Source organism: Paenibacillus liaoningensis (assembly GCF_059609455.1).
The window spans coordinates 1-230,686 of the sequence record NZ_JCAALU010000012.1; the positions used below are offsets into that span (position 1 = coordinate 1).

At 49.0% G+C, this 230,686-nt stretch carries 205 protein-coding genes, 1 other RNA gene, 5 pseudogenes and 1 other annotated feature (1 of these 212 cut by a window edge); of the genes and pseudogenes, 138 read left to right on the forward strand and 73 right to left on the reverse strand.

Annotated features, from left to right (window positions below; genetic code table 11):
* Positions 1 to 205: 205 nt before the first annotated feature.
* A complete protein-coding gene (locus AC6B99_RS18800) occupies positions 206 to 1,606 on the reverse strand; it encodes a discoidin domain-containing protein (protein WP_494858101.1) in 1,401 nt (466 codons plus the stop codon).
* Between the two features lie 1,046 nt (positions 1,607 to 2,652).
* Between AC6B99_RS18800 and AC6B99_RS18805 the strand changes: the two genes are divergently transcribed.
* A complete protein-coding gene (locus tag AC6B99_RS18805) occupies positions 2,653 to 2,943 on the forward strand; it encodes a hypothetical protein (protein ID WP_056029910.1) in 291 nt (96 codons plus the stop codon).
* 120 nt (positions 2,944 to 3,063) lie between these two features.
* On the opposite strand, the gene AC6B99_RS18810 is transcribed toward AC6B99_RS18805, so the two are convergent.
* From AC6B99_RS18810 to AC6B99_RS18830, 5 genes are read right to left on the reverse strand one after another with little or no spacing between them, the layout of a single operon-like run.
* Entirely contained in the window at positions 3,064 to 4,197 is a 1,134-nt protein-coding gene (locus AC6B99_RS18810) for a hypothetical protein (protein ID WP_496663976.1), read from the reverse strand.
* 35 nt (positions 4,198 to 4,232) lie between these two features.
* Positions 4,233 to 5,522, reverse strand: a complete 1,290-nt coding sequence (locus AC6B99_RS18815; protein WP_496663977.1) for a hypothetical protein — start codon at positions 5,520 to 5,522, stop codon at positions 4,233 to 4,235.
* Entirely contained in the window at positions 5,519 to 6,400 is an 882-nt protein-coding gene (locus AC6B99_RS18820; RefSeq protein WP_496663978.1) for an ABC transporter ATP-binding protein, read from the reverse strand. Before AC6B99_RS18820 ends, AC6B99_RS18815 begins: the two co-directional genes overlap by 4 nt.
* Before the next feature lies 1 nt (position 6,401).
* Positions 6,402 to 7,166 carry a hypothetical protein gene (locus AC6B99_RS18825; RefSeq protein WP_496663979.1) on the reverse strand — a complete coding sequence of 255 codons (765 nt, stop codon included), beginning with the start codon at positions 7,164 to 7,166 and terminating at the stop codon, positions 6,402 to 6,404.
* The gene (locus tag AC6B99_RS18830) at positions 7,153 to 7,710 is read right to left on the reverse strand and encodes an RNA polymerase sigma factor (RefSeq protein WP_496663980.1); all 558 of its coding nucleotides are present in this window, start codon (positions 7,708 to 7,710) and stop codon (positions 7,153 to 7,155) included. The genes AC6B99_RS18825 and AC6B99_RS18830 overlap by 14 nt, the downstream gene beginning before the upstream one ends.
* Positions 7,711 to 7,962: 252 nt before the next feature.
* Here AC6B99_RS18830 and AC6B99_RS18835 point away from each other — a divergent pair, with 252 nt between their 5' ends.
* The 3 genes from AC6B99_RS18835 (at position 7,963) to glpK (ending at position 10,906) form a co-directional block, all read left to right on the forward strand.
* The gene (locus AC6B99_RS18835) at positions 7,963 to 8,610 is read left to right on the forward strand and encodes a hypothetical protein (protein ID WP_496663981.1); all 648 of its coding nucleotides are present in this window, start codon (positions 7,963 to 7,965) and stop codon (positions 8,608 to 8,610) included.
* Between the two features lie 242 nt (positions 8,611 to 8,852).
* Positions 8,853 to 9,395 (forward strand): glycerol-3-phosphate responsive antiterminator, encoded by a 543-nt coding sequence (locus AC6B99_RS18840; protein ID WP_494858113.1) that lies wholly within the window; start codon positions 8,853 to 8,855, stop codon positions 9,393 to 9,395.
* Between the two features lie 17 nt (positions 9,396 to 9,412).
* The gene (gene glpK, locus AC6B99_RS18845; RefSeq protein WP_496663982.1) at positions 9,413 to 10,906 is read left to right on the forward strand and encodes a glycerol kinase GlpK; all 1,494 of its coding nucleotides are present in this window, start codon (positions 9,413 to 9,415) and stop codon (positions 10,904 to 10,906) included.
* Between the two features lie 101 nt (positions 10,907 to 11,007).
* Here glpK and AC6B99_RS18850 read toward each other — a convergent pair whose 3' ends face one another.
* Genes AC6B99_RS18850 through AC6B99_RS18875 form a run of 6 tightly spaced genes read right to left on the reverse strand, consistent with a single transcriptional unit; the run spans position 11,008 to position 14,550 of the window.
* Positions 11,008 to 11,946: a DUF2705 family protein gene (locus tag AC6B99_RS18850; RefSeq protein ID WP_496663983.1), complete on the reverse strand. Its 939-nt coding sequence runs from the start codon at positions 11,944 to 11,946 to the stop codon at positions 11,008 to 11,010.
* Positions 11,915 to 12,862, reverse strand: a complete 948-nt coding sequence (locus AC6B99_RS18855) for an ABC transporter ATP-binding protein (protein WP_496663984.1) — start codon at positions 12,860 to 12,862, stop codon at positions 11,915 to 11,917. Before AC6B99_RS18855 ends, AC6B99_RS18850 begins: the two co-directional genes overlap by 32 nt.
* A complete protein-coding gene (locus AC6B99_RS18860) occupies positions 12,859 to 13,209 on the reverse strand; it encodes a LytTR family DNA-binding domain-containing protein (RefSeq protein ID WP_056029882.1) in 351 nt (116 codons plus the stop codon). The genes AC6B99_RS18855 and AC6B99_RS18860 overlap by 4 nt, the downstream gene beginning before the upstream one ends.
* Positions 13,210 to 13,225: 16 nt before the next feature.
* Positions 13,226 to 13,750 carry a tubby C-terminal domain-like protein gene (locus AC6B99_RS18865; protein WP_494858119.1) on the reverse strand — a complete coding sequence of 175 codons (525 nt, stop codon included), beginning with the start codon at positions 13,748 to 13,750 and terminating at the stop codon, positions 13,226 to 13,228.
* Positions 13,751 to 13,762: 12 nt separating this feature from the next.
* On the reverse strand, positions 13,763 to 14,281 hold the full coding sequence (locus AC6B99_RS18870; RefSeq protein WP_056029876.1) for a hypothetical protein: 519 nt from the start codon (positions 14,279 to 14,281) through the stop codon (positions 13,763 to 13,765).
* A gap of 38 nt (positions 14,282 to 14,319) precedes the next feature.
* Positions 14,320 to 14,550 carry a TM2 domain-containing protein gene (locus AC6B99_RS18875; RefSeq protein ID WP_235533039.1) on the reverse strand — a complete coding sequence of 77 codons (231 nt, stop codon included), beginning with the start codon at positions 14,548 to 14,550 and terminating at the stop codon, positions 14,320 to 14,322.
* 208 nt (positions 14,551 to 14,758) lie between these two features.
* Between AC6B99_RS18875 and AC6B99_RS18880 the strand changes: the two genes are divergently transcribed.
* The 6 genes from AC6B99_RS18880 (at position 14,759) to AC6B99_RS18905 (ending at position 19,752) form a co-directional block, all read left to right on the forward strand.
* Complete coding sequence (locus AC6B99_RS18880; RefSeq protein WP_063892464.1) at positions 14,759 to 15,043, forward strand: hypothetical protein; 285 nt, start codon at positions 14,759 to 14,761, stop codon at positions 15,041 to 15,043.
* Between the two features lie 272 nt (positions 15,044 to 15,315).
* Positions 15,316 to 15,687, forward strand: coding sequence for an ArsR/SmtB family transcription factor (locus AC6B99_RS18885; RefSeq protein WP_496664068.1), 372 nt, complete (start codon positions 15,316 to 15,318; stop codon positions 15,685 to 15,687).
* Positions 15,680 to 16,177, forward strand: coding sequence for an SRPBCC family protein (locus AC6B99_RS18890; RefSeq protein ID WP_496663985.1), 498 nt, complete (start codon positions 15,680 to 15,682; stop codon positions 16,175 to 16,177). Before AC6B99_RS18885 ends, AC6B99_RS18890 begins: the two co-directional genes overlap by 8 nt.
* Before the next feature lie 282 nt (positions 16,178 to 16,459).
* Positions 16,460 to 17,458, forward strand: a complete 999-nt coding sequence (gene bioB / locus AC6B99_RS18895; protein ID WP_496664069.1) for a biotin synthase BioB — start codon at positions 16,460 to 16,462, stop codon at positions 17,456 to 17,458.
* Positions 17,459 to 17,624: 166 nt separating this feature from the next.
* On the forward strand, positions 17,625 to 19,001 hold the full coding sequence (locus AC6B99_RS18900; protein WP_496663986.1) for a hypothetical protein: 1,377 nt from the start codon (positions 17,625 to 17,627) through the stop codon (positions 18,999 to 19,001).
* Positions 19,002 to 19,014: 13 nt separating this feature from the next.
* Positions 19,015 to 19,752 (forward strand): fused MFS/spermidine synthase, encoded by a 738-nt coding sequence (locus tag AC6B99_RS18905; protein ID WP_494858126.1) that lies wholly within the window; start codon positions 19,015 to 19,017, stop codon positions 19,750 to 19,752.
* Between the two features lie 133 nt (positions 19,753 to 19,885).
* Here the strand turns inward: AC6B99_RS18905 and AC6B99_RS18910 are convergent, their stop codons facing one another.
* The gene (locus AC6B99_RS18910) at positions 19,886 to 21,718 is read right to left on the reverse strand and encodes a UbiD family decarboxylase (protein ID WP_494858128.1); all 1,833 of its coding nucleotides are present in this window, start codon (positions 21,716 to 21,718) and stop codon (positions 19,886 to 19,888) included.
* A gap of 405 nt (positions 21,719 to 22,123) precedes the next feature.
* Between AC6B99_RS18910 and AC6B99_RS18915 the strand changes: the two genes are divergently transcribed.
* The 6 genes from AC6B99_RS18915 to AC6B99_RS18940 all read left to right on the forward strand — a co-directional run bounded on the left by AC6B99_RS18915 (position 22,124) and on the right by AC6B99_RS18940 (position 28,572).
* The gene (locus AC6B99_RS18915; protein WP_099519552.1) at positions 22,124 to 23,281 is read left to right on the forward strand and encodes a glycosyltransferase family 2 protein; all 1,158 of its coding nucleotides are present in this window, start codon (positions 22,124 to 22,126) and stop codon (positions 23,279 to 23,281) included.
* A 24-nt stretch (positions 23,282 to 23,305) separates the two neighbouring features.
* Complete coding sequence (locus AC6B99_RS18920; protein ID WP_496663987.1) at positions 23,306 to 24,577, forward strand: aminotransferase class III-fold pyridoxal phosphate-dependent enzyme; 1,272 nt, start codon at positions 23,306 to 23,308, stop codon at positions 24,575 to 24,577.
* Between the two features lie 35 nt (positions 24,578 to 24,612).
* The gene (locus tag AC6B99_RS18925; protein WP_496663988.1) at positions 24,613 to 25,644 is read left to right on the forward strand and encodes a zinc-dependent alcohol dehydrogenase; all 1,032 of its coding nucleotides are present in this window, start codon (positions 24,613 to 24,615) and stop codon (positions 25,642 to 25,644) included.
* Between the two features lie 96 nt (positions 25,645 to 25,740).
* Entirely contained in the window at positions 25,741 to 26,985 is a 1,245-nt protein-coding gene (locus AC6B99_RS18930; RefSeq protein WP_056029847.1) for an MFS transporter, read from the forward strand.
* 280 nt (positions 26,986 to 27,265) lie between these two features.
* The gene (locus tag AC6B99_RS18935) at positions 27,266 to 27,859 is read left to right on the forward strand and encodes a DUF1349 domain-containing protein (protein WP_496663989.1); all 594 of its coding nucleotides are present in this window, start codon (positions 27,266 to 27,268) and stop codon (positions 27,857 to 27,859) included.
* A gap of 68 nt (positions 27,860 to 27,927) precedes the next feature.
* Positions 27,928 to 28,572, forward strand: coding sequence for an HAD family hydrolase (locus AC6B99_RS18940; protein ID WP_056029835.1), 645 nt, complete (start codon positions 27,928 to 27,930; stop codon positions 28,570 to 28,572).
* Here AC6B99_RS18940 and AC6B99_RS18945 read toward each other — a convergent pair.
* Positions 28,527 to 29,375: a helix-turn-helix domain-containing protein gene (locus AC6B99_RS18945; RefSeq protein WP_494858775.1), complete on the reverse strand. Its 849-nt coding sequence runs from the start codon at positions 29,373 to 29,375 to the stop codon at positions 28,527 to 28,529. The genes AC6B99_RS18940 and AC6B99_RS18945 overlap by 46 nt on opposite strands.
* Before the next feature lie 341 nt (positions 29,376 to 29,716).
* Between AC6B99_RS18945 and AC6B99_RS18950 the strand changes: the two genes are divergently transcribed.
* Positions 29,717 to 30,538 (forward strand): uroporphyrinogen-III synthase, encoded by an 822-nt coding sequence (locus tag AC6B99_RS18950; protein ID WP_494858137.1) that lies wholly within the window; start codon positions 29,717 to 29,719, stop codon positions 30,536 to 30,538.
* A gap of 101 nt (positions 30,539 to 30,639) precedes the next feature.
* Positions 30,640 to 31,599 carry a hypothetical protein gene (locus AC6B99_RS18955; protein WP_494878265.1) on the forward strand — a complete coding sequence of 320 codons (960 nt, stop codon included), beginning with the start codon at positions 30,640 to 30,642 and terminating at the stop codon, positions 31,597 to 31,599.
* 50 nt (positions 31,600 to 31,649) lie between these two features.
* Here the strand turns inward: AC6B99_RS18955 and nagZ are convergent, their stop codons facing one another.
* Positions 31,650 to 32,957, reverse strand: coding sequence for a beta-N-acetylhexosaminidase (gene nagZ, locus AC6B99_RS18960; RefSeq protein WP_056029823.1), 1,308 nt, complete (start codon positions 32,955 to 32,957; stop codon positions 31,650 to 31,652).
* 199 nt (positions 32,958 to 33,156) lie between these two features.
* Here nagZ and AC6B99_RS18965 point away from each other — a divergent pair, with 199 nt between their 5' ends.
* Positions 33,157 to 33,804 carry an FCD domain-containing protein gene (locus AC6B99_RS18965; RefSeq protein ID WP_494858141.1) on the forward strand — a complete coding sequence of 216 codons (648 nt, stop codon included), beginning with the start codon at positions 33,157 to 33,159 and terminating at the stop codon, positions 33,802 to 33,804.
* Between the two features lie 63 nt (positions 33,805 to 33,867).
* The gene (locus AC6B99_RS18970) at positions 33,868 to 35,037 is read left to right on the forward strand and encodes a helix-turn-helix domain-containing protein (RefSeq protein ID WP_494878261.1); all 1,170 of its coding nucleotides are present in this window, start codon (positions 33,868 to 33,870) and stop codon (positions 35,035 to 35,037) included.
* Between the two features lie 76 nt (positions 35,038 to 35,113).
* Here the strand turns inward: AC6B99_RS18970 and AC6B99_RS18975 are convergent, their stop codons facing one another.
* Complete coding sequence (locus tag AC6B99_RS18975) at positions 35,114 to 36,022, reverse strand: Rpn family recombination-promoting nuclease/putative transposase (protein ID WP_496663990.1); 909 nt, start codon at positions 36,020 to 36,022, stop codon at positions 35,114 to 35,116.
* 606 nt (positions 36,023 to 36,628) lie between these two features.
* Here AC6B99_RS18975 and AC6B99_RS18980 point away from each other — a divergent pair.
* The 3 genes from AC6B99_RS18980 to AC6B99_RS18990 are packed head-to-tail and all read left to right on the forward strand — an operon-like array spanning position 36,629 to position 38,675.
* A complete protein-coding gene (locus tag AC6B99_RS18980; protein WP_496663991.1) occupies positions 36,629 to 37,423 on the forward strand; it encodes a hypothetical protein in 795 nt (264 codons plus the stop codon).
* 12 nt (positions 37,424 to 37,435) lie between these two features.
* Complete coding sequence (locus AC6B99_RS18985; protein WP_496663992.1) at positions 37,436 to 38,053, forward strand: hypothetical protein; 618 nt, start codon at positions 37,436 to 37,438, stop codon at positions 38,051 to 38,053.
* Positions 38,034 to 38,675: a hypothetical protein gene (locus AC6B99_RS18990; RefSeq protein ID WP_496663993.1), complete on the forward strand. Its 642-nt coding sequence runs from the start codon at positions 38,034 to 38,036 to the stop codon at positions 38,673 to 38,675. The genes AC6B99_RS18985 and AC6B99_RS18990 overlap by 20 nt, the downstream gene beginning before the upstream one ends.
* A 380-nt stretch (positions 38,676 to 39,055) precedes the next feature.
* On the opposite strand, the gene AC6B99_RS18995 is transcribed toward AC6B99_RS18990, so the two are convergent.
* Positions 39,056 to 39,961 carry an RraA family protein gene (locus AC6B99_RS18995; RefSeq protein ID WP_056029817.1) on the reverse strand — a complete coding sequence of 302 codons (906 nt, stop codon included), beginning with the start codon at positions 39,959 to 39,961 and terminating at the stop codon, positions 39,056 to 39,058.
* A gap of 261 nt (positions 39,962 to 40,222) precedes the next feature.
* Between AC6B99_RS18995 and AC6B99_RS19000 the strand changes: the two genes are divergently transcribed.
* The 4 genes from AC6B99_RS19000 to AC6B99_RS19015 all read left to right on the forward strand — a co-directional run bounded on the left by AC6B99_RS19000 (position 40,223) and on the right by AC6B99_RS19015 (position 44,432).
* Complete coding sequence (locus tag AC6B99_RS19000; protein WP_056029814.1) at positions 40,223 to 41,125, forward strand: carbohydrate ABC transporter permease; 903 nt, start codon at positions 40,223 to 40,225, stop codon at positions 41,123 to 41,125.
* Positions 41,122 to 41,952 carry a carbohydrate ABC transporter permease gene (locus AC6B99_RS19005; RefSeq protein ID WP_496663994.1) on the forward strand — a complete coding sequence of 277 codons (831 nt, stop codon included), beginning with the start codon at positions 41,122 to 41,124 and terminating at the stop codon, positions 41,950 to 41,952. The genes AC6B99_RS19000 and AC6B99_RS19005 overlap by 4 nt, the downstream gene beginning before the upstream one ends.
* 61 nt (positions 41,953 to 42,013) lie before the next feature.
* Positions 42,014 to 43,360 (forward strand): ABC transporter substrate-binding protein, encoded by a 1,347-nt coding sequence (locus tag AC6B99_RS19010; protein WP_496663995.1) that lies wholly within the window; start codon positions 42,014 to 42,016, stop codon positions 43,358 to 43,360.
* Between the two features lie 49 nt (positions 43,361 to 43,409).
* Positions 43,410 to 44,432: a mannonate dehydratase gene (locus AC6B99_RS19015; RefSeq protein ID WP_496663996.1), complete on the forward strand. Its 1,023-nt coding sequence runs from the start codon at positions 43,410 to 43,412 to the stop codon at positions 44,430 to 44,432.
* 129 nt (positions 44,433 to 44,561) lie between these two features.
* Here the strand turns inward: AC6B99_RS19015 and AC6B99_RS19020 are convergent, their stop codons facing one another.
* The gene (locus AC6B99_RS19020) at positions 44,562 to 45,437 is read right to left on the reverse strand and encodes an aldose epimerase family protein (RefSeq protein WP_494878257.1); all 876 of its coding nucleotides are present in this window, start codon (positions 45,435 to 45,437) and stop codon (positions 44,562 to 44,564) included.
* Positions 45,438 to 45,653: 216 nt separating this feature from the next.
* Here AC6B99_RS19020 and AC6B99_RS19025 point away from each other — a divergent pair.
* Positions 45,654 to 46,768: pseudogene (locus AC6B99_RS19025) on the forward strand (phosphodiester glycosidase family protein).
* A gap of 136 nt (positions 46,769 to 46,904) precedes the next feature.
* On the opposite strand, the gene AC6B99_RS19030 reads toward AC6B99_RS19025, so the two are convergent.
* Genes AC6B99_RS19030 through AC6B99_RS19040 form a run of 3 tightly spaced genes read right to left on the reverse strand, consistent with a single transcriptional unit; the run spans position 46,905 to position 49,975 of the window.
* Positions 46,905 to 48,293 carry a mandelate racemase/muconate lactonizing enzyme family protein gene (locus AC6B99_RS19030; protein ID WP_496663997.1) on the reverse strand — a complete coding sequence of 463 codons (1,389 nt, stop codon included), beginning with the start codon at positions 48,291 to 48,293 and terminating at the stop codon, positions 46,905 to 46,907.
* A gap of 45 nt (positions 48,294 to 48,338) precedes the next feature.
* On the reverse strand, positions 48,339 to 49,154 hold the full coding sequence (locus AC6B99_RS19035; protein ID WP_496663998.1) for an SDR family NAD(P)-dependent oxidoreductase: 816 nt from the start codon (positions 49,152 to 49,154) through the stop codon (positions 48,339 to 48,341).
* A gap of 2 nt (positions 49,155 to 49,156) precedes the next feature.
* Positions 49,157 to 49,975, reverse strand: coding sequence for an SDR family NAD(P)-dependent oxidoreductase (locus AC6B99_RS19040; RefSeq protein WP_496663999.1), 819 nt, complete (start codon positions 49,973 to 49,975; stop codon positions 49,157 to 49,159).
* A 296-nt stretch (positions 49,976 to 50,271) separates the two neighbouring features.
* Between AC6B99_RS19040 and AC6B99_RS19045 the strand changes: the two genes are divergently transcribed.
* The 6 genes from AC6B99_RS19045 (at position 50,272) to AC6B99_RS19070 (ending at position 61,038) form a co-directional block, all read left to right on the forward strand.
* Positions 50,272 to 51,300 carry an AI-2E family transporter gene (locus tag AC6B99_RS19045; RefSeq protein WP_056029790.1) on the forward strand — a complete coding sequence of 343 codons (1,029 nt, stop codon included), beginning with the start codon at positions 50,272 to 50,274 and terminating at the stop codon, positions 51,298 to 51,300.
* A 163-nt stretch (positions 51,301 to 51,463) separates the two neighbouring features.
* Positions 51,464 to 52,498 carry an ABC transporter substrate-binding protein gene (locus tag AC6B99_RS19050; protein ID WP_056029787.1) on the forward strand — a complete coding sequence of 345 codons (1,035 nt, stop codon included), beginning with the start codon at positions 51,464 to 51,466 and terminating at the stop codon, positions 52,496 to 52,498.
* Positions 52,499 to 52,634: 136 nt separating this feature from the next.
* The gene (locus AC6B99_RS19055; protein WP_496664000.1) at positions 52,635 to 54,257 is read left to right on the forward strand and encodes a helix-turn-helix domain-containing protein; all 1,623 of its coding nucleotides are present in this window, start codon (positions 52,635 to 52,637) and stop codon (positions 54,255 to 54,257) included.
* Between the two features lie 135 nt (positions 54,258 to 54,392).
* Positions 54,393 to 55,046 (forward strand): stalk domain-containing protein, encoded by a 654-nt coding sequence (locus tag AC6B99_RS19060; protein ID WP_496664001.1) that lies wholly within the window; start codon positions 54,393 to 54,395, stop codon positions 55,044 to 55,046.
* A gap of 475 nt (positions 55,047 to 55,521) precedes the next feature.
* A complete protein-coding gene (locus AC6B99_RS19065; RefSeq protein WP_496664002.1) occupies positions 55,522 to 57,276 on the forward strand; it encodes a methyl-accepting chemotaxis protein in 1,755 nt (584 codons plus the stop codon).
* Between the two features lie 81 nt (positions 57,277 to 57,357).
* A complete protein-coding gene (locus AC6B99_RS19070) occupies positions 57,358 to 61,038 on the forward strand; it encodes a non-ribosomal peptide synthetase family protein (protein ID WP_496664003.1) in 3,681 nt (1,226 codons plus the stop codon).
* An 87-nt stretch (positions 61,039 to 61,125) separates the two neighbouring features.
* On the opposite strand, the gene AC6B99_RS19075 is transcribed toward AC6B99_RS19070, so the two are convergent.
* Positions 61,126 to 61,422, reverse strand: a complete 297-nt coding sequence (locus AC6B99_RS19075; protein ID WP_056029773.1) for a hypothetical protein — start codon at positions 61,420 to 61,422, stop codon at positions 61,126 to 61,128.
* 255 nt (positions 61,423 to 61,677) lie between these two features.
* Between AC6B99_RS19075 and AC6B99_RS19080 the strand changes: the two genes are divergently transcribed.
* Positions 61,678 to 62,781 carry an MBL fold metallo-hydrolase gene (locus AC6B99_RS19080; protein WP_494858167.1) on the forward strand — a complete coding sequence of 368 codons (1,104 nt, stop codon included), beginning with the start codon at positions 61,678 to 61,680 and terminating at the stop codon, positions 62,779 to 62,781.
* 71 nt (positions 62,782 to 62,852) lie between these two features.
* Here the strand turns inward: AC6B99_RS19080 and AC6B99_RS19085 are convergent, their stop codons facing one another.
* Both AC6B99_RS19085 and AC6B99_RS19090 read right to left on the reverse strand, forming a co-directional pair.
* The gene (locus tag AC6B99_RS19085; RefSeq protein ID WP_496664004.1) at positions 62,853 to 64,466 is read right to left on the reverse strand and encodes an ABC transporter substrate-binding protein; all 1,614 of its coding nucleotides are present in this window, start codon (positions 64,464 to 64,466) and stop codon (positions 62,853 to 62,855) included.
* Positions 64,467 to 64,650: 184 nt separating this feature from the next.
* Entirely contained in the window at positions 64,651 to 65,664 is a 1,014-nt protein-coding gene (locus AC6B99_RS19090; protein ID WP_056029763.1) for an ABC transporter substrate-binding protein, read from the reverse strand.
* 232 nt (positions 65,665 to 65,896) lie between these two features.
* Between AC6B99_RS19090 and AC6B99_RS19095 the strand changes: the two genes are divergently transcribed.
* Both AC6B99_RS19095 and AC6B99_RS19100 read left to right on the forward strand, forming a co-directional pair.
* Positions 65,897 to 66,022 (forward strand): hypothetical protein, encoded by a 126-nt coding sequence (locus AC6B99_RS19095; RefSeq protein ID WP_257790756.1) that lies wholly within the window; start codon positions 65,897 to 65,899, stop codon positions 66,020 to 66,022.
* A 213-nt stretch (positions 66,023 to 66,235) separates the two neighbouring features.
* Positions 66,236 to 66,937, forward strand: coding sequence for a metal-dependent hydrolase (locus tag AC6B99_RS19100; RefSeq protein WP_056032784.1), 702 nt, complete (start codon positions 66,236 to 66,238; stop codon positions 66,935 to 66,937).
* 74 nt (positions 66,938 to 67,011) lie between these two features.
* Here AC6B99_RS19100 and AC6B99_RS19105 read toward each other — a convergent pair whose 3' ends face one another.
* The 3 genes from AC6B99_RS19105 to AC6B99_RS19115 are packed head-to-tail and all read right to left on the reverse strand — an operon-like array spanning position 67,012 to position 70,729.
* Entirely contained in the window at positions 67,012 to 68,133 is a 1,122-nt protein-coding gene (locus AC6B99_RS19105) for a Ger(x)C family spore germination protein (RefSeq protein ID WP_496664005.1), read from the reverse strand.
* Positions 68,130 to 69,233: a GerAB/ArcD/ProY family transporter gene (locus AC6B99_RS19110; RefSeq protein ID WP_496664006.1), complete on the reverse strand. Its 1,104-nt coding sequence runs from the start codon at positions 69,231 to 69,233 to the stop codon at positions 68,130 to 68,132. The genes AC6B99_RS19105 and AC6B99_RS19110 overlap by 4 nt, the downstream gene beginning before the upstream one ends.
* Complete coding sequence (locus tag AC6B99_RS19115) at positions 69,230 to 70,729, reverse strand: spore germination protein (protein ID WP_494858176.1); 1,500 nt, start codon at positions 70,727 to 70,729, stop codon at positions 69,230 to 69,232. The genes AC6B99_RS19110 and AC6B99_RS19115 overlap by 4 nt, the downstream gene beginning before the upstream one ends.
* 170 nt (positions 70,730 to 70,899) lie before the next feature.
* On the opposite strand from AC6B99_RS19115, the gene AC6B99_RS19120 reads away from it, so the two are divergent.
* From AC6B99_RS19120 to AC6B99_RS19145, 6 genes are all read left to right on the forward strand, one after another.
* Positions 70,900 to 72,525 carry a helix-turn-helix domain-containing protein gene (locus AC6B99_RS19120; RefSeq protein WP_494858178.1) on the forward strand — a complete coding sequence of 542 codons (1,626 nt, stop codon included), beginning with the start codon at positions 70,900 to 70,902 and terminating at the stop codon, positions 72,523 to 72,525.
* Positions 72,526 to 72,652: 127 nt separating this feature from the next.
* Positions 72,653 to 73,657, forward strand: a complete 1,005-nt coding sequence (locus AC6B99_RS19125) for a FecCD family ABC transporter permease (RefSeq protein WP_496664007.1) — start codon at positions 72,653 to 72,655, stop codon at positions 73,655 to 73,657.
* Positions 73,658 to 73,659: 2 nt separating this feature from the next.
* Positions 73,660 to 74,676 carry an iron chelate uptake ABC transporter family permease subunit gene (locus tag AC6B99_RS19130; protein ID WP_494878229.1) on the forward strand — a complete coding sequence of 339 codons (1,017 nt, stop codon included), beginning with the start codon at positions 73,660 to 73,662 and terminating at the stop codon, positions 74,674 to 74,676.
* Positions 74,677 to 74,791: 115 nt separating this feature from the next.
* On the forward strand, positions 74,792 to 75,778 hold the full coding sequence (locus AC6B99_RS19135) for an iron-hydroxamate ABC transporter substrate-binding protein (protein WP_496664008.1): 987 nt from the start codon (positions 74,792 to 74,794) through the stop codon (positions 75,776 to 75,778).
* Positions 75,779 to 76,126: 348 nt separating this feature from the next.
* The gene (locus AC6B99_RS19140) at positions 76,127 to 78,418 is read left to right on the forward strand and encodes a glycoside hydrolase family 3 protein (RefSeq protein WP_496664070.1); all 2,292 of its coding nucleotides are present in this window, start codon (positions 76,127 to 76,129) and stop codon (positions 78,416 to 78,418) included.
* Positions 78,419 to 78,605: 187 nt separating this feature from the next.
* Positions 78,606 to 79,280, forward strand: a complete 675-nt coding sequence (locus AC6B99_RS19145) for a nitroreductase family protein (RefSeq protein WP_494858188.1) — start codon at positions 78,606 to 78,608, stop codon at positions 79,278 to 79,280.
* A 95-nt stretch (positions 79,281 to 79,375) separates the two neighbouring features.
* Here AC6B99_RS19145 and AC6B99_RS19150 read toward each other — a convergent pair whose 3' ends face one another.
* The 6 genes from AC6B99_RS19150 to AC6B99_RS19175 all read right to left on the reverse strand — a co-directional run bounded on the left by AC6B99_RS19150 (position 79,376) and on the right by AC6B99_RS19175 (position 86,505).
* Positions 79,376 to 80,314 carry a ribose-phosphate diphosphokinase gene (locus AC6B99_RS19150; RefSeq protein WP_056029736.1) on the reverse strand — a complete coding sequence of 313 codons (939 nt, stop codon included), beginning with the start codon at positions 80,312 to 80,314 and terminating at the stop codon, positions 79,376 to 79,378.
* A gap of 312 nt (positions 80,315 to 80,626) precedes the next feature.
* On the reverse strand, positions 80,627 to 81,820 hold the full coding sequence (fabV, locus tag AC6B99_RS19155) for an enoyl-ACP reductase FabV (protein ID WP_056029733.1): 1,194 nt from the start codon (positions 81,818 to 81,820) through the stop codon (positions 80,627 to 80,629).
* A gap of 165 nt (positions 81,821 to 81,985) precedes the next feature.
* On the reverse strand, positions 81,986 to 82,645 hold the full coding sequence (locus tag AC6B99_RS19160) for a hypothetical protein (protein WP_056029730.1): 660 nt from the start codon (positions 82,643 to 82,645) through the stop codon (positions 81,986 to 81,988).
* 143 nt (positions 82,646 to 82,788) lie between these two features.
* The gene (locus tag AC6B99_RS19165) at positions 82,789 to 83,541 is read right to left on the reverse strand and encodes a glucose 1-dehydrogenase (RefSeq protein ID WP_056029727.1); all 753 of its coding nucleotides are present in this window, start codon (positions 83,539 to 83,541) and stop codon (positions 82,789 to 82,791) included.
* Between the two features lie 121 nt (positions 83,542 to 83,662).
* Positions 83,663 to 85,063: a response regulator transcription factor gene (locus AC6B99_RS19170; RefSeq protein WP_056029724.1), complete on the reverse strand. Its 1,401-nt coding sequence runs from the start codon at positions 85,061 to 85,063 to the stop codon at positions 83,663 to 83,665.
* Between the two features lie 2 nt (positions 85,064 to 85,065).
* Positions 85,066 to 86,505, reverse strand: coding sequence for a sensor histidine kinase (locus AC6B99_RS19175; RefSeq protein ID WP_056029721.1), 1,440 nt, complete (start codon positions 86,503 to 86,505; stop codon positions 85,066 to 85,068).
* A gap of 304 nt (positions 86,506 to 86,809) precedes the next feature.
* Between AC6B99_RS19175 and AC6B99_RS19180 the strand changes: the two genes are divergently transcribed.
* The 12 genes and pseudogenes from AC6B99_RS19180 to AC6B99_RS19235 all read left to right on the forward strand — a co-directional run bounded on the left by AC6B99_RS19180 (position 86,810) and on the right by AC6B99_RS19235 (position 100,533).
* On the forward strand, positions 86,810 to 87,682 hold the full coding sequence (locus AC6B99_RS19180) for a polysaccharide deacetylase family protein (RefSeq protein WP_056029718.1): 873 nt from the start codon (positions 86,810 to 86,812) through the stop codon (positions 87,680 to 87,682).
* Between the two features lie 34 nt (positions 87,683 to 87,716).
* Positions 87,717 to 88,601 carry a nitrilase-related carbon-nitrogen hydrolase gene (locus AC6B99_RS19185; protein ID WP_496664009.1) on the forward strand — a complete coding sequence of 295 codons (885 nt, stop codon included), beginning with the start codon at positions 87,717 to 87,719 and terminating at the stop codon, positions 88,599 to 88,601.
* Positions 88,602 to 88,628: 27 nt separating this feature from the next.
* On the forward strand, positions 88,629 to 89,669 hold the full coding sequence (locus tag AC6B99_RS19190) for a sugar ABC transporter substrate-binding protein (protein WP_056029712.1): 1,041 nt from the start codon (positions 88,629 to 88,631) through the stop codon (positions 89,667 to 89,669).
* Between the two features lie 18 nt (positions 89,670 to 89,687).
* A complete protein-coding gene (locus AC6B99_RS19195) occupies positions 89,688 to 91,226 on the forward strand; it encodes a sugar ABC transporter ATP-binding protein (protein WP_081418592.1) in 1,539 nt (512 codons plus the stop codon).
* Between the two features lie 17 nt (positions 91,227 to 91,243).
* Positions 91,244 to 92,233: an ABC transporter permease gene (locus AC6B99_RS19200; RefSeq protein WP_200931583.1), complete on the forward strand. Its 990-nt coding sequence runs from the start codon at positions 91,244 to 91,246 to the stop codon at positions 92,231 to 92,233.
* Between the two features lie 50 nt (positions 92,234 to 92,283).
* Positions 92,284 to 93,063 carry an SDR family NAD(P)-dependent oxidoreductase gene (locus AC6B99_RS19205; protein ID WP_056029709.1) on the forward strand — a complete coding sequence of 260 codons (780 nt, stop codon included), beginning with the start codon at positions 92,284 to 92,286 and terminating at the stop codon, positions 93,061 to 93,063.
* A 32-nt stretch (positions 93,064 to 93,095) separates the two neighbouring features.
* Positions 93,096 to 94,511, forward strand: a complete 1,416-nt coding sequence (locus AC6B99_RS19210; protein ID WP_056032776.1) for an NAD-dependent malic enzyme — start codon at positions 93,096 to 93,098, stop codon at positions 94,509 to 94,511.
* On the forward strand, positions 94,508 to 96,007 hold the full coding sequence (locus tag AC6B99_RS19215; RefSeq protein WP_496664010.1) for an ethanolamine ammonia-lyase reactivating factor EutA: 1,500 nt from the start codon (positions 94,508 to 94,510) through the stop codon (positions 96,005 to 96,007). Before AC6B99_RS19210 ends, AC6B99_RS19215 begins: the two co-directional genes overlap by 4 nt.
* Complete coding sequence (gene eutB, locus AC6B99_RS19220; RefSeq protein WP_496664011.1) at positions 96,004 to 97,368, forward strand: ethanolamine ammonia-lyase subunit EutB; 1,365 nt, start codon at positions 96,004 to 96,006, stop codon at positions 97,366 to 97,368. Before AC6B99_RS19215 ends, eutB begins: the two co-directional genes overlap by 4 nt.
* On the forward strand, positions 97,346 to 98,098 hold the full coding sequence (gene eutC, locus AC6B99_RS19225; RefSeq protein ID WP_494858212.1) for an ethanolamine ammonia-lyase subunit EutC: 753 nt from the start codon (positions 97,346 to 97,348) through the stop codon (positions 98,096 to 98,098). The genes eutB and eutC overlap by 23 nt, the downstream gene beginning before the upstream one ends.
* 294 nt (positions 98,099 to 98,392) lie before the next feature.
* A pseudogene (locus AC6B99_RS19230) lies at positions 98,393 to 99,077 on the forward strand (response regulator transcription factor).
* The gene (locus AC6B99_RS19235; RefSeq protein ID WP_496664012.1) at positions 99,070 to 100,533 is read left to right on the forward strand and encodes a sensor histidine kinase; all 1,464 of its coding nucleotides are present in this window, start codon (positions 99,070 to 99,072) and stop codon (positions 100,531 to 100,533) included. Before AC6B99_RS19230 ends, AC6B99_RS19235 begins: the two are co-directional and overlap by 8 nt.
* A 112-nt stretch (positions 100,534 to 100,645) precedes the next feature.
* Here AC6B99_RS19235 and AC6B99_RS19240 read toward each other — a convergent pair whose 3' ends face one another.
* From AC6B99_RS19240 to AC6B99_RS19265, 6 genes are all read right to left on the reverse strand, one after another.
* Positions 100,646 to 100,906: an HPr family phosphocarrier protein gene (locus AC6B99_RS19240; RefSeq protein WP_056029695.1), complete on the reverse strand. Its 261-nt coding sequence runs from the start codon at positions 100,904 to 100,906 to the stop codon at positions 100,646 to 100,648.
* 58 nt (positions 100,907 to 100,964) lie between these two features.
* On the reverse strand, positions 100,965 to 102,680 hold the full coding sequence (gene ptsP / locus AC6B99_RS19245) for a phosphoenolpyruvate--protein phosphotransferase (RefSeq protein ID WP_494878201.1): 1,716 nt from the start codon (positions 102,678 to 102,680) through the stop codon (positions 100,965 to 100,967).
* Positions 102,681 to 102,766: 86 nt separating this feature from the next.
* Entirely contained in the window at positions 102,767 to 103,918 is a 1,152-nt protein-coding gene (locus tag AC6B99_RS19250) for a mannitol-1-phosphate 5-dehydrogenase (protein ID WP_496664013.1), read from the reverse strand.
* Positions 103,915 to 104,352, reverse strand: a complete 438-nt coding sequence (locus tag AC6B99_RS19255) for a PTS mannitol transporter subunit IIA (RefSeq protein ID WP_056029686.1) — start codon at positions 104,350 to 104,352, stop codon at positions 103,915 to 103,917. Before AC6B99_RS19255 ends, AC6B99_RS19250 begins: the two co-directional genes overlap by 4 nt.
* On the reverse strand, positions 104,349 to 106,427 hold the full coding sequence (locus tag AC6B99_RS19260; protein WP_063892463.1) for a BglG family transcription antiterminator: 2,079 nt from the start codon (positions 106,425 to 106,427) through the stop codon (positions 104,349 to 104,351). Before AC6B99_RS19260 ends, AC6B99_RS19255 begins: the two co-directional genes overlap by 4 nt.
* 102 nt (positions 106,428 to 106,529) lie before the next feature.
* Entirely contained in the window at positions 106,530 to 107,975 is a 1,446-nt protein-coding gene (locus tag AC6B99_RS19265) for a PTS mannitol transporter subunit IIBC (protein ID WP_056029680.1), read from the reverse strand.
* A 504-nt stretch (positions 107,976 to 108,479) separates the two neighbouring features.
* On the opposite strand from AC6B99_RS19265, the gene AC6B99_RS19270 reads away from it, so the two are divergent.
* The 3 genes and pseudogenes from AC6B99_RS19270 to AC6B99_RS19280 all read left to right on the forward strand — a co-directional run.
* Positions 108,480 to 109,301, forward strand: coding sequence for a DUF4183 domain-containing protein (locus tag AC6B99_RS19270; protein ID WP_496664014.1), 822 nt, complete (start codon positions 108,480 to 108,482; stop codon positions 109,299 to 109,301).
* Between the two features lie 87 nt (positions 109,302 to 109,388).
* Positions 109,389 to 109,673 carry a DUF4183 domain-containing protein gene (locus AC6B99_RS19275; protein WP_494858224.1) on the forward strand — a complete coding sequence of 95 codons (285 nt, stop codon included), beginning with the start codon at positions 109,389 to 109,391 and terminating at the stop codon, positions 109,671 to 109,673.
* Between the two features lie 167 nt (positions 109,674 to 109,840).
* Positions 109,841 to 110,236: pseudogene (locus tag AC6B99_RS19280) on the forward strand (BclA C-terminal domain-containing protein); the annotation flags it as partial.
* A 168-nt stretch (positions 110,237 to 110,404) separates the two neighbouring features.
* Here the strand turns inward: AC6B99_RS19280 and AC6B99_RS19285 are convergent.
* The 3 genes from AC6B99_RS19285 to AC6B99_RS19295 are packed head-to-tail and all read right to left on the reverse strand — an operon-like array spanning position 110,405 to position 113,516.
* A complete protein-coding gene (locus tag AC6B99_RS19285) occupies positions 110,405 to 112,051 on the reverse strand; it encodes a CotH kinase family protein (RefSeq protein ID WP_496664015.1) in 1,647 nt (548 codons plus the stop codon).
* A 19-nt stretch (positions 112,052 to 112,070) separates the two neighbouring features.
* Positions 112,071 to 112,799, reverse strand: a complete 729-nt coding sequence (locus AC6B99_RS19290; protein WP_056029664.1) for a DUF4956 domain-containing protein — start codon at positions 112,797 to 112,799, stop codon at positions 112,071 to 112,073.
* Between the two features lie 3 nt (positions 112,800 to 112,802).
* A complete protein-coding gene (locus tag AC6B99_RS19295; protein ID WP_099519620.1) occupies positions 112,803 to 113,516 on the reverse strand; it encodes a polyphosphate polymerase domain-containing protein in 714 nt (237 codons plus the stop codon).
* 211 nt (positions 113,517 to 113,727) lie between these two features.
* On the opposite strand from AC6B99_RS19295, the gene AC6B99_RS19300 reads away from it, so the two are divergent.
* Positions 113,728 to 114,993: a metallophosphoesterase gene (locus tag AC6B99_RS19300; RefSeq protein WP_494878189.1), complete on the forward strand. Its 1,266-nt coding sequence runs from the start codon at positions 113,728 to 113,730 to the stop codon at positions 114,991 to 114,993.
* A gap of 51 nt (positions 114,994 to 115,044) precedes the next feature.
* Here the strand turns inward: AC6B99_RS19300 and AC6B99_RS19305 are convergent, their stop codons facing one another.
* Both AC6B99_RS19305 and AC6B99_RS19310 read right to left on the reverse strand, forming a co-directional pair.
* Complete coding sequence (locus AC6B99_RS19305) at positions 115,045 to 116,577, reverse strand: sensor histidine kinase (RefSeq protein ID WP_496664016.1); 1,533 nt, start codon at positions 116,575 to 116,577, stop codon at positions 115,045 to 115,047.
* The gene (locus AC6B99_RS19310) at positions 116,574 to 117,257 is read right to left on the reverse strand and encodes a response regulator transcription factor (RefSeq protein ID WP_056029652.1); all 684 of its coding nucleotides are present in this window, start codon (positions 117,255 to 117,257) and stop codon (positions 116,574 to 116,576) included. The genes AC6B99_RS19305 and AC6B99_RS19310 overlap by 4 nt, the downstream gene beginning before the upstream one ends.
* A 186-nt stretch (positions 117,258 to 117,443) precedes the next feature.
* On the opposite strand from AC6B99_RS19310, the gene AC6B99_RS19315 reads away from it, so the two are divergent.
* Complete coding sequence (locus tag AC6B99_RS19315; RefSeq protein WP_496664071.1) at positions 117,444 to 121,226, forward strand: S-layer homology domain-containing protein; 3,783 nt, start codon at positions 117,444 to 117,446, stop codon at positions 121,224 to 121,226.
* 263 nt (positions 121,227 to 121,489) lie between these two features.
* Positions 121,490 to 123,973, forward strand: a complete 2,484-nt coding sequence (locus AC6B99_RS19320) for a glycosyltransferase family 39 protein (protein WP_496664017.1) — start codon at positions 121,490 to 121,492, stop codon at positions 123,971 to 123,973.
* Between the two features lie 119 nt (positions 123,974 to 124,092).
* On the opposite strand, the gene AC6B99_RS19325 is transcribed toward AC6B99_RS19320, so the two are convergent.
* Positions 124,093 to 124,956 (reverse strand): VOC family protein, encoded by an 864-nt coding sequence (locus AC6B99_RS19325; RefSeq protein WP_496664018.1) that lies wholly within the window; start codon positions 124,954 to 124,956, stop codon positions 124,093 to 124,095.
* A gap of 278 nt (positions 124,957 to 125,234) precedes the next feature.
* Here AC6B99_RS19325 and AC6B99_RS19330 point away from each other — a divergent pair, with 278 nt between their 5' ends.
* On the forward strand, positions 125,235 to 125,399 hold the full coding sequence (locus tag AC6B99_RS19330; RefSeq protein WP_155972754.1) for a hypothetical protein: 165 nt from the start codon (positions 125,235 to 125,237) through the stop codon (positions 125,397 to 125,399).
* A gap of 181 nt (positions 125,400 to 125,580) precedes the next feature.
* Here AC6B99_RS19330 and AC6B99_RS19335 read toward each other — a convergent pair whose 3' ends face one another.
* Positions 125,581 to 126,357, reverse strand: a complete 777-nt coding sequence (locus tag AC6B99_RS19335; protein WP_056029643.1) for a Cof-type HAD-IIB family hydrolase — start codon at positions 126,355 to 126,357, stop codon at positions 125,581 to 125,583.
* A gap of 236 nt (positions 126,358 to 126,593) precedes the next feature.
* Between AC6B99_RS19335 and AC6B99_RS19340 the strand changes: the two genes are divergently transcribed.
* Positions 126,594 to 127,523: a manganese-dependent inorganic pyrophosphatase gene (locus tag AC6B99_RS19340; protein ID WP_494858242.1), complete on the forward strand. Its 930-nt coding sequence runs from the start codon at positions 126,594 to 126,596 to the stop codon at positions 127,521 to 127,523.
* Positions 127,524 to 127,721: 198 nt separating this feature from the next.
* On the opposite strand, the gene AC6B99_RS19345 is transcribed toward AC6B99_RS19340, so the two are convergent.
* Positions 127,722 to 128,207 (reverse strand): C40 family peptidase, encoded by a 486-nt coding sequence (locus AC6B99_RS19345; protein WP_496664019.1) that lies wholly within the window; start codon positions 128,205 to 128,207, stop codon positions 127,722 to 127,724.
* 1,078 nt (positions 128,208 to 129,285) lie between these two features.
* On the opposite strand from AC6B99_RS19345, the gene AC6B99_RS19350 reads away from it, so the two are divergent.
* The 6 genes from AC6B99_RS19350 to AC6B99_RS19375 all read left to right on the forward strand — a co-directional run bounded on the left by AC6B99_RS19350 (position 129,286) and on the right by AC6B99_RS19375 (position 136,516).
* The gene (locus AC6B99_RS19350) at positions 129,286 to 129,846 is read left to right on the forward strand and encodes a MarR family winged helix-turn-helix transcriptional regulator (protein ID WP_235533033.1); all 561 of its coding nucleotides are present in this window, start codon (positions 129,286 to 129,288) and stop codon (positions 129,844 to 129,846) included.
* A complete protein-coding gene (locus tag AC6B99_RS19355) occupies positions 129,840 to 131,567 on the forward strand; it encodes an ABC transporter ATP-binding protein (protein ID WP_496664020.1) in 1,728 nt (575 codons plus the stop codon). The genes AC6B99_RS19350 and AC6B99_RS19355 overlap by 7 nt, the downstream gene beginning before the upstream one ends.
* Positions 131,564 to 133,447 (forward strand): ABC transporter transmembrane domain-containing protein, encoded by a 1,884-nt coding sequence (locus AC6B99_RS19360; protein ID WP_494858248.1) that lies wholly within the window; start codon positions 131,564 to 131,566, stop codon positions 133,445 to 133,447. The genes AC6B99_RS19355 and AC6B99_RS19360 overlap by 4 nt, the downstream gene beginning before the upstream one ends.
* Before the next feature lie 253 nt (positions 133,448 to 133,700).
* Positions 133,701 to 135,191 (forward strand): alpha-N-arabinofuranosidase, encoded by a 1,491-nt coding sequence (locus tag AC6B99_RS19365; protein WP_056029628.1) that lies wholly within the window; start codon positions 133,701 to 133,703, stop codon positions 135,189 to 135,191.
* 36 nt (positions 135,192 to 135,227) lie between these two features.
* Positions 135,228 to 135,524, forward strand: a complete 297-nt coding sequence (locus AC6B99_RS19370; protein WP_231594156.1) for a hypothetical protein — start codon at positions 135,228 to 135,230, stop codon at positions 135,522 to 135,524.
* Positions 135,525 to 135,577: 53 nt separating this feature from the next.
* On the forward strand, positions 135,578 to 136,516 hold the full coding sequence (locus tag AC6B99_RS19375) for a glycosyl hydrolase (RefSeq protein WP_496664021.1): 939 nt from the start codon (positions 135,578 to 135,580) through the stop codon (positions 136,514 to 136,516).
* Positions 136,517 to 136,659: 143 nt separating this feature from the next.
* Here AC6B99_RS19375 and AC6B99_RS19380 read toward each other — a convergent pair whose 3' ends face one another.
* Positions 136,660 to 138,714, reverse strand: a complete 2,055-nt coding sequence (locus tag AC6B99_RS19380) for a beta-galactosidase (RefSeq protein WP_496664022.1) — start codon at positions 138,712 to 138,714, stop codon at positions 136,660 to 136,662.
* A 145-nt stretch (positions 138,715 to 138,859) separates the two neighbouring features.
* Between AC6B99_RS19380 and AC6B99_RS19385 the strand changes: the two genes are divergently transcribed.
* From AC6B99_RS19385 to AC6B99_RS19430, 10 genes are all read left to right on the forward strand, one after another.
* A complete protein-coding gene (locus AC6B99_RS19385) occupies positions 138,860 to 139,699 on the forward strand; it encodes a helix-turn-helix domain-containing protein (RefSeq protein WP_494858255.1) in 840 nt (279 codons plus the stop codon).
* Between the two features lie 114 nt (positions 139,700 to 139,813).
* Entirely contained in the window at positions 139,814 to 140,923 is a 1,110-nt protein-coding gene (locus tag AC6B99_RS19390) for a GerAB/ArcD/ProY family transporter (RefSeq protein WP_496664023.1), read from the forward strand.
* Positions 140,924 to 141,018: 95 nt separating this feature from the next.
* Positions 141,019 to 142,125 carry a GerAB/ArcD/ProY family transporter gene (locus AC6B99_RS19395; protein WP_056029613.1) on the forward strand — a complete coding sequence of 369 codons (1,107 nt, stop codon included), beginning with the start codon at positions 141,019 to 141,021 and terminating at the stop codon, positions 142,123 to 142,125.
* 89 nt (positions 142,126 to 142,214) lie between these two features.
* Positions 142,215 to 143,714 (forward strand): spore germination protein, encoded by a 1,500-nt coding sequence (locus AC6B99_RS19400; RefSeq protein WP_046230013.1) that lies wholly within the window; start codon positions 142,215 to 142,217, stop codon positions 143,712 to 143,714.
* Between the two features lie 11 nt (positions 143,715 to 143,725).
* Complete coding sequence (locus AC6B99_RS19405) at positions 143,726 to 144,946, forward strand: Ger(x)C family spore germination protein (protein ID WP_494878171.1); 1,221 nt, start codon at positions 143,726 to 143,728, stop codon at positions 144,944 to 144,946.
* A gap of 10 nt (positions 144,947 to 144,956) precedes the next feature.
* The gene (locus tag AC6B99_RS19410) at positions 144,957 to 145,184 is read left to right on the forward strand and encodes a hypothetical protein (RefSeq protein WP_046230012.1); all 228 of its coding nucleotides are present in this window, start codon (positions 144,957 to 144,959) and stop codon (positions 145,182 to 145,184) included.
* Positions 145,185 to 145,201: 17 nt separating this feature from the next.
* Positions 145,202 to 146,302, forward strand: coding sequence for a GerAB/ArcD/ProY family transporter (locus AC6B99_RS19415; protein ID WP_056029606.1), 1,101 nt, complete (start codon positions 145,202 to 145,204; stop codon positions 146,300 to 146,302).
* A 138-nt stretch (positions 146,303 to 146,440) separates the two neighbouring features.
* A complete protein-coding gene (locus tag AC6B99_RS19420; RefSeq protein WP_056029603.1) occupies positions 146,441 to 146,839 on the forward strand; it encodes a phage holin family protein in 399 nt (132 codons plus the stop codon).
* 90 nt (positions 146,840 to 146,929) lie between these two features.
* The gene (locus tag AC6B99_RS19425) at positions 146,930 to 147,325 is read left to right on the forward strand and encodes a YhjD family protein (RefSeq protein ID WP_235533032.1); all 396 of its coding nucleotides are present in this window, start codon (positions 146,930 to 146,932) and stop codon (positions 147,323 to 147,325) included.
* 192 nt (positions 147,326 to 147,517) lie between these two features.
* Positions 147,518 to 147,907 (forward strand): cupredoxin domain-containing protein, encoded by a 390-nt coding sequence (locus AC6B99_RS19430; protein ID WP_056029600.1) that lies wholly within the window; start codon positions 147,518 to 147,520, stop codon positions 147,905 to 147,907.
* Positions 147,908 to 148,103: 196 nt separating this feature from the next.
* Here AC6B99_RS19430 and AC6B99_RS19435 read toward each other — a convergent pair whose 3' ends face one another.
* Positions 148,104 to 148,361, reverse strand: a complete 258-nt coding sequence (locus AC6B99_RS19435; protein WP_056029597.1) for a hypothetical protein — start codon at positions 148,359 to 148,361, stop codon at positions 148,104 to 148,106.
* 111 nt (positions 148,362 to 148,472) lie between these two features.
* On the opposite strand from AC6B99_RS19435, the gene AC6B99_RS19440 reads away from it, so the two are divergent.
* The 6 genes from AC6B99_RS19440 to racE all read left to right on the forward strand — a co-directional run bounded on the left by AC6B99_RS19440 (position 148,473) and on the right by racE (position 152,548).
* Complete coding sequence (locus AC6B99_RS19440; RefSeq protein WP_056029594.1) at positions 148,473 to 148,760, forward strand: Dabb family protein; 288 nt, start codon at positions 148,473 to 148,475, stop codon at positions 148,758 to 148,760.
* Between the two features lie 207 nt (positions 148,761 to 148,967).
* Positions 148,968 to 149,408, forward strand: a complete 441-nt coding sequence (locus AC6B99_RS19445; RefSeq protein WP_494858262.1) for a HepT-like ribonuclease domain-containing protein — start codon at positions 148,968 to 148,970, stop codon at positions 149,406 to 149,408.
* A gap of 72 nt (positions 149,409 to 149,480) precedes the next feature.
* Positions 149,481 to 150,152, forward strand: a complete 672-nt coding sequence (locus AC6B99_RS19450) for a helix-turn-helix transcriptional regulator (protein ID WP_496664024.1) — start codon at positions 149,481 to 149,483, stop codon at positions 150,150 to 150,152.
* 95 nt (positions 150,153 to 150,247) lie between these two features.
* A complete protein-coding gene (locus AC6B99_RS19455; RefSeq protein WP_494858264.1) occupies positions 150,248 to 150,772 on the forward strand; it encodes a hypothetical protein in 525 nt (174 codons plus the stop codon).
* Between the two features lie 58 nt (positions 150,773 to 150,830).
* Positions 150,831 to 151,265, forward strand: a complete 435-nt coding sequence (locus tag AC6B99_RS19460; protein ID WP_496664025.1) for a YtxH domain-containing protein — start codon at positions 150,831 to 150,833, stop codon at positions 151,263 to 151,265.
* A gap of 473 nt (positions 151,266 to 151,738) precedes the next feature.
* Complete coding sequence (racE, locus tag AC6B99_RS19465; protein WP_056029580.1) at positions 151,739 to 152,548, forward strand: glutamate racemase; 810 nt, start codon at positions 151,739 to 151,741, stop codon at positions 152,546 to 152,548.
* A 173-nt stretch (positions 152,549 to 152,721) separates the two neighbouring features.
* Here the strand turns inward: racE and AC6B99_RS19470 are convergent.
* A pseudogene (locus AC6B99_RS19470) lies at positions 152,722 to 153,657 on the reverse strand (transposase); the annotation flags it as partial.
* Positions 153,658 to 154,029: 372 nt separating this feature from the next.
* Here AC6B99_RS19470 and AC6B99_RS19475 point away from each other — a divergent pair.
* From AC6B99_RS19475 to AC6B99_RS19485, 3 genes are all read left to right on the forward strand, one after another.
* Positions 154,030 to 154,584, forward strand: coding sequence for a hypothetical protein (locus AC6B99_RS19475; protein ID WP_496664026.1), 555 nt, complete (start codon positions 154,030 to 154,032; stop codon positions 154,582 to 154,584).
* A gap of 81 nt (positions 154,585 to 154,665) precedes the next feature.
* A complete protein-coding gene (locus tag AC6B99_RS19480; RefSeq protein WP_496664027.1) occupies positions 154,666 to 155,667 on the forward strand; it encodes a hypothetical protein in 1,002 nt (333 codons plus the stop codon).
* A 13-nt stretch (positions 155,668 to 155,680) separates the two neighbouring features.
* Positions 155,681 to 155,920 (forward strand): hypothetical protein, encoded by a 240-nt coding sequence (locus AC6B99_RS19485; protein WP_496664028.1) that lies wholly within the window; start codon positions 155,681 to 155,683, stop codon positions 155,918 to 155,920.
* Positions 155,921 to 156,068: 148 nt separating this feature from the next.
* Here AC6B99_RS19485 and AC6B99_RS19490 read toward each other — a convergent pair.
* A pseudogene (locus tag AC6B99_RS19490) lies at positions 156,069 to 156,551 on the reverse strand (transposase); the annotation flags it as partial.
* Between the two features lie 137 nt (positions 156,552 to 156,688).
* On the opposite strand from AC6B99_RS19490, the gene AC6B99_RS19495 reads away from it, so the two are divergent.
* From AC6B99_RS19495 to AC6B99_RS19515, 5 genes are all read left to right on the forward strand, one after another.
* On the forward strand, positions 156,689 to 157,648 hold the full coding sequence (locus AC6B99_RS19495; protein ID WP_235533031.1) for a M14 family metallopeptidase: 960 nt from the start codon (positions 156,689 to 156,691) through the stop codon (positions 157,646 to 157,648).
* A gap of 198 nt (positions 157,649 to 157,846) precedes the next feature.
* A complete protein-coding gene (locus tag AC6B99_RS19500) occupies positions 157,847 to 158,083 on the forward strand; it encodes a hypothetical protein (RefSeq protein ID WP_056029577.1) in 237 nt (78 codons plus the stop codon).
* 51 nt (positions 158,084 to 158,134) lie between these two features.
* Complete coding sequence (locus AC6B99_RS19505) at positions 158,135 to 158,437, forward strand: hypothetical protein (RefSeq protein ID WP_056032761.1); 303 nt, start codon at positions 158,135 to 158,137, stop codon at positions 158,435 to 158,437.
* Between the two features lie 44 nt (positions 158,438 to 158,481).
* On the forward strand, positions 158,482 to 158,706 hold the full coding sequence (locus AC6B99_RS19510) for a YuzB family protein (protein ID WP_056029575.1): 225 nt from the start codon (positions 158,482 to 158,484) through the stop codon (positions 158,704 to 158,706).
* 133 nt (positions 158,707 to 158,839) lie between these two features.
* Positions 158,840 to 160,282, forward strand: coding sequence for a S16 family serine protease (locus tag AC6B99_RS19515; RefSeq protein WP_496664029.1), 1,443 nt, complete (start codon positions 158,840 to 158,842; stop codon positions 160,280 to 160,282).
* Between the two features lie 106 nt (positions 160,283 to 160,388).
* Here the strand turns inward: AC6B99_RS19515 and AC6B99_RS19520 are convergent, their stop codons facing one another.
* Positions 160,389 to 162,470 (reverse strand): LTA synthase family protein, encoded by a 2,082-nt coding sequence (locus tag AC6B99_RS19520; RefSeq protein WP_496664030.1) that lies wholly within the window; start codon positions 162,468 to 162,470, stop codon positions 160,389 to 160,391.
* Between the two features lie 65 nt (positions 162,471 to 162,535).
* Positions 162,536 to 163,702, reverse strand: a complete 1,167-nt coding sequence (locus AC6B99_RS19525; protein WP_496664031.1) for a THUMP domain-containing class I SAM-dependent RNA methyltransferase — start codon at positions 163,700 to 163,702, stop codon at positions 162,536 to 162,538.
* A 114-nt stretch (positions 163,703 to 163,816) separates the two neighbouring features.
* Between AC6B99_RS19525 and AC6B99_RS19530 the strand changes: the two genes are divergently transcribed.
* Together AC6B99_RS19530 and abc-f are read left to right on the forward strand one after the other, a co-directional pair.
* Complete coding sequence (locus AC6B99_RS19530; protein WP_496664032.1) at positions 163,817 to 164,449, forward strand: O-methyltransferase; 633 nt, start codon at positions 163,817 to 163,819, stop codon at positions 164,447 to 164,449.
* A 466-nt stretch (positions 164,450 to 164,915) separates the two neighbouring features.
* On the forward strand, positions 164,916 to 166,706 hold the full coding sequence (abc-f, locus tag AC6B99_RS19535) for a ribosomal protection-like ABC-F family protein (RefSeq protein ID WP_496664033.1): 1,791 nt from the start codon (positions 164,916 to 164,918) through the stop codon (positions 166,704 to 166,706).
* A gap of 159 nt (positions 166,707 to 166,865) precedes the next feature.
* Here abc-f and AC6B99_RS19540 read toward each other — a convergent pair whose 3' ends face one another.
* From AC6B99_RS19540 to AC6B99_RS19550, 3 genes are all read right to left on the reverse strand, one after another.
* Positions 166,866 to 167,582: a hypothetical protein gene (locus AC6B99_RS19540; RefSeq protein ID WP_496664034.1), complete on the reverse strand. Its 717-nt coding sequence runs from the start codon at positions 167,580 to 167,582 to the stop codon at positions 166,866 to 166,868.
* 2 nt (positions 167,583 to 167,584) lie between these two features.
* Positions 167,585 to 168,757, reverse strand: coding sequence for an ATP-binding protein (locus tag AC6B99_RS19545; RefSeq protein WP_496664035.1), 1,173 nt, complete (start codon positions 168,755 to 168,757; stop codon positions 167,585 to 167,587).
* A gap of 160 nt (positions 168,758 to 168,917) precedes the next feature.
* Positions 168,918 to 169,784 (reverse strand): LysR family transcriptional regulator, encoded by an 867-nt coding sequence (locus AC6B99_RS19550; protein WP_496664036.1) that lies wholly within the window; start codon positions 169,782 to 169,784, stop codon positions 168,918 to 168,920.
* A 98-nt stretch (positions 169,785 to 169,882) separates the two neighbouring features.
* Here AC6B99_RS19550 and AC6B99_RS19555 point away from each other — a divergent pair, with 98 nt between their 5' ends.
* Positions 169,883 to 170,782, forward strand: a complete 900-nt coding sequence (locus AC6B99_RS19555) for a DMT family transporter (RefSeq protein ID WP_496664037.1) — start codon at positions 169,883 to 169,885, stop codon at positions 170,780 to 170,782.
* Positions 170,783 to 170,880: 98 nt separating this feature from the next.
* Positions 170,881 to 171,663, forward strand: a complete 783-nt coding sequence (locus tag AC6B99_RS19560) for an MOSC domain-containing protein (protein ID WP_056029552.1) — start codon at positions 170,881 to 170,883, stop codon at positions 171,661 to 171,663.
* A gap of 204 nt (positions 171,664 to 171,867) precedes the next feature.
* On the opposite strand, the gene AC6B99_RS19565 is transcribed toward AC6B99_RS19560, so the two are convergent.
* Positions 171,868 to 173,079 carry an MFS transporter gene (locus AC6B99_RS19565; RefSeq protein ID WP_056029549.1) on the reverse strand — a complete coding sequence of 404 codons (1,212 nt, stop codon included), beginning with the start codon at positions 173,077 to 173,079 and terminating at the stop codon, positions 171,868 to 171,870.
* A 322-nt stretch (positions 173,080 to 173,401) separates the two neighbouring features.
* Between AC6B99_RS19565 and hemE the strand changes: the two genes are divergently transcribed.
* The 6 genes from hemE (at position 173,402) to AC6B99_RS19595 (ending at position 180,096) form a co-directional block, all read left to right on the forward strand.
* Positions 173,402 to 174,478: a uroporphyrinogen decarboxylase gene (gene hemE, locus AC6B99_RS19570; protein WP_056029546.1), complete on the forward strand. Its 1,077-nt coding sequence runs from the start codon at positions 173,402 to 173,404 to the stop codon at positions 174,476 to 174,478.
* The gene (gene hemH, locus AC6B99_RS19575; RefSeq protein ID WP_496664038.1) at positions 174,465 to 175,406 is read left to right on the forward strand and encodes a ferrochelatase; all 942 of its coding nucleotides are present in this window, start codon (positions 174,465 to 174,467) and stop codon (positions 175,404 to 175,406) included. Before hemE ends, hemH begins: the two co-directional genes overlap by 14 nt.
* A 25-nt stretch (positions 175,407 to 175,431) precedes the next feature.
* Positions 175,432 to 176,916, forward strand: a complete 1,485-nt coding sequence (gene hemG, locus AC6B99_RS19580; RefSeq protein ID WP_494858292.1) for a protoporphyrinogen oxidase — start codon at positions 175,432 to 175,434, stop codon at positions 176,914 to 176,916.
* Between the two features lie 102 nt (positions 176,917 to 177,018).
* Positions 177,019 to 178,407, forward strand: a complete 1,389-nt coding sequence (locus tag AC6B99_RS19585; RefSeq protein WP_494858294.1) for a CapA family protein — start codon at positions 177,019 to 177,021, stop codon at positions 178,405 to 178,407.
* Between the two features lie 20 nt (positions 178,408 to 178,427).
* Positions 178,428 to 179,216, forward strand: a complete 789-nt coding sequence (locus AC6B99_RS19590) for a glycerophosphodiester phosphodiesterase family protein (RefSeq protein WP_494858296.1) — start codon at positions 178,428 to 178,430, stop codon at positions 179,214 to 179,216.
* Complete coding sequence (locus tag AC6B99_RS19595; protein WP_494858298.1) at positions 179,197 to 180,096, forward strand: DUF92 domain-containing protein; 900 nt, start codon at positions 179,197 to 179,199, stop codon at positions 180,094 to 180,096. The genes AC6B99_RS19590 and AC6B99_RS19595 overlap by 20 nt, the downstream gene beginning before the upstream one ends.
* Positions 180,097 to 180,213: 117 nt before the next feature.
* Here AC6B99_RS19595 and pepF read toward each other — a convergent pair whose 3' ends face one another.
* The 3 genes from pepF to AC6B99_RS19610 form a co-directional block, all read right to left on the reverse strand.
* Positions 180,214 to 182,007 (reverse strand): oligoendopeptidase F, encoded by a 1,794-nt coding sequence (pepF, locus tag AC6B99_RS19600; protein WP_056029529.1) that lies wholly within the window; start codon positions 182,005 to 182,007, stop codon positions 180,214 to 180,216.
* A gap of 306 nt (positions 182,008 to 182,313) precedes the next feature.
* Positions 182,314 to 182,496 carry a hypothetical protein gene (locus AC6B99_RS19605; RefSeq protein ID WP_046229983.1) on the reverse strand — a complete coding sequence of 61 codons (183 nt, stop codon included), beginning with the start codon at positions 182,494 to 182,496 and terminating at the stop codon, positions 182,314 to 182,316.
* 78 nt (positions 182,497 to 182,574) lie between these two features.
* Positions 182,575 to 182,808, reverse strand: a complete 234-nt coding sequence (locus AC6B99_RS19610; protein ID WP_046229982.1) for a hypothetical protein — start codon at positions 182,806 to 182,808, stop codon at positions 182,575 to 182,577.
* A 199-nt stretch (positions 182,809 to 183,007) separates the two neighbouring features.
* Here AC6B99_RS19610 and AC6B99_RS19615 point away from each other — a divergent pair, with 199 nt between their 5' ends.
* The 4 genes from AC6B99_RS19615 (at position 183,008) to AC6B99_RS19630 (ending at position 186,664) form a co-directional block, all read left to right on the forward strand.
* Positions 183,008 to 183,709: a methyltransferase domain-containing protein gene (locus AC6B99_RS19615; RefSeq protein WP_494858301.1), complete on the forward strand. Its 702-nt coding sequence runs from the start codon at positions 183,008 to 183,010 to the stop codon at positions 183,707 to 183,709.
* 81 nt (positions 183,710 to 183,790) lie between these two features.
* A complete protein-coding gene (locus AC6B99_RS19620; protein ID WP_046229980.1) occupies positions 183,791 to 183,988 on the forward strand; it encodes a cold shock domain-containing protein in 198 nt (65 codons plus the stop codon).
* 288 nt (positions 183,989 to 184,276) lie between these two features.
* Positions 184,277 to 185,830 carry a hypothetical protein gene (locus AC6B99_RS19625; protein WP_496664039.1) on the forward strand — a complete coding sequence of 518 codons (1,554 nt, stop codon included), beginning with the start codon at positions 184,277 to 184,279 and terminating at the stop codon, positions 185,828 to 185,830.
* 117 nt (positions 185,831 to 185,947) lie between these two features.
* Positions 185,948 to 186,664, forward strand: coding sequence for a YebC/PmpR family DNA-binding transcriptional regulator (locus AC6B99_RS19630; protein WP_056029519.1), 717 nt, complete (start codon positions 185,948 to 185,950; stop codon positions 186,662 to 186,664).
* 117 nt (positions 186,665 to 186,781) lie between these two features.
* On the opposite strand, the gene AC6B99_RS19635 is transcribed toward AC6B99_RS19630, so the two are convergent.
* Entirely contained in the window at positions 186,782 to 187,960 is a 1,179-nt protein-coding gene (locus tag AC6B99_RS19635; protein WP_496664040.1) for an MFS transporter, read from the reverse strand.
* A gap of 261 nt (positions 187,961 to 188,221) precedes the next feature.
* Here AC6B99_RS19635 and AC6B99_RS19640 point away from each other — a divergent pair, with 261 nt between their 5' ends.
* Positions 188,222 to 189,250 carry a tetraprenyl-beta-curcumene synthase family protein gene (locus AC6B99_RS19640; RefSeq protein WP_496664072.1) on the forward strand — a complete coding sequence of 343 codons (1,029 nt, stop codon included), beginning with the start codon at positions 188,222 to 188,224 and terminating at the stop codon, positions 189,248 to 189,250.
* A gap of 31 nt (positions 189,251 to 189,281) precedes the next feature.
* Positions 189,282 to 190,250, forward strand: a complete 969-nt coding sequence (gene pfkA / locus AC6B99_RS19645) for a 6-phosphofructokinase (RefSeq protein ID WP_056029507.1) — start codon at positions 189,282 to 189,284, stop codon at positions 190,248 to 190,250.
* A 211-nt stretch (positions 190,251 to 190,461) separates the two neighbouring features.
* Here pfkA and AC6B99_RS19650 read toward each other — a convergent pair whose 3' ends face one another.
* Together AC6B99_RS19650 and AC6B99_RS19655 are read right to left on the reverse strand one after the other, a co-directional pair.
* The gene (locus AC6B99_RS19650) at positions 190,462 to 191,649 is read right to left on the reverse strand and encodes a putative glycoside hydrolase (protein WP_496664041.1); all 1,188 of its coding nucleotides are present in this window, start codon (positions 191,647 to 191,649) and stop codon (positions 190,462 to 190,464) included.
* Positions 191,650 to 191,857: 208 nt separating this feature from the next.
* Positions 191,858 to 192,052 (reverse strand): hypothetical protein, encoded by a 195-nt coding sequence (locus tag AC6B99_RS19655; RefSeq protein ID WP_046229973.1) that lies wholly within the window; start codon positions 192,050 to 192,052, stop codon positions 191,858 to 191,860.
* A gap of 272 nt (positions 192,053 to 192,324) precedes the next feature.
* On the opposite strand from AC6B99_RS19655, the gene cshA reads away from it, so the two are divergent.
* The 4 genes from cshA (at position 192,325) to AC6B99_RS19675 (ending at position 195,652) form a co-directional block, all read left to right on the forward strand.
* On the forward strand, positions 192,325 to 193,911 hold the full coding sequence (gene cshA / locus AC6B99_RS19660) for a degradosome RNA helicase CshA (protein ID WP_099519666.1): 1,587 nt from the start codon (positions 192,325 to 192,327) through the stop codon (positions 193,909 to 193,911).
* Positions 193,912 to 194,177: 266 nt separating this feature from the next.
* Entirely contained in the window at positions 194,178 to 194,915 is a 738-nt protein-coding gene (locus tag AC6B99_RS19665; RefSeq protein ID WP_496664073.1) for a YesL family protein, read from the forward strand.
* A 45-nt stretch (positions 194,916 to 194,960) separates the two neighbouring features.
* A non-coding RNA gene (ssrS, locus tag AC6B99_RS19670) (6S RNA) lies at positions 194,961 to 195,145 on the forward strand.
* A 111-nt stretch (positions 195,146 to 195,256) separates the two neighbouring features.
* Complete coding sequence (locus tag AC6B99_RS19675) at positions 195,257 to 195,652, forward strand: DUF1499 domain-containing protein (protein WP_056029495.1); 396 nt, start codon at positions 195,257 to 195,259, stop codon at positions 195,650 to 195,652.
* A gap of 70 nt (positions 195,653 to 195,722) precedes the next feature.
* Here AC6B99_RS19675 and tpx read toward each other — a convergent pair whose 3' ends face one another.
* On the reverse strand, positions 195,723 to 196,241 hold the full coding sequence (gene tpx / locus AC6B99_RS19680; RefSeq protein WP_056029492.1) for a thiol peroxidase: 519 nt from the start codon (positions 196,239 to 196,241) through the stop codon (positions 195,723 to 195,725).
* A gap of 94 nt (positions 196,242 to 196,335) precedes the next feature.
* Between tpx and AC6B99_RS19685 the strand changes: the two genes are divergently transcribed.
* On the forward strand, positions 196,336 to 196,992 hold the full coding sequence (locus AC6B99_RS19685; protein WP_496664042.1) for a rhomboid family intramembrane serine protease: 657 nt from the start codon (positions 196,336 to 196,338) through the stop codon (positions 196,990 to 196,992).
* A gap of 25 nt (positions 196,993 to 197,017) precedes the next feature.
* On the forward strand, positions 197,018 to 197,926 hold the full coding sequence (gene gltC / locus AC6B99_RS19690) for a glutamate biosynthesis transcriptional regulator GltC (RefSeq protein WP_494858312.1): 909 nt from the start codon (positions 197,018 to 197,020) through the stop codon (positions 197,924 to 197,926).
* 155 nt (positions 197,927 to 198,081) lie between these two features.
* On the opposite strand, the gene AC6B99_RS19695 is transcribed toward gltC, so the two are convergent.
* Complete coding sequence (locus AC6B99_RS19695) at positions 198,082 to 198,765, reverse strand: zinc metallopeptidase (RefSeq protein ID WP_056029483.1); 684 nt, start codon at positions 198,763 to 198,765, stop codon at positions 198,082 to 198,084.
* Positions 198,766 to 198,831: 66 nt separating this feature from the next.
* A complete protein-coding gene (locus tag AC6B99_RS19700) occupies positions 198,832 to 199,281 on the reverse strand; it encodes a MerR family transcriptional regulator (protein WP_442952490.1) in 450 nt (149 codons plus the stop codon).
* A 344-nt stretch (positions 199,282 to 199,625) separates the two neighbouring features.
* On the opposite strand from AC6B99_RS19700, the gene AC6B99_RS19705 reads away from it, so the two are divergent.
* Genes AC6B99_RS19705 through AC6B99_RS19715 form a run of 3 tightly spaced genes read left to right on the forward strand, consistent with a single transcriptional unit; the run spans position 199,626 to position 202,850 of the window.
* Positions 199,626 to 200,996 (forward strand): ammonium transporter, encoded by a 1,371-nt coding sequence (locus AC6B99_RS19705; protein ID WP_056029477.1) that lies wholly within the window; start codon positions 199,626 to 199,628, stop codon positions 200,994 to 200,996.
* Between the two features lie 34 nt (positions 200,997 to 201,030).
* Positions 201,031 to 202,098 (forward strand): DUF294 nucleotidyltransferase-like domain-containing protein, encoded by a 1,068-nt coding sequence (locus tag AC6B99_RS19710; RefSeq protein WP_496664043.1) that lies wholly within the window; start codon positions 201,031 to 201,033, stop codon positions 202,096 to 202,098.
* 17 nt (positions 202,099 to 202,115) lie between these two features.
* Positions 202,116 to 202,850: a 3'-5' exonuclease gene (locus AC6B99_RS19715; RefSeq protein WP_099519672.1), complete on the forward strand. Its 735-nt coding sequence runs from the start codon at positions 202,116 to 202,118 to the stop codon at positions 202,848 to 202,850.
* Here AC6B99_RS19715 and AC6B99_RS19720 read toward each other — a convergent pair.
* On the reverse strand, positions 202,837 to 203,265 hold the full coding sequence (locus tag AC6B99_RS19720; protein ID WP_496664044.1) for a M67 family metallopeptidase: 429 nt from the start codon (positions 203,263 to 203,265) through the stop codon (positions 202,837 to 202,839). The two genes, AC6B99_RS19715 and AC6B99_RS19720, sit on opposite strands and share 14 nt — an antisense overlap.
* A 197-nt stretch (positions 203,266 to 203,462) precedes the next feature.
* Between AC6B99_RS19720 and AC6B99_RS19725 the strand changes: the two genes are divergently transcribed.
* Together AC6B99_RS19725 and AC6B99_RS19730 are read left to right on the forward strand one after the other, a co-directional pair.
* Positions 203,463 to 203,993 carry a TlpA family protein disulfide reductase gene (locus AC6B99_RS19725; RefSeq protein WP_056029464.1) on the forward strand — a complete coding sequence of 177 codons (531 nt, stop codon included), beginning with the start codon at positions 203,463 to 203,465 and terminating at the stop codon, positions 203,991 to 203,993.
* Between the two features lie 24 nt (positions 203,994 to 204,017).
* Complete coding sequence (locus tag AC6B99_RS19730) at positions 204,018 to 204,929, forward strand: EamA family transporter (RefSeq protein WP_494858324.1); 912 nt, start codon at positions 204,018 to 204,020, stop codon at positions 204,927 to 204,929.
* Between the two features lie 153 nt (positions 204,930 to 205,082).
* Here AC6B99_RS19730 and cimA read toward each other — a convergent pair whose 3' ends face one another.
* Positions 205,083 to 206,696 (reverse strand): citramalate synthase, encoded by a 1,614-nt coding sequence (gene cimA, locus AC6B99_RS19735; protein ID WP_494858326.1) that lies wholly within the window; start codon positions 206,694 to 206,696, stop codon positions 205,083 to 205,085.
* Positions 206,697 to 207,001: 305 nt separating this feature from the next.
* On the opposite strand from cimA, the gene AC6B99_RS19740 reads away from it, so the two are divergent.
* The 3 genes from AC6B99_RS19740 to AC6B99_RS19750 all read left to right on the forward strand — a co-directional run bounded on the left by AC6B99_RS19740 (position 207,002) and on the right by AC6B99_RS19750 (position 210,419).
* Positions 207,002 to 208,270: a DNA polymerase IV gene (locus AC6B99_RS19740; RefSeq protein WP_056029456.1), complete on the forward strand. Its 1,269-nt coding sequence runs from the start codon at positions 207,002 to 207,004 to the stop codon at positions 208,268 to 208,270.
* A 131-nt stretch (positions 208,271 to 208,401) separates the two neighbouring features.
* The gene (locus tag AC6B99_RS19745) at positions 208,402 to 208,635 is read left to right on the forward strand and encodes a ferredoxin (RefSeq protein WP_046229957.1); all 234 of its coding nucleotides are present in this window, start codon (positions 208,402 to 208,404) and stop codon (positions 208,633 to 208,635) included.
* Between the two features lie 371 nt (positions 208,636 to 209,006).
* Positions 209,007 to 210,419 carry a L,D-transpeptidase gene (locus AC6B99_RS19750; RefSeq protein ID WP_496664045.1) on the forward strand — a complete coding sequence of 471 codons (1,413 nt, stop codon included), beginning with the start codon at positions 209,007 to 209,009 and terminating at the stop codon, positions 210,417 to 210,419.
* On the opposite strand, the gene AC6B99_RS19755 is transcribed toward AC6B99_RS19750, so the two are convergent.
* Positions 210,420 to 210,560 carry a hypothetical protein gene (locus AC6B99_RS19755; RefSeq protein ID WP_172455573.1) on the reverse strand — a complete coding sequence of 47 codons (141 nt, stop codon included), beginning with the start codon at positions 210,558 to 210,560 and terminating at the stop codon, positions 210,420 to 210,422. It lies immediately after the preceding gene.
* 159 nt (positions 210,561 to 210,719) lie between these two features.
* Between AC6B99_RS19755 and AC6B99_RS19760 the strand changes: the two genes are divergently transcribed.
* The 4 genes from AC6B99_RS19760 to AC6B99_RS19775 all read left to right on the forward strand — a co-directional run bounded on the left by AC6B99_RS19760 (position 210,720) and on the right by AC6B99_RS19775 (position 213,829).
* A complete protein-coding gene (locus AC6B99_RS19760; protein ID WP_496664046.1) occupies positions 210,720 to 211,817 on the forward strand; it encodes a quinone-dependent dihydroorotate dehydrogenase in 1,098 nt (365 codons plus the stop codon).
* An 18-nt stretch (positions 211,818 to 211,835) separates the two neighbouring features.
* Positions 211,836 to 212,639: a GTP diphosphokinase gene (gene yjbM / locus AC6B99_RS19765; RefSeq protein ID WP_056029444.1), complete on the forward strand. Its 804-nt coding sequence runs from the start codon at positions 211,836 to 211,838 to the stop codon at positions 212,637 to 212,639.
* A gap of 86 nt (positions 212,640 to 212,725) precedes the next feature.
* Positions 212,726 to 213,481 carry a pseudouridine synthase gene (locus tag AC6B99_RS19770; protein WP_056029441.1) on the forward strand — a complete coding sequence of 252 codons (756 nt, stop codon included), beginning with the start codon at positions 212,726 to 212,728 and terminating at the stop codon, positions 213,479 to 213,481.
* 135 nt (positions 213,482 to 213,616) lie between these two features.
* Positions 213,617 to 213,829 carry a hypothetical protein gene (locus tag AC6B99_RS19775; RefSeq protein WP_056029438.1) on the forward strand — a complete coding sequence of 71 codons (213 nt, stop codon included), beginning with the start codon at positions 213,617 to 213,619 and terminating at the stop codon, positions 213,827 to 213,829.
* A gap of 92 nt (positions 213,830 to 213,921) precedes the next feature.
* Here the strand turns inward: AC6B99_RS19775 and AC6B99_RS19780 are convergent, their stop codons facing one another.
* Both AC6B99_RS19780 and AC6B99_RS19785 read right to left on the reverse strand, forming a co-directional pair.
* Positions 213,922 to 214,014 (reverse strand): sporulation protein YjcZ, encoded by a 93-nt coding sequence (locus AC6B99_RS19780; RefSeq protein ID WP_081418580.1) that lies wholly within the window; start codon positions 214,012 to 214,014, stop codon positions 213,922 to 213,924.
* A gap of 264 nt (positions 214,015 to 214,278) precedes the next feature.
* Positions 214,279 to 215,976, reverse strand: coding sequence for a DEAD/DEAH box helicase (locus AC6B99_RS19785; protein WP_496664047.1), 1,698 nt, complete (start codon positions 215,974 to 215,976; stop codon positions 214,279 to 214,281).
* Between the two features lie 218 nt (positions 215,977 to 216,194).
* Between AC6B99_RS19785 and AC6B99_RS19790 the strand changes: the two genes are divergently transcribed.
* The 4 genes from AC6B99_RS19790 to AC6B99_RS19805 all read left to right on the forward strand — a co-directional run bounded on the left by AC6B99_RS19790 (position 216,195) and on the right by AC6B99_RS19805 (position 218,645).
* On the forward strand, positions 216,195 to 216,395 hold the full coding sequence (locus tag AC6B99_RS19790) for a YwbE family protein (protein ID WP_056029433.1): 201 nt from the start codon (positions 216,195 to 216,197) through the stop codon (positions 216,393 to 216,395).
* A gap of 12 nt (positions 216,396 to 216,407) precedes the next feature.
* On the forward strand, positions 216,408 to 216,710 hold the full coding sequence (locus tag AC6B99_RS19795) for a hypothetical protein (RefSeq protein WP_056029431.1): 303 nt from the start codon (positions 216,408 to 216,410) through the stop codon (positions 216,708 to 216,710).
* 168 nt (positions 216,711 to 216,878) lie between these two features.
* The gene (locus AC6B99_RS19800) at positions 216,879 to 218,141 is read left to right on the forward strand and encodes a GNAT family N-acetyltransferase (protein WP_496664048.1); all 1,263 of its coding nucleotides are present in this window, start codon (positions 216,879 to 216,881) and stop codon (positions 218,139 to 218,141) included.
* A 27-nt stretch (positions 218,142 to 218,168) separates the two neighbouring features.
* A complete protein-coding gene (locus AC6B99_RS19805) occupies positions 218,169 to 218,645 on the forward strand; it encodes a VanZ family protein (protein ID WP_056029424.1) in 477 nt (158 codons plus the stop codon).
* A gap of 86 nt (positions 218,646 to 218,731) precedes the next feature.
* Here AC6B99_RS19805 and lplA read toward each other — a convergent pair whose 3' ends face one another.
* The gene (gene lplA, locus AC6B99_RS19810) at positions 218,732 to 219,727 is read right to left on the reverse strand and encodes a lipoate--protein ligase (protein ID WP_494878666.1); all 996 of its coding nucleotides are present in this window, start codon (positions 219,725 to 219,727) and stop codon (positions 218,732 to 218,734) included.
* Between the two features lie 274 nt (positions 219,728 to 220,001).
* Positions 220,002 to 220,217: a binding site (T-box leader), on the forward strand.
* Positions 220,218 to 220,296: 79 nt separating this feature from the next.
* On the opposite strand from lplA, the gene leuS reads away from it, so the two are divergent.
* A complete protein-coding gene (gene leuS, locus AC6B99_RS19815; RefSeq protein WP_496664049.1) occupies positions 220,297 to 222,735 on the forward strand; it encodes a leucine--tRNA ligase in 2,439 nt (812 codons plus the stop codon).
* A gap of 46 nt (positions 222,736 to 222,781) precedes the next feature.
* Here the strand turns inward: leuS and comER are convergent, their stop codons facing one another.
* Complete coding sequence (comER, locus tag AC6B99_RS19820; protein WP_056029421.1) at positions 222,782 to 223,621, reverse strand: late competence protein ComER; 840 nt, start codon at positions 223,619 to 223,621, stop codon at positions 222,782 to 222,784.
* A 231-nt stretch (positions 223,622 to 223,852) separates the two neighbouring features.
* Between comER and AC6B99_RS19825 the strand changes: the two genes are divergently transcribed.
* From AC6B99_RS19825 to AC6B99_RS19850, 6 genes are all read left to right on the forward strand, one after another.
* Positions 223,853 to 224,689 (forward strand): ComEA family DNA-binding protein, encoded by an 837-nt coding sequence (locus tag AC6B99_RS19825; protein ID WP_496664050.1) that lies wholly within the window; start codon positions 223,853 to 223,855, stop codon positions 224,687 to 224,689.
* A 118-nt stretch (positions 224,690 to 224,807) separates the two neighbouring features.
* Positions 224,808 to 225,338, forward strand: a complete 531-nt coding sequence (locus AC6B99_RS19830; RefSeq protein WP_056029414.1) for a deoxycytidylate deaminase — start codon at positions 224,808 to 224,810, stop codon at positions 225,336 to 225,338.
* A 117-nt stretch (positions 225,339 to 225,455) separates the two neighbouring features.
* Entirely contained in the window at positions 225,456 to 228,167 is a 2,712-nt protein-coding gene (locus AC6B99_RS19835) for a ComEC/Rec2 family competence protein (protein ID WP_496664051.1), read from the forward strand.
* A gap of 861 nt (positions 228,168 to 229,028) precedes the next feature.
* Positions 229,029 to 229,403: a hypothetical protein gene (locus tag AC6B99_RS19840; RefSeq protein WP_496664052.1), complete on the forward strand. Its 375-nt coding sequence runs from the start codon at positions 229,029 to 229,031 to the stop codon at positions 229,401 to 229,403.
* A gap of 203 nt (positions 229,404 to 229,606) precedes the next feature.
* Entirely contained in the window at positions 229,607 to 230,155 is a 549-nt protein-coding gene (locus tag AC6B99_RS19845) for an RNA polymerase sigma factor (RefSeq protein WP_056029404.1), read from the forward strand.
* Positions 230,152 to 230,686: the 5' portion of an anti-sigma factor family protein gene (locus AC6B99_RS19850; RefSeq protein ID WP_496664053.1), read on the forward strand. The gene runs 515 nt beyond the window's last position; 535 of the gene's 1,050 nt are visible here — the first part of the coding sequence; the start codon lies at positions 230,152 to 230,154; the stop codon falls past the right edge of the window. Before AC6B99_RS19845 ends, AC6B99_RS19850 begins: the two co-directional genes overlap by 4 nt.

Below are 230,686 nucleotides of genomic sequence, written 5' to 3' on the forward strand. Positions count from 1 at the left end.
CATTATCGAGGTCAATGGAACTTAAATAAGCTGCCGCCTGCACGATACAGACAGCAGCTTGAAGTGGCCTAACCTTTTTTTAATTGTCCTTTACAAGGGGTACATTTTAAAGGGGATAGTCTCCTTTGACGTTCCTTTTATGCTTTTGCTGCTTTGCTTTACGCGCAGCCTAGCTTATTGTTCGCTAAACTTCCAGGCTCCAATGCTAGCTGGATGCTTTAACCTTCCACTCCAAAATGCCAGTGGATGCCGGGTTTTTCGACACCATTTCGATTCTCAGCGATGTCGTTGCGACAGGATTGAATGTTGTTGTGTTGTATTGGTTAATGCTCGTTCCGAGACCGACGGCGTTTTGGACATCTACCCAAGCGCTGCCGTTCCAATATTTGATTTTATACGAGCTCGGCACATCGATACCGCCATTGTCCTTGAACCAGTACACTTCCGTTTGTGTAACGGTGTAGCTCTTATCAAACGTATATTGAACCCATTGCGTACCGGTTTCCGGCCAGTTTCCATAAACCGCATGATTGCGGTCGTTGGAATGAATCGGATCAAAGCCGTCATTGAGTGCGCTAATGCTTTCCCAAGGGGATACATAAGAGGACGTAACGGAAGCGTTAAGCGCAATGTTGCTCAAATTCGTATTCCCATTATCAGTTATGCCCGGGAATCGAGTAGCATCCTTCTTCACTTGGCTCCATGTATAACGCAGCATCCAGATGTCCCAGTTCGTAATCGTTGGGGAATTTCCTGCCCACATAATGGTAGGCACTGGGAAGCCGCCCGGAGGACGCTCGTTCGCCTCATAAAAGTCTGGCAAACCAAAGCCATGGCCAATTTCATGCTCTGTAATTTGAATTTCATTGGAATTGACGGTGCTCAAAATGTAATCGTCGGACATGCGCTGGCCCCAATCGCCGCCTGCTCCGCCGCCAAAGCCTGATGTTGCCCACAAATACATGTCAAAGCGCTTGTCGAGTCCGCCCGGATAAACATAGTTGGGGTTCGTAAAATGGTCAAAGCGCGACAAAGCGCTCGGCGCTACAGGCAGCTTCGATGGGATAGCGGGATTAGAGGTGCTCAGTTGGTCAGTTATATAGTCTGTATAGATGATTTCATCTGCTTGCTTGTCTAAAATTTGCGCGGAGTTGGCTACGGCCCAGCCCACGATTTTCACTTGAATGTCTCCGTAAGGCCAGCCGTCATAATCTTTCAAATGCTTCGTCCAGTTATTCATTTGGCGCTGCAGCATGGCGGCAAGATCCTTGCGCTGCTGAAGCGTCAAGTTTTTGCCCGATTGCCAGCGCACGACGTAATTTAAAGTGCCTTTTCCAGCAACGATTTGATCAAAAATCAAGTTTTTGCGAACCGTCGAGCCTTCCGTTACCATGCGATTAGTCCATACCCACTCAATGGAGTTTTTCAGGTTCGCAGGCATGTCTGCAAGCGTAATGCTGCTGACCGCGGCGGCTGAAGCCTGATAAGCGACTGCTGGCGTAATCGTTGGCACCGCCGGAGCTGCCGACGCAACGGTAAGGCTGCTTGCAAGCAGGGAGCCCGAGAGCAAGAATGAAGTCAAGGTGAGGCTGGTTTTCTTTAACATTTGTGTTCCTCCATTTTCTGAGATTGGATTTTTTTAAAACGGCTAGCTGACCCTCATCCCCACATGTACTTTGATTTTGAATTTTTGGATACATCTAGCAAACTATCAATTCGTCTATCATTTTACAATAGATGAAAAAAATAGGAAAGTATTATTTTGTAAATTGTTGCTGAAATTTGTGGATAACTGTCGAATCATGCAGCCGCCGAGCGAAAAATAACGTTGTGGAGAGGGAAACGCGGCGCTGGCCGATTGGACTAAAAATAAATAGAAAGGCAAAAAAAAGACGTTCCCCATTCAGCTTTCATGAATTGGAGGGAACGTCTTTTTTTTATCTACTGAGGGTGTAGGCCGTTTAAGCTTCTCTAATGCCAAGTGCCTTGCGAATAAAATAAATCAAATCAGTCAAATAGTTGGCTGCATCCCCTTGAATCTTAGTCCACAATCGTCTTAGTGAAAAATCATGAAATTAAGGGACGCAGACACTCGAGTCCACAAATCTAAGATCAAGCCCAAAATTTACCCAACCAATTCCTGGCCCGACCCAGCGCCAACCAGCTATTGAATTTGGGCCAACAAAAGTAATAAACATCCAGTAGGAAGCGCCGTTACTTTGCCATATATAGGTAAATTTATTTCGACAACTTACGATTGCACCTGGATCAATTAAAGCAGACACTCCTTGTGGCAATTGTGGTGGTCTGGGTGGAATGGTAGAAGGAGGAGCGAAAGCAGGAGGGCCTCCTTGAGTAGGTGTTTGAACGGGAGGCTGCGTGCTTGGGAATGGCTGCATCCCAGGTTGAGGGAAAAAAGGGGGAGCAATTGGTGGTGGCATTGAAGGGCCTGGAATTCCAAACGGTCCAAATGCGCGATAATAACAATCAGGAGAATAAGACCACATGATGAATAACTCCTTTTACGTTTCTTTGTTCAAAACATTTTGAAAACTTATATGGCAATGTATGATACACATTAGCCTAATGATACTAGGTCATGTGCCCAATTGTTGAAATCGTGTTACGATATGTGAAGGGAGGAGATATTTTGTGAGTGAATCTATTGAAATCATCATATCTCAATTTGGAAAGTTAGCGGAGAAAGAACAAAAACAGATCATAACGGGGCTAACAAGACATTTGGGCGAGCCAATTCAATTTTCAAAAAGTGGTTTGTCTATTTATAATGAAGATGAACTAGAGATAATTAGTAATACATTAAAAGGTCTAATTCTCACAATAGAAAATGTCCCAGATATACTTGATGCGTATGAACGGCTAGAAGGTAAAGATTTGCCTCGGAAAATCTCCTTTGGCAACCTAAAGAACAGTGGAAAATAAGCTTTATCATGTACATCTATTTATTGAGCAAACATCGGCAGTCTAGGACCGGCTGCTTAAACAGCCGAAGCCATCAAGCGAGGCCTGTGGGTAGGCTGATGCTTGATGGCAAAGCAAGTTTTATAGAAGCAAATCTCCTTTTCGTTCCCGATGCCACCTGTATGCAAGCGAACTAGCGACGATCGCGATAAACAACCCGTATGCGAGAGGCTGTGCGTACTTCGGTTTGTACAACATAATGAGTTCCTCAATCAGCACACGGGAAAGCGGCTGTGTAATGAGATAAATATAAGGAATTTGCAGCGCAACGAGCGCCATATAATTCGCAGAGATGCTGGAGAAGAAAGCTGCCGCCAGAGCGGTAATCAAGCCAAGCACATAAAGGACGGCAACCGTCAGCATGATAAACTGGGCAAACGTAAGATCATACCAGAAGTAGGGAAAATTAAAGGCAGAGTTGATGGGTGCTTCGTAAAATAATTCAATGCCCGGCTGCTGACTGTACAATAGAAAGATGCAGCCGAGCTGTATAGAAATAATGAGTACAGCAGACAGCAGTGCAGCAATCAGCTTGCTGCGGAACAGGCTGCGCCCGATACGCGAGGCGTGCTGGAGATGAACGACCCGGCTGCGCCTGTCGCGCAAAAAAATCGGCGATACGATTAGCAAAATGCTGATTATGCTTATGGCATACACATAAAATATCACATTTTTAAAATTATCATAAATCATCGATGGAAAAATCGTATTCAGCGTGCCAGACGCCACCATTTCATCCATTCGCTGCAGGGCCGCCGCATCCTCATTTGAAAGATTTGCATAAGGCCGCTCCAGCCTGCGTTCATATTGCTCGATTAAATACTCTCTGCCTTGCAGCTCCCAGAACAAATCAATGCCGGGGTTGAACATCGCGTAGCGGTCTAATTCATTCCATTCCTTATTGTCGCTGAACACATCCATTGCACGAAAAGCCTCATAAGTAGAAATGCCGGCCTTCTTAAACTGCGGGTCATCATGCATAAGCTGCTCAGCTTCCTGAACCCTTTCGTGATAGCTCAGCTTGAACTGTTCGAATTCCGCTTCATCAAGCTCCAGCCCATATTGCTGCTGCATCTCGATGACAACCTTATACGCATCTTTATCGGGCCTGCCATTCGGAAAATATTCAAAATAAAACTGGATGAACATCAAATAAAAAAGGACGTTCAGTACAGCGACTAAAACGATCATTTTCAGGCTAAAAAGCTTTTTCATTTCGTGAAGGACGATCCCCACAGCTGCACCTCCGATTAATGAATATTTTGGCGTTTAAATTGCTTTAGACACACGTAACAGAGAGCAGCCAGCACAATGGCCCAGCCGCCTGCGGTTATCCATTCCCAATCCCGGATCATATTGAACGCCCCGCCTGCAGTGAACCATATATGCGGATTAAGTATGAGTTGAAAGGGAGTAAAACCGGAATAAAATAGCAGCTCCGAGCTCAACGGTATGACTCTTCCTAGCAGCAGCAGGCTGCCAAACAGCACGGCAAAACTGCCATATACAAGGTAGCTGCTGCGGATAAAAAAGCCGAGTACAAAGGCCAAGGCAGCGAAAATCAGCTGAAGCCCGTACATAAGTACTACAGCACAGCCCAAATACTTGCCGAACGATAGAACGTGCCAAGTGAGGAATGGAAAGGCCATGCCTGGCTCCCAGGTGAAAAAGCTGCTGATCGGCACCTGCCACAGTCCCTTGTAGCTAAATGTGAGAAAGTAGGCGGAAAGGGTAATACCAGCCAGTATAGTTGTCAGTGCAGCGGTAGCAGCAAGCGCGGCAAGCAGCTTGTCCGTTTGCAGCTTTCGCCCATGCTTGGCTGAATAAAACAATAAATGCGTATGCTGTTCAAATTCATTTTTGCTTAAAAAGACAGAAAGGAGCACAGCTAAAATCATTAGCTCGAACAGCAGCATCCTGAGCAGGCTTTTAAACAGCATCGAGTGCGTTCCATACAGCTTGCCATCGAAAAATAAATGCTTATATTCTCCGCTTGCCTCAAGCTGCTGAAGCCGTGTGTCCAGCCCGGCATAACGCTCTTTCAAGGCCGTTGCAGCTTGCCCGCTAAGGCCGTACAATTGGATTTGTCCTTCAGCCATTTGGCTCGTATCCAGCTTGGCATAGACTTCATCGATACTCTGCATTCTCGCAGCATAATGCTGCAAAATGCTCAGCCGATGAAAGCTGGCGATTTCAGATTCCAGAAATAGGCCCGGTTGCTGATAAACAACTTCACCCAAATTATCATAAGTGAAAAAATCATCCGCCTGCGCATATACTTTCCCTGCACGTTCTTTCGTCAGCGCGTTCATTTCCGCCAACTGCCGCTGATTATATTGCTCAATCTCAGCCAGCATCTGATCGTTAATTCGCAGACCGAATTGTCCAGCCATTGTGTTCAGTACCGCCATATCCTGGCGCTTATACGACTGCTGCATAATGTACAGCAGATTGAACGCGAGGAAGAGGGCGAGCAGTGCTAAAATAACCGGAGACAGCAGCGCTTTTCTCAGCTCATAGCGCCAGATAATCCCCCTCATGGCGTTTCATCCGCCTGCGCCTCATCCTGGTAAATATAAATGAACACATCCTCCAAATTAGGAATAGCTATCGTCCAATCCGGCTGCGGCTCGCCTCGGCCAATAAAACGGAATTTTAGCCTTCCTTGCTCCTGCCGCTCCGAGATGGACAAATGCTTGCCCCGAAAGTGATCAGCTTCCTCATAATCGACGGTCGTTTCGTATACCATTCCCTCAAGCAGGCGGCAAATGTCCACGATGGGGCGTTTGTGCAGCACCCGCTTGTCCTTGATCATAATAATTTCATCGGCAATCGATTCCACATCAGAGACGATATGGGTTGATAAAATGACGATGCGATTGCGGGCAAGCTGCGCCAGCATATTGCGAAAGCGAACGCGTTCCTTCGGATCAAGCCCTGCGGTTGGCTCGTCAAGGATGAGAATGCGCGGATCATTCAGCATCGCCTGCGCAATGCCGACGCGCTGGATCATGCCGCCGGAAAACTTGCGCATCTTTTTATCCATGACATCCTCCAGCGCAACGAGCTTCAGCAGCTCGGCAATTCGCGGCTTGGCGTCGGCTGTGCGCATGCCTTTCAGGGCGGCGATGTACAGCAAATATTTGCGCGGGCTGTAATGCTTATAATAACCAAATTGCTGCGGAAGATAGCCGAGCTGCTCGCGATAGCGCTCATCTGCTTTTATAATATTTTCACCGTTGTATAAAATTTCGCCTTCGCTTGGAAACAGCAGCGTGACGAGCATTTTAATAAGCGTTGTTTTGCCAGCGCCATTTGGGGCAAGCAGCCCATATACGCCATTTGTAAATTCAAGATTAATGTCCTCCAGCGCGCTAAAGCTGCCGAAGCGTTTGGAAACCTGCTGTACAGTCAGCATCTTAAATCGCTCCTTCCGGATTTTGTAGTTTTCGCAATTGGTTTAGGTTTTTGATATATAACGCCCCGCAGACAGCTGTTAAAAGCAAATAAACGGAGACAGGAATCGTTTGAAGCAGCTGTATATACTCTGTGCTATACAAAGCTTTCAAGCCGATGTTGCCGGCAAACCAGAGCGAGATCAGTACATATTTCATCAGGTCCGAGCGAATGCGGAGTATGATATACAGAAAAACAACGGAAAACAGAAACAGTGACGAAGCTGACAGCGCCAGCGCAAACAGCAGGTGAATGTGCTGAAACATAGCGGAAGCAGCAAGCACGAGTGCTACATTCAGCGCCAAACAGATGAGGCTAAAAGCCAGCATCCGCAGCGAAGCAAGCTGATACACATTGTATTTGCACACCATTTCCGTTTCATACGTATCGCTATGCTTGCGGCGAACGAAGAAGAGGGTGGATACAAGGAGGTAGAGGACGGGCGACCCGATAAAGATAGCGGCATAAATATCCTCCTCTATGACCTGCGAATGGCTTGATTCTAAAAATAGGGCGAATAGCATAAGCAGAGAGCCGGAAGCAAGCGCAAAGGCAATTTCCGTCCAGTCATGAAACATATAACGAAAGCCAAGACGGGTATACATTAAGCGCAAGTAGGCTGAGAAGGTTTGCTTCGGCACAAGCCCCCGTGCCACAATTAGATTGATTTGCTGCTCGATTTCCAGCTCGTTTGGCAGCTCAATCGTCTCCGTTTTATCGGTTTTCATCGTAATCGTCTCCCAATCTGTTTTTCAGCTTTCTGAGCATCGTATAATATTTCGTTTTGACGGTCGATTCCGGCATATGCAGCAGCGGCGCAATGTCGGCAAACGTATATTCGGCGAAAAATTTGAGCCGGAAAATATGCTGAGCGGCAGCATCCATCTCGTTTACAAGCTGCAAAACAGCTTCGACCTGTTCTTTTTGCTCAATTTCCAGCGTGAAATCCTCATCCTCGGCGATTTCTTCATCCATCGCTGTCGTCCGTTGATCGTAGCGATAGTACCGCGAGCGGTAATAGTCAACGATCCGGTTCGTCGCAAGCTTGTACAGCCATGCCCGGAAGGAACCCTTGCCTCCGTCATAATGCCCAATCGCCTGCAGCATATGGATGAAGATGTCCTGTGTGAGATCCATGGACAGCTGTTTATTCGTCGTCTGTCTAAACACATAGCTGTACATTTCTTTGTAATAATGGCGGACCAGCGCGTTCGCTGCTGCCTCGCTTGATTGTTTTTGAATTTGCTTAATCCATGCTGCTTCCGTCTCCATGCGCCCTCTCTTTTCCTAAAACGTGATGCTGCTCGACATGTTTTGCCGCTTATTTATATATTCGTAGTGTAGCGTAAAATAGTTTGGCTGAAATAAATCTTTTTCCAGCCCACTTGAAAAAGCGCTGCAGGCATTCGCGTATGAAATCAGGCGGAACTTCCAATCCTTTTGTTGTATAATGGGAAATATATGAAGACTCTTTTAAAGGAAAGCAGCGCATAAATTGGTTAATGGGGAAAGAGGCAGATACGAATGAAGATATGGGATATGCCAAAGTTGCCGGCACCGGAGCAGTTGGAGAAGCAGATGCGCATACTCGCTGCGCTGGATTTGATGATGTGCGAGGAAGAATGGCTTCGCGTTCACCGTTATGATTCCTCATGGTCGGATGATGAAACGATGGGCAGCTTGAACAATGGGTCTGGCGATGTTGTATTTGTTGTTTTTGCACCGGAAGGGGCCATTATCAAAGGCTTTGATCATGAATCCCCTTTTAGCCCGCATGCGCAGGAGGAATACGGCACTTGGCCGGGCATTTATGATGAGGTGCCGGAAGCGCTGCTGCATCGTATTCAGGATGTGGCATTCACCCATGAGGATGTTACCTTCTGTATATGGTGGGATAATGGAAATTCCGTGTGGCACAGCAGCGAATATGAGCAGCCTGATGGTTGGGAAGATGGAGCGGATTTTCTCCTAGGTTATTTGTGCGATTCGCCCGAAAGCTATCAGGAGTGGGCGCAAGGCTACTTTGAGGAGGAGCTGGATTTGGCAGCCGTGCGCGCGGTTTTTGAAGGTGCCGAAATAACTGAAGAACTCATCGCCAGCCTGAATCCGGAGCGAGACGCTGAGGAAGCGCTGGAGGAACTGGAAGCGCTTGGCCTTCTGGCACTTTCATAAGGAATGAGTGGGTTTACAGCTTGATCGGAGTATATTATAATCGTCACTGACAAGTAAATAAAACTCGCTGTGAGACTAATGAGAACAGCCGCTGGATTGAGTATATAAATTCCAAATATGGGGTGTATACATTCTTTCTGTCGGCTTTTTTTAATTTATAGCCGTTGAAATCGTTTACAGCTTGACAGCCTTCACAGTAATCCGGGCAGCCGTGAATGATTGCGAGTAGGGAGGGAACAGGCATGCAGCCGAATACGGTCATTCCGGCCATTCGGAATTTCAAGGAACTAGAGCAGGCGCTTGCCTCGCCGCAGCCCATCTTATTTTTGCTAGAGGGTGAGCTAATCCAATTGCAAGGCATTGCGGATGCGGTGCGAAGCGCGGGGAAAAAGCTGTTCTTGCATCTGGATATGGTCAAAGGCATTAAGGACGATGAGGCATCTATTCATTATTTAGCCAAGGCGATCAAGATTGATGGCGTCATCAGCACGAGAACGTCCAGCCTTCTGCTTGCTAAGAAACATCGGCTGGCCGCTATTCAACGCGGATTTCTCATTGACTCGCATTCGGTCAAGACGATTATTAATACGGCTGCGCATGTGAAGCCCGATTACATCGAGTTGCTGCCAAGCTTCGCCAACTCTATGGTCGGCAAAATCAGGCAGGAGACGAATACGGAAATTATTTTGGGCGGCTTTGTGCATACACGTGAGGATTTGCCCGCTTTGTTCGGTTCTGGTGCTATTGCGGTTTCATCCAGCAATGCGGCGCTGTGGAACGTGTAAATCAGGAGGTTATTGAATTGACGGAAAAATATATATTGGCGCTCGATCAAGGCACGACAAGCTCGCGAGCTATTTTATTTAATAAAAAAGGGGAAAAGGTTCATACGGCCCAGCAGGAGTTTAAGCAATATTTTCCAAAATCAGGTTGGGTCGAGCATAACGCCAATGAAATTTGGGGCTCTATACTGGCTGTCATTGCCGCCTGTTTGTCTGAATCAGGCATTAAAACGCAGCAGATTGCTGGAATCGGCATTACAAACCAGCGTGAAACGGCGATTGTATGGGATCGCGAGACGGGAATTCCGATTTACAATGCCGTCGTCTGGCAATCGCGCCAAACGGCAGAGATTTGCGAGCAGCTTAAGGCTGATGGCCACGAGCCGTTGTTCCGCAGCAAGACGGGCTTGCTTATTGATGCTTATTTCTCAGGCACCAAGGTGAAATGGATTCTTGACCATGTGGAGGGCGCGCGTGAGAAGGCTGAGCGCGGCGAGCTGATGTTCGGAACGGTCGATACGTGGCTGATCTGGCGCCTGTCCGGGCGCAAAGTCCATGTGACGGATTATTCCAATGCTTCGCGCACACTGATGTATAACATTAACGAGTTAAAATGGGATGAAGAGCTGCTGGAGCTGCTATCGGTACCAGCTAATATGCTTCCAGAAGTACGTCCTTCCTCTGAGGTCTACGGCTATACCGACGAATATCATTTTTTCGGCTGCAAAATTCCAATCTCCGGCATCGCAGGCGACCAGCAAGCGGCCTTGTTCGGTCAAGCCTGCTACCAGGAAGGCATGGCAAAAAACACTTACGGCACAGGCTGCTTCATGCTGATGAACACGGGTGAAAAAGCAGTGGTGTCCGAGCATGGCTTGCTGACCACAATCGCGTGGGGGATAGACGGAAAGGTTGAATATGCACTGGAGGGCAGTATTTTTGTAGCGGGCTCTGCTATTCAATGGCTGCGGGATGGCCTGCGCATGCTGCAAAATGCGACGGACAGCGAGCAGTACGCCGCGCGCGTCGATTCAACGGAAGGCGTTTATGTCGTTCCGGCGTTTGTTGGACTAGGCACGCCTTATTGGGATAGCGACGTGCGCGGGGCGGTATTCGGGCTGACACGCGGCACGACCAAGGAGCATTTTATTAGAGCAACGCTTGAGGCGCTCGCTTACCAGGCGCGCGATGTGCTTGCGGCTATGGAGGCTGATTCTGGGCTAACGCTGAAAACGCTGCGCGTCGATGGCGGAGCCGTGAAAAATGACTTCCTCATGCAGTTCCAGAGCGATATTCTCGGCGTTCCGGTCGAGCGTCCGGTCAATGCAGAGACGACGGCACTTGGCGCTGCCTATTTAGCGGGACTGGCGGTAGGCTTCTGGACCAGCCGCGAGGAAATTATGGAGCAATGGCACAAGGAGCGGGCATTCCAGCCCGCCATGGAGGAAGAGCGTAAAGAAAAGCTCTATACCGGCTGGAAAAAAGCAGTGAACGCCGCGAGGGCGTTTAAATAATAGAACGGCCCCCTGGTTGCCGGGGCAGTCATAAATAGGGGCAATTCCTGCTGTCATGTAAGATGACTTTAGGAATTGCCCTATTTGTTTATACGTGAGTTTTAGCCCATTTCCCTTCTAGTGAATACGGCCCAGCCGGCGGCGTAAAAGCATAGCATATAACCGGACAGAATGATCAATGAAAATGGAAGGGTAACACCTTCTACTACTGGGGTGCCTGTAAAATAAGCCTCAAGATTCAAATGAGAAAATAAAAAATATTTTGCGAATTCCGGTTGAATTCGACTTAAGAAGGCAGAGATCATATTGCCGCCAAACAAGATAAACACAGAGAATGCAATGGCGAGAGAATTGCTTCGAAACAGTATAGAGATGACAAATGCCATAGTGACAATAACGCAAAGGGTAATCATTTTTAATCCATATGATAGGAACACATGCATAACCATAGGGATGTGTTCATAATTTTGTTTATCCTTTGAAAATATGAATGGCTCTGAAGCGCCATCGACCCCAAATAAAAGGGAACCAATAATCCAAGATGAAAGAAAAATCATACAGATAAGCAAGGCTGAGAACATAAGGACGGAACAATATTTCGCTAACAATATTTTATAGCGGCGAACTGGACGGATGAGCAGCAGCTTCATGGTGTCCCATTTAAATTCACTAGCTACGATATCACTGGCAACAATAAGCGTAAATAACGTGACGAATGGAAGAAAATTGGAGACCAGGCTTAAAAATTTCCAAGATGTCATGCGATCCGGAGACACTCCATTTTCCAAGGCATACTCGTTACGTTGAATTTGTGAATTTAAATAGGGAAGAACATCCTCTGGAGCTTCCTTCATTTGTTCTTTTAACAATTGGTTTTCTTCGTTTATAACGGTTTTCCAATCGTCTGTTTGAGAATCGTTCCTTTTATCGATATTAAACAGTGCCGTCATAATAACAATGATTACAAAAATGATAGCCATGGCCCATACCATAGGACGGCTGTATATTTTAATTTGCTCTGCTCTTATAAGCCTTATCAATGGAAGCCTCCTCTGTCAAGCTCATGAACTTGTCTTCCAGGCTCAACTGTTTGCTTTGAACAGCATATACACGGATCTGATGATGAATAAGGAGATAAAGCATTTCCGAAATTTCTTCGCGTAGCAACAGGAAAACCAATTCGGATTCCTCCACCTTGAGCAAGTTCGACGTTCGTTCATGCTTATGAAGTAATGGTAACGCTCGATCGGTTGAGTCTATCTCTATTGTAACGACTTGCCTAACGTTTTCTGTTTTTTGCATGGATTCAATCGATTTGACTTCACCATCCACTATAAACGCCACACGATCACAAATCATTTCCATTTCATTTAACAAATGGCTTGAAATAATGACGGTTTTGTTCTGCTCCTTGGTCAAATGATGGAGATAATCTCGGAACTCCTTCATACCGACAGGGTCCATGCCATTGGTTGGCTCATCAAGCAAAATAAGGTCGGGATTATGGAGCAGCGCCTGTGCTAGTCCGAGCCTTTGTTTCATCCCTAGCGAGAAGGTTTTCACTTTTTTTCTTGCAGCTTCTTGCAGGCCGACGACTTTTAAAATTTCCAAAATGCTGTTTTTATCTGGTTCCTGTTGGCTGTAGAGAGAAAAATGAACTAGATTTTGATAGGCAGTTAAAAAAGGGTACATATGCGGTGTTTCAATGATAGCCCCGATATGTTTCGCGGCGAGTACATGATTTTGATTAGCATTTATTCCATTAATATATATGGAGCCTTGTGTTGGAAATATCAGGTTGGCAATTAGGCGAAATAGCGTTGTTTTACCTGCTCCATTGGGCCCGAGCAATCCGAAAATTTCGCCTCTTCTTACCTCAAGTGAAATATTTTGCAATATGCTTTTTCCCCGAATGGTCTTGCTCAAATTTTCGATTTGTAATGGATGAATGGTCACTGGGTTCCCACCTGGTTCAATGTAATAGATTGTCGTATTACACGTTTACTTACTAAAGCGGTTTTACGGTTTTTATAGTAAGCTTCATATGTATTACGGTTGAAAAAATTGAGCTCTTTTAAATTGAAGACATTTACTATAAAAGACTTATGCGATCTTACAAACATATCGGGCAATATGCCCATTAAATCTTTCAAAGAGACATACACATAAATTTCTTGTGTATCCGTGTGAATCAAGGTTTTTTGTCCAATACGCTCAATAAAAATAATTTCAGACAGGTCTAGGTAAACAATCTGATCTCTTTTCGCAATAATCAGTCGATTATGCACCAATTGAATATTCATAATTAACTCCTAAATATTAGCTATTTTTTAGAGAAAAAACATAATATAAAGACGCAATTTCATGAACTTCAAATCGAGAGTCGAATATTTTGAATGTAATATGATTGGATTTCGGCGGTATTAGCCCGTCTGGTACAGCTTCAGCAATGATCTGTCCATTTAAAGTAAAGCGGACAGCTTTATCAGCAAAATCTTTTTTGATCCAAATCTCTTCATTATACTTTTTATATAAAAATTGAGGATTGGTTTTGATTTTTGTTTTTTTCTCGCAAACGAACTGATCTTGACCAATATGCACATGCCATTTTTCTGTTACAAGCGTTTTTATTGTGTTTATTTCTTTAATATCAACGAGTAGATTGTTATCTTCATCGTAGGCATGTACATTATTCACCATATTATCGAATAAATAATTCATGAGCTTCTGTTTCTTATTTGAGTAATAACGCTGCATGCTCCCAACAGGGCTGCCGTTCTCATCTTCTAGTATTGCCGATGAGGTACTCAGCCTTAGAAAAGGTAAAGTCGTTTTATAAATCATAGGACACCCTTCTTATTGAACTAGAATGAGCAACAGCCTATTAGATACATATACCTCAAAAAAAGCTGCGGCGAAAAGTATGAAAAGGGCCGTTGGAATCGTTTTCTTAACAGTCACCCAATAAAAGCTTTTCAATTGTTCATAAGAGATTTTTTTCCTGAAATATGAAGTTAAATGATAAAGATGATCGATTGTAAAAAGAAAGACGATAAGACAGGCGATCCATTCCAAAACCCCATGTGAAAATGAAGTGCTGTAATAGAGTAAAGGAGAGATAGACAACGCATGCCAGCCTGTGCCCATGCCGAAAATCGCTTTTAATATAAGCAATGGGGACAAGCCCGTCAAAGAAAGCATGAACCAGATTAATAGATTGATACTATTGAAAATAAAGATAAATAGAGCATCATTGAAGCCTAGTTGACTTATTTCATGATGTTCAGATTGTCCTGGCGAAAAAAAGCCGATTAGAAAAAAAATAAAGGACAACATGCAGAAAAATAAAATCAATTTTTTTCGAAAATTCATCATTTGAATTACCCTTCAATGGATATGGAAGCATGGCCGAACTATGAAGCCGCTTGCGATTTTGTGGATAATTGATAAGCGTTAATAATACTGTATATCCAGATAATAGGGTATAAGAAAATTCCGACAACGACTGAAATAAGTAGAATAGAAATAAATTCAACAACAAGCAAAATAATTCCCTTTTTTACATATCCTAAATATAAATGCCCAAGACCCGGATAAATAAAAGAAAGTAATATAGCTAACCATGGTTTTTTCAACCCATTCACCCCCTTTCATCTTGAAATTAATAATAACAAAAATGCCCAAACTAATCAATATTGATTATTTAGAATAGATTTTTTACCATTACGTATTGGTAAATGATTGTTTTAAGTATCAAACTTACTAGTTCGAATAGATTCGAAAAAAAATAGTAATAATCAGGTTACGATGTGTTTGTAGTCAAAAACATATTTTTTAGGAGGAAATTGGATTATGTTATACAATGCTTTTACTGGTACGTCGAGTCTTGCTGATGCAGCTTGGTCTATTGCGCAATTGATTTTCAGAAAGCTTAATGTTGCGGGGGATGCTGTTTCACTTTATAACTCCTTGCTATGGAAGTTCCGCGCTATTTACAATTCATTTGGGGGCAATTTCTCTTGGGCAGATCTGGGCGGCGTCATTCTTGATCTAGGAGAATTCATTTTGAGCTTAACGCCTGCAGGGAAAATAGCAGACATTATCTCGGTTCTGTGGGGAAGCGCTAATATTCTTTAGTCTTCTACTAGTAGAATGTTAGTTTAAATAAATTTTGTCCTATTAGTAGATTAATCAGGATAATATTGGGCAAACAAGTCGGTCGTTCGCGGTATTTTTCCGTGGACGGCCGTTTCTTTTGTTTATTTTCCTTCTGCTGTGGTACAAATCGGCTTGGCTTGTTATGATGAAGAGAATACCTGCAAAACATTTTGAATTAAATATGCATTTACAGGAATATTCCTTTTGGAGTATACTTTAATGGATAACAAGTCTGGAGTAGATTTATGATGATGAAAGCGATGACCTTCAGCGCTTTAGCCGAGCCGAACCGCCTGAGTATCGTGGAGCTTCTGCGTGACGGGCCGCTGCCCGTAGGAGCTATTGCCGAGCAGCTGGAGCTGAACCAGCCCCAGACGTCGAAGCATCTTCGCGTACTCAGCGATGCGGGCCTGGTTGAGGTGCAGCCGGCTGCCAATAAGCGAATTTACAAGCTGCGGCCGCAATCTATACAGCAATTGAATGAATGGTCGGAGACGTTCCGCAGCATGTGGGAGCAGCGCTTTGACAATTTGGAGGCTTATTTGAAGGAGCTTCAGAAGCAAGAGGCAGCACAAGCACAGCAATCGATTACTAAGCTAAAGACGGAGGATGAACATGGCTGATCAATTGGAAATTACAAGAGAACTGGATGCGCCGCGCGAGCTCGTATTTAAAGTATGGTCTGAGGTCGAGCATTTGAAAAAATGGTGGGGACCGACTGGGCTGGAAATTAGCTATGCCAAGCTGGATTTTAGACCAGGCGGCATGTTCCATTACAAGATGACGGCGCCGGATGGTGCTGAAATGTGGGGCAGATTTGTTTTTGGAGAAATCGTGGAGCCAGAAAAAATCGTTTTCATTAACTCTTTTTCGGACAAGGATGGTAATGCTGTACGTGCTCCTTTCAGCGAAACATTCCCGATTGAAGTGTCCAATACGTTAACTTTTACCGAGCAGGATGGCAAAACCATTCTTTCCTTGCTTGGAGGGCCAGTTAATGCGACGGAGGCAGAACGCCAATTTTTCATGGGCATGTTCGATTCCATGAGACAAGGCTTTGGCGGCACGTTCGATCAGCTCGAAGCTTATTTGAAAGGCGTTCAAGCAGGCTAAGCCTTTTTAATCGAGTAATTATGCAGGTTTTTAGCAATACCGAAGGCTGTTTCTTTCGCAGTGCAAGCTGCAAGGGGACAGTCTTTTTGTTATGCCGTGCTCAGGAAAGAAATGAAGGCGATCTTTACAGAGGAGGCATGTTTTGCTAAAATAACAAAGATTAATTGTTAACCAAATTTTATTTATTTAGGTTAACAATTTTATCGGATTTAAAATAATAGATAAATGTCCGGATAAATGTGGTGCAGCTTTTTATTCGGTGGGGAGGCAGGTCGTATGATGATGGAGCAACAGTTTAATGGGAGCAAGTGGGAGGCGATGGCGCAAAAGGCGCTTGCTGGACAATGTCTAACGTTAGCGGAGGGACGGTCAATTCTGGGGGCGCAGCAGGAGGAGCTGCTTCCGCTTTTGCAGGCAGCATTTTCAGTGAGGCAGCATTTTTTTGCCAGAAAGGTAAAGCTAAATATGCTGATTAATGCGAAAAGCGGCAACTGTCCAGAGGACTGCGGCTACTGCTCCCAATCGATTGTGTCGACCGCCCCTATCCCCAAATATACCATGCTTGATAAAACGACACTGCTAGCTGGCGCACACGAAGCATTGGCTCGCAAAGCGGGAACCTACTGCATAGTTGCAGCAGGCAGGGGACCTACAGATAAGGAGCTCAGCCAAGTGGTAGAAGCGGTTGAGGAAATTCGCGCGACGATGCCGCTGAAAATTTGTGCCTGTCTGGGGCTGCTGAAAGAGGAGCAGGCGAAGCGTTTAGCTGATGCAGGCGTTCATCGATACAATCATAATTTGAATACGAGCGAGAAGCACTACTCTTCCATTACTACGACACATACATATGAGCAGCGTGTCCACACGGTGCAAACCGCTAAAGCCCACGGTCTATCGCCGTGCTCGGGCGTCATTATCGGAATGGGGGAAACAGACGAGGAGATCGTTGAAATGGCCTTTGCTTTACGCGAGCTTGAAGCGGATTCGATTCCAATTAACTTTCTTCATGCGATACAAGGCACGCCGCTTGCAGCTGCGGGCTGCGTGCCGCCACTGCAAGCTTTAAAGGTGCTGGCCCTGTTTCGTTTAATCTGCCCGTCGCGGGAAATTCGCGTTGCTGGCGGACGGGAGCGCAGTCTGCGATCGCTCCAGCCTTTAGCATTATATGCGGCAAATTCGCTGTTCGTCGGCGATTATTTGACGACAGAGGGCCAGGATATTTCGATTGACCATCAAATGATTCAAGACCTGGGGTTTGAAATTGAGCGGAATGCGCTCTAATCGGACGATTGCTTAATCCGCTCTGCTGCTTCATCTGGATCGTATTATCTCCAATTTAAGGAAGGAGCTATGAAAATCATGTCGAATTTTAAGAGTAGGGCTTTAGAAAATAAGAAAATGATAAGTAAACATGGGGGAAATAATGAGCAAGAAATTCAAGTTCGTCATGGCAGCAGGAATGCTGACCATCATTATCGCATTGGCAGGATGTTCATCCAATAAAGCAGAGGACGATTTGTCCGCATCCGTTCAAACAGAAGCCGTTCCGGAAGTATCGACAACTACATCGCCAATTGGCAGCAGTGAAGAAGCAGGAAATGTCACGCAAAATAATTCATTTCAACCGACCAATCAGGAAACACAATTCGTAGATACGGCTGATTTAGAGGAGGAGAATGAAGATGAGCAGCAGTCGTATGTTGGAAAAACACTTGCTCAACTGCAAGACGAAGGGCTAATCATTATTGAGGAGCAATCCTTTGAGGCGGAGCTTCAGGACTGGGGCGCGGTGCATTTTGTAAGCGGGTATTCTAATGCTAATCATAAAGGGGAGCAGCGATTTTATCTAATCAATAAGGATGGCAAAGCGGAATATCGGCTCCCTCGCAACAGCGCATCCCGTTATGAGCTGGAGGATATTCTTGCAGTTAGCTTTAAAGATATCAATCATGACGGTGAAAAGGATATTATCATTATCGGAAACTATAAGGATGCCAGAGCGGGAGCCAACGGCGGGTCCCTGACATGGGCCTCGGTGTATTTTAGTGACCATCAGTATTTTGTCCCGCTGCTCTGGCTTGATGACCTGCTAAATCGTACCGATGGCAGCAAAAGTATTGCAGGAGTTACGGGGGAGGCCGCATTGATTTATAACGAGATCGCCAACCTGGATGATGATGAAATAAAAATCGAGCATTTGGCAGCACTCATCTGCAGCAGCAAGATGTTAGAAAAGAACAGCTTGAAATATGTAAACACCTACGATTCCACTGCGATTTTTATGGATTATTCAACCTATCTCCATAAAAGCTTAATGTATCTTCTAGGGCAATGCTTCGACCAAGATATTGTTCACATGTTGGCTGGTCATGACGAGCTTGCAGAGAAGGTTAAGATATATGACGAACTTTTGGGAGATATCCTTAGTGAAGTGATAGATTATAATTACGTAAAGAGTGGAAAAGGCACCATGTGGCAAGAATTTGCGGCTAATTATAATCTTGAGTATAGGGCAGTGATTCACAGTTATGTTGTAGGCAATATTGAAAAAAAGATGAACAGTCGTTATGCTGATGTTGATGAGCTTCAAAAAGTCTGGGAACAGGTGCGCAGCCTTATGCTGGCTTTCTCGAAAACGGTAATGGATGAAAACGATGATGGCAGTATGATTTCGCAAGAAGAACTTGATGAAATGGCTGGTAATGCCGATCGGATAGACCGCAAAGTTACGGAGTTTATCGGACTGGCGAAAGATGATACTAAAGCTGGGGGATTAATTGATTTTATGATTGAAGCGATGGATATGACGTTTAGTGATTTTTGATGCGAATAAACAAGTGAAACTATGGTTTGAGGAGCGAACCGCTCATCACGAAATTGCCGTCTACGACACGACAGAGCTGGATGGGGAAAAAGGGCGCTTTCGCGTCCTGCAATTTTCTGGAGATGCGACGCAGGGCGCGCTTGATCTGGAACGCCCCGGACGTATATTGTTCGAATATCCACGGGCGATCATTCATCTGATGGAAAGCAATCAAGCGGCTTTTGAAAAAGTTTTTCTCATCGGTCATGGCATCGGTACGATCGCCCGTTATTTTGAAGATAAAACGTTCAAGGTAGCCGAGCTTGATGAGACAGTCGTAGAGCTGAGCCGGTTGTATTTTGGCTATAATCAGGATAATGTCGTCATTGGAGATGGGCGTGCTTTGCTGGAAGGAGAAGCGGAACATGCTTACGATTATGTCATTGTTGATGCTTTCACCAGACAGGGAACGCCAAAGCAGCTTGTGTCACTGGAGTTTTTTCATTTAATTCGAAGCAAGCTCAGCGAAGGTGGCGCTGTCCTTTTGAATCTCATGGGCAGGGGGGAGCGGGACAGGCTCATTCATGCCATTCAAACGACGCTTGGGGAGGTTTTTGTTTATACGAAGGCGTTCATTTTGCCAGCAGATGGATCAGCTGATTTGCAAAATATCATCCTCATGGGCAGCGATCGGCCTGTCGCCTTTCAAGCTCGCCACATGGCTGGATTCGTGGAGCTTGAGCCCGGTCAAGGCTATATTATTCGAGATTAAAGTTATTTTGTACAATCGCATTGTCAACTATAAAGCGAATGAATCAACGCATGATGAGCAAAACAAAGGAGTACAGGACATGAGCCTGTACTCCTTTGTTTGTCTATTTATAATGCGGCGGCATTTAATCAGCCTACAGCTTAAGCCCGCCGAGGCTCGCACCGGCTGCGAACAAACGCTCAATCCGTTTCTCCACCGCCGGATCGGCGATGAGTGGCGGCGCTTGATGAGGCTTCGTACGCGCATCAATAATGACGTTATCACAGGCCCAGTGCTTGTGCTCGTAGCCGCTATTTACCCCGTAAATATCATGGGAAGGGTTGCTGCGCGTAAACGTAGCCCACAGGAAGTTATCCACCTTCGCGCTTAAAAACGTGCTGTCGTCGCATAAAACAATCATCGGGCAGGAAGGCAGAGGTCCCTTCTCAGCAATTGCTTCGCTCAAGCTCTGCAATTGCGCCTTCGCATCGGCGTAGCTCGTGAATGCTGGACCTTGAATGGCTACGACGCCGGGCATAACGAGACGCGCGTTTTCAAATCCGCGCAGCTCCTTCAGCACGTCAGGCGTTTCGCGGCACAGCTCGCGAATCTTCTCTCCATAGGCGGCAAAAACGACCTTGCTGCCTTCATTAAGCCCCGTACCCGAATAGTCCAGCGTATCGATCGTCGTATTTGTATAAAAATGAATATCCCGGCGCAGCTCCAGCCGCTCCAGCACATAGGCGAGAAATTCCGCCTCATGATGCGTCGTTACAGGCTGCTTGTCCTCCGCCGTAATAAATAAATATTTGGCCAGGCTGAGCTGCCCTGTGCCCAAAATCCGGTTCGCCAGCGTCAAAATTTCCGTTGGCCGCTTGACCTGCTGATACGGCGTATACCGCTCGCTTCCAATAGCGAACAGCAGCGGATGCACGCCTGCTGCATCGACGGCGTGGACTTCCTTCACGCCGGGAATTTCCTGCTTGATCGCATCTCCCGTAAGCTCATGGATAAGTGCTCCGAAGGCGGTATCCTCCTGCGGAGGTCTTCCGACAACCGTAAACGGCCAGATCGCATTGGGCTTTGCATACACTTTATGCACCTTCATGAGCGGAAACGGATGCGTCAGGCTGTAATAGCCCAAGTGATCGCCAAATGGGCCTTCCGGCTTCGTCTCTCCAGGATGAATTTCCCCAGTAATGACGAAATCTGCGTCATTGCTAAGCACAAATCCATCTCGGTAGCTATAGCGGAAACGGCGTCCTGCGAGCAAGCCGGCAAAGGTCATTTCGCTTAAGCCTTCCGGCAGCGGCATAACAGCTGCAAGCGTATGGGCTGGCGGACCGCCAACGAAGATGCTCACCTTCAGCGGCCTGCCCAGCTTATTCGCCATATCCTGATGAATGCCAATGCCGCGGTGAATTTGGTAATGGACGCCGATTTCCTTATTCAGCTCGTAATCATTGCCGCTCAGCTGAACGCGGTACATGCCGAGATTCGCATTCATCAGTCCCGGCTTGCCCGGCTGCTCGGTAAACACCTGCGGCAGCGTTACGAAAGCGCCGCCATCGTCTGGCCAATGCTTAATGAGCGGCAGGTCGGAAATTTGAATTTCCTGCGCCGCTACTGGCACGCTGCCTGAGCTTTGCTTCGGCAGCGCTTTCCATGCTGCAAGCCCCGTTCCAATATGCCCAAACGGGTTTTTCATTGCTTTCATGGGGGCGCCGCGCAAATCGATGACGCGCTGGGTGGACTCCCATGTATGGCGGAACATGAATTTGCTCCGCTCAACCGTTCCAAACAAATTAGAGACGGCACGAAATTTGGAGCCTTTTACATTTTCGAACAATAGGGCGGGACCACCAGCTTCAAATACCTTCATATGAATCGCCGCCATTTCCAAATGGGGGTCGACCTCTTCCTTTATTCGAACGAGATGTCCGTTTTGTTCCAAATCGAGTACACATTGTTCCAAGTGGCGATACATGTTGAAATAGCTCCGATCTATATGAATTTTGCGAAATGATACTCAGCCAAGGTGAAAAGGCTTTCGCCGTCCTTTGGCGGCGCGGCGCGTTTCAATCCGAGAAATATAAGAATTTATAAGTGTGAAGCTTATAAATTCTTATATTAAAAAAAACCAGTTATCTCTAGTTAAAACGAATTAAAACCCCTTGTCAAATTTACCGACCAATCGACAGAAAAGGTTCAAAATTTAATAGAGTTCAGATATTGAGATTTACACAGCAAGGTGCATAAACATACACTGTAACCAGATTCTATTCCAGTCACATGTCATAAATTCCAAAATTAGATAGAGTCGAGTCGAAATAAAGGGAGGGCAGCTGGCGTCGAACGATGTTGAAACTATAAATCATGTGGAGGAGATTACATGCTACACACAGTTATTGTGCCAGTAAACCAAGATTATAACATTTTGAACTTATTTACGGATTCATTGCTGCGGACAGTAAGCCCATCCACCCAGATTATCTTCATCAATGACGGTTCCGGCACAGCAGTCAGACAGCATTTGGATAAGCTTCAGTCAGAGTGCAAGGAAGGCGTGACGGTGGAGATTTTGCAGCACGACTATCCGCTTGGATGCGCCGTTTCTATTAATAGCGCGCTAAAAATTGCACAGGGGCAATATATTTATTTTCTCGATTCCGACACGATTCTGAATCACAATTGGCAGCAGCTCATGAGCGAAACGCTGGACAGCAGCGACGAAATCGGCATGGCAGGCGGCGTCCTGCTGTATCCGCAAACAGGCGGCGTCCAGCATTGCGGCATTGCATTTGCGGATACGATTGGCCGTCATCTATTTCTAAACGCGTCGCCCATGGATATTCCGAAGCAGACGTTTTCTGTGCAGCTCGTTATTTTCGCCATGTTTGGCATGAAGCGCGAAGTGTATGAGAAGGTGGGGCTGCTTGATGAAAAGTTCTTCAACGGCTACGAGGATTTCGATTACCAGATGAGAGCGCGTGCAGCCGGCTATGACATCGTTATTAATCCGGAAGTTTTGGCCTATCACTGGGAGCGCAGCAGCGGCATCCACCGCAGCTTCAATCGCAAAAACAACCTGGCCCGCTTCTGGAAAAAATGGGGCAGCGACATCAAGGCCGATATTTGGCCGTTCATGTTTGACCATCTGAAGTCGCATCTGGAGCAGCAGGATGCAGCAGCTGCATCGCTGCCGATGATTGGCGTCGATTTGGCTGAGGTGCGCAGCGATGCGGATATGTTCTGGAGCCAGCTTCGCGAGGCAGAATTCGCTACGCTGACCGAGGTGTACGACTATTCGAACCGCTTCAACTCGAATGGGGCGATTTGGCTGCCGCAGGTGCTGGGCAAGGAGCTTATTCAGAGCCGCAGCCGTCTGCTGTTCCTCGTAGACAACTTCACGCGGCTGCTGGAAAACCGCTACTGGATTGAAATGCGCCACGCCCACCGGGCACAGGATTTGATCATTGACCTCTATGGCAATGTCATCTCCATCGACCGGATTTATGAAAGCTGCTGGCCAGGAACTAAGGTGCGCTAGTACGCGCTAAATGGAGGAGAAACCATGAAGACGAGAGAGGAGCAGGCGGTATTTACTCAAAGCCTGCAATGGTTGGAGCGCGTGCAGCAATTGATTCCGAGCGGATGCAGCACGCTGGCAAAGACGCCAGAGCGCTTATTCCCCGGCGAAACGGCCATCTGCTGCGTAGAAGCCAGACAATCCAGATTTATCGATATCGACGGCAATGAGTGGCTCGATTGCGAGATGGCGATGGGCACCGCCTCATGGGGACATGCCCGTGAGGAAGTGCAAGCGGCGATTGTAAAGCAGCTCGCCAAAGGGACAAGCTTCTCGGTGCCCGCTGATGTAGAGCTGACGGCAGCGGAGCTTATACTCGCCCGCTTTGAGCAGCGTTATGCAGCACTGCGCTTCTGCAAAGGCGGAGCCGATGCAGTTAGCGGCGCAGTCCGGCTGGCAAGAGCTTACACCCGCAGGCCAAAGGTGATGTCGACGGCTTACCATGGCTGGAGCGATTGGTCAGCCTATGGCTATTACGGCGGAGACGCGGAAGCGATGGGGATTCCGGCGGAAATCCGCAGCAGCACCGTTTGGGTGCCGCATGCAAGCCTGCGGCGGATCGAAGACGAGGTGCGCCGGCATGGCGACCAACTGGCCTGCATCGTGTTATGTCCGAACGAGTGGCAGCGCGAGGAGCTGGCCAAGGTGATGGAGCTGGCCGCACGCCACAGCATTCTAATCATATTTGACGAGGTAACATCTGGCGCAAGAATGGGCAAGCAGGCGACCGCAGGCGAATACGGGCTGTGGCCGGATATTCTTTGCTTGTCGAAGGGGCTGGCCAATGGCCTGCCGCTGGGCGTCGTACTAGGCTCAGAGCCGATTATGCGGCTATGTGGGCAGGTCAAGTTCAGCAGCGCCCATTCGAGCGAGACGATTGCACTGGCAGCGCTTATTGCCTGCGAGAAGCTGATGCAGGCGGCACCGAGCTGGCCAAGCTGGCGCGGCGGTACGCAGAAGCTGATGACAGAGCTGCAGGCGCAGCTGGATGTGCTGGGACTGACAGAGGAGCTGGCCCTGCACGGCACCTATGCGAGCTTCTGCCTGAGGTCGCGGGCGGAGCAAGACTTTTACCGCGATCCCTTCCGCGCTTATATGATGAAGCGGCTCGCTCAGCAGGGGATTTTTACGAAGGGATTTTTCGTCTTCTCGGATTCTCATTCGGAGGCGGAGCTGTTGCTTGTACAAGAGTCGCTTAAGGAAGTTTTGCTGGAGTGGAGCAAACAAGAACATAGATCCAGCAAGTCGGCTGTTTAGACGATTATTCACAAATCGAAAGAGGAGGCAAGTTAATGAAAGCATTAGTATATCAGGATTATCGCAAGGTGGAACTTCTGGAGATGGAGGAGCCAGCCATCGTATCGCCGACAGGCGTCAAGGTTAAAATTTTTGGCTCGGGCATTTGCGGAACGGACCTTAACATTGTAAAAGGAAAAATTCCGGCCAATTCCGGCACGATTATCGGCCATGAAGGCGTTGGCACTGTCGTTGAAGTCGGCCCTAAAGTAAGAAGCGTTAAAGTGGGCGACCGTGTGCTTATAGATCCAACGCAATCTTGCGGCATTTGTTCTTACTGCCGTGAAGGGCTGCACTGCTACTGCGAAAATTTCGAGGATCATCAGGTTGGCATGACCATCCACGGCACTTTCGCGGAATATTACGCAGGCGAGGAAAGATATGTGTTCAAAATTCCTGACACGATGAGCTGGGAAGCGGCAATGATGGTCGAGCCGCTGGGCTGCGTGCTCAACAGCTTCTTGAAAGCCCGCGTTAAACCAAGCGATTCGGTGCTTGTACTTGGCTCCGGTGCGATTGGCTCCTTGTGCCAGCTTGTTGGCAAGCGGCTTGGCCGCCTGACCGTTGGCACAGAAGTGGATGAATACCGTAAAAGCTTCGCTGCGAACATCGCTGATTATGTGTTCCATCCTCAGGAGCTGACGCTGGAAAAAGTGCTCGAAATTAATAATGGCCATAAATTCGATATTATTATTGATGCGGTCGGCAATCAGCTGCATGTCGCTCTGGAGCTGATCGGCAAAGGCGGCAGAATTATTCCTATGGGCTATGACGACAGCTATGAAGTATCGTTTAAGCCGACGGATTTTATTAACAACGGTGTCAATGTCATTGGCGATGTAGCGGTTCATCAAATGATCAGTACGGCGCTCAAGTTTGCTCAAAGCTTGCCGGAGCTCGAAAACATGGTCACTTCAACCAAAAAGCTGCAGGACTACGAAGGCGCTTTTAATGAAACGATTGGTTATGACATGAGCACAGGCGCGCCAAGAGCGATGACCTCCGTAAAGACAGCACTTATTTCATAAGGTAGGGCAAGGCAAGGGCGTTATGGCTGCGCGGCGAAAGGCTTACGGGGCGCCGCGCAGCAATGACGCATGAAGAAGAGGGGATGAGCCTTAAAGATGAAGCTGCTTGCCGATTTGCCAAAAAATCCGCGGTATTCGATTTTTCTGGAGCCGCTCTGGGCGATTCCTGGAACGATCGTTTTGTTTTATGCGCCGCTCTATATGAAGGATGCGGGACTGAGCGATATTGAAATTGGGTTGATCAATTCCATAAACCTGTATTTTGCTTTTGTGTTTCAGTTGTTTGCCGGGTCGATTACGAATAAGCTGGGACGCAAGCGCACCTCGCTCATTTTTGATATTGTAGCCTGGAGCGTTCCGATGTTTATTTGGGCGTTCTCGCAAAGCTTCTGGCTGTTTATGATTGCCTACTTATTAAATGCGACGTCCAAGTTCGTCACCGTGTCGTTCAATTTGCTCATTATTGAAGATGTCGAGGAGCGAAAGCGACCGAAAGTTTTTGGCATTATGAATATGATTATTACCGCAGCAGGAGTGCTTACACCGCTAGCGGGCTTTGTCATCGCCGATTTTGGTATCGGGAAGACGCTTGCCGTCATTTATTTTGCCGGTGGCGTAATGATGACGATAATGTTTATTGTAAGAAACCGGCTGACAGAGGAGACGGAGGCGGGCAAAGAGCTCATTGAGGTACATAGCCAGACCAAGGTGCTGAAAAGCTTGGGAGCGAGCCTGCGACTATTTGGCAAAGCGTTTTATACCCGCCGGTTGTTTCCAATAATAATCATAACGGTATTGTCGAATTTTATTTTGCAGCTGAATTTTTTTCAGGTCGTGTTTTTCAAGGAGGAGCTGCATTTCGGCGATTGGACAATTTCCTACATTCCGGTCGTCACTGCGGTAACGGTCATGGTGTTATACTTGGTCGTCATTCCCCGGCTGAAACAACGCTCGGATGAAAAATACGTCAGTCTGTCGATTGCCTTATGCACCGCCGGCTCCTTGCTGCTGCTCTTTATTCCTTCCGGCAATGTGCCGCTGCTCATGCTGACGATTATTATATTGGCGGCAGGAACGTTTATTTTGCAAACGTACCGGGATGCGCTGCTGATGAATCGCCTTGGCACGCATGAGAAAGCCGATATGTTTTCGGCCGTACAGACGGTCATGACGCTTATTGCCATTCCCTCCGGTTATTTGACGGGACTCCTCTATAATTACAGTCCGAAGCTGCTGTTCGCCGTCATTGTTGCGCTGTATATGGTGCTCATGGCTGTCGTGTTTTTCCTCCCGGTTCCTTCCAGGCAGCAGCAGGTGATGAAAGCGAACCATCACGTCTAATAACCATTTGCAAGCAAAAACGATTTCGTCGTCCTTCCAGGACGCGCGAAGAGCTTTGTCGGAGAAATATAAGCCTATTTGAAGTGCAAAACTTATAAATTCTTTTATTTCAAGGTGAAACGGCCGAAAGCCGTCCTCCGGCGGTGCTGCACGTTTCAGTCCGAGAAATATAAGCCCATTTATAAGGGGAAACTTATAAATTCTTATATTTTGGCAAAAGAAGGTTTTAAGCTAATTAGGTCGAATGGTTATACAGAAAATGGCTACGGAGGGATAATTAATGATTAATGTATTGAATCATGAAACACGCGATACACTGGCTTGGATGAACGAGCCATCGCAGTGGCAGTTCACAGAGCAGGGCGGCGTGATCATTGAGGCGCCACCGGAGGCGGATTTTTTCTGCGATCCATCAGGCAAGCATTTTGCCAGCTCAGCTCCTTTTTTGTATGCTCCAGTCAAGCGCTCCTTCGAATTGACAGCAAGGCTGACGGTGGAGATGAAGCAGCAGTATGACTCTGGGTGCCTTATGCTGTACGTCGATAGCGACAATTGGTGCAAATTATGCTTTGAATTCAATGGGCGGGCAGCCTCGATCGTCTCGGTCGTCACCAAGGACGGCTGGTCAGATGATTGCAACTCGGAAGAGATTCAGTCGGACAATCCGTATTTGAGAATCAATAAAGTAGAAGACTGCGTATCCTTCTATTATTCGCCTGATGGCGAGGATTGGAGGCTGATCCGTTATTTCGGCATGCGCACACCTGATGAAGTAAAGGCCGGTGTCGTCGCGCAATGTCCGAAGGGCAGCGGCAGCAGGACCGAGTTCAGCTTTGTCCATCTCACCGAGCCGAACGTGGAAAGCCGATTTTAGCAGCTGCAAGCTGAAAGTCGCTGGCGGTAAGCTGCAAATAAAAGCAGGAAAGGTAGCTGATAGTAGCGATGAGTCTGAAAGCGATCATTTTTGATTTCGACGGCTTGATTATGGATACCGAGACACCTTGGTATTATGCTTTTCGGGACATTTATCAGGAGCATGGCGTAGAGCTGTCGCTGGGCCTGTGGTCCCGTAATGTGGGCACAAATTTCGACGAATTCAATCCTTTTCATTATTTGGAGGAAGCGCTGCAAACGCCGATTGACCATGACCATATTAAAGAGCTCTCTGAGCAAAAATATGCCGTTTATATTGGCGAAACCGGGCTATTGCCTGGGGTTGCGGAGCTGCTGGCGAGCGTGAAGCAGCGAAATCTGCACCTTGCGGTTGCGTCCAGCTCTACGCGTGACTGGGTTCATAGCTATTTGAAGAAGCTTGGCATCTTTGAAGCCTTTGATGTGATTCATACCTCTGAAGATGTGCAGCGGGTGAAACCTGACCCGGAGCTGTATGAGCTTACGCTGGCACGGCTTGGCATTGATGCCTCAGAAGCCATCGTCTTTGAAGATTCGCCAAATGGTTTGAAAGCTGCGAAGGCGGCTGGCATCCGCTGTATCGTGGTGCCGAATGAAGTGACACGGGATTTGGAATTTTTGAATTATGATCAGCGGCTTGCCTCAATCGCCGAATTTGATTTCGAAGCTTTGTAGCTTTTGCGCAGCACCATTGGCGAGCAGCCTTCATGCTTTTTGAAAACGGAGCCAAAATAACTCGCGCTATTAAAACCGACCGCCTTGGCAATGTCATTAGCTGTCATGGCATCCTCATGAATGAGCATTTCTTTTGCCTTGAGCAGTCGGTAGCGGGTTAAAAAATCGAGCGGGGTCATCGCATATTCTTTTTTGAACATGCGATTCAAATGCTGCTCGGTTATGTAGAGCTGCCCGGCCAGCATGGATAGGGAAATGTCGAGATGATAGTTTTGCTTAATATAGGTCAGGATGCTGGACAGCTTCGGTGTATGCTCCTTGCGTTCAGGGACGAGGTAAAGGTCCTTGGAGAGCTTCAGCTTGATAAGCAGCATATACAAGAGTGCTGATCCAGTGAAAATACGCTCCTGCCGGGTGGATTGCTGGCTTAAAATAATCTCGTCAATGAGCATTTGCGGAGCGGGATCAAGCTGAAATACGGAAAGGTTAGCGATATGTAAGGCTTGCAAAAATGCTGGCAGCAAATAACCGGTGAAGGTTAAATATTTGATGCTTAGCGTTTCACTAATTTCGCACGAAATAGAAGCGGTGTGGGAAAAATAAAGAATGGCAACGCCTTCCTGCAGCTGAATTTCCCGTTCTTGAAAAACAAGGCGGCCTGTACCTCCTACGCAGTTTACGATTTTGTAATCAGGGCTGCCTCCAGGGCAACGGTCGGGCTCAGTGACGGTAACGCTTCCAGATCCGGTAATCAATAGGGGGAGCTCGTTGTAGGTGCTGCCTGTGTCTATTGCTTCCTGCATCAAATTCCTCTTTTCTCCTAAAAGTGGAATAAAAGTGAGACTCAAACTGCGAATACCTGAATTTCAATGGAATTATAACATATATAAAGAAATATATGTTATATCTAGTTTTCGATGTTTTTCTCTGTTTTTCGCTATCTTTCGTTAATGTCGAATATTTGTAATGATGTAAAGAAACCGCCGTTCTTGACTTTGAGAACGGTTTTTTTTCATGTCAGCAGCAAGTAAAAAAATGTAAAACAAGTTTTGCCTGCCTTGAAATGGCGACAGTTTTTTATGCTTATGTTAAAATATATGACAAACACAATAGAAGAAAGCATGGTGACGGGGTAAGCATGGGAATGGAAGCATTGAAGGGGAAACGACTGGTCATAGCAGGATCTCGAAAAACAGAGGAAATGAGCGCCATCATTGAAAAGCAGGGCGGGACAGCGCTCGTGCGGTCGCTTCAGGGTTTGACGCTGCTGGATGAGGAGACGCTGGAAGCACCGCTGCGGCGGTTTGCGGCGGAGGGGGCGGACTGGGTCGTCTTAACGACGGGCATTGGCTCGGAGACGCTTGCCAGCAACGCGGAAAAGCTGGATATAAAGGAAGCGTTCTTGGAGCAGCTGACGCAAGCATCGATTGCTTCCAGAGGCTACAAGACGACGGCTTATCTTAAGCGTACCGGCTTGAAAGCGGTTGTTGCAGATGATGATGGCACGGTGCAAAATCTAATCGAAAAGCTGGCGGAGCATGATTTTGCCGGCCAGCGTATCGTCATTCAGCTGCATGGCGAGCCGTCGCCTGAGCTGGAGCATTTTTTTGCTGCTAAAAAAGCGGGTGAGGTTATTTCGCTGCTGCCCTACAAACATGTTCCGCCCGAAGTAAGCGTACTTACTCAGCTCATGGAAGAGCTCGCTGCAGGCGAGGTTGACGCGATCTGCTTTACAACAGCTGTTCAAGTCCAGTATTTATTCCGCTATGCGCGAAAAATAGGTCTTGAGCAGCAGCTCCTGGAACTATTCGCTGGTCAGGTGCTGGCAGCAGCTGTGGGCAAAGTAACTGCCGAGGCGCTGCAATTAAATGGCGTACAACGATATATCGTGCCGGATATTGAACGAATGGGTGCGATGATTATTGAAGTGGCGCATTATTATGAAGCGCAAGGCTTAACCCAATAAACGAATGGCTCATTCGAGTACGTTTGGGCTGCACCCTTTTGAATGGCTGCTTCGTCTTAAGCTTGTAGTCGTTGCATCATTTGTTTAAAAGGGGAGATATAATGGGAAAAAACAGCTTGTTCATATTGTTGCTCATATTGACTATATGTTTAGGTGCATGCTCCTCGGAGGTTAAGCCATCTGGAGAAGCTTCGGCTGCCGCAAGCGGGACAGCGGAGACTCCAACTGTTTCTAATACGCCAGCGGATGACGGAACCAATGCTGGAGCCGCGACGACGGAGCCCATCGCGGAGCCGACAGCAGCGCCGCTGCTGGATACTGCTGTGCTTGGCAAAGGTGCATTTGGCTTTGCCGATGAAGCGGGCAAACAGCTGCTAGTCAGCTCGGCTGAAGGGGGCAGCGAGCAGTGGGCCAGCTTCAACCTCGCGGTTGGTCACAATGGGCAGCTGCTCAAAATTAAATACAAAAATGAGCAAAAGGCGACCGAAGCCGATAACGGTAGGCAAACGGCGCAAAATTTTGCAAACCAGCAAGGCCAGCTGTTTGAGGTCGTGGAGGGCAAGGCGGAGCCGAATGAAACGTATTTTCTAACCGATGATCAGTCGGTAAAACCGGAAATGCTGCTGTCCATAGCTGATACAAGAAGCGGGCAGGCAGCAGATGATGTGAAGGCGGCCATTGCCAAGAGCAAAAATCGCAGCGTAGAGAAGCTATGGCCGCTTGAGGAAATAGGCGCTGAAGGAAATACCTTGTATTTGGTGCAGTTTGAGCGTCAGGGCAAGGACATGCTGGCGAGTCTGGCACTGCAAACCGCAGACGGCTTTATTTTTCAAGACTATCCAGCCGAGTTCGATGAAAGCTCGACGTGGCGGGTAGACGATGGTGGTGAGGTTATGCCGGAAATGTTTTCCTTCCTATTCGCTGCGAAGACAGCTGAAGGTATCGTTCTCGGAGTTAAATGGATGGGGGCGGAAGGGGAAAACGTATCGTTCCTTTCGGAGCAGGATGGCAAGCTATCCGAGCTTGACATCAGCTATGGCCGTTATATGTCGCCGGTGTAAAGCAATACTAGAAATTTAACCGATTAAAGAAGAAAAAGCGCCGAATGCTTCTATTTAGAAGCGTTCAGCGCTTTTTTAATTTGACGGTTGACCGCATCAACGTTAGTACGGCTGATAAGCTCATCTTTTAGCGTAAAGGCGCTTTTGAGGCGGATGATCCGATAGACGCTGTCATCGAGTGTTTGCATGGAGATATCGCCGGTTTTGACCGCTTTTTTTAGCGCCTTCAGCACAGCGATCTGCTGCTTCGCATCATGTCCGACAAGAAGAATATCGTTGCCCGCTTGAACCGCTTTGACCGCCGCATCCGAAATGCCAAAATGCTTCGTAATGCCGCCCATCGTCATGTCATCCGTGATGACAACACCGGTAAACCCGAGCTTATCCCGTAATAAATCGGTAATGATCGCCTTGGATAGGGAAGCGGGATATTGCTTGTCCATTGCTGGAATAAGCAGGTGGCCGATCATGACAGCAGGGGCTTGCTGCTTTATCGCTTCTTTAAAGGGCAGCAGCTCGAATTGCTCCAATTGCTTCAAGCTTTTGTCCACTACCGGCAAGTCCAGATGCGAATCGACTGACGTATCGCCATGACCGGGAAAATGCTTGACAACGGGTACGACATGTCCCGCTTGTATGCCCCTCATCGTCTCGATGCCGCTGGCAATGACGCTTTCCGCTGTGGAGCCAAACGCCCGGTTGCCAATGACCGGATTGTCCGGGTTGCTGTTAATATCGAGCACAGGGGCAAAATCCATATTAAACCCAAGGGCATACAGCTCGGCGCCGATAGCTTCACCTATTCCATAGGCGTACTTAGGTTTATTTTTGCTGCCAATAGACTGGGCGGATGGAATTTTCACGAAATCCTGGGGCATCCGGCTCACGGTTCCCCCTTCCTGGTCGATGCTGAGCCACAGCGGGACGGGATTTTTCTTGTTTTGTTTTTTAAGCTCATTGAGCAGGGCTAGCGTCTGCGAAGCGTCGGTAATGTTTCTTTTGTACAAAATAAAGCCGCCTACATGATACGTATTTATCATTTCGATGGCATCTTCTTGAAGGGTTGTACCTTCCAGGCCAACAAGCACGAGCTGTCCGATTTTCTCATCGACCGACATGCCGGCGATTTCTTGTTTGATTAGGTCAGGCGCTTCCGTCACAGTTGGCGTAGGCGATACAGCTGGAGTTGCTGCTGCCGACTCTGCGGGGGAAGGGCTTGGCGCCTCGGCAGTGGCTGGTTGATTAGAGCCGGAGTTGCTGCCGTTGCTGCTATTGGCAGGATCGCTCGCGCTGCCGCAGGAACTCGCACATATAACGAGAAATGAAGCAAGAAGTATTGAGGTCATTTTTTTAAGCATGTGGGAAAGTTCCTCCTTTTCTTGCAATATCTCCTTTAGGCCAGCTTCTCATACTTTATGCAAAGTTAGAAGCAAAAGCTGTCGCTAGGGCTGTTGCGGCATCATTTCCAAAATTGGGTTGTTAAGCAGGAAATGAGCCGATATAATGGAAGTAGATAAATTAACGATAATCGATAATTTGGAATAGGGACGTGTTCATGTGCCAGAAAATCCAGCAATCGTACCAATTCATTCTATTAGTACACATGTGTATATGAAGCTCAAGAAAGAGATTTTGGCTGGCGAGCTTCAGCCGGGTGCCCGCCTTATTGTACTTGAAATCGCCGGCCAATTCCAGATTAGCCAGGCTCCTGTAAGGGAGGCGCTTGAACGGCTCAAGCAGGAAGGGCTCATTATTGGCGTTCCGAACAAAGGCTCGGTGGTCTCCAACATAACGGCGAAGGAAATCAAGGACTTGTTCGTGCTGCGTGAAATGATTGAAGGCTTCGCGGTTAGGCAGGCGATGCCGCTGCTGACGGAGCAGGATTTTTCCGAGCTGGCGGACATTATTGAGCAAATGGATCAAGCTGTTAAGCAAAACGATATACTGAGCATTTTGGAGCTGGACATGGATTTTCACGGTTTTTTCTATCGTAAATGCGACAACGGGGCCATATTAACGTTATGGAAGGATATGAAGACGAAGCTTATGCGGTTTATGGCAATTTCCAATCGGCATTACACGACACTAGGGCTGGCAGATTACCATACTGTACTTATTGACGTACTGCGCAAAGGGGATGTTGCAGCGGCCGAGCAGGCGTTTATCGAGCATATGCACGCTTACAAAATCATTCATCTGGATTAGGCCGCGACGAAAGTCGAGGGGCAACTTGCTTGTTAACCTTTCAATTTAAAGGGGAAATGGAGCATGCTGAAAGAAGAGAAATGGCTGAAAGACGATTATATGCTGACTTGGATGAGGGATCGTTTGCTGCAGGAGCTAATGTCGGAAAGAGGCGGCGGCCGAACGAATATGAAGGAGCAGCTGGCGAAGCTGAATATAAACCCTTATTTTACGTATCCGGCTGTAGCTTTGCTTGCGCCAGCGGCCTATTTTCATCATGAGCATGATCGGGTCGGTTATATGGAGAAAATAAGAGAATATTTGCAGCCGCGCATTCCGGCGGGAAGTGTTCTTTTTTTAGATGAGGAGCATCGGCTCGTGCTGCTGTTTTCCTGGGTGTCGAAGAAGATGCTCGATAATGTGCAGGCGATGCTGGGTGAGCAATTTTCCGATCCGATTACGATTGGCGTAGGGAAGCCCTGTGGCTATTTGCATGAAGTGAAGCATTCTTATGAACAGGCAGGGCAGGCGCTTCAGCATCAATTTTATCAGGGCATTGGCGAAATTATTTATTATAGTGAGCTTCGTGCTTATGTGCCGCTTCAGGACTATCCGGAGCATAAGGAGAAGGAGCTGTACGATGCTTGCCAGGGGGCGACGTCGGAAGGGCAGCTCGAAGAAGCGGTAAAAGTGTTTTATCGCAGTGTGATGCGCGGCGGGCCGATTGCTATTTCACACATGTATGAGCTGACGCTGCGTTTGCTCGTGGGAATGGAACGAAGAGTGCTAGCTGATACGGATGCCGCTGTAGCTAATAAACCTTATGAGATTTTATCCATTCTAAAAATGAAAACGCTTCATGAGCTGGTTCGCTGCGTCAGCGAATTTGTAACAAGCTTGTGGAAGGCGGTGTCGCCTTATCAGGGCGAGAGCCATCGCAGCATCATTAAGAAAACGATGTATTATATGGAGCAGGAATGCCAGCATGTTTCGCTGCAAAGCGTGGCGGAGAAGGTGTATATGACGCCGACCTATTTGAGTTTGCTGTTCAAGACGAATACCGGTAAAACGTTCATCGAGCATTTGACCGATATCCGCATCGACAAGGCGAAAGCCATGCTCAAGACGACGCATTTTAAAAACTACGAGGTGGCGGAAAAGGTAGGCTATCAGGATTCACGCTATTTTAGCCAAATTTTCAAAAAACGGGTTGGCTTGTCTCCAAGCGAGTACCGGGAGTCAGCGGGGCATTAGATTGGGAAGCATAAAGGAAGAGGGAGCCCGCGTAGTGGCGGACTCCCTCTGTGTTATAGACGGTCTGGCAGGCCAGTTATAATGCTTTAACCTCTGCTTCAGACAAGCCGCTTGCTTTGGCAATAAGCGCAATTTCGATGCCTAATGCCAGCATGTTTTTGGCAATTTCAATCGCTTTTTGGCGTTCGCCTTTTTCAATCCCTTTCTCAATCCCTTTCTCAATTCCTTTCTCAATTCCTTTCTCAATCCCTTGTGCGATCCCTTGTTTTATGCCCTTTTCCGTAGCCCATTCAATCATGGAAGCCTCATCGTGCAAAAACTTCTGCCGCTCCTCATACAAACGGCGAGCTTCCCCATCCTGGCTTAGAAACTCTAACGTATCCATCGCTTTGCCTAGCGTCGGTTCATTCATCTTTAGCACCTCCCAATTTGATTTATCGGCACCTTTCAGAAATAAAAGCCAATTGATTAAGCCGCCATTATGAGGCAGCATTTGGTCGCTTAGCTTGGATAGCTCCATAAAGTGGACTTCAATATCATCGGATAATGTAAGTCCGGTATGGTCTTCCCGCAAATGAAACACATTATGATAACGGTCATTAGCCAGGAAGGAATAATTCAATATATTAATGGTCACACATTTTTTGAGTTCTTTATACGTATTTCCTTCCTGCAATTGACTGGAGTACCGTTTGCTCCAATAAAACAGAGTACGTTTCTCTATATCGTATTTGTTGAATAACTGCATTTCAATATTAATCAGCTTACCCTCAGATGTTTTGGCCCAAATGTCAAAAATGGACTGTTTGTCCAACGGAGCATCCTTATCCGTATAGGGGTTTAAAAGTACAATTTCAGTTAGCGGAGGTTCATTTGACTCGGCAAAAGTGCGATTTAAAAAGGCGAGCAATACATCTTTATTTTCTTCACTGCCAAAAATGCGCTTAAAGACGAAATCATTACGAGGATCAAGCAATTCGTTCATCCCAAATCAGCTCCATTCAACATGATTATACCATGCAAAATAAGAAACCGGAATTTGTTAAACGAAAGTATAGTTCTCTTTTATATCTCAGAAGACTCGAGTAATGGTTGCAATCAAATGGATAAATTGATCAATTCGTGGAGTGAGGGATTACAGGGAGAGGACATGTGGGTACAAATACAGTTGAAAGTATTATATGGTTTAGTCGAACTAATAGTTGTCCAGTGAAAATAGAAAATTGATAAAAATGTAGATAATTGTCAGTATTTGTTTATGACAAAATATTATATTGCATACAAGAGTGAGCGATTTGGCGAAGCGATGTCAAAGGAAGAGGCTATTAAAAAGTACTTCGAATTGAAGGGGGGATTCCAAGATTTATGCATTCTAGTCTATGATGACAAAGATAAACTGATTAAAAGAATTCCTAAAAAATGATAGTTGTAGAATGCAAAGAAGGTAGGGAAACCTTTCCTAGCCTTCTTTTCAAGAAAGACTGCACTGAAAACTGAGTAGAAGGATTTAGAAAAATAAGCAAATAGGCATAGACTTTTTCGACTCCATATGGTTTATTTGAGATATATTTCATATAAAGGGGTCATGTGAATGTCGAGCATAGTCATATATGGCCTTAGCACTTCTCATCAGCCAGATTTGTTTTTCTCCAATTCCAATGGTTGTTTAGATTTGCAAAGGGTTAAATTAGCAATGGAGAAGATATTAATGCCCATCACAGAGGGGAAAATATCTGGGGAGGGATTTACAGATATTCAAATTGTAGAAAAGGATAAAGGGTTAAGTTTTATTGAATGTTTTACAACTACAGAGAATAGTCTAGGGTATTATTATTCTGCTGAATTTACAGGCGATTCAATCATCACCAACAAGGTTCAACATAAATATTTTAGTAAATCAAGTTTAATGATTACGGAAAATAGCTACGTGATTATGAAGTTTGACTGGGCGTCAGAAGAAGCTTCTAAAGCGAGAGTTAAGTCGCTATTAGAAAAGCTGGATTTTAACATTTCTTCATTTAAAGTTACTGATTCACTGATAAGAAAGATTCAGAGTAATTTTGAGTGGAGAGCTGTTAAAATAGATAAAATTGAAAAAGATGGAGATAAAACTCGGAAAGTATCTTACGAAATAGATCCAACCGATACATCCGAATCACGAGTTGATCAAGAATATCGAGATCATGGGAAAATGCATCATATCTCATTTGAACACCCATTTAATTTAGAAAGTAGACATCAAAATACAAGATCAATGATTAGTGTAAAACTTTATAAAGAAGGTGGAAATCGAATATTTATTAATGCTGAGGAATTTGGGAATGATGAGGATATAAACTTGTTTCAATTGGAACTTCTACAAACCCTACACCACTATAGTGATTAAGAGGTGATCAAGATGAAATTTATAACTTTTAAAGTGGATAATAAAAGTGAAATAGATAAGGCAAAACAGAATGTGCAGATTATGTCCAATGATGAGACAAGTCTATTTCATTTCAATAGTATTAATGCTGAGATAATCCATATAGTGTTTAATCTTAAAGATGAATACGTATGGGGGACTAAAATGGTAGGTAATCAAATTAACATGCCAATGTCACAATATATAAATACTTTTTTTCAAAAGAAAACAAAACTTTTGTTTGTGGAATATATAAATGAGAAGTATTGTGATGAAATAGAAAAATATTTAAAGGGAATTGATATTATTGCAACTCGTATGACATTCTCATCACAATTCATATATAATATTCTTGAAAATTATGATGGATATATTAAACAATTAGATATGTTTGATCCAGACGGCGAAGATTGCTCTTATGAAGCAATAAATAGCACCTTACTTAAATCAAAATTACAAGCTAAATACACAATTGCTTATTTACTGATGTTAAGCAGTGACAACCAATATATATCGATTTACAATAGAGGATTAATTTCAATAAACACCAGTGATATTAATTCGCTAATTAAAATTATAGAGGAATTTCCCCATGTTGAAAATAGTAATTAATATATTGTCGGTGGCGACTCTTACTATACTTGGGGCAATTCTAGGTGGTGAGTACAAGAATCCTGTGAACCTTTTGTTCATTGGTGGATTGTTACTTTATGCTTGTGCTGTTCAATATTTAAATAATAAAAATGATACATTGAAATCGCAATTTGAACAGATTAAAGAAAGCTTGGGTAATGCTGAAAAGCATGTAATAGAAGCAAATTTGAAGACATCACAATTGTTATTCCAGTCTAATTCCTACGGGGAAAATAGAATGTATTTAGCTTTACATCCAGCGGGTGGGGGTGTATTAACTAAGGATACTGAAAAGGAATTGCAAATAATAATAAATGCTCCATATAGAATGACTCCGCCACCTGATATTAAAATAACAACTAAACACACTTGGGGGGCAATTCTAATATGTGGTTCGTCAATTTACCCTAGATTATTTGCTGATGAATACGAATACACAATTCCGATAAATACTTTTACAGATTTACAAAACAGTTCTGACAAATTTTTTATGGCCACAATGAAAGTGAAGTTTCAAAGACAGGGCATACATGAATACACGATAGAGGCGAAATCAAAAGATTTTCATTCGAAAATAAGCAACTCTTTTGAAGTTGCTTAATAAGATAGTACTATTCAAAGATTACACGAAAGGTGGTGAATCTTTGAAGTGTTATAATAAAACCATCTACCTACAGCTTAACAAATAAATAATAACAGCATCAGTAAATCGGCAGATGATAGGGATACGCACAAGGCATTCGTACCCAAGATCATTAATTCGTTGGATATATCCAACTGGTTGCTAAAGAAGTTTCGGAATCTTGTTCAACGGAGATTGGTAAAAGTACAATACAGTTCTACCTAATATCAATTATGTTCATAAACTAAACAAGCTGACAACCGCAAAACTCTGTCATCAGCTTGCAGCTTAAAAGTAATAAACTCAAAATAAATCTTTAAAAGATTACCAATCGTAAATGAACGATGTATCTACATCGCCTATAGACGCACATCGCTCCGCGGCCCATCATGCTCTCTCTTCTTCGCATCCTCAAGCTCATCGTCCCAGCTCAAATGCCGATATTCCGCTGCGGCTTCATCGTTGTTAAACCAGTCGATGAAGTCCTGCCAAAGGGCTGTATTCCACGCAGCGTCTATTTGCGCCGTTGAATACACCTGCTGCTTAAGGCGAATGAAGCCGAATACGTCGCGCACCTGCGACTTCTCCGCCTGTACAACGGTCAGCTCAGCCAAATGCGGCGGAATAAAAATAACCCCCGCAGGCGTGCCCAGCACGACGTCCCCTGGCATGCATATCGCCTTGCCGATACGTGTTGGCACGTTCATTCCGACCATCGTCACATCGGCAATCGCTGTCGGATCGCTGCCCCGATAATAGACGTTAATGCCGCCGATTTCCTTCACCTGCTGATTATCGCGAATACCGCCCCAGATTACAGCGCCGCCGCGCTTCGTGCGGGTGGCAATCGCCGTAGATAAATTGCCGCCAACGTAAGTGCCGCTATGAATTTTATCGAACATGTCCACGACGACGACATCATCCTCCACGAGCGAATCAATGACCCATTGGTTGAAAAAGCCGTGGCGATCCTCCTGTTCATGCCCGTAATCAAGCAGCGTTTCATGCAGGTCGGGGCGCTTGGGCACCATGACCGCAGTAACCGCACGTCCGACCATCACCTGCTCGGGATGCATGATTTTGAACTCTCCTTCGAATTGAAACGTATAGCCGCGATTCCACAGCGGGCCCCACGCTTCCTCCAGCGTTATTTTTCGCATACGGCGCAATATATCTTCATCTACTTTAGGGCGGCCATTCTCAAAGCGCTCACCCTCCCAAAGCGGGGTCAATTGCCTTATATCTTCCTGATTATCGAACTTCATCTTGCAGCACCTCTTTTCGCTACTGTAATTGGTTCAAGGGTAGAGCTGTTCAAGCTATAGTTTTATTGTTGCAGGTAGCGGCAAATTTGTCGATGCGACGTTTTTAAGGTTTTAAGCAGCGGACTATAAAAAAATCCAACCATATCATAAAATTGTCTCCTTCATTTATGAAAGCGTTTTCGTATAAAGTAAGGCTAGACAAAAAGCAACTGACTCAGGCAAGCAACCGACTCGAATAATCAAAGGGAGGGGAGAAATGGGGTGAAGCGTAAAGATAACCGGATTACCCATTTGGCTGGTTACGTATTTATTTCACCATGGCTGCTAGGATTTTTACTGCTGACGTTGTGGCCGATTGCCCAGTCATTTTATTTATCCTTTACAGAGTATTCGCTGCTCGAAGCGCCGCAGTGGACCGGGATGGACAACTACGTCAACATTTTTACGAATGATTCCACATTCACTACGTCGCTCAAGGTTACGTTCATGTTCGTGCTGTTCTCCGTGCCGCTGAAGCTGTTTTTCTCGCTAATGGTGGCGATGGCGCTGAATAAAAGCTTGCGCGGCATGAATATTTACCGCACTGCGATTTATTTTCCGTCGCTCATCGGCGGCAGCATTGCAGTAGCGGCGCTGTGGCGCAATATGTTCAGCCTGGACGGGTATGTGAATCAGGTGCTTGGCTGGTTCGGCATTCAAGGCGTCGCCTGGATATCCAATCCCGATACGTCGCTGGCTACGCTGATCCTGCTTAATACGTGGCAGTTCGGCTCCACCATGGTTATTTTTCTCGCGGGGCTTAAGCAAATTCCGCAGGAGCTGTACGAATCCGCGTCGGTGGACGGAGCGGGCAAGACGCGAAAATTTTTCAGCATTACACTCCCCATGCTCTCTCCCGTTATGTTTTTCAACCTGGTGCTTGGCATTATCGGTTCCTTTCAAACGTTTACGTCCGCCTACATTATTACGAAGGGCGGGCCCATTAACTCAACCTACATGTACGCCATGTTCCTCTATGAAAAAGCGTTTAAGCATTACCAGATGGGCTATGCCTCTGCCCTGGCCTGGATTCTGCTCGTAATCGTAGCGCTGCTGACCATTATTAACTTTGCCGCTTCCCGCTATTGGGTATTTTACGAGTCGGATGGAGGGAAAGCGAAATGAGCAGGCTGCGGGCAAAAAGCTTCGATCATGTATTTCTGGCGTTGTTCTCCTTCATCATGATTTATCCCGTCATTTGGTGGGTGGGCGCTTCGCTCAAAAAAACGTCCGAGCTGAGACTGCCGACCATTTGGCCCTCCAACCCTATGTGGGAAAATTACAGCAAGGGCTGGCATTTCTCCGGCGAATATACGTTCGCCCACTTTTTCGGCAATACGCTGCTGATGGAGCTGGGCAATGTAGCAGGCGGCGTCTTGACAGCGGCCATTGTAGCTTATGGCTTCGGCCGCTTGTATTTCGGGCTTAGAGGCTTCTGGTTTTCGATTTTGCTGCTGACGATGATGCTGCCTGGCCAGGTGACGGTCGTTCCGCAGTACATTTTGTTCAACAAGCTGGGGATGGTCGACAGCTATGTTCCGCTTGTGCTGCCGCATTTTTTCGGTGGCGGCGCCTTCTTTATTTTTTTGCTGGTGCAGTTTATTCGCGGCATCCCGCGTGATCTCGATGAGGCAGCCAAAATCGATGGTGCTTCTGTCTACGGCATTTTTCTGCGGATTATTTTTCCGCTCATTAAGCCAGCGCTTGTGACAGTGGGAATATTCACCTTTATTTGGAGCTGGGATGATTTTTTTGCGCAGGTGCTGTATTTAAGCTCGGTTGAGAAGTTTACGGTCGGCCTTGCGCTGCGCATGTTCATTGACCAGTTCGATATTCAGTGGGGGCAGCTGCTTGCGATGTCGTTGCTGTCGATTTTGCCTTCCGTTGTCATCTTTTTTCTGGCCCAAAAGCACTTTGTAGAAGGTATTGCTACAACAGGACTCAAAGGGTAACGGCTTTTTATGAAAAGCGCTTCTAGAAAAAGGTATTTCATTTGAAGGGGATGAGCGGATAATGGGAAAAAGGTGGCTGAAAAGCAAAGGCTGGGCAATGCTGACGCTCGCTGTAGTGCTGACAATGACCGCATGCAGCAGCAATAGCGGGAGCGTGGGCAATCAGGGTACGGAGCCAAGCTCGGCAACGGAGACGGCGGCGGCTGGGGGAGCAAGCGAGGCAGCGACGACGCTCAGCATTATGTGGTGGGGATCAGACGTCCGTCATGAAGCGACGAAAAAAGCGCTGGACATTTATTCTCAGCAGTTTTCAAATGTGAAATTCAAGCCGGAATTTATGGCCTGGGATGCTTATTGGCAGAAGCTTCCGACACTGGCAGCCTCCAAGTCGATTACCGACGTACTGCAAATGGATGCGGCTTACATTCAGGAATACGTATCCAGAGGCCAACTGGAGGATTTATCCGACATTGACTTGACCGGCATTGTGGACCCGAATGTGCTGAAAAATTTGCAAATAAACGGCAAGCTGTATGGCATTCCGCTCAGCCAGAACGCGCAGGGCTTCGCTTACAACAAGACAGAGCTGGAGCAGCTCGGCATCCCGCTACCGCATAAAGATTGGACGTATGATGAATTTTTTCAATGGGCGAGAGATGCCCGTGCCAAGCTGCCTGAGGGCAAATATCCGATTGGTGATACATCGACATGGGATGGCTTCAACTATTACCAGACGGCGATGGGCAAACCGCCTATTATGTCGGACGGAGGCAAGACGTTCACGCTCGATAAGGAGCTGTTCATGAAGTTTTATGGCATTTATGATGATTTCCGCAAAAATAAAATCGTTCCACCAGCCGAGCTAGCCGCATCTTTCTTGGAAAATGACCCGCAAGCTGACCCTATGGCTTCCGGTGTGGTGATGACCCGAGGTGCGACGACCGGCTCCGTAAGCGCACTGGAGCAGCTGATGCCAGGCAAGCTGGGCGTTGTCAATTTGCAGACGGGACCGGCTGGCGGCGGCTGGGCGCAGTCGACGATTTTCCTCAGCGTAAGCGCCAATTCGAAAAACAAAGAGGAAGCGAAGAAGTTTGTGAAATGGTTTATAACGGATCAAGAGGCGGGCAAGGCACTTGGCTTGACGCGCGGCTTGCCCATTAATCCGGAAATATTCAAGCAGCTTGAGCCGACGCTTGAAGCCAAGGATTTGCTAGGCAAGGAGATTTACGATATGTCGGTGGATAAGGCACTGCCGTTTTATTCGCCGGCTGCCGGATTTTCAGAATGGGTGGATACGTACAAAAAAGAAATGGATGCCGTCTCCTTCGGCCAGCAATCGATTGAAGACGCATTCAATAAAATCGACAAGCTGGGCAAGGAACTAGCCGCCAAAGCGGGGAAATCTTAATTCAAGCAATCGTTGCATCGCTTGTAATACGAAATAGGAGGAATTAGTAATGCAGCTGGCAGAATTTTTCTCGTCGCGGCCTGACCGTCTATGGCAGCTCGCGAAGCAAATGGATATCAATTATGCGGTGAGCGGTCTGGCATGGGACGAAAAAAGCGAAAAACCTTGGGAGCTTATGCCTCTTATTCGCATGAAGCAGCGTTTTGCGGACAGCGGCATTGAACTGGCCGTTATTGAATCAATGCCGCCAAGCAATGAGATTAAGCTTGGAACCGCAGGGCGCGATGCGGAAATTGAAACCTTTCAGCAGTTTATTGTCAATATGGGAAGGGCCGGTATTCCTGTGCTTTGCTACAATTTTATGGCTCAGTTCAATTGGTTCCGCACCTCCACGACGACACGTACACGGGGAGGTGCGCTCGTCTCCAGCTACGATCACAGCTTAATGCGGGATGCCCCGCTTACCGAAGCAGGCATCGTATCCGAGCAGCAGCTGTGGGAAAATCTGCATTATTTTATGGAGCAGATTGTGCCTGTGGCGGAGGAAGCGAAGGTGAAGCTGGCGCTGCATCCCGATGATCCGCCGATTACGCCGATTCGCGGCGTATCGCGTATACTGCGCAGTGCAGATGCTTTGCAGCGCGCCATTGATCTTGTGCCAAGCGCTTATAATGGCATTACGTTATGCCAAGGCACGCTGGCGACGGCGGGGGAGCATATCCCCAGCGTCATTCGCCATTTTGCCGGGCAGGATAAAATGTTTTTTGTTCATTTTAGAGATGTGCGCGGCACAGCGGAGAAATTTGAGGAAACGTTCCACGATGATGGCATTACCGACATGCTGGAGGCCATGTACACCTACTATGATGTCGGCTTCACGGGGCCAGCAAGGCCCGATCATGTGCCGACAATGGAAGGCGAAACGAATGATAATCCCGGCTATGAGCTGCTGGGACGTTTGTTCGGGGTAGGCTACATTAAAGGGTTGATGGAGGCAGCGTCCAGACGGCAAGAGGAAAGCGCGCAAACTAGCGCAAATGCAGCAGCAGCACTAAAAATAGCGGTAGAATAAGCTATAGTCAAAATAAAGGTACTGCCCTCGGCTGGCATGTTCACATGCTGGTCAAGAGCAGTACCTTTTTTAAAACGCGCTGCGCCGCCAAAAGGACGGCGACAGCCGTTTCACCTTGTTGCAGCTAAATTAAGCCTTCAGTTCAATCGTGAAGCTGGCTTCCAAAGCTTGGCCCGGCTGCACCATGACAAGTCCTTTTTTGTGGTTTAATGCTTCATTCGGGGCAGTCCATGGCTCGACGCATATAAAAGGCTTGCCTTCTACCGACCAAATGACGGTTGTTCCGAATACTTCGCTGTAGCTCAACTTAATTTGCTGATCTCCGAAGGGAAAGGAAATTTCCGGTGTAGTAGCATCCAGCAAAGCGACCGATTCAACGAGACCGTTCAAATCCAGCGGGCCTGCAAACGGCTTGACCTGATTGTCGTTGTAATCCAGCGCTTGCTGCGCGTCAGAGCGATAAGTCAGATTTTTTTCGGCAATTGCAAAATAAGGATGGAAGCCGGCATGTACAGGCATGCTGGTCTCGGACAAATTGCTGTATGCTTGCTCAATGCTCAGCTTGCCATCCTTCAAGCGGTAAGTGAAAGTCAGCTTGAAGTTGAAGGGATAGGCCGCCTGCGTCTGTGCGCTGCTTTCCAAAGAAAGCGTAAGCGAGGCTCCATTGTCGGTAGACTGCCCTTCAACGTCCCATGATGCTTGGCGGGCTACGCCATGATTACGCATATTATATCTTACGCCATCCCATTCATAGGCACCATTTTGCAATTGGCCGCAAATCGGAAACAAGACGGGAATGCCGCCGCGAATATTGGCATCTGGATCAATAAAGGTATCGCGATCAAGGTACAGCAGCTCTTGGCCTTGCAGCTGGCAGCCGATTACGATGCCGCCGCGCTCAGGGCAGATAAGGACGCGGGAATGAGTCGCATCTTCTTTAAGCTCATAGATCTGATACGTATCTGTAAAGCTGGTTACTTCATAGCCTGCTTGGTTTGCAGTCATTTCTCTACCTCCAATAGGTGCACTCCTGTTTTTGTAATGCCTTTAATACTTCCCGTCCATTATAACAATTTCAGCGGCAATAAAGGAATGATTTGTGAAAAGCAGCCCGCTTGCAACAACTTGCCTCCTACACCCGTCTGTTCATTGATCAAATTTATGGATTAGGGAGTGGGCACCATTTCAAATTTACCGCATGCACCACATTCTGCCCCGTCGATGGGAAGCCGTACTTCTGCAAGGAAGAACAGTTCTCCTGTGAACAAACGCAAACGCAAGAAGCCTGGCTTTTGGCGGGTAGTGGCAGCGTTATTCGCTGCCATCCTGATATCATCCCTGCTTTTTCTGAGCTGGTTTTTCTTTACCGCTTCAGGAACGAGCTTTCGCTATAAGCTGGCGGATGCGTTAATTACAACCCAGCACCGCTTTCTGGCAAAATATTTAATCGGCGAGCAGGGACTTGCCGATCGTGTAGCCGATTATGCCAAGCAGTTTCAGGAGATGGGCGAGGAGCTGGACACCCATCAAATTACGCTGCCGACTGGTGCAGGCGACCATGCTGCAGAGTCACTGACCAGCGTAGAGGAAGTCGATGGCAAAGGTTATCACGGTTTTCTCATGACGGTGAAGGACCCGACGAAAATCCGGCTCGTCGTACCGGAGAAAGCGGGCCGAGGCGAGAAGGTAGGAAGCATGGTCAAGCGGACAGGTGCCATTGCTGGCGTCAATGCCGGAGGGTTTGCCGATCCAGAGTGGCAGGGCAATGGCTTTCAGCCGATTGGGCTTGTCATTACGCAGGGGGAAATTTATTATAACGGCCTTGGCAAGGATGCAAGCGCGCAAATTGTCGGGCTGGACAAGCAAGGTAAAATGCTGGCAGGCCGCTATTCGATCAAGGAGCTTATGAAGCTGGGCATATCTGAGGCGGTCAGCTTCGAGCCGCGAATGATTGTGAACGCAAAGGCTTGATCAAAAATCACGCCGATGGCTGGGGCGTCGCGCCACGGACGGTGATGGGGCAGAAGGAGGACGGCTCGATTTTGTTCCTCGTCATTGACGGGAGGCAGATCGGCTACAGCATTGGCGCCGATCTGTATGACTGCCAGCAAATTATGCTGGAGCATGGCGCGGTCATTGCAGCCAATCTGGATGGCGGTTCCTCTTCCGTGCTGATTAAGGAGGGTGGCGACCTCATTAATAAGCCCTCCTCTAAAAGTGAAGGCGGGCGTTATCTGCCGACCGCGTTTCTCGTATTTGACGACCCGCCTGCGGTGAACGTACCGAACGTATGGGCAGGACTTAACCCCGGGGACATTGATCCTTCCAAGTGGTAAAAGTCTGAAATAAATAGCAAAAAAGCAAAAACAAACAAGCTGCTTCACTAATCCCCTTAGGGCATGTGAAGCAGCTTGCTTCTTATGAACACTTATTTATTTTAGAATAATGTTGCTTTCGTATCCTTCCTGTTGACTAACTCCACAAACGGTCGTTCGACAGCAGCTTGTTCCACGAGTCAGTGGACTCCCAGATGCCAGGAACATCGGGATGCAGATGCTCGGCAAGCACCTCGTCATTCAAATCATCAATGCCTAGTCCAGGCGCATCGCTGACAGTTATGAAGCCATTCTGCACCAGCTTGTTTGGCAGCTTGCTGCTAATCATAATATCATCCCACCAAGGCACCTCGCAGGAATGGTATTCGAGAGCGAGGAAATTTTCCGTTGCTGCTGCGACGTGAGCCGCCGCGAGGCAGGCAATCGGGCTCTCTGCCATATGGATAGCCATTGCTGCGCCGTAGTCCTGCGCCATATCGCCGATTTTTTTCGTCTCTAAAATTCCTCCACTCGTGAGCACATCCGGATGAATGACGGATACGCCGCCTGCTTCCAGCAAAGGCTTGAAGTTTTCCTTCAAATAGATGTCCTCGCCCGTACAGATCGGTGTTGCCACTGCTCGTGCAAGCTTAGCATATTGCTCGGTATACTGCCACGGCAGCATATCCTCCATCCAAGCGAGGTTAAACTTCTCGACGCGGCGGCCAAGCTTGATACAGCTTTCCAGCCCGATATGTCCAAAGTGGTCAATGGCGAGCGGTACCTGATAGCCGATGACGGAACGGACATCTGCCACATATTGCTCAAGCAGATCAAGCCCTTTTTCAGTCACCTGAATGGCGGTAAACGGGTGAGCAATATTATAAATATCATAATGGCGGTTCGTTATTTCGCGAAGCTGATCATCTGTCATGCCATCAAAATTTTGATTGTAGCGGTTGCGCGATTTTTCCCGCATTTCCTCAAGAAAGCCGAGCGGGGCGCTTAGAGTGCCCGGTTCATGGATGATCTGGCCAATGCCGAGATCCATTTTTAGAAAAGTAAAGCCTTCGTCCATGCGTTTCTTGAGCGCCTCGCCCATAGCCTTGCCGGTGTCTTTGCCTACGACTTCCGTATCGCAGTACATGCGGATGCGGTCACGAAAGCGTCCGCCCAGCATTTGATAGACAGGAACGCCATACGCTTTTCCCGCCAAATCCCATAACGCAATTTCAATGCCGCTTACACCGCCGCCTTGACGGGCATGGCCGCCGAACTGCTTGATGCGGCGGAACAGCTTATCAACATGGCAGGGATTTTCGCCCAGCAGCCGTGCCTTCAGCATTTGTGCATACACTTTATCGGCTCCGTCACGCACTTCGCCAAATCCGACCAGCCCCTGATTCGTATATACTTTAATGAGGCTGCTATGGAAAGGGCCTCCTACAATGTCAGTGAACCGGATATCAGTAATGCGCAGCTCTGTCGGACTCGAGCTTGTTCGCACATGGGCTAGCGTTTCCTCGTACGTTTCTTTATTCATCATAACCGTCACTCCTCTATTATCGTTATAATTTGGCTTACTCGGCTGCTACAACAGCATGCTGCCCCCGTCCAAACGGATGGCGGAGCCGGTCATAAATTCGCTTTCTTCGGATGCGATAAAGCAGACGAGCCGGGCGACATCAAGCGGCTTGCCGACACGTCCGAGCGGAAACTTTTTGCGGATATCCCGCTTTGGGCGTACGGGCTTTACTGCGTCAGGGTTTGAGTCAGCCGGGCCAATGTGCCGAGAATCCCTTGCAGACTGTACGCCAACGTCAATTTGCCCAGGCTCTATGGTATTGACGGTGATGCCATACTTAGCCAGCTCGATTGCAGCTTCCCGTCCGAGCATGCGAATGCCGCCCTTGGTCATGGAATAAACAGCGTCAAAATCAGTTGGCCGCTTGCTGTGAACCGAGGAGATGAGAATGATACGGCCCCCGGCAGGATTGTTTTTCATAAAAGGAATAACGGCTTGCATACACTGCCAATAACCCTTCAAATTAATGTTCATCATGCGGTCAAAGGACGTTTCGTCATGGTCAAATAGCCCATAATTAAGCTGCAACGCAGCATTGTTGACTAATATATCGATTGTTCCGTCACCCTCCGCTGCAGGAAAGGCATGTGCGGCTTGCTTCATTAATCGTTCAATTTCCGCTTTGCTGGCAACATCGGCTTGCACTAGCACGGCCTCGCCGCCGGCTGCCTGAATTTGCGCTAGCGTTTCTTTCGCTCCGGCATCGCTGCGATTATAATGAATGACGACCTTTGCGCCACATTGTGCGAGCTGAATGGCGACACCTTGGCCGATGCCTGTTCCTGCGCCTGTTACGAGAGCTACCTTGCCTGTCAGGTCCATGCTCATCCTCCTTGATCGCTCAGCTCTGGGGGACGCTTCATATTGAAATCCATATAATGCTGCAAAAATCCGCCATCTAGCCGAATGTCTGCGCCATTGATATATCGCGCCTCACCAGAGGATAAGAATAGGGCAAGCTGCGCCAAATCATCATAGCTGCCGAGTACTGCATTTGGCACTTTGTAAGCGTAATCCTCATACAGCGAGGATAGCTCGCTCGCGAACCGCTTATCATCGCCTTCTATTGGGCCCTGCTCAATCGTATTGACAGTTATACCGCTGCGTCCGAGTACGAGAGCTGCTTCTTTCGCCAGCATGCTGACTGCGCCTTTGGACGCGCTGTAGGCGAAGGAGGAGCCGGTCGGCTTCTGCGCATGAATCGAGGAGACGTAGATGATCGACCCTGACCCGGCATCAGCCATATGCTGGCCGACTATCTTCGTGCATATAAAAGCGGATTTAGCGTTCGTATGCAGCAGATCTCGAAACAAAGCCTCCTCGCCATATTCAATAGAGATAGGTTTCATGAGATCATTATTATGAATGAGCACATCTACATTTGCTCGGCCAAGTTTGGTCGCTGCTTGCTCCAGCATCGCTTGCAGCCCACTGCTGCTGCAAAGATCTGCAGCGCTCACGAAGACCTGGAGTCCTAAGGCGCTAGCTCGCTTGAGCTCCTCGTTAATCTGGGCGCCGCCCGACATGCTATTTAAAATAAAATGCGCGCCCTGCTCGGCAAAAAGGCGGAAAAGCGCTCTTCCAGAGCCGCTGTCCGCATCGGTAATAAAGACGACTTTATCTTTTAGCATCATCGTAGTCATAGATCCCCTCCAACGAACGGATTGCTTATAATCAGCTAATGTTCAATCCTCCTTTATCTTAAAGGTTTGACCCAGCTAGTTGCGATGCCGTAAATTTATGATTTTGTTTGATTTTTATATGAAGGATAAAAGCGCGGTGACTGCTTGTGTCTCGCTTAGGTATCAGGTACTATTAGTGATGAACATATTGCTTTAATCGGCAGCCTTCTACAAAAAAAGTGAAACATGTACAGGCTTGCGCCGTATAAGGTGAAAGGGTTCAAAGAGACGAGACTAGATAAAAATGAGGGAAGTCTATGGAAGCGTTGCGCACATTTTTTGCCCATCCGGTTGTAAGGAGAATATTGTTTATTATGTTGGTTGTACTGTTGTTCTACAGCCTTCACAATATGCTCAATTTACTGCTGCTCCTCTTTCTTGTAACGTTCGTTATGGGACGGCTTGAAGGATTTATTACGAAAAAGCTCAGCAAGCTGTTTCCGATATCGCCAATTTTGGTGACGGTTGTGTTATACGTATTGCTTGTGACCGGATTAGTATTCGGGATATCTAATTATTTGCCTAAAATGATCAATCAAGTTGTGGATATGATTAATAATATTACGAGGTTTTTAGACACCTCTCAAGACAACCAGATTGTCGGAGTACTGGTCGATGCTTTAGAGAAGGTGGACTACCAGAAGTATTTGGGCAGTGCCGTTGATTATATTATGAAGCTGGGAAAATGGCTGGAAATTATTTTGTTCGTAATTTTGCTCAGCTTTTTCTACCTTTTGCAAAAAAACAAGGTCGATCAGTTTACCGAGAAATTCCGCTATAGCAAAATTTCCTGGGCATACCGGGAGTTTCATTATTTCGGCAGCAAATTTGCTTCCTCCTTCGGCAAGGTGATAGAGGTACAACTGCTGATAGCCCTGTTTAATACAGCGCTGACGATGATTGGGCTCTGGATACTCGGTTTCCCCTATTTGATCGCGCTGACGATTATGGTATTCCTGCTCAGTCTGATTCCGGTGGCAGGCGTTATCATTTCGTTCATCCCGATTGGTATTATCGGCTACCAGATTGGCGGGCTGCCGATGGTGCTGTGGGCGATCGGCATTATTTTGTTCATACACGCGGTGGAGACGTATTTCCTGAATCCAAGGCTGTATGCGCACAAAACAAAGCTTCCGATGTTCTACACATTTATCATCCTCATCTTCTCCCAGCATTATATGGGCATATGGGGACTCATCATCGGTATTCCCATCTTCATGTTCCTCATGGATGTGCTGGATGTAGAGAAGCCGGAAAAGGCAGAGCTTGACAAAAAACCACTGTAACCCAGTGGTTTTTTTATTGTTGGCAGCCGTTTAATTCAGGTTGGGCCTCCGCAAAATTCGTCTATGCAAAACTGTGAAAAAGTCCATTGAAGGAAGCAAAAGGGCAGAGTAGAATAAAGAAGCTATCATTGAGAATTATTATCATATAAAAGGGAGAGGTCTTATGTTTGTTTCGTTGTTTTCTGCTTCAAAACGATTGATTTTTGTGAGCGCGGCAGCTTTGCTCATGCTGCTGCTTGCAGCCTGCGGCTCGAATGCAGGCCATTCAGCGGAGGGTGCGGGCTCGACGCCTGCCGCAGCAGCAACTGAGTCTGCATCTGCACAGCCAGCAGCGACGGAAGAGCAGGCTGCAGCCCGCATTTATAAGGATGTAATGGGCAGAGAGGTAGAGCTGCCAAGCAATCCGCAGCGAATTGTTGCGCATTATTATGCTTCCGAGATGATGGCGCTTGGTTTTCCAATGGTAGGTACGAACTTCCTGAATGCCAAAGCGGTTCTTGGTGAGGAGAAGCTGCAAGGTATCGCAGACGTTAGCGGTGAGGGCGTATCGACGAATTTGGAGAAGGTGCTGGCGCTGGAGCCTGATCTTATTATCGTGCCAAATTTCCTGGATGCGGCGGAGTTCGAGGAATTGTCCAAAATCGCCCCAACGGTGGTCATTGATTACAGCGGCGACATTTTTAGCCGTCTGCGCTCCTTGAGCGAAATTGTCGGCAAGCCGGAGCAAGCTGAAGATTGGATTAAAAAATATGAGGCGAAAAGCGAAGAGAAGCGTGAGCTGCTGAAGCCAGTTGTTGCAGCGGGTGGAACAGCTTCCGCGTTCGTCGTGCATGTAGACGGCAAGCTGTACATTTATGGGCCGCAGCGTTTGGGGCCAACGATGTATGATGCACTCGGATTTAAAGCGCCGGACAAAGTAGGCGAGCTGTTCAAGGACGGCAAGGACTTGTGGAAGGAAATATCGCTAGAGGCGCTGCCGGATTTTGCTGGCGACCATATATTCCTGATTTTGCAGGATGACAACGAGGATGCCAAGAAGGGCACGGAAGAAATAATTAACGGCGCTGTGTGGAAAAACATCCCTGCGGTGAAAAATGGCCATGCCTACATCGTGGGCAAACGCTGGTCGTTCAACGATCCGCTTACACTTGATTGGCTGCTGGATGAAATGACGAATGAGCTGCTAGCGAAGCAATAAGCGGCTAAGAGCAAGCCATATACGAGTATAATCGTAATAATATGAAGCCTTAGCTATGAGCCGTTTACGCCTCTCCCGGAATCTTTTATAATGGGAGCATATATTGATAACGGTTATCACTAGCGGGAGGTAAAGGATGGCATATCAGCATGATGGACAAGCGGCTGCGCTTCCTCCAGCACTTTTGTTCTCGGGGCTGGAGTATCGGCTCTATGACTGCCGGAAAGATGAAGAGCAGGGTAAAGGGCGGGCCTTCGTCTGGCTGACCGCCTATACGCTGCTGGCCGTCACGCAGGGGCAGGGCACCATTACGATTAACGGGGTGAGCCATCCCGCTGCATACGGCAAATGCTTTTTGCTGGCGCCCAACACAGCGATCGGCGTCGAAAGCGAAGCTTTTCAGCCGATTCGATTATACGAGCTCTCTTTCGAGATCGGTGCACAGGATGAGGAGCTGCTTGCGGATGGCGGCGAAATGGTTTTTGAACCATTTGCATTATTGGAGGATATGCTGCTGTCGCTTCGCGGCAAGCCGCCCCTTGGAAAGCTGGAGGCGCTTCAGCGCCATATTCAGTTTCAGCAGCTCATGCTGGAGGTGCTGAAGCGCCAGCACAAAGAGGAGGACGAGCCGGATGCCAGAGGGGCAGTGGAGCGGACGATTTCTTTTATGCAGCATTCGTACAAAGAGGAAATTTCGATTGGGCGTCTGGCACAGGAAGTGAACATGAGCCGCTGGCAATATGGGGAAAAGTTCAAAGCATTAACGGGCAGCACGCCAACTGCTTATTTGACTGCACTGCGGATCGAGCGGGCAAAGCAGCTGCTGCTCAGCCAAACGGCCCGCGTTCGCGAAATTGCCGGGCGGGTCGGCTTCGGGGATGAATATTATTTCAGCCGGCGCTTCAAGCAGACGACCGGACTTACACCGACGCAATATATGCAGGAATTCGGTCGCGCTCCGCGTATATTTTCGATTCAATACATTGGCGAGCTGCTGGCGCTTGGCATTCGCCCGATAGCGGTGAACAGCGCGATGTTTCCTGTTTTTGAGGAGGAGGCGCTGCGCGGCGTTCATGGCATTGAGGAGCCGATTGATGCGGAGCAAATTATGCAGCTCAATCCCGATTTAATTTTGTACCCCAGCTTTATAAAGGCAGCGCTCATCGATCAATTGGTAAAAATTGCTCCTATGGCGCATGTGAGCTGGAACGATGATGTGTATGGACGGCTGCGTGCGGTGGGCGAGCTGCTGGGCAGACAAAAGGAGGCGGAGGAGTGGATCGCGGGCTATATGGAAAAGGCGGTGCTGGCGCGCGAGCGGCTAGGCTGTTGTATCCGTCCGGGCGAGACGGCTTCGGCGTTCGTTTATGTGGATCAGACGCTGTATATGTATGGGACGCATCATTTTGGGCATACGCTCTATGAGGGGATCGGCTTTAAGCTGCCTGAGCGTTTGAAAGCATTGACGGAGCGGAACAAGCAGCTGAAATGGATGCCGATACGGCTTGAGGAGCTGCCGGTTTACGCGGGTGACCGGGTGTTTTTTTCGCTTGCCCCTACCGGGGTGGATGAACAGCAAGGACGGGCGATTTTGAATCATCCGATATGGAACAGTTTGCCCGCCGTCCGCAGCGGCAGCGCCTATATCGTCGACCCAATATGGGGGAATTACAATCCGATTACGCTAGATAAGCATTTGGAGGAAGTCGTAAGGCTGCTTGAAGAAACGCGCATGTACAGCCCTGCTGCTGGTTCCTGAGTCGTAGGCTTCAAGATAGCTGCTGAAGCGCGGCAAGGAAATTAGAACTATTTTTGCAGAAAATGGTTTTAGGAGCATCCAGAGGAGGTAAGGATTGGGGGGAATATTATTTTCAATAGACAGGGGTAGATAGATGTGAAAAGCAAAAAAATGGTCATTTCCGCAGCGGTGTTCGGCATGGTGCTTACCGGCTCGGCAGGCGTATATGCAGGAAGCAACTTGGAGCAAATTAAAGCTTATTTGAATAATGGCTTAAAAATCGAGCTTAATGGCAGCGCGTACTCGCTAGTTGATGGCAATGGCGCCAAGCAGGCTCCAATTACTTATAATGGCTCGACCTACTTGCCGGTGCGCTCGATTGCAGATGCTTTGAATGTGCCCGTTACTTACGATGCAGGAAGCAATAAGGTAACCATCGGCAGCAGCTCCTCCACCGGAGGCGGTGGAACCAATAGCAATGTGTACACAGGCCAGCGCCCGAAATATTTGCCGGCAGATTTCCCGATTCCGAAAGATGCGAAAATAAAAGAGACGGTGGAAAATAACCGGGACAACAAGAAATCGGTGTACTTCGTCTATGAGACGAAAAATGGATTGGACTCGCTTGGCGTAGTCTACAAAGCCTATTTCCAAACGAAAGAGCTGACGGATACTTCAGAGGATGTAAGCAGCAATTCATTAACGATGGTAGGCAAAAAGGATGACGATCTAGCTGTAACGATTACCGGTGCTCCTGACCGGGACAAAGATGGCTATTACGAAATTACAGTGGTGTGGTCAGGCAAGTGATATAGTCGTTGAAGCAAGCTGTTATACTCGGTTTGAGGGCAAGCGGACACAGGGATTTCCTGTCGTTCGCTTGTTTTCGTTTTAACTGTTGTATAAATTTTTACATAAGATAAATAACAATTTAGCAAAATCTATTACTATTCGTATTGAATAGGTCGATAGTATTAGTAGTATCTGTTGAATAATGTATTGAACTAGTTTGAGGGGAAACTTTCGACAGATCATATAGAGAGATATAGAGTAGAAAAGCGAGGGAGTGGTTAATGTTTAGAATTTTCTGATAAACAAACCGGTATAAGGCTAAAGTGCGAATCGGGACATAACAAGTTTTGACAATAGAACTTTAGTCACAGTCATGGGTGGGAAGCAAATAGAATGCAGTCTACTGCAACAGCCGGATGACCGAGCCGTGAACGAACCGTCACAATCATTTTTGAAAGTAGCATTACATCATACATATAGGAGCGTTGACAGAATGCAATTCATAAAAAGAATGTCCTTTTTTTCTAAAAATTTGCTGCTTGCCTTCTTTAACATCGTATTGATTGGATCCATTTTAATTGCATCAGGCTACATCATTCAGAAGGATATTTTGATTAAGCAGCTTCGTGGACAAATTAGCGCCATTACACAGGAATGGGCACAGGAAATGGAACCTGCGAAAATCCAGCAAGCCATTGCCGAGAAAAGCTACGAAGGCGCCACCCAATTGGAATTGAAAGCAACGCTGGATCTGATACATAAATATAACCCGAATATCGCACAGGCTTATGTATTCGGAACGGAGCTGACGAATGGCAATCAAACGTCAATTATTGCTATGCCTACAAGTCTCGTAGAAGCCTTCTCCGCTGAAAACATGGGTGTTGGCACGATGTATGAGCAGCCAGCAGCAATGTCGACCGCTGTAGAGGAAATGTTGAAAACCGGAGTGCCTACATTCACCAGCTTTTACACTGATGATTTTGGCATTTGGACGACAATTCTTTATCCAATCAAAGACAGCGGTGGCAACGTATTTGCTTTCTTCGCGGCGGATGTAGATGCGAGCGCTGTGCCTAACGGTCTGCACACGCTGCTGGTCAGCGGCATTTCAATCATGCTCATTTTCCTTGTGCTCATTTTCTTGCTTCAGTTCTTCGTTTCGCGAATGACCATGAAGCCCATCAAAGAGCTGATTAAAGGTATTGAAGAAGTAAGCGAAGGCAACTTGAATGTCGAACTGAAATCGGGCGTCGACGATCTCGGTGTTGTTAATCACAAGTTCAACATTATGATTCGTAAAATTAACGACATGATGGTCAAAGTGCGTCTAACTTCGCATGCTGTAACAGATTCGGCTAAATCCTTGTATGAGTTTTCCGAAAAGAACAGCAAAACGGTAGAGGAAATTACCGAAAACATGCGGGAAATCAACATCGAAATTGCCAACCAGGAGTTGTCCTCCGGGGAAGCAGCCAAAGCAATGAACGAAATGTCGACCGTTATTCAAAACATTGCTCACAGCTCGTCGAGCGTAGCAGAAGAAGCTGGCGATATGGAGCACAAATCGAAGGAAGGCAATAAAGTCGTAGGCCAGGTTGTTGAGCAGATGGAACAGATTGAAAAGTTTGTGGTCGAATCCTCCAGTGCCATTCAATCACTCGCCAGCCGTTCACAGGAAATTGAAAATATCGTTTCGCTCATTATGGGCGTTGCGACACAGACCAATCTTCTGGCGCTTAACGCAGCGATTGAAGCGGCAAGAGTCGGCGAACATGGCAAAGGTTTTGCAGTCGTAGCAGGCGAGGTTCGCAAGCTGGCGGAGCAGTCCAATAGCTCGGCAACGCAAATTTCCGGATTGATTAAAGAAATTCAGCAGGAAATTACGACAGCTGTCCATGCACTGAATCAGGGAACAGGCCAAGTTCGTACGGGCTTGCAAATTTCCAGCGAGACGGGTTCGCTTCTGGACGATATTTTGTCCGCTACCCGCAGTGTAACGCTGCAAATTCAAGAAGTATCGAGCTCCACAGAGCAAATTTCAGCTGGTACGGAAGAATTGACGGCTACGGCTGAAAATCTGTCGGCTTCCGCAGGCATTACAGCAGCAAACAGTGCGAAAATTTCCAAATCGATTGCCGAGCAAAAAGAATCGATGAATGCCATTGTGGAATCGTCGACTCAATTGACGCAAATGTCGGAAGAGCTGCAGGAGCTCATCAACCATTTCCAGGTCCGTACTTCTTAATCCCGGTATAACTATCATAAAGGGAGCCCTGCGGCTGCGTGGCGGCTGCGGGGCAAATCCCCCACAGGAGGTTTTACAATTATGACGGAAAATAAACACACTACAACTAACCAGATTGCTTCCAGCGATTTTGTCTTATTAATTCCACTAGATTTTTCGCGTCATAACCGCACGTATTCTTATGCAACGGAAGAATACGCGCTGGGCGAACAGGTAAGCCAACTGATAGAAACGAGAGAAGAAAAGGATTTAGAAGCAGAGGCCGCTGCGGCGTATGCAGCGCTCTTATACCGACTTTCAAGCGAGAAGCAGCTGCTCATCGGTGTGCAGGATAGCCAGGGCAACGATAAGCCATGGTTAGTCCAGATCGAAGAAACGCCTACATTTGATAGCCTAAAAACCTCGTTAGTGCAAGCTGTAAAGGATGGATCAACCTCGGAACAAGCCCATTATGACACTCGCTTCTCGCATCGACACCCGGTACAGCCTACTTCGGAAATTATCAGCCTTCAACTTCTGAAACACAATGGAAAGTGGCAGCTCAGCATGCAATATGACCGATCGTTGCTGGAGAAAGCAACCGTCGACCGCTATGCCGCTTATTATCAGACGCTGTTTACAGCCGCTTTAACTGATCCCGCCGCGCATGTGGCAGCCATTGATCTATTAACCGCTGAGGACCGGCTCGTCTATGAGAAAATGAATGCGACAGCTGGCGCTTATGATCGCCAGCAGACGATTCATGGCATGATTGAGCTTGCTGCGGCGCAGCATGGCGAGAGAACGGCAGTATCATCTATTCACGGGGAGCTTACATACCGCGAGCTCAATGAGCAGGCGAACCAAATGGCGAACCTGTTGATCAGCAAAGGCGTGAGCAAAGGCGATTTCGTCACCATTTACATGGAGCGGAGCTTGGAGCTCATTGTCAGCCTGCTTGGCATTTTGAAGGCGGGAGCCGCCTATGTGCCGCTCGATCCCGAGCATCCAGAGGAGCGCAACCGCTACATTTTGCAAGATACCCGGTCGGTATTCGTGCTGACCAAAGCGAAATACGAAGAGCAGGCGCAGCATCAGTCCGAAGGGCTTGAGCAGTTGAAGGAAATTATCGTAGTGGAGCATATCGATTATGACAGGGTAGAGGCTTCGAACCCGAACGTTCAGGTAGCACCGGATGATTTGGCCTATATTATTTATACGTCTGGCTCTACGGGAAGGCCGAAGGGAGCTCTCATTGCGCATGAAGGAGTCGTCAATCTCGGCGACACGGTGCGGCAGGATTGTGAAATTGGGCATGAGGATATACTGACGCAGTTCGCGACCTACAGCTTTGACGCATCGGTATGGGATACGATTGGAGCGCTGTTCTATGGTGCGCATTTGTACTTATTGTCTCCAGAGGAACGCGTATCCGTAGAGGAATTTGCTTCAGCGATCGAACGGACGAAAACGACGATTATTACGATTTTGCCAACCGTCTTTTTTAACCAGCTATCGGCTTATTTGTCGGAGGAGGGTTACAAAAAGCTTGCAGGCGTAAAGCTGATCACTGTAGCAGGAGAGGCGCTTTATGGCGAGCAGGTGCGGGCGTTCCAGCGGAAGTTCCAGGACAATATTGCTATCGTTAATGTATATGGTCCTACGGAATGCACCGTGTGCACCACAACCCATAAAATCAGCGGCTATATTTCCGATGATTTAACCAACGTGCCAATCGGCAAGCCGATCCAAAACTACAAAGTGTATATCGTCAACGAGCTGAACCAGCTATGCCCGGTGCATGTGCACGGCGAGGTGCTGATTGAGACAATCGGCCTGGCGAAAGGGTATTTAAATCAGCCGGAGAAAACGGCGGATGCCTTTGTCGCCAATCCATTTGGCGACGGTCAAATTTATAAGTCAGGCGATATTGCGAAGCTGCTGCCGGACGGCACAATTGAATATGTAGGACGCCGGGATTCGCAAATAAAAATTCGCGGACATCGCATTGAGATTGGGGAAATCGAAGACAGCTTTTCGAAAATCGCCAATGTGCAAAACGTAGCAGTCATCTGCAAAAAAGATGCACAGGAGCAAAATATGCTCGTCGGCTTCTTTACTTCAAAGGACGGTAAACCGCTCACTACCGTTACCATTAAGCAAGAGCTGGGCGATAAGCTGCCCTCTTATTTTGTACCTAAATGGATCGTCCAGCTGGACGAAATGCCGATTTCTCCAACCGGGAAAATCGACCGGAAAAAGCTGCACAGCTATTCCTACCAAGAGGAGCAGATCAGCGTCGACTACGTTGCCCCTCAAAATGGCATCCAACGAATGATTGCGGGCGCATGGGCCGAGGCACTCAGCCTCGTTCATATCGGCATTCATGATGATTTCTTTACGATTGGCGGCGACTCGCTCGGAATTATTCATATTTTGGCCAGTCTCAAGCCGTATTACCCGGAATTGAAAATTAATGATTTATTTCAATATAGAACGATCGAAGCGATTGCCGCACGCATCGAGCAGCTTGCTGCCGAAGCGCCAGAGCAGCAGGAGACGGCCCGCCATGTTGGGCCAGCTTTGCCACTGGAAGAGCTGCCAGCTATGCGCTATAAGCCTGAACTATCTGTCAGCTTTGAGCAGCAGCCGAAGGCCATGCTGTTAACTGGAGCTACCGGATATCTAGGCGGCTATTTGCTCTACGAATTGCTGATGCAAAGTGACGCGACCATTTATTGCCTCGTACGGCCAGGAACAGAGCCGGGTGAAGCGAGACTGCGGAGCCATCTTGCGTATTATTTTGGAGATGCGGCTATTCCATTAATGGAAGGGCGCGTTGTAGCGGTAGAAGGCAATTTGGAAATGCCGCGGCTCGGGCTTGAGGAGCAGCAGTATCAGCAGTTAATGAGCAGTCTGGATGCAATTATGCACAGTGCAGCGGATGTGAGGCACTTTGGCGAAGAGGGACAGTTTGCCCGTACGAATGTGAATGGGACGGCGTATTTGCTGGAGCTAGCCGCAGCTTGCCGCCAAACGGTTCGCTTCCACCATATTTCTACGCTTGGCATTCCAGAGGACTTGGCTTTAAGCGGGCAATGGGAAGCAGTTGTAGCCGCTGGAGAGCTTGCGCCGGAGCTGCGTGTCGAGAGCTTGTATACGAATAGCAAGATGGAAGCAGAGAAGCTGCTGTATGCTGCTGCTGAGCAGGGCGTTCCCGTCAGCATTTACCGGGCAGGCAATTTGTCCTGCCACTCGGTAAGCGGAAGCTTCCAGCGCAACATTGACAGCAATGCGTTTTACCGTATGCTCAAATCGATGCTGCTGCTTGGACAAGCGCCAGAGGTTACTTGGGACATCGATATTACGCCCATTGATTATGCGGGCCAGTCGATTGTCAGTCTGGCGCTGCAGCCGGATACAGCCGGAGGTGTCTACCATATTTGCAACCCGGAGCCACTGCCTTACGAAACGTTGATGGACATGCTGCGCAGCAATGGCTACGCCATAGAGACGTCAAGCCCAGCCGCTTATACGAAGTGGCTGCTTGATAAAGCCATCCTGAAAAATCAGGAGGGCGTGCAGCTTGCGATCGCGCAATTGGAAGGCGATGGGGCGAAGGACTCTGCCTATCGCTACAGCTGCGAGCGGACAACCGCTGCTTTGCAGCAATCGGGCATTACATGCGCAGCGCCTAATGAGCAGCTGATCGGAAATATGCTTGCGTATGCAACGTCGATTGGCTACTTTCCGCAAGCGAGCGAGCGCCGTCCGGTCAGATAGTAAGCAAAATGAGAAGCAAAACGCCAAGCATCAGACCTGCGAAGGACTGGAGCTTGGCGTTTTTTTACTATAAGAAGGTGGGCTGGATTAAAAGCTAGGGTTTGGCTTCTGGAAGCTTCTGCTGAGGTTTTCAGCATCAAGATCGCGCACGCGCTTCTCGAAATCCTCTAGAACATCAATTAAATAGGATTGACCATCAGATTCTGCTTTGAAAATAAACTTATCGGCATCGTGGATGACCACATCGTGGCCGCACAATTTAAGGCATTTGGCATAATCTTCTACAGTGGGGTGCTGGTTCTCTTCCAGAAAAATCAACCCGTGCAGCGTCTTCGTTTCATGGGGGCGAATGATTTTGAAATGTACGGTATGTTGGATAGACATATGGGCTTCCTCCTTATTCTTCCGGGCTCGCTTCTATTATAATCCATTAGGCGCAGAGAAGCTGTGAAAAATGTTACAATCTTTTAGACGAATAGCTAGCAGGAGGAGTTGCACCTATATTGACAATAACTGAATGATCATTTATTATTAGCGAAGGAGCTCGATTTAAATTATCAACAGTTTTATTTTAATAAATGATCGTTCGTTTATATGGAGTTTATCTTTCATTAACCATAATTTAAAGGAGTAATCGCCATGCTGACTGCTATTATTGTGCTTGCTGTACTGCTGCTTGCGGTAATGCTTGTTTTAAAGTTCTATCCTGCGCTTGGAGGCGTGTTAACGAAGGAGCAGCTTGCTGCATTTTCACGTTTGCCCCATTACAAGGACGGCAAGTTTAAAAATTTGAGTGCGACGGCTATGGACAACAGTGCAAGCAACCTATTTTCCATGCTGCGCGATTATATGAAAACAAACCCAAATCGCAAGCCACAGGCGCAGCTGCCGCTGCAGAAGCTGCAATTTGGCGGGGACGATAAGGGCGAGCAAGCGCGAGTCACTTGGTTTGGACATTCGGCTATGCTGCTGGAGCTGGATGAAAAACATATATTACTCGATCCGATGTTTGGCCAAGCGCCGACGCCGTTCCCTTTTTTCGGAAACAAACGTTATAGCGGCAAATTGCCGTTTGAAATTGCCGAGCTGCCGCAAATTGACGCTGTTGTATTATCCCATGATCATTATGATCATTTGGACTATGATTCGATTCTCAAGCTTAAAAACAAAGTTCGCCGTTTTATCGTTCCGCTCGGCGTAGGCAGCCATTTGGAGCGGTGGGGAGTGGAGAAATCGATTATAACCGAGCATGACTGGTGGGAAGAGCTGGAGTTTGAAGGCATTCGCTTGGCGGCCGCTCCAGCGCAGCATTTTTCAGGACGAAACCTCAACAACCGGGATTCTACGTTGTGGTGCTCTTGGGTGATTACAGGACGTGCAGCTAACATTTATTTTAGCGGCGACAGCGGTTATGGCGCGCATTTCAAAGAAATTGGCGAGAAATACGGTCCGTTTGATCTGACCCTTATGGAATGCGGACAATATGATCCGCGCTGGGCGTCGATTCATATGATGCCAGAAGAAACGGTGCAGGCCCATGTCGATGTAAAAGGAAAAACGCTGCTTCCGATCCATTGGGGAGCTTTTACACTCAGCTTCCACGACTGGAATGATCCAGTAGAGCGCGTGACGCAAGCGGCCAAGCAGCTGAATGTGCAAGTTGCAACGCCTATCATTGGCGAGCCGGTAGCCGTCGGGGCTGGCCGGCTTCCATCCTCCATTTGGTGGAAAACCGCACAGTGAAAGGCTAATTGAAAAACTAACTTAAAATCCAACTACAAATCCAACTAAAAAACCGTCCCGAAGCTGAGGCTTCAGGACGGTTTTTGCAATAATTTGGGCAGCATGCCGAGCAGCTTGTTTGCTGTTTCCGCATCGCCGTAGTTCCAGCTATTGTCGACTACGTAAGCATGGCCCTTTTGCACAGCCGGAAGCTGCTGCCAGAGTGGGCTGCTTATAAGTGATTCCATCGCTTGCCGAGAATCCTCTGTGTCGGGCACGATCATAAACAGGCGATCTCCGGCATATTGGGGCAGGGAGCCGACTGTAATTTCCTTATAAGCCCGCTGAGCGGCAATGAGCATTTTCACTTCGCTGATTGGGGCAAAGCCAAGCGGATGATAGAGGGTGGATGCCAGCCCGCTGCCAGCCATAATAAACAGCCGATTTCCCCGTTCAAAAATGAATACGGAGGCGGTCTCGCCTTCCCTTATATGGCTGCCTAGCTGCTGCCACATCTGTTCTGTCCGCCGCTCATGTCTAGCAAGCCAGCGCAACGCCTCCTGTTTCTTGCCTAGCCAGTCACCAAGCATAAGCAAACGCTCCTCGAGCGTTCCCCAAGAGTTAAAGGCAAGCGTCGGGGCAATGTCCGCCGCCTGCTCATAAATCTGCTCGTCACCGCTCGCTAAAATAATCAAATCAGGCTCCTGCTCCGCTGCTTGTTCTTTATTGAACACCGGAAAAACGGAATAATCCGCTCCCCCTACCGTTTGAAACCCGAGTACATGCAGGTCACCCAGTGTCTCGCCATAATACAGGATGCGCTGTGGCTCTGCTGGAATGATAACTTGATGTCCCATCCAGTCTTTCACCTGAACGCGCTGCCGCATGGAAAGGGCATACTGCCTTGGCGAACCGCCGGTCATTTGCCGGAAGCGGCGGCTGAAATAATATTCGTCAGCGAAGCCGCACCATTCGGCAATTTCACGCAGCGAGGCATGGGAGTTCGCGAGCCATTCCTTGGCATGGTCAATGCGCAGCGATACTAAATAATCGAGCGGCTTTTTGCCAGTGAGCGCTTTAAATAAGGAGCTGTATTGCCACTGGGGCATGTTCGTCAGCGCTGCGAGCTGCTTGACCGTAAGCGGACTCTTATAATGAAGCTGAATATAGTGAACCGTATCTTCTAATGAATACAGCTGGCGATTCCCTTGGCTTGCTGGAAGATGCTGCTCCAGCAGCATGCCCATCAGCTTTTGGAAAGCGAGATTTTGCTTATACGCTTCGATGCCTTGCAGCGCTTTGCCATCTGCCTGTATCGCTTCCAGCAGCTTGGCGTATGGAGCAAGCGGGTAAAGGCGCAGCTCATGCTTGCCAGGAAACAGCGATTGCTGGTAATACGATGGCTGAACATAGTCGAGGCGAACGACCGAATAAACGAGGCAATAGTAGTTCATCGTTTCATTCGTCTGGCCATCAAATTGGTAGCAATCTCCGGGGGCTAATTGGAATGCGCTGAACGCTTCAAACCGGACATAGCGATTGTTCAAATAAAGGGTGCCTTCACTGTCGACAATGATGAGCAGCGTATGGCTCTCGACGGTTTGCTCGGCGAAAGTAATGTCCGCAGACTTCGTTAACCGTTTCATGCTGACAAGCTTAAGCATAAGGTGGTGAAGCGGAACGGACGGGGTTTCATGGGCATTCATGCGAGCGGAACTCCTTACTTTTAAGTTCATTAGCAATAGGATTGCATTGTTTCCTTTCATTATGCCATAGAATGGAGGGGAAGCGAATGGACGAAAAAGAAAACAGGCTGAGCCAGGGCTAAATCATGCCCTGTAACTCGACCTGTATCGTTTATTATTTGTAACGAAGCTTGCGCGTTAAACGTTATTTTTTCAAAATTTCTGCTGGCAGCGCGTCAATGAGCCAGTCGCGGGAAGTTGCGTCGCTGGATGCTTTCTGAATGTCAAAGTAGTATACTTTTCCTTCTTTTACAGCAGGGAGGTTTTTCCAAATGGTGCTTTTCAGCAATTCTTCCGTATCTTTCTTGGCATCTTCAGGTACAGGGTTCAAAATGAAAATACGATCGCCTGCAGCTTCAGGCAAAATTTCCGAAGAGATTTCCCGGAAGCCTTCGCCAGCGTCAATAATTTCCTGGATTAACGGAGTCGGCTTGAAGCCGTCCTCGTTGTAAACCGCTTGTGGAAGTCCGGCATTGGCCATAATGAACAGGCGGTTGCCTGGATACATTGTGAAGACGGAAGCTGTTTCTCCTTCTTTCAAGCCGTTCTCGTGCAGCATAGCCCACATTTCTTTTGTTTTCGCTGTATATTGGGCAATCCAATCCTCGGCTTCCTGCTTCTTATTAAGCAGATCGCCCAAAATGCGCATGCGGTCCTCAAGCGGAGCAAACGTATCAAAGGTAATGGTTGGTGCGACTTTGGCAAGCGCCTCATATTGGGCGTCATCTGAGTTGCCGAAAATGATCAAATCAGGAGAAAGCGACAATGACTTTTCAACGCTGATTGGAAAGCCAACATCTTCCGCATCTTTAATTTGCTCCTCGTAGACGGACCCTTCTGTGTTTTTCATCACCCCGATAGGTGTAACGCCAAGCGCAAGCAAATCGCCTGTCGTCTCGCCATGGTAAATAACGCGTTGAGGCGTAACCGGAACTTCAACCCCATGGCCTGTCCAGTCTTTGAAAATGCGCGTTCCCGTTTCAGCTTCTGCTGAAGCCGCTGGGCTTTCGGCAGCTGGTGAGCTGCTCGCTTCTGTAGTAGGAGCGGTGCTTGCCTGCTCAGCAGCCGACTGCTCCGTGTTGCTTCCGCATGCCAACAATAATGCCCCCATTAATGCGACAGTAGTAAGTAAAGAAATAATGCGTCCTGCTTGTTTCATTGTGGTTCTCCTCCTGCATCGTCTCAAAGATATTGATAATCATTATCGTCGACTAGCATAATAGATTGCGGCCAGTTGTACAATGGATAAAATTCAAAGCTAATTTGGGTTTGTACAAATTCATGTGCAGACAGCAGCAGATGTTCACCATCCTGTTAAATTCTCCTGCGCCACTGCCCCCAATACTCTCCTATAATAAGGGTAGAGGAAATAGTTCAAGGGGGTGTGAGCGATGTTGTGTTTTTTGATTCTTACGGCTTGTTTTTTTGGAGGCATTATTTATATTATGAAGGCCGGAGCAACGATTGTTGAGGATGACTCGATCATTCAGGATCGGATTCTTGAAGGACTAAGCTAGGATAGCAGCAAAAAATAAACTTTTTTCATTATAAAGCTTCTTCATCAAGCATGGCGGGCGGCAAGCGATTGTTATCGTTTGGCCGCCTTTTGCTTGCCCTTCACGCCTATTCAAGGCTCCGCTCAGCGTGACAGGTTGCAACTCGGCAGGCAGGAGCGTAATATGGAAACGAGGACTTCAAGCAAACTTATCGTTAAAGGAGTGCAGGAAGCGATGCAAATTATTTATCATGGACATTCTGCTGTGCAGCTCATAACAGGGGACAAGTCGCTGATTATTGATCCGTTCATAAGTGGAAATGGGCAGGCAGTTACGAAACCCGAAGATATTAAAGTGAATGCTGTCCTTCTGACACACGCTCATCAAGATCATATTTTGGATGCGGCGCCAATAGCTAAAGCAAATGATGCTCCTGTTGTAGCTAATTTTGAACTAGCGGCTTATATGTCATGGAAAGGTGTACAGACGATACCGATGAATATTGGAGGCACCGTCGATTTAGGCTTTGCGCAGGCCAAAATGGTACCAGCTATTCATACTTCAGGCATTATTGACGAAGAAAAGCAGACGATTACATACGGCGGGCTGGCTTCGGGCTATGTCATTCGCGCTGAAGGGCTGACGATATTGCATGTCGGCGACACTGCATTGTTCAGCGATATGAAGCTGATTGGCGAACATGAGGTCATTGATGTTGCCTTTATTCCGATTGGTGATCACTTTACGATGGGACCGGAGGAAGCCTTGCAGGCAGCAGAGTGGTACCGGGCCAAGCTGGTCGTTCCGGTTCATTATAATACATTTGAGCCAATCAGACAGGATGCGCAAAACTTTGTGGAAGCGCTGGAAGCGCGCGGCCTCATCGGCAAAGTGATGGCCCCGGGAGATAAGCTCGATATTATTAAGCAGGTTTAAGACGGTAGGCATCAGGCTAAATTCTCTTAAACAGCAATTGAAAGCAGGCTGCCAGTGACGGCAGCCTGCTTTGTTTATTTTATCGGACCCATCGAAGAGATTGTGACTTTCGCAGATACGGTAATGTCGGCTTGCGACAGCGCTTCTGCCCAATCATCCTCTACTTTTTTGAACGCTTTGTACTCATACGCCCTTGCGTACACTCCAAGTCCGATTGGATCGACCTTGAGCTTTTGGAATTTGGCAATAAGCGCTTTGAAGTGATCGGTCACCTGCTGGCCGATCATGTCCTCCAGCAGCTTGCTGTCATTAAATACATCGAAGGGGAAAAGATGCTCGGATAGGCCAACAACCATGCTTACTTTTATATCATATTTGAAGCGGTTGTTTTTAAAGCTGGTTTTAATTTTGGTTTTGACCTTTCCTGCAGAAAAGCTGACCGTATTCGTGGAAAACGGCGATTTTTTCGGCTCCTCCGGCAGCTGATAGGAAAGGCTAAAGCCTGGTAACGCATTTTTCTGCAAAATGCGCAGCAGTACCGTTTCCTGTGCATCGAGCATCCCTTTGTATATGCCTGCTTTCGATACGAGTGCCGTTCCCTGAATTCGAACTTTGCCGCCAATGATTTTGACCTGTGAGAAATAGGGGGTTATTCCCTTATCAAGAAATTGTCGGTGAAGCTCATGCGCCGTCGTACTGACCGTTTCCGAATGGGAACTAGTGGAGTCTACCATGCCGCGGAGCAAAATAGGTAGCATCGGCTGATCCGGTGGATTCAAATACAGCATCTCTGGAACGGAGCCGTCAACGACAATGACCCGGTCCGTAACCGTATTTCGGGCATCGCGATAGATGACGTCGAGCATTTGAAACCAGCCCTCATAATTCAGCATTCGCCTGCCAAGCAGAATGACCTGATAATTGCGCCCTTGAGTGGATCCAGCCGTCTGAGCGTCCTGCTCCGACCTGGACTGTCTCAGCGTCTTAGCCGTTCCGGTCATTTCCATGCTCTTCTTCTTGATGCGATTGCTGAATACAGGTGCGGTCAAATAAAAATGGAATTTTTTATTTTTATCCAAATCCATCCCCAGCACAAGCGGGGTAGTGGCATTTTCCAAATTTAGTTGGTCGCTGCAGCTAGACAGGAGGAGCATGATAACAATAAACAGTGTTATCCGGGTGATGGATGAGCTCATAGGCTGCTCCTTTCTTCCTTCCAAAACCTGCTTAGCCATAAATAGCAAAGCAGGCATACTGGAAAAATATATTCCATTATCAGCCCAACCCAAAATAATTGTCTGACCAGAAAGTTGTTTTTATTGTAGGTCGGAAAATAAAAAAACGTCCCGACTGCCAGCAGGATAATCAGCAGCCGCAAGGGGATGCCAATGCTCTCCCGCTTGAATATCCAAGCTATGCAATAGGTAAGCAGATACATCATTGGGATCCAAATAAGCGAGAAAATGAACAGATAGAAGGAGATGAATGGAATCTCAATGCGTTCAATAAATTTGAATTCAATCGATTTCAATACACTGATGACAGGATCATTGTAGAGATGGGATTCCTCCGGGCTGAAATAGACGTAACAAATAATTGTGACGAACAAATACAACAGCATCGTAATGGAATTTGCAATTACAATGCCTTTGGTAGCATACTCCTTATACTTCAAATGTGGATACAGAATGAAAATGGATACCATGCCCAGCATAGGATAAATCGTCGCTTTTACCGCGCTGAGAATGGGCAGCCAGCCTTCCTTGAGTAGAGGCAGCAAATATACCCAGTGCGCATGTTTGAGCGTATATATGTACACAAAAGGAATCCAGAGCGATATCCAGATGATCAGCTCAGCGTATCTCGCAACGTTGCGTATGCCGTGCCGGACAATCGAATAGGCCGGAATGAGCAGCAGCGGCATGAGCACGAATGATTGCGTAGTTGGCAGCAGCCAGGTTTTCGTTACGAGAATCGTGCGAACAAGCCCATCATACATCAGGTAAAAAAAATATAGCGCAAACAGCATAGCAGCCAATACCCCGGCCCACCGTCCCATATATTCCGAAAGCAGGTCGAATAAGGTGCCGTTCGGATAATATTTCATGATCCCAACAATCGCAAGTCCAGCAATCAGGCTTAGCGCCCAGCCGATAATCAGGGCGATCCAGCCGTCCGTATCCGCAGCCTCCGAGAGCTTTCTGGGCAAGTTTAATACTGCCACGCTCACCTGGCTACCCGAAATAATGGAGATAAACTGGAAAAGCGTGATTTGCTTTCCCACATAGCTATTCATTCTGTGTCCTCCTTGATCCGGCTTTGTCTTTGCCTTATTGACTGTTTAGGAGCCGTACTTAACGGACGCTTGTCCATGAGCCACAGGGGAACCCTTACAATTGTGTCCTTCAAGTCAGCCAGTCTGACTGGACCAATCGGGGTTCCATAGGCGGTGCCAAGCGATTTGAGCGACAAAATATGACCGATCAAAGTCATGAGCCCAATGACGAGGCCAACAAATCCGAACATGGACGCTAGTATCATTAAAATAAAACGGATAAGCCGCACCGCTGCTACCATGTCATAGTTAGGCAGAATAAAGGATGAAATGGCCGTAAAAGCGACGACAATAACCATGACGTTACTGATAAGCCCGGCCTGCACAACCGCTTGTCCAATAACGATACCGCCGACGATGCCGACCGTTTGTCCGACTGGCGCAGGCAGCCTTATCCCAGCTTCCCGCAGCAGCTCCAGTGTAATTTCCATTAATATCGCCTCCACAAACGGGGGAAAAGGAACCTGCCCCCTTGATTCCCCAAGCGTCAGCAGCAGCTTGAGCGGGATGATTTCAAAGTGATAGGAAACGACGGAAATATAAAAGGCGGGCAAAAATGCTGCCATAAAAAAAGCGAACATTCGCAGCAGGCGAAGAAATGTCGCAATCGTCCAGCGCGAGCTGTAATCGTCAATATTTTGAAAGAAGGACATGAAGGTTACGGGAGCAATCAACACGTTTGGGGAACGGTCGACGACAACCGCGCAGCGTCCTTGCAGCAGCTGGGAAGCAGTCGTATCAGGCCGCTCCGTCGTTATGAGCTGCGGAAACAACGAAAAAGGATTATCCTCGATAAATTCGCCCAGCTCGCCTGTATTAATGATGGCATCGACATTGATTTGCCGAATTCGCTGTTCCAGCTGAGCCATATACTTCTCGTTGGCAATATCCTCGATGTACAAAATGGAAACGGTCGTTTGTCCTCTCTCGCCAACCATGAGCCGTTTGATTTTGAGTCCGCGGTGGGGGAGATAACGGCGAATGAGGGCGATGTTTAAATCGCCTGTCTCAAGAAAGCCCTGATGTGCGCCCTTCAGCGATGATTCGAGCTGAGGGTCTTCGATATTTCGCTGCGGCCATCCCTTTGTATCGAGGGAGTAGGTCCGCTCGCTGCCATCAATAAATAACAGGCTGTTCCCCTGAAAAAGCCCCATCTCTGCTTTCTCCCAGCTGTATAAATGCTCTACATGACCGACGGTGACGGCAATTTCCTGACTGTTCTCGCCCATCTCTTGCTGCAGTGGACGGAGAACATCGTCATTAATCGCCGCTTTGTCGTTTAACCCGTCGATATAGATCAGCAAAGCCTGTTTGCCTGATTGTTTAATGGTCAGATGGCGGGTAACCATATCGGGGGTTTCGGTAAAAAGCTGCTGAATTTTTGCTAGGTTTTCCTTTAAATCGGTGCTAATGCGGTCGCTATGCGGTATATTTTGCTCTGTATTGTTGTCAGGCATAGCTGTAGACTTCCTCTCTGTCGATTCATTCGGTTCAGCTATTTTTTCCAGCACAGGCAAATTGTATGCAGATGGACGTTTGTGCTTTCCCCTTGGATAGTCGTGCTAGAAGGGCTGTTTTTCTATATAATGAAAAGCAGCATACGCTGCAATGAGGGAGAGCACAGGGAATGACGACATTTTTGAATGATACATTACTGGAAATTAAACAATCAAGGCAAGCCTCGTGTCCTCCGGTCTGGGCGGAGGGCGGACTTCCGCTTTCAAGCCATACTCTGCTTTATGTGGTGAAGGGCAAGGGAGAGGTTACGATAAACGGGGAACGCGAAACGCTTGCCCGCGATGGTTATTATCTTTTTTCTCCGGATACAACGATTGAACTATCTCTTAGCACAGCTGCGCCAGTAGAGCTGCACTGGGTTGTTTTTGATATGTTTCGCATGAAGGTGAGCAGCGAGCATCAGCGGGAGTATGAGCGAGAGCTGGAGTTCCCTGTGGAAGGGCTGATAAAGCTTAAGGGAAGCCGCTTCAAGCGGCTGCTCTATTTGCTAACGGCAGAAGAAAGCACGAGGCAGGGGAAAAGCCGTTTTCTGGAGCAGCATTATTTGCACGAAATGCTGGAGAGCTTTATTGCACATGCGGCTCCCGCTGCGGCGAATGATTTAGAAGAGCGGCTGGGGCTGACGCTGCGCTATATGCAGACCCATTTTCGCGAAGACATTCGAGTGGATAAGCTTGCTGAAATTGCCCAACTGCACCCGTCCTATTATTCTCAGGTGTTCAAAAAAGTGATGAATAAGACGCCGGTCGCTTTTCTAACCGATCTGCGGATGAATAAGGCGAAGGAGCTGCTGCTGCTGACTGATAAGCCGATTCATGATATTGCCGGGGATGTCGGCTATGGGGACGAATTTTATTTCAGCCGCCGCTTTAAGGCAACGAGCGGTTATGCGCCGACGGTTTACACGCGGAATCGGGAATTGAAAATAAGCTCGCTTTCCTATGCCTATACGGATCATCTATTTACGCTGGGATTGGACATTTGCGCGGCCCAGGTTCATAGGCATTTGCCTATTGTGACAAGGGAGCTGGAACTGCCAAAGCATGCGGTCGATCCTTGGGAAATCGGGCGCCAAATCTTTCTTGAAGTGCAGCCGGATTTGTTTATTTGCAAAGATAATGTGCTGGCGAAGGCGCTCAAGCATGTGAATGACGTAGCGCCAATTGTAGGCATACCTTGGACAACGATGGATATATACAGCCATATGCATGAGCTGGCCGAACTGACGGGCAAGCAGGAGGCTGCGCGAAAATGGCTGGATCGCCATGAACGCAAGGCGGAGCAGATCCGCAGAAGCTTGCTGCGCTCTTTTTCCATAGGCACGACAGCGACGATTTGCGTCGCACGCCAGGGGGAGCTGCGCATTTATGGCACCCGCAACATTGGGCATGTGCTTTATCGCTCGCTGCAGCTTTCACCGCCTGCTAAAATCCGTGAGAAGCTCGCGCAGCATGCGCCGGGAACGGGCTTCAACTGGGTTTCGATACAGCCTGAGGAGCTGGCCGGTTATGAAGCCGATTATTTATTTCTCGCTTTCTCGAACGAGGCGGAGCATAAGCTTCTTGTAGAATTGCTGAAAACGAATGCGGTGTGGAGAAGCTTTCCAGCCATGAAAAATGATCGTGTCTATTTCCTTGATAAAACAAAATGGATCGTCTACGCTCCTTATGGCATAGATTTGCAGTTGGAGGAAGCGAGCAAATTGCTGCTTTCACCGAATAGATTATCGCTGTAAACCTGAGAATAATCCATATGGCAATCTTGAATTATGTCATGTACGGGAAAGCGGGAATCGTTATAATGAAGAAGATGATAATGATTATCAATATTGGTATTCGAGGAGGCTTTACGGGTAAAAGCGTATGAAATGGAACAAAGGATATACGATTAGTTTATCGCTTATTGCAGGCTGCGCATGGCTTGTGTTCTCACTGTTTATAGCGGTGTCGGGTGGCGCGAAGGAAATAGATTTGCATACGGTTTGGACGGCTGTTTTCGATTATAATGCCAGCTTGACGCCGCATCAAATTATACATGAGCTGAGACTGCCGCGCGTATTGGGCGCAGCACTTACGGGCATGGCCTTTGCTGTAGCCGGAGCTATTATGCAAGGGGTAACCCGCAATCCAATGGCGGATACGGGCTTGCTGGGCGTAAATGCCGGGGCGGCTTTCGTTGTAGCGCTTTGCTTTGCGCTGCTTCCAGCGTTATCCTATTCGCAATTAATGCTGCTCTCCTTCGTCGGCGCTGCTTTAAGCACCTTGTTCATCATGCTGCTGGGCTCGGCGGCTCCGGGCGGGCTTACTTCGCTGCGGCTGACGATTGCTGGCGCTATTGTTGCTGCTATTTTGCATTCGCTCAGTTCTGGCATTGCGATTTATTTTGACCTCAGCCAGGATTTGGCGTTCTGGTATGCAGGCGGTGTAGCGGGAATTAAGTGGATGCATTTGAAGCTGCTGGCCCCCGTTATACTTGCTGGCCTGGCAGGTGCAATGCTGCTCGGACGCCCCATTACGTTTCTCTCTCTTGGTGAAGAAGCGGCGACGGGACTGGGCATTAAAACAGCCCGCATCCGCATACTCGGCCTGCTCATTGCTGTAGTGTTGGCAGGAGCTTCGGTGTCGGCTGCCGGCTCTATCGCTTTTGTCGGGCTTGTTATCCCGCATATTGCCCGCCGAATCGTTGGCGTCGATTACCGGTTTGTGCTGCCACTTTCGGCGCTGCTTGGCGGAAGCCTGCTCGTCTGGGCTGATTATGCCTCGCGTATGGTCAATCCGCCGCGGGAATTTGCCATTGGCGCAATGGTCGCTATGGTCGGCGTTCCATTTTTCCTCTATTTAGCACGTAAAGAGAGGAGGGAGCTGTAGTCATGGATCAATCGGCATACCGAGCTCGCAGAGCGATTACGGTAAGCATCGTCATGTTTATTTTGGCTATTGTGGTCATTATGATTGGCTTAAACACAGGGACGATTCGCTTATCGCCGCTTGCGGTTTGGCAGACGCTTCTGGGCGGGGGAACGACGGAGGAGCAGATGATTTTATTCGACTACCGGCTGCCGCGCATCATTGTCACGATGCTTGGCGGCATCGGGCTTGGCGTAGCCGGAGCGGTGCTGCAGGGCGTATCGCGCAATGCGCTGGCTGATCCGGGCATATTGGGCCTGCATGCCGGAGCAGCCTTCGGGCTAATCGTATTTGTCTCCTTCTTTCGGACGATGGAGGGCTCGCTTGCGATGCTTATTCCGATGTTCACGTTTGCCGGAGGCAGCGTGATCGCCATCATCATTATTTTGCTGGCGTATGACAGGCAGCGGGGAATTATGCCGATTCGGCTCATTCTTGTAGGGATTGCGGTAGAAGCAGGCGTAAGTGCGATTACGTTGTTCCTATCCCTTAAGCTTGACCCGGATACGTATGCTTTCGCTGCTCGTTGGCTCGCGGGAAGCGTGTGGGGCAGAGATTGGATCAACGTCTGGGCACTGCTGCCGTGGATCGTTATTTTGATGCCGATCATTTACTTAAAATCGAAGACGCTGGATTTGTTCAGCTTTGGCGATGAAATTGCTTCAGGCGTAGGCAGCAGCGTTACGCGAAATCGGCTGCTTATGATTATTCTTGCCGTAGCTTTGTCCTGCGCCAGCGTCTCCATGACCGGCGGTATTGGCTTTATCGGTCTCGTAGCTCCACATTTGGCACGCAGGCTAGCAGGTCCTCAGCATCGCTATTTTTTGCCGGCGGCGGCTAGCATCGGGCTTGTAATACTCGTAGCTGCGGATACGATTGGACGGTCTATTTTTCAGCCTAATGCGATTCCAGCAGGTGTCATCGTTGCCCTTATTGGCGGGCCATATTTTCTGTACATGCTGTTCAGGAAGAAAGTTTGAGCAGGTCATGGCAGTGAAGAAGGGTAGATCGGATAGGTAAGGAAAGGTTTTGCAATAACTAACAGTAGACGCTGAACGGACGTTCAGACGATGAATATGGGGGACTTAACGAGTTATGAAAAAATCATGGTTTTCTTCTAAAGCGCTGCTGACGCTAATCAGCCTAATTGTCGTGGCAATGCTGGCGGCTTGTGGACAGGCTGCCTCGCCACAAAGCACGAATGGGAGCAATGCAGGCCAAGGGGCCGAAGCTGCTGCAGAAGCGAGTGCTTCACCAAGCGCTGAACAAGTGGAGCCGCATGGCCCTGATGTGAAAATCGCCTCCATGTCGATTCATATTACGAACAATCTGCTTGCTCTAGGAATTAAACCAGCTGGCTCGGTTGTCGGCGGCGATGTGAAGGACTTCCTGCCACATGTGGCGGATCGTCTGGAAGGCACGGCGAAGCTTGGCGTTGTTACAGATCCGGATATGGAAGCTGTGCTGGCGCTGAAGCCTGATGTTATCTACATCGATGAAGTGTACTCCGGCGCAGACCTTGCCAAATTCGAGAAAATTGCCCCGACGATTTCCATCGATATGGATAATGGCACTTGGAGAGATCATTTAAAGCGGATTGCCGAGCATGTCGACAAGCAGGCGGAAGCGGAGCAGTTTATTAAAGATTATGAAGCGAAAGCGGATAGCGTGAAGTCGCTTATTAACAGCAAGCTTGGCGCTGATGCCAAGGTGATGGCAATTCGCACAACAGCGAAGGAGCTTCGCGTCATGGGCATGAAACGTCCGGTAGGACCGATTATGTTCGAGGATTTGGGTCTGACTCCGGCAACGGGCGTTGAAAAAATTACGGATGAGCCTTATGCCGTCATTTCGCAGGAGGTGCTGCCTGATTTTGACGCAGATGCGATTTTCGTCATCATCAGCAAAGGCAATGAGGCGAAAGCGAATTTCGAGCAGCTGGAGCAAAATCCAGTATGGCTCAACCTGAAAGCTGTAAAGAACAACCATGTCTATGTGCTTGACGGGCAAAAGTGGCTCGATTATTCGTCGCTAGGCCACAGCATGGCGCTTGACGATGCGCAGAGCCTGTTCGAGAAATAAACGAATAAGGCAGTGGGCTGGGTTAATAAAACGGTGATGGAACAGAATTCACCGACCGATCATCTAATGGCTGCGGAGCGCGAATAGGCTCTGCGGCCTTTTTTTCAAAATATAAGAATTTATTAGGCTCTTCCTTGAAATATAGGAAAGGATATTGTAACGCTATCCTTTCTCTATATTTCTCGGATTGAAAAGCGCTGCGCTGCAAGAGGATGGCGACAGCCGTTTCACCTTGATAATAGTCTTAATATCACAACTAAAAAGTCGGAATACGATTAGCCTGGGCAGGGCGGAATTCGCTATACTTAGAAGGTGAGCAACACATCTACAGGCAAGCGAAGGGATGGGATCGGTTTGGCAGACAAGCGTGATCAGGCTACGACTATTCAATATATTCATAATAAAAATGGGCCGAAGCTCGGCTATTCCACCTTGTCCGGCGTCCGTATTTTGGAGCAGGACGGTTTTTATTTTAAAGATTTGAACAAGGATGGCAAGCTGGATAAATATGAGGATTGGCGTCTTAGTCCGCAGGAGCGGGCCGAAGATCTCGCTTCGAAAATGAGCGTTGAGCAAATCGCCGGGCTTATGCTCTACAGCAGCCATCAGGCTGTTCCGGCTAGCCTGGGCTGGCACCCCGGCACCTATGGGGGCAAAGCCTACGCGGAAAGCGGCGCGGACTCGCATGCGCTGACGGACCAGCAGCTTGCTTTTCTGGAGCAGGATCATTTGCGCCATGTGCTGCTGACGATGGTGGAAAGCCCGGAAACGGCGGCGCAGTGGAACAATACGATGCAGGCATACGTTGAAGGCTTAGGGCTGGGCATTCCGGTAAATACGAGCTCAGATCCGCGGCATGCGACGGATTCGACGAAGGAATTTAATGCCGGAGCTGGCGGCAGCATCTCGATGTGGCCAGAGACGATGGGGCTTGCCGCTACGTTTGATCCGGAGGAAGCGAAAAAATTCGGCGAGGTTGCAGCGAAGGAGTATCGGGCACTTGGCATTGGCACGGCGTTGTCGCCACAGGTCGATATTGGCACCGATCCGCGCTGGTTCCGATTTGGCATGACGTTCGGCGAAGATCCCCAGCTGTCCACCGATATGGGCCGTGCTTATATTGACGGCTTCCAGACGTCGGAGGGTGAGCAAGAAATTGCCGAAGGCTGGGGATATGACAGCGTGAATGCGATGGTGAAGCATTGGCCGGGCGGCGGCTCGGGCGAAGGCGGCCGTGATGCGCATTTTGGCTATGGCAAATATGCCGTTTATCCAGGAGAGCAATTTGAGCAGCATTTGCGACCTTTTACGGAAGGGGCGTTCAAGCTGGATGGCAAGACCGGAAAAGCTTCTGCGGTTATGCCTTACTATACGATTTCGCAGGGACAAGACCCGGTTAATGGCGAAAATGTCGGCAACTCCTACAACAGCTACCTCATAAACGATTTGCTGCGCGAGCAGTACGGCTACGATGGCGTCGTCTGCACAGACTGGGGCATTACTGCAGATGAAGGCGATGACATTACGAGGCTGATGAGCGGCGGCCGCTGCTGGGGTGTGGAGGAAGGCTACAGCGTAGCGGATCGCCATTACAAGCTGCTCATGGCTGGCGTAGACCAATTTGGCGGCAACAATGAGACGGGTCCGGTTATTGAAGCTTATCAGATCGGCGTGCAGCAGCATGGCGAGGCGTTCATGCGCAGCCGTTTCGAGCAATCGGCGGTGCGGCTGCTTAAAAATATTTTTCGGCTTGGCCTCTTTGAAAATCCTTATTTGGAAGTGGCGCAGACGGCTGCGACGGTCGGTTCCCCGACTTTCATGGCGGCAGGCTATGAAGCCCAGCTGAAATCGATGGTACTGCTGAAAAATAAAGGGCAAACGCTGCCGCTGCCTGCTGCAAGCGGGCGCCTGAGCGTCTATATTCCCCGGAAGTTCCGGCCGGAGGGTGCGAGCTGGCTCGGCCTGCCGACACCGTCCTTCGAGGGTTATCCAATTAGTGTGGATACGGTCCAGAAGTATTTTGACGTGACGGACAACCCTGAGCAGGCGGATTTCGCATTGGTGTGCATCGAAAGCCCGCATAGCACGATGGGCTACAGCAAGGCAGACGCCGAAGCGGGCGGAAATGGCTATGTGCCGGTCAGTCTTCAATACCGTCCGTATACGGCTGTGCATGCACGTGAGACGAGTCTTGCAGGCGATGCGCGCGATGTGCTGAATCGCAGCTACAAAGGGAAGACGGTTACCGTTGCCAATGAATCCGATCTGGATATGGTGCTGGACACGAAAACGAAAATGAAGGGCAAGCCCGTTATCGTTTCGATTACGCTCAGCAACCCAGCGGTAGTCGCTGAATTTGAAGCTGAAGCGGATGCTATTATTGCCCATTTTGGCTTGCAGGAGCAGGCGCTGCTGGAGACGCTTATCGGTGCTTCCGAGCCATCTGGTCTGCTGCCATTCCAAATGCCGCGGGACATGTTGACGGTAGAAGAGCAGTTTGAAGACACGCCGCATGATATGGATGTGTATGTGGACACAGCAGGCCATGCGTACGATTTCGGCTACGGGCTGAACTGGAGCGGTGTCATTCAGGATGCAAGGACGGCAAAATATGCTGGCGGCAAGCACAGTACGAAATAACATGCCGATTAATAGCCTATGTATGGCTAATCAACAACGCCCGCCACTGTCAGAAAGCTGATGCTGGCGGGCGTTGTTCGCCTGTTCACAAGTGTTAGGAGCCTGGCAGGCGGCATAAAGGCGTCCCCTTGTTTCAAGCCGAAAATTCCATTATGATTAATTTATCGGTTTGGAAAGGAAGCGAAGCATGAACGATTACGAAGCAAACAAACAGCAGATCCTGGACGCGTTGTGGTTCAGGCATGCGACGAAGGAATTTGACCCCGAGCGAAAAATATCCGATGAGGATTTTCATTTTATTTTGGAAACGGGCAGGCTGTCTCCTAGCTCCATTGGGCTGGAGCCATGGAAATTTATCATTGTTCAAAACCAGGAGCTGCGCGCGAAGCTGGCTGAAGTATCCTGGGGAGCGAAGAAACAGCTGGAAACGGCTAGCCATTTTATCGTTCTTCTAGCCCGCCGCAATGTGCGTTATGATTCGGAATATATGAAGTATATGTACACGCAGGTTAAAGGGATGCGCGAGGAAGTGTATCAGAAGGTGCCTGTTATTTATAAGGCTTTTCAGGAGTCAGATCTGCATTTGCTGGATAATGAGCGTACGCTGCTGGATTGGTCGTCGAAGCAAACGTATATCCCGCTGGCCAATATGATGACCGCAGCTGCGCAAATTGGCATTGATTCCTGTCCGATTGAAGGCTTTAATCTGGATCAGGTGCATGCGATTTTGGACGGGGAAGGGCTGCTGGAGGGCGGGAATATGGAAGTTTCCGTAATGGCCGCTTTTGGCTACCGGCTCGCTGAGCCAAAGCGCCCAAAATCAAGGCTGCCTTTAGAGGACATCGTGCAGTGGGTTGACTAAGTTTTTATAATAAAACGCATTGGAAGGCTGCTTGCTGGCAGCACTCCAATGCGTTTTTGCGTTGCCGCTATTGCGGCATGTATCGCTATAAAAGATTAGCCGCCGATTTTGAAGAGCTTATCGAGCGAGCCGCCTTCGGAAATGATCTTAATGGCGGTTGCAATGAGTGGCGACATCGGCAGAACGAAAAACTTGTCCGAATGATCGCTTAGGGCAATCGTATCCGTTACAACCACCTGGCGGATGTTCGGATGCGTCAGCTTCTCTATGGCGTTGGCCGAGAACAAGCCGTGCGTCGCGCAAACGTAGGCGTCATGAGCGCCTTTTTTGTGGAGCGCTTCTACGACGTTTACGATGGTGCTGCCTGTATCGATCAGATCCTCAATAATAATCGGCGTCATGCCTTCTACTTCACCGATAATATGGGTAATTTCCGATTGGTTGTGGGCAGGGCGGTTTTTGATCATAATCGCAAATGGGCAATCCAAATAGTTCGCCAGCTTCTCAGCCGTTGAAGCTCGTCCAGCATCCGGCGAAACGACGACGGGATTGACGATATTTTGGCTTTTCAAATGTCTGATAATGAGATCCAGAGCCGTCAGATGATCGACCGGAATTTCGAAAAAGCCTTGAATAGGATCTGCATGCAAATCCACGGTAATGATGCGGTGAGCACCGACCGTAGTCAGCACATCAGCTACCAGCTTGGCGGAAATCGGCTCACGAGGAGCGGATTTGCGTTCCTGGCGCGCATATCCATAATAAGGGATGACGAGATTGATGGTTTTGGCGGAAGCGCGCTTCGCCGCATCGATCATAATCATCAATTCCACTAAATGTTCATTAACCGGATGGGACAGCGCTTGTACAATAAAGACATGGCATGTCCGAATAGGTTCTTCATACGATACGTGAATTTCGCCGCTTTGCTGACGGGATATCGCTACATTGCCCAGCGGAATTCCGAGTGAACCACAAATTTCCTCGGCAAGCGCGCGATTGGATGATCCCGAAAATATTTTTACCTTCTGCATTGTGCTCCTCCTTCAAGTTTTGCGCAGCAAAACTACTTCGAAAGCATAAACTTAAGTTTTGCGCAGCAAAACGATTTCGCAAGCGTAAACTTAAGTTTGCTACGAAAAACTACTACATTCCATTATACATTGAAGGAGGTCAGATTCAAGTCATAGTTCGTTCAATTTAGGAAGCTAGCGTCCGTTTGGACGAGGGTTTTCGTTTAAAGGCAACAAGCCCCCGACTTGCTGGCAGCTGGTATATAAATACAAAAACAGCCTCCAAGTCTGCGATTAACGCAAGTGTGGAGGCTGTCTTATTAGTATTAGCGATTAACGAAGGTTAGGGATTGCAACATCCGGATTGGCATCAGCTTCATAATCAATGCCGTCGGTTTCAAAGCCGAATAGCTGGAAAAACTCTTTGCGGTAGCCAGCAAGGTCGGACAGCTCGTACACATTTTCTGTAGTCAGCTCTGACCATAGCTTTGCAACCTCAGCTTGAATTTCAGGTCTCATTTCCCAATCGTCAACGCGGATGAGGCCTCTGTCATCAACAAGCGTTTCTCCAGAAGCATTGTACAGGCGATCCGAGAACAGGCGGTACATTTGCTCAATGCAGCCTTCATGCGTTCCGTTTTCTTTCATTACCTTATACAGCGCGGAAATGTACAGAGGTACAACCGGAATCGCCGAACTGGATTGGGTAACGAGCGCTTTGTTGACGGAGACGTAGGCACGTCCGCCTTTCGTGCTGAGCTGCTCGCTCAGGCGCTTCGCCGTTGCTTCGAGATCATTTTTAGCATAACCAATCGTGCCTTCACGGTAAACCGCATGCGTAATTTCAGGTCCGATATAGGAGTAGGCAACAGTCGTTGCGCCGTCTGCCAGTACGCCTGCTTCCTCAAGCTGATCGATCCACATTTGCCAGTCCTCGCCGCCCATAACGGCAATCGTCTGGCTGATTTCTTCCTCAGTTGCTGGCTCAATCGTAGCTTCCGTTACATCGCCGCTGTGGAAGTTAACCGTTTTGTTCGTATAGGTTCCGCCAATCGGCTTAATGACCGAAGAAAAGGTTTCACCGGTTTTCGGATGGGTACGGCGAGGCGAAGCTACACTGTACACGACCAGATCAATGCTGCCCAGTTCGCTGCGGATCAGGTCAATCGTTTGGGCTTTGATCTCATCAGAGAAAGCGTCGCCAACGATGCTGTACGATTTGCGCCCAGCTTCAGCAGCGGCTTTCTCGAAAGCAGCGGAGTTGTACCAGCCTGCGGAAGCGGTACGCGCGCCTTCAGCGGCTTTGTCAAAATAAACGCCAATCGTATTGGCGCCAGCTGCAAAGGAGGAAACGATGCGCGATGCCAGACCGTAGCCTGTCGAAGCGCCGATTACGAGCACATTGCGCGGTCCTGCAATAGCTGGCTTGGATGCAACATACTTGATTTGACGAAGGACTTGCTCAGCGCAGCCTTCCGGGTGTGCTGTCGTACAAATAAAACCGCGTGTTTTAGGTTGAATGATCATATTTAATTATTCCTTCCTATTTGTAAAATGGGCTTGCTATCCATATTGCTGAACAATTCTCTACCATTTTACCGATTTTTCCGTTCAAATGGAAGGGCACGAAAAAACGCAAGACCGAGTAGAGTCGGCCTTGCGTGAGATGCTGCTGGAAAGGTTCAAGCGGGGTTATTCAAAATGCTCGCCGGCTGTTTTAATCTGGCTGGCAATTTGGACGATCGATTTGCCTGCTTCCGCCTGTTTTTTAAGCTGCGCTTCGGTAAGTCCCAGCGCCTTGGCTGCTGCGTTTAGCCTTACATTGTCTACCGCGCTGCTTTTGCTATCTGCGGCAGTTTTACTCGTCGTCGTTGTTTTTGTCGTAGTAGTGGTAGTCGTCGTTGTAACGTACTTTTGCTGAACGGCTTTTTTAACTTGTGTTTTCAGCTCATTTACGACTTGGGTCGATTTAGCTTGCGTCAGCTTGCCTGCTTTGACATTGGCTGCGATTTGGGTCGTTTGAATCTGCATTAAGCAGCTGATGACCTTGTCTGTAGATACGCCTTTCGAATTAGCAATCGTTTCCAGCGTTTTGCCTGCTTTCAGCTGAGTGTTCAGTTCGTCACGCGTTACATTCAGCAGCTTGAGCAGCGGTTGGCTAGTAATGATGGCGAACAGATCGGTTTTGACGGTAAAGCCGCCGCTTGTTGCTGTTTTAATCGCGGTTTGGCTGGAAGCCGTAATCGCTGCAGCTGTCTTGACTGGTGCTGCGGAATTTATCGTTTGTGCAGCAAATGCAGAGCTGGAGAAGGTAAGGGCAAGTCCCAGTGTAATCGGGATTAGTTTTTTCATCGTTCAATCACTCCTAAAGGTTATAGTTAGTTTGTATGTGCTTGCCGGCCTCTATAAGATAAGCGATAAAAGTGAAAAAACGGAGAAAGCCGGCAAAACAAAAAAATAACTTGGAGTGCTGAGCTAGAAGATTCCTCTACTTATTAATGGGCAACCCAGCCGCCGTCAATGACGAGCTCGGAGCCGGTGACGAAGCTCGACTCATCCGATGCGAGATACAGCGCGCCATAAGCGATGTCAGTTGGCTTGCCGAGCCTTGGCCATGGCGTAACCTGCTTGGCTGCTTCAAGTCCCGCGGGATTGGTCAGTTTATGCTCGGTCATCGGTGTTTCAATCATCCCGGGATGAATGGAGTTGACACGAATAAAGTCTTTGGCTAAATCGATCGCTGTCGTTTTTGTCAGCAGCCGCACGGCTCCCTTAGAGGCGTGATAGGCAGCTTCTCCACCTGCGCCAATGATGCCGAAAATCGAAGAAATATTAATGATCGAGCCGCCTCCGGCTTTGCGGATTTCAGGCACGGCGTATTTCATGCCTAGAAACACGCCGCGGGAGTTGACCGCCTGAACCTTATCCCAACGCTCCACCGTTTCCTCCTCCACGTTGAAGGGCGAAGCGATGCCTGCGTTATTGACCAAAATATTTAGTTTTCCATAACGATGGACGGCCTGCAGGGTCACATGCTGCCATTGTTGCTCCGACGAGACATCCTGAGCAAGTGGGTATACATCGCCGCCCGTTTCGCGAATAGCTTCAGCGGTTTCTTTCAGCGCGGCTTCCGATAGGTCTGTCAGCACAACCTTGGCGCCTTCGGCTGCGAAGACAGCGGCTATAGCGGCTCCAATTCCTCCGGCTGCTCCAGTGACAAGGGCTACTTTATTTTGCAATCGTTTCATGCCGTATGCACCTCCAGGTAAGTTATACAACTGTCTTTATATAACTAGGATAGGAGGAACGCTGGCGGCGGTAAATTCCAAATATTCAAGCTGGGTGTACGTTTTAGTGGTTAAAAGACGATTAGAGGCTCCCATTTAATTCCCGATAGGAGCTGGGCGTTATTCCCGTCGCTTTCTTGAAGACGCGAACAAAATATTTCACATCATTAAAGCCGACCAGCTCGCCAATTTCATAGACCGTTTGCCTAGAGGTGGAGAGCATTCGCTTAGCTTCCTCTACCCTCAGGTTTGTAACGAATACAGTGAAATTGACGCCATATTGCGATTTGAATAAGCTGCTCAAATAGGAGAAGGACAGCTGAAAGCGCTCGGCTGCCTCCAGCAGCGACAGGGAAGAGTTGCGATAGTTTTGTTCCACATATCGTTTAATGCTAAGTGCGGTATGGGAGCTGGAGCCATTCGTCGCCAGCACGCCATCTGCCAGCTTGTCAATAAGGGGCTCAAGCTGCTGCGAACGCCAAGCGGCCAGCGACACAAGCGTGTTCGTGCGTTTAAGCTCGTTCAACGATTGCAGTCCTTCCAGGCAGGAAGGACTCGTTGCATGTTTGCTGATAGAAATCCAGAGCTGCAAATACACAATCCACCGTTCCTCAAAGGTGTGGAACCGCTGCTCATATTCCTCAAGCAGCTTTAACACCGCTTGCTTGCCTTCCTTCTGAACCGAAAGTGCAAAGCTGTTCTCATCCTGTGGCGTCAAGCCCACCTGACTTGCGGTAGTCGAGCAACGCAGCATATGCAGTTGTTTTTCGGCTTCTCGGTAGGCTTGCTGCAAAGACTGGGCATCCCCATTAAAAATAGCACTGGATACCCTTGCTGCATTAGCTTCAAACGGAGGGAGGAGCTTCAGCCATTCGGCAAGCTTGTCCTTCTCGTCAGAAGCCGCGCAATACACCGTATGCGAGCCAAGCGGAATGGCGATGAGGGTAATCCCTAACGGAAGCTCGCTTTGCTGCGGAAGCGGCTCATTCGCAAGCAGCAGACAAAGGCTTGAATAAGGCAACTCCTCGCAGGCAGCCAGTGTCGTGTCGTCAAGAATAATTTCGCAAACACGATTTTTCAGCTCTATATTGCGCGTGCTGCTTTCCTTGTCTAGTTCAGCGGTCAGCTTCTCCATGGCGCGCGCTATTTCCTGGGGGTTAATCGGCTTCAGCAAATATTCTTTAACCCCGTAAGCAATCGCTTTTTTAGCATAACTAAAATCATCGTATCCAGATAAAATGATGCATTTTGGCTGCTTGCCGTTTGTGGCCGCAATCCGGCCCAGCATTTCAATGCCGTCCACCTTGGGCATTCGAATATCGGTAATGACGATATCGGCTTCATTGCAAGCCAGCCATTCCAGCGCCTCCAGGCCATCGCGGAAGCTGCCAGCATGCAGCAGGGGCAGCTCATTCCAAGGGATAACCTCTTCAATTCCTTTGCGAATCCATGGCTCATCTTCCACAATGATAGTCTTGTACATGATTATCCCTCCGGTTGATAAGGCAATGTAATGATGACCAGCAGTCCTTCCTCCATAGCGCGGTAAGTGAGGCCGTATTGCTCGCCAAAAGCAAGCTTGATGCGGTTATTGACGTTGTATATGCCGATTCCGTATTCATAAGCGCGATTATGCCCAGCCGATTCCTGCGAATCCTGCTCCAGGCTAAGCGACATGTCCAAATTGCCAAGCTTATCGTTCATTTGCTGGACTTCTTCCTCGCTCATGCCTTCGCCGGAGTCGCGGATGGTGAGAATAACCCGGCTTCGTTCGCAGTACCCGGTAATGTTAATAAAGCCTTCCTTGTCTATATTTCGAAAGCCGTGCACAATGCTATTTTCAATAATAGGCTGCAGGACGAATTTGATCGTGCGGCTCTTTCGGACGTTGGGATCAATATCGATTTTCGTTTGAATCGCTTGATCGAAGCGGATTAATTGAACCTTCAAATAATGCTCAATATGATGAAGCTCATCATCGATTGTCACAAGCTTCTCTTCATTGACAATATTGTAGCGGAACATCTGGGACAGGGAGCGAGCAAGCTCTGAAATGAGCGGCACACGGTGGATCAGGGCAATGGAATTGATCGTTTCCAGTGCATTATGGAGAAAATGCGGATTAATTTGTGCTTGCAGCGCCAGCAGCTTCGCTTTATCGGATTTCATTTTCATCTCATATTCCCGATTTACGCTTTCCTTCAGCCGAATAACGATGTCCTCGAAGTAGCCCTCCAATTCCTCAACCTCGTCTTGGCGCCGACTTGGGCGCATCATTTCGATTTTTCCGGTGGCGTATTGCCGCATTTTCCGATTTAACAAAATAATCGGTCCCGAATAGTAGATCGATAGAATAATAATGAGCACGACGCACATAATTCCGCTCGAAAGCATCAGAATACCCATTAAATGATGAATGTACGACAGCTTTTCCATAATGGATGATTCCGGCGTGTACACAATAATGTACCAGTCTGCGAAAGCATTATACGAATAGAAGACGACCCGTTTGACATGCAGATAATCGACGGTAAATGAGCCTTTGCCCTCCTTGGATGTGAAAATTTGTTCATGCAGATGCTTGGAAGCGAGATGCTTATTCGTGGAAAATAACGTTTGCCCGCTATGGTTGCTAATAATGACGTCGCTGTCTTTTCCCATGGCGGTATTGGCAAGGCCATATAAAATAAATTGCTGGACCTGATCGTTTCCTTTATCCTCCAGCTGCAGTGCATTTAGATTAAGAAAGATCAGGCTGTTGCTTGCTTCATCTAAAATATTGAGATTACTCTCTACAACATTATCGTAGAGCTTGCTGCTCAGCGCCTGAAAAGCCAACCACTGGACAGCAATTATCGGAATCATAATGACGATGGTATGAACAAGCATCATTTTATATTTTACACTCAAAGGCACTCTCGCCACCGGGACCCTCCTTTAATTTCTGATCATGGTATAGACGATAGACTTTTATAACGCTTGTTAATTAATATATCATGAATAGTAAAGAGCTTGACAAGTGTTATTTAAAAAATAAATGCATGAATGTGTAGGAAATATTAACCTGATACCGTAAAAAAGTACACCTTTCCGCAAATTGTTAGAGTTTTTTTGTTTTGTAAGCGATCTTATAATGAATTCAAGCGGCCGGGGCAAATGCAACTGGCTCTAAGCCCTAAATCAGACGAATGACAAAATCATGTGAGAAAAGTTAACAGGAGGGTTAAAAATGCAACGATCTGGTAAGGTGAAACTTCCTACAGGAAAAAAGGTCGCCGTCAACATCGGTGTCGATTTTGATGCAGCATCCGTATGGATGGGGACATTCGACCGCTTCTCGCCTGCCTATCTGTCACGCGGCGAATTTTGCGCAGAGGTGGGCGCACCGCGCTTGCTTCATTTGTTCCGCAAATACGGCATCACGACAACCTGGTGCATTCCGGGCCATACGATCGACACGCATATGGAGGTATGTCGTGAAATCGTAGCCGCCGGACATGAAATCTGCCATCACGGTTATGCGCATGAAAATCCAACCCATATGAGCTATGAAGAAGAGGAAGAAATTTTGCTCCGCGGCTTTGCGGCGCTGGATAGGCTGGGGGTCAAGCCGCGCGGCTACCGCTCGCCTGCATGGGATTACAGCCCCAATACCTTGAAGCTGCTGGAGAAGCACGGATTCAGCTATGACAGCAGTCTGATGGGCAATGATCTGCATCCCTACCGCCCAAGGGAAGTCGTAGAGATTAATATGGACAAGGCGAATGTATTTGGCCCGCCTAGCCGAATCGTGGAAATTCCGGTTTCATGGTATTTGGATGATTTTCCAACCCAAGAATATGTCATTGGCGGAGCGGAAGGCATGCGCTCTACGCATGAGGTATTCGAGCGTTGGAGAGATATATTTGACTATGCTTGTGACCATGAAGAGGGTGCATGTTATGTGCTTACGACACATCCGCAGACGATTGGCCGGGCGCATAACATTCAAATGCTGGAGAAGCTGATTCAGCATATGGAATCGCGCGGAGCCTGGTTCGCAACGCTAGGTGAAATTTATGATGCCTATACCGATAACGAGGCAGATGCAAGCAACTCATAAGAGAAAGCCTACACTGGTTAAATAGGAGGCAACTATGACAAACATTCGTATTTCTGCTGTACAGTTCCGCGCCGAGCGTGTATCCGGCTTTGAAGACTTTGAACGGCAGGTTCGAGGGCTGATGGAGGAAGTGCCGCTGGATTCGGATTATGTGCTGTTCCCTGAGCTGTTCACCGTTGGCCTGCTGACCTCATTCCCTGATTGGGAGACAGCGGGACCGTCAGCGATGATGAGGCTGGACCAATTTACCGTTCCTTTCAAGAAACTGTTCGCAGACCTTGCAGCGCAGCGGGGGCAAATTATTGTCGCCGGTTCACATTTGGAGAAGCGGGGCGAGGATTATTTTAATGTAAGCACGATCTTTCAGCCGAATGGCGACATAGCGGAGCATAAGAAATCGCATATTTTTCCCGCAGAGGGCAATTGGAAGACGAGGGAAGGCGAGGAGCTGAACGTCTTTGACATTGGTCCGGCCCGCATTGGCATTGCGATTTGCTATGAGGCTGAAATTCCCGAGGTCTCCCATATTTTGAGCAGGCAGGGAGTGGATATTGTATTTTGTCCATCCTATACGTACACGGAGTTCGGTTTTTGGCGGGTTCGTCATTGCGCGCAGTCCCGTAGCATTGAAAATCAGATTTATGTCGTGCATTGCCCGACGATTTGTGAGATCGGCAAGCCGATTGACAGCGGTTATGGCCGCTCCGCAATATTGACGCCATGCGACACGCCGTGGACGGCCAACGGCATAGCTGTTGAAGCGGAAACGAACGTACAAACCGTCATAACTGGAGCCGTCAATCTGGATTTGCTTTATGAAAATCGCAAGACTGGCGCGGCGACGACTTTCAATGACCGCATTCGCAAAAGCGGAATGTACGCAAATCATGCTCCATATGCACAGGAACGTTCCAACTAACTTATGAGAAAAGGGAGAGGATTTTATATGAAACGTTTATCCGCGCACATGATAGCAGGAATCGCCCTTCTTGTTCTTGTTTTTGCAGCCTCCGCTTGCAGCGGAAATAGCTCCAGTCCAGGCACCGATTCACCCGAGCCGTCTGGCTCGTCAGACGCAGCGGGCGGAGCTGGGAAAATTGCATATTTTTCCGCTGGAGCCTCAAATGCATATCTTCAAAAAGGGTTGGAAGCAGCAGAATCCAAAGCGAAGGAGCTCGGATTCGAAATCGATACGTTCGACGGACGCTTTGATCCGTTGACGCAGCTCAATCAAATTCAAAATGCGGTGACAACCGGGAAATATAAAGGGTTCGTCGTTGAACCGGTCGATGGCAACCAGCTCTGCAAGGTGTTGTCCAAGGATGTGCCGGCCAAAGGTGTAGCGGTAGCCATCATTAATGCTACGCTGTGCGGATCGCCGGATTGGCAGGAAGGAACGCTGACTTATGTGGGCGGTCAGGAAGTCAACGTTTATAAAGAAATCGTGAATAAAATTTTCAGCGACAAGCCGGAAGGCGGCACAATCGCCGTCATTGGCGGCCCGGCAACTGGCGGTCCGTACTTGAGCATGAAGGCAGCCTTTGACAGCGAGCTGCCAAATCACCCGGAGTGGAAGCTGATTGGCATGCATGCGACGACTTATACGGCGAACGAGGCGTTCCAAGTGGCACAAAATATTTTGCAGGCCAATAAAAACCTCGACGTTATTTTCTCCAACTATTCGGGCATGACCGTCGGCGTCGTTAAAGCGATTGATGCGGCCAAACGCGATGATGTAGCGGTCTATGATTTCGGCGGCGACAAATGGGCCTTTGATTCGGTAAGCTCCGGCAAAATCAAATCGACGGTTGTCATGCTTCCGGTCGAGGAGGTTCAGCATGCGATCCAGGCGCTCTACGATTCGTTCAACGGTAAAGAAGTAGAGAAATATATCGATCTGACCAAAGATCCGATTCTCCCTGGCACACCGTTTGTCTATAAGGACAACATGGCTGATTTTACAGCTAAAGGATTGCCAGAATATTAAGCGGAGGAGAGGTTGCGAATGAGTGGAGGAGCTGTGGCTGAAGCGGTGCCGGTAAAGAAGGAAATGGCGATTGAAATATCGGAGCTTATTAAGTCCTATGGAGGCTTTCGCGCCCTGAACGGGGTGAATATCGACATTCAGCGCGGAGAAATTCATTCGCTGGTTGGACAAAATGGAGCGGGAAAATCGACGCTGCTTGGCATTTTGTCCGGCCGGACAGCTCCGAGCGAGGGGAGCGTCCGCATATTTGGCAGCGAGCTGCATTACGGCGACCCAAGGTCCTCGCGCAAGCTCGGTGTTGCGACGATTTATCAGGAGCTGACGATTGCCCCCAATCTCAGTGCGCTGGAAAATGTTTTTCTAGGGCAGCTCTTGTCGGTCAACGGCTTTATTTCCCGCAAGCGGATGACAAAGCGCTATATGGAGCTTTGCGCAATAATGGGAGTGAATATTTCGCCGCTCCAGCGGGCGGGGAATATGTCGATTGCCGATCAGCAAATGCTGGAAATTATGCGAGGCCTCCAGCTGAATGCAAGCATTCTGATCTTGGATGAACCGACGGCTTCGCTCGCTCCCCCTGAGCGCAAGTCGCTGCTGAAAACGATCAAGACGCTGCAAGCGGGCGGTATTACGATCATTTATGTGAGCCATCATCTCGATGAAGTGCTTGAGCTCAGCGATAGCGTGACGATATTGCGCAATGGGGAGAAGATTGTGAGCCAGCCGCGTGCCTATTGGACGAAGGACAAGCTGGTGTCTTCCATGCTAGGTGCAGAGGTGGCGGAGGAAATTGTCAGAGTGACGCAGGAAACCCAGCATGAGGATACTCCTCCCGGCCCGGAGCTGCTTCGGGCAACCGGGGTGAGTGTGCCGGGCGCAATCGAGGATATTGCGATTACGCTCCATGCCGGCGAAATCGTCGGCATCGGCGGGCTGGTAGGCTCGGGGAGGACGACGCTCGTGCGGGCGCTGGCCGGACTTGAGCCCAAATCGACCGGCACTCTGTGGATTGAAGGAAAGCAGGTCAAATGGCCGCGTGAGCCAGGCTATCCGATGAGCCTGGGCATTGCCTTGGCGCCGGAGGATCGCAAGCATCAGGGGCTGGTGCTCGGAATGTCCTGCGAGGACAATATCAACATGGTTAACTTTGGGCAGGTCAAGAAGCTGGGCTTTTACCGCAAGGCGAAGGCCGGCCATATCGCTGATGGACTTAGCAAAAGATTTGGCCTTACCCGTCCGATTCAAACGCTTTGCCGCAATCTCTCCGGAGGCAATCAGCAGAAGGTGCTGCTGGCGAAAGTATGCAATTTGCGCCCGAAGGTGCTCATTGTCGATGAGCCTACCCGTGGCATTGATATTGGCGTCAAGGTCGAGGTGCTGAAAATATTACGCCAGCTTGCAAACGAAGGCATGGCGATTGTCATTATTTCCTCGGAGCTGGAGGAGGTCATTGCCGTAAGCAACCGCGTGCTGGTGCTGTCCAAAGGACGGCTGGTGAAGGAGCTGAGCCAGCGCTCGGAAATTAGCGTCGATCATATTTTGCAAGCTACATTTTAGAAAAAGGGGGTTATCGTATGAGCACGCTGGAAAATCAGCTTAATAGGAATATGGAGCGACAGGGATTGTTCAAAAATATGAATAGCCTCATGCTGCGCTACGGAGTGGTCGTTGCTTTTATCGTTGTGGTTGGTTTGTCTGCCATCCTGTATCCGGGTTTTTTGCGCCCGGCGAACTTAGTCAATATTTTTAGCCAGCTCGCGATTGTCGGCATTATGAGCATTGGGATGACCTTTGTAATGATTACAGGCGGACTCGACATGTCGGTGGGCGGCATTTATGCGCTGTGCGCCACTTTAATTGCGAGCTATGCGGACAGCATGCCGCTTCCGGTTGCTTTTGCCATTACGCTCGTTGTCGGCTTGGCTGCAGGACTCATTAATGGTGTGCTCGTGACGAGGCTCAGGGTTCCACCATTTGTAGCTACGCTGGGGACAGGCTCTGTGTTTACGGGAATTGCCCTTATTTATTCCAATGCCCAGCCTTTCTTTGTCCAAAAAGAATCGTTTCAATGGATGGGCTCCGGCGAGCTTGGCGCGATTCCCATCGCGGTGTTCCTGCTATTCCTCGTTTACGTCGTTGGTGCGATCGTGCTTGCTTTTACAACCTATGGCCGTTCGCTGTATGCGCTTGGTGGCAATAAGGAAGCGAGCCGCTTGTCCGGCCTTCGCGTGAACTGGCTTATTTCCAGCACTTACGGCTTAAGCGGATTGTGCGCAGCTGTATCTGGCATTCTCATTGCTTCACGGCTCGGCCAAGGTCAGGCGAATATCGGCGAGACGATTGCACTGGACGTAATTGCGGCAGTCGTCATTGGCGGAACCTCGCTAAGCGGGGGCGAAGGAGCGATCTGGAGAACGATTGTGGGAGGCTGTATTTTGGCGGTGCTGTCCAACGTCTTTGACAGTTTGTCGCTAAGCCCGTACTGGCAGTCTGTATTCAAAGGCTGCATTATTATCGGCGCGGTTATGTTCGATTATTACGCCCGCACGAAGACGCAGACTTGAGCAGGCATGTCCATCGTTTGGATCGTATAGTCCGGAAGGGAGACGTTTGAATGCGCCTAAAAGGAAAAACGGCCGTCATCACTGGCGGTGGAACGGGAATTGGTAGAGCGACCAGCTTGCTGTTTGCAGGCGAGGGGGCCAGCGCCGTTGTAACGGATATTGACGAGGATAGCGGTCTGAGGACTGTCAAGGAAATCATAGAGCTGGGCGGACAAGCTTTATTCGTTAAGCATGATGTACGCAGCGAGACGGACTGGGAGGAGGTTGCTGCTCAGACGGCGAACATTTACGGCAAAGCGGATATTTTATTCAACAACGCGGGGCTGTTTTTGATTAAGCCGCTGCTGGAGACGACGCTTGCGGATTGGGAGCGCCTGATGTCCGTTAATGTAACAGGAGTTTTTCTTGGAATGAAGCATATTATTCCCCTGATGCTGGCCGGTGGCAAAGGCGGCTCGATTATTAATGCATCATCCAATGCGGGCCTGTTTGGGGCCTCAGGGCTCACGCTGTATGGCGCGACCAAAGGGGCTGTCCGGATTATGTCGAAGGATGCGGCGCTTGAGTTTGCTTCAGCGAATATTCGGGTCAACTCCATTCATCCGGGCTATATTCATACGCAAATGATCGATTATGCGGCAGAGCTTGCAAGCAAGAAGGTGGAGGATCAAGGGGCGCTTGTTCCCCTTGGCAAAGTAGGCAGTACGCTCGACGTAGCACGGCTGGCCCTGTATCTTGCCTCCGATGAATCTTCATATGCGACAGGAGCGGAATTTGTACTGGATGGCGGCGTATCTGCCGGTCCTCCAGATGTATGGAAGCAAAAATAGAACCGGATGCCAAAATGGCGGAGGAAGCATACATGACGATTAGCAGTTTGATTATAAGGTTGGAGATGGATCATCGGCTGGTTCAGTTCGGCGAGATTGCCTCTCAGGTCAGCCATGCTGGCGGCGATATGACATCAATTGATGTCATTCGCTCTGGCAAGGACATGTCGGTACGCGACATTACAGTCCATATTAATGATTCGGATGAAAGCCCATTGTTAAGGCGGCTGGATGAGCTGCAAGGGACGAAGCTAATCCATGTATCTGACCCGGTATTTCTCGCGCATTTGGGCGGGAAAATTGCCACGAGCCCGAAGCTAATGGTCAAAAATCGGGATGATCTTTCCAAGGTGTATACGCCCGGAGTGGCTAAAGTGTCGAAGGCCATTCATGAAAACCCGGATAAGGCGTATTCGCTGACAATCAAGCGCAATACGATTGCGGTTATTACCGACGGAACGGCGGTGCTGGGGCTTGGCGACATTGGACCTTATGCTGCTGCTCCCGTTATGGAAGGCAAAGCGATGCTGTTCAAGCAGCTTGCGGATGTAGATGCGTTCCCGCTTTGCCTGGATACGCAGGACACGGAGGAACTGATCCGCACAATTAAAGCGGTCAGCCCGATTTTTGGCGGCATAAATCTTGAAGATATTTCTTCGCCCCGCTGCTTTGAAATTGAGCGCAGGCTAGTGGAGGAGCTGGATATTCCAGTATTTCACGACGACCAGCATGGTACGGCAATCGTTGCGATGGCTGGCCTGCTGAATGCGCTCAAGGTAACGGGGAAGCAGCTTGCGGATGTACGAATTGTGGTGAATGGGATTGGAGCGGCAGGCGTATCGATTTGTAAAATGCTGCTTGCCGCAGGAGCGAGCCGTCTCGTCCCGATTGATCGGGACGGCGCTATCGTCTTCGGCGGTGCCTATGACAATCCGATGTGGCAGTGGCTGGCGATGCAGCCTCAGGTTGAACGAACTCCCGGAAGCTTGAAGGAACTGCTAGCTGGAGCGGATGTGTTCATCGGCGTATCGCGGGGCGGCCTGCTGAATAGCCAGGATATTCAGACGATGGCGAAGGACAGCATTGTGTTTGCAATGGCGAATCCCGCGCCGGAAATCGAGCCGGAAGAAGCATTGCCCCATGTTCGCATTTTTGCAACGGGTCGCAGCGACCTGCCGAACCAGATTAACAATGTGCTTGTGTTTCCCGGCATTTTCCGGGGGGCGCTGGACTGCCGCGCGCGCCATATTAATGAGGCAATGAAGCTGGCAGCGGCGCGGGCCATTGCTGCCGTCGTTTCGGACGAGGAGCTCAATGAGCAATATATTATTCCGAGCATCTTTAATGAGCAGGTCGTTGCTAAAGTGCGGATTTCCGTTATTGAAGCTGCTATATCCACGGGATGCGCCCGCCGAATACCGCCGGAAATTGGCTGGAAAATGGCATGAGCAGCATGGCGCGGGAGAAATGGCTGACGAGTGTAGGCATCGATCTGGGCACAAGCACAACCAAGTGGATTGTTTCGAAGCTTAAGGTTGTAGAGACCTCCGGAGGCTTTTCACTGCCGCGCTATGAAATCACCGAGCGAAGGCTGGCTTATATAAGCCCGGTTTTTTCAACTCCGCTGCTAGGCGAATCCGAAATTGATCTGCAAGCTTTATCGTGTCTATTGGAGCGAGAATATCAACAGGCCGGCATTAAGCCGCAGGATGTGCAGACCGGAGCCGTTATCATCACGGGCGAGACGGCGACGAAGGACAATTCTGAGAAAATTGTACATGCGATGGCCGGGCATGCTGGACAATTTGTCGTCGCAACAGCAGGTGCTGATCTGGAATCCTTGCTTGCTGGGCGAGGTTCTGGAGCGGCTGCCCGCTCAGCGCGGCAGCCAGGCGTAATCGTCAACGTGGATGTCGGCGGCGGGACGGCAAATGCGGCCTATTTCCGCGATGGCGCTATGATAGGGACGGTGACGCTGCATATTGGCGGCCGTCTTATTCGTTTAACACCTGAGGGGAAAGTCTTATATGTATCAGCCCATTGGCAGCTCTGGGCAAAGCAACAGGGCTATGAAAGCGATCTGCCCGCGATAGGCAGTCTGCTTCCGCTCGCAGCTTTGCGTCTATTGTGCAAGCGAATGGCAGAGCATTTGTATTCGTGCATCATATCAGGCGGACATGCGGTTCGCTGTGGATGGGAAACGGATGTGCTGCTTGTCGCGCCGCCTGTCGGTGAACTCCCGATGCCAGGCGAAATTTTTATTTCCGGCGGAGTGGGCGCATTGATGGATATGTCAGATTCCCTTACAATGGAGGAAATAGCCAAATATGGCGATATCGGGCCGGAGCTAGGAGCGCAGCTGGCGCAATTGGCAAGTCGGCATGGGGTTCCGGTCAGGCAAGCGGAAGAGTCGGCCCGTGCGACGGTTATTGGCGCAGGAACGCATATGACGGAGGTGAGCGGAGCGACGTTGTATTATGATTTGGAGGCGCTGCCGCTGCGCAACATTCCGGTTGGCATCTGTCGCTTGCCGCCAGCCGATGACGAGATGCAGCAAGCGGTGCAGGCCAGTGTGCAGCTGGCAGCTGGCTTGTATGGCAGCGGAATGTCCGATCCGCCCTTTGCTTTAGCTCTGCAAGGCGGCGGAGTTTGCTCGTATATTCGCCTGCAAAAGCTGGCAGCAGCGTTATACGCCGAATATACGGCTGCTGCTCCTGAGTCCTCAGTACTGCTGGTCATTTGCCAAAATGATATGGCCAAGGCGCTCGGACATGCGCTTGCGAAGCGGCTGCGTGGCAAGCAGCGGCTCGTATGCGTCGATCAGATAAACGCCGTTGACGGCGATTATGTTGACGTTGGCCTTCCAATAAAGGAGGACATGGTTCCGGTAATCATGAAAACGCTGGTGTTTCACCGGCGGGAGAGCGGGGAGGAACAGGCATGAAGTTATCCGTTACACTCAAAGGCCGGACTTACTCCTTCCATCATTTGAAAGAGGTGTTGGCCAAAGCAAACGAAGAGAAATCGGGAGACCGGCTGGCAGGCATTGCTGCTGCCGATGCGGCGGAGCGGGTTGCCGCCAAATATGTGCTCTCGGAGCTGCGCCTCGCAGATATACGGGAAAATCCGCTGCTATGCCCCGATAAGGACGAGGTTTCGCGGCTGATCGAGGAGGATCTTGCCGAGGACGTCTATCAGGCGTTCGCCAACTATTCGGTCGGCGAGCTGCGGGAGTATTTGCTTCGCTCCGATACGACAGGCAGCGAGCTGCTGCGGGTCGGCTCGGGCTTGACGAGTGAAATGATAGCGGCGGTATGCAAGCTGATGTCCAATCTGGATTTAATTCAGGCGGCTTCGCGGATGGAAATATTGACAACCTGCCGGACGACAATCGGCTATAAGGGGACGCTTGCTTCCCGCGCCCAGCCGAATCACCCGTCCGACCATGTAGGCGGCATGAAGGCTTCGCTGTTCGAGGCGCTCAGCTACGGCATCGGTGATGCGGTCATTGGCATCAACCCGGCGACGGATGCGGTTGAAAATATGAAGTCGCTGCTCTATGCGACGAAGGAGGTCATAGACCGCTGGGCGATTCCAACCCAAAACTGCGTGCTTGCCCATATCACGGCGCAAATGCGTGCAGTGGAGGAAGGGGCTCCTGCAGATATGCTTTTCCAGAGCCTCGCCGGAACCGAGGAGGGCAATCGCGGCTTCGGCATTGATCTGGCGCTGCTTGAGGAAGCGGATGCTTTAATTCGCGCACGGGGTACAGCGGAGGGGCCGAACCGCTGGTATTTTGAGACGGGGCAAGGCTCCGAGCTGTCTTCGGAATCGCATTTCGGCATCGATCAGGTTACGCTGGAAGCCAGATGCTACGGCCTTGCAAAACGGTTTAACCCGTTTATCGTCAACACGGTTGTCGGCTTTATCGGTCCTGAATATTTGTATGACAGCAAGCAGGTCATCCGCGCGGGGCTTGAGGATCATTTTATGGCGAAGCTTCACGGGCTGCCAATGGGCTGCGACATTTGCTATACGAACCATATGCAGGCTGATCAGAATGATATGGATAACTTGAGCATTTTGCTCGCATCTGCTGGAGTCAGCTTCGTTATTGGCGTTCCGTTAGCGGATGACTGCATGCTGAATTACCAGTCGTTAAGCTATCATGATATTGCCACCGTGCGCGAGACGCTGCGGATGAAGCCGGCTCCTGCGTTTGAAGCATGGCTGGAAAGCGTTGGCGTCATGCGGGGCGGCAGGCTCACTGCTGAGGCGGGAGATGCCATCCGGTTTGTCTATTGAGAGAGGAGGTCATCTAATGGATCGACAAAGGCAGGCCGAAATCTTTGAAAGCCTCGCGGCCCACTCGCCCGCCCGAATTGGAGTTGGCCGCTCAGGTACCCGTGCGCTTACGCAGGAAGTACTGAAGCTGAGGCTGGATCATGCCCATGCGGTGGATGCGGTATACGGGGAAGTATCTCCGGCATTGCTTGCGGAATTCGAATTGTTTTCGGTTGATACCCAGTTTCATGACAAAGAATTATATTTGAAGCGTCCTGATAAAGGCAGGCTGCTGTCCGAAGAGGGGAGTGCGGCAATAGCGGAGCGCTGCTTGAAGCGTCCTCAAGTGCAGGTCGTTGTGGCGGATGGGCTGAGCGCCAAGGCGGTCGATGCCAATCTGCCTGATATTCTGCCTGCTTTAATGGATTCATTGGAAGCAAACGGGCTAACGGCGGGAACACCCTTCTACGTCAGAGGGGCGCGGGTTGGCTGTATGGACGATATCGGGCGGATTTTGGAGCCTGAGTTGCTTGTCCTTCTCATTGGAGAACGCCCTGGCCTTGCGGCAGCTACTTCAATGAGCGCTTATATGTGCTATCGCCCCTATCCGGGAAGGAAGGATTCGGAGCGAACGGTTATTTCCAATATTCATGCAAGAGGTACGCCGCCCGTGGAAGCGGGGGCTCATATTGGCTCTGTTTTGCGCAAAATGCTGGAGCAGCGCATGAGCGGGATCGGATTTATCGTCTGAGCTTAAATAAGAATGTGGAGAGGGTTCAAAAATCGTATGCTGAAAGCCGGAACTTTCTGGCGCAGGCTTCTGTAAAACGGAGGCCGCGTACAGAGCGTTCCGGCTTTTTTTGATTTGAGCGTTAGTTGGACATCTGCTTCCATTTTTTACATCGGCCGCGTTCATAGCTTGTACATTTTCAAAGTGTAAACTGGTTGCTAACCCTGTCAAACGTAGAAGACGTATGAACTGGAACGGTGTGAAGACACTGGAAAAAGCACAACATACGGGCAAGGCGATACGAGGAGGAATAGTATGCTGCAAGGCCATATTTTGTTAGCTGAGGATGATGAGCGGCTAGGGAGATTAATTGTGCAGATGCTTGATAAATCCGGCTATCATCAGGTGGACTGGGTACAGGATGGCGAGGATGTGTATGATTATTGTCTCGCTGCCCATTATGAGGTTGTCGTACTCGATTGGATGATGCCGGGCATGACAGGTGTAGAGGTATGCAGCAAGCTGCGGGAGCAGGGCTACAGTGGAGCCATTCTCATGCTGACGGCACGCGATTCAGCTTCACGATCGAATAGAAGGCCTCGATTCAGGGGCCGATGATTATTTGGTTAAGCCGTTTGAGCTGTTCGAGCTGCTTGCTCGTTTGAGGGCGCTGGGACGCCGGAATTTTGCACCGCTAGTAGAGGAAGTCGTTCAAATTAGCGATATGACACTCAACCGCAGCACACAAGCAATGAAGCAGGGAGAGCAGGAGGCGGCGCTTAGCCCGCGCGAGTTCCAGCTGCTCGATCTGCTGCTTCGCAACAAGGGGAGCGTTTTGCCGCGCGAATTGATTTTGGAGCGGATATGGGGCTTCGAAACGGATGTTGCGATGAAGACGGTCGATGCGACGGTCAAGCTGCTGCACAAAAAGCTGGAGCCGTTTGGCAACGCCGACAAAATCCAGAGCATTCGCGGCGTCGGGTACAAATTTGATGATTAATCGGTTATTCAAAAATAAAGATGTGTTCGCGCAGACGCAGGCGCGGCTGACGCTGCTTTATGTCGGCTTGCTGTCGCTGTTTCTCGCCGTGTTTGTCGTCGTTGTATATTGGCTGCTCTCGCTTGTTATTTACAATGAGCAGAAGAAGGATCTGCTGTCGTTTCTCGATCAGTCGACGAACGTTATTGAGAAGCAGATGAAGGACAATCGGCAAGCGGAAGAAATTGACTTGAATGACCGCAACTTGCTTGGATTTGGCAATGACCAGTTTTTTTATTATTTGATTGGAGCAGATGGCGCGCTTATTGCGGGGAAAGAAGTATTTCCTGTTTTGAGGCCAGAGCTGCTGGAGCTGGTGAAGGACTGGAAGCCTGGCAATAACGAGGTCAGCTACGAGACGATTACGACCGATGCCACTTCTGCGGGCGGCATGCCAGGGGGAAAGCCGCTAGAAGGCAAGCTTTCATTAATGATTGCGGGCAAGCCTGTTCTGACGGGGCAGGGCAGCTCCAGCATTTTTTATGTAGCGAAAAATATTTCCCAGCAGCACTCGCTGTTTCAATGGCTGCTTTGCATTCTCATAGGCGTCGCAGCATCATTTACGATTGTCGCTTTTCTAATTGGGCGATACATGTCGCACCTTGCTATGCTGCCCATTGCCGAATCGTATGATCGGCAGCGCACCTTTACAGCGGATGCGTCGCATGAGCTGCGCACGCCGCTGAGCGTGCTGCTGATGTCGATTAACGCGCTCGAACTGGAGCAGGAGAGCTCCGGCAGCAAGGTTGAAAGAGCTGGCCCCGTCCATATGGAGCGTGAAAATGCTTCAGTTACAGCCCGATCTGAAAAGGCTGCGGAGGATGATAATGATTTTGTCTCTAAGACGCTTGCGACGATGAAGAATGAAGTGAAGCGGATGACGCGGCTCGTTGGTGATTTGCTGCTGCTGGCCCGTTCGGATGCGAGCGAGCTTGAGCTGGAGCATAAAATGTTTGATTTTCGCCCCATTGCCGAGAAGACCGTTCAATCGATGGAGACGCTGGCCGCTGCCAGAAGCATACGTCTGGGGCTTGAAGCGCCAAATCGGGCGATGATGCGTGGCGACGCGGAGCGCATGAAGCAGGTGCTGTATATTTTACTTGATAATGCGATTAAGTTTTCGCCGGAGGGGGAGCGCATTATTATCCAGCTAAGCGCATCGGCCTCGGAGCGTCGGGGCTTGCTGAGGCTGACGGTGCAGGATAAAGGACCGGGTATTAAAGCGGCAGACGCTGCGCGCATATTTGACCGTTTCTATCGGACGGACAAGGTGCGAACGCGGCGAACATCCGGTCATGGGCTGGGACTCGCAATTGCCAAGCAAATGGTGGAAGCCCATCATGGGAAAATTGGCGTATGGCCTGAGGTTGGCAAAGGCAGCACCTTCTATGTGATGATTCCGGTTGCCTTCAAATGAGAGGGACAAGCTTGCTTGAATAAAAAAAGGAGAGGAGGCCGTTTGCTTAAGTTTATGCTTAAGCAAACGGCTTTCCTCTCTTTTTCCATAGAAGCGGGAATGCTATTTACGCCTATTCGTGAATTTGTGTCAGCAGATCGCCAAGCACCTTCATCGCTTCGGTTTCCTGCTCGCCGTCGATTTCCAGCGTCACTTCCTCGTTCACGGCAATGCCGAGCGTCAGCATGCTGAGCGAGCTTTTGCCGTTCACTTTTTTGCCCTTATTCAGGACGGAAATTTTGCAGGGAAAGGCGCTGGCGGCTTGAACGAACGTTTTAGCCGGGCGAACGTGAAAACCTGTTGGGTTAAGAATCGTAAAGGTTTGACTGATCATGAGGAGATCACTCCGTTTCGGATGTATTTTATTTCAAGTATGGTTTGGAGGCTAATCCTTATTGCCGTTTTTGCTCTACAAAGGCGGTTACTTGCTCATAGCTGCGAATGCGAAGCGCCTGCTCCGCGTAGGCGGCCCATTCGGGCTGGTCCAGCTCGCCAACGAGCTGTCTAGCCTGCAAAATCGCGCCAGCGCTCATGCTGAATTCATCCAGCCCAAGCCCAAGCAGCAGCGGAATGGCCGTCGTATCGCCAGCCATTTCCCCACACATGCCCACCCATTTGCCTTCCTGCTTCGCGGCTTTGATCACCATGCTGATGAGGCGCAAAATCGAAGGATGCCATGGCTGATACAAATAAGATACCGTCTCATTCATCCGGTCCGCCGCCATCGTATATTGAATCAAATCGTTCGTCCCGATGCTGAAAAAATCAACCTCTGGCGCGAACAGATCAGCGGACACAGCAGCGGACGGAATTTCAACCATCATGCCGACTTCTATGTGGTCTGCGACAGCGATGCCTTCGGCAGCAAGCTTTGCCTGTTCTTCGGCGAGCAGTTTTTTTGCTTCAAGCAGCTCCTCGATGACCGCAATCATTGGAAACATAATTTTAAGATTGCCATGGCTGCTGGCACGAAGCAGAGCGCGCAGCTGCGTGCGGAAAATATCCTGGCGGTCAAGGCAGAGCCGGAGCGCGCGCTGCCCAAGGAACGGATTGCTTTCCTTCGGCAAATCCATGTAAGGCAGCTCTTTGTCGCCGCCAATGTCGAGCGTGCGGATGACGACGGGCTTGCCGTTCATTTTTTCCAGTACGTATTTGTAGCTGGTATATTGCTCATCTTCGGTTGGAAGCGAGCTGCGTCCCATATAAAGAAATTCGGTGCGGAACAAGCCGATCCCTTCAGCGCCATTATCGAGCGCACGCTGCACATCTTCCAGTTTCCCGATGTTGGCCGCAAGCTCTACCTGCTTGCCGTCTCGGGAAAAGGTTGGCTGATCCTTGAGCTTAGCGAGCTCAGCTTTATGCTTGTCATATTGCTGTTTTTGCTGCTGGAAGGCAGCGAGCTCGTCAGCGGACGGATTGATAATGATGGAGCCCGCTTCGGCATCCATTATGATAAAAGCATCGGCCGGCAATGAGCGAAGAGAGGAACCGACGCCAACGATGGCCGGAATTTCCAGCGTCCGCGCCATAATCGCGGAATGGGAAGTGCGGCTGCCGATTTCGGTAATGAAGCCGCGCACGACGTCCAAATTGAGCTGGGCCGTATCGGAAGGCGTCAAATCCTCGGAAATAATAATACATTCCTCAGTCATATTCGCAAGATCGAGATGGGGCACCCCGCGCAAATGGCTCATAATGCGGCCCGCCACATCTTTAATATCGACGGCGCGGCCTTGAAGCAGCTCATCCTCCATCGCTTGCAATAGTTCAATGAAGGAAGTCGATACTTCATGAAGCGCATATTCAGCGTTAATGCCTTCGTCGCTCATTTTTTCCTCTGCAGCATCAATGAAATCAGGATCTTCCAATATCATCAGATGGCCTTCAAAAATTTCGGCTTTATCCGCGCCAAGCTTTTGCTCTGTGGAAACTCGAATCGCTTCAATCTCTTCCTGCGCTTGGGCTACTGCGCTGCGAAAACGCTGAATTTCCCCAGTGGGATTTACAGCTTTAAGCTTTTTCGGCGTATAAAGGTCTTGATGAATAAAGTAGGCGGGAGCTGCCGCAAGCCCTGGCGATGCACCCGTACCTTTCCATACTGTTGTCATGCAACCTCATTCCTTTCCTTGACTCAATGGCTCCTCAGTATCTTGCCTGCTTGAATTAAACCAAGAGCCGTTCGTTTCAAAAATAATTACAGCTTGCTGTAGGCTTCCACAATTTGCGCGTGCAGCGGGTGTTCCGCTGTCAATGACGAATAACGTGCAATAACGTCGCTGAGGGTGGAGCTTGAGAGAGCTGCTTGAATTTCTGCAGCCTCGGAATCTTCTGTATAGTTGAAGCGCAGCGCTGCGGCCATCGCTTTTGTCAAATGGTCAGTTGGCAGTCCGAGCTCAAAGGCGAGCAGGGCGGGCCTTACGAGACGGTCATCCGGCGACAGCTTGCGAATCGGCGAACGGCCGACACGCACCACTTCATCGGTCAAATAAGGATTAATAAAACGCTCTAAAATTTGCTCAATATACGCTTGATGCTCGCTTTCCGAGAAGCTGTAAGTACGAACAAGCATTGCGCCCGTTTCTTTGAGCGCACCCTCGACTTCCCTACGGACAGCGGCGTCCTTCATCGCTTCCTGAATAGTGGCGTATCCTTGCAAATAACCATGATAAGCGGCAACGCAATGCCCGGTATTAACGGTGAACAGCTTGCGTTCGATGTAAGGCTGGAGCTGATCGACATAATGGATGCCGGGAATTTCCGGCGTTCCTTGCGGGAGCGCAGAGCGGTCAACCGTCCACTCATAAAAAGGCTCAACTGTCACTTGCAGCGGATCGTCATGCTGCTGAAGTGGAACGATGCGGTCAACGGCAGCGTCTGGAAAAGCAATCGCTTGCTCTGCCTGTGCTTTGACGTCAGCAGCCAGATGGGAATAAACAAGCTCCTTAAGCTGCGAACTGCCGCCAATCGCATTTTCACAGGCGATAACAGGCAAGGGAGAAGCATCAGTTGCTTGGTTGTTCGCCAGTCGAAGCGTGATGCCTTCAGCAATGGCTCCGGCAATATGCTTTAGGACTGACACGCCGACGGCTGTCGTGACGAGGTCAGCCTCGGCAATGGCCGCGGCAACGAGCGCCGTATCATTGCCGTTAATCGCATTGACGCCCGAGACGGTGAACGACTCAGCTTGCTCGCTGGCCAGCTTAACGGTATATTGCTGTTTTTCCTGCAGCAGCGCGACGAGTGAGGCATTTACATCGACGAAAGTGACGCTGCAGCCTGCTTGTGAGAGCAGGAGGCCAATGAAGCCTCGCCCGATGTTGCCTGCGCCAAAATGGACGGCCCTCATTCTTCCATACCTTGCTCAAAAATAGCGATGAGCTCGGCCTCGGAGCTGGCATTCAAAATCCGCTCCATATCGTCTTCCTCGGATACAAGCATCGCAACGCTCGTTAAAATGTTCAGATGGTCATCGCCGACTGCTGCCAGGCCAATGACGAGTTTAGCTGGCTCGTCGCCGCCAAAATCTACTCCGCCAGGCACGATTAGAATCGACATGCCCGTCGAGTGGATGAGGCTTTTGGAATCATTTGTGCCGTGAGGCATCGCAAGTCCGCCGCCAATATAAGTCGAGAGCAGCTCTTCGCGCTCAATCATTTTGTCAACATAGGACGCCGGAACATGGCCTGCTTCAACGAGCAGCTGTCCTGCAAGGCGGATTGCTTCATATTTGTCGCTAACTTGGACGTTCAATTTCACTTTGTCTGTAGATAAAATAGTCATGGCTCATTTCTCCAATCCAGTTTGAATTTGATTTCTTTCTCTAGGTGAAAGGAAATAAATGCTTGAATTTCCGCTGCGCTGCCGTGCTTGAGCAGCTCTGTCAGCTCCGTCATCAGCAGCATCGCGCTCACCTCGCTCAAAATCTCCAAAGCGGTACGGCGAAGCTCGGCAGGGCCAAGCATCATTAAAATCTGCTTCACTGGAGCAGCGCTGCTGTCTCCAAATGGCAGCGGCTCATTAAATCGAAATAGGCTGAGCACAGGAAAGGCAATCGCATCAGAGCGGGTATGGAACAACGCCAGCTCCGTGTCCGGAATAACCTGGCTGCCATGCTGCTCCCGTGTCAGCAGCAGGTGAACGACCTTCTGTTCGTCGGACACCGCATGCAAGTGCCGGATCGCCTCAATAAGCTCCTCGGTAACGCCTGTTAAATCGCCTCGCGGAAGGCCGGGCCGTTCCGGCATCGTATACACTTGAAAGGTTTCCAGCAGCATAACCGAATCCGAGGCGTACATTTTTAACTGCATCAACCGTTCCAGCGGCGAGTGGCTGCTCGTTTCCGGCGTTTTGGGCGAAGGAGCATGCTTGAGCGTAATATTTTGAATAAAGGACCGCAGCCGTTCTACTTCCGCTTCCAGCAGCAGGGGACTCAGCTTAATATAACGCTCGGCAGCTATCGGCAAATCAACCGTCGAAATAATAAGATCGTATTGCTGCTCCGGCATTCGTGCTGCTTCGTACCAAGAACGGTTGCCAATCAGCTCGATTTGCGGCAGCTCCTTGCTAATTCTAACGGCCAGCAGCTTTGACGAACCGATACCGCTGGTGCAAACGAGCACCGCTCTAACTTTTCGCGGAAACTGCTTGAGCCGTTCCATGGAGGCGCCAAAATGCATGACCATGTAGCCAATTTCCTCATCAGGCACTTCGATCCTGCTTATAATAGCATTAACGCCTTTGCGAATAAGGGTAAACAGCAATTCATAATCTTTCTTAATTTGCGCGAGCAGCGGATTGCGAATCGTGCTGCCTTCCTCTATTCTGCGAAAGGCAGGCAGCATATGCTGATGGAGCCCTTCTCTTAGGGAACGGTCTTCGGTAAAAGGCTCGCCGAGCTGCTCCTCCATAAACGCGATCAGCTTCGTTACGCTTGCATTGAGCGTCCAATCTCCCTGAGCGAGCAGCAGCCCATCTTCCTCAGCCGAATCGGTCGCTTTAAGCAGCTTGGCGATATAGCGGACCTCCTCAGCAGGAAGCTCCAGTGCGAGCATGCTCAGCAGTTCCTCGGCCTTGCTTTCTCCTCTCGCAGAGTAGGAGGGAGGAACGCCATTAACATGCGGCGGAATCAAATGGCCTTCCTGAATTCGCGTCAGCGTGACAGCAAGCCGAATGAGCAGATTTAAATGCTCTTTTTCTGACAATTGCAGCTGCCAGCCGTCCTCCAGCTTCCAAAACGCCTGCTCCAAGGAGAAAAAATGCTTCCTGCCAACCATCGCCAGCAGCTCTTTCGATAATGGATGCAAGGTGATGGCTTCCTGAGCTTGGCCGAACAGGTCGGATTCGTCCAGATGGGTTTGCGCGAGCCAGGCAATAAACAGCCTTTTTGCTGACTCCGGCCCGCTTATTTCTACACCGTAGCCGCGCCTGCGCACGAGTGTCAGCCCGTGGCTCTGAATCATTTGCTCCAGCTCGTCAAGATCGTGGCTAATCGTTGGCATCGTAACGCGCAGCTGATGGGATAGCGAAAATTGCTTGATCGGCTCATTATGCTTAAGCAGCTTGCATAATATAAGCGCCTTGCGCTCCTCGGCTGAAAACTCAAATAGATCCGCATGCTCAAGCGCTTGCTTAAAACGTTCCAGCCTCTCGCTGTCCGCTTCGATTTTGATCCCGATTCCGGAGCGCTTATGCAGCTTGATATGATTGGCAGCTAGTACAAGCTCAATGTCACTGAGCTCGCGGTGAATCGTTCGGGTGCTTGCCCCGACCTCAGCGGCAATATCTGCCGCTGTTATTTCATCCCGCTGCTCCAGCAGCAGCTCTACAATACGTCGCTGTCTCGTCGATACTTTGATAGGAAATCATCCTTATCTGGGAAATGGACTTAACGCCGACATTAAATGTCAGCGTTAAGCGCAAAGTCTAGGCTTGCTTCGTTTAAAATATAAGAATTACGCTTAGCTTAATCTGTTAATCAAAGCATCATACTCGGGGCTCTTCAAGAAATCTTCAATGGAGATGTGCTCAGCTCCAGGAACTTTCAGTCGCGCCCGTTCAGTCAGCGATTTATGGGTAATGACGATATCCGCATCAGAAGGGAGATCGTTAATCGCCGTGTTGGTCACCTGTATAGGAAGACCGGCTGCTTTGACTTTCTTTTTCATAATGGAAGCGCCCATTGCACTAGAGCCCATTCCAGCATCGCAAGCAAAAATAATTTTGCTCACATCTTCCTTCGATTTCACTGTGCCAGCAGCTGCGGAAACTGTGCCAGCTTGAGCACCAGCTGTTTCAGCGCCTTTAGAAGAGGCCTTCATATCTTGCATTTTAGTCGTTGCTTCCTCAATATCGCCTTGAGCGTTTTTGCTTGTTTTTAGCAGAAGCGCGCCGATTACGAATGATACTGCCGCCGCGATAACAACACCGCTAATCATGGCAAAGTAGCCGCCCTTAGGCACGAGCGCAAAATAAGCGAGAATACTTCCTGGTGAAGGAGCGGCTGTAAGGCCTGCGCCCAGCAGGGAGAAGGTAAACGTACCAGCCATGCCGCCGCCGATAACCGCAAGAATGAGGCGCGGATTCATGAGGACGTATGGGAAATAAATTTCGTGAATACCGCCGAAAAACTGAATGATGATAGCGCCTGGAGCAGAGCCTTTCGCTGCGCCTTTGCCAAACAGCCAGTAAGCGAGCAGTATACCAAGACCGGGACCTGGGTTAGACTCCAGCATGAACATAATGGATTTGCCAGTAGCCAGCGATTGCTCAAGCCCGATTGGACTTAATATACCGTGGTTAATCGCATTGTTCAGGAACAAAATTTTACCCGGTTCAATTAAAATGTTCGCCAGCGGCAAGAGGCCGTGGTTGATGAGAAATTCTACGCCGGAAGAAATCAGATTGCTGAATGCGGTAACCAGCGGGCCAACGCCTTTGTATGCCCCAATCGAGAGGGCCGCGCCGATGATGCCGGAAGAAAAGTTATTGATAAGCATTTCGAAGCCTGATGGAATTTTACCTTCCAGCGCTTGGTCGAATTTTTTCAAAATCCATGCAGCCAGCGGACCTACGATCATAGCTCCGAGGAACATCGTAATATCCGATCCGAGAATAACGCCCATCGTGACCATGGCTCCGATGACGCCGCCGCGGGTGCCGTGAACCATTTTACCACCTGTATAACCGATCAGGAGCGGAAGCAAATAAGTAATGGTTGGGCCAACAAGCGTTGCCAAATCTTCATTTGGAAACCAGCCGGTCGGAATGAACAGGGTTGTAATAATCCCCCAGGCAATAAATGCGCCGATATTTGGCATAACCATTCCGCTTAGGAATCTGCCGAATTTCTGCACCCCTACCTTTACACCGCCGGATGACGATTGTTGTACTTCTTGACTACTCATGACATGACTCCTCCTCAATGAATTGCGAAGCAATAACAGCTTCGATAGGCGCGGGTATATGAATGAACGAAGCGATCATCACGCGCAATATGTTTTCACCGTTTGTCATGTTACTCCTTACAAACGGGATAATAATCATGTTAATGGATAGCGTTTACAGTCGCAATGAAAGGAAAAGAAGAAAGCGTCATGAGCGCTGTTGACAGTATTTATTTTGGCAGAAATGGAGGGGAATATGCGAATGATTCGCCAATAAATGATCATTTATCTATTGAAAAGGCGAATATTTGAGCATTGAAAGGTGAAAAAAGTCCGTCTATTTTCCGGAGTAATCTGAAATGGTGTTCACAATAAATAAGGTTGCAGAATAGGAAATAAAGAAAAGTAGTCTGACACCTATTTTCAGTAAAATAGATTAACGTCTATATCGTTAGTAGTTAAAAGTCTATACCTTATATAGAGAAATCTCATAATATACAATTGTTGTATAGGGAGGTGTTTAGTTTGTGGAGTGTCAAAATCCATAATAAAAAAGAAATGACTTCAGTAACAAGAAAGCATGCACGTAATAAGAAATGTATCGTCAAAAAAAAGAACATACGTATAACAGATAAACGGAAACTGAAGAGCTCTAATACTGGCCGAAAAAAAGATTTTAAAAAGAAAACAGTTATTGTTTGCCCTTTGAGAAGAAAAAAAGAACGTAAAAAGTTTATTTTATCGAGAAAAAAATTTAAACGTGTTGCTTGTACACAACCGGAAAATATTATAATAGCTCCGGGAGATATACAAGGACCTCCAGGCTCTCAAGGGACGCAAGGCTCTTCAGGCTCGCAAGGACCTCAAGGCTCTTCAGGCTCGCAAGGACCTCAAGGCCCTTCAGGCTCTCAAGGCCCTCAAGGCCCTCCGGGCTTGCAAGGGATTCAAGGCCCTCAAGGACCTTCAGGCTCGCAAGGGATTCAAGGCTCTCCAGGCTTGCAAGGACCTCAGGGCCCACCAGGACCGCCAGGACCTGTCGTCCTTCCTGATATCATTATTTTGCCAAGTGCTCAAAGATATTTTTATATTGTGACCTCAGATATACAGTCCTCTGTAACGATTCCAGCTAATGAATTTACAAATGATGAGGGAACATTAACAACCGCATTTACAGGCATAGGTCAAAATAGCTATAGTAATCTTTACATCAATGGGATATTACAAGAAGGCAGTATATATAGCTTAAATGAAAGTGCCTTGAACATTAATCTAAACAATCAAACTATTTTTTTAGGTACGCCTATTATTATCGAAATCATTCAATTTTTTGCTCAAGTAACCTTATAAAATGTGCGTTTAATCAGATGTTCCGCCCTTCCCTTTAATCTATCTCTGTCATTTACTAATAGAGATTGAAGAAGGGAGGTGATATTAATGGCAATTACAAAACCCTTTATGGCTGCTCGAAGGTTTTCTGCTACAATTGGAGACGGAACAGGTGTCGGCGTTGCATTTAATATTCTTGCAACAGCCACCACCAATGATGCCGGAGTTGCTGCCACAGCTTTTCCAACGGCACCCGCGTATTATAATCTTTATATTAATGCGCAGATTCAAACAGCAGATACTTCAACTGTTACTACCACTGCGATCACCATACCTGGTGGCGATGCACTCGATCCTGCGACACCAATTGTAATCGAATTTGTTGTAAACTAATCATCTTTATGGATGAGATGCCGACAATTATATTGTTTTGGATTGTCGGCATTGTCTTTTTAAATGCTTCTGGGGATATTATTTTCGTACATATCTACTTGAAAAACAAATAAAGGAAGTGGAGATGAATGGCGATTATATACCCTATCATTCCCCCAATAATTTCCGGTGTTATTTATAATTTAGGTGCTCAAACTGTTCCTGTAGAAACGGATGTTATTTTTGATTCAAATGGCATTCTTTCACCTGGAATCACCCATGACCCCGAAACCGCACAAATTGCAGTTAGCAATCCGGGCAAATATGAGGTTGCTTTTTCCGTGTCGTGTGTAGAACCAAACCAATTCGCCCTATTTTTAAACGGCACACTGGTTGCGGGAACTGTTTATGGCTCAGGTGCTGGCACTCAGCAAAACAATGGGCAGGCTATAATTGCTCTAGCGGCTGGTGATGTTCTTACTCTGCGAAATCATAGTTCAGCTGCTGCGGTTGGCCTTCAGACTTTGGCCGGTGGCACACAAACAAACGTAAACGCTTCTGTTGTCATCAAAAAATTAAGTTAGCTCCTAACAATATGGATGAATTGTGAACATCTTGTTTGCATTTTAGATCGAACGGCCGATGTAATGGAAGGAAGTCGAATAAAAAGTTGAGAGCAGCCTTAACAAAAGAAAAGAGCGTAAAAAATCGCTTATCCTGCGATTTTTTTACGCTCCGATTGACAAGGTTGCTTACAGCCTTCTGCGGTTGTAGAAAATAACGAACACACTCGACAAGATTAATATAATTAAGGCGATGCCTGCAGTAATAGCTTCCGAAGCGCTGCCCTGCGGCTGAGTGCTTTGACCGCCGGGACCGCCGCCTCCCATGCCATTGGGCGGTGCCATCATGCCGCCTTGTCCGCCCATACCGCCTTGTCCACCTGGACCTCCGCCGCCAAAGCCGCCACCACCGAAGCCTTGACCGCCTTGCTGCGCACCGTTAGCACCGTCAGTTGGAGGGTTGCCACCTGCTGGATTAGCTCCGTCAGTTGGAGGATTGCCGCCACCAGGGAAACCGCCCCCGCCGCCCATTCCGCCACCACCACCGCCAAAGCCGCTGCTGCCGCTACCGGAACCGTCGCCCGAAGAAGGAATTGTGCCGTCAAGCTGCTGGGTGACGATTGCTACTTGCGAACTTGCAAAGGAGAGCACCGTCGTAATGCCCTGCTCATACTCTTCATAGGAATAGAAGGAAGAAGGGTCTGCTTTTACATAGGGAGAAATCAGCTCGGATATTTCTTTTACTCTGGCTGCGAAAGTATCATCTGCCAAATATCCTTCAATCATTTTTTTGATAATCGCGTGGTACTGTTCTTTGTATTCATCGACTGCCAGCAATTTGGCGATGAGAGGCCGATCCGCCAGTGTGCCGGAAGTCGGTTCATCAATGAGCACGCCCGTGCCGCCAAAGCCGCCGAAGGACATATTGTAATCCCATGGCAAAACCGAGAACAGGCCATCATCCTCATATAAATAGTAGTTATGTTTTTTCTCCGATAAATAGCTGTCCATATTGCCGGCAACTGCGTTTAAGGCAATAAATTTCAGCGCTTCCTGTACGTCAAGAACGCTGTCATAATCCGTACCGTTATTTAATTCATCGAGCATTTTCAGCAAAATATCGTCATTGGACGAAGCGGACTTGAGATCAAGCCCTGTGTAAGCTTTCATCGTCTCCAGCCAGTTAAGCTCGCTGCCATTGCCGCCGTTTGCTTTGTAAAGCGCACCGTAGCTGTTGCCAAAGTTGCGTTCCAAATAGGCATCGCCAATTTGCTCGATCGCTAAATAAAAGCCCCAAAGCTCGCCATTTACATATACATTCACATAGGAATATTTAGGGGTTGGCAAGCCCATTGCTTCGGCAAGCTCATAGGAAAGAAACTCGCGCATATAGGAGGCATCGCTGAAATTATTGTTCAGATTGATTTTGCTAATGCCATTAATCGTCTGATTGACATATTCGTCGAAAGACAGCTTGAAGCTGTAGCGGTCCGAATCAGTCATATTGACGACGCTGCTCAGGCTGAGATTGCCCTTCGTGCGGATGCCGACATTTTTGAAAACTTGGCCGTTGTAATCGACCGTCGCTTCCTTAAATTCCTCTGCGCTGGCGTTGTCCAGCATATTTTGAAAGTCATCTTTGTCCACTGTAATTTTTACATCGATAACCTTGTCCTTGGGAAATACCGTCTCATCCAGCGTCTGCTCCCCGCCTGAGACAACGTTTGTTTCCGTTGTCGTTGGAGTAGAGCCTGTACCATTGGTACAGGCTGTAATGGTGAGAAGCAGAAGGAGGGAGCACAGGCTTAGAAGCAAGGTTGAAGCTTTTGCTTTCATGCCGGAAACCTCCTCATAATTATGATACATAATCCCCGCTGTAGCTGATCAAAACGGCATTTTTGACACCTGATAGCTCGGAAAGCTGGTTAACAAACGCGCCTTCCTGATCACGAAGCCGAATTTCAATCGTCATTTCCACATTGCCGCGCGTAACGGCTTTTTGCTTCACATTGTAACGTTTAACGAGCTTGTTCAGACGGCCGTGAATTTCTTTCTCGGTCGTTTCATTGTCGCAGTTGACGACAAGCAGGTAAGGCTGCTCAACCGAGCCGCCTTTGACAAAGAAGAAGAGAATAAGGCCGACCACGACAGAGCCAATAACAGCGAGCGTATAGAAGCCCGCACCCGATACGATACCGGCAACAGCTGCCCAGAACAGGAAGATCAGGTCGGTCGGATCTTTAATTGGCGTTCTAAAGCGGACGATGGATAATGCGCCGACCATACCGAGCGAGAGCACCAGATTAGAGTTAATCGCGATAATGACCATAGCCGTAACCATCGTCATGCCGATGAGTGAGACGTTGAAGCTTTTGGAATAAAGCACACCGCTGAAAATCCGTTTGTACAGCGTATAGATGAAGAAACCAATCAGAAAAGCTACGCCCAGCGTAATGAGTATTTTCGAAATGCTAATATCGGAAGTAAAGTTGCTCATCACCGAGTTTTTAATAATATCGGCAAAAGAAGTGGACGTTTCCGTCGTTGTAGTTGTTGCGGCAGCTGCTGTAGTCGTCGTCTCCATCGTTTAAAAATCCTCCCAAGTGTTGAATTTAAGATATTTGCGGCAGATCACGTATTTGGATGCCGAGGTACGGTGCAGCCCTTCAAGCTGAAGCGCAGTTTGAATATAAGCCGGCATGTATTCATCGAATTTCACTTCGAGTATCATCCGGTTATCTTCCAGAGCGATGACGGGATCTAGATTCGGGTCAAAAATGTCCAGCGCATGCAGCCCCGTTCGCAAATCCTTGTCGAACGTAATCCGTACATTGCCATTTTCATAAACATAAGGCTCGCGCACATAATCGACGATCACCTTCGGGCGAAGCAGCCGGTACTTCATCTCCTTGTAAATTTCCATAAGCAGCGGCTTATCAGGCCGGTTGAACACTTCATAGTCGCCAGCCATCATCTGGTCGTACATGGCCCGCGTAAGCGGCTCCTTGACTTTGGCGATGTAATCCTTGAATTTGATTTTTTTCTCAAAATGGATGACCTTGTCCTGCGTATTATAAATGCGAATCCGATATTTGCTTCGGTCGCGTACGCCGCCCAGCTTCTCATGCAGCGCTTTATTGTTCACATCGTCGAAGTACAAGCTTCGAATGTGGTATTCGCCCGTATCGCCGACATTGGCGTCCTGCTGCATCATATTTTTTAGCCGCTGCCGGATGATGAAATATTGATGCTGGTTGATGATAAATTTCAGCTCATGCCGGAACTTTAAATTTTGCTGCAAATGACTCCCTCCTTCTCTCTATCAATCGTTCAGCTGTTATGGTGGCTTCGCTAAGCTGTTTGTAAAGCTATTGTAAATTCAGATGCTGATGTGAAAATGAGTGCCCGCTGAAAGATTGCTGAATGCCGGGTGAAAAGTTTGACTTGCTTTGGGCGGGAGCGTTATCGTAAAAGGCAGCACAGGTATGAACTTCACGGGAAAGGAGATTAAGATGAAAAAAGAATGGATATGGATTTTGGCCCTTTGCCTTGTACTATTGCTTGTCGTTGCAGGAATAGAATGGCTGAAATCGGCTGGGACAACAGAGAAGGCGGCTGGGAAGCCTTATGCTATCGTTACGACCTTTAAAGAGGATGCGGCAACGAGCCGCGCTTTCACCTGGTTTACGGATAATCCGCAAGCGGGAACAGTGATTGAATGGATTGAAGGAATGGATGCTGCAAAATTGTCAGGCGAGGGCGAGGGGACGCAGGTCAGTCGTCTTGAGGGGAAGACATCAACGCTGGATACAGGCAATGGCGCAGTAAGAGGGGGGCATAAGCTGGAGCTTACAGGGCTGTCGCCGGGCACAGCCTATACGTACCGTGTGGGCGACGGGAGTGAGAGCGGCTGGAGCGAAGCGTTCCATTTTATGACGCAGGCGCAGGCTGCGGATCCATTTACTTTTATAAATGTGACCGATTCTCAAGGGGTGACGGAGCAGGATTTCGAGCTTTGGGGAAATACGCTGGATCAGGCGTTTAGCACATTTCCTGGCGCGCAGTTTATTGTGCATAACGGCGATTTGACGGAAAATCCGGATGATGAAATCGCGTGGCAAAACTTTTTTGGCAAGGCGCAGCAGTGGGTTACGCGTTTTCCGCTTATGCCTGTGACAGGCAATCATGACGAGGTAGATAATAACGCAGACGAATTCGTCGCTCATTTCAATTTGCCAGCCAATGGAGCGGACGGCTCGATTGAAGGTACAACGTATTCGTACGACTACGGCTCGGCGCACTTCATCATGCTGAACACGGAGTCGAACAAAAAGGAGCAGACCAAGTGGCTGGAGAAGGATTTGGCAGCTACAGACAAACGCTGGATTATCGTATCGGTTCATCGTGGCCCCTATGCCGGTAATCAATACGAGAAAATCGATGATTGGGTTAAGCTGTTTGACAAATATGGGGTTGATCTCGTGCTTCAGGGGCATAACCATGAATATGCAAGATCGTATCCGCTGAAGGATGGCAAGGTGACAGGGGATGGAGATGGTGTCATCAGCACGTCAAGCGGTACCGTCTACGTCGTCACTAACGCAGCGGGGCAGAAGTTTAATGAGATGAAAGAGGATCAATTTTATCATAAGGTTCATTTTCAAAATAATAAGCAAATGTTTGCCGGCATTACGATCGAAGGAGATAAGCTGACATATGAGGCTTATGATGTGGATGGCAATAAGCTGGATGCGTTCGTGCTGCAAAGTGAAAAATAAAACAGGGTGTCCCCGCGGCCAGATTGTGGCCTTGTGGGGCACCCTGTTTGCTTATACATCCGCTAACGGCAGCTTGACGGTGAATGTACTGCCTTCGCCGACGGTGCTGGCCGCCTCAATCGTTCCGCCATGCGCTTCAACGATGGACTGCGTAATTGAAAGCCCGAGGCCTGCTCCGCCGCTTAGGCGGGTGCGGGAAAATTCACTGCGATAAAAACGCTCGAACAAATGGGGGAGATGCTCCGGCTTAATGCCCGCTCCGTTATCGGTAATGGAGATGGCGGCATAGGCTCCGGCTTTTGCGAGCTTAAGCGATATTTTGCCTTGATTGGCGTCGGTATGCTGGACTGCATTTAAAAATAAATTGAGCACCACCTGCTTGAGCTGATCGGGATTGTAGCACCCGCTTAGGCTCACAGCAGCGTCAATCCGCACCTCACGCTGGCCGCCCAAAATATGCAGCTGCGGCTCCAGCTCATGAATGAGATTGCCAAGGTTCGTATCGACCTTAACGAGCTCTGGCGTCTGATCAAGCTTGGCTAGCAGCAGTAAATCTTCTACGAGCTTGTTGATGCGCGTCGATTCAAGCTTCATGCTCGTTAAGGCGCGGTGCAGCTGCTCCGGATTTGAAGCGGCTCCGCGCAGCAGCACCTCCAGAAACCCATGGATGGAAGTGAGCGGCGTCCGCAGCTCGTGCGAAGCGTCAGCAACAAAGCGCCGCATTCGCTCCGTCGTCTGCCGCTCCGTCTCGAAGGAGCTTTCCAGCCGACCGAGCATGCCGTTGAACGCTTCGGAAAGCAGATCGATTTCCTGCTGTCCTTGCGATATAGGCAATCGCTCGGTGAGATTAATGGCGTCGGTGCGCTGTGCGGCCTTCACGATGCGCGACAGCGGTGCGAGCGTCTTGCGCAGCAGTGGCAAATAAAGCGATAAGCCACCGGCCAAGGCAACAATAGACAGCCCGGCGAAAATAGCTAGCTGCGATGCAAGCACCGTTTGCAGCAAATCGGTGTCGTTGCCTGCTTGAATGAGTCCATCTGGCGAATTCGGCGGTCCGGCCAGCCGAAAGACGACAAGCTGCTGGGCGCCTTCGCTATTGCTGAGCAGCTGATAACCGCCGTCGCGATGCTTTTTCAAATCCTCAAAAATCTTCATGTATTCCGCTTTGCTTAGCTCTGGTGTCCACGTTTCACTGCTAGTTGTTAATACGGTTCGTTCTCCTGTGCTGTTCACATAGGCAAGAGATAGGCCTGGCTGAGTAATCGTAGGCATATTGTTTGGGCCTTCCTGCGAAGGCGGAGGTGAAGATGTGGAATCATCCGATGCCATCTCGCCGTTATTGGGCGATTTTCTCGGGAAAGCGGGTTTGCCGTCCGAATGCCACTGGGGAGGCATCGCCTGAATTTGCGCTTCCAAAGCCTCGGCTCGATTATTATATATAAAGTCCTTCATTAAAACATATTGCAGCGTTCCAATTAACAGAAGCAGCCCTGCCAGTACGAACAGCGAACGGCTAAGCAGCTGATAGCGCAGCGATTCGGGCTTTAGTAGGCGAAGCAGCAGCGGAGCTTTGCGGTCCGTCATGGCAAATCCATGCGATAGCCAGAGCCGCGCAGCGTGCGAATAAGCCGGTGCTCCTTGTCCTGCAGCTTCTCGCGCAGCGAACGAATGTACACCTCAACGATATTTTCCTCGCCGCCAAAATGATAGCCCCATACTTTGTCCAAAATAAGCGCCTTGCTCAGCACAATGCCGTTGTTCATTACAATAAATTTCAGCAGCTCATATTCGGTAGGCGACAGCTCCAGCACTTGATCCATGTAGGATAGCTCCTTGCGCAAATCGTCGATGCGGAACGGGCCGTATACGACTTCCCCGAGCAAATTCGGAAATTGATTGCGTAGCCTTGCTTGAATGCGGGCAAGCAATTCCTCAAAGCTGAATGGCTTAATGACATAATCGTCAGCACCAATGCGCAGCCCTTTCACGCGATCCTGCGTTTCATCTTTGGCAGTCAGCATAATAATGGCGATATTATCGCCCGTTGCTTTAAGCGCCTGGCAAACCTCAAAGCCGTTCATGCCCGGCATCATCACATCCAAAATGACTACATGGGGCCTAAAGTCGCTAGCGACCATAATCGCTTCCTCGCCATTGCTGGCTGTTCGAACATCCGCGCCTTCATTCAGCAAGCCAAGCTCCAAAAACTGCACGATATGCGGCTCGTCATCAACAAGCAGCAGCTTAATTCCTTTTACCGACATTTTATCATCTCCAGTTTTGCAAACGGTTGCTTCTCAACACGGGCGATCTCATGAAAAAGTCTACCATGTTTGCAAATCTTGTTCAAACCTAGGACAGCCCTGCGGTTAGAGCGGTCTTTTAAGTGTTTGTTAAGTGGGTTTTTGTAGAATGTAGTCGATTATAGTCGAAGGAGACGATCAATAGTGATGAATAGGGGATACGTCAAGCATTTTTCAACAAAGTTATGGATATGGAGCGTAATCATCTCAATGGTTGTGCTTCCTGTATCAGGAGTTTCAGCGCAAGCCGAAACGTGGAGTCAGTATGCGAAGCTTGGTATAACGATGAATGACCAGCTAGGTTCTTTTGATCTACCCGTTAGCGTTTCGGTATATGGCAGCGGAAGTGGAAGTGTATACGTGGCCGATTTTAACAACCATCGCATCCAGAAGCTGGATGTTTCTACGGGGGAATGGAGCGAGTGGAAGAAAAGGGGCGGTGGCTCGGGAAGCGAACTAGGAGAGTTTAAAAACCCGTCAGGCGTTGCAGTAGATGGCAGTGGAAATGTATATATAGCGGATATGGGCAACCATCGCATCCAGAAGCTGGATGCTGCTACGAATACGTGGAGCGCATGGTCGAAGGCTGGCGGAAGCTCAGGAAGCGGTTTAGGGGAATTTAAATCGCCTAGAGGCGTAGACGTTGACCTTAACGGGAACGTGTATGTAGCCGATACCGACAACCATCGCATCCAGAAGCTGGATGTTTCTACGAATACGTGGAGCGAGTGGAAGAGGAGCGGCGGAGGCTCGGGAACTAGCCTGGGAGAGTTTAATTTTCCTAGAGGCGTCGCGGTAGACGAGGGTGGTAATGTCTATGTAGCCGACTCTCGCAACAACCGCATCCAGAAGCTGGATTTCTCGACGGTGTCATCGGGCGAGTGGAAGCTGATCGGCGGCACGCTTGGGAGCAGTCTGGGCCAGTTTAAAAATTTGTCCGATGTCACCCTTGATCATAGCGGGAATATTTACGTAGCCGATACGGGAAATCACCGGATTCAGAAGCTTGATGTTTCTACAAATTCGTGGAGCGAGTGGAAGAAGAGCGGCGGAGGCTTGGGAAGCCAGTTAGGCGAGTTTAGGAGTCCATTCGGCGTAGCGGTAGACGAAAGCGGCGATGTGTATGTAGCCGATAGCGAAAATCACCGGATTCAGAAGCTGGATAGACTGGCGGACTCTTGGAGCAACTGGGGTTATATGGGGGCGATTGCAGGCGATGGCCTCGGCGAATTTGATGGTGTAACAGGAATCGCGATAGATGATGAAGGCGATGTGTACGCGGCCGACTATGAAAACCATCGCATTCAGAAACTCGATGCGATTACGGGCAGTTGGAGCGCGTGGGGGAAAATAGACGGAAGCTCGGGTACCGGCCTGGGCGAGTTTGAAAATCCGACTGGCGTAGCTGTTGATGGCAATGGAAACGTTTATGTCGCTGATCGTAACAATCACCGGATACAGAAGCTGGATGCAGGTACGGGAACGTGGGGGGCATGGGGAAAAGCAGGAGGCGGCCAAGGAAGTGGCTCTGGGGAATTTGCATACCCTTCCAGCGTTGCAGTAGACAGTGAGGGTAACGTCTATGTCGCCGATACGAACAACTTTCGCATTCAAATGCTGGAGGCTTCAACCGGAACATGGAAGACTGTAGGCGGAGGAAACGGAAGAAGCGAGATAGGCGAGTTTAATTATCCGACTGGTGTTGCGGTAGACAGCAGCAACAATATTTACGTAGCCGATACAGATAACCATCGCATTCAGAAGCTGGACATCTCCAAAGGCGAATGGGAGGAAATCGGCAACGGAGAAGGAAGCGGCTTGGGCGAGTTCAACGAGCCATACGGATTGACGGTAGACATTAATGGGGATATTTACGTTGCGGACTTGGGCAATCATCGCATTCAGAAGCTGAATATAGCGGATGGAATGTGGATTGAGTGGTCAAAGAGCGGGGGCGGGGAAGGAAGCGGCCTTGGCGAGTTTAGCAGTCCGACCGGTGTGGCGGTTTACCACAATGAAATTATATATGTGGCTGATTTCGGCAATAATCGTATTCAAAAATGGGATTATGCTGCTCCGAGCGCTCCTATTAGCGTTGCAGCAACCGCAGGCAACGGAGAAGCGACGATAAGCTTCACTATGCCTGCCAATGATAGGGGCGGCGAAATTACGGGCTACACGGTAACGGCTAATCCAGGAGGCCTGATAGCGACCGGCTCGGATAGTCCGATCAAAATGACCGGTTTGACGAATGGTCAATTCTACACGTTTACCGTTATTGCATCGAATAGAAGCGGAGATTCACCTTCCTCGGCGGCATCGAATGCCGTTACGCCAATGACACATCCGGACGAACCGACCGGTGTGACAGCGACGGCAGGCAATGGAGAAGCGACGGTAAGTTTCATTCCGCCTTCCAGCGATGGAGGCAGCGCTATTACGGGCTACACGGTAACGTCTAATCCAGGGGGAGTGACAGCGAGCGGTACGGGCAGCCCCATTAAGGTTACAGGCTTAACAAATGACACAGCGTACACCTTTACCGTAATCGCGATTAATGAAGTGGGCAATAGCGCGGCTTCTACTGCGTCCGTTGCTGTAACACCGGTAAGTCCTCCCAATAACAACGGCGGAGGAAGCACGCCGTCGCAGCCGGCACCTTCAACGGCGCCGGAAGCCGGCCCATCTGACCGTTTCGTTCTTATTAATGGTAAATCGCAGAACTTGGGATCGGCGAAAGTAACGAAGGTTGATTCCCAGAGCGTAACAACGATTACCGTTGATCAGAAAAAGCTGGAAAGCCTGCTTGCAGCAGAGGCTCATTCGGCGGTCGTAACGATACAGTCGAAAGCCAATTCCGATGTTATTATCGCAGAGCTTAATGGGCAAATTATTCATGAAATGGAATCGAGGCAGGCGGTTCTGGAGCTGCAAACGGATAAAGCGATTTATCGTTTACCAGCGCTGCAGATCAATATCGGAGCCATTGCAGATCAATTTGGCAAGTCGATTGCCTTGCAGGATATTCGCTTTCAGATCGAAATTGCTGTGCCCAAAGAGCCGCTTAAGTGGACTCACGATGAGTCTGCTGGAGCAAAGATAGCCTTTGTCGTTCCACAGCTGGACTTTAGTGTAAGAGCCATATATTTGAACGAGAGCATCAATGTGAGTGAGTTCGATGCTTACGTAGAACGCAGTATTGCAATTCCTGCAGGTGTGGATACGAGCAAAATTACGACTGGGGTTGTAATTGAAACGGACGGAACGCTGCGCCACGTCCCAACGAAAATAGTGTTACGCGATGGAGTTTCTTATGCTAAGGTGAGCAGCTTGACGAACAGTGTCTATTCCTTAATCTGGCACCCGCTCGCGTTCAAGGATGTAGAGGGACACTGGGCAAAACAAGCGGTTAACGATATGGGCTCGCGCCTGATCGTTAAAGGGGACGCGAACGGCATGTTTAATCCCAATCAAGAGGTAACCCGAGCGGAGTTCGCGGCGATTCTGATCCGTGCTCTGGGCTTGCAGCCCAAAATGCAGGGGACGAGCTTCGTCGATGTTGCTCCGAACAGCTGGTTCGCGGGAGATTTGGGCACAGCATCCCACTATCGCTTAATCAGTGGCTTCGGGGATGGGACGATGCGTCCGAACGATAAAATGACGCGTGAGCAAGCGATGACCCTTCTAGCCCGAGCGATGCTGCTAACGAAATTGAAGGAGAAAACATCACCAGCTGCAGGGCAAGCGCTGGATGCTTTCACCGACAATGGTGCGGTATCGAGCTGGGCCAAGGAAGGCATTATCGACAGCTTGAGCTATGGATTAGTAACAGGACGAAAGGGGAATGAACTTGCTCCGGGCGCTTTCATTACCCGTGCGGAAGTGGCTGTTCTCGTTCAGAAGCTGTTGAGCAAATCGGATTTAATCTAGATAAATCGTTATTTTTCAATAAAGAAGACTCAAGCTCCACTGGCGGTGGTTCTTGAGTCTTCTTTGTTTGAACATTGGCATTCCACTCAGGGCGAACGACTATAACCTTTTTTCGCTGGACCTCAGCCTTACTTTTATTGCTCCATTTGTATCGTTTCTGTTTTTTAAGCTCAATTTCAGGTTTGCTTCATTCGATTTTCAGGGAAAAGGCGCACAATCTCTCATAGTGAAGCAAGAGACGGAAGCGAAAGGGCGGCTGAGCCATGGCAGTAATAAAAAAACAGCGCATGGATGCAATATTAATGGTATGTATCCTCGTATCGGCATTTTTGAATGGATTTTTAATCTGGACAGATGACCATGTCAATACGTATTACACGACTACGGTCGCAAGTATGCTGCAAAGCTTCCACAATTTTTTCTTTGCAACCGTAGATTCTGGAGGCTTCGTAACCGTTGACAAGCCGCCGGTCACGTTCTGGGTGCAGACGGCTTTTGCCTATGTGCTGGGTCTGCATGGCTGGAGCGTGATTTTGCCCCAAGCGTTAGCAGGTATTGGCTCGACGATTTTGCTGTATGTGCTGCTCAAACCGTCCTTTGGCCTTGCGGCAGCACGGATCGGAGCAGCAGCGATGGCAACGATGCCGGTTGCGGTTGCCGTGAGCCGGACGAATAATATCGATAGCATGCTCGTTTTTACGCTGCTGCTTGCCGTATGGCTGTTATTCCGTGGAACGAAGCAGGGCAAGGCGCTTTGGCTGATAGGCGCTTTTGCCGTCATAGGTGTTGGATTTAATATGAAAATGATGGAAGCCTACATGGTGCTTCCGGCGTTTTATTTATTTGCTTTAATGGCGTGGAAGGGCAAATGGTTTAAAAAAATCAGCCTGCTGGCAGGAGCGACCGCTATTATGCTCGTGATTTCCTTATCCTGGGCGGTAACAGTTGATTCTATATCCACAGATAGTCGTCCCTATGTGGGCAGCAGCCAGACAAACTCTGTGTTGGAGCTAGCTTTCGGGTATAACGGACTTTCAAGGCTGACTGGAAATCGTGGAGGCGGTTCCGGCTCGATGATGGGGCCGCAGCAGCTTCCGGCGGTTGGAAATACAGATTTTGCCCAGACGAATATTGTAAATAGCTGGTTCAGCGGCGATGTGCCAGGCGGGAACCGCAGCATTGCGGCTGTAGAGCAGGATGGGCAGGGGGCGAGCGTCGATGGTGGCAGCCGCCGTGGCGGAAGCAGCCAGGGCGCGGATAGCAATAACAATAATGGCGGCGGGACTGGTGGGCTCCCAGGAGGTGCCGGGGGAGATGCTGGAGCCGGCGGTTTTAACGGCGGTCCAGGTGGGGGAATGGACGGCATGGGTGGTCGCGGCGGCTTTGGCGGCGGTGGCTCAGGCGGCATGTTTGGAACAGGAACAGCAGGGCCGCTTCGATTATTCCAAGCCGAGCTGTCCGGTCAAGCAAGCTGGTTTTTGCCTTTTGTATTTGTAGGCTGCGTGGGTTTGCTGGCTAGCATTCGCAGACGGAATATGACGATGAAGCATAAGGAGGCGTTGTTCTGGCTGGCGTGGCTGGTACCGGTTATGGCCTTTTTCAGCGTCGCAGGTTTTTTTCATCAATATTATTTAATTATGATGGGCCCCCCGATTGCCGCACTGCTTGGAGCAGGCTGGAGTGAGCTATGGAGACAATATCGCAGCAAAGCGGGCTGGGTAAGCTGGCTGCTGCCGCTCGGTATTGCCGCAACAGCGGGGTTCGAATGGTATATTATGCATCCATTTGACGCGACAATTGGCAGCGGGTGGTCGCTTGCCGTGCTAGTTGGCGGAATGGCAGCAAGTTTGCTGCTCATTGGCTGGCGGATAGCGAAGCAGAAGCAGGCGAAGTCATTAATACGGCATAGTAGTGGTGGCACGGAAGGGGAAGAAGCAGGGGCAGATGCTGGCGCAGATAACGAGCTGTATGGCGGCAAGCTGCCGTATGAGCATGGCGGATATTTGACAGCGAATGCTGGCGTTCAAAACGGAAAGCATGCGGCGAGCCGCCAAAAAATTTGGCAGCAGCCAGCCGTGAACCTGATTGCGCTGCTCGGGCTGCTTGTGCTGTTCATTGGCCCGGCTTACTGGGCGGCGACGCCTATCGTATACGGGCAGAGCAGCCAGCTGCCGGAGGCAGGGCCTGATCAGACGAATGCCTCTTCCCGCGATGAGCCGCTCAATGAAGCAGCGCTTGCTTTTTTGAAGGCGCACAATACAGGCGAGAGGTACCTGTTTGCGACGAACAGCTATTCGACCGCAGCGCCGTATATTATCGATTCCGGTGAAAATGTCATTATACTCGGCGGTTATTCCGGCTCCGATCCCGTTCTGTCTGTAGACCGGCTGAAGGCGCTCGTGGCCGCAGGGGAATTGAAATATTTTCTCGTTTCGCAAGGCGGGCGCGGGGGCAGCAATAATAATGAGCTGACGCAGTGGATTACTTCCCATGGCAAGCAGGTTGAATCCAGCGAATGGCAGACGACAGCTGGAGGCGGAAATGCGGTGAATAACAGCGATACAGCTAGCAATAATAGTGGTGGCTTCAACAGCAGTAATTCTAGCGCTGGAATTGGCGGAAGTAGTAACGGATTTTTCACGAATCGAAATAGTGACAACAGCTTCCGCGGCTTTGGCGGAGGCGGCAGCAATATAACGATTTATGAGGTAACGCCGGAATCTGCACTTTTGAGCGACAGCGAATAAGTATGGCTCTTATATTGAAATGGAGCCAACTGCTCCAGTTGAAAAAGCATAAAAGCCACGCAATACCACATGCCAGTGGTTTTGCGTGGCTTTTGCTATAGCTGCTGCTTGCTGGCCTATTATTCCGCCACTGCAAGCTTAATCCGAATGCTGGAAGGATCGGTTGCAAAAATAATGCCGTCTGATTCGTCAAGTGCTGCTCCCGCCTCACGAAGCCTGCTTATAGCTGTATCCCGTTCCGCTTGATTCGGATAGACGATGGTGAAGTAGTCCAGCCCAGTAGTATTGGGGGCTGGTGCAGGGGCGTCAATGCCGGCCCAAATGTTAAGCCCGATATGATGGTGGTAGCCTCCGGCTGAGACGAACAACGCTTTGAAATCGGTGTAGTCGCCTACGATATCAAAGCCGAGCAGCTCATTGTAAAAGGCGCGGGCAGCCGGAATGCCATTAATATGCAGATGAATATGCCCGATGATTGTGCCGGGCGGCAGTAGCGTAGCGGCATCCGGATCGGCAGCGGCAAGAAGTCCGTCCCAATCGACGGGGTTGCTAGCCATAACGTAATCGCCATTGTCTTCTTTTTTCCATTCCGAGCGTGGTCTGTCTGCATAAATTTCAATGCCATTATTGTCAGGGTCCGTGATATACAGCGCTTCACTGACGAGGTGATCGGCTTGACCGATATGAATGCCGGAGGCGATTAGCCGGGCGAGTGCTGCGCCGAGCGCTTCACGATTAGGCAGTAGCAGGGCGTAGTGGTAAAGGCCAGTCGTCGTTCTGCGTTCGGAGACGATGGCATTTGGAATCTCTTCCAGCTCAAGAAGTGTATGGACGCCGTCTGCCGTAAGGCGGGCAACGTTGTCTCGCTGCTCAAGCACCTGCAAGCCAACAACCTCTTGATAAAATGGCAGCGAACGTTTCATATCGCTAATGTTCAGCTTTGCTGTCCCAAGTACAGTATCGGCATTTATGCTGTAGGTCATGTGCAATTCCTCCTGTGCTAAGTTGATTACTATTTGTAACTAACTATATTTTATGAACTAACTTTTGTCAAGTTTAATGTCAATTTGAAACTCAATGTCAAATATGACGTATTATTGACTAATTGATGGTGAACTGTGGTTCTAATGTCACATATATGTTAGAGTAGTGATAAGGCCTCTTGAACAAAGAGGCCTTAATGATTAGAAGGAGGAAGAAAGCATGGTAATACGGCATGGATTAGAGCTTCATAAAACGCATACAGGAGGCGAAATTTATTATGAACCTTAGTGGTGGGGATCACAGAAGAACACGTTCCAGCAACCCTTTTTTGTATTTGTTTTTCAAATGGATTTCTTTAACCTCATCGGCAGTTATTGTGCTGCTGTCCTTGTGGTGGCTCATTCAATTTTTGTTTCAAAGCACCGTAGCAGAAGAGCAATAAGCGGAAAAAAGGCCAGTACGTTTTGCCAGGCTGACCTGCGTGAGCATGTCTAACATTAGGAAAGTGATTGGCTGAACGTAAACGGCAGCTAATTCCAAATATATTAAAAGAGGTACAGCTAACGCTTGGAACCGTTAGCTGTACCTCTTTATTTTTTAATGAAATGGCTATGTTTGAGATATTACTTCAACAAGCCGGCGTGACGCAAGCCACCCCGAATGCCATTTTCACTCACATGAGTCGTTACGTAATCAGCGAAGGGCAGCAGCTCCGGATGGGAGTTGCCCATGGCGATGCCTAGTCCGACAGTTTCGAGCATTTCCTTGTCATTTAGTCCGTCACCGAAGGCAAGTGCTTCCTGCGCCGTCAGTCCCAAATGCTCAAGCAGCGCGGCAATGCCAAGCGCCTTGGAGCCATCATTCGTAAGCACGTCCATCGCGAACGGATGCCAGCGAATATAGCGCAAGCCTGGGATGACGTCTGTATACAGATGCTCATCCTGCGGCTCGCAGTGAAGAAAAATTTGATAAATGTCCGCTTTTTCCCAATAGCTTGGATCGAAGCCCGGCTGCGCTACGCGCAGTGATGTCACGGAATCGAACACCTGCGGATGCGCTTCAGCGTTGGAGAAAAATGCGTCATGGCCTTCAAAGACGAGGGAATGGTTATGAAGTCCGGCATGCTCAACAAGCGCCTTGACATCTGTGCGAGGAATGGGATTGTGGTATACGGGAACGCCATTGTACACGACGTAAGCGCCGTTCAGGCTGACGAAGGAGTTAATCGCAAGCTTCTCTGCAATATCCTTGAAAAAATAAGGCGCGCGTCCCGTTGCAATGACAGCCTCGACGCCCTGCTCCTGAATTTCACGAATCGCATCAATCGTATCTTGGGGAATTTGTTTTTCTTCATCTAATAATGTGCCATCAATATCAAAAAAAGCAATTTTATAACTCATCTTTTGTAGGTCTCCTGTTCTGTCTAGTTGATGTTGTAACTCGGCAGCCAAATGTTCTATACCCCTTATACCATTCGCTTCTGTCTTTAAGCAAGCTTATTTGAGGATTGTTTGCAAAAATCTCTGTAAGGGCATAGGTATATACTTCATTATATTATATAATCAAATGTGTGAAAAACTTATTGGGAAATGCGGACTGCCGCAATCCCAAATACAAGAACTAAGGAGACAGTAAAATGGCAAAAACATTTATTTTCGGGCATAAAAATCCGGATACGGATACAATCTGTTCTGCGATCGCATATGCTGATTTGAAGGCTAAGCTGGGCTTTGAGGTTGAAGCGGTTCGTTTGGGTGAAATTAGCGGAGAAACGCAATACGCGCTGACTCATTTCAAGGCTGAGGCGCCGCGTCTTGTAGAAACGGTAGCCAATGAAGTAGAGACCGTTATTCTTGTTGACCACAATGAGCGTCAGCAAAGCGCAGCAGATATCGACCAAGTTCGCGTGCTGGAAGTTATCGACCACCACCGTATTGCGAATTTTGAGACAAGCCACCCGCTATACTATCGCGCTGAGCCTGTAGGCTGCACAGCTACGATTTTGAATAAATTGTACAAAGAAAACGGCGTAGCTATCGAGCCGCAAATCGCAGGTCTAATGCTGTCCGCAATCATTTCCGACTCCTTGCTGTTCAAATCGCCAACTTGCACCGAGCAAGATGTAGCGGCTGCTAAGGAGCTTGCTGCTATCGCTGGGGTTGATACAGATGCATACGGTCTGGAAATGCTGAAAGCAGGAGCAGACGTGCGCGACAAATCGATCGCTCAGCTGCTTTCGCTGGATGCGAAAGAATTCCAAATGGGCAGCAGCAAAGTAGAAATCGCGCAAGTTAATGCGGTTGACACAAACGATGTACTGGTTCGCCAAGCGGATCTGGAAACAGCGATTAACGCTATTATTTCGGAAAAAGGCTTGGACCTGTTCCTATTCGTCGTAACTGACATTTTGAACAGCGATTCCGTAGCGCTTGCTATCGGCAGCGCAGCAGGCGCAGTTGAGAAAGCCTACAATGTAACGCTGGCTGACAACAAAGCCGTTCTGAAGGGCGTAGTATCCCGCAAATCGCAAATCGTTCCTGTATTGACAGAAACGCTTAGCAAATAAGTGTGAATGACGCATGGCCGCCCTCTGAATCAGCCTGATGCTGGAGAAGGGGCGGCCTTTTTTTATTTGGAGGAGCATTAGAAATACAAGGATAAGCAAAAACGTCCTGAACGAATTAGCGTTCAGGACGTTTTTGCTTATATAGGAGTTCAATTGTAGAATGCTATAGCTGCGTTGTAACGTGTTGAAAGGTTGGGCCTAGGATTTCAATACGCGTCGTGCTGTCACGTAGCGCTTATGCCAGTATGACTCGCCAAGGCTGCTGATCGTCACGCCCGTGCTCGTGGCGCTGTGCAAAATTTTGTTATTTCCCGCATAGATAGCTACATGGCTAATGCCTCTGCCGCTCGTATTAAAGAAAACAAGATCGCCTACACTAAGGTTTTCCTTAGTCACTTTGGCTCCAATGGATGCTTGGGAGGAGCTGCTGCGTGGCAGCGAAACGCCCATGGCATCGAATATGTATTGGGTAAAGGAAGAGCAGTCAAAAGCGTATGTAATGCCTGCTGGGGCTCCATATTTATAGGGGGTTCCGATAAACTCCTTGCCGGAGTCGATTAATTGTAGGGAAGTTTCAGTTGCGGCATGTGCCTGGTTGCCGGCAGCGAAGGTGAAGGCTGTCAAACCAATACTTGCGCATAAGCTCAATTTGATGACGGAGCGAAAAAAGTTTCTCTTAATCATTATGGTGTGATTCCTTTCGTTGTACGATTCGTTTTGGCTAAAAACACTATACCACACCGAAAAATGAGCCTTTTCTCATGATGAGAGCGCAAAGGAAGGGGAAATCATGTTGTTTGGTGTTTATGAGAAGTTAATGAGAATTTATTCATTTATGTTTGAAACGTAAATGGGGGGTGTATGGGGCGCTGCGCTGCGTGATGGGGTTGGGGCTCGATCGCCATTAGCCTTGGATTTCTATGCAGTTATTTCCACCCTATAGGTAGAAATCCAACGCTAAAAGCGAACGCTCCGCTTCTCACTCCCCACCCCTTCACTCCGCTCCGCTTCCCCACCCCCCACTTAAAATTTCAAACCCTAAACCCGAATGGCAAAGATAAGAAAACACGAAGAGCAAAAACGTAAAAGCCAAAAGGCAAAGCCCAAAGTCCAAACCCAAAAGCCAAAAGCCAAAAGCCAAAACCCAAAACCCAAAACCCAAAACCCAAAACCCAAAACCCAAAACCCAAAACCCAAAACCCAAAACCCAAAACCCAAAACCGCTTCATACTCTCCGTTTTGGATTTCATTTATAAAAAAACAATTGACTTGGTGGACACAGGAGCCGCTATTTCAATAGAAATACCGGTTATGAGACAGGCAGCGGACTCAGAAGCAGCTAATGCGCTCTCCACACCCATTTTGAAGCGATATGAAGGGCGATAGCGGATCTCCTGTCCGCTTACGCCTGAATATCGCATTAAAAGCTAGAATAGCGGAATCTCAGTCCTCCAAACAAGGAGTAGGCACCCAAGCCGAGCGATATCAGCAACAATCGAACGAACGGTAAGGTTCTCAAATCTTGAATTGTCTGATGAGATTGGCCGCGAATAAACGCTAAGCAAGCTGGAGGCAAACTCTGTTTTGCCTACAAACTCTAGAAGCTTGAAAATGGGTTATTGACAGCCATTTAATGAGCGCTTTATAATTAGGTTGCCTATTATTTTAGTTATAAGATAATCATAAGGAAAATAATTAATGGGAAAATAATTGGTAGCCTACATGAAAGGGCAAAGAAATATAAATGAAAGGAGGGCTCCCTTTGGAACATAACGAAAACGACACAAGCAATAAGAGCAGCAAAGACAAGACGGACGACACAAGCAAAGAAAGCAATGCAACGGAACACAGCGAGAAAATTACAAATGAATTAATTCGTGTGTTTCGCAGCTTTCATCGGCTCAATTGGCGGCAGAAGCCGAATCCGGACGGCAAGTTTAGCGAAATGCAGGTGCTGATGTGCATCAAGCGCGGTTCTATGAAGGCGCAGGATAAGCCAGGGATGAAAATCTCGGTCATCAGCCGCTTGCTCCGGGTAACCTCTCCCACGATCACCCAACTGGTCAACGGGATGGAGACGAATGGACTCGTGCAGAGAAACGCTGATCCCGACGATCGGCGGGCTGTACGCATCTCGCTGACAGAGGAAGGGGAACGCATCGCGGAGAAGGTCATTGCCGATTTTATGAATCGAATGGCAGGACTGGCGCAATACTTGGGAGAGCGGGATTCGCATGAACTGGTTCGTATTTTATCCAAAGCATTTGAGTATTTTGATGAGCTGAATGAGTCTGAACAAACGGGGGATGAACAGCAATGTTAAGGTTATTTCGCTTTTTAAAGCCGTTTCGCTGGCTGATAGCCGCGGTGCTTGTGCTAGTATTTATTCAGTCGCTGTCGGATCTATATCTCCCCACGCTGATGGCGGACATCGTCGATGATGGCGTATCTAAAGGAGATACCCCGCTTATATGGAAAATTGGCTCCTTTATGCTGCTCATAGCGGCGGTCGGCGGCATTAGCTCTATCGGCGCCAGCTATTTTTCGGCAAAAGCTTCAGCGAGCTTCGGGCGCCTCGTGCGGGAGAAGGTGTTTGGACATGTGCAAAACTTCTCGCTGCAGGAGTTTGACAAAATCGGCACGGCCTCGCTCATTACGCGTACGACGAATGATATTACACAGGTGCAGCAAGTGTTGATGATGATGATGCGCATGATGGTAATGGCGCCGATGATGTGCATCGGGGGCATTATTATGGCCATTTCGAAAGATGCGAAGCTGTCGCTTGTGCTGGTTGTCGCATTGCCTGTTCTCGCTGGCGCGATATTGCTCGTCGTCCGCAAAGGTATTCCACTGTTTAAAATGATGCAGGTTCGTATGGATAAGCTCAACTTGGTGCTGCGCGAAGGACTGACCGGCATTCGGGTAATCCGCTCATTCGATCGGACAAATTATGAAAACAAGAAATTTGACGCTGCCAACAGCGATCTGACCGAAACGGCGATTAAAGTCAACAAAATTATGGCGGTCATGATGCCGCTTATGATGCTGGTCATGAATTTATCGACAGTGGCGATTATCGCAATTGGCGGGCTGCGTATCGAGAATGGCGATATGGAAGTCGGCTCACTAATGGCTTTTATCCAATATGCGATGCAAATTATGTTCTCGCTTCTAATGTTATCGATGATGCTCGTTATGATTCCGCGTGCTTCGGCATCGGCGGTGCGTATTAATGAAGTGCTGGACATGGTGCCGGATATTGCGGACAGCGCCAGCGTCAAGAACACAGGCACGCGCAAAGGCTATATCGAGTTTCGCGATGTGACGTTCAGCTATCCGGGAGCCGAGCAGCCTGCTTTATCGAATATTTCGTTCAAGGCGGCACCTGGCGAGGTGACAGCTATTATTGGAGGAACAGGCTCTGGGAAGTCGACGCTCGTTAATTTGATTCCGCGCTTTTATGATACGGCGGGTGGCAGCATCATCATTGATGATGTGGATATTCGTGAGCTATCCCAGGAAACGCTGCGCGAAAAAATCGGCTTTGTGCCGCAAAAGGCCGTATTGTTCACCGGCACGATCGCGGATAATATCCGCTACGGCAAAGAAAATGCAACCGATGAGGAAATGGAGCATGCGGCAGAGGTGGCGCAGGCGGCCGAGTTTATCGGCACGATGAAGGAAGGATTTGGCGCCAGCGTATCGCAGGGAGGAAACAATCTTTCCGGCGGGCAGAAGCAGCGCCTATCCATTGCTCGTGCGCTCGTTCGCCAGCCAGAAATCTATGTGTTCGACGACAGCTTCTCGGCGCTCGACTTTAAGACGGATGCGAAGCTGCGTGCCGCCTTGCGTGAGGAAACGGTACATTCGACGGTATTGCTCGTTGCCCAGCGGGTGAGTACAGTGCTCGATGCTGACCGCATCATTGTGCTCGATGAAGGCGAGCTAGCCGGAATCGGGACGCATCAGGAGCTGATGGAGTCTTGTGATGTGTACCGGGAAATCGTATATTCACAGCTTTCGGAGGAGGAAATTGCATGAGTGAGCAGAAGCAGAATTCCCCGCAAAGGCCGAAAGGAATCGGCATGGGTCCTCCAGGAATGGGCATGATGATGCCCCCTCAGAAGGCGAAGGATTTCAAGGGCACCTTGAAACGGCTGGCTGCCTACTTGAAGCCGCATCGCACGAAGCTTGCGCTTGTGCTGCTGACCGCGATTTTAAGTACCGTATTCAGCATCGTCAGCCCGAAAATGATGGGGCAAGCTACAACGAAGCTTTACGAGGGAGTAATGGGAATAGCCCAAGGCGTTCCGGGTGCCCGTATTGATTTTGATGCGATTAACACGATTCTGCTGACGCTTGTTGTGCTGTATTTGATCAGCGCCGCATTTGGCTTCATTCAGCAGTATTTAATGGCTGGCGTCGCCCAGAAAACCGTCTATGATTTGCGCAAGGATGTAAATAATAAATTTGCACGCCTGCCGCTGAAGTTTTTCGATTCGCGCTCTAACGGCGAGGTGCTGAGCCGGGTCGTCAATGATGTGGACAATATTAGCAATACGCTTCAGCAAAGCTTGACGCAGCTCATAACGTCATTCATTACCCTCGTCGGCGTCATCGTTATGATGCTGACCATCAGCCCGCTTTTGACGCTGATCGTTTTCTTGACGATTCCTGCGAGCTTACTTGCAACGAAGGCGATTGCCAAGCGTTCGCAAAAATATTTTGCCGGCCAGCAGGCTGAACTTGGACGCTTGAACGGACATGTCGAGGAAATGTACACGGGGCATAAAATCGTCAAAGCATTCGGACATGAGCGCAAATCGCTGGATGAATTTAATGAAATGAACGAGAAGCTGTATGATTCTGGCTGGCGCGCACAATTTGTGTCCGGCATCATTATGCCGATTATGAGCTTCATTAGCAATATCGGCTATGTGCTCGTATGCGTCATCGGCGGCTTGCTCGTCACGAGAAATGCGATTAAAATCGGCGATATTTTGGCATTTATCCAATATACAAGACAGTTCACGATGCCGATTACGCAGCTGGCCAACATTGCGAATATTATTCAATCTACAATCGCCTCCGCAGAGCGGGTATTCGAGCTGCTTGATGAAGAGGATGAGGTGATCGAGGCGAAAAATGCCAAAGCGATCAGCAAGCCGTCTGGCGCCGTTCGCTTCGAGCAGGTAGATTTTGGCTATAAAGCCGATGAGCCGCTAATTAGCGGGATGAATATTGATGTGTTGCCTGGCCAGACCGTCGCCATAGTCGGTCCGACCGGAGCGGGCAAGACGACGATGATTAATTTGCTAATGCGCTTCTATGAGCTGAATGGCGGTCGTATTACGATTGACGGCGAGGACATTACAGCGCTCCAGCGCAGAAGCTTGCGCCGAATGTTCGGCATGGTGCTGCAGGATACATGGCTGTTCAATGGCAGCATTCGCGACAATATCGCTTATGGGCGGGAGGATGCTACGGAGGAAGAGGTTTATCAAGCGGCTAGAGCAGCGCATGCGGATCATTTCATTCGGACGCTGCCAGATGGCTATGACACGATATTGAACGAGGAAGCATCAAACATTTCCCAAGGGCAGAAGCAGCTGCTGACCATTGCCCGGGCCATTTTAGCTGATCCATCGATTCTGATCCTTGATGAAGCGACGAGCAGCGTTGATACGCGTACAGAAATTATTATCCAACGAGCGATGGGCGAGCTGATGAAAAATCGAACCAGCTTCGTCATTGCCCACCGCTTGTCGACGATTCGCGGCGCTGATCTGATTTTGGTCATGAACAATGGCTCTATTATTGAGCAGGGAAGACACGAAGCGCTGCTGGAGCAGGGCGGTTTTTATGCCGATCTGTATAACAGCCAGTTCACAGGCAAACGGACAATTAGCGAAGTTGTATAAGGCTTTAACCAGAAAGCTTCTCCATCCGAGCGAGGATGGGGGAGCTTTTTTTTGCTGCCACGCTTTCGTGCGAATAGTAGGGAAACGCCCATTCACCAGTTTGTAGCGAGCAATTACGTAAGCGTTTACGTCTACCCGATTTATTTTTCAAAAGAGGGTTGATAAATGCGGTTGGATTGTTTATTATGAATTTAAATTAATGTTATCAATAAATGATTTATATTTTTATTAATCCATGTGGGAGGCTATAACGATGAGCAATCAAATTACAATTAACGCAGACATTGCTAAAGGTACGATTAACCGCAACATATATGGACATTTCTCCGAGCATTTGGGACGCTGTATTTATGAAGGCTTCTGGGTTGGCGAGGATTCGGTCATTCCAAATACGAAAGGCATTCGCAACGATGTTGTGGAAGCGCTCAAAAAATTGAATATTCCGGTGCTGCGCTGGCCGGGCGGCTGTTTTGCCGATGAATATCACTGGAAGGACGGCATTGGCCCAAGCGAAGAGCGCAAGCGCATGATCAATACCCATTGGGGCGGCGTAGTCGAAAATAACCATTTTGGCACACATGAGTTTTTGCTGCTTTGCGAACAGCTCGGCTGCGAGCCTTATATTTCCGGCAATGTAGGCAGCGGCACAGTACAGGAAATGTCCGAGTGGGTTGAATACATAACCTTCGACGGCGTATCGCCAATGGCGGAGCTGCGTGAGAAAAACGGCCGCGAGAAGCCGTGGAAGCTGAAATATTTTGGCGTCGGCAATGAGAACTGGGGCTGTGGCGGCAATATGCGTCCAGAATATTATGCGGATCTGTACCGTCGCTACCAGACTTACGTTCGCAATTATGGCGACAATGAAATTTACCGCATTGCCTGCGGCCCGAACGTCGACGATTACAAGTGGATGGAAGTGCTGATGCGCGAAGCAGCTAACAAAATGGACGGCATCAGCCTGCACTATTACACGGTTCCGAAGGAATGGCAGGACAAGGGAGCCGCTACCGGCTTCCCTGAGGACGAGTGGGCCCTTACGCTTAGAAAAGCGCTGTGGATGGAAGAGCTTATTACGAAGCATTCGGCGATTATGGATCAATATGATCCAGAGAAGCGCGTTGGCTTGATCGTCGATGAGTGGGGCACATGGTTCAATACAGAACCGGGCACGAACCCAGGCTTCCTGTACCAGCAAAACTCGATTCGCGATGCGCTCGTAGCTGGCCTTACGCTGCATATTTTCCACGATCATTGCGACCGTGTGCAAATGGCGAACATTGCGCAAATCGTCAATGTGCTGCAATCGGTTATTTTGACAGAAGGGGAAAAAATGCTGCTGACGCCAACCTATCATATTTTTGATATGTTTAAGGTGCATCAGGATGCTGAGCTTCTGGATACGCATACGACTAGCGCCCGTTACGAGCATGGCGACGAGAAGCTGCCGCAAATTTCAGTATCGGCTTCCAAAGCGGCAGATGGCAAAATCCATATCAGCTTATGTAATCTGGATCATAGTGCCGAAGCAGACGTATCCATTGCGCTGCGCGGCTTGGGACAAGGCCAGAAAACGATCAAGGGCACAGTGCTAGCAGGCGCGGCCATTGACTCGCATAATACGTTTGAGCAGCCAAATGCAGTAGAACCTGCCGCTTTTACAAGCTTTACATGGGATGGAGAAAAGGTATCGGCTAAGCTTCCAGCGATGTCGGTTACGGTGCTTGAGCTGATCGAGCAATAATAAAGGGATGAATAGAACGCAATGGAGGCGGACGGCATGAAGACGGGCATGGACAGGAGCGCAAGAAGCTGCAAAGGCTGTGATGACAGCTATACCGTCACAGAAGCGCAGATCCAGCGGATTTTGGCTGCGCCGATGTTTCAGTCGTCCGAACGCTGCGTGGACGATGAGGTGTATGCAGCGCGCCTTCGGGAATGCGGCAGCTGTCCGAAGCTGATGAGCGGGACGACATGCATCGTTTGCGGATGTATTGTGCAAATCTCCGCCAAATATAAAGAAAAAAGCTGTCCGAACCCAAATGATGTCAGGTGGCGCTCTGTTGCAAGCCATTGACGACAGCCGTTTACGCTTGAATGCAAACAGAGCTTGCCGGGAGGAATGAGTAGATGAAGGCGCCATTATTCAGAGATCCAATCTTTGACGGAGCGGCAGATCCGGTCGTTATTTATAATCGCGAGCAGCAGGAATGGTGGATCATTTATACGAATCGCCGTGCTACGGTGGAAGGTCCAGGCTTTGCATGGGTGCATGGCACGGATTTAGGCGTCGCCTCGTCCGCAGATGGCGGCCGCAGCTGGAAATACAGGGGAACGCTGACGGGGCTGGATATTGAATGGGGACGAAATACATTTTGGGCCCCGGAAATCATTTGGCATAATGGGCTTTACCATATGTACGTCAGCTATATTCAAGGCGTGCCCGATGATTGGGCGGGCCATAAGCGGGAGATTTTTCATTATACAAGTGCTAATTTGCTCGACTGGACGTTTGTTTCTAATGTACGGCTTAGCTCGGATCGGGTCATTGATGCCTGCATTTATGAGCTTCCGGATGGACGCTTCCGCATGTGGTATAAGGATGAGGCGCTGGGCTCGTTCACCTATGCCGCAGACAGCAGCGATTTGTATAACTGGAAAGTGGTTGGTCCTGTCATTACGGAGCGGGGCCATGAGGGGCCGAATGTATTTCGGCTGCAAGGCTCATATTGGATGATTGTCGATGAATGGCGGGGACAAGGCGTCTTCCGTTCGGATGATTTGGAACGCTGGGAGCGCAACAACTTGATCTTGAATGAGCCAGGCCAGCGTGAGGATGACGGGACCATTGGCTTGCATGCCGATGTCGTTGTCCAAGGCGAGCAGGCGTATATATTCTATTTCACCCATCCCGATAGACGCGGCGATTGGGAGGTGCCTGGTCAGGTGCCGGGGTATCTCACGCGGCGCAGCTCCATTCAAGTTGCCAAGCTTGAGGTGAAGGATGGCAAGCTGGTCTGTGACCGCGATGCGGAGTTTGAACTGGTGCTGGAAGCGGAAGCGCAATAGTGTCATACGATCAAAACTTGCTAGATAGCTGCGGCCTTTGGCCAGACTAAAATAACAGCACCCCGCATCTTCCTCAGCTGATGAGGCGGAAACGGGGTGCTGTTTTATTTAGGTTATATATTTTGAAAGCTGCTTTGAATCATTTAGGTCAAAATAAGCACGCCGTAAGGTTCCAGCATGACTGAGCCTTGAAGCGTATCCCCGCTTATAAGGTCGGTGCGCGGCTCGCTGAGATTGAGCTCGGCAGCTTCCTCCGCATAGTTGAGGAGGAAGTAGAGCGGCCCAGCCTCGCCCTCGCGAATAGTCAGCTCCACCTGCTCCGGCAGTGTGAGCCAATTGGCAACTGGCGATGACAAGCCGAGCATGCCGATCACGTTGCGTGCCGCCGCCTCATTGAATACAGCGCCGTAATACCAAGCAAAGCCAGCTCCAACGGCATTGCGGGTAACGGCGGGCTTGCCTGCATAATAATCGGAGGCATATTCGCCAATGATCTCGACGGTATCGCTTTCGATTGCTAGTACATCATTGAACAGATCCGCGGTAGTTGCTTCACCGCCTCCTTGCTTCCATTCGATCATTGCCGGCTTGCGCGTACCTTTAATTTGCGTAAACTCCTCGACGGAAATGCCGACAAGGCGTGCGGCGGCGCCAGGGAATGGGCGCATGTAGCAGTGGCCGCGCTCATCCTTGTAGCCGGTGCGGCAGCCGAATATAATGGTGCCGCCGCTAGCCACATATTGCTCCAGCAAAGCAGCTGTTTCATCCCGCATAATGGCCGGATGCGGATAGACGAGCACGCGGTAGCGCTGCAGGTCAGCAAGCGTTGTGCCGCTTCGCATGTAAAGGACATCATTTGGAATATGCTGGCGCTGCAGCGCTTTGAACCATTCCTTGCTGCTTTTCCAGGAAAAAGGCCCGTGCCAAATATCGTATTCGCCATCCCACTCATTGTCATAATCGCGTACGAGGGCAACCTCTGCCCGGTTGCGCGAACCGACAATGTGCGGCCCGGCCTTGGCGAGCTCAGCGCCGATTTGCGCTGCTTCACGAAGACGGCGGTTCGGGCCATTATGGTAGTCGTTCAGTCCATGCCAATAGATTTCATTGCCAAAGGCTGCCGTTCTCCAGCGGAAATAAACGACCATATCTGCGCCATGAGCAATGGATTGGTACGTCCACAGGCGCATTTGACCCGGCTTCGGCGAAGGCATATCCATGCGGTTCACCCAGCCGCCTGGTCCAGCCTGCTGCTCCATAATGCAGAAATTCGGCGAAATGGAGCGGGTTGTAGACAGCGTCAGGCTCCAGCCGCGATCGAGCAGCGGGTTATCTTCATTTTTGTCATAGTTAATGGTGGAAAATTGCGGGTAGGAGTCGTAGCTGAAAAAGTCCAGCAGCTCGTCCGTCATCCGGTGGCTGTCGAGATGGCCGAACAAGCCATTCGTCGTTACCCACTGCTTGGGCGCTGCCTCGCGCAGCACCTTGGCCTGCACCTCGGCGTAAGAAATAGTGCTGTCGGAAATAAACCGCTTCTCATCCAGCGCCTGATGCGGATTCGGCTGTCTTGGCGCCGCTGTCGGACGCGGAAGAAAGACTTGCTCCCAAGCGGAATACGTCTGATTCCAAAAGACAGCGCCCCAAGCTTCATTCAGCTTGTCGAGCGTAACGTATTTGCGCTGCAGCCACTCTCGAAAAGCCAGATGATCCGCTTCCGAATAAAATTCGGAAATTTCACAATTGAATTCATTGTCGATTTGCCAGCCAACGACGGCCGGATGATCACAGTAATGCTCCGCCATTTGGCGAGCAATGCGAGCGCTCAGCTCCCGATATTTGGGACTGTTATAGTTGGTGTGGCGGCGCAGACCATGCTGAAGCGTGACCCCATCAAAGGTTACGTTGAGCACCTCGGGATACTTGAACGTCAGCCATGCAGGCGGCGTTGCTGTAGGGGTGCCGATAATGACCTTCAGCCCATGCTTATGAGCCAGGTCAATGACTTTGTCAAACAGGTCAAATTGGAATACGCCTTCCTCGGGCTCGAACACCGACCAGGCAAATTCGGCTACCCGAATGATCGAGAGCCCCATTTCCTTCATCCGGCGAAGATCATCATCCCATAGCTCCTCAGGCCATTGCTCAGGGTAATAGCAGACGCCAAGGGCAAACTCATTTATTGGGTTTACGTGTGTCATTAAAGTTATACCTCCATAGAAATAATAATAAATTGCTATCTATCGGTTATTTTATTATTGTAGAATCAGTATTTCAGTGCGTATATACTATTATGTTGTGATCGATATGAAAATATTGCGCTCTTTGGCGAAAAGGAGCTAATCGATGCGTACCTACTATCAATTGCCCGAGCCGGCTGCCGGGCATTATGTCTGTTATCCGGATTCAGTCGGCCGATATAATGATTTTCCCCAGCATAACGAGCGGCGGGCCGCAGGGGCCATAACTGCCTATAATTTGCATATTGTCTGCTCTGGAAGCGGCTATGTCATGAAGGAGGGGCAGCGCGTCAGCCTAAAAGCGGGGGAGGGCTTCTTATATCCTCGGGGAGCTTACCAGCATTATGGAACCGATCCCGAGCAGCCATGGGATGTGCGCTGGATTCATTTTATGGTGCCGATGGAGCTTTTGCTGCTGCGGGCAGCGGATGCTTCCAGCGTGTGGCTGTTTGCCGTTTCGCAAGCTTCGCTTGCGCGTTTTGTGGAGCTGACAGAGGAGATGTACATGTTGTGCGGCAGCTTCGAGACGCGGCATGAACCGCGGATGTCAGCGCTTCTATATGAGCTGCTGGCGGAGCTTGCCCATAATTCGGAGCGCCTGGAGCACGATGCGCTGCCGCTCATCACCAAAAATGCGATTCGCGAAGCGGCAGATCTTATACGCGGCACGAGTGGACAAGCGTGGACGCTGCCGGAGATGGCAGCGCTGTGCGGCTACAGCCCGTATTATTTTTTGCGGCTATTCCGGCAGGTAATGGGGCGTACGCCGCAGCAATATTTGACCGCCTGCCGTATTGCCGCCGCCAAAAGCCTGCTAGTTGCGACCAGGCTGCCTGTCAGCGAAATCGCCAGCCGAACGGGATTTTCGCAATCCAGCTACTTCATTCGCGTATTTCGCAAAGCGGAAAACGTCTCCCCGAAAGCTTACCGCGAAATGTATAGCTAGCCTGCCGAGCTGATCTTGCCTTTCCCCGCGAATGCTGGATAATTATTCATCCTTGTGGACAAAATGGATAACGGCAGCAAGCCGACATTTTAAGCGCAAAGCGGGTGAAGCAACATGCAGCAGGGACAGCCATCGATAAGCGCAAGGCAGCTAGCTATCCTTGTTATTTATTTTATCATGGGCGATATGCAGTTGTTTTTACCCTCTCTTACAGCCGAATTCGCAGAAGAAGCCGCCTGGCTGTCCGGGTTAATAGGCCTGCCCATCGGACTTGGCATGGCTTGGTTTATATACAGCCTCAGCAAACATTTTCCGGATATGACGCTCATCGAAATGAATAATCAGGCTTTTGGCAAACTAGCCGGAAGCTTTGTTTCGCTGCTTTTTCTGGCGATGATGTTCAACACCTCGATTACCCAAATCAGGGAGATCGGTGATTTTGTCACCACACAAATATTGATTGAGACGCCAAATATCATGATCTGCCTTCTGATGATTTTTCCATTAGCGATCGCGATACATGGGGGCATTCGAGCGGTCGGTCGAGCGGGCGAAACGATATTTCCCTTATTTGTATTGGTGTTTGTACTGCTCCTGCTGTTGCTCCTGCCGAGTTTGAAGCCTACTGAACTTTTGCCTATCTGGGGTGCGGGCGCTTCCGGCATTATGAAGGGCTCATTATTTTTTGTAGGTTTTCCTTTTTGCGAGCTATTCGCTTTTTTGATGATTTTTCCGAATGTTGTTCAAAGCAAACACCGTGCCCGTGACTATATGCTGGGGGTTTTGATAGGCGGACTAGCGATTTGGGTTATGGTTTTGCTGTGCTTGCTAGTACTTGGTACTTACATTACCCAACATTCTTTCTATTCCCCGTACATTATGTCGAAAAAAATCAACATCGGCAACTTCGTTCAGCGGATGGAGGCGATTTTTGCAATCAGCTTCATTATTACCGCCTATTTTCGCAGTTTAATCTATGGTTATGCCTTCGTTCTCGGCGTATCGCGGTTGTTCAAGCTTCGAGATTTTCGAATATTAACGGTTCCCTTCGCATTTATGGCGTTGGGTTATTCTTATATGGTGACGCCGGGAATAGTGTTTCTTAATACGTTAGCCGTACCCTGGGTGCTCTGGATTTTGACGTATTCGCCGGGGCTGCTGCTGCTTGGCTGGGGACTTGCAAAACTGCGGGGCAAACTGCCAATGAAGGAGACGGCCGAATAGCCGGCAACAGCAAAAATCCATTTATGGATAATTCAACATCTTGCTGGACAAAATGGATTACGGCTATATTTCAAACGCAAAGCGGGTGATACGAAGTGCAGCGCGAACAACAAACGATTAGCGTGAGGCAGCTAGCCATCCTCGTTATATTTTTCATTATTGGCGATATGCAGCTATATCTGCCTCCCTTGACAGCTGCTTTTGCAAAACAATCAGCCTGGATGTCGGGGTTAATTGGCGTGCCATTTGGTGTTGGAGCTGCTTGGTTTATTTTCAGAATCAGCAAACGGTTTCCAGGGAAAACCCTAATCGATATTAATAATCAAGCATTTGGAAAAATAGCCGGTGGACTTCTATCCCTCGTATTTCTCGTAATGATGTTTAATACTTCGATTACTCAGGTTCGGGAAATCGCGGATTTTGTAACGACGCAAATGATGACGGAGACGCCGCAGCTAGTCATTTGCCTGCTGCTGGTTTTGCCGATTACGCTTGCCATTCGCGGTGGGATCACGACGATTGCTCGACTGGGCGAGGTGGTCTTCCCGCTTTTTTCCGCTTTGTTTATTTTGCTCATTATTTTGCTTATCCCAAAAATAGATTTTACTCAACTGCTGCCGATCGAGGTAACGGGATTTCCGGGCATCGTGAAGGGGGCGCTTTTTTTTATCGCATTTCCTTTTTGCGAAATGTTCGCATTCCTGATGATTTTCGATAGCGTGGAGGAAAGCGAACACGCTGCCCGTGATTATTTGCTGGCTGCTCTTGCTGCAGGTATAGCCATTTGGGTAATTATTGTGCTGTGTATATGCGTTCTGGGGGTATTCGCTACTGAACATACCGTCTATTCGCCCTATGTGATGGCTAAGAAAATCAATATCGGCGACTTTGTGCAGCGTCTGGAAGCGGTGCTGGCGATTGATTATATCATTTCCACTTATTTTCGATGCATCATATATGGCTATGCTTTTGTACGGGGGCTGCAGCAGCTGTTTAAGCTTCAGGACCATCGTTTTATGATGCGTCCATTTGGGTTTCTTATTGTCGGCTATGCTTATTTTTTGGCACCGGGCATCGTTGCTTTTGTACAATTCGATGTGGCGTGGCTGTTCTGGGTGTTTACTTACTCGCCGGGGCTGCTGCTGCTAAGTTATATAGCCGCCCGATTGAGACAGGGCTGGAGCAAGAAAGGAGAGGGCTAGCGTGAAGGGATTTCCAATTATAAGGAATAATTGGAAGTCCTCTTGGACAATATATGCAATTATGTGCAGCTTGGGGAGGTGGTTTGTAGATGAACGCTTCTGTGGATAAGCGGCTGGATCGGAAATTAATGAGCAATCTCTCGTTCATCAGAGCCAGCTTTGGCAACAGCCAGGATCTCGTGATTAAAGAAATGAATAATGACAATGGCTTGCAAGCGGCGCTTGTTTATATGGATGGATTAACGGATTCCACTGTGATTCATCATGTTATATTGGATTATTTTATGTCTGAGGAGCAAACGGCGAGCCGCAAAAGCGGCAATAGGCTGTTATATTTGAAAAATGCGGTGCTCGCGGTCGGTGAAACCGTTACGATCAGCGAATGGGACCCGTTATTTTATCAACTGCTGTCCGGCTGGGCTGTTCTGTTATTGGCAGACAGTCCAGATGCGATTTGTGTAGCCGCCGAGGGCTGGAAGGATCGCAATGTCAGCGAGCCTACCTCCCAGGTTGTCGTTAGGGGTCCAATGGAAGCTTTTACTGAAAATATTGCTACCAATAGAGCGCTCATTCGGCGGAAGATCAAGGACCCGCAGCTGTGGACAGAAGGCATGGAAATTGGCAAGATTACAAAAACCTCCGTATCGATTATGTATCTGCGCAATGTAGCGGATGAGAAGATCGTGGAGGAAGTGAGAAAGCGGCTTGGTGAAATCAATATCGACGGTATTCTGGAGAGTGGCTATATTGAGGAGTTGATTCAGGATACTGCACTGACGCCCTTTGCTACGATCTACAATACGGAACGGCCTGATACGATTGCAGCCGGTCTTCTGGAAGGCCGAGTTGCGATTTTGGTAGATGGTACGCCCTTTGTGCTGCTGGTTCCGGCGCTGTTTATTCAATTTTTCCAATCAGCGGAAGATTATTATCAACGGGCGGACATCAGTACTCTGCTGAGGATTCTGCGGTTTATTGCTTTTATGATTACGCTGCTTGCTCCGTCGCTTTATATCGCCATAACGACCTTTCATCAAGAAATGCTTCCGACGAGCCTGCTTATTAATTTGGCGGCTCAGCGTGAGGGAGTGCCTTTTCCAGCCTTTATTGAAGCGCTTGCGATGGAGCTCACATTCGAAATTTTGCGGGAAGCTGGCGTGCGAATGCCGAAAACCGTTGGTCAAGCGGTCTCGATCGTCGGTACGCTCGTTATTGGACAAGCCGCTGTAGACGCGGGCATCGTCTCGGCGGCGATGGTCATTATCGTATCGATTACGGCGATATCGAGCTTTGTCATTCCGGCTACGAGCATGTCGATATCGGTACGGATGATTCGTTTCGTCTTAATGGGGCTTGCCGCTTCCTTTGGTCTATTCGGCATTTTGCTGGGCTATATTTTGCTCGTTCTGCATTTGAATAGTCTGCAATCGTTCGGCATTCCCTATATGCAGTCGTTTTCCCCATTCATATGGAGCAATCAGAAGGATACGCTGTTTCGGCTGCCCTGGACGAAAATGCGAACGCGCGCTGTTGCAACCGCAGAGAAAAATTTGGTTCGGCAAAGACCGAGGAACAAACAGAAAATTTAGGGGGATAAAGCATGAGCAGATTTACTTGGCGAGCAGGCAAACTGCTCTTGCTAATGCTGGTATGGTCAATTGCAGCTTCTGCAGTCAGCGGCTGCTGGAATCGGCGGGAGCTGGATACGCTCGGCATTCAGCTGGGAACGGCCATTGACAAGGTTGGCAATCAATACCGGGTCTCCGTTCAGGTTGTTATTCCTAGCGAGCTGTCGGCAAAGGCGGGCGGGGGAGGGCGCTCGCCGGTTGCCATGTATGAGGCGACCGCGCCAACCGTATTTGAAGCGTTCCGCAAACTGACGGAAACCAGCTCGCGAAAAATATATTCCGCGCATATCCGGGTGCTGATCATCGGGGAATCGCTGGCGAGGGAAGGGATAGCCAATGTACTCGATCTGCTGTCACGTAATCCGGAAGCACGAACGGATTTTTACTTAATGATCGCGCATAAAGCGCCGGCGAATCAAATTTTGAAAATTTTGACGTCGCTGGAGAAAATTCCGGCGGAAAATTTATTTTATGCGCTGGATACATCTGCCAAAACATGGGCACCCACGACAACGGTTACGATTGAAAGTTTGATCGAACAGCTTGTTACAGACGGAATTAGCCCTGTGTTGACCGGAGTTCGGCTGGAAGGCAAAGCCCGGCAAGGGGAAAATATTTCGAATATCCAGCAAGCGGATTCACGAACGCGTACCCGAATTACCGGGCTTGCTGTTTTTCATTCTGACAAGCTTATTGGCTGGCTCAATGAAAATTATAGCAAGGGCTACAATTATATAATGGATAACGTGACAAGCACCGTAGGCCATCAGACCTGTCCAGATGGCGGTTATATTGTCATGGAAGTATTGCGCAATAAAACGAAGCTTATCCCCAAGGTCGTGGACGGCAAGCCGGTCATTAAGGTGAAGATGAAGCAGGTGGCATCGGTAGCCGATGTGGAATGCAAAATCGATTTAACGAAACCAGAAACGATCAAAATGCTTGAAGAAAACGGAAAGCAGAGGATAAGGGGGGTCATTCAGGGAGCTGTTGAGCATGTTCAGAAAACCTATAATTCCGATATATTTGGCTTTGGTAATACGTTTCATGAATACAAGCCAAAGCAGTGGGAGAAGTGGAAGGATGACTGGGATGAGCTGTTTCCCCAGGTCAAGCTGGAATATGACATTGAGCTTCAGATTCCGAAGGTCGGCACGACAAATGATGCGTTTCAAAACTATTTGAAGAAATGAGGAAGGCTAAGTGGCTGGAATTCTGATTATATCGGCTCTGGCCATAACGCTTGCGGTCATCGAGCTGCCGAAGCTCGCGAAAAAAGGCTGGAAAAAAGAAATTTTTGTTTATCTGATTATGCTGGCGGGGGGTGCTTTTTTGAGTATATGTGCCTTCAACCAAATCAGATTGCCTAGTCCACTAAATATTATTGTGTACATTTATAAGCCGCTGGAAAACTGGTTTAATGCATTTTAAGTCGAGGGGGTGAGGGCATGCCGAAGCAGGGAAGCATAAGCGCTAGACAAATGGCTGTACTCGTTCTATTTTTCATCGTGGGCGATATGTTCTGGTTTATTCCGACCTTGCTTGCTTCCATTCTGGACTCGGATGCCTGGATTCCCTCTTTGCTAAGCATGTTCTCAGGACTTGTCGTCGTCTGGTTTGTAGATAAGTGCTACCGCCTTTTTCCGGGGCTTACATTGATTGAGATTCATCGAGCTGCTCTAGGAAAATGGCTGGGCGGCTTATGCAGCCTGTTTTTCTTATTTCTGCTTTTTAATGCCATTGGTACCCAATTGAGAGTTGTTGGTGACTTTGTTACAACTCAAATGATGCCGGAAACGCCGGTACGAGTAATCGTGCTTATGATTACTATTCTAGTTGTTATTACCTTGAGGGCTGGTCTGGTTGTTTTTGCAAAATCGGCCGAGATTTTTATCGTGGGTTTGGTGCTGATGTTCATCATGTTCATTGTTATGCTGCTTCCAGAAGCTTCACTCTCCAATCTACTGCCTGTTTTTCATCATAAAGCAGCGGACTATGGCAAAGGCGTACTGTATGCAACCTCTTTTCCCTTTTTTCAAATGGTTACCTTTTTTATGCTCTTTCCTTTCATGAAGCAGACAAACAGCTGGACAAGAGATTTTATGCTGGTCTCCCTAGTAGCGAGCTGTTCCTTATTTCTGATCGTTATTATGTCGCTGCTCGTGCTGGGCGATTATATGACGGAGCATCAAATTTATGCCGCGTACGCCATGGCCAAAAGAATTAGCATTGGCCGATTTATAGAACGTGTAGAGGCTGTATTGGTCATCAGCTATATCGTTTCGACCTATGTGAAAATGTCAATTAATGCGTTTGCCTTTGTATACGGCCTATCTCAATTTCTTGGCCTGCGAGAACAACGTGCAATTATATTTCCATTCGGCTTGCTGATGTTTGGGCTGGCTTATACCATTGGTCCCAACATTCCGTATATTAATAGCTTTGTTACGATTTGGCCTTTTTGGGATTTGACCAATATGTTGATTTTGGCGCTGGCAGCCGTCATCATGGTAGTGTTTAAGAAAGGGAGGGTAAGCAATATTGGCTAATGAAAGGAAAAATCTATTAGATCAGGATGGCGGATGGAAGAGCTTTGCTTAGTTATCCGCATATTTAATAGAATGAACAGACCATCCCTAATCTCTCAGCATACGATATTGTATGGATTGAGAAGAGGAGGATACCTGATGCCTGGGTTTGTATATTTTTGCTCCATTTGTGCGTTTCTGGGGTCTATTGTGACATTTGCTTTTGGTGTATGGATGGAATCGCTTACACTGCTGATCGTCGTTATGGCTATTGACTATGTGACTGGTGTGTCTGCATCTTTAAAGGAGGGTCGAGGCCTTAACAGTTCATTTGGAGCATGGGGAATTGCTCGCAAAGGGCTTATGCTGCTCGTTATACTCATCGCACACCGTGTAGATCTATTGTTGGATGCTAATAATATGACAATGGGAGCGGCTATTTATTTTTATATTGCCAATGAACTGATCTCTATTACTGAAAATTACGGAAGATTGGGTTTGCCGCTTCCGGATAAAATTCGTCAAATGATTGAAATTTTAAAGGATAAAAATAAGTAAACGTTGGGCAATGTAGCACTTGTATAAACCGGCTCACTTTGTATATAATAGGAACAAGTGTTCTTATTGCGAAGGGGGCTGTTTATTTCGATGAAGCCATTGGAGAAACCGACTGCGCGTGTGCTAGTTATGAGGCGTCAACCGATTCAGAGAGAGGAGGAGCTTGTGCTGGCAAGGCGTTATGTGCTGCTTGGCATCATTGTACGGATTCTGGATCATGATATACGTGTGCTTCATTCAAGCGAAGCCAAGCTTCCAAAGCTTTATGAGACGATGCTGCTTGGCTTGCAGGACCGTGTGTTGCTGGAGCTTACTGCTCTTCGTAAACAGCTGAGAAGCAAGGGCATTGAAATGGTTGAAGAGAAGCGAAGTGAGGATGGGCTGGAGGCGCAGTATATTTGTCGAGGGTACCGCCACCGTTTCATTCTGTTATGGGGATATATTCGTTCGGAATCGGAGCAGTTGCTTCGAACGTATTGTCGATAATAATAAGAACTGCTTTACAAATGAAATGTCAAGCAACACCCTAGCTGCTTTTAGCGGCAATTGAGAAAAGTTCATCATTTTGTCATAATCACCAAAAAAGTTTTCCCCTTAATCAGTTTAAGCTTGAGTACATAGGACGATCTTATGTAATATAAGAAGTAAACATTAGATAGTAAAGGGGAGTACGTTGTAATGCATAAGTGGATTATGTTTGTATTAATGACAGCGGCATCACTGCTAGGTGTTTATTTGCTAACAGCAGGCTTGCCGGCAAAGCCAGTGGATGAATCTGCTTCACTGCCTGAAGGTACGGTTTTGGTAAACGTACAAGCCAACGCCGATTTCACTTTTGATCAAACAGAATATAAAGTGAAGGTTGGAGACAAAGTCATTCTTCGTCTGAAAAACAAAAGCGGTATTCACGGTTTGAAAATTGATGAGCTGAATGTTGATCTTGAAGGCGAAAAGCTGGAAACGAATATTGAGTTCGACAAGCCAGGCGAATATGTGATGCATTGCTCCGTTCCATGCGGTACGGGTCATATGGAGATGAAGACGAAGCTAATTGTAGAAGCGGCTTAATAAACGAATTTTTCATTAAAAAGAGAAGGTGCTTTGGGGCGCTTTCTGCACATAGGTTTTATAAACAAGAAGAGGAGCCGACTGGCTCCTCTTTTTAAAAATATAAGCATGTATAAGTTTCCCCCTTGTAATCGGCTTATATTTCACCCTCGAAACGGTAGCTTTGCCGCCAGAGGACGGTTTTCGGCCGTTGATGCTAGGCGCGATAACGCGTTCTGGACGAGGTTCGGTACACGATGACGTCGGCAATCAATCCGAGCAGCGCCCATGTAGCAACAGTAAGTACATACATAAGCATCACACTTACCTCATGAACATCGATAAACAAGTCAACGAACCAGGCTGGGACGCTGAACATAAAGAACACCATATTATGCGGGTCGTAGCCGGTTGAATTGTACAGGCATAAAGCCAGTCCAATCAGGGCGGCGATGGCTGTAAATTTATAACGCATGTTAAATCAGTCCTCTCTTATCGGATTAACGTTGCCGGATTGCGGCTGCTTGGGTTATTATGTGACAAAAGGGTTTAAGCAATTCCACTAGTCGAAGGGAGTAATACGATAATGATTACGCATATTGTTTTGTTTAAACTAAAGGATAACAGCGCCGAGAGCGTGGAAACGACCGCACAGGTGCTTCGCAATATGGAAGGTAAAATTGACGAATTAAAATCGATTACGGTTGGCCTGGACGTCCTGCATTCCGAACGTTCTTATGATATTGGCCTGATTACAACTTTCGAATCGCTTGATGCATTGGCGGCTTATCAGGTTCATCCGGTACACCAGAAAGTAATTGAGCATATGACCCAGGTTCGCGAAGCATCTGTAAGCATCGATTTTGAAAGCTAAGGCGCTGCGAGAAAATTAGCGGTACTTTATTTCGTCGCTGTCTCCAAGACACGCCAGCCTTAAGAGAGGACGTTAATGGCAATGGGAGAAGACTTATATCAAATAATGACGTATTTGTTCGTCATTATTGCCAGCAGCATTATTATGGTCGCTGTGCTGAAGCGCAAGGCCAAAAAGAAGAAGTAACGATAAAGGTGGCGTAGCGGTATGTATTACGTGAATCGCGAACAAATTGCGGTGAGGCTTAATGCAATTCCTGATATTTCTGAGGCACTGACCTTCATTGCAGCCGAGTGGAATGGCAGCATGCTGCAAGGACTGGCACAGGAGCGGGCGCTGCATCTTGCAGTTGAAACCGTTACCGATGTCGGCAGCTATCTTATTGACGGATTTATGATGCGTGATGCGAGCAGTTATGAGGATATTGTGGAAGTGACTGGAGCGGAAGGCGTGTTTTCCGCAGAGCTGCTGCCGACGTTCAAGCAATTGGTACAGCTGCGCAGGCCGCTCGTTCAGCAGTATTATGAATGGCAGCGCGGCGAGCTGCATCCGCTAACCAGTCAGCTAGCTCCGCAATTGCTGCGTTTCAAACAGGAAGTGGAGCTTTATCTGGAGCGCGAGCTGGTTGATTTTGAGGGAAAAGTTTAAACCGAATCGTACACACCATACTTTTAGAATATGTTACAATACCTGTAACAAGCGTTCGAAGGTGGCGATAGGATGAAGCAGCAAAATCAACGAAGCGCCGGTCCTGCGCCGGATAAGAGAACGTCTCCAGGCTCTACGCGCCAGCGCATTTTGCATTTGCTCAAGATGAATGGCTCTATGAGTGCCGCGCAGCTTGCAAGCGAGCTTGCGCTGACTGAAATGGCCGTCAGGCGACATATGTACGCACTTGAAGAGGAACAAGCTATACAAATTGTGATGGTCAAGCAGGCAATGGGAAGACCGCTGCATCGATACGAGCTTACCTCACACGCGGATGACCGTTTTCCAAAAAACTACCATACGCTGACGCTTGATTTACTCGGTGAGCTGGCAGACGAGGCAGCTACAGCAGGCCTTATTACCCGCATGTTTGAAGGCCGCAAGCAGAAGCTGCTGGAGCGTTATGCTCCGCGCATGGCGGGCAAAGCACTGGAGCAGAAGGTGCTGGAGCTTGCAGCTATTCAAAATGCCGGAGGTTATATGGTTGAGGTCGAGCCGGCAGGCGAGGGGCATTTTGTATTAAATGAGTATAACTGCCCAATCGCTCAGGTAGCGAATAAATACCAGCAGGCTTGCAGCTGTGAGCTGACGTTATTTCAGTCGCTGCTTCATGCAGAGGTAGAGCGGACCGAATGCCTCGCTAAAGGCGGGACCAAGTGCACGTACAAAATAAGTGCCGTATAGGTTTTATATAGGGTCTATATACGTTTAAGGAAGAAACCGATGGACAGGCAGGTCATATGACCTTGCTCTAGCCATCGGTTTTTTTGCATGCCGTTGTGTCAAGACAAGCCCATGCTGCTTATAATGGCATTACGAAATGGGCAGATGCCCTGCTCTGGTTTACAACGGGAGGTGAACGGGCGATGAACCTTATAGCGGGATGCGCGATTGCAGCTACATTAGCATTTATTGGGTTAGTGGTGGGCGTATTGCTTGGCTTGCGCAAAGGGCTGATTCAGCTCGAAAGCTTGCGCACAAGCGCCGACGAGCTGCGGGGACAGCTGCAGCATACAGCGGCTGAGACAGTCGCTTTAATGGAGCCGGCTAAGCAATCCCTCCTGCTGGTGCACCAGCAGCTGCAAAATGTCCAATCCTTGTTCTCAGCGGCAGGGCAAATTGGCGAGACGATCGAGCAAACGACAGAAACCGTAAGCCGGGTCTCCTCGCTATTGTCCGAATCCGCTGCCCAGCATATAGCGAAGGCTGACACGAGAAATAAGGCAAAAGAAGCGATGGAATGGGCAGAGCTAGGTATGCTGGCGTGGCAGCTTTGGCAAACTAAGCGCAAGCATAATAGCTGAAAGCAATAACGGCGCGGAAATGGCGGAATGCGCCGCAATAATGAAGGGAGCGAATCGTATGGCAAAGCAGAAGCAAACGAAAGGATTTTTGTTGGGGGCATTGGCAGGTACGGTTGCAGGAACCGTTACAGCGCTGCTGCTCGCTCCAAAAGCAGGCAAGGAGCTGCGTGAGGATATTGCAGGCGGCGTTCAAGATTTGAGTGAAAAAACGGTTAGAGCAGTAGAGCAGTGCGGCGAGAAAACGACTAGGGCGGCAAGACAGCTGGGCGATAAAGCGGTACACATCGCGGATTATGCCAAGGATGGAGCAGAGGCTCTCATTAGCAGCGCGCGTACATGGAGAAAAGGTGGGCCTCAATTAACGACGGAGGCTGCGGGTGAATTGGGGCAACTAGAAGACTTAGTGGAAGCAGCAAGCCTTTCGGAGGAGCTGGCATCTGAGGGAACAGCTGAAACGGTAGCAGCGGAAGCTTCGGAAGCGATTGAAAAATAGTGCGTCGACGACCGCGTTGTAAAGCTGTGTTATATAAGGAATAGAGCAGCAACCATGCATGGAGCCTGCCTTAATAGGGAGCAGGCTCTTTCCTTTTACACAAATATAAGCATGAAAGTTTCACACTTATAATGGGCTTATATTTCAACGCGAAACGGTAACTAGCCGCCAAAGGACGGCGACAACCGTTTCACCTTGAAATATAGGAAAGGATTTCGTAACGATAACCATTCTCTATATTTCTCGGAATGAAACGCGCCGCACCGCCAAAGGACGGCGACAACCGTTTCACCTTGTCAGCTGCTGTCCATATTTTCCAGGGTGCGTATTGCGCCGCTTCTTAAGCGTAATTCTTGTAGGCTGTCCATAATTGAGATAAGATGTAGGTACGTTTTGATAGCTGAAAACATATGCTATTGATGTCTTATTCTCCTCATGAGCGACTACAATACGTTTAAGAAAGCGGTGTGTTTGTGCAGCAACCGATTGCCATACTTGATTCAGGCGTGGGCGGGCTTACCGTCGCCAAGGAAGTCATGCGCCAACTGCCGCGTGAAAAAATTATTTATTTTGGGGATACGGCTCGAACACCATATGGACCTCGTCCTTCGCAGGAAGTCGTTCAATTCACACGGGAAATTGTCGATTATTTAATCCAGTTTCGACCGAAAATGATTATTATAGCTTGCAACACCGCTACAGCGGTTGCACTGGAGGATATACGTTCTAGAGTAAACATACCTGTCATTGGTGTTATCAATCCTGGGGCAAGAGCTGCCATCAAGCGCACCCAGACGGGCTGTATTGGAGTCATTGGTACAGAGGGAACAGTAAGAAGCGGCGCTTATGAACAAGCGCTCAAGGAGCTGTCGCCAAGCGTACGCGTTATAAGCGAGGCTTGTCCGTTATTTGTTCCGCTTGTGGAGCGGGGCAATTTTCGTTCCAGCGAAACGTATGAGACGATTCGCCGATCTATCGGACACTTAAGCCTATATCCGATGGATTGCCTTATTTTAGGCTGTACGCATTATCCTTTTTTGACAGAAGCGATCGCTGAAGTTGTTGGCTCCCGCATAGAGCTGATCAGTTCCGCAGACGAGACGGCTCGCGATATTAGTACGATCCTTCATGATAAGGGTCAGCTTTCCCGAGGAGAAGTGCTGCCTGTTCATCAGTTTTTCTCCAGCGGCGACCCAATAATGTTCAAAGCCATTGCCCAGCAATGGCTTGGCGAGCAGATTGAGCTGACGCCTGTTGTATGGCAGGTGCCAACGATCGGATAACGGCTCTAGCCGTTTCTGCCATCCTTCGAATAAGCTTTCCAAGCCGCTGGCAAGTGGCAGAGGCCACTGAAAAACTTGTGATTTTAGAGGAGAGCAATCAAGCACAAAATAAAAGACGACCCAAATTCCCGTTTTAAGGAATATCGGTCGTTTTTTCGCTTTCTAGACAGGCCATCTGAATAAGCCGAATCCCCAATGACCGTTCTGACTTCCATCCCTGTGGCCTGACTTTTTTCGATCAGCGCTTGCAGCTGCTTGCCGTCACTCTTTTCGCCTGTTGTGACAATACCCGCTGTAATGATTCGTTCTTCGGTCATCGCAATATGGGTTTTATAACCAAAAAATGAAGAATCCGCGCTCTTATGGCCGACCCTTGCATCTTGGTCTTCCGAGATTCGAAGCTGCTCAAGGTCATCTGCAACCGTTTCTTTAAGCAGATTTAATGGTTCTTTTATCTTAGGCAGCGCACAGATACCTCCCTCAGCTTCAATCACATCGATGAGCTTTTGACAATAAGCGATTTCATCCTCCACTACATCGTTCGTGTTCTTTGCTGGGAAGTTGGCCTTCAAGGATTCATCGATCTTGTATACGGCTTTTCTTAGCTTTTTGGAACGATCCTGAAGGATTTCCCGTGGGGACTTCTGATTGTACCGAGCTTTTGTATGGGTCGCGTCGACGATGATCGCTTTACTCTGGATTACACCTTTCTCGATTGCAATGGCTACCGTTTTGTTGATTAGCAGGTCCAGCAAATTCATATCCTTTAGCCGCAACTTGCGGAACTTGGTTAACGAACGGGAGTCAATCACCGACTCTTCTGGGGCCATATCCAGAAAGTACTTAAACGACATGTCGTATGTAGATCGCTCGACAAGATCACCGTCAGACAATTCAAAAAGGGCTTTAAGCAGCAAGTACTTAAACATCCGGATCGGGTCGATAGCATTTCTACCCTTGTTCAGGCAATAGTTTACTTTCAGTTCTTCATATACAAAAGAAAAGTAAACGAGCTCATTGATTTGCCGCAGCATATTATCCTTGGGTATAACCAGTTTGTAAAGTTCAATATATGGACTGACAACCAGCGTTTGCTGCATTTGAATCATTAGCTCACCTGCTTTCCTGTATTCCTTTCATTAATACAAGAAAAAAGGTACATTCTCCTCATTTTTCATGAGTGAATGTACCTTTCTTGCTTCAAAAGGACTTTTTCAGTGGCCTCCGAGCCAGGAGGTTCTTTTTTTGTGCTTTTCAAAATAAATGTTATTAAATATGGAACTGTCTACAACTTTTTCCGTAAGAAAAGGGAGATTGATGTGAGTAACGAGTATTGAGTAATGAAGAAAAATGCCAAGTTTACCGACTGAAATTATGCAAATGTGAACATTTTATGACAACATGAACCTAATTGTTGTGACTTACCACAATTTTATATATGATACTATTATTAATTATTATTCCATATTATGATAGTAGAGATGAATTTGAAAAAGGCACTAGTATCTGGACTTATAACACTTTCGTTGGTTGTTGGAGGAAGTGTTGTTGCAGCTGAAGAACAAGTTGAGTTTGTAGCTCCTGGATTTGATGTTAATGCAGATTATCCAGCAACTGTAGATTTTGGTTTTCTACCAAATGTAGAGGGGCAAGTAAGTGCACGTAGTTTCAGTATCGCAGCTACTGCTTCAAGTGCCATCACAATTGATCCCACTTATCTTTCTGGCTTAGGGAATGTATGGGAAGTATGGGCGGAAGCAAAGACGGTTTCCAAAAGCAAACTCTATGCTGCCACGGCTCAACCTTCTCTGTACAAAAAAGAGAATGGTAGTTGGAGTATTGTTGCAATTGGTAATATTGATCGTGGATCCGCCTTCTGGGACTTTGATAAAACGGCATATTCTGAAATTAGTGTTTATCATCCGCAAGGAACTGCAGCTGAGTTCCGGGCTACTGGTGCTCACTCCGTAGCTTATTCAGGAAGCATCTACTGGGCATATACTGATTGGGTACGTACAATTGGTACTAATGGCTAATTTTTCGTTAATGAACAACACCCTCTCAGAATATGAGAGGGTGTTGTTCTAAAATCTTAGGAAGTGAAGGGATTAACAAACATGAAGAATGCATTTCGACGTTTACCTCTATATGTTTTTTTAATTTGTTTGTTATCTGGTTGCGGTGGAACCGCTACGAATTCTGCTCATGAAACTGAAAGGAATAACCAACCTGTGGCAAATAATCTCGTCGATGAGGGACAGGCGACAGAACCGCATTTTTTCTTTGATTTCCAGCTGAATTCAGATTTTACGGAAAAAAATTATGAGAGTAAGTATCCATATTATAAACTTAATAGTAAATTTAATGGTAAGTTAACAGGAAAGATTTTTATCGAAAATACCCAGATAGATAGCAATATCACATTAATCGCAATGCAAGGGAGGGATACGATATTAATCTCGGAGAAAGGTAAGGAAAAATGGGGTAAGTCCTATATTATTAATTCTAAGAAGAATGAAACTATTGATCTAGAGTTAGATATTAAATGGGATCAAAATGGAAGCGAAGAAATCATTATTTTCCCCTTGGTCGATTCGTTTTCCAATTTCTATTTAGGTGCGCATGCATCAGTGGTTCGTTTATATGTTGGTGATAATAAGGAATACACATTTTCCGATAATGATTTGCAAACTATGGCCTATGATAGGAATGAAGATCTTAGATTGATTCCAGAATTAGTGTGGGTTGATGGTAATAATAATAGGATAAGCACAGCGGAGAAAAACGGTCATTTCTTTGCAAAAGATGCCTACAATTCGCTATTAATTACTTCACTTATCAAAGACTCAACTTTTGACCTTGTTTACTTAAATGAGTTAGGTGAAAGTAAGGTCTTATTTAATGACTATTACCAGGGAAAAAATAAAGAAACGGTTATCACTTTTAAGGAAGAGATGATGCAGCTCTTCTTTGATAATGATATTAGGCAATATATATTAGTTATGAACAACGAAAATGATTTAATGTTAAGGGACATTATGGCTGTAAATGAAAATATAAATTCAATAACGACAAGTTTTCAAGAAATTATCCAAATAATTCCTCATAAAATAGAATAGGATGGTGATTTTCTTGAACGAGAACATCCGTAAATTTATAGAATGGTCTGTAAATGAGAGACGTTTTGTGCTAATTGCCGTTAAAGAGAAAAACGATTTCGTACGAGGTTTTTGTGAAGAGATGGATGAAGAATTTTTAACACTTCATTCATTGGAAGGGGAAGTTATAAAAATCCCTACAACCGAGATAACTTATTGCACCAGTCCGGTAGATCAAAGTCTCGAGGCATTGACCCGTAAATTAGAGAATTAACGCGTGTTATAATTCACAGCGGCAGCCTAGAAAATTTCGGCTGCCGCTTGACGTTGAAGACATAATACGAATCGCGACATAAGGAAGGAGCCTAACCTATACGAATCGAAAGAGAATGGGGGAATGTACTAAAGTTCTTGTCATCCGACATTTCCCGTGGGGACTTCTGATTGTACCGAGCTTTTGTATGGGTCGCGTCGACGATGATCGCTTTACTCTGGATTACACCTTTCTCGATTGCAATGGCTACCGTTTTGTTGATCAGCAGGTCCAGCAGATTCATATCCTTTAGCCGCAACTTGCGGAACTTGGTTAACGAACGGGAGTCAATCACCGACTCTTCTGGGGCCATATCCAGAAAGTACTTAAACGACATGTCGTATGTAGATCGCTCGACAAGATCACCGTCAGACAATTCAAAAAGGGCTTTAAGCAGCAAGTACTTAAACATCCGGATCGGGTCGATAGCATTTCTACCCTTGTTCAGGCAATAGTTTACTTTCAGTTCCTCATATACAAAAGAAAAGTAAACGAGCTCATTGATTTGCCGTTGCATATTATCCTTGGGTATAACCAGTTTGTAAAGTTCAATATATGGACTGACAACCAGCGTTTGCTGCATTTGAATCATTAGCTCACCTGCTTTCCTGTATTCCTTTCATTAATACAAGAAAAAAGGCACATTCTCCTCATTTTTCATGAGTGAATGTACCTTTCTTGCTTCAAAAGGACTTTTTCAGTGGCCTCCAAGTGGCATGGGAGGCTTTTTTGCCGAATATAATTCAGGAGAGGCAATTTTGGAGCGAGGTGAGGAATACGGTTAATGTAGTGTGGGAAAATAAATACGGTTATCAGGAGCTGCTCGCGAACTGCCGCGAGCTGACGCAAACGTACCCATTTGTCACCGTTCATACGATTGGGCATAGCGTGCTCGGCAAGCCCATTGTTGCGCTGCGCTGCGGAACGGGTGCAAGAAGCATTCATATGAATGGAGCCTTCCATGCGAATGAATGGATTACGTCGGCTATGCTTATGCGATTCGTAGGGGATTATGCTGCGTCATGCGCTGAAGGCCGCTCGATCTGCGGCGAGCTGGCTTTGCGGCTGCATGAGGAGACGACGCTGTGGGCCGTGCCTATGGTCAATCCGGATGGCGTAGAGCTTGCGCAGCAAGGGGCGCTGCCTACCCACCCGTTTTATTCCCAGCTCATGGCGTGGAATGAAGGCAGGGAGTCCTTTGCCGAATGGAAAGCCAATGCGCGCGGCGTCGATTTGAATGACCAGTTTCCGGCACATTGGGAGGAAGAGTGCCAGCGGCGCGAAGTTCAAGGGCCTGGTCCGCGCGATTATCCGGGACCGTATCCGTTAAGTGAGCCAGAAGCGATGGCGATGGCGAATTTAACGACAGCACAGCGTTTTGACTTGACCGTCGCCCTGCACACGCAGGGAGAGGAAATATATTGGAACTATCGCGGCTATGAGCCAAAGGAATCCGAGCAGCTGGCGGAGCGGCTAGCCCTCGTCAGCGGTTATAAGCCAGTGAAGCTGACAGGCAGCGATGCTGGCTATAAAGATTGGTTTATCCAGCGATTTAGAAGGCCAGGCTTTACGATTGAAGCGGGACGGGGAGAAAATCCGCTGCCGCCTCAGCAGCTGCCCGCCATCTATGAGGCGGTGAAGCCGCTTCTTGTGGAGGCGTTGTCGCTTCACCGGGAACGGGAGCTTTAGCCATTTTCTAATTTAAACGCTATGCGCAAAGCAGAGCGCGAATAGCCGCAGGAAATGAAGCGCAGCTTCGATTTTCTGCGGCTATTGCTGGTTGAACAGGATGGAGGAAGAGGAGTGCCCGCCTTTAGTCCAGCTTTGCAGCAGGGATGATTATGCTATAATGAAGGCGAAAAATAACAATGAAAGGCGGCGAATGACATGCGGAAATTTTTATCGCTCCGGCATTGGCAGCGCACGTTCAGCCGAATTTTTCAACTGCTTCGCTCCAAGGAGGTTTCCTGGAAAGACAAGCTGTTGTTCCTTGTCCCGGTGCTGCTGTATTGGGTTTTGCCTGACGCATTGCCCTATTTGCCGTTTGATGATATAGCCGTGACAATGATTGTTGCAGAATGGTTTGCCCGCAGAACCGAGAACAAGTATAATAGGATAAGTTAAAATTTTTTTTCTAATTGCTGGTTAGACAAATGAAGGAGTGTTTAAGTGATGATGACAGTCAAAATTTCGCGCAATGCGGCAAAAATATTGAAGCTTGAGCTGGACAAGCCTGAGAATGAAGGCAAGAAACTTCGCGTATATGTGACGCATTCCCACGGCGACCATGCGCACTATGGCATGGGCATCGATGATCCGACGGATAAGGATGTTGTCGTTTCCACAGATAAAGATATCGATGTTATTTTGGAGAAGGACAACAAATTTCTTGACGGCATTCGCATTGACTACTTCTATGTGCCGGAAGAAGGCTTTGCCATTACGAACCCTTCCCAAGGCAATCACGGCGACCACTAACAGGCCGTGAGACCGAAGACAATACGGAAGTAGGACTAACAATAATGGCAAATGATATAATGGTATGTGATAAATGCAGGTTTTATCAGGTTAAGACGCTGGTGCCGAAGCTGCAAAAGCTAGCGCCCGATGCGGAAATTCGGGTTGGCTGCAAATCCTATTGCGGGCCTTGCGCAAGGTCGCCATTTATTTTTATTAATGGACGTTATATAAAAGGCGCTACTGAAGATGAAGCCATTGAGAAGGCCAAACGTTACATTAAAGGATAGTCAACATACGGCAGCAGGGAAGAGACTCAACATCTGTTGGGTCTTTTTTTGCCAATTGAAGCGTGAGCGGGCATTGCCATTCTTTGAAGGCAGTGCCCGCTTATGCTTTAATATTTGAGGAGGTTGAGTGAGCATGCGTCGTTTCCGCTATTATATCGCTGGATTGATTTTGGCCTTGCTGTACATTGCAGCTGCCGAGCTAATCTGGCTCCCTGCTCCGCTTAAGCTGGCCGCTTCTGGCATGCTTTGGATTGATATGATTAACTGGCTGCTCTATGCGCTCGCTTTCATTCCATTGCTCTGGCTGGTTGGCGGCTGCCGAGGCATTGTGGAGCGGGTGAATCGTAGCGGCGGTTTTGCTCGCGTTGCCACGATTCGTTTCGAGCGGCTGCTTGCAGTCGTTCAATATGGCATCGCTCTGCTCGGTGTGTCCGCTATCGGATGCATTGCTATTTTTCCGCAAAGTTTAATACTGTCGCTGCCGCTCATCGGGGGCATGCTGCTGATTGTATGCATTGAAATGGTTTGGAGCGAGCTGCTTGCGCGCCGCAGTATGGAGAAGCGGGGAGGGCGCTGGCCTAAAACCTTTATTTGGATGCTGGGCTCTGGGCTAGCCGCTGCTTTTGTACTGGTGTACCCGACAAATTATATCGTCACTTATCCGGGCCTTACGATGAACATGAACCGCTATGCCCATGTCGAAGGAGGAGCCGCTGGAGGCAGCATTAGCGGCGTGCTGGTGTTTGATCGGCCTGCAGTGCCTGCGGACTGGCTGTACAGTCTGGTGCTGCCGGAATATACGTTTGAGCGCAAGCCTGAGAACGAGCCTTCCTTGTCAGAGTCCTATACACTCGTTTCGACGATGAAAACAGATGCGAACAGTGTGGCCGCTGCGATTGCCGAGGGCAAGGCGGGCATAGGAAATGGCGTAACAACGACGGGGGTCCGCATTGTCGGCATGACGAAGGATGCCATTGCTCAGGGCGCACTCGTTCCTGGCGATTTAATCGTCAGCTTGAATGGCAAGGGGGTGGAGAGTGTGACGGAACTGACCTCCATTATGGCAGATCCAGCCTTTGTTATACCGGGAGAAACGGTTCAAGTCGGTGTTCAAAGAGGGACGTTAGCAGAAAAGTTAACGCTTGAGGTGAAGACAGCGGCGGCTGCTGCGACCGATCAATTGCCTGTGCGCGCCGTATTCGGCATTTCGGTGCAAAATGAACTGAAGCTGGATGCCCCTAGGCCTGTCAGCTATTATTCGTATATTGCCCATATCGGCGGGCCGTCCCATGGCGCCATGCTCACGCTGGCGCTTCTGGATCAGCTTACGCCAGGCGGGGTGACACATGGGCTGCAAGTCGCTGGCACCGGCACGATAGAGCCGGATGGCTCGGTGGGCCTCGTTGGCGGTGTACCGCAGAAGGCCTATGCGGTGAGCCGGACCGATGCGGATGTCTTCTTCGTACCGGCAGAGCTTGAGGAGGAGGCGAAGAGCGCAGCGCCTGAGCTGCTTGTCGTGCCGGTCAGGACCATTGACGATATTTTGCTCTGGCTGCAAACCCACGGGAAATCCTGACCGCAGGGTAAAAAATAAACCGGGGGCTTGCTGCTTAAAGGCCAGCCCCATAAAAATGCCCCATGGCATCGCCGCTTGTATTGCGGCCTGTCATGGGGCATTTGCTTTATTTTCGAGCGGCTATTTGGGTGCTGCCGACTCGAACCATGCTTTTATCATAAAGCGCGGGGATTAAATTATGGATGACCAGAAGGTCCGACATGGACAGCTCAGTTTGCGCGTCAGCCCTCAGGTTAAGGCATGGAGCCAGTTCGCCAGGTGATTGTTCCGCAACGTTCCAGCATGTGCCATGCTCGGCAAGCCCATCAGCGGAAGGGATATAATAAACGTCGCCATTCGTAAATGCGCCATTGCGCAGCACAACAAGCTTGCTGTTTTGCTGCGGCTGACGCATGCTTTCCGTAATAAGCGGCGTTCCAATCATCGCAAGCTCGCTTGACGATATTCCAAGCAAATGCAGCAGCGTTGGCGTGACATCAAGCTGTCCGCTCGGAGCGGTATAGGCTCCTGCATAACGATCGTCTGGCAAATGGACGAGCAACGGCACCTGCTTAACGATTTGTTCCCGCTCCAGCTCATTTAACGGTTTGCCCAGAAACGCTTCAAACAAGCTCCAATCGCTGATCGAATTATCATGATCGCCATACATGGCAAATATCGTATGATCCCAAAGCCCTTCCTGCTGAAGCCGTTCAATAAGCTCGCCAAGCGCTTCATCCACGTAATGGATCGCTTGCAAATAATCGCCCATTATCGTGCCCTCAAGCTCGCCGAGCGAAAGCGTCTGTTCAGCTGCGGGAATTTGATAGGGGTGATGGCTGGATAGCGTGATCAGAAAGGAATGAAACGGCTGCGGCTGCTCGGCAATTTGGTCAAGCGATTGGCGAAAAAAGGATTTATCTCCAAGCGACCAGCCGATCGGCTCGTCCAGCTCGTATTGTTTTTTGCTCACAAAAGCATCGTATTTCATATTCGCGTACATGGTATTGCGGTTCCAGAAGCTTCCTTCGTAGGCATGAAAAACGCTAGTGTAGTAGCCGTTATTATGCAGCATCTGCGGCAAGCATTGGAATTCATTCCCGGCATATTGAATAAATACCGAGCCGCTGGCGAGCGGCTGAAGCGAGCAATTGCTGGCAAAATCCGCGTCCGACGTTCGGCCCTGCGCGGTCTGGTGATAAAAGGAGCTGAAATAGGCGCTGCTCTTGACCAGCTTATTGATGTTCGGCGTTATTTCCTGGCCGTTGAACGACTTGCCAATCATAAAGTTCTGGAAAGCTTCTGCCTGTACCAAAATAATATTGCTGCCTTTATACGCGCCAAAGCTTAAGTCCCGCTCCAGCTTGGCGCGCGATTGCCCGGATTGCTCCGTCCAGGCGAGCACCTGTGAAGTCGTCTCGGCAGAGACAGCTTCTGCATTCAGCCAATGCAGCGCCGCATAACGATACAGATCATAGCCGTGAAAGCCTAGTGCGCCTGTCACATTATAAAGTGATAAATTCCACCAATTGCTTTCGAATAATCCTTTTGCCCATGTGCGCTTGGCATCGTTAATGCCGCCAAAGGTCACCATTAATCCGATGGTCAGCAGGACGAAGCTTAAGAATAAACGCGGTGCTTTTGCTCGCCAATGCGACTGCTTGCTGCGCTGAGGTAAAGCGGCCTTAGCGTTTGTGTCAGCTTTTATGGCAACAGACACGGCAGCTGGCTCGGCAGTGCGCCGTTTCCATGCCAGCAGAACGGCATAACCAAGCAGCAGCGGGATATCGGCCAACAATATAAAATCTTTCACTTCCAGCAGCGTTGCAATGCTGCCCCCAAGGGCCTCCACCTGCCCGGCCTGCAGCAGGACGGGCACGGAAATCAAATCCTCGAAGTAGCGATAATAAATTAAATCGGCATACAAAATAGCCGAGAACAAGGCATTCATTGCGAATAACGCAAAGATTCTGCCCCGCAGCGGCAGCAGCAGCGTCCAGAAGCTGCAAAGCGCAAGGGTGCCGATGGCGATTTTGACATCATAGACGTTCATTTTCATATTGGGCACAGCTATAAATAAATCAAAGGCATACAGCTTGAGCAGCAGCACTCCGAAAAAAAGCAGCAGTTCCGCGCCATAGGGACGCCGTCCGCAGCGGGCTGCTGCTTGCAAGCTGTTGGTTAGAGCTTTGTATCTTTTTTGATGCATGAATTGAAAGTCCCTCTCTTAGAGTCCCTTTCCTCTCCCAAAAAGCGATTCTATTTCTCTATTTATTATTTTTCTGATGATTGGGATTTGCGGTTTGCATACAGGCCGCCTGGTCCGAAAAACTGGTAATAGTTGCATTCAATCCGCCCGTTGAACAGCTTGCGTTTCTTGTCGGCAGGGCGGCCCATATAATGCTCGATAGCAGCAACAGGCGTAAAAGCGAAAAATGACCAGGTCGGCAAATGGAGCGCCGACATGCCGAACTGGCGCAGCGCCGCTTCCGCCTCGCGATCATCGCCAAGACGCTCCCCGTATGGCGGGTTGGTCACGATGACGCCGTATTCGCCCTCAGGCTTAATTTTCGCTGCTGGCATGACGCTCAGCTTAATGTCTTTGCCGAAGCCGGCTTTTTTGATATTGGCTGTCGCGATTTCGATGGCGCCCGGGTCAATATCCGATCCGGCAATTTGCAGCGCCACATCATCCTTCACCGCATCAAAAGCTTCTTCACGCGCCGTTTCCCACAGCTGGTCCGGCACTAGCGGCCAGCCCTCGCTGTTGAAGGAGCGGCGCAGCCCAGGAGCGACGTTCCACGCCAGCATAGCAGCCTCAATCAGAATGGTGCCCGACCCGCAGAATGGGTCGTAGAGCGGACGCTCCGGCTGCCAGCGGCTAATTTGCAGCAGCGCAGCTGCCATCGTCTCGCGCAGCGGCGCTTCCGTCGCCACATTGCGATAGCCGCGCTTATGCAGGCCAGCGCCTGTCGTATCAAGTGTCAGCTGCGCGCGATCATTAAGTAGCGTAACTTCGATGACGTAGCGGCCTTCATTTTCCGGAAACCACTCGGTTGCGTAGCGCTCTTTCATTTTTTCTACGACTGCCTTCTTCACGACACTCTGGCAGGCAGGAACGCTGGACAGCTGCGACTTGTGGGAACGTCCGTCCACCGGAAATTCGCCATCTCCGGGAATCCAGTCAGGCCAGTTTAGCGCCTTCGTGCCTTCGAACAGCTCCTCGAAGGTGGTCGCCTGAAATTCGCCCACCTTGACCAAAATCCGTCCTGCCGAGCGCAGCCATAAGTTGGTGCGGCAAATATCGATCGGTTCAGCCGGGAAAGTAATGCGTCCATTTTCTACTGTCAAGTCGGTATAGCCAAGCTCCTTGAGCTCGCGTGCGACAATCGCCTCAAGGCCCATCGGCGTCGTTGCGATCAATTCAATTTTCGTTGTCATTCGTGTCACTCTCTCCTTCGTATGTAAAGCGCAGTTGAATCCTCACGGTCAAAATCATACAATCAAGTATAGTAAACGCAGCTTGTTTTGACAAATGAAAGGATGAGTAAAAAAATGTCGATCGAAAATGAACAATATGCAGACAGCTTATATAAGGAAGATTTGGACCTGATTCGGGTGCGCGAAACCCTTGCTGCAAACGGGATGCCGGACATTTCCGTCGCTGATGGCTACGGCCGGCTGCTGACGATGCTGGTCGCCATGTCAGGAGCGAAGCAACTGCTCGAAGTTGGGGCACTTGGCGGCTATAGCGGTATTTGCCTGCTGCGGGGAGCGGGAGAAGGCGGGCGGCTGACGTCGCTGGAGCTCAAAGCGGAATACGCGGAGGTCGCGCGCGGCAATGTGGAGGCAGCGGGCTATGGACAGGCCGTCACGTTCAAAATCGGCGATGGCAAAGCGAGCATGGAGCAGCTTAAAGCAGAGGGTCAGCAGTTTGATTTTTTCTTTATCGATGCGGATAAGGAAGGTTATCCCGTGTATTTGGAATATGCGCTCGCTTTAGCGACGCCAGGAGCCGTTATCGTAGGCGACAATGTGTTTTTGCGTGGGAGGACTATGAATACGGCCAGAGTTGGCCCGGCTATACAAGCCGTGAGGGCGTTCAATGAGCGGATTGCAAATGACGAGCGGCTGCTTAGCACTGTGCTGCCCGGCTATGATGGACTGGCCATAGCGATTGTAAAATAGCGGGGCAGGGGGGCTGGAAAGCCCTGTCTGTTGAGCGCTGCTGCAACTGTCTGCGCCCGCCTGCTGTTGTTCCCAAGAGGGAACGCAGGGGGTGGAACGAAGGTTGACGCTTGCAAGCTAATTATTTTATAATGATGGGGAATTAAAATCAGCGCCCCGCGAGAGAGGGAACGGTGTCCGAGGATCATGAGAAAATAACCTATTCGTTCAGAAGCTTATAAATGACAACTTATGATTGATTAAAAGTTCATTTTCTGAAGATAGGATTATTGCGCCCATTTCCGGACATGCCTCATACGTTTCGCTCGCGTTTTTTTGCCAGAGGACGGCGACAGCCGTTTCACCTTGACGCGCTTGTTTGCTGCTACACCTGAACAGGGATAGCTGCATGCTTATATCGGAATGGCTATAATTGGCGAATAATCCTCTTCAGATCGATACTTATTCGAGCTGGGGAGGTTTTTTTATGGGAAAATTAGAGGTTAGGCATATAGAAATAGCAGTACAGGATCGATTGTTAGGCAGGCTGGATGGTGTCTGGAAGCTGGGAGCTCGCGATCGCGTCGGCATTATCGGCGTTAATGGAGCTGGCAAATCGACGCTGCTGGCTGTGCTGGCGGGCAAGCTGGAGCCGGATAAAGGCACAGTGACCCGCAGCGGCTCTGCTGCCGAGCTGCGTCAGGCAGTGGGCTACCGGGGCGAGGCAGCGGGCTATCGGGGCAAGGCAGCGGCAGATGAGCAAGCAGAGCAGCAGCCCTCGGGTGTGCTCAGCGGTGAGCATGAGCTGCAAGAGGAAGCTATCCTCCGCTCCCGTCATAGCGATGGCGAGAACGCCAGCCGCTGGCAGGCGCTGGATGCGGGGGAAGCGAGAGGCTTTGGCAGCGGAGGCGAGAAGACGAGGACGGCATTAGCTGAGCTGTTCGCAAGCGGAGCGGAAATATTGTTTGCGGATGAACCGACGAGCCATTTGGATGCGGCAGGCATTCGCCAACTGGAAGACGCCTTCGCCGCGTATCCGGGAGCCGTTATCTTCGTTTCCCATGACCGCGAGCTGCTGGACCATGTGTGCACCTTGATCATCGAGTTGGAGGATGGAGAAATCCTTATTTTCAAAGGCAATTATTCGGCTTATAAGCGGGAAAAGGAAGCGAAGCGGGCCCGCGCCGTTTTTGAATATGAGCAATATGCCAAGGAGAAGAGCCGTCTGCTGGATTCGCTCGCTAAAGTACGCCAGTCGGCGCAGGGCATCAGCCACAAGCCGAAGCGAATGAGCTATAAGGAGGCGAATCTAGGGCTTGAAGGCATGCGCAGCTCGCAAGCGAAGCTGAACAAGGCGGCGGATGCGCTCGAAAGCCGCTTGGAGCGGCTGGAGGTGAAGCAGAAGCCGATTGAGCAGGAAATGCCTCTATTCGACGCGCAGGTGCATGAGCCTTGCCGCAGCAAGCATGTGCTGCGGCTGGAGCAGTTGGAGGCAGGACTGTCAGATGACCGCTGTCTATTCCGCGAGCTGTCTGTTCAGATTAAGCCAGGCATGCGCATCGCGCTGGTAGGTGGCAATGGAGCGGGCAAAACGACGCTGCTTCGAAGCATTTACGAGCTAGCGGAAGGGGTAGTAGCCGCACCATCTTGCCGAATGGGCTATTTTCGCCAAAATTTATCGCTGCTGGATGAATCCAAAAACGTTTTGCAAAACGTGCTGGCATCAGCCGTCTATCCCGATGCGCATGTGCGGACCGTGCTGGCGAGAACCTTGTTCAAGGGGGAGGATGTGTTTAAGCAGGTGGCGCTGCTCAGTGGCGGCGAACGGGTGAAGGCGGCGCTTGCGAAGCTGCTGTTGGGGCGGCATAATACGCTGCTGCTCGATGAACCTTCCAATTATTTGGATATTTACGCTCGCGAGCAGCTGGAAGAGACGCTTCGAGCTTACCCCGGCACGATTATATTTGCATCGCATGATCGGCGCTTGGTTAGCGAGGCGGCGACGCATATCCTGCAACTGCTCGGTGACGGGGAATGGCGCTTTAGCGAGAACGAAGCGCCTGACCATGGCGGCGCAGCTGCCGACAACCCGGCAGCTGCAGGAACAGGAGCAGCGCAAGCGAGCGTGGAGCGGGAAGAGCTGCGGCTGAGGCTGGAGCAAGAATTCGCCGAGACGTTGGCGCGGCTGTCGCTGCCGCAGCGTTCAGCCGAGGAGAAGGCGGCGCTGGAGCTGAAATTCAGCGCGCTGGTCGCTAAGCGCAAGGAGCTGAAGCTTTAAAGCGCGGCTAAATGCGGTGGGCGAGTAAGCTTTATTTTTCACGATCAAGGAGTTGTTAAAAGTAAGCTAGGGATATGAAAATGGATTATGTTCATTTAATTTCAAAATGAACATAATCCATTTAAATAGTAGATCAAACATCTATATAACTTCTGTTAATTAGCTTTCAATTGAGGGAGCGGCTGTATCCTGGCCATGAATTTTTAATTTTAATTGCGTCATTGATAAGATAAAGTCGCGGAATGATGGCAAATGGTTTGTTTCATTGACACGTTTTATCATTTCGGAGAAATAATGATCATTTTGTACAGCCTTAGTTCCTTTGCCTTTTGTATAGCTCAAGCCACGATCAGCCAACATAGATTTTAAGTAATGCTCGTGATATTGAGCTGTAGTTGTATAGTGCGAAAGCTCCGGATGCAAAGGCATTAATTCAGGATCAAGTTCATTGACATTGAAGTGTTTGAAGCAATTTTGGAATTCAGGTGAATCAGGATTTCTTCTGAAAATTTTGCGGTTTCCAAGACACCAGGTTTCAATACATGGATTTTGAACAACCGTTATTAAACGACTGGGGTCAAAACGATGCTTTTGCGCTTCAGCCAACACTTCTTGTTTGCGAGCAGGTATCCCGATATCATCTCCATCAAGAACGACCATAAGGTAATCGAATTTCGGATTCTCCTTCATGTCCTCAATTGCTTTGCCAACATCATCAATGATGTTTGGGTAGCCGCCGCAACTGAATAAATAATATTGATTGCCGTTCACCTCATCAAGCTGTTGTGCGGATGTAAGCTCTGGTAACAAAATACTGAGCCAAGCAGGGTAAATATATTTTTCTGATCGGCCTTCCACCAGAATGTATAAATTCATGATTAATCCCGCCCTTCTGAATAAGCGGCAAGATTAATAAGCTGTTTGAATGCATCATGTCTGGATTTGCCCAAATTGTAATCCGAAGCATTTTTAACGATTACTGTACCAGCCTCCCTGCTGACAATTTTCCAATGATTCATAGGGATTTTGTTGATAATATAAGGGTGATGGCTAGTTAAAATATATTGAGAGCTGCGATTAGAGCCGAAGTCAAATAAATCAATACAATTAATACCTAAACTATTCTCGAACTCATCTACTAGTATAATACTGTCCTCAGGCTCCAAATAGCGAAGAGAAAGAAAGAGAAGCGTTTTTAGCATGCCGGAAGACATGTCGTATGAGGAAATCCAGCCTACGCCATCCTCATATATTTGCAATTCATAAGATTCTTCTTTATTAGGTGAACTTTGCAAGTGGAACCTTAGGTCAGTTAAAGAATCAAAAACCTGATTAAATTCTAATTTAATTTTATGTACTATATCTTTGAAAATGAATGAGGCAACAAGAAGCTTTATTTCAACAGGAGCATTTTGATTTTTCAAAACAGTAAGTACCTCTTTATAGAGTTCTGAGTGTGGTTCTGGTACTGAATCTGTTTTTTTTAAGTTGGAAATAATTTTAGAGTTGAATACGATATGTCTACCTGCCTCAAAATCAAAAAGTACAATTTTCTTAAAAGCAGCGAATACGGGTTTTATCGTGTCTTCCTCCGAAAAAATGCCAATGCAGCTTTTATTCAAGGCAATTTTCGGAGCTGCTTTTCCATTAGAAAAGATAAGGTCGGTTCTAGTACGCTTAAAAAGCGTTTCTTGATCTGAATTTGGATGAATGATGGATAGTTTTTCGAAAGCAAACCCAAACGAAGGGGAGTTTTCATTTAGCGCATCAAATCCAGTAGTGTTAAGTGAAAGGGTAGATTCTGTTTCTCCTTCCCATAAATACAGTACGCCTAATTCTTCAAAAGTTATAGAAAAAGATATATGATCAATTTGCGAAGTGGTTTCCCCTAAAGCTAAATCCTTTAAACCGGTTAAAGCTTTCAATATCTTTGTTTTGCCCACACCACTAGCTCCAACTAATAAGGTTAGAGCATCAAATTCCAGCTGATTTAACTTCCAGTTTGTTTCCTTGTTTATGTAACTAAAAGATAGGAGCTTCAGTTTAATCACATCCTTATAACTTAATTTTTAAATCGTGTTTACACATACTTACAGTATTAAATGATAGTTGAATTATAGCATATTGCAATATAGATAATCAGTAAGATCACGACATTGGAGAATGCCAGATAACTAGAAAAAAGCTCTTGAAACCCTACTTTGCATTTTTTCACTCAAATAGTTCCAGAGCCGTATCGATAAACAGCTTGACCGCAAGCGATGCATCCTCAAGCGACGGCACGGCAAGCCGAATTTCCTGGTAGCCTTCGGGTGAAAGCTCCAGCTTAATTACATTTGGCGGCAGCGATTGCATCGCTAGCTCTGACAAAATGGACATGCCGAGTCCTTCCTGTACCATGCTGAGCAGCGTATTGACATTTTTAATGATGAATTTAATTTCCAGCTCCGTCTCGGCACGCTGAAACAGCTCCACTATAGGCGTCTCATAGCCTGATTTGCAATTAATGAGCGGATTGCCGCTAATGTCCTTAACCGAAATGACTTCATTGCCGGCCAAAGGATGATCGTCCCGCATAACGGCATACATCCGCTCCTTATACAAAGGGATCGTTTCAAACGATTCGTCCGGCGGAATGATGAGGGCCACATCGATGATGCGTGTATGGAGCCATTCCTTCACCTCGTCAATTGTGCCTTCATGCAGCTCAAATTCGAGATGAGGATATTTGGCGGCGATGGTCCGCATGATTTTGGGCAAGAAATAAGCGGAAGCAACCGGGAAGGCGCCAACGCGAATCGTACCGATCTCCAGCCCTTTTTCACGGGAAATTTCCTGCTCAATCCGCTCATAGGATTTCAAAATTTCCCGAAACATCGTCAGCAGCCGCCTGCCGATATCCGTTAGCAGGACGCCATTTCGACGATCGCGTATGAGCAGCACGACGCCAAGCTCCGTTTCGAGCGTAGATATAGCCCGGCTCACAGCGGGCTGCGTCATATTCAGCTCAAGTCCCGCCTTCGTGAAGCTGCCGGTTTCGGCAATTTTAATGAATATCGTTAGCTGCGAGTTTGTCATAACTAAAGTGTTATGCCCCCTATGATAAACATTTATTTTATTTATGTTGCAAACTATTGTATCATTCGGTAAAACGACCACACAAGGAGCTGTTCAAGGTGCCTGGTATTTCCCGATCAGCGGCAACGATGTATTTAATTTTTCTCGTGTTTATATGGGGCATCAATTGGCCGCTTACCAAATATGCGCTGGACTTTTCTCCGCCTTTATTATTTGCGGGCATTCGAACGCTCATTGGCGGCATTTTGCTCGTAGGCTTTGCCATTTGGAAGCGGGAACCGCTGCGGCTTAAGCAGAATTGGCCTATTTATCTTATTGCTTCCATGCTGAACATCATTATGTATTACAGCTTTCAGACGATAGGGCTCCAATATATGCCGGCAGGACTGTTCACGGCGATTGTCTTTTTACAGCCTGTGCTGCTCGGTGTGTTTGCATGGCTATGGCTAGGAGAGGCGATGTACCCGCTGAAAATTATCGGCCTTCTGCTGGGCTTCGCCGGTGTTGCGGCGATAACGACGGGAGGCATTTCCGGCCATATTTCCGTGTGGGGCTTGCTGCTTGCGATTGTTTCGGCCATAAGCTGGGCAGGAGGCACGATATATACGAAGAAAATGGCGGCGCGAGTCGATTCCCTATGGATGACCGCGATGCAGGTGGCCATTGGCGGTGTCGTAATTTTGGGCACAGGGTCGATGACCGAAAGCTGGTCCGATATTGTATGGAATATGCCGTTCATATTCGATACGCTGTTCATCTCTATTTTTGTCATCGCGATCGGCTGGCTTATTTATTTCAAACTCATCCGCAATGGCGATTCAGCGAAGGTCGGCTCGTTTATGTTTCTGATCCCGCTTATTGCGATCGTGTTCAGCGTGTTATTTTTAAAGGAGCATGTCACGATCAATTTGGTGGTGGGTCTCGCACTTGTCGCATCCAGCATAATCGTTGTTAATCGAAAGCCTAGCCGCTTGAAGAAAGAGCTTCCTGTGCTATGATAGCTAATAGAATCGTTTAAGTGTAGACGGGCGTTGCCGCTTTATGGGGCAGCGCCTGTTTCGCGCAGTTATTTTGCAGGAGACGGGAGAAGTGGGCATTGGCAGAAAAACCGGCAGTCGAACGAGTAAAAACACGGGTTGGCACGCTTAAGGAAATGAACCGTTACCCCATTAAATCGTTTGCGGGCGAGCGGCTGGATTCCAGCAGGATGGAAGCTTATGGGCTGTATGGCGACCGCAGCCATGCTTTTATAGATGAAACGAAGGAAGGCTGGGACAGCTTTATTACAGCGCGGCAAATTCCGGCGATGCTTGGCTACAAGGCGAAGCTCCAAGATGATCATGGTTTTGAAAAGGGTACGGCAGCGGCTTCCGGTTTTCCCGAAGTAACGGTTACGTCGCCTGACAATCGCGAGCTCGCCTGGAACGAGCAGCTGCTCGCCGAAATACAGTCGCATACCCGCACGACCCTTTCCATGCGGCGTTATGCGCCGGAAACGCCGGATTTGCTGGGCGCGGATGCCAGCAGCGTGCTCATTGTGACCGATGCGCTGTTGAATAAGCTTGAGGCGATATGGGGCAAGCCGCTCGATGCGCGGCGGTTCCGGGCGAACATGATTGTGGCGCTTGCGGGCGATGCGCCGGATGAAGAAAGCTGGATCGGCAAGCGGCTCCAGCTTGGCAGCGCGGAGCTGCACGTAGACGGGCATTGCGAGCGCTGCTCCATGATAACGCTGGACCCTGACACGCTGGAGCGGGATATGTCGCTGCTCAAAAAAGTCAACCAGGAGCTTAATTTGCGTTTCGGCTTGTATGCCTCGGTTACGAAGGCGGGGCATGTCCGGGTAGGCGACGAAATATTTCTGCTGACGGATGCTTGAGTGGATTGCAAGATAAGCAGAATAGGCAGGATAGCCGAATAGGTAATGCCTTGCCTGCGGAATGTGTAGCTGATAACAGGAGTGCAGAACTGAAAAAGCAGCCTTGGCGTTTACGCCAAGGCTGCTTTTGTCTCCTTTTTCCCTGTGTGGAACCTTTACAGTTTTGTTTAGTAGAAGGTCGGCAGGTACATATGCCTGCACGATCTAGCTTTGCGAAGCCCGCCATTTGCCCCGCAGCAGCGAGCGATGCACCCACAGCGCATTCAGCAGCATCATGACCGCGGACATAATGAACAGCCCCCGGATGCCGATCCAGCCGGATAGCGCGCCGCCTGTAATCGGACCGACCATATTGCCGAGGCCGAGCGTGCTGCTGTTAAAGCTGTAGGCACGGGATTCCATGCCGTCCGGCGTATATTTGCGAATGAGCGAATTGACCGTCGGCACAAGTCCGCCGAGAAAAATGCCCAGCGCAAACCGGGAAATGAGCAGCTGCGGCACACTGTCGGCGAGCGCCTGCGGGATAAAGGTCAGTCCCGCGCCAATCAGCGAATAGCCGAGAATGCGCTCTGAGCCGATGCGATCGCTGAGCTTTCCTAGCACGGGCGACGCAATGAGATTGGAGATGCCAGCCGCAGAGCCGACGAAGCCCGCCCAAAAAGCCAAATTGGCTGTCGGGCCATGCAGGCTTTGGACATGCAGCGGCAGCAGCGTCATCGAGCTCATCATCGCGAATTGAATGAGGAAGGTGACCGCATACAGCGCCGTCAGCTCATGAATGCCTCGCAGCCGCTTAAAGCCTTCGATGACGGAAATTTGCACTTTCGCTGCTGCCTTCTGCAAGTCGAACGTCTCCTTCACGACGAACAACGCCAGCATGGAGGCAGCGAACAATAGGGAGCCTGTCAAATAAAAAATCGGACGGTAGCCGACAGCGTCAGCCAGCAGCCCGCCGATAAAAGGGCCTAATATCGTTCCGGCAATTCCGCCCGATTGGAGCGTTCCCATCGCATAGCCCATGCGATCCTTGGGCGTGCTGGCAGAAATCAGCGCCACAGCCGCGGGATTAAAGCCGGAAATCGTTCCGTTCAGCATGCGCAGCAGCAGCAGATGCCACGGTGTCGTCGCAAAGCCCATCAGCACAATGACAATTGCCATGCCGATGCCAGAGCGGAGCAGCATCAGCTTGCGTCCGTAGCGATCGGCGTATTTTCCCCAAATCGGCTGGAAAATAAATTGGGTGACAAAGTTGCCGGCGAAAATAACACCAGCCCATACAGCAATTTGATGCGGATCGGTTAAGCCCAGCTCAAACTGCAAATAAAACGACATAAAAGGAATGATCATGGTCATTCCAGCCATTACGAGAAATTGCCCGAACCAGAGTACGATGAGATTTTTTTTCCACTGTTCCATGTTTTTTAGTATAGCACAAGCTGCCAGCCAGACAGAAATACGAAGAACAATTTGTCAAGGTGAAACGGCTGTCGCCGTCTTTTAGCAGCGCGGCGCGTTTCAGTCCGAGAAATATAAGCCTGTTTATAAATGTGAAACTTATTAATGCTTATATTTCAGAAAAGCACGAAAATCGCCTTGAATCAGGTTATAATGAAGAGAATGCCTAAAGAGAGTGTCATAACATTGTCATAGGAAGTCAGGTACTGGCGGTTGTTAGCCCCTGCAAAAACGGGCATAATGGAGTTAATAGAAAATTATATAGAAAAGAGGAACGGCTAATATGAGCTATAATGACCGTTTCATTCGGGCCTGCCGCAAGGAACAGCTGGATCAGGTACCCGTCTGGTATATGCGCCAAGCTGGAAGATACGACCCTGAATATCGAAAAATAAAAGAGAAATATTCGCTGCTCGAAATTTGCAAGCAGCCGGAGCTGGCTGCGGAAGTGACGATGATGCCGGTGCGCAAGCTCGGCGTGGATGCCGCTATTTTATATTCGGATATTATGAATCCGGTTGCTTCAATCGGTATTGATTTTGATATTGTGGCGAACGTGGGTCCCGTGATCGATAACCCGATTCGCTGCGCGGCGGATGTAGACCGGCTGAAGCCAATCGATGTAGAAGGCGATCTCGGCCATGTGCTGGAAACGATCCGTATTTTAGATCGGGAGCTTGATGTCCCGCTTATTACATTTGCAGGAGCGCCGTTTACGATTGCCAGCTATTTGATTGAAGGCAGACCGTCCAAGAACTACTTGCGCACAAAGGCGATGATGTACGGCGAGCCGGAAGTATGGCACAAGCTGATGGACAAGCTGGGCGATATGGTTATCGCTTATTTGCGTGCGCACATCGAGAATGGCGGGAAGGCTTTCCAATTGTTTGATAGCTGGGTCGGTGCGCTTGCGCCAGCCGATTTCCGCAAGTTTGTACTGCCGACGATCGAGCGGATATTCAGCGAGCTGTCGGATTTGCCGCAGCCGAAAATTTATTTCCCAGGCGTGAGCTCAGGCGAGCTGCTGCCAGAGCTGCACAAGGTGCAAGCTGATGTAATCGGTCTTGACTGGAGAGTATCGATTCCCGAAGGACGCCGCCGTTTGAATCACGGCTTCGCGGTTCAGGGCAATCTCGATCCCGTCCTGCTGACTGCTCCAATGAGCGTACTTGAATCGTATGCGGCAGAAATTATTGAGCAGGGACTGGAAGAGCCAGGATTTATTTTTAATTTGGGACACGGATTATTTCCTGAGGCATCGCTTGAGAAGCTTCAAGAGCTAACGGCTTACATACATTCATATTCGAAAAAATACATTGCAGCGCGTGAAGGGAAGGAAACGAGCCATGTCGGAAGCTGAAAACAGCAAAATCGGAGTTCTCGTTATGTCATATGGAACGCCGGAAAGCCTTGATGATGTAGAAGCGTATTATACGCATATTCGCCGTGGCCACCCTCCAACGCCGGAGCAATTAACGGATTTGTATGGCAGGTATGAGGCGATTGTCGGCGGCGTATTCCCGCTTCGTGAAAATACGAACGGACAGGTAGCCGGCCTTGCGGATAAGCTGGAGCAGCTCGCCCCAGGCCGTTATGCTTGTTATCAGGGGCTTAAGCATGCCCGTCCTTATATCGAAGATGGCGTAGAGGAAATGGCTCGCGACGGGATTAAGCAGGCAGTCGGCATCGTATTGGCCCCGCATTATTCGACGATGAGCGTAGGCAGCTACATCAAGCGTGCGCAGGAGAAGGCTAGCGAGCTTGGCGTGGAGATGACGTTTGTGAAGCAATATCATCTGCATCCGAAGCTGCTGCAGGCGTTGACGGAACGGGTAACGGATGGGCTTGCGCGGTTAAGCGCATCATCGGGCGGAGAGCCGAGTGTAAAGGTGCTCTTCAGCGCGCACAGCTTGCCGGAGAAAATTCGCGAGCTTGGTGATCCTTACGAGGAGCAGCTGCTGGAGACGTCAAGAGCGGTTGCGAAGCAGGCTGGCATTGCGGATGATGGATGGCAGTTTACTTGGCAAAGCGCAGGCCGGACGAGAGAGCCGTGGCTGGGACCTGACATATTGGAGACGCTTGCCGAGCTTGCGGAGCAAGGAGTAAAGGCTGTATTGGCCGCGCCAATCGGCTTTGTGTCGGATCATCTTGAGGTGCTGTTCGACCTCGATATCGAAGCGAAGACGACAGCGAAAAATATGGGCATCACCCTTGAACGAATTAAAATGTTAAATCGCGACCCACTCTATATGGAGACGCTGGCGGAGTCTGTAATAGATGCAACGTAGAGGTTGGTAAGAAAGGATGAATGAGATGCGGAGAATCGGAGAAGCTGATCGAATTGTCATTATTGGCGGGGGGATCAGCGGGCTGAGCTCCGCTTTTTATTTGCAGCGGGAAGCGGAGCGGCAGCGTAAAGAGATTCATATTACGCTTGTCGATAGCGCCGAGGTACTGGGCGGCAAAATCAATACGCTGCAACGTGACGGTTTCGTCATCGAACGCGGCCCGGATTCTTTCCTTAGCCGCAAGCTGGCGATTATTGAGCTGGCGAAAGAGCTAGGCATAGAGTCCGAGCTGACGGGAACGAATCCCAAGGGCAAGCAATCCTATATTTTGTTTAAAAATAAGCTTCATGCGATGCCGCAGGGACTCGTGCTCGGCATTCCGACGGAAATTATGCCATTCGCTCGGACAGGCTTGCTCTCTTGGGGCGGCAAGCTGCGGGCGCTGCTTGATTTCATCAAGCCAGCTCGGACTGCAGCTGGCGACGAATCGCTGGGCGGCTTCCTAGGCCGACGGCTGGGGACGCAGGTTGTGCAGCGCATTGCAGAGCCGCTGCTGGCGGGCATTTACGCTGGCGACCTTAACAAGCTGAGCATTCAAGCGACATTCCCGCAGTTCGCAGCTGCTGAACGCAAGCATGGCAGCTTGATACGGGGAATGCGGAGCAACAAAAAGCTGGCGAAGGCTCCCGATATGAGCCTGCTGCCAGAAGGAGCTAGAAGTAGCGTGTTTCTTACCTTTAAGGGCGGGCTGTCTACTTTGGTAAATGCGCTGGACCGAGCTTTGCCAAGCATGGAGCGCAAATTGGGCCAGGCGGTTATCGGAATTCATGATAGCGCTGCGGGTGGTGAAGCGGCAGGTTTCGCTGGCACGGCGGACGGGGAACAGTCGGGGTCCCGCTACACCATCGAGCTGGCAAACGGGGAACGGCTGCCAGCCGACAAAGTAATTATGACGGCGCCTGCGTTTCAGGCAGCGGAGATGCTGGAGCCGCTGGTCGATTGCGCGGAGCTGCGGGCGATCGATTACGTTTCGGTCGCAAACGTCGTCATGGCTTTTGACAAAGCGAGCCTTGGTGTAACCTTCAAAGGTTCGGGGTTCGTTATTCCGCGTTCGGAAGGCTTGCGGATTACAGCATGCACTTGGACCTCGACGAAATGGCTGCATACGAGTCCGGGAGACAAAGTGCTGCTTCGCTGTTATGTAGGCCGGGCAGGCGATCAGATAACGCCTTTTTTGCCGGATGACCAGCTTATGGCCGCTGTAAGAGAAGATGTGAAGAAGACGATGAATATTACAGCAGCTCCTTTATTTACGGAAATTACACGGCTGCCGCGCTCTATGCCGCAATATCCGGTTGGCCATCTGGACCAGACGAAGCGCCTGCGTGAGCGAATGGCACAGCAAGTGCCGGGCATTCATATTACAGGAGCGGCTTTCGACGGCGTAGGTTTGCCGGATTGTATTAGACAAGGCAAGGAAATTGCATCAGCTGCGCTTTCCTCTTCCTAGATGCATAGTGAATGAAGCAGCTTCCCTTCTAGTTATTTCGCATATTTATAACAAGCTTGCTATAATAGACAGGAAACTTTATTCATAAAGGAGCATCCTGTCATGAATAGATCTAGATCAGAATCGCGACAACAGCAAAAAGTCAGGCGAAAAAGAAGATTAAGACGCCTCATCATTTTCAACGGATTTATGCTTGGACTTATTGCAGTCGTTATTGGCTTATGGCTTAATACGCAAAATTGGTTTGATGCTGGGTCCTTATTTAATGGTGAAAATAAACCTCAGGCAGCAGATGCCGCCTCCGCGGGTACCGCTGGTGATCAGGAGCCGCAAAACGCGGAAACGGGCGCAGGCAGCAGTTCGCCTTCTCCATCTGTAGAAACGGCAGCAACGAATGATCCTGCTCCTACAGCCGATGAGGCTAACGGCCAAGGCGAGGCAGCGGCAACGCCAGCCAAGCAGCCTGAGGAGGAAGGTCATGAAGCAGTCGATGGAACAGGCGGCGATGACGGTTCCGGGCAGCAGCCATCGACTCAAGCTGGCGACGAGGATACGGTGAAGCTGAGCTTTGTTGGCGATATTTTGCTGGCGGCTTCGGTCGGCGACATGATGAAGCTCAATGGATACGACTATCCATATAAGCAATCGCTGCTTTATTTAAGCGAGCCGGATATTATGGCAGCCAATTTGGAGTATCCCGTGACGGATAGCGGTGTACCGGCAGTAGACAAGACGTATGTGTTCAAAGGTTCTCCAGATGCGCTTCCTGCTTTTCGGGATGCCGGCTTTGATGTTGTTAGCCTGGCGAACAACCATACGCTGGATCAAGGCGTCGAAGGCTTATTAAATACGATGAAGCATCTCGATGAGACAGGAATTTCCCATATGGGAGCCGGCAAAAATGATACGGATGCGTTTGCGCCTGTCATTAAAGAGGTGCGCGGCATTAAAGTAGCGTACATTGGACTGAGCAGAGTCGTGCCGGAAGTATCTTGGAAAGCAGACAAAAATGTTGCTGGCGTAGCAGAAACCTACGATACGACGAGAGCGAAGGCGGCGATTAAGAAAGCGAAGGAGCAGGCCGATCTGGTCGTCGTGATGGTTCACTGGGGAGAAGAGCGCAAAGATACGCCGCTGCAATACCAGCGGGATTTTGCACGCGAATACATAGATTCGGGAGCCGATCTAATTATCGGCAGCCATCCGCATGTGCTGCAAGGTTTTGAGACGTATAAAGGCAAGTGGATTGCATACAGTTTAGGGAACTTTATTTTTAGCGCTTACCCGAAGGGAGCGACTGCAGAGACAGGTGTGCTGGATGCGATTTGTACGAAAAAAGGGGACTGTGACCTGAAGTTTTACCCGATGTCCTCGGACAAAGCACAGCCAGTGCTCATGGATTCGGAAAATGCAGCAGCGCTGCTAACGCGCCTGACGAGCCTGTCCTTTGGCGTGAAGCTCCGAGAGGATGGCGCTCTCGTCTCTAAATAAAGAGCAGCGAGGAGGAGCGCATGGCAGAGCCAAGAAATGTATGCGTAGCCCACCGCGGGTGGTCAGGGCGTGCGCCTGAGAACACCCTTGCAGCGGTGAAGCTGGCGATGGAAGAGCCTGATGTGTTTTGGATTGAAATTGATGTGCAGCTATCGAAGGATCATATTCCGGTCGTTATTCATGATTATAAGCTAAGGCGTACAACGAATGGCAAAGGCGAAGTCCGCAACTGGACGGCTGCCGAGCTTGGCGCGCTTGATGCGGGCAGCTGGTTTTCGCCCTTGTTCAAAGATGAGGGAGTACCGACGCTTGATCAAGTGCTGGCATTAACAGCCGGGCGCTGCAACGTGAACATTGAGCTCAAGACGAATGGCATTCGTTATCCTGCGCTTGAGGAGCAAGTGCTTGCAAGCGTACGCCAATTCGGTGTGGAAAATGAAGTGGTGCTGACCTCTTTCTATGCCGGAGCGCTGAATAAGCTGTTCAAGCTGACGGAAGGACGTATTCGTACCGGCTTGATTATTGACGGCTGGCGCCAGACGCTGCCTCTGGAGCTGAGCCAGACGGGGTCGACCTTGCTTTCGATTGATTATTCGAGGCTGAATAAGGAGCGAGTGAAGCTGCTTAAGGGAGCGGGCATTCAGGTGATGGCCTGGACGATAAACGAGGAACAGGCTATTCGCAAAATCGCGGAGCTGGACCGGGAGCTGATGATTTGCACGAATTTCCCGAATCGCTGGCGGCAGGCAATGGCAGGACTGAGAGATAGAACTGGGGAGGAGCGAGAAAATGGTAGGCTGGATCGATGAATGGTGGCTCAGGCTGCTTGGCGGCCTTGTTGGAAGCGGCTTAATTGCGTTCGTCGCCTATCGTTTCCGCTCTCTTTCGCTATCGGGCGCTTTATCGGCAATGGCAATGGGAACAGGCTTTGTGACATGGGGCGAACCAGTATGGTTCGCCTGTCTTATTGCGTTTTTTGTTACCTCAACCCTGTGGTCGAAATGGAAAAAGCACTCCCGAGCGAAAGCGAAGGCGGAAGCGGGATATGAAAAAACAGGACGTCGCGACGCTGGACAAGTGTGGGCGAATGGCGGAGTAGGCCTGCTGCTGTGCTTCGGCCATGCGCTGTTTCCAGCATCCGGCGATGGCTGGCTGCTCGCCTATATTGGAGTCATGGCGGCCGTAAATGCCGACACATGGGCGACGGAGATCGGTGCGCTGAGCAAGCGTCCACCGCGTTCGGTGACGAGCGGCAAAGTCGTCGCTCCCGGCACGAGCGGCGCTGTGACGCGGCTCGGTTCACTCGCGGCGCTCGCTGGTGCTGCCTGCATCGGCGTCGTAGCCGCCATCATGCTGGCATGGTTTCATCCAGCGTCTGCAGCCGATTTGCAGGCTGGGAACGCGGGGCTTGCAGGCGGCGGCCTCAGCCTAGCCTCAGCTGTAGCGCTTATTGCGGCGGCGGCGATAGCTGGCTTTGCCGGATGCTTTGCCGACTCTTGGCTCGGCGCCACCTGGCAGGCGATGTACCGCTGCACAAGCTGCGGCAGCGAGACGGAGCGCCGCACGCACTGCGGCGTAAAGACCGAGCGGACACGCGGGTTTGATTTTATGAACAATGACCGGGTTAATATGCTGTCATCCTTGCTTGCAGGTGTAGTTGGCTTAACACTGGGCCTCTGGTGGCTTTAGTTGCAAAATAAAATAACACCTTCTCTCCTTGATACGGGAGTAGAAGGTGTTATTTTTTGATTTTAGCGGTTATCCCCTTAGCTCAGAAAACAAGGCAGTCAAAGAGGAGACGCAAATTTATTTTTTAGTTAGCTCTTCCATTTGGCCGATGAGGCTTTCGAACACGCTCATCGCTTGCTCAATCGGCTCTGGCGAGGACATGTCGACGCCAGCTTTTTTCAAAATATTGATTGAGAAGTCGCTGCCGCCGCTCTTCAGGAAGCCGAGATAACGCTCGACTGCTGGCGCGCCTTCCTCCAAAATTTGCTTGGAGAAGCTCGTTGCGGCCGAGAAGCCAGTCGCGTATTTATACACATAGAAGCTGTTGTAGAAATGGGGAATACGTGCCCATTCCATCGCAATATCTTCATCTACGGCCATATCGTCGCCATAATACAGCACATTGAGGTCGTAGTAAATTTTGCTCAAATCCTGCGGTGTCAGCGATTCGCCTTGCTCGCTTCTTTCGTGAATGATTTTCTCGAATTCGGCAAACATCGTTTGACGGAACACCGTCGTCCGGAATTGATCCGCATAGTAAGTAAGCAGGTACATTTTTTCCTTCGGATCGGTTGACTTGTCAAGCAAGTAGTCCATCAGCAGCGCTTCGTTCAGCGTGGAAGCCACTTCCGCGAGGAAAATCGTATATTGCGCATCGCGGTAGTTCTGGGTCGTATCAGAATAATACGAATGCAGAGCGTGGCCCATCTCATGCGTCAGCGTAAACATGCTGTTCAAGTTGTCCTTGTGATTGAGCAGCACATATGGATGCGTGCCGAACGCTCCCCAGCTGTAAGCGCCGCTGCGCTTGCCTTCATTCTCGTACACGTCAATCCAGCCGTCGTCAAAGCCATGCTGCAGCACGTTCAAATAATCGTCGCCGAGCGGCTTCAAGCTTTCTTTGACTGTTTTTTTCGCGTCCTCATACGTAATGTTCATATCGAATTCCTCTACAAGCGGAGCGAACAGATCATACATATGAAGCTTGTCGACGCCGAGCAGCTTTTTGCGCAGGTTCATATAGCGATGCATCAGCGGCAAATGCTTGTGAATCGTGTCAACCAGGTTTGTGTATACCGTCTCGGGAATGTTATCCCCATAGAGCGACATGGCGAGAACGGAATCGTGCTTGCGGGCACGGGAGTAAAAAATATTTTTCGTTACATTGGCATTCAGCGTGGCCCCGATTGTGTTTTTGAGCTTTCCGTATGTATCGTACATCGCTTGGAAAGCTTCTTTGCGCACGTCGCGGTTTTTGCTCTCAAGGAACTGGATGTAACGGCCCTGCGTCAATTCAACCTCTTCGCCGTTCTCGTCCTTCACTTTCGGGAACTTCAAATCAGCATTGTTAAGCAAGCTGAAAATCGTGCCGGGAGCCGAGCTCATATTGCCTACTTGCGCTAGCAGCGCCTCTTCATTTTTCGAAAGAACATGGGCTTTCTGGCGGCGCATTTCTTCAAGTGTATGACGGAAAGTGGCCAGCTCCGGATTTGCGATCAATTGATCCAGCGCCTCGTCGCTTAAGGAAAGTACCTCTGGCGTAATGAAAGAGAGGGCTTCTCCTGTTTCCACGCTCAGCTTCTTGGATTTGTCGGACAAGGCCTGATAGGTCGGCTCTGCCGTATCCTCATGATGCTTCATATTGGCATATACGTATAGACGCTCCACATGCAGCGACAATTCATCCTCCTGCTCGAAGCAGGCTTTCAGCTGGGCCGGGTCTGCCAATGTGCCTTGGAAAGCGCTGATTTTGCCAATCAGGCTTTTGGCAGCGGCAAACTCCTTATCCCAAGCAGCTTGATCTGCAAACAGGTCTTCGAGCTTCCAACGGGCTTCTACTTTCGTTTCGGAACGCTTAGGTACGTGATTCATCGAATTCCTCCTTGGTATAATGGTAGATGAAGTAGCATGTGGTGCAGTTTTGGAATAGGCGGGCTGAATCATTCCCTCAGCGCCACTAATACCGGCTGTCAGGCTTAGAGAGACAAGGACGGGTAGCCATTTCATAGTTGCGTTCGCCTCCGGGCATAAATTTGTACCTAGTATGTACCGGAGGCTGCCTTGTTATGTTGAAATACAAGAACTTTCTAAACTCTTAGATGTGGCAAGCGGCTGCTCTTGTATTTGATGCGTTGGCGGCTGCTCCTTGATGTATGGCTTGTCAGCTGCCGCCAGCGCTTATGAGCTTCCCATCTGAAACAGGCTGAATACAATGAGGAAAAACGAGAATGCAATTAAAACAATAGAAGCAAGTGCCAGCCCGCGGCGCAAATTGGGAGCGAGAGAATCGCGTTTTGCAAGGACTATCCATCCTAGTGCAAAGGATGCGACAATAAAGATGATATTAGTCATTAAATCCATCTCGAAACGTACACCCCCTGTAGCCGCAAGCACAACATGGCCTCGTTAGTTTTCGCTGTTAAGGTTGAATTTTCCTGCTTACACTTCCTTGAAAGCACGGATGATGTTCTCCCGCTCTTCCTCGCGGCCAACATACTGGTCAGCACGGAAGCGATTTTCGGCCCAATGCATCATTTCAGGACGGCTTACGAACGTAAAGCATTCTTCGCCCCATTGATCGGAAATATCTCGTACGACGAGGGTTTTCCCCTGTACTTCTACCGTCAGCATATTGTACTTGTCAGTTTTGAATATCTCGTATTTCTTGAACATGTTGTAGGTCACCTTACCTTTCGTTACGGCTTACACCGTATTCTTACTATTTTAGCTATCTAGGGGGTGGAAAGCAATAAGGGACGGTGTTATAATATCAGCTATAATGCGGGAAAGAAGCATTTATGAGGCGAAGCTTCTATAGAGATAGGAGCGTAATCGCGAGAAGAGTATAGCTGAGACGAGGAGAGTTGAGAAGATGAAGCAATTGAAGTATGAGCAGGTAGGCGTTGCTATTACCTGCCGGGGTTTTGATGAGTATGTACACATGTTCGGACTGGAAGAAGATGATTTGGGCGCGGGGCCTCTACTGGACATTGCTGCCGGAGGCGCTTCTTTTACCGCTGAGGCGTGTGCCCGAGGGTATGAAGCCCATGCTGTTGATCCGCGTTATGCCGGAGATGTGGAGTCGTGGATTGCACAATCTGCAGAAGAAATTGAAGTTTCCACAAACAAGCTGATCGCTTTGCAGGAGGCATTCGACTGGAGCTATTATAAGGACCCTGCGAATCATCGCGCGGGACGAGAGCGTTCGCTTGAGCTGTTTGCAAGCCATTTGCGATCTGTTGACGGGCAAGCCCGTTATCGTTTTGGGCAGCTGCCAGAGCTTCCTTTTGAACAAGGAACCTTCTCGCTTGTGTTATGCAGCCATTTTTTGTTTTTGTATGCGGAGCAGTTTGATTTCAATTTCCATAAGCAGGCTGTTTTGGAAATGATGCGACTGTGCAAGCCGGGCGGACAGGTGCGGATTTACCCGCTGTTGTCGCTAAGCTGGAATGCTTACCCGCACATGGATGAGCTGCTAAAGGCTGTCGCAGAGCGGGGCGGACAGGCGGAGCTTATGCCAGCGAAACTTCCTTTTATTCCTGGATCAGATTTATTTTTGAAAATAAGGGTTTAATTGCATTTTCCAGTTTAAGACTGTATAATATAGGGTATACGCTGATTAAACAGCGGTTTATTTTTTTAGGAGGTTGTTCATTTGAAAGGAACAGTTAAATGGTTTAACGCAGAGAAAGGCTATGGCTTTATCTCGGTCGAAGGCGGCGAGGATGTATTCGTTCATTTCTCCGCTATCCAAAGCGAAGGCTTCAAATCGCTTGACGAAGGCCAAGAGGTAGAGTTCGACATCACTGAAGGCAATCGCGGTGCACAAGCGGCTAACGTCGTTAAATTATAAGATTCGAAGTTTCTTATAATACTTGATTGCAGCATGTACAGGAGCTTCCGGTTAATCCGGGAGCTCCTTTTCGCATTTTAACAAGCCATTTTAAAAAGCCATTATGACAATGGGCAGCGGATGGTGCCGAATAATAGGTTGAAAAGAGTGGAAAAGGGGGAAAAAGGAGAACCATGGCGCGGGAAATACGTAAAAATAATAGCAGGAAAAGGCTCTTTTTAAATGGCCTTGCAGCAAAATAGAGCAAAAAGAACCGCGTTTTTCAACTATTTTTAAAGGAGGAGAATAATGATGGAAGCCGGTGCCGTGTTTCAGAGGCTTAGCTTTAGTGAAATTAAGCTGAAATTGCCTCGCGAGAGCTGGTATTACTTGCGCAATGAACAAAAGGATGGCGAATTTGAAGCAGAGGACGTTTGGTATTATAAAGGGGATTTGCGGCTTAGCGAGCTTCTGCTCGACCTTAATGCTATGCTCATTCTCGTTGAAGGAAATTTGATTGTGGATCGCTATATTGGCAATACAAATACAGACGGGGCTACCGGACTGATCGTTCTTGGCGATATGCGCGCCAGCCATATGGTTGTTGGTGGACAGGAGATCCATATTGCTGGCGATTTGCAGGTGGAAAAAATGTTTTGGGGTGATTATAATCACGGCGATCTCATCGTTGAGGGCCATATGCAGGCGGAGCTGATGATGACGAGCGATCAATATAGAGTACGCATTCAGGGGACATCGGCCTTTGAACGATACATAGTAGATTGGGACGACTTCGGTGTATGGCAGGGCTTCGACATGACCGAGCTTTTTGTTCCGGAAATTATTATAGATGAGGATGAAGAGCCGTTCGTCTGGCGAGAGGAAATGCTGCGTCTTTTGGAAGAAGACAAGCCTATCCTATATGAAGATCGAATCAAGCCGATTCGTGAACAACCGCAAATTCCTTTTTTATTCGCAGATACACAGCTCCGGCCGCTTTATATGCAGCAGGTAACTGCGGATTCTCTTTGCTTCCTCGGAGAGCCTGAAGCTGCTAGCTCAAGCTATGAGTTTTGGCTGGGCGATCAGTTTTTTCGTGCAACTGCGTATGGCAATGAAGCGGATTCGGGACATTTTCGAAGCGTTTATTTTCAGGATGGCGAGGAGTACGGGGCTTTGCTGAAAATAGAACCAGTTGCTGCGCAATCAGGCTCTGCAGCTCATTCGCGCCCTATACAATGGCAGTTATCGGGCAAATATCGCAAAGTAACGGACGAGATTGTAGATTGGACGGTTATCGATGATGATTCACCGGCCGCGATCCAGCAGCTATGCCAGCAAAATTGGGTTTATTTGCTGCAAGCTGTATCGACCTATGAATATGCCCGTCATCTCATTGATCCGCAGCATATACGCGAGATATTGACTCTCCCGCTTGTTGAGCCTTATAACGATTATTATGATGAAGAGCGCAGCGGGCTATGGATCGGCGATATATATTTCTCATTTCGGCAAGAGGGAGAACTTTACAAGGATTCCCCGCGATTGGCTTTGGTGCGTATGGCCAGAGACTATACCGATGAACAGGGCGAGGCAAAGGTCGAATATTGCTCATACCGTATACAGAAGCATATGGACGGCTCTGAATGTGTTTCCGTTCAGTATTCAGAAGATGAAGATGATGACGATTATACGATGGTTAATTACGAAGGCGGAGCTAAACTGCTGGATGCGGTCAAATTTTTTGAAAAAGGCCGAAAACTGATTACACGTTACAACCAAGATATGCTGGATGGAACGAAACCTTTTTGTGGCGAAGATTTTGCGATGGAATATTGGAGGGAGAAAGGCTATATTTCTTAATGATAGGAAGTACAGGGACGTTATTTTGCCATGCGCTTTTCGCATTTTAGACTTTGACCGGATTAGGCCTGAAATGTTACACTGTTAGGTGGAATCTTTGTCGGAGGAGCGAGTGGCATGAAGTTTAAATTGTTTAAGGATCGCAAAGGGAAGGCCGATCAGGCTAAAAATAATAAGTTTGTAAAGCTGTCGCGTGAAATTTATGTGCAGGCACGTAAGGGCGGAGCGAATCCTGAGGCGAATTTTGGCCTGAAGACAGCCATTGCCAATGCACGTGCGGAGCAAATGCCCAATGACAACGTTGAACGGGCAATCAAGAAGGCGACGGGCGGCGACGCGGTCGATTATGAAGAAATTATGTATGAAGGCTACGGCCCAGGCGGCGTCGCGATTATGGTTCGTTGTTTGACGGACAATCGCAATCGTACTGCGGCTGATGTGCGCTCGGCTTTTAATAAGCGAGGCGGCAATATGGGAGAAAGCGGCTGCGTATCCTATATGTTCGATCATAAAGGCTTGCTTGTCGTGGACCGTGAGGATTTAGAAATTGATGAAGACTCGATGATGATGGTGACGCTGGAAGCTGGAGCAGAGGATCTGGTCGTAAACGAAGACAGCTTCGAGATTTTGACGCATCCGCATGAGTTCGAGCAGGTGAAAGGTGCACTTGAAGCGGAAGGCTATACGTTTGTAAGCGCTGGAGTACGCTGGCTGCCGCAAAACATGGTTGCTGTAGAAGGCGAAAATGCGGACAAGCTGTCCAAAATGATGGACTCCTTCGACGATAATGACGATGTACAGGACGTTTACACAAACTTTGAGCTTGAGGACTAACGTCTACATAGTCAGGCTGGAGCAAAAAAACAGCTTCGGGAGCCACATCATCATGTGGAGCCCAAGCTGTTTTTTTTGAATTCGTTCATGAGCTAGAGGCTTTCATGCGGCACTCGTTCATGCGCTGCGCCTCGTATAATGTTTGTAAATGAAACCTGCTGCTGCTATTAAAGCAAGGGTAGTACCTAAATTAAAGAAGGCTGTGCGTCCGAAGCTTTCATATACATAGCCGCCAACGGTACCGCTGAGCAGACCGGCAAGGCCCGTCCATACAACGGCGTATACCGCTTGGCCGGAAGCGCGAAATTCATCGGGTATGAGCTGTGAAATATAACGCAAGGCAGTTGAGAAGTAGATGCCGAATGTAATGCTGTGCATGAGCTGTGTCGCCACGACGAGATAAGGGCTGCTCAAATGTCCAATCAGCCACATTCGCAGAGCATACAATACACATGCGATAAACAGCAGCGGCAGCTCCTTGAATTTATGGCCGTACTTTCCAAGCAGAAACAGGACGGGAATTTCGCTGCAGGCGGAAAGGGTCCAGGCGAGGCCGACAAGGGAATCGCTAGCTCCCATTTGATGCAGCGTTACAGCCAAAAAACCTTCGTACATACGATGCGCGACCGATACGATCAAAATAAGGACGAAAAAGGAAACGACCTCCCTTTTGCCCAGCAGCTTGAAAAAACCGCTAAAATCGACTTTGCGGGCACTCCCGCGATAATCTCGCAGCAGGAAGGATAGCGCCAGCGTTATCGTAATCGTACAGACTGCGAGCGGCAGCGTCCAATTGGAGCCCATCTGCTTCAATATAAAGCCGAACAAGTAGGCGGATATCGCAAACCCGAGCGAGCCGAAAATGCGAATGAGTGCATAAGGAACAGCTGTATATTGACTGGATAATAAAATCATACTGTCATTCAATGGATTAATAGGTGTCTGAAAAAAATAAAAGATCGTCATCACTAGACAGATCATCGTAAAATCTTGAATCGGGAACAGCAGCGATATCATGACCAGCTGCCCGAATAATAAAAATATAAATAATTTTTTTATCGTCTGAAATCGGTCACTTGCCCAGCCTAGCAGTAAATTGGCGAAGACGGATATGAAGGGCCCAGTTGCATAGATAATGCCGATTTGATGCTCGGAATAGCCTCGCGCCAGAAAGTATAAAGGCAGGTAGGAGACGAGCAGCGCCTGTGTTGAATAGGCAGAAAAGCTGAAGGCGCGAAGACGCAGCGTTTCTCGGGATGTGTTAAGCTTCGCCTTTTCTAGGCCAAGTTGTGTCATTGCTGTATTCACTCCATAACTGTAAAAAACCTTGATTATACAGGTGTTATAGCTAATTATTAATAGATTGTAAACCATTATAGCATGAACTGCTGGATTATTGTTTATTGAAATGGTACATTTATGAGTGGAGGTTTCATTCATCGTGTAATAATGGGCTGGTAGCCGGCGGTTATTCAGCATTTTTTAAAGAGGAGGTGGTGCATCGTGAGATTGACGACATTTTCAGGCAGCCGTGCGCCCCGAGGGCCTTTAAAACTTATGCATCGCGTATATAAATATGTGCTGCCAGAAGTTGAAGAGCAGCTGGGGAAGCTGCGGGCTATGGCAGAGCAAATTCCCGACAGGGAGCTGCGGACGCAAGCGCTGAGCAGCATAGCGAGCAAGAAATTCCATTGTCAGGGTGGGGCCGTGTATGCAGCGGCCAACTTGGAACAGCGGCATATTCTTATACCGCTTATTGTTGCGCTGCAAACGATTAGCGACTACCTGGACAATTTATGCGATCGCAGCACCTCTCTTGATGCGGATGATTTCCGCCTATTGCATCAGTCCATGCTTGATGCGGTTAATCCGGCAGCGCCGCTCCGGGATTATTATGCCCACCGGAAGGAGCGGGACGACGGCGGATATTTGCACCACCTCGTTGCCGTGTGCCAGCACCATACAGCGCTGCTTCCTTCCTATACCAGCGTTCAGCGTGACGTAACCGAGCTGGTCAGCCTATATGGCGATTTGCAGGTGTACAAGCACATTCGCAATGACTTGCGCGAGCCGAAGCTACTCGCTTGGTGGGAGAAGCATGCACAGCGCTACCCGCACTTGCAATGGAATGAATTCGCAGCGGCCAGCGGATCGACGCTCGGCATGTTTATGCTTTTTTTAGCAGCCAGCGGTGATGGTCTGTCGAAGCAGGATGCGGCTGCGATTAAAGAAATTTATTTCCCGCACGTATGCGGCCTGCATATTATGCTTGATTATTTGATCGATCAGGCGGAGGATCAGGCCGGCGGAGATTTGAATTTCTGCAATTATTACGACAGCTTCCATTTGATGGCGGAACGGATCGGTACGATAGTGGAGTGGGCAAGGGAGGATGTGCGGCATTTGCCGGCTTCCCGGTTTCATCGCCTTATCATTGAAGGGCTGCTGGCCCTTTATTTATCCGATCCGAAGGTGCGTGCGCAGAAAGAAGTGCGCAGCGTAACGCGCAAGCTGATGAAGAACAGTCCGCTTACCCGCCTGTTTTTCCTGATTAACAGCGTGTGGATCAGGAAGCAGCAGGCTTAGCAATATATTACATCATTTTGGAGGAATGACTATGTCTTCAGTAAAATCAATCGCAGTATTAACCAGTGGCGGTGACTCCCAAGGGATGAATGCAGCCGTTCGCGCTGTAGTGCGGAGCGCTTTGTATAACGGGCTGGAAGTATACGGTGTACAACGCGGTTATCAGGGTCTTCTGAATGACGATTTGCGTCAAATGGATCTTCGCAGCGTAGGCGATATTATTCAGCGCGGGGGCACCATTTTGCAGACGGCGCGCTGCAAAGAGTTTATGACAGCTGAAGGCCAGGAGAAAGGCGCTGAAGTTTTGCGTGGGCGTGGCATCGACGGTTTGGTTGTTATCGGCGGCGACGGCTCCTATCAAGGTGCTAACAAGCTGAGCAAGCTTGGAATTAAGACGATGGCATTGCCAGGAACGATCGATAACGATATTCCTTTCACGGATTATACAATCGGTTTCGATACAGCGGTTGGCATCGTGGTGGATGCTATTAACAAAATCCGCGACACGATGTCTTCCCATGAGCGTTCGTCTGTCGTTGAGGTTATGGGTCGTCACTGCGGAGATATCGCGCTTTATGCGGGACTTGCAAGCGGCGCCGAGACGATTCTTGTGCCGGAGGTGCCGTTCAACTTAACGGAAGTTTCGCAGCGGATGGAAGCCAATTTTGCCAAAGGCAAGCGTCACAGTATCATTGTTGTTGCTGAAGGAGCAGGCAATGGACATGATGTGTCCAGCGAAATTACACGTGGTTGCGGACTTGAGCCGCGAGTAACCGTGCTTGGACATATTCAACGCGGCGGAACGCCGACTGCTGTTGACCGTATTCTGGCAAGCCGTCTCGGCGATTATGCTGTACATCAGCTGATGGCTGGCGAATCGGGCAAAGCTTGCGGTATCGTGCGCGGAGAGTTCCTTTCTACGGATATTGACACGGTTGTCAACACGAAGAAGCCATTCAACCTGGAGTTGTATGAGCTCGCGCTGCGCCTGTCGCAATAATACCTTCTGGCTAAACAAACAAATAACCTCCGGCAACGCTTTAAGGCAGCGTACCGGAGGTTATTTGTTTGAAATAAAGGAAAAGATATCCTAACGCTATCCTTTCTCTATATTTCTCGGAATGAAACGCGCCGCGCAGCCAAAGGATGGAGACAGCCGTTTCACCTTGTGGCGAGAAGCGTAAGTAATAGCAGCTAGCCTTATTGAATGGTTATTCGTAATTAACGCCCTCTGAATATTTATTGCCTGCATTCCATAAGAGAAATTCATGAATATCGGTGTCGGCGAGCGCCTTAATCTGTGCCTCGACTTCTTTCTTGCCATATTTCATATAATTGCCCTGTCCCAGCCAGCTGGCTGTAAAATCCTGAATCCAAGGACGGATAATCGGCTTGGCGTCGCCGATCGGGTCAAGCTTGGCATGTGTGTCCTCCATAGCGCCTACAATGGTTTCATAGGGGTTTTTATCCGGCACCTTCTGCTTAAACCAGCCTGTGCTGTAATGGCTCGGATAAACCATGGGGGATATGACGTGCACATCATTGGAAATTTTCACAAAGTCCTGCCCAATTCCTTCGGCGGCAGGCACTGATGCGGCGTAGCCGAAAATATCGACCGATACACGCACGCCAAGCGGCTCAAGCTGCTCACGGGCATATTTCACGAATCCTGCAACGGCATCGACCCGGCTCTGCTCGGTTTTCTCATACTTCAGCGAATCGGCTTTCTTATCAAAGCCTTCAGGAAAACGGACATAATCAAACTGGATTTCCTTAAAGCCCAGCTTGGCTGCTTCTTTGGCAACGGCTACATTATAACTCCATACTTCTTTCATATAAGGATTAACAAAGCTTTCGCCGCGGCCATTTTTCCAAATCGTTCCGTCGGAATGGCGGAAGGACAGCTCCGGATGCTGGCGTGCCAGCACAGTGTCCTTAAAGACGACAATTCTGGCAATGGGGTAAACCTCATGCTGCTTCAATTTCTTCATCAAGTCGCCAATATCGCGAATGTACTTCTGTGTAGTTCCCAGCTCAAGCAGCTCCGGCGTCTCGGTTGGATAGGTGATATAGCCGTTGTCGTCTTTTACATCAATGACCATGCTGTTCAGCTTCGTATCATCCATAAGCTTCAGCAAGCTATCCATACGCGCTCCACCTGCACTGTGAGCCGTCACGTAGATGCCCTTCACAATGGGAGCATCTTTCTGTGGATCATGCTTAGCGCCCGCCTCAGACGTCCCCTGGCCTTCTCCATTAGAGGGGCTCGCCTGCACGATCGTTGTTCCGAGTGAAGCGTTTAGTACGGAGGCTGCGAGCTCCCGGGCGGCTGCATGATCCTCTCCGCTTCCCGTCAATAAGCTGTATAACAGCATGACAGTTGAAAAGATGATGTCCATTTCCTTCTCTCCCCGCTAGCTCTTCTTACCAAATTATAAAGCAGAATTAGGCTGCGTGACACTTATTTTTTTCAAAAAGCGTAATTTTACACAGAGAAATGTTGCTTAAAGCACCATTTTTGGGCGGGAATTCCCGGTGGGAAAAGCATGCAAAAAACCTGCTGACGCATGCGTCAGCAGGTTTACTATCAATCGGTATATCCCCTTGTCATTGCAGTAAGGCTTCTCTTTGGTGCTCGCAAATGCTGTGCTGAACAATCTCCATTGCATCCGCCGGTTCAAGTACAGCCAGTCCGTCCCTCAATACGATATTGATCGAGAGTTCCCGATCCGTAAGAAAAGGACTGAGCTCTGGTGCAAGCTTCTCTACAATTTGTGACAGTGTTACGGTTTCGATATCCACCTGGCATCACCCTTTCATCATAGGTTCAGGGCAAAACATATGGCATGAAAACGTTAAAACAGCGGGATAACCACATTATAGCAGGATCAACTTTAAAAAAACAGGGTTAACTGCCATGCGCGCAGCGGGCAGGGAATATAAAATAAAGCAAACGCTTACGCGTGCGTCTTTTGATCTGTTTTTAAGCTTCGCTGGTAAACGGGTACGATTGTATGCTATAATAGCTTGGATATTTTTCAAGTAGGCTGCAGATAAAAGGAGTATGAGAAAGTTTGAAAACATTTGCTGAATTTGGCTTGGAACCTAAAGTGTTGCAAGCAATCACGGAGCTGGGGTTTGAGGAGTCAACTCCGATCCAGTCCAAAGCTATTCCAATTGCAATGGCTGGTCAAGATCTAATTGGTCAGGCACAAACAGGAACAGGAAAAACAGCGGCATTCGGAATTCCGCTCATTAATAAAATTCCGACAAGCGAGGAGCGCATTGTCGCCTTAATTATGACGCCTACCCGTGAACTCGCTATTCAGGTAGCTGATGAAATCGGGAAGTTGACTCGATACAAAGGTTTACGCTCATTGCCAATTTACGGCGGACAAGAAATTGGACGTCAAATTCGCGCTCTGAAGAAGAAGCCGCAAATTATTATTGGTACGCCAGGACGTTTGCTTGACCACATCAACCGTAAGACGATCCGTCTTGAAGATGTACAGACGGTCATTCTTGATGAAGCGGATGAAATGCTGGATATGGGCTTCATGGAAGACATTCAGTCGATCCTGAAGCAAGTACCGGACGAGCGTCACACCATGTTGTTCTCGGCTACAATGCCGCCGAACATTCAGAAGCTTGCACAGCAATTTCTGAAAAACCCTGAGCATGTGTCGGTTATTCCTAAGCAAGTAACGGCACCGCTTATCGATCAAGCGTATATTGAGGTTCATGAGCGTCAGAAGTTTGAAGCTCTTAGCCGTTTGCTTGATATGGAGTCCCCAGAGCTTGCGATCATCTTCGGCCGTACGAAGCGCCGTGTTGATGAGCTTAGCGAAGCTTTGCAAAAACGTGGTTACACGGCAGACGGCCTTCACGGCGACTTGTCCCAAAACCAACGCGACAGCGTAATGCGCAAATTCCGCGACGGCAGCATCGATGTGCTGGTTGCAACGGATGTAGCTGCTCGTGGCCTCGACGTATCGGGCGTAACGCATGTTATCAACTTTGACCTTCCGCAAGATCCGGAGAGCTATGTTCACCGTATCGGCCGTACTGGCCGCGCAGGCAAAGAAGGTACGGCATGGTCGTTCGTAACGCCTCGTGAACTTGATCACCTGCATTTCATCGAGAAAGTTACACGTCAAAAAATCAACAAAAAACCATTGCCTAGCATCGCAGAAGCGATTGAAGGCAAACAGCGCTTGACGGCTGAGCGTTTGCTCGAAGTTGTTCAAGAAGAAGAGTTCACGGAATACAAAGCAATTGCCATTCAGTTGCTAGAGCAATATGATTCCGTTAACTTGCTTGCAGCAGCCGTTAAATTGCTGACAGGCGAGAAGAAGGAAGTCAATATTGAATTGACGCCGGAAGAGCCGCTTCGCGCGAAAAAACGCAAGCCGGACATTCGTTCGAATGGTCGTCGTTATTCTGGTTCCTCGTCCTTTGGCGGCGGCAGTGGCCGCAGCTCCAGTGGCGGTGGCGGCTATCGTGGCCGTGATGACAGACGTGGCGGCGGCAGCGGATCGAGCTCCAGCTCGCGCAGCAGCAGCTATGACCGTAACCGTGATGGCGGCAGCAGCAGACCTCGCACTAGCGAGAACCGTCGTCCAAAACCATCGTCCGAAGGCTTCAACAATAACAACAACTAGGGTCATTTCAGCCTGTTCTTATACAGGATGAAGAAATAAGCCCGAATAACCAAGCTTAAGAAACCGGGGAAGTCCGTGATGTCTTACGGGCGTCCTGACTTTCCCTTTTTTATTGTTCATTTGATTAAGCCAGCCTGCTTGATTGAATAATATGCATTGGTGCATGTCACAACCAAAATAGTAAGGAACAAGACGGAATAGTGGGGGCAGATCACATGGAGCCAAGGGGTTTAATGGGAGGTTTTTACCGCATCTCCGAATGGATTATGCGTTTATCGGTAATCAATGTATTATGGCTAATATGTTCAATTCCTTTTGTAATAATAGCTTTTGTTGGAATATTTCCGCCGAACGCTTCCGCTCTTGACGAAGCGGGCTTTATGGGACATGTAGTATCAGCCATGATTTTGCTGGCGATTGTCGCCCCATTCACGTTTTTTCCTGCTACTACCGCGATGTTTGTTGTTGCCCGAAAGTGGGTTATGGGAGAAACTGATGTCCCACTGTTTAAAACGTATTTCAAAGGTTACAAGGAAAATTATTTGCAAAGTATGATTGGCGGTTTATTTTACGCAATTCTGTTTGCCATTATGATTGTTGATTTTAGAGTATATCGAGATAAGTATAGCCTGATTTCTTACATTTTTATCGCGCTGCTTCTATTGCTCGTTATATCAATGTTCAACTTTTTTTCTATGCTTGTTCATTATCATATGAAAACGTTTCAATTATTGAAAAACGCCATTCTGATTACGATTGGTCGTCCAATACGCTCGTTCTCCTCTGCGGTAATGAGTGGTGCGGTCATCTATATCAGTACGCTTGTCACCTTTTTAATTCCGTTTTTTATGGGCAGCATTATCGCTTATCTGTCGTTCTGGAATTTCTACATGATTTACCAGAAGCTGCAGGAGCAGGCGGAGAAGGCAAGACTAGCTCAGGAGGCTCAAGAGGTCGAATTCTCAGAGCTTACAGACGGTGATTCGAGCTCGTCCAATAAATAAGCGTTTAGACATTTACAATTGTAAAGGTAACGTTTATAATAACAATACATCCTGCGATGTTCGTTTCGGCTTTACGTTGTTTTGAACCAATGGCTGTTTCTCGGGAGACCTAAATTGTTACGATGCTGACATGCCCTCTAAAGGGGACTTCAAATTCGTTTCTGCGGACACCCACCTTGCGAAAGCGAGGTTCAGAAACATGTAAGTCGGACGGCATAGGCGGGTTTTTATCTACACTCAAGAGACTCTGCTGCGCTAACACGCTCAGGGTTCTTTTTTTGTGTAACAAAACATGTTAATATAGATATTACATACAAAGATGCTGGAGGGGGAGATCGTTTTTGTTGAAGCGGACCGTAATCGGGCTGCTGCGCAGTCATGAACAAACAGGCGATAAAGCCAAAGACCCGATGCTCAAATCCCATTTTTACAAGTTGTCCAAGGAAAAGGCTTGGGAAGAAGTCGTATCTACGCTGAAGAAAATGCAGGGCTACAAGGTGCTGCATGAAGTGCAATCGGTTGGAGAGATTGTGCTGGAGAAGCGCACGGCTTTCGGCCGAACGATGGACATTACGGTGTCGGTCATTAGCGTGAATCCGGTAAATGCAGCCGTTGATATTTATTCGGCTTCCAGAGGCTCATTTGGCGACCTTGGCTCGAACTACCGGGTTATTCTTGAGCTTTATCGAACGCTGGACAAGAAGCTCTCTGCTTTTAAGACGACCGGAAACTCATAAAACGTACAAAAAGCGAGGAAGGTTTCCCTTCACTCGCTTTGTTTGTGCAGATAAAAGATTGTATACTGGATTATACGAGCGCTTTAGTTGCGTTAATCGCTGCTTCGTAGTTAGGGTGCTCTGTCATTTCTGCCAGGTACTCCACATATTGAATCGTATCATTGGCATCGATTACGAAGATCGAGCGCATATCCAGGCCGAATTCTTTAATGTAAACGCCATAGGCTTCGCCAAAGCTTTTTAGTTTGTAGTCTGACAGCAGCTCGACTTTATCAATGCCTGCAGCACCGCACCAGCGAGCTTGGGCGAATGGCAGGTCTGCGCTGATTGTAAGTACAGCAACGTTGTCGCCAAGTGTAGCAGCAGCTTCATTGAAGCGGCGAGTTTGAGCGTCGCATACGCCTGTATCAATAGAAGGAACAACGCTGATTAATTTGATTTTACCAGCATAATCTTTCAAGGATACGCTATCAACGAGTGTTTTGTTCACTTGAAAATCAGGAGCTTTATCGCCAGCTTTCAATTCTGGTCCGACTAGTGTAAGTGGATTGCCTTTAAATGCGGCAGCTCCAGCACGTTCTTGAGACATGAATAACGTCCTCCTCAAAGTTAAATGGTCAATACCCATTTATTATAATCGGAGTTCGGCAATATTGTCCAATTTTAGAGCGGGGGAATTCCTAATGATTTTTTTAAGATACGAAAGCTTTCGCGTTTATTTAAGATCTTATCCGGTGACTTCTGCGATAATCGCGTTAAATACGCTCTATTTTATATTTGTTGCTTTAAATGGCGGAACGACTAACGGAGAAAACTTGTACCGCTGGGGCGCCTTTTTAACTTTTCATGGAGATCCATACGGGCTGTTGGAGCCATGGCGCTATTTAACGTCCGTCTTTATGCATGGAGGCTTTCAGCACCTGCTTTTTAATATGTTTGCCCTGCTTGTGTTTGCACCGCCCTTGGAGCGTCTGCTGGGCTCTGTGAAGTATGGTGTTTTTTATTTGCTTTGCGGGCTGCTCGGCAATTTGTTCAGTGCGGTTGTTACGGTTATGACAGAAGGTGGCAATGGGGAGTTTGTCCATTTGTCAGTGGGAGCATCCGGTGCGATTTATGGCGTTTACGGGGCGTATCTATACTTGTCGCTGTTCCGTAAAGCTTGGCTGGATGATGGTTCGCGCAAAACCGTATATATGATTTTGGGAGCAGGTATCATTTATTCCATTATTTTGCCGACAATAGATTTATGGGCGCATGTTGGTGGCGGCCTTGCCGGCTTCCTCATGTACGGTTTATTCGATCGGGCAATGGTTCGCAGGCAGCGGATCGTCCGGAGATAATGTTTGGATAAGATAAGGAGAGATCATGGAACTTCGTCAGCTTTATTATTTCGTCAAGGTAGCGAGAAAAGAGCATGTGACACAGGCGGCGGAAGAATTGCATGTTGCTCAGTCTGCTGTGAGTCGTCAAATTCATCAATTGGAGGAAGAGCTTGGCGTAAAGCTTTTTTTACAAAAGGGCAGAAATTTGCAATTGACGCCTGTAGGTCATTTGTTTTTGAAGCGGGCTGAGGTCATATTGGCTGATTTGGACCGGGCTGTGGTTGAAATACATGAATTTCTTGACCCGGAAAAAGGGGAAATTCGGCTGGGCTTTCCGCATAGCCTCGGTGTATCCTTAATCCCGCAGGTTGTAGCTGCTTTTCGTAAGCATCATCCGAATGTGAAATTTCGCTTTCGGCAGGGGATGTATCCGTCGCTTATACGAGATATGGTAAAGGGTGAGATTGATCTTGCTTTCATTTCTCCTTTTCCGGATGAGCATGAGCATGTGTGCGGGCAGGTGCTGCTGACAGAGGAGCTTTATGCGATATTGCCGCCAGCACATGCTCTCGCTGGGGAGAGCTCGATTCGATTGAGCCAGCTCAAGGATGAGACGTTTGTATTGTTCAGCGAAGGATATTCGTTAAGGCCCATCGTATGGGAAGCGTGCCAGGAGGCAGGATTTACACCGAAAATCGGATTCGAGGGCGAGGAGACGGAGACGATCCGCGGGCTTGTCGCCGCTGGTATGGGTGTCAGTCTGCTGCCCGCAATGGCGCTTCATCATACAGGCATTTTACAGCCAGCTAAAGTGCGGGTGGAGCAGCCGCATGTGACTCGCAATATCGGCATCATTCATCGTTCTAATGAGAAGCTGTCGCTCGTTGCGAAGGTGTTCCATGGCTTTCTGCTGCATTACTTCGATGAGATGAAGCAAGAGGAATTAAAGTAAGAACCGCTATATGCAGAATGAAAAAGAACCGCTGCAAGTACCAGTTTTATTCTGGTCGTTGCAGCGGTTCTTTTTGTGTAAAAGGAAAGTGGGCCAGCCTAATGCTTTGGCTGGCCCACTCAGCTGTGTTGATCGTGTATTGCTCTGCAAGCAAGTTATTCCCGGTTCGATGATGTGAAGATCATAATATATTTTAAGAGCTCCAGCAGGGAGATAAGCGCGGCTGCTACGTAAGTTAGGGCGGCCGCGTTCAGAACTTTGGCAACTCCGCGTTCTTCCTCGTTCGTAATAAAGCCTTCGGCAATCATAATGTGGCGCGCTCGATTGCTTGCATTAAATTCAACGGGCAGTGTAATGACCTGAAAGGCTACTGCTACGGAGAAGAAGATGATGCCAAGACCAATCAGATTAGCCTGTTGAAATAAAAATCCGGCGATCAGCATGAATGGGGCGATGCCCGATGCAATGTTAACGACCGGAAAAATGCGATGGCGCAGCACCAGCATTGGATATTTCGCCTGATGCTGAATCGCATGGCCAACTTCATGGCAGGCAACGGACAAAGCGGATATGGAGTTTTCATAATAAACATGCTCTGAAAGTCGTACTTTGCGTGATATAGGATCATAATGATCGCTTAGCGTGCCCCGTACGGGTTCAATTTGTACATGCTGCAGCCCATGGGCATCCAGCATTTTGCGTGCGGCCTGATAGCCGGTTAGTCCGCTCATGGAGCGAACGGTAGACCAAGTTTTGAACGTTCCTTTAACCCGAAACTGCGCCCAAATCGATAAAGCGAAAGCGATCAGGATGAGGATGTCCATTTTGTGAAAAAACATAACGTCATTCCTCCAAATGATAAATTTGACTTTCCGATCAAGGGGCGAAGCTTTTATTGTATATCTCTACATAAAATTCCCCTTGTTTAGCAGCAGCATAAGCGCTTCTATACAAGCTGCCGTTTGCGGCATGATACGAGTGTAGAGCCTGTTGGCTTGGCGAGGCTTCATTTGCTTGATCACTGGCTCCAAGTCTTTAACCTCTCGTTCCAGCTCGCTTAGACGAAGCTGTAGATCGGTCAGCTTGCGCGATACCTGCTCTTCAGCAGTTACGCTATCCCATGCTGCTAGCGATTGTTTAATTTCTTCAAGCGTGTGCTTGCTTTGCTTCATTTGTTCAATACGTTTCAAGCGGATCAATGTTTCAGAATTATACAAACGGTAGTTCGTCGAAGAGCGTTCCGCCGGTTCAATAAGTCCCATTGAAGTATAATAGTCAATTGTTCGCGGACTGATGTTGGCCAGTTTGGCGAGTTCTCCAATTTTATAACGTTCAGCAGATTCCAATCCGTTCACCTTCTTTCCTCTATCTATATATGTCTATGTTTAATGATAATCGTAAAGTAACCATACAGTCAAACGTGTTACATAGATAGGTAAGCTAAGGGCAATTATGCCTAGGAAGCTGCTTCCTATATAGAAGATGAAAAGTACAAAGATTAAACCCCATCACGCTAAAAGCTGCCATGACCAGGCAAGTACTGTGAAAAAACTTAACATTAACCGCTTTCTTAAGGTCGAATGTTAGATTTTTTTCGAAAATAGAATAAAACGTATTGTCAAATGCGACTCTACTGACTATAATGACATTAAGTCTTTCCTAAAATGTTAGGAAACATAACGTATGGGGAGTGGTCGTAATGATTAGAAAGATGTTATTCACACTAGGGGCAATGTGCTTAGTATTCCCGGCAATGGCTTTTGCGAATGACCCATCCAATGCAACATTGAATATGGGTATCGACTCCTTATGGGTCATGGTAGCATTCGTGTTAGTTTTGCTCATGCAAGGCGGATTTATTCTTTTGGAAACAGGTTCGACCAGAATGAAAAATGCCGGCCATGTTGCAGGCAAAACGATTTTCACAGCTGGTCTAGCAGGTTTGGTTTATTGGGCGATCGGTTATGGTATTGCGTTCGGAACGGCTAATGCCGATGGCGGATCAAGCAGCTTTATCGGCTGGGGCGATTTCTTCTTTAATCCAGCTATTTCAAGTGTAAATGATGAGCTTCCAACAACTATTTTCTTCCTGTTCCAACTAGCTTTCGCAGCAGTATCGCTTTCCATCGCATGGGGCGGCTTTGCGGAACGTGCTAAATTGTCCTCATACCTTATTTTCACCGTTATCTACATTGCTGCGATCTATCCGGTAGTTGCTCACTGGATCTGGGGCGGCGGCTGGCTTGCAGCAGATGGTGCACAAGACTTTGCCGGTTCGACGGTCGTGCATTTATCCGGCGCATTGGCAGCTTTGGCAGCAACCATTCTACTTAAACCTCGTATTGGAAAGTTCAACAAAGATGGCTCTGCAAATGAAATTGCGGGACATAACCAAGTGTATACAGCACTATCGGTTTTGCTTCTGTGGGTCGGCTGGTTCGGCTTTAACGCAGGCAGCACGGTGAGCATTGGTGACGGCTTCTTCGGTTATGTTGCTTTTACAACGATGCTTGGAGCAGGTGCAGGTGCTGTTTCCTCGCTGCTGATTTCGTGGGCTGTAACAGGCAAAGCAGATATTACAACTACCCTTAACGGTACTCTTGCGGGTCTGGTTGCAATCACAGCTTCCTGTGCATTCGTTGATCCATGGGCAGCTGTCGTAATTGGTCTAGTAGCAGGTGTGCTTGTATTCTACAGCGCGAAGTTTTTCGAAAAAATGAAAATCGACGATCCGATTTATGCAATGTCGGTTCACGGTGCAGCTGGTATTTGGGGTACGCTGGCTAACGGTATTTTTGCAACACAAGCATTGGCTGACAAAGTGGGCGTAGGCCAAGGCGGCTTGCTTGATACAGGCAGCTGGAAACAATTATGGGTTCAATTCGAGAGTGTTGTTGTATGTGGCGCATTTGTTCTGGCAGCATCGTTCCTGGTACTTGGCATTATGAAGCTGGTAATGGGCTTCCGTGTAACAGAAGAGCAAGAAATTGTAGGTCTTGACCTCAGTGAGCATGGCGCTTATGGTTATCCTGAGCAAATGAAAAAAGCAGGTCAAAACCTGCAAGGTTAATAATATAAGGGCGATTCAAAGGGGAGAGACTCGGATGACGGACCCTGTGCATGTAAAGCTGCTGGAGCAGATAAGCTTGGCCGAAGAGGCCGGCACGCTGCGCAGCTTGCGGGATCAGGTACATGATCGGATGAAGGAAGCTCTCCTTGCAAGCCCTGTCGAACAGTTTAATGAACAATTGAATGAGATGCATGATACGGTGATCAGCCGGGCAATTGCACTCGCAGAAGCGGAAATGGCACGGATGGGGAAGGGTTCTCCTCCCGTGCCTTACGCCTATTTATTATTCGGCAGCGGAGGCAGGGAAGAGCAAACCTTGTCCAGCGATCAGGACAGCGGCATTGTTTATGAGTATGCGGCTGATGATGAGTCGGATGTGCAGCGCTATTTTTATGAATTGTCCGCACTCATTGTCAGTTATCTTCAAACGGCGGGATATCCTCCATGCGAGGGAGAAGTGCTTAGCAGTAATCCCCAGTGGTGCAAATCGCTGTCAGCATGGGAGGAGCAAATTAACTCGTGGTTTAAGGAGCCAAGCTGGGAGGCGGTCCGTTATTTGCTAATCATAGCGGATGGACGCTGCATTTTTGGAAGTCAGCTGCTTATGCGGCGATTCAAGGATATTTTTTTCACCGACATGCTGGCCACGCCGATTATTATTAGACGCATGCTTGAAAATACGATGCGCCACAAAATGCTGCTCGGCGTATTCGGCCATTTGCTGAAGGAGCAGTATGGAGAGGATGCAGGCAGTCTGGATATTAAATATGGCGCCTACATTCCGATGGTGAATGCCATTCGGCTGTTGTCGATCCAGCGAGGCATTCGCGAGTCTTCTACGATGGATCGCATGCGGAGGCTATTGGAAGAAAAGGAGCTCTCGGAGCAGGAAGCCAAGCAATGTGAGCAGGCTTTTCTCTTATTTCTCAGGCTCCGGCTGTTATCGATTGAAAGCTCGGAAAATGGCTGGTATGGCAACAATGGCAAAGTGGCTTCTCGCAAGCTTACTAAAGAGATGAAAGATGAATTAAAGAAAAGCTTGCGGTTCGGAAAGAAGCTGCAGCGCAAAGTGTATAAAACCACGATGGGAAGGCTTGTGTAAGGCGGTGGATGGAGACTATGAAGGAACCTAAAGGCGTGGGACGGATGTGGAGCTTATATAAAATGGGCGGCTTTACGCCGGCCATAGCCTCTATGCTGGGATCGCAAAATGCCCAGCAAATGGCTTTTATTCGCTCTGTCAACAAAGAGCAGCGCAAGCAATCCCCGCTTGACATGCTGCTTAGGGAAATGGAATTTATTGTGTTTGACTTGGAGACAACGGGATTTTACCCGTCAAATGGCGATGAAATTATTTCCTTTGGCGCCGTATTAATGCGTGGGAGCGAAATTTATTCGTCGGAAACGTTCTACAGCCTCGTTAATCCGAAGCGCCGTATTCCCCGGGCTATTGTGGAGCTGACAGGCATTACGAATGAAATGGTAGAGGATGCCCCCGATTTGATGCAGGTGCTGCATGATTTCATGGAGTTTGTCGGCAAGCGGCCGCTCGTTGCCCATGCTTCCGGCCATGATAAGCAATTTCTCAACGCTGCGTTATGGCGAACGTCGAAAGTGAACTTAAACCATCGCGTATTGGATACGATGATGGTTGCCAAGTGGCTGGAGCCTAAGCGTGATAGCTATGCGCTGGATGATTTGCTGGAAGACAGCGGCATTACGATTACACAGCGGCATCACGCGCTGGAGGATTCTTTAATGACGGCAGAATTGTGGCAGTCGTATTTGCGGCGTATTTTTGAGCGGAATATAAATACGCTCGGCGACCTGTATGCTTATCTCAGTCAGCGATAGCCCATTGCGCTGGCTGGAAGCATCCGTTCATGTAGCAATAAGCCTGTATTTCAGGCTGCAAAGGCTGCTGCAAAGAAATAATCCAATAAGACAACAATAAATCATCCGTATGGATGCCCAGCTCATCCGCAGTTGAAGGATGAGGGGGTGAAGTTGGATGAGAGTGGAAGAAGCCGAGCAGCGATTGCCGGCTTTTTTGCATGCGGTAATAAGTCTTTACCCAATCGTCTGGAGCGAAAGCAAAGGCGGCCGAAGGGGACGGATGGACGTTGGCAATAGCAGTCACGTCGATTATTTTGCCGATGTTTTGTTCACCTGTCAATATGCCGCAGGCTTCCCTAGGAAGTGCTTCAAGGCATGAGGCAATGAGCCGATCATAAGCCTGAGTTGTTATATGTAGTAGTTGCGACTTCACGCAAATGCCCTCCCGTCAATCCTATATCGTATATCGAATAGGTATGATTTGATTTATTTTAACCCAAAATAAAAGGGGAAAACACGGCAGATATGACGGTTTAATGAAGGAAGAGGCGTTTTTGTTGAGCTTATCTTGCCGGCCGTGTTACGATGGAAGCAGGTAAAAGCATGAAATTGGCAGGAGGATTTTGGAAAATGAAGAAGGCGTCCGCATGGTTTATAGTCGCTTTTGTGCTGGCTGGCTTGGCTATTTCGCAATATATGGAGAAAGACAGCGCAATTATTTCTGCTTCCGGGGATTTTAAGCCGAAAGCGGGATATGCTGCCCAGCAATTCGAGCTTCAGGCGTTGGATGAGCAGATGTACAAAGTCGGGGGAGAGCAGGGCAAGCTTAGCTTTGTGAATTTTTGGGCGTCATGGTGTGGTCCCTGTGAGCTGGAGGCGCCGGATTTGCAGGAGCTTCATGAGAAGTATGGGGATAAAATCGCAATGTATGGCGTGAATTCTACCAAGTTTGATAAAGAGCGCGCAGCAAGGCAATTCGCCCTGGATCATGAATTCACATTTACCATCCTAATGGATCGCGAGGGAGATGTCACGAAGGAGTATAAAGTGAATACTTTTCCAACGACATTTCTAATTGATTCCAAAGGTGTAATTCGGGAAAGAATCAATGGCGTCATTCCGCTATCGGAGTGGGATCGTCTCATTGAAAAATATTCATAAGCAATTAAGGGAGCCTGCAAGATCGTGAATACTGAACAGAAGAAATTATGGCTCCACCCTTATGTATGGCTGCTTATTGCTGTTTTGGCTGTAGCGATATCGTCGATTATTATTAAGTTTTCGAGTGCTCCTTCCTCGGTGGCAGGTATGTACCGGCTGTTCATTACCGTCGTTATTATGCTGCCGCTTATACCGTGGAAGGCGTTTCGGACGATTCGTTTAACCCGCAAGGAGTGGATGATTTTAAGTTGTGCCGGCTTTTTTCTCGGCCTGCATTTTTTGCTTTGGATGGAATCGCTGAAATTTACGTCTGTTGCAAGCTCCATGGTATTTATTACGCTGCAGCCCATCTTTGTGATGCTAGGCTCGTTTCTTCTATTTAAAGAGCGTCAGGCGATAGCGGGCAGCCTTTGTATGGCTGTAGCGGTACTAGGTTCCATCATTATCGCATGGGGCGATATCGGGGTGTCGCGTGAGGCATTATTCGGCGATTTATTGTCCTTGCTTGGAACGATGGCGGTTGCTGTGTATATGATAGCTGGGCAAAAGATCAGCGGCAGGCTGCCTTCAAATCTGTATAGCTTGATCGTATTTTTGATTGCAGGAATAGTCATGTTCATTTACAATCTCGTCAATCAAATTGCTTTGACGGGGTATGCTGCGCAGGAATGGATGTATTTCGTCTTGCTGGCGATTATTCCGACTATATTCGGACATTTGGTGTTTAATATGCTGTTGAAGCATATTGGGGCTACGAACGTTTCAATGGCGATTATCGGCGAGCCGGTGTTAGCAATGATATTAGCTTATTTTCTGCTTAATGAATATTTAGGCACCGCGCAGTTGATTGGCAGCTTTTTGACGATTGCCAGTATGGGCGTGTTTTTCCGGCTGAAAGCTCGGCAAACGGCGGTTCGCGCTGAAGTAGGCGCATAAGAAATGCCTTAAGCGAAGCTGCCTGAAAAATAGCATTCCGAGCATTCAGACCGTTTATTACTGCACGAAAAAGGGCATTCCTGCAAGCCAGTTGTTACTTATGGCTTGAGGAATGCCCTTTATTATCGTTACAGTTGCCTATTATGCGCTGATTTAATGGTTTACTAATCCATGCTGCTCGGTTACAGGGGCATCAATAGCATCGGGTTTGCCCATGTTGAGCAGGGCGTAGCGAATGCCGTCAACCAACGCTTCCCAGCTTGCTTCGATTACATTGTTGGAAACACCTACGGTGCTCCACGTGTTGTCGATGCTGGTAGACTCTACAAGCACGCGCACTTTAGCGGCTGTAGCGTCTTTCTCGTCGATTACGCGAACTTTGTAGTCGGACAAATGAATTTGCTTGATTTTTGGATAAAACTGTACGAGCGCTTTTCTTAGGGCGTTATCGAGTGCGTTAACAGGGCCGTTGCCCTCAGCAGCGGTATAAACCTGCTCACCGCCAACGTTCAGCTTGACGATCGCCTCCGTGCGGAGCGCGCCTTGCGAGTTTTCCACCAGCATTTTAAAGGACTCGACTGTGAAAATTTCTTCGACCTCGCCAAAAGCTTCTCTAAGCAGCAGCTCAAGCGATGCATCAGCACCTTCAAATTGATAGCCTTGATGCTCCAAGTCTTTAATCCGCTCCATAATTTGCTTTGTTTTGTCGTTGTTGGCGTTCACATCGAGGCCAAGCTCCTGGGCCTTGGAGATGATGTTGCTTTGGCCTGCCAGCTCGGAGACGAGAATGCGCTGTTTGTTGCCAACGAGTTCTGGCGCGATATGCTCATAGGTTTTGGAATCCTTCATAATCGCCGAGACGTGGATGCCGCCTTTATGGGCGAAAGCTGCATTGCCGACATAAGGCTGGCCGACAGGCATATGAACGTTGGCAATCTCACTGACAAAACGTGCGGTTCCTGTTAGCAAGCTCAGCTTGTCATCCGGCAAACAGTTATATCCCATTTTAAGCTGCAAATTTGGAATAATCGAACAAAGATTGGCATTGCCGCAGCGTTCGCCATATCCATTGATCGTTCCTTGGATTTGACGGGCTCCGGCTTGCACGGCAGCAAGCGAGTTGGCAACCGCCAGCTCACAGTCGTTGTGCGTATGAATGCCGATAGGAGCATTCAGCTCGGCGCGAACGCGCGACACGATTTCGTGAATTTCGCCCGGCAGCGTGCCGCCATTCGTATCACAAAGCACGAGCCAATCCGTTCCTGCTTCCTGTGCCTTGCGCAGCACCGCCAGTGCGTATTCCGGGTTATGCTTGTAGCCATCGAAGAAATGCTCCGCATCAAACATCGCTTCAATCCCGTTATGCTTGAGGAAAGCAAGCGAGTCGTAGACCATGGCTATGTTTTCTTCGAGTGTCGTTTGCAGAGCGGTGTGTACGTGAAAATCCCATGACTTTCCGACAAGCGTTGCTGCAGGAACGCCGGATTCTTTAATTCTGAGCAAATTAGCATCTTGATGAGCCAGACTGAACTTGCGTCTAGTGCTGCCGAATGCCGTAATCTTCGCTTGTAAATTATAGGCTTTAATGCGCTCAAAAAACTCAATATCTTTGCTATTGCTTCCCGGGTTGCCGCCCTCAATATAATGAACACCTAGTGCATCAAGCTTCAAAGCGATCTTCAGCTTGTCCTCCGCTGATAGGCTTATGCCTTCTCCTTGCGTACCATCACGCAGCGTCGTGTCAAAAATAGTTAAATTCATTGTCATGGCCAGAAGGCCTCCTTCTTCACTGATAGCCTTTACAATTATAATGAATTATTATAACACTAGTTGACTGGAATGTAGAGAGCAGCCCTTACTTTTTTTAAATATAAGAATGTATAAGTTTCACTCTCGAAACGGTAGCCTTGCCGCCAGAGGACGGCGAAAAGCCGTTTATGCTTGTGACTTTTGCGGTTCTCAGCTGTTCAATTGACTTGCTACAGCGGCAGCGGTATGCTGATAAGTACAAATAAACAACGGTGGAGACATTGCGTTCAGGCGGATCTCCTCGCAGGTGGTGGAACCTTACAATGACGAATACGAATGAGCATTATCCGGCGAAGGGCCGCGTCATTTTGCATCTGGATATGAATGCCTTCTACTGCTCTGTCCATGAGGCGGAGGAGCCGGATAAATATAAAAATAAACCAACAGCCGTTGCTGGCAGCGTGGAGCTGCGCAAGGGCATTATCGTCACCTGCTCATACACTGCCAGAAAGCTTGGGGTCAAGACGGGCATGACGGTGCGGGAGGGGCTTAGACGTTGTCCTGAACTCATCCTTATTCAGCCGGACTTCCATTTATACCGCAAATATTCACGAGGTTTCATGACGCTTGCCAGAAGCTATACAGATTTGGTGGAAGCTGTTTCTATAGATGAATGTTATATGGACATAACCGGATCAAAAATATTCGGAACGCCGCTGGAAATTGCCAGCGTTTTGCAGGAGCGTATCCGTACGGAATGGCAGCTGCCCAGCTCCATTGGCATAGCCCCGAATAAGCTGCTGGCGAAGATGGCCTCGGATATGAAAAAACCAAATGGGATGACGGTGCTGCGGCTGCGGGATGTGCCCGAGCTGCTATGGGACAAGCCGTGCGGCGATCTATTCGGCATTGGGAAAAAGACGGCAGACAAGCTGGCTCGGCTCAATATTCGCACAATTGGACAGCTTGCCCAGACGGATGAACGGCTGCTCATTAAGCAGTTTGGCGTCGTTGGAGCGTGGATGAAAGGGGCAGCGAATGGCATTGACCACTCTCCTGTGAATGGAGAGCGGGAAGTGAACAAGTCGATCGGCCATACGACGACGCTGCCGAAGGATTTTATCGCAAGGGAAGATATTCACCGTGTTCTGCTTAATTTATCGGATCAGACAGCACGGCGGCTCAGACGGCAAAAACTGATGGCGCTTACGGTGCAAATTACGGTTCGCAGGCCGGATATGACGACCATCACCCGTTCGAATACGTTTCGCTCGCCAACGCATGCGATGGAAGATATTTTTCAGGAAGCGTGCCGCTTGTTCGACAAGCATTGGCCGGAGGGAGAGCCGGTGAGGCTGCTGGGAGTTACGCTGCAAAATTTGTCGCCTGAGGTGGATACAGCGGTCCAGCTGGATTTGTTCAATTATGAGGAGCAGCCGCGTAAGGAAGCGCTGACAAAGGCGATGGACTTGCTGCGGGACAAGTTTGGCGAGGATGCGGTGCTAACGGCGGGGATGCTCAGCGATGATCCTTCCGCACTTATTCGCAATAAGCGGTTGCGGGGCACTTCGCTGCAAAAGGAAGATTTTTAATCGCAGTGTCAGGTTGCCAAAGGCTGAATGATGGTATATATTGATGAATGAAGCTTTATTATTATGATGTCATTAACGGAAGACAAGCTATATAGCGGCATTATTCCGTCACTTTATGGGAGGTATTTTGAATGGCTAAGTACACTTGGGTAGAAAAGGATACTTGTATTGCATGCGGCGCATGCGGCGCAACGGCTCCTGACATTTATGATTACGATGATGAAGGTCTGGCAGAGGTGATTTTCGGCAACGACGGCAATAAAGGCTGTGTTGCAATCTCGGAAGATCTTTATGACGATATGCAAGATGCAGTAGACGGCTGCCCGACGGATTCGATTAAAATCGCGGACGCGCCTTTCAACTAAACCCAGCTTAAACTTAAACTCCCCAACTATGCAGAAGTTGCACTGCGTAGTTCGGGAGTTTTTTTGTGTGCGAAGAGGGCTTTAAATAGAAGGTCGGCAAAGCCGTTTGCACTTGAAATAGAAGGAAGGATAAGGCTGCCGCGTATCATTATGCTTCTATTTCTACGCGAAACGAGCTTTTGCCACCGAAGGATGGCAAAGCCGTTTACGCTTTAAATAGAAGAATGGATAAGGCCTGCACATATCCATAATGCTTCTATTTCTACGTGAAACGGGCTTTTGCCACCGAAGGTCGGCAAAGCCGTTTGCACTAGAGTCAAAAAAAAGGTAAATGTTGCCGATATAGTGTTATTGGACTTTGAGGGGGGTTAATGATGGAGCAATTAGAGGATAACCTCTATCTAAAGCAATATGTTAGAAATCATCCTGACAATAAAATGGCGTGGTATTTGCTGGGCAAGCAATATTTACAGCTGGATAAAACGGCGAAAGCGAATTATTGCTTCATTCAAGCAGGAGAAATTTACGAGGCGTTTGAGCGCAAGCCGCATCCGCTGGCCGAAAGCCCGCAGGAAATGCTGGAGGAATGGAATCGCCAGCAGCGTAAAAAACGGACGATTCGCCGCGCGATTATGGGAGCGATTTCGCTTGTGCTGCTGCTAATGGTTATGCCTTCAAACGCAAGCCAGCTGGCTGATCTCGCTGCGGCAGAAGCGAATGCTATTATCGATGCACCCATTGATCCAACCTTCGGCGTTGTGTTGACGGACAAGGGTGAGCGCAATCCAATTGGAAGCGCTTGGGAAGAGCTGCTGTCCTGGTCCAAGCGGCCGTCTGAAGCGGCTGTAGTCAAGCTGGAAGAGCAGGAAGGCTGGCGTAAATGGACAGGCAATCACAAGCTGCTGATGTCGGTGGAGCAGCAGTCCGATTATGTACCGATGGAAGTTAAGATGCTTGATGGCGGAGTATGCAGCTGCAAGCCGGCTGATGCTTCTACGGTGAAAACGAAGTTCATGGCTTGGAGCGAGCAACAGGAGGTTCGTTGGACGCTTGCCAGCGCCATCTATCAGTACAAGCGGATGAACGAGAAGTGGCCGGAAAAGCTTGATGATCTCATTAAGCCCTATCCCAACAATGTTTTGGCTGGTGACGCATCTGGCATGAAGGAGATGTTTAAGCCGCTAGTTGCTGCAATGAAAACGGATCAGTCAGGGACGAAACCGCCTGCGCAGCAGCAAAAAGATGAGGATGAAAAGCCGCAGACTGATTCAAGTCAACGTCAATCGAAGTTTTTGCAAAGCAATTCGGATCAACTAGCCGGCGGAGTGGATGAAACCTGGCGCAAGCCGCTCGAAATCGTCGTTGATAAGTCAACGCACAGGCTTGCGGTTGTAAGTGGCGACATTATCGTCCGCAGCTTTAAGGTGGGGCTTGGCGGGGATAAAACGCCAGAAGGCAGCTTTTATATTAGCGAGAAAGTGAAAAATCCAAATGGGCGCGATAATGGCCAGTTCGGCAGCCGGGGGATGACGCTTTCCAGTACGCTTTATGCCATCCATGGCACGGATGAGCCGGATAGCCTCGGTCAGGACGAATCGCTTGGATGCATTCGGATGGGGAAGCAGGATGTAGAGGAGCTGTTTGATCTGGTACCGATGGGGACGGTCGTAAAAATTAAAAACGGGACTCTGCCGTCCGAAATTTCGGAATCCAAGGAGCGCTTCAAGCTGAATCCGAGTCAGGACGAGACGAATCCCGGTAAAGTGTATCACTGGCTGGGCTGATTAACCGCTAACCAACAACAAGACGGTGACGGCGACAATGACAACTCCAACAGCAGCACCTATCCAGACGAGTGCTTTCTTATTAACTTCCTCTGGCGCTTTTGCTTTCACTGTGGGTGGTTTGCGTTTGGGTGAACTCATGGCAATCAACCTCTTTCTAATAAGTAAGGAATATAGTCATATTGTAATCGTTTTCGGAAAGAGCCGCAATAACAAAGGAGCAGTATTGCCCTTTTCTTTTCTGGGCAAAAACGCTACACTATTGGGTAGGACATTTATTGTAGATCGGAGTGAGTGTAATTGCTTTATTCTTCATTGGGTAAGCCGATATTTTTTCGAATGGATCCAGAGAAAGCCCACCATTTGGTTATCGATGGTTTGCATGCTGCTGGGCGCGTACCTGGCATGACGAGCATCATGCATGCGATGTACGGGGTAAATGAGACGCCGGAGCTTGCCGTGGATTTATTCGGCATTCATTTTCCGCATCCGATCGGGCTTGCGGCAGGGCTGGATAAGAACGCGAAGGCGGCAGACGGATTTTCCAGCATAGGCTTTGGCTTTATGGAAGTAGGAACGGTAACGCCGAAAAGCCAGCCAGGCAATGAGCAGCCGAGACTATTCCGTCTTCCGCCAGATGAAGCGCTGATTAACCGGATGGGCTTCAATAATGATGGCGTTGATGCGATGGCAGAGCGGCTGAATAAGCGCAAAATACACCGCATCCCGCTCGCTGTCAATATTGGAAAAAACAAAGTAACGCCCAATGAGCTTGCGCATGAGGATTATCGCTTATGCATTCAGGCGCTGTATGGGCAGGGAGATTTTTTTGTCGTCAACATTAGCTCGCCTAATACGCCGGACTTGCGTGCGCTGCAGCATGGGGATGAGCTGAGACTGCTCCTTGATACCGTTTTGGAGGAAATCAGGCAGCAGGCGTCGAAATCAGGTAAAAGCGCGAAGCCAGTGCTAGTCAAAATAGCTCCGGATATGACGGATGAGCAGCTTAAGCTGACGGTAGCAACCATTAAGGACTGCGGCGTTTCCGGCATTATTGCGACGAATACGACCGTGTCACGCACTGGACTTACTCATTCGAACGCTGGGGAAATGGGCGGCCTCAGTGGCGTGCCAGTGCGCGAGCGATCGACGGAGGTTATTCGTGCAGTTTACCGTCAGACGGAGGGCAAGCTGCCGATCATTGGCTCGGGAGGCATTTTCACTGCCGCTGATGCATACGATAAAATCCGCGCTGGGGCCTCGTTGGTTGAAGTATATACGGCCTTAATCTATAAGGGCCCAGGCTTGCTGCGTGAACTGACCAGCGGCTTGAAAGAGCGCTTGCGCAAAGATGGCTACCGCAGCATAACGGAGGCTATCGGCGCAGACCATAGATAAGATGAGGAGGCGGCCCTGATGGATGGACGAGACTGGAATCTATTTTTACAGCCTTACGAGCAAACAGTTGAAGAACTCAAAGTTAAATTTAAAACGCTGCGCGTAGAGCTGAAAAGGCGGGAATCCTATTCGCCAATTGAATTTGTCACAGGCCGAGTGAAGAAGGTTTCGAGCGTTTTGGAGAAGGCAAGGCGGCTGCATGTGCCAGCGGACCAGCTGGAGCAAGGGATTGAGGATATTGCAGGCATTCGCATTATGTGCCAGTTCGTCGATGATATTCACCGGGTTGCCGGATTAATTCGTTCGCGCAAAGATTTGAGGCTTGTGAATGAGAAGGATTATATTACGAATTACAAGGATAGCGGTTATCGCAGCTATCATATGATCGTGGAATATCCTGTCCAAACGGCGCTCGGTCAGAAAAAAGTATTGGCAGAAATTCAGATTCGCACACTGGCGATGAATTTCTGGGCGACGATCGAGCACTCGCTGAACTATAAATATAAGGAAAGCCTGCCTGAGGACGTGCGTCTGCGTCTCAAAAAGGCGGCGGAGGCAGCCTCATCCCTAGATGAGGAGATGTCGAGCATTCGCCATGAAATTTTGGATGCGCAGCGCGGCTTCGAGGAAAGCTCGAATGTTGTCAGCAAAGTGCTCAGCACGATACAGGATCTTTATTTTTACCACCGTGTCCGGGAGGCAGCCCAATTTCAGATGAAATTTAATGAAATGTGGGAGCAGGAGGATTTGTTTGGGCTCCAGCAGCTTGCTCTAGACGTTGAAGCGGCGGTTTTGCGGGCGAAGAAAGGTACGCAAAGCTAATAACAAACCTCCAGTGGCGCACAAGCGAGCGCCTTTGGGGGTTTGTTGCATAAAGAGGGAAGCAGATATTTGAAGGAGAGATCGTTTTGGCAGCAAAAATAAGGCTGGACAAGCTGTTGGCCCATACGGGCAACGGCACGAGAAGTGAAATTAAAAAATTCGTGAAGCAGGGGCTCATTACTGTTGACGGAGCTGTAGTCAAGGATAGCGGCATGATCATTAATCCCGAAATGCATGAGGTCAGGTTTGAAGGACGGCAGGTCAATTACCGGGAATTTGCTTATTTTATGATGAACAAGCCAGCAGGAGTCGTATCGGCCACGGAGGATCGCAAAGACGAGACGGTCATCGATTTGCTCGAAAATGAAGATCAAGCGATCCAGCCTTTTCCGGTCGGACGTCTGGACAAGGATACAGTTGGCCTGCTGCTGTTGACCAATGACGGACAGCTAGCCCACGAGCTGCTGTCGCCGCGCAAGCATGTGCCCAAAACGTATGAGGCGGTCGTGCGAGGCAATGTAGGCCGTGCCGATCAGGATCAGTTCGCTGCGGGCGTTGAGCTGGATGATGGGTATGTGACGATGCCTGCCCGTTTGAATGTACGGAGTCAGGAACAGACGGATGCTGGCGTTATGTCGATGATTACGCTAACGATTATGGAAGGGAAATTCCATCAGGTGAAGCGGATGTTTGAGGCAGTAGGCAAACAGGTTGTTCATTTAAAACGAGTGGCCATGGGCCCTCTGGCGCTTGACACTGAGCTGGAAGAGGGAAGCTACCGCGAGCTGACAGAAGGCGAGCTGGAGCTGCTTCGCACTTATCGACGGACAGATTTGCAATAATGACGTGCCATACAAAATAGCATGTAAAGGTTCAACATAAGCATAACAGTGGCAGCTTTCCAAGCATGATGAATGAGACAATCTGTCGGCATCATAGGGTAGGTTAATAAATACCATTCCTGAGGTGATTGCTGCTTGCGCGTCCAAACCTTTAAAGTATACGTCATTACTTCAGCAGATATTAGGCGTTTCATCCTAATTGAAATCGTAATCGGCATGCTGACATACAATGTGGGGCTTAAGCTGCTTCATAACGCTATTTTGGCAGGAACGTTGAGCTTTGCAGGAACCGAGAGTATTAAGCGGAGCTTGCGGCTGATCAGGCGTAAGGGTGAAAATAAAAAGTGAGCTTTGCTCCTTGCATAGCAGGAGCAGTAAATCGCAGAAAAAACCGCCGGGAGCACGAATCCTGGCGGTTTTTTTACGGTGTTGGGTTAGGATTAGTACAAAAATCCTTTAGTTATGATGACCAGAAGAATAAACAGGACCAGGATGGCACCCGTCGATGTGAAGCCTCCATGTACACCAGACATGCTAATTCCTCCTGTACAGTTAATTTCCGGCTTAGGGTGCTGCTTCATTTAAATGGTCTTTTCCCTGCCGCTCGGTATACAGTATTGTATGTTTTTCGCCCTGTTTGGAATGGACTCCTGTCATGGGTCATTTATAATTGGGCGCTAGTAAGGCCGCTAACTCCGGCGGTTTATGATGGATGTTACTGAGGCGAATGCCTGGGAAGGATGAAAAAAGCAGCCTTCGCCGATAGGAATCGACGGAAAGCTGCTTGAAAGGTAAATTTATCTTTTGCGACCGCGACTGTTTCCAGCTCCGCCGCCACGGGAAGGGCTGGATCCACGGCTGGAACCGCCTGAGTTGCGACCGCCGCTGCCAGAACCAGAGCTGCGTCCACCAGAACTGCGTCCGCCAGAGCTGCGTGGCGCACCTGAGGAGGAACGTTCGCTGCGCTCACCGCCGCCGAAGCTGCGAGGACCGGCAGGACGTTCACTGCGCTCACCGCCGCCGAAGCTGCGAGGACCGGCAGGACGTTCACTGCGCTCACCGCCACCGAAGCTACGCCCTCCATTGCCGCCACGCTTGCTTCCAGTATCGCCGCCGCTTGCTGCTTCCCATGGGCTGCCGCCGCCGGACTTGCTTGGAGCTGTTGACCGTTCAGCCTGCTGCCCACGGCCTCTGCCGCCAGCTTGCTGGCGTCCGCGTCCACCGGAGGATTCGCCGCCTCGGCGAGCTTGGTGGCCGGATCGTCCCGAATCGCGTCCGCCACGTGCTCTGCCGCCGCGCTCTGACGAGGACGAATCTCCGCGGCCAAATGCTTTGGCTGGAGCTGCTGAGCGTTTCGTGCTGTCAGCTGTTAATTGGCCTTCTTCATCAATCGTAAAGCGCTGCAGCGAAGCATCAATGCTGCGCTCAATATGAGCAACAGCGCCGCGATCATGCGGCGAAGAGAGAGTTACCGCTGTACCGCGCTGTCCTGCACGACCTGTACGGCCGATACGGTGAATATAAATTTCCGAATCCTGCGGCACATCATAGTTGTATACATGGGTGACGCCTTCTACATCAAGCCCGCGTGCAGCGACATCCGTTGCGACGAGAATTTGCAGCTTGGCATCGCGGAAACGCTTCATAACTTGCTCGCGCTTCGCTTGCGTCAAATCGCCGTGCAGCTCGTCCGAAGGAATGCCCTTATCCTGCAGGGCAGCATTCAGTTTTTTGGCCCGCACCTTCGTCCGGCAGAAAATAACGGCCAAATAAGGGTTATGCTGCTCAATCAGCTGCATAACGGCACGTTCACGTCCGCGATCTGTCGTTTCAATGACGAATTGCTTAATGTTGTCCAGCGTTACATGAGTGCTTTGAATACGAATATCGACCGGCGTATTCATATAGTTGGCAGCAAGGCGTTTAATCGCTTCTGGCATCGTAGCCGAAAACAGCATCGTCTGGCGAGCTCTAGGCATATGCGCGATAATGTTCTCGACCTCTGGCAGGAAGCCCATATGCAGCATTTGGTCAGCCTCATCAAGCACGAGCATTTTCAGCTTGCCCAGGTTGATCGTCTCCCGGCGAATATGGTCAAGCAATCGTCCAGGTGTTGCTACAACGATATGGGGAGCATTGTTCAGCTTGCGAATTTGTGCGACAACATCCTGCCCGCCGTAAGCAGCTAGCACCGTAGCGCCAACGGTCGGAGCAAGCTTTGTCAGCTCGCTCGTAATTTGAATAGCGAGCTCACGGGTTGGAGTCAATATAAGCGCCTGCACCTGTTCCTTGTGCACTTGAATGCGCTGCAATATAGGCAAGGCAAAGGCAAGCGTTTTGCCTGTTCCGGTTTGAGCTTGGGCAATGACGTCTTGTCCCGCAAGCAGTACGGGAATCGATTTCTTTTGAACCGGGGTTGGCTCGGTAATTCCGTTCTCATGGAGACGCGAGGCCAGCTCCGGCATGACGCCCATTGCAGTAAAATCAGTTGACATTAGACAATTTCCTCATTTCATAAAACATCGTTTGGTGTTAAGTATAACAGGTTGTACCCATCATGTGCATCTTTCCTGCACATATGCTATGCTATTTTGAAGAAAAGTATAAAATATTTCAAGGTGAAACGGCTGTAGCCATCCTCTGACGGCGCGGCGCTGTCTTAATCAAGTGCATACTTTGGTCACTACGCTTTTTTGAAAAGGAAGGTTAACGTATGAACGGAACGAATCGCGCGGCAATCAAGCCGGGCCAGCAGGTCGACATTGTGCTTAAGCAGGATCAGCGTACAGGTAAGCTGACGAGAGGCATCGTCAAGGATTTGCTGACGAACTCCGGCACGCATCCGCATGGCATTAAAGTTCGGCTGACGGACGGGCAAGTAGGCCGCGTTAAGCATATTTTACCAATGGAATAAGGAGATGGACGGGTGGCATTTGGCATATCCAGAACCGAAATGAATGCTTGGAAGGAACGGGTGCAAAGCGGCGAAATCGCTTTTTTGACGCATTATTGGCTGGACCCGCGCTTTCCGGGCATGAAGACGGTAACGAAGGTAGGCTGCTCCAATATAGACAAGCTGGCGGAATGGTGCACGTCCTATGGGCTCGATCCCCGGTATATTCACTACCGCGACAACTATCCGCATTTTGATCTGTTTGGGCCTAAGCAGCGTCCAATCTTAATGGCGGAGCAGCAGTTCGACCAAATAACCCGCTTTAGATTGCTTTAATGGTAATTGGAATGGCATTGCCGCCGTCAGGGCGGCTGTTTTGCTTCGACAAGAGGGCGGGATGATTGCAGGGCATGCAAATTGCGAGATTTTATTTTACAAGTTTTAATGAAACGAATTGTAGAAAAAAGTTCAAATATTGGTTAGCAAAGCGAGGGAGAACGGTTCATGGAGCAGGAGCAGGAGCAGGGAAAACAGCAGTTGCTCAAGTATTTTCAAGAATGGATTACGTTTGTGGAAGGGCTGGAGCAGCGAGAGGAAGCGGTGTGGGAGCTAAGCTTGGCTCCGGGAAAATGGTCCGTTCGCGAAGCCGTCGCTCATATTGCGCTTTGGGATCGTTATTTTCTTACGACGGCAATTGAGAGATTAAGCCGGCAGCAGGAGCTGACGCTCAAGCATTTGGATTATGATGCATTTAATGAAAATGCCCGCCTGTATGGTCGTTATACTTCGATTGCGAAGCTTATCAGGCAGACGATTCAAGACCGTGAAGCGATTGTTGGGATCATCCAAGCTTTGCCGGAGCAGCATTATGCGGCTGAATACATAGACAGCGATGGGCATCCATTCCGGCTGCAGGGATACTTGACAGATTTTATCGCTCATGATCGGCATCATATGGGCCAAATAAAGCAGCTTTTGGACAGCGCCGCATTAAAGTCGTCATCTGAGGAGCAGCTGCATCTCAAGCTGGAGGAGCTGTCGATGAATGCTTGGCCTGCGCTTCAGGTGCTGATGTATGAGGGGTGGCAGCTGCGTCTGGCGAATGGCTATACAAAACGGTCAAACTCCATCGTGCCAGCAGCCTGCAGCGGGGAAGTGCTTTCGCACAAAATCACCTATGGCGAAGCTTTTTATACGGCGCGTGGAATGGATACGGCCTATAAAATCACGCCATTCTCCCAGCCGCCGGAGCTGGATGAGACGCTCGCGCTGCGAGGCTACGACAAAATAGATCCTGTCTATGTCAAGACGGCGCCCCTTGCTCAAATGCGAGAACCGGCTGGCGGGCTGGACGTTCGCATAGGCACTTTTTTAAGTGAAGCTTGGCTGGAAGCCTATATGTCGATGGCGAAGCATACCGATGATGAGCGGGAGACGCTTAAAAAAATGTTCGCATCACCGCCGTTTCAGACGGGCTTTGCTGTGCTTTATGTAGAGGGAGTGCCCGCGGCTTGCGGTATTGGCGTGATGGAGCGAGGATATATCGGTCTGTATGCCGTCGTGACCTCACCAGTTTTTCGCAGGCGTGGATTTGGCGAGCAGCTTCTGCTGCATATTTTGCAGTGGGGCAAGGAGAATGGGGCGGAGCACAGCTATTTGCTCGTTACGCATGCCAATGATGCGGCTAACCGCTTGTATGACAAGCTAGGCTTTACGCTGCAATATAACTACTGGTATCGGGTGAAAAAATTACCGGCGTCCCATTAACCCGGGCGAAGTGGAGGGGCGATTACGTTGAAGCAGGCAGGCGGAAAATTCGATTCCTTTACTCAAAAAGTGACAGCCGTTCTTATTTTCGTTTATACGATATGGCTCATTTATGCAATGTTTTTTGGCTTTGGCCGGCAGGCGAGAAGCGGTACTGTGCTGCGATATAATGTCATTCCTTTTTCAACCATCAAGCTTTATGTAACGAACTTTCATCATATGCCCTTTATCGATTGGATCATTAATATGGGCGGTAATATTGTCGTATTTGTACCCTTTGGCTTGGCGCTTCCGATTGTTTTTCGCTGGCGGCTGGGCAAGGTGCTGCTGTCGTTTGTGCTGTTTATTACGCTGCTGGAAGTGCTGCAAATGCTTACGAGGCGCGGCAGCTTCGACATTGATGATATTCTCATGAACAGCGCAGCTGTTGTTCTTGGCTATGGCATTGTTTTCTGGTTTCGGAAGCTGGCAGTTGGCAAAAGAGGCATTCAAAGAACCTATTGATGATTCCATTCTATCGGGGGACATCAGGGGACAGAAACAGCGCCCCGGACTCTCTTAATAAGAGAAGGCCGGGGCGCTGTTTATTTTTATTCGAAAATCAAGCCCATTAAGTCTTCCTTCGTTACTTTGCCGAAATAATAGCTTAAATCGATCTCGCCGAGCAGCTTGCCGAGTGCAGCAGCTTCATAACGCTGACCGATGAGCTGCTTGGCAAATTCGCTGCTCTCGCCACGACCGAAGAAATCGCCATATACGGCGGCATCTGCAATAAGACCTTCCTCAACTTGCAGACGTACATCGAACGTTCCAGCTCCTTCGATCCGCTTCGTCTGGCGCATATTGAATGCTGGAGATCGGCCATAATTCCAATCCCAGCTGCGATAGCGCGTTTGTGCCAGCTCGCGGACATCCGCCCATTGCGCCTCGGACAGCTCGTAGTAAGGGATTTCCTCACTGCCTTCAAAAATGGAAGCAAGCACGCTTTGGCGGAATTCCTCAATTGTAATCGGCTCTGCCAGAAACTCGGAAATGTTGGCTACGCGGCTGCGAATCGATTTTGTCGCTTTCGACACGTATTTTTCAGGATTCGCTTTCAAAGCCGATACGACATTTTCAATTTCGGAATCAAACAGCAAGGTGCCATGACTGAACATTCTGCCGCGTCCTGAAAATTGTGCGTTGCCGGAAATTTTACGTTCGCCTACTTGAATATCGTTGCGGCCCGTAAGCTCAGCCTGAACGCCAAGCGCGGCTAGTGCTTTCACGACCGGCTCGGTAAATTTCTTGAAGTTATGGAAGGATTGGCCGTCGTCGCTCATGATGAAGCTGAAATTCAAATTCCCTTCGTCATGATATACGGCTCCGCCGCCGGACAGCCGGCGCACGACATGGATGTTATTTTCCTCTACGTAGCGCGGGTTGATTTCTTCCAGCGTATTTTGGTTTTTGCCAATAATAATGGAAGGCTCATTAATATAAAATAGTAAATAATCGTCCTCCGGCGGCAGCGACCGTAAAATATATTCTTCCAGCGCCAAATTAAGCGCAGGGTCTGTTATATGGTTGTTGCTTACAAAACGCATCATAACGATTCCTCCGAAAATAGTAATGGGTTGCAAAAGCTTGCTGCTCCTATTATACCCCTCCTTGGGGCAAATGCCATGGATAAATGAGAGCGGCTTTTTCACCCGCAAGGAGAAAGGCGGTTCCTCGCAAAAAATGACTGACGTTCAAGCATCGTTCATCTAAGCATGCAAGAAGTGAGTGTATTGGGATAAAAAGGGAGCAACTTAGAGGCTTGTCCCTTGACATCGCGTCAAAGCTTCATTATAATCGGAACTAATTCTTAAAATGTCACATATGGCGTTGATAAGGAACAGTAGTATCGCGGGGCATGGCTTAGAGAGCCGGCGGATGGTGCAAGCCGGACCTGCAGCGATATGAATCTCACCTTGGAGCTGTGCGCGCAAGCGTACCGTAAGGCCTGCGTTAAAGGCAACAAGTGAGCACTCGGCAAAGCATGTCCGGGGGCTAACTAGGGTGGTACCACGGGAGACAGCTCTCGTCCCTAGCGATCATACGCTAGGGACGAGAGCTTTTTTGCATGGAGCTGCTGAAATTTTGCTTTACCAAGCTTAAGGAGGAAACATTCATGAGTCAAGATCAGCAACCGCAAGGCTATAATCCGCTGATAGTAGAGCCGAAATGGCAAAAATATTGGGATGAGAACAAGACGTTCGCTACGAAGGAAGAAGCGGGCAAACCGAAATTTTATGCACTCGATATGTTCCCTTATCCATCCGGTTCAGGCCTGCACGTCGGTCATCCGGAAGGTTATACGGCAACGGATATCGTGTCGCGTTACAAGCGTCTGCGCGGCTTTAACGTCCTGCACCCGATGGGTTGGGATGCATTTGGCCTTCCTGCAGAGCAGCATGCACTGGATACAGGGCAGCATCCGCGTGAAATTACATTTAAAAATATCGACAACTTCCGCCGTCAAATCAAATCGCTCGGCTTTTCCTACGATTGGGATCGCGAGTTTAGTACGACTGACCCGGATTATTATAAATGGACGCAGTGGATTTTCATCCAGCTGTACAACAAAGGCCTTGCATATGTTGCTGAAGTTCCAGTTAACTGGTGCGAAGCGCTGGGAACTGTGCTTGCCAACGAAGAAGTCATTGACGGACTAAGCGAACGCGGAAATCATCCGGTTGTACGCAAGCCAATGCGCCAATGGGTACTGAAAATTACCGAATATGCGGAGCGCCTGCTGGAGGATCTGGAGGAGCTTGATTGGACGGAAAGCATCAAGGATATGCAGCGCAACTGGATCGGCAAGTCTACAGGCGCCGAAGTGACGTTTGCTATTGAGGGCCATGACGCGAACCTTGTCGTGTTTACGACGCGTCCGGATACTTTGTTCGGCGCCACTTATTGCGTGCTTGCGCCTGAGCATGAGCTGGTTGCCCAAATTACGACAGCGGAACAAAAGGCGGCTATTGAGGCTTACCAGCTGACAGCTTCCCGCAAGAGCGATTTGGAGCGTACTGATCTGGCGAAGGAAAAATCCGGCGTATTCACGGGTGCGTATGCGATTAACCCGGTCAATGGCGAGAAAACGCCAATCTGGATTGCCGATTATGTACTGGCAGGCTACGGTACAGGTGCGATTATGGCGGTTCCAGGCCATGATACGCGCGACTGGGAATTTGCCACACAGTTCGAATTGCCGATTGTGGAGGTCGTGCAAGGCGGAGATATTTCCAAAGAAGCCTATACTGGCGACGGTGCCCACGTAAATTCCGATTTGCTGAACGGGCTTAATAATGAAGAAGCGATTGCGAAAATGATCAGCTTCCTTGAAGAAAAAGGCAGCGGCCATGGCAAAGTGACGTACCGTCTGCGCGATTGGCTGTTCAGCCGCCAGCGTTATTGGGGCGAGCCGATTCCGATTCTTCATCTGGAGGATGGCACAATGAAGCCAGTACCAGAGGACCAGCTTCCGCTGCTGCTGCCGGATGTTGATGCGATTAAGCCTTCGGGTACAGGGGAATCACCGCTTGCGAATGTTACGGAATGGGTCAACACGATTGATCCAGAAACGGGTATGAAGGCGCGTCGCGAGACGAATACGATGCCGCAATGGGCGGGCAGCTGCTGGTACTACCTGCGCTTTATCGATCCGAAAAACGACAAGGAAATTTGTTCGCCGGAAAAACAGCGCGAATGGCTGCCGGTTGACCTGTATATTGGCGGAGCGGAGCATGCTGTGCTTCACTTGCTGTATGCGCGCTTCTGGCATAAAGTATTGTATGATCTGGGCGTAGTTGAGACGAAGGAGCCTTTCCATAAGCTCGTGAACCAAGGGATGATTTTGGGCACGAACAATGAGAAAATGTCCAAATCCCGCGGCAACGTCATTAACCCGGATGAAATTGTATCGGAATTTGGCGGAGATACGCTGCGTTTGTATGAAATGTTCATGGGCCCGCTGGAAGCGACGAAGCCTTGGAACACGAACGGCGTAGAAGGAGCCTTCCGTTTCCTTAGCCGTGTATGGCGCTTGTTCATCGGTGACGATGGCAGCTTGAGTGCGAAAATTTCGGAAGGTGAAACGACCGAAGCGTTCAAGCGTACATGGCATCGCACCATTAAAAAAGTAACCGATGACTTTGAGCATCTGCGTTTTAACACAGCGATCAGCCAATTGATGATTTTTGTCAATGAAGCTTACAAAACCGAAGTGCTGCCGCGTGAAGCGATGGCTGACTTTGTGAAAATGCTGTCCCCGCTTGCGCCGCATATTGCGGAAGAGCTGTGGGAGAAGCTGGGCGGAACAGGGACGATTACTTACGAGTCCTGGCCGACATGGGAAGAGGCTTGGACGGTTGACCAAGAGGTTGAAATCGTCGTTCAAGTTAATGGCAAAATCATCGAGCGCCTGTCAATAGCGGCAGACACGGATGAAGCGGAAATGGAACGTCTTGCAAAGGAACTGGCTAAGGTGCAGGAGCTTATCGCAGGTAAAACCATCCGCAAGGTTGTAGCTGTAAAAGGTAAAATCGTCAACATCGTTGCCAATTAAACGTTAGCCACATGAAGAGGTGAACGGTCAGTTAGCTGAAGAACAGCTATTGACCGTTCACCTCTTCGCCGTAGAAAGAGACGGAAACTTTGGCGACATCGTCATGGAATTTGGCATGAGTTGTGCGAATAAGCCGGTTGAAAACATCATCGGTCTCATTACGAAGCAATTTGAGCGCCTGTGCTGTAATGCCTCCGGGAACGGCTACCCGGGCCTGCACATCAGCTGGGGTAAGGCCCCCTTCGGTCAAGAGCAGCCCTGTCCCGAGCAGCATGGCACTTGCCACCTTGAGCGCTTCCTCGCGGTCAATGCCCGTCTCTTCAACTGCTGCGTCGACGAACTGCTCCAGCAGACAAGAAATAAACGCCGGTCCGCAGCTGGAGAGGTCGGAGACGACACGCGTATAGGATTCATCAATTTGCAGCGGCTCGCTAATAAAGGCGAGCAGCGCTTCGAGCCGTTCCTTGTCCTCGCTCTGAATGCGGGAGCCATAAATACATAAGGAAGCGCCGCTCCATACATGATTCGTAATGCTGGGAATGACTTTCGCTACTTTGCATGGCACAACTTCCTCAAGATGTGAGAGCAGCACCGGGCTTGTAATGGAAACTAGCAGTTGCTCAGGCCTTATGATAGAGGCTATGTCGTCGATGACCTTCTTAAATTCATGCGGCTTAATGCAGAGAAAAACAATATCCTTGCCAAATGCGGCGCGAGCATTGCTCGCTTCTGCTTGAAGTCCGGCATAGCGGTCAGCGAGCGCCTGTGCTTTGGAGAAAGTGCGATTGCTGACGGAAATTTGATCGGATTCCAGCGCTCCCGAAGCGATTAATGCTTCAATGAGCAGACTGCCCATCGTTCCCGTTCCAATAAATCCAACTTTCATGCGATGACCTCCTTCGTTGTGAGGTTGTGAAATGGAAGCGGCCTTGTGGGGGCCAGATTTGAATCATTTTCTGATCTGAATTGATTTTCCGAAGTGAACAGGCTTTAAGGCGAAGTAAGCCTATTCGCAGTTTACCTGTTCTTCTACCGTATTCCTGACAACTTGGCAGTTATGTCAACGATTTTCATCTTTTTTGGAGCGGTCATTCATAGCGAAAGGTGTGGATTAAGGATGGGGCAACGAGCGAAGGAGAAGCAATATGGGAAAAGTCGAAATGCGAAGCGGACGATTATGGCGGGTTGTTTGCTGCTCGCCTGCGGGCTGCTTGGAGCTGCTATGCTTATGCCGAAGGAGCAGGCTCCGAGCGGCTGGATGACGCTAAATGCGGCGGTAGAGGCAGCATTGGATCCAGAGCAAGGCAATGAACCTGTTTCTGCTGGGGTGAAGAGCGAGGCTGGAAAGGTTAGCGGCTTAGGGAAGCAGGCGGATGGAGAAGGACAGCAGGGGAATACAGCGGCAAATGGCAGTAGTGGAAAACCGTCCTTGAACAGCGGTGGAGATGGGCAAAACGGGATCAGGAAGATGCCAGCTACTGCTGGTGGAGCAGTAGAAGGGGCTGTCTCATCTCGGTTGGATGGTGCTGGGAAGACGGTGCAAGGCGGGGCAAACGCTGATGCTGGTGAATTAGGGGAAGCTGATGCTGGAAGTAGCAGTGGGAATGGAAATAGAAATGTGAATGAAAATTTGACTGGATACAATACTGGGAATTCGGGGCTCCACTTGCCGGAATCTAGTGCGATTAAAGGGAGCGGTGCAGCTGAAGCGGCACAGAATGAGACAGGTGATGGTGCAGCGTCATCGACGGATTCGGGCAAGCTGGATATTAACCGGGCAACTGTTCAGGAGCTCGATGGGCTGAAGGGAATCGGACCGGCGAAAGCTAAAGCGATCGTAGAAAATCGGGAGAAAAATGGGCGTTTTACATCGGTCGATGACTTGCAGCGAGTGAAAGGAATTGGTCCTAAGCTGCTGGAAGGCATGAAAGACAGCATTGTCGCCAATCCTTAAGTGTGAGAAAATAACAGGCAGCAGCCGGATTTTAAGAAAAAACGAATATATCGCGCATTTTTGACGCAGTTGTGGCTGACGATTATTTTGAACGAGCATCAAGGAGGAAGCTGAAACAATGGCAATAGTAGGGCAAGACGCCGAACGTAAAGACTGGGATACGTATTTTATGGACATCGCTTATATGGTATCGACGCGCTCACGCTGCCCAAGGCGGCATGTGGGAGCTGTTTTGGTGCAGGGTAAGAAGCTGCTTGGCACCGCATATAATGGAGCGCCAATGGGCGTTCAGGATTGCTCGGAAGCGGGCTGCATGATTGCGGAAGAGTGGGAAATTAAGCAGGAGAATGGCGAGGAGCAAATGGTTAAAAAACAGCGCTGCATTCGCACGATCCATGCGGAGCAAAATTTGCTGCTGTTTACCGATCGAGCCGACCGTGAAGGCTCAACGGTATATGTGACAGACCAGCCCTGCTGGACTTGCGCGAATATGCTTGCGAACAGCGGGATAAAAGAGGTTGTCTATCACCGCGGTTACCCGAAAGACAGCGAGAAGGTTGTGACGCTGATGGGGCACAAAGGCATCGCTTTTCGTTGTCTGGAAGGCTATGAGCCGCCGCCGCAGGCGGGAATGTCTGTAATTTCTTGATATTGCACGTTGATAGCAATTCATATATTTAGTGAGGGAGCACCTCTTATTGCATGCGGATCTGCATGTGATAAGAGGTGCTTTTTTTTGTGAATTTCATGGAAGAGGTGATTGTAAATGGATAGAAGACCGCTGCTATGGTTTGCGGTATGTTTTGTGGCAGGCTGCACAAGCGGCGCGAAGTTGAGCGGCGCAGGAGCTGCGCTGGCGGCGGGCGGTGTGGCGGTAGCCGCCCTGGCGCTGGTTTTGTCGGGGCGGCTGACGCGAAAGCTGGCTGCCGTATGTGTAGTCGGCTTCGTCCTTGCAGCTGGGGAACGAATGTGGGCGGATGCCCGCAATGTGACGGGACTGCTGGACGTGCTGCGCGCCGCAGAGGCGCATGGGTCGGACGCTGCGATAGCGGTTGAAGCGTCCGGGACGATTGCGTCGGTCGTCGAGATCGACGGCGACCGGGCAAGCTTTGAGCTGGCGGTCGAAGCCGCCAGCGTAGCGGGCTTTGGCTCGCCGCGCCAGCTCGGCGGCGAGCGGATGCTTGTGCAGCTGCGGCTCGAGGAGCAACCGCAGCAGGAGGTCGCCGCTGCCTGGCGGCGCGGCGACGTCGTTGACGTTAAGGGCCAGCTGGCGCAGCCCGCTGGTCCGGCTAATCGCGGCGGCTTCGACTACCGCCGCTACTTGAGCAGCCAGAAAATCCACTGGCTGCTTCAAGCTACGGGCACGGGCGCGATCGACATCGCGCCTGGCCCGCCATGGACCGCGGCCGCGCTGCTCGGCCGCGTCGACACCGTGCGCGCCTGGCTCGCCGCACGGCTTTCGAGCATGTACCCGGGCATGCAGGCCGGCTACATGCAAGGTCTTGTCCTCGGGATCACGGATGACCTTGATCCCTCCCTCATGCAGCAATTCGCTCGTCTTGGCTTAACGCATATACTCGCCATATCGGGCCTGCACGTCGCGGTATTCCTCTACGGGCTTGGCCTGATTTTACGGCTTTGCCGCATGACGCGGGAGCGCCTGCTGCTGACGCTCGTTTTTGCCGTGCCCTTCTATGTGCTGCTCAGCGGCGCTTCGCCTTCGGTTGTACGGGCCGGAGTGATGAGCATGCTTGGCCTGCTGGCAGCGCGCATGCACAAGCTAAAGGATGGCCTGCATATATTGGCGGCCGCAGCCGTCATTATGCTGGCGTTAAATCCTTTTTATCTGGAAAATGTCAGCTTCCAGCTTTCGTTTATCGTAACGCTAGGTCTTATTCTTGGCGTCCCTCCAGTAAGGCGCGCCATGCCTCACTGGAAACGGGGCAAAGCGCTGCTCGATTTGATCGCCGTCAGCGTCGTGGCACAGGCCGTCTCGTTTCCGGTTTCCATTTATTATTTCAACCAATTCCATTTGCTGTCGCTCCCGGCGAATTTGCTGCTCGTGCCATTTATCAGCTTTATAATTATGCCGCTAGGCGGAGCCGCGCTTTTTATTCACATGGCTTGGCCAACAGGCGGCAAACTGCTCGCATGGGTGAGCGTCTACGCCAATGACTGGACATTTTGGCTCGTGGACTGGCTCGCAACAGCAGATTTATTTCGCACGATTTGGGCGACTCCACCGCTATGGTGGATCGCGGCTTGGTATGGCGCTCTAGCGCTGCTATTTCGCTTACTTCCAGTGCGCGAGTTATCAGACGCCCGTGGGCAGGGGCCAGAATCAGAGCATAGCAACCTTGCAGCTGGCCACGAAAACGGCGAGCTCGAGACGCAGCCGCTCTACGAGCTTTCAGCTATACATCGAAAGGGCAGCATTACTGCTCCCAGCAAGTTTTCTGGTGGCTTTGCCGATTTTTCGTATGCATCAGCTGCAAAGGCGCTTCTTTTCCATGGAAGCTTTTTTTCCGCCGTGCTTATCGTGCTAGCACTGTTATTTTTCGCCTATCATCCGGATTTATTTGATCATGACGGCCGCGTTCATGTGCTTGATATCGGACAAGGGGACGCTATTTATGTCAGAACGCCGGAAGGTAAGCATCTGTTGATCGACGGAGGGGGAACGGTTTCTTTCCGCAAGGCCGGCGAGGAGTGGAGAGCGCGCAAGGACCCTTTTGAGGTAGGCAAAAAGGTTATCGCCCCGCTGCTAATGAAGCGCGGAGTGCATCAGCTTGATTTGCTCGTCGTCAGCCATTTGGACAGCGATCATATTAGGGGGCTTAAAGCGGTTATGGATTCGATCCCAGTCAAAGGGCTGTTATGGAACGGCAGTGTGAAGCATTCACCAGATGCGGAGGAATTGCTGGCCTATGCGGTGCAGCATGAGATTCCGATGTACCGGGCTGAGGCGGGGCAGGAGTGGGAAATGGGCAAGAACACAAGTCTGAACGTTTTATGGCCCCCTGCTGTTAACCAAACGGAAGGAAGCAGCGTTTCCAACATGGAAATCAAGGAGCTCGAGGAGCAGAATGAAGCGAGTGTTGTCCTTTATTTGACGATGAAGAATTATACTTTTCTGCTGACAGGAGACATCGGATTTGATACGGAGGAGCGTTTGCTGGCCCTTATGGATGAAAATCAAGCTTTTTATGCAGCTTGCTGCGCCAATGTTGATGTGCTTAAAGTAGCGCATCATGGAAGCCGTTATTCGACTGCTGCCAATTGGCTGAAACGCTGGCAGCCGCTGAGTGCGGCGATTTCCGCAGGTGCGACAAACAGCTACGGCCATCCTCATGGCGATGTGCTGGGACGCTTGAAGGCAGCCGGAACCGAAGTGCGCCGAACAGATCAGGATGGTGAAATTGAATATCGGGCGGCATCGGGAAGGCTTCAGGCCAGAACGATGAATAAGGGAAATTGATTTTCAATCATAATAAACGCAATCACAAAAAGGAGAATTTTGAATAAAAGTGCATGTAGATAGGCGGGTATGCAGCCGTAATTGAGCTGCATTCGAATCCAGATCCAGATCAAATATAATGTCACAAGTATTCCCATTATTACTGGAAATGTCACCGCTTATGAATGTGGACCTACGTACCGAAAGGCAGCTGGGTGGTCAGCGTTCCAGTGGCTTATTCCCTGTACAAAGCAAGACTAGGCGGACACAGAAGCAGCTATTTCAACAAAATCAAGGGTATGGCACAAGTGGCGGACTCAAAAGCCGCTAATGTGCTGTAAATGGCCATTTTGCTGCGATAAAGTGGGCAATAACGGATTTCCTGTCCGCTTAAGGTCAGAAATCGGTTCAAAACCCAAAATAGCGGAACCTCAGTCCGCCAAAAAGGAGCGTGCGCCCCGAACCGCGGATTCTCAAAAGCTGTGTTTTCAGCCACAATGATCTAAGCTACAGTGATCTAAGCACAGTGATCTAAGCTATAGTAATCTAAGCTACAGTGTTCTCAACCACCATGATCTCAGCAACAATCGCAGCAAGAGGTTCCCCAGCCTTGAATCGACAGGCGAGATTTGACTTGAAAAACGCTAACCAAGGAGCAGCGAGCCTGCTCCTACATGCACAACCAAAAATAGCAGCATGTCTTTGCAGCTTTCTGCGTATCTTTAGCGCATGAATCAAGCTATACTATACATTTCCTTCATATATATATTTAGTTAAAGAAAAGCAAAGTAGATTGGATCGCGATGTAGGCTTCTTTGAAATGATCCTGTAAAATGAGCATAAGTAGCGGCAGGAGATTAATGGCAAGGAAGTGTGAAGCTGATGATAAAAATAAACAGAGCCGGTAAATATGCCATCGATATCCGATTTGATATAGATGGTGCAAGTGAGCTTTACGAAGCTTTCCTCCTAACGCTTGCAGGGCAGGAAACGGTAATTGCTTTAAGTGAAGCCGCGCAAATTAACAGTAAAAAAGTGAAAGAGCTTGGTCTTGCACAGGTTGACGACGAAGAAAGTCTCCATTACGCCCAATCGGCTTTAATGCTGAAGCTCGATAGTGACAGCATCGAAAACATTTTGGACAAGCTCAAGGCATGCGTGGGCGGAGAGGATTTTTTCCCGGCTGAATGCTGCGAAGTGCGCTTTGGCAAAATGAATATTAACTTTTATGCGTTTCTGGAGAGGGCAGTTGATTAAAAGAGCAAGGCTGTCTAGTTCCATGCAGTCATGAAGTTGCTATATACGCTGCTTGCTTTTTTTGATATTCTTGAGTGTGGAGTACGCTTCTTTCAATCGGAATATGGGCCGTGTGGCTAAAATAAAAAATGAATTTGTACGAAGGTTTGCAACATTTTACGTAACCTGCTCGTCAGAGAGGTTGCAAGAGAGGGGGATCCTTCGTGGTGGAGCCTGGCCTTATTAGAGCCGCTCAGTCGGGAGATCGCGATGCATTGATTACTCTATTGCGAGAGATTGAAACACATGTTTATCGGACAGCCTACTATATAGTCAACAACGAGCAGGATGCAATGGATGCGGCACAGGAGGCACTCATTCGCATTTATACCAAAATCGGCTCTTACGAAGAAAAAGCCCAATTTAAAACATGGATTCAACGCATTGTAACGAATATCTGCATTGACAAGTTTAGAAGAAACAAACCAACAGTATCCATTGATGAGCATGATATGGTGTTTCACGAGAAGCAAAATGTAGAGGATGAGGTTTTGTCCGCTTACGCAGCTCAAGACATCCGTAACGCTATTGATAAGCTACCCGATCATCACCGTGCTGTTGTCGTGCTTCGATACTTGCAGGATTTTTCCTACAATGAAATAGCTGAGTCTCTGGATTTGCCCCTAAACACAGTTAAATCCTATTTATTCAGAGCCAGACAGCAGCTTCAAACGTTACTACATGATTATCAGAAAGGTGGTGTCCGGGGATGAACTGTCAAGAGGTGATGGAATATATGCAAAGGGAGCTTGACGGCGACCTTGATGAATACGAGAAAGCAACCATGACAAAACATTTCAAGCAATGTCCGGACTGCGCAGCAATGTTTGAGCGGCTGAAAAATTTGTCTGCGGAATTGGAAAATCTGCCTCATGTAAAGCCAAGCTACAGCCTTGTGGATGCTATTATGCCTCAATTGGAGCAGCTTTCATTCGAAGCGGCTGGCTCATTTGTGGCGCAGCAAGAGCAAGAGCCAGCAATGCCTAAGCGAAGGAAAACGCCGGATCGCGCCGCTTCATCAAAGCTTCGGCAGCTTACAGGCGTCGTTGCGGCGTGCCTCGTAGCTGGCACATTTATCATTTCCTATAACGCAGGCTGGTTTAATGGGTCGCAATCAAACAATGACATGAGCCGGACGGAAGCAAGCGCTACTGCTGCTGACAGCCCGATCGCCAATTACGACACGTCGGAGCTCAGGCAATTTGTGGCTACTGATCCACAAACTTCGGGTGAAGTGAAATCAG

Coding starts and splice junctions, on each gene's coding strand:
- AC6B99_RS19120 (WP_494858178.1), top strand. CDS start 70,900: ATGACGACATTTTTGAATGATACATTACTGGAAATTAAACAATCAAGG.
- AC6B99_RS19615 (WP_494858301.1), top strand. CDS start 183,008: ATGAAGCAATTGAAGTATGAGCAGGTAGGCGTTGCTATTACCTGCCGG.
- AC6B99_RS19255 (WP_056029686.1), bottom strand. CDS start 104,352: ATGACTATTTTATCTACAGACAAAGTGAAATTGAACGTCCAAGTTAGC.
- AC6B99_RS19785 (WP_496664047.1), bottom strand. CDS start 215,976: ATGTCAACTGATTTTACTGCAATGGGCGTCATGCCGGAGCTGGCCTCG.
- hemH (WP_496664038.1), top strand. CDS start 174,465: ATGTCGGAAGCTGAAAACAGCAAAATCGGAGTTCTCGTTATGTCATAT.
- AC6B99_RS19450 (WP_496664024.1), top strand. CDS start 149,481: ATGAAGCAGCAAAATCAACGAAGCGCCGGTCCTGCGCCGGATAAGAGA.
- AC6B99_RS19165 (WP_056029727.1), bottom strand. CDS start 83,541: ATGAAACGATTGCAAAATAAAGTAGCCCTTGTCACTGGAGCAGCCGGA.
- lplA (WP_494878666.1), bottom strand. CDS start 219,727: ATGCGTTTTGTAAGCAACAACCATATAACAGACCCTGCGCTTAATTTG.
- AC6B99_RS19195 (WP_081418592.1), top strand. CDS start 89,688: ATGAGTGGAGGAGCTGTGGCTGAAGCGGTGCCGGTAAAGAAGGAAATG.
- AC6B99_RS18835 (WP_496663981.1), top strand. CDS start 7,963: ATGAAGATATGGGATATGCCAAAGTTGCCGGCACCGGAGCAGTTGGAG.
- AC6B99_RS19360 (WP_494858248.1), top strand. CDS start 131,564: ATGAGTGAGCAGAAGCAGAATTCCCCGCAAAGGCCGAAAGGAATCGGC.
- AC6B99_RS19115 (WP_494858176.1), bottom strand. CDS start 70,729: ATGCCTGACAACAATACAGAGCAAAATATACCGCATAGCGACCGCATT.
- AC6B99_RS19415 (WP_056029606.1), top strand. CDS start 145,202: ATGCCGAAGCAGGGAAGCATAAGCGCTAGACAAATGGCTGTACTCGTT.
- AC6B99_RS19340 (WP_494858242.1), top strand. CDS start 126,594: ATGGCAAAAACATTTATTTTCGGGCATAAAAATCCGGATACGGATACA.
- AC6B99_RS19125 (WP_496664007.1), top strand. CDS start 72,653: ATGAAATGGAACAAAGGATATACGATTAGTTTATCGCTTATTGCAGGC.
- AC6B99_RS19565 (WP_056029549.1), bottom strand. CDS start 173,079: ATGGAACAGTGGAAAAAAAATCTCATCGTACTCTGGTTCGGGCAATTT.
- AC6B99_RS18990 (WP_496663993.1), top strand. CDS start 38,034: ATGTTGAAAATAGTAATTAATATATTGTCGGTGGCGACTCTTACTATA.
- AC6B99_RS19040 (WP_496663999.1), bottom strand. CDS start 49,975: ATGACTACGATGATGCTAAAAGATAAAGTCGTCTTTATTACCGATGCG.
- abc-f (WP_496664033.1), top strand. CDS start 164,916: ATGGGAAAATTAGAGGTTAGGCATATAGAAATAGCAGTACAGGATCGA.
- AC6B99_RS19830 (WP_056029414.1), top strand. CDS start 224,808: ATGGCAATAGTAGGGCAAGACGCCGAACGTAAAGACTGGGATACGTAT.
- AC6B99_RS18885 (WP_496664068.1), top strand. CDS start 15,316: ATGAAAGCGATGACCTTCAGCGCTTTAGCCGAGCCGAACCGCCTGAGT.
- eutC (WP_494858212.1), top strand. CDS start 97,346: ATGCCATCCGGTTTGTCTATTGAGAGAGGAGGTCATCTAATGGATCGA.
- AC6B99_RS19480 (WP_496664027.1), top strand. CDS start 154,666: ATGAAGAATGCATTTCGACGTTTACCTCTATATGTTTTTTTAATTTGT.
- AC6B99_RS19650 (WP_496664041.1), bottom strand. CDS start 191,649: ATGGACATCATCTTTTCAACTGTCATGCTGTTATACAGCTTATTGACG.
- AC6B99_RS19825 (WP_496664050.1), top strand. CDS start 223,853: ATGGGGCAACGAGCGAAGGAGAAGCAATATGGGAAAAGTCGAAATGCG.
- AC6B99_RS19430 (WP_056029600.1), top strand. CDS start 147,518: ATGCATAAGTGGATTATGTTTGTATTAATGACAGCGGCATCACTGCTA.
- AC6B99_RS19285 (WP_496664015.1), bottom strand. CDS start 112,051: ATGAAAGCAAAAGCTTCAACCTTGCTTCTAAGCCTGTGCTCCCTCCTT.
- AC6B99_RS19610 (WP_046229982.1), bottom strand. CDS start 182,808: ATGTTCAAGAAATACGAGATATTCAAAACTGACAAGTACAATATGCTG.
- AC6B99_RS19170 (WP_056029724.1), bottom strand. CDS start 85,063: ATGTACAAGACTATCATTGTGGAAGATGAGCCATGGATTCGCAAAGGA.
- AC6B99_RS19585 (WP_494858294.1), top strand. CDS start 177,019: ATGAATAGATCTAGATCAGAATCGCGACAACAGCAAAAAGTCAGGCGA.
- tpx (WP_056029492.1), bottom strand. CDS start 196,241: ATGTCTCAAGAACGTGCTGGAGCTGCCGCATTTAAAGGCAATCCACTT.
- AC6B99_RS19745 (WP_046229957.1), top strand. CDS start 208,402: ATGGCTAAGTACACTTGGGTAGAAAAGGATACTTGTATTGCATGCGGC.
- AC6B99_RS19370 (WP_231594156.1), top strand. CDS start 135,228: ATGAAGACGGGCATGGACAGGAGCGCAAGAAGCTGCAAAGGCTGTGAT.
- hemG (WP_494858292.1), top strand. CDS start 175,432: ATGCGGAGAATCGGAGAAGCTGATCGAATTGTCATTATTGGCGGGGGG.
- AC6B99_RS19510 (WP_056029575.1), top strand. CDS start 158,482: ATGGCAAATGATATAATGGTATGTGATAAATGCAGGTTTTATCAGGTT.
- AC6B99_RS19400 (WP_046230013.1), top strand. CDS start 142,215: ATGAACGCTTCTGTGGATAAGCGGCTGGATCGGAAATTAATGAGCAAT.
- AC6B99_RS19725 (WP_056029464.1), top strand. CDS start 203,463: ATGAAGAAGGCGTCCGCATGGTTTATAGTCGCTTTTGTGCTGGCTGGC.
- AC6B99_RS19665 (WP_496664073.1), top strand. CDS start 194,178: ATGCGTTTATCGGTAATCAATGTATTATGGCTAATATGTTCAATTCCT.
- AC6B99_RS19200 (WP_200931583.1), top strand. CDS start 91,244: ATGAGCACGCTGGAAAATCAGCTTAATAGGAATATGGAGCGACAGGGA.
- AC6B99_RS19305 (WP_496664016.1), bottom strand. CDS start 116,577: ATGACGGACCGCAAAGCTCCGCTGCTGCTTCGCCTACTAAAGCCCGAA.
- AC6B99_RS19150 (WP_056029736.1), bottom strand. CDS start 80,314: ATGCAGAAGGTAAAAATATTTTCGGGATCATCCAATCGCGCGCTTGCC.
- AC6B99_RS18810 (WP_496663976.1), bottom strand. CDS start 4,197: ATGAAAAAGCTTTTTAGCCTGAAAATGATCGTTTTAGTCGCTGTACTG.
- AC6B99_RS18840 (WP_494858113.1), top strand. CDS start 8,853: ATGCAGCCGAATACGGTCATTCCGGCCATTCGGAATTTCAAGGAACTA.
- AC6B99_RS19265 (WP_056029680.1), bottom strand. CDS start 107,975: ATGAGTAGTCAAGAAGTACAACAATCGTCATCCGGCGGTGTAAAGGTA.
- AC6B99_RS19375 (WP_496664021.1), top strand. CDS start 135,578: ATGAAGGCGCCATTATTCAGAGATCCAATCTTTGACGGAGCGGCAGAT.
- AC6B99_RS19045 (WP_056029790.1), top strand. CDS start 50,272: ATGGAAGCGTTGCGCACATTTTTTGCCCATCCGGTTGTAAGGAGAATA.
- pepF (WP_056029529.1), bottom strand. CDS start 182,007: ATGAATCACGTACCTAAGCGTTCCGAAACGAAAGTAGAAGCCCGTTGG.
- AC6B99_RS19240 (WP_056029695.1), bottom strand. CDS start 100,906: ATGATCAGTCAAACCTTTACGATTCTTAACCCAACAGGTTTTCACGTT.
- AC6B99_RS19135 (WP_496664008.1), top strand. CDS start 74,792: ATGAAAAAATCATGGTTTTCTTCTAAAGCGCTGCTGACGCTAATCAGC.
- AC6B99_RS19380 (WP_496664022.1), bottom strand. CDS start 138,714: ATGACACACGTAAACCCAATAAATGAGTTTGCCCTTGGCGTCTGCTAT.
- AC6B99_RS18925 (WP_496663988.1), top strand. CDS start 24,613: ATGAAAGCATTAGTATATCAGGATTATCGCAAGGTGGAACTTCTGGAG.
- AC6B99_RS19315 (WP_496664071.1), top strand. CDS start 117,444: ATGAATAGGGGATACGTCAAGCATTTTTCAACAAAGTTATGGATATGG.
- comER (WP_056029421.1), bottom strand. CDS start 223,621: ATGAAAGTTGGATTTATTGGAACGGGAACGATGGGCAGTCTGCTCATT.
- AC6B99_RS18945 (WP_494858775.1), bottom strand. CDS start 29,375: ATGCAGGAAGCAATAGACACAGGCAGCACCTACAACGAGCTCCCCCTA.
- AC6B99_RS19005 (WP_496663994.1), top strand. CDS start 41,122: ATGAGCAGGCTGCGGGCAAAAAGCTTCGATCATGTATTTCTGGCGTTG.
- AC6B99_RS19050 (WP_056029787.1), top strand. CDS start 51,464: ATGTTTGTTTCGTTGTTTTCTGCTTCAAAACGATTGATTTTTGTGAGC.
- AC6B99_RS18915 (WP_099519552.1), top strand. CDS start 22,124: ATGCTACACACAGTTATTGTGCCAGTAAACCAAGATTATAACATTTTG.
- cimA (WP_494858326.1), bottom strand. CDS start 206,696: ATGACAATGAATTTAACTATTTTTGACACGACGCTGCGTGATGGTACG.
- AC6B99_RS19540 (WP_496664034.1), bottom strand. CDS start 167,582: ATGAATTTATACATTCTGGTGGAAGGCCGATCAGAAAAATATATTTAC.
- AC6B99_RS19525 (WP_496664031.1), bottom strand. CDS start 163,702: ATGACAACGAAAATTGAATTGATCGCAACGACGCCGATGGGCCTTGAG.
- AC6B99_RS19445 (WP_494858262.1), top strand. CDS start 148,968: ATGTATTACGTGAATCGCGAACAAATTGCGGTGAGGCTTAATGCAATT.
- AC6B99_RS18980 (WP_496663991.1), top strand. CDS start 36,629: ATGTCGAGCATAGTCATATATGGCCTTAGCACTTCTCATCAGCCAGAT.
- AC6B99_RS18940 (WP_056029835.1), top strand. CDS start 27,928: ATGAGTCTGAAAGCGATCATTTTTGATTTCGACGGCTTGATTATGGAT.
- AC6B99_RS19755 (WP_172455573.1), bottom strand. CDS start 210,560: ATGAGTTCACCCAAACGCAAACCACCCACAGTGAAAGCAAAAGCGCCA.
- AC6B99_RS19355 (WP_496664020.1), top strand. CDS start 129,840: ATGTTAAGGTTATTTCGCTTTTTAAAGCCGTTTCGCTGGCTGATAGCC.
- AC6B99_RS19625 (WP_496664039.1), top strand. CDS start 184,277: ATGATGGAAGCCGGTGCCGTGTTTCAGAGGCTTAGCTTTAGTGAAATT.
- AC6B99_RS19520 (WP_496664030.1), bottom strand. CDS start 162,470: ATGCATCAAAAAAGATACAAAGCTCTAACCAACAGCTTGCAAGCAGCA.
- AC6B99_RS18865 (WP_494858119.1), bottom strand. CDS start 13,750: ATGATTTATAAAACGACTTTACCTTTTCTAAGGCTGAGTACCTCATCG.
- hemE (WP_056029546.1), top strand. CDS start 173,402: ATGAGCTATAATGACCGTTTCATTCGGGCCTGCCGCAAGGAACAGCTG.
- AC6B99_RS19590 (WP_494858296.1), top strand. CDS start 178,428: ATGGCAGAGCCAAGAAATGTATGCGTAGCCCACCGCGGGTGGTCAGGG.
- AC6B99_RS19035 (WP_496663998.1), bottom strand. CDS start 49,154: ATGGACCTGACAGGCAAGGTAGCTCTCGTAACAGGCGCAGGAACAGGC.
- AC6B99_RS18890 (WP_496663985.1), top strand. CDS start 15,680: ATGGCTGATCAATTGGAAATTACAAGAGAACTGGATGCGCCGCGCGAG.
- AC6B99_RS19425 (WP_235533032.1), top strand. CDS start 146,930: ATGAAGCCATTGGAGAAACCGACTGCGCGTGTGCTAGTTATGAGGCGT.
- AC6B99_RS18830 (WP_496663980.1), bottom strand. CDS start 7,710: ATGGAGACGGAAGCAGCATGGATTAAGCAAATTCAAAAACAATCAAGC.
- AC6B99_RS18970 (WP_494878261.1), top strand. CDS start 33,868: ATGCTGAAAGAAGAGAAATGGCTGAAAGACGATTATATGCTGACTTGG.
- AC6B99_RS19550 (WP_496664036.1), bottom strand. CDS start 169,784: ATGACAAACTCGCAGCTAACGATATTCATTAAAATTGCCGAAACCGGC.
- AC6B99_RS18880 (WP_063892464.1), top strand. CDS start 14,759: ATGTTATACAATGCTTTTACTGGTACGTCGAGTCTTGCTGATGCAGCT.
- AC6B99_RS19640 (WP_496664072.1), top strand. CDS start 188,222: ATGCATCGCGTATATAAATATGTGCTGCCAGAAGTTGAAGAGCAGCTG.
- AC6B99_RS18900 (WP_496663986.1), top strand. CDS start 17,625: ATGGCAGCAGGAATGCTGACCATCATTATCGCATTGGCAGGATGTTCA.
- AC6B99_RS19235 (WP_496664012.1), top strand. CDS start 99,070: ATGATTAATCGGTTATTCAAAAATAAAGATGTGTTCGCGCAGACGCAG.
- AC6B99_RS19205 (WP_056029709.1), top strand. CDS start 92,284: ATGCGCCTAAAAGGAAAAACGGCCGTCATCACTGGCGGTGGAACGGGA.
- AC6B99_RS19630 (WP_056029519.1), top strand. CDS start 185,948: ATGAAGTTTAAATTGTTTAAGGATCGCAAAGGGAAGGCCGATCAGGCT.
- AC6B99_RS19010 (WP_496663995.1), top strand. CDS start 42,014: ATGGGAAAAAGGTGGCTGAAAAGCAAAGGCTGGGCAATGCTGACGCTC.
- AC6B99_RS18975 (WP_496663990.1), bottom strand. CDS start 36,022: ATGAACGAATTGCTTGATCCTCGTAATGATTTCGTCTTTAAGCGCATT.
- AC6B99_RS19750 (WP_496664045.1), top strand. CDS start 209,007: ATGATGGAGCAATTAGAGGATAACCTCTATCTAAAGCAATATGTTAGA.
- leuS (WP_496664049.1), top strand. CDS start 220,297: ATGAGTCAAGATCAGCAACCGCAAGGCTATAATCCGCTGATAGTAGAG.
- AC6B99_RS19310 (WP_056029652.1), bottom strand. CDS start 117,257: ATGTCGGTAAAAGGAATTAAGCTGCTGCTTGTTGATGACGAGCCGCAT.
- AC6B99_RS19365 (WP_056029628.1), top strand. CDS start 133,701: ATGAGCAATCAAATTACAATTAACGCAGACATTGCTAAAGGTACGATT.
- nagZ (WP_056029823.1), bottom strand. CDS start 32,957: ATGCTTAAAAAAATGACCTCAATACTTCTTGCTTCATTTCTCGTTATA.
- AC6B99_RS19065 (WP_496664002.1), top strand. CDS start 55,522: ATGCAATTCATAAAAAGAATGTCCTTTTTTTCTAAAAATTTGCTGCTT.
- AC6B99_RS19055 (WP_496664000.1), top strand. CDS start 52,635: ATGGCATATCAGCATGATGGACAAGCGGCTGCGCTTCCTCCAGCACTT.
- AC6B99_RS19275 (WP_494858224.1), top strand. CDS start 109,389: ATGGCAATTACAAAACCCTTTATGGCTGCTCGAAGGTTTTCTGCTACA.
- AC6B99_RS19800 (WP_496664048.1), top strand. CDS start 216,879: ATGGAGCAGGAGCAGGAGCAGGGAAAACAGCAGTTGCTCAAGTATTTT.
- AC6B99_RS19210 (WP_056032776.1), top strand. CDS start 93,096: ATGACGATTAGCAGTTTGATTATAAGGTTGGAGATGGATCATCGGCTG.
- bioB (WP_496664069.1), top strand. CDS start 16,460: ATGGAGCAACAGTTTAATGGGAGCAAGTGGGAGGCGATGGCGCAAAAG.
- AC6B99_RS19790 (WP_056029433.1), top strand. CDS start 216,195: ATGAACGGAACGAATCGCGCGGCAATCAAGCCGGGCCAGCAGGTCGAC.
- AC6B99_RS18800 (WP_494858101.1), bottom strand. CDS start 1,606: ATGTTAAAGAAAACCAGCCTCACCTTGACTTCATTCTTGCTCTCGGGC.
- AC6B99_RS19530 (WP_496664032.1), top strand. CDS start 163,817: ATGTCGATCGAAAATGAACAATATGCAGACAGCTTATATAAGGAAGAT.
- AC6B99_RS19180 (WP_056029718.1), top strand. CDS start 86,810: ATGCAACGATCTGGTAAGGTGAAACTTCCTACAGGAAAAAAGGTCGCC.
- AC6B99_RS18930 (WP_056029847.1), top strand. CDS start 25,741: ATGAAGCTGCTTGCCGATTTGCCAAAAAATCCGCGGTATTCGATTTTT.
- fabV (WP_056029733.1), bottom strand. CDS start 81,820: ATGATCATTCAACCTAAAACACGCGGTTTTATTTGTACGACAGCACAC.
- AC6B99_RS19835 (WP_496664051.1), top strand. CDS start 225,456: ATGGATAGAAGACCGCTGCTATGGTTTGCGGTATGTTTTGTGGCAGGC.
- AC6B99_RS19090 (WP_056029763.1), bottom strand. CDS start 65,664: ATGAAACAAGCAGGACGCATTATTTCTTTACTTACTACTGTCGCATTA.
- AC6B99_RS19185 (WP_496664009.1), top strand. CDS start 87,717: ATGACAAACATTCGTATTTCTGCTGTACAGTTCCGCGCCGAGCGTGTA.
- AC6B99_RS19475 (WP_496664026.1), top strand. CDS start 154,030: ATGAATTTGAAAAAGGCACTAGTATCTGGACTTATAACACTTTCGTTG.
- AC6B99_RS18860 (WP_056029882.1), bottom strand. CDS start 13,209: ATGAATATTCAATTGGTGCATAATCGACTGATTATTGCGAAAAGAGAT.
- AC6B99_RS19780 (WP_081418580.1), bottom strand. CDS start 214,014: ATGTCTGGTGTACATGGAGGCTTCACATCGACGGGTGCCATCCTGGTC.
- AC6B99_RS19290 (WP_056029664.1), bottom strand. CDS start 112,799: ATGGAGACGACGACTACAGCAGCTGCCGCAACAACTACAACGACGGAA.
- AC6B99_RS19250 (WP_496664013.1), bottom strand. CDS start 103,918: ATGAGGGCCGTCCATTTTGGCGCAGGCAACATCGGGCGAGGCTTCATT.
- AC6B99_RS19435 (WP_056029597.1), bottom strand. CDS start 148,361: ATGCGTTATAAATTTACAGCCATCGCCGCCCTGATTGGACTGGCTTTA.
- AC6B99_RS19075 (WP_056029773.1), bottom strand. CDS start 61,422: ATGTCTATCCAACATACCGTACATTTCAAAATCATTCGCCCCCATGAA.
- AC6B99_RS19515 (WP_496664029.1), top strand. CDS start 158,840: ATGCGTCGTTTCCGCTATTATATCGCTGGATTGATTTTGGCCTTGCTG.
- AC6B99_RS18955 (WP_494878265.1), top strand. CDS start 30,640: ATGGGAAAAAACAGCTTGTTCATATTGTTGCTCATATTGACTATATGT.
- AC6B99_RS19325 (WP_496664018.1), bottom strand. CDS start 124,956: ATGACCTACAGCATAAATGCCGATACTGTACTTGGGACAGCAAAGCTG.
- AC6B99_RS19215 (WP_496664010.1), top strand. CDS start 94,508: ATGAGCAGCATGGCGCGGGAGAAATGGCTGACGAGTGTAGGCATCGAT.
- AC6B99_RS19070 (WP_496664003.1), top strand. CDS start 57,358: ATGACGGAAAATAAACACACTACAACTAACCAGATTGCTTCCAGCGAT.
- AC6B99_RS19595 (WP_494858298.1), top strand. CDS start 179,197: ATGGTAGGCTGGATCGATGAATGGTGGCTCAGGCTGCTTGGCGGCCTT.
- AC6B99_RS19420 (WP_056029603.1), top strand. CDS start 146,441: ATGCCTGGGTTTGTATATTTTTGCTCCATTTGTGCGTTTCTGGGGTCT.
- AC6B99_RS19085 (WP_496664004.1), bottom strand. CDS start 64,466: ATGAATGCCCATGAAACCCCGTCCGTTCCGCTTCACCACCTTATGCTT.
- AC6B99_RS19130 (WP_494878229.1), top strand. CDS start 73,660: ATGGATCAATCGGCATACCGAGCTCGCAGAGCGATTACGGTAAGCATC.
- AC6B99_RS19335 (WP_056029643.1), bottom strand. CDS start 126,357: ATGAGTTATAAAATTGCTTTTTTTGATATTGATGGCACATTATTAGAT.
- AC6B99_RS19345 (WP_496664019.1), bottom strand. CDS start 128,207: ATGATTAAGAGAAACTTTTTTCGCTCCGTCATCAAATTGAGCTTATGC.
- ptsP (WP_494878201.1), bottom strand. CDS start 102,680: ATGACAACAGTATGGAAAGGTACGGGTGCATCGCCAGGGCTTGCGGCA.
- AC6B99_RS19460 (WP_496664025.1), top strand. CDS start 150,831: ATGGCAAAGCAGAAGCAAACGAAAGGATTTTTGTTGGGGGCATTGGCA.
- AC6B99_RS19330 (WP_155972754.1), top strand. CDS start 125,235: ATGAACCTTAGTGGTGGGGATCACAGAAGAACACGTTCCAGCAACCCT.
- pfkA (WP_056029507.1), top strand. CDS start 189,282: ATGTCTTCAGTAAAATCAATCGCAGTATTAACCAGTGGCGGTGACTCC.
- AC6B99_RS18950 (WP_494858137.1), top strand. CDS start 29,717: ATGGAAGCATTGAAGGGGAAACGACTGGTCATAGCAGGATCTCGAAAA.
- AC6B99_RS19015 (WP_496663996.1), top strand. CDS start 43,410: ATGCAGCTGGCAGAATTTTTCTCGTCGCGGCCTGACCGTCTATGGCAG.
- gltC (WP_494858312.1), top strand. CDS start 197,018: ATGGAACTTCGTCAGCTTTATTATTTCGTCAAGGTAGCGAGAAAAGAG.
- AC6B99_RS18825 (WP_496663979.1), bottom strand. CDS start 7,166: ATGAAAACCGATAAAACGGAGACGATTGAGCTGCCAAACGAGCTGGAA.
- AC6B99_RS19440 (WP_056029594.1), top strand. CDS start 148,473: ATGATTACGCATATTGTTTTGTTTAAACTAAAGGATAACAGCGCCGAG.
- AC6B99_RS18870 (WP_056029876.1), bottom strand. CDS start 14,281: ATGATGAATTTTCGAAAAAAATTGATTTTATTTTTCTGCATGTTGTCC.
- AC6B99_RS19390 (WP_496664023.1), top strand. CDS start 139,814: ATGCAGCAGGGACAGCCATCGATAAGCGCAAGGCAGCTAGCTATCCTT.
- AC6B99_RS19840 (WP_496664052.1), top strand. CDS start 229,029: ATGATAAAAATAAACAGAGCCGGTAAATATGCCATCGATATCCGATTT.
- AC6B99_RS19500 (WP_056029577.1), top strand. CDS start 157,847: ATGCGGAAATTTTTATCGCTCCGGCATTGGCAGCGCACGTTCAGCCGA.
- AC6B99_RS18820 (WP_496663978.1), bottom strand. CDS start 6,400: ATGCTGACTGTACAGCAGGTTTCCAAACGCTTCGGCAGCTTTAGCGCG.
- AC6B99_RS18910 (WP_494858128.1), bottom strand. CDS start 21,718: ATGTATCGCCACTTGGAACAATGTGTACTCGATTTGGAACAAAACGGA.
- AC6B99_RS19160 (WP_056029730.1), bottom strand. CDS start 82,645: ATGAAAAAACTAATCCCGATTACACTGGGACTTGCCCTTACCTTCTCC.
- AC6B99_RS19190 (WP_056029712.1), top strand. CDS start 88,629: ATGAAACGTTTATCCGCGCACATGATAGCAGGAATCGCCCTTCTTGTT.
- AC6B99_RS19605 (WP_046229983.1), bottom strand. CDS start 182,496: ATGGATTTAATGACTAATATCATCTTTATTGTCGCATCCTTTGCACTA.
- AC6B99_RS19300 (WP_494878189.1), top strand. CDS start 113,728: ATGAAAAAAGAATGGATATGGATTTTGGCCCTTTGCCTTGTACTATTG.
- AC6B99_RS19405 (WP_494878171.1), top strand. CDS start 143,726: ATGAGCAGATTTACTTGGCGAGCAGGCAAACTGCTCTTGCTAATGCTG.
- AC6B99_RS19635 (WP_496664040.1), bottom strand. CDS start 187,960: ATGACACAACTTGGCCTAGAAAAGGCGAAGCTTAACACATCCCGAGAA.
- yjbM (WP_056029444.1), top strand. CDS start 211,836: ATGGATGGACGAGACTGGAATCTATTTTTACAGCCTTACGAGCAAACA.
- AC6B99_RS19740 (WP_056029456.1), top strand. CDS start 207,002: ATGACGAATACGAATGAGCATTATCCGGCGAAGGGCCGCGTCATTTTG.
- AC6B99_RS18935 (WP_496663989.1), top strand. CDS start 27,266: ATGATTAATGTATTGAATCATGAAACACGCGATACACTGGCTTGGATG.
- AC6B99_RS19715 (WP_099519672.1), top strand. CDS start 202,116: ATGAAGGAACCTAAAGGCGTGGGACGGATGTGGAGCTTATATAAAATG.
- AC6B99_RS19080 (WP_494858167.1), top strand. CDS start 61,678: ATGCTGACTGCTATTATTGTGCTTGCTGTACTGCTGCTTGCGGTAATG.
- AC6B99_RS19710 (WP_496664043.1), top strand. CDS start 201,031: ATGACGGACCCTGTGCATGTAAAGCTGCTGGAGCAGATAAGCTTGGCC.
- AC6B99_RS18815 (WP_496663977.1), bottom strand. CDS start 5,522: ATGAGGGGGATTATCTGGCGCTATGAGCTGAGAAAAGCGCTGCTGTCT.
- AC6B99_RS19020 (WP_494878257.1), bottom strand. CDS start 45,437: ATGACTGCAAACCAAGCAGGCTATGAAGTAACCAGCTTTACAGATACG.
- AC6B99_RS19320 (WP_496664017.1), top strand. CDS start 121,490: ATGGCAGTAATAAAAAAACAGCGCATGGATGCAATATTAATGGTATGT.
- AC6B99_RS18985 (WP_496663992.1), top strand. CDS start 37,436: ATGAAATTTATAACTTTTAAAGTGGATAATAAAAGTGAAATAGATAAG.
- AC6B99_RS19105 (WP_496664005.1), bottom strand. CDS start 68,133: ATGAGCTCATCCATCACCCGGATAACACTGTTTATTGTTATCATGCTC.
- AC6B99_RS19695 (WP_056029483.1), bottom strand. CDS start 198,765: ATGTTTTTTCACAAAATGGACATCCTCATCCTGATCGCTTTCGCTTTA.
- AC6B99_RS19100 (WP_056032784.1), top strand. CDS start 66,236: ATGCAAATTATTTATCATGGACATTCTGCTGTGCAGCTCATAACAGGG.
- AC6B99_RS19685 (WP_496664042.1), top strand. CDS start 196,336: ATGATTTTTTTAAGATACGAAAGCTTTCGCGTTTATTTAAGATCTTAT.
- AC6B99_RS18920 (WP_496663987.1), top strand. CDS start 23,306: ATGAAGACGAGAGAGGAGCAGGCGGTATTTACTCAAAGCCTGCAATGG.
- AC6B99_RS19030 (WP_496663997.1), bottom strand. CDS start 48,293: ATGATGAATAAAGAAACGTACGAGGAAACGCTAGCCCATGTGCGAACA.
- AC6B99_RS18995 (WP_056029817.1), bottom strand. CDS start 39,961: ATGAAGTTCGATAATCAGGAAGATATAAGGCAATTGACCCCGCTTTGG.
- AC6B99_RS19095 (WP_257790756.1), top strand. CDS start 65,897: ATGTTGTGTTTTTTGATTCTTACGGCTTGTTTTTTTGGAGGCATTATT.
- AC6B99_RS19385 (WP_494858255.1), top strand. CDS start 138,860: ATGCGTACCTACTATCAATTGCCCGAGCCGGCTGCCGGGCATTATGTC.
- AC6B99_RS19705 (WP_056029477.1), top strand. CDS start 199,626: ATGATTAGAAAGATGTTATTCACACTAGGGGCAATGTGCTTAGTATTC.
- AC6B99_RS19505 (WP_056032761.1), top strand. CDS start 158,135: ATGACAGTCAAAATTTCGCGCAATGCGGCAAAAATATTGAAGCTTGAG.
- AC6B99_RS19110 (WP_496664006.1), bottom strand. CDS start 69,233: ATGAATAGCTATGTGGGAAAGCAAATCACGCTTTTCCAGTTTATCTCC.
- AC6B99_RS19145 (WP_494858188.1), top strand. CDS start 78,606: ATGAACGATTACGAAGCAAACAAACAGCAGATCCTGGACGCGTTGTGG.
- eutB (WP_496664011.1), top strand. CDS start 96,004: ATGAAGTTATCCGTTACACTCAAAGGCCGGACTTACTCCTTCCATCAT.